Annotated in this window: 218 protein-coding genes, 3 tRNA genes and 4 pseudogenes (2 of these 225 only partly in view); 135 read left to right on the top strand and 90 right to left on the bottom strand. The window is 70.3% G+C overall.

What is annotated here, in order from left to right; translation table 11 throughout:
- From nuoH to L7N97_RS04490, 10 genes are all read left to right on the top strand, one after another.
- On the top strand, positions 1–23 hold the 3' portion of the coding sequence (gene nuoH / locus L7N97_RS04535; protein ID WP_237477164.1) for an NADH-quinone oxidoreductase subunit NuoH. 997 nt of this gene lie to the left of the window's left edge; only the last 23 of its 1,020 coding nucleotides appear in the window; the start codon falls outside the window, past its left edge; its stop codon occupies positions 21–23.
- Between the two features lie 34 nt (positions 24–57).
- Positions 58–546, top strand: coding sequence for an NADH-quinone oxidoreductase subunit NuoI (gene nuoI, locus L7N97_RS04530; RefSeq protein WP_237477163.1), 489 nt, complete (start codon positions 58–60; stop codon positions 544–546).
- Between the two features lie 148 nt (positions 547–694).
- Positions 695–1,303, top strand: a complete 609-nt coding sequence (locus L7N97_RS04525) for an NADH-quinone oxidoreductase subunit J (protein ID WP_237477162.1) — start codon at positions 695–697, stop codon at positions 1,301–1,303.
- 145 nt (positions 1,304–1,448) lie between these two features.
- Entirely contained in the window at positions 1,449–1,757 is a 309-nt protein-coding gene (gene nuoK / locus L7N97_RS04520) for an NADH-quinone oxidoreductase subunit NuoK (RefSeq protein WP_129227407.1), read from the top strand.
- 10 nt (positions 1,758–1,767) lie between these two features.
- Positions 1,768–3,930 carry an NADH-quinone oxidoreductase subunit L gene (nuoL, locus tag L7N97_RS04515; RefSeq protein ID WP_237482040.1) on the top strand — a complete coding sequence of 721 codons (2,163 nt, stop codon included), beginning with the start codon at positions 1,768–1,770 and terminating at the stop codon, positions 3,928–3,930.
- Complete coding sequence (locus L7N97_RS04510) at positions 3,930–5,453, top strand: NADH-quinone oxidoreductase subunit M (protein ID WP_237477161.1); 1,524 nt, start codon at positions 3,930–3,932, stop codon at positions 5,451–5,453. Before nuoL ends, L7N97_RS04510 begins: the two co-directional genes overlap by 1 nt.
- A 16-nt stretch (positions 5,454–5,469) precedes the next feature.
- A complete protein-coding gene (gene nuoN, locus L7N97_RS04505) occupies positions 5,470–6,903 on the top strand; it encodes an NADH-quinone oxidoreductase subunit NuoN (protein ID WP_237477160.1) in 1,434 nt (477 codons plus the stop codon).
- Between the two features lie 5 nt (positions 6,904–6,908).
- Positions 6,909–7,727, top strand: coding sequence for a biotin--[acetyl-CoA-carboxylase] ligase (locus L7N97_RS04500; RefSeq protein ID WP_237477159.1), 819 nt, complete (start codon positions 6,909–6,911; stop codon positions 7,725–7,727).
- Positions 7,728–7,730: 3 nt separating this feature from the next.
- Positions 7,731–9,398 (top strand): ribonuclease J, encoded by a 1,668-nt coding sequence (locus tag L7N97_RS04495; protein WP_237477158.1) that lies wholly within the window; start codon positions 7,731–7,733, stop codon positions 9,396–9,398.
- A gap of 28 nt (positions 9,399–9,426) precedes the next feature.
- Positions 9,427–9,663, top strand: coding sequence for a DUF1467 family protein (locus L7N97_RS04490; RefSeq protein ID WP_428980958.1), 237 nt, complete (start codon positions 9,427–9,429; stop codon positions 9,661–9,663).
- Positions 9,664–9,705: 42 nt separating this feature from the next.
- Here the strand turns inward: L7N97_RS04490 and L7N97_RS04485 are convergent, their stop codons facing one another.
- Complete coding sequence (locus L7N97_RS04485; RefSeq protein ID WP_237477157.1) at positions 9,706–10,128, bottom strand: DUF4864 domain-containing protein; 423 nt, start codon at positions 10,126–10,128, stop codon at positions 9,706–9,708.
- 165 nt (positions 10,129–10,293) lie between these two features.
- Between L7N97_RS04485 and L7N97_RS04480 the strand changes: the two genes are divergently transcribed.
- A tRNA-Lys gene (locus L7N97_RS04480) sits at positions 10,294–10,369 on the top strand.
- 226 nt (positions 10,370–10,595) lie between these two features.
- Here L7N97_RS04480 and L7N97_RS29645 read toward each other — a convergent pair.
- The 6 genes from L7N97_RS29645 to L7N97_RS04455 all read right to left on the bottom strand — a co-directional run bounded on the left by L7N97_RS29645 (position 10,596) and on the right by L7N97_RS04455 (position 17,404).
- Complete coding sequence (locus tag L7N97_RS29645; protein ID WP_255721608.1) at positions 10,596–10,727, bottom strand: hypothetical protein; 132 nt, start codon at positions 10,725–10,727, stop codon at positions 10,596–10,598.
- Positions 10,724–11,572 carry a hypothetical protein gene (locus L7N97_RS04475; RefSeq protein ID WP_237477156.1) on the bottom strand — a complete coding sequence of 283 codons (849 nt, stop codon included), beginning with the start codon at positions 11,570–11,572 and terminating at the stop codon, positions 10,724–10,726. Before L7N97_RS04475 ends, L7N97_RS29645 begins: the two co-directional genes overlap by 4 nt.
- A gap of 186 nt (positions 11,573–11,758) precedes the next feature.
- A protein-coding gene (locus L7N97_RS04470) for an IS5 family transposase (RefSeq protein ID WP_237477155.1) occupies positions 11,759–12,510 on the bottom strand; the annotation gives its coding sequence in 2 pieces (ribosomal slippage) (positions 11,759–12,180 and positions 12,180–12,510; 753 coding nt in all).
- 172 nt (positions 12,511–12,682) lie between these two features.
- Positions 12,683–13,756, bottom strand: a complete 1,074-nt coding sequence (gene prfA / locus L7N97_RS04465) for a peptide chain release factor 1 (protein ID WP_237477154.1) — start codon at positions 13,754–13,756, stop codon at positions 12,683–12,685.
- Positions 13,757–13,770: 14 nt separating this feature from the next.
- A complete protein-coding gene (gene ptsP, locus L7N97_RS04460) occupies positions 13,771–16,032 on the bottom strand; it encodes a phosphoenolpyruvate--protein phosphotransferase (RefSeq protein ID WP_237477153.1) in 2,262 nt (753 codons plus the stop codon).
- Positions 16,033–16,165: 133 nt separating this feature from the next.
- The gene (locus L7N97_RS04455; RefSeq protein WP_237477152.1) at positions 16,166–17,404 is read right to left on the bottom strand and encodes an aspartate kinase; all 1,239 of its coding nucleotides are present in this window, start codon (positions 17,402–17,404) and stop codon (positions 16,166–16,168) included.
- Positions 17,405–17,684: 280 nt separating this feature from the next.
- Here L7N97_RS04455 and ubiG point away from each other — a divergent pair, with 280 nt between their 5' ends.
- Positions 17,685–18,467: a bifunctional 2-polyprenyl-6-hydroxyphenol methylase/3-demethylubiquinol 3-O-methyltransferase UbiG gene (gene ubiG / locus L7N97_RS04450; RefSeq protein ID WP_237482038.1), complete on the top strand. Its 783-nt coding sequence runs from the start codon at positions 17,685–17,687 to the stop codon at positions 18,465–18,467.
- A 13-nt stretch (positions 18,468–18,480) separates the two neighbouring features.
- On the opposite strand, the gene L7N97_RS04445 is transcribed toward ubiG, so the two are convergent.
- Positions 18,481–19,674, bottom strand: coding sequence for a benzoate/H(+) symporter BenE family transporter (locus L7N97_RS04445; RefSeq protein ID WP_237477151.1), 1,194 nt, complete (start codon positions 19,672–19,674; stop codon positions 18,481–18,483).
- Between the two features lie 211 nt (positions 19,675–19,885).
- Between L7N97_RS04445 and L7N97_RS04440 the strand changes: the two genes are divergently transcribed.
- The gene (locus tag L7N97_RS04440) at positions 19,886–20,266 is read left to right on the top strand and encodes a hypothetical protein (RefSeq protein ID WP_237477150.1); all 381 of its coding nucleotides are present in this window, start codon (positions 19,886–19,888) and stop codon (positions 20,264–20,266) included.
- 4 nt (positions 20,267–20,270) lie between these two features.
- Here the strand turns inward: L7N97_RS04440 and L7N97_RS04435 are convergent, their stop codons facing one another.
- The 4 genes from L7N97_RS04435 to L7N97_RS04420 all read right to left on the bottom strand — a co-directional run bounded on the left by L7N97_RS04435 (position 20,271) and on the right by L7N97_RS04420 (position 26,527).
- A complete protein-coding gene (locus L7N97_RS04435) occupies positions 20,271–21,278 on the bottom strand; it encodes a hypothetical protein (protein ID WP_237477149.1) in 1,008 nt (335 codons plus the stop codon).
- 51 nt (positions 21,279–21,329) lie between these two features.
- A complete protein-coding gene (locus tag L7N97_RS04430) occupies positions 21,330–23,165 on the bottom strand; it encodes a thiamine pyrophosphate-binding protein (protein ID WP_237477148.1) in 1,836 nt (611 codons plus the stop codon).
- Complete coding sequence (locus tag L7N97_RS04425; protein WP_237477147.1) at positions 23,162–24,760, bottom strand: flavin monoamine oxidase family protein; 1,599 nt, start codon at positions 24,758–24,760, stop codon at positions 23,162–23,164. The genes L7N97_RS04430 and L7N97_RS04425 overlap by 4 nt, the downstream gene beginning before the upstream one ends.
- 192 nt (positions 24,761–24,952) lie before the next feature.
- Positions 24,953–26,527, bottom strand: a complete 1,575-nt coding sequence (locus L7N97_RS04420; protein WP_237477146.1) for a flavin monoamine oxidase family protein — start codon at positions 26,525–26,527, stop codon at positions 24,953–24,955.
- A 187-nt stretch (positions 26,528–26,714) separates the two neighbouring features.
- On the opposite strand from L7N97_RS04420, the gene L7N97_RS04415 reads away from it, so the two are divergent.
- Positions 26,715–27,470, top strand: coding sequence for a response regulator transcription factor (locus tag L7N97_RS04415; RefSeq protein WP_237477145.1), 756 nt, complete (start codon positions 26,715–26,717; stop codon positions 27,468–27,470).
- A 40-nt stretch (positions 27,471–27,510) separates the two neighbouring features.
- Here L7N97_RS04415 and L7N97_RS04410 read toward each other — a convergent pair whose 3' ends face one another.
- The 10 genes from L7N97_RS04410 to L7N97_RS04365 all read right to left on the bottom strand — a co-directional run bounded on the left by L7N97_RS04410 (position 27,511) and on the right by L7N97_RS04365 (position 44,278).
- Positions 27,511–33,438, bottom strand: coding sequence for an ATP-binding protein (locus L7N97_RS04410; protein ID WP_237477144.1), 5,928 nt, complete (start codon positions 33,436–33,438; stop codon positions 27,511–27,513).
- 93 nt (positions 33,439–33,531) lie between these two features.
- A complete protein-coding gene (locus tag L7N97_RS04405) occupies positions 33,532–34,449 on the bottom strand; it encodes an SDR family NAD(P)-dependent oxidoreductase (RefSeq protein ID WP_237477143.1) in 918 nt (305 codons plus the stop codon).
- 113 nt (positions 34,450–34,562) lie between these two features.
- Positions 34,563–35,372, bottom strand: coding sequence for a 2-keto-4-pentenoate hydratase (locus L7N97_RS04400; protein WP_237477142.1), 810 nt, complete (start codon positions 35,370–35,372; stop codon positions 34,563–34,565).
- A 140-nt stretch (positions 35,373–35,512) separates the two neighbouring features.
- Complete coding sequence (locus tag L7N97_RS04395) at positions 35,513–36,475, bottom strand: D-ribose ABC transporter substrate-binding protein (protein ID WP_237477141.1); 963 nt, start codon at positions 36,473–36,475, stop codon at positions 35,513–35,515.
- An 84-nt stretch (positions 36,476–36,559) separates the two neighbouring features.
- On the bottom strand, positions 36,560–37,675 hold the full coding sequence (locus L7N97_RS04390) for an ABC transporter permease (protein ID WP_237477140.1): 1,116 nt from the start codon (positions 37,673–37,675) through the stop codon (positions 36,560–36,562).
- A 24-nt stretch (positions 37,676–37,699) separates the two neighbouring features.
- Positions 37,700–39,256, bottom strand: a complete 1,557-nt coding sequence (locus L7N97_RS04385) for a sugar ABC transporter ATP-binding protein (protein ID WP_237477139.1) — start codon at positions 39,254–39,256, stop codon at positions 37,700–37,702.
- Complete coding sequence (locus L7N97_RS04380) at positions 39,256–39,909, bottom strand: DUF2291 family protein (protein ID WP_237477138.1); 654 nt, start codon at positions 39,907–39,909, stop codon at positions 39,256–39,258. Before L7N97_RS04380 ends, L7N97_RS04385 begins: the two co-directional genes overlap by 1 nt.
- A gap of 196 nt (positions 39,910–40,105) precedes the next feature.
- The gene (locus tag L7N97_RS04375) at positions 40,106–41,608 is read right to left on the bottom strand and encodes a glycerol-3-phosphate dehydrogenase (protein ID WP_237477137.1); all 1,503 of its coding nucleotides are present in this window, start codon (positions 41,606–41,608) and stop codon (positions 40,106–40,108) included.
- The gene (locus L7N97_RS04370) at positions 41,605–43,206 is read right to left on the bottom strand and encodes an FGGY-family carbohydrate kinase (protein ID WP_237477136.1); all 1,602 of its coding nucleotides are present in this window, start codon (positions 43,204–43,206) and stop codon (positions 41,605–41,607) included. Before L7N97_RS04370 ends, L7N97_RS04375 begins: the two co-directional genes overlap by 4 nt.
- A 91-nt stretch (positions 43,207–43,297) precedes the next feature.
- Positions 43,298–44,278 carry a sugar-binding transcriptional regulator gene (locus L7N97_RS04365; protein ID WP_237477135.1) on the bottom strand — a complete coding sequence of 327 codons (981 nt, stop codon included), beginning with the start codon at positions 44,276–44,278 and terminating at the stop codon, positions 43,298–43,300.
- Positions 44,279–44,438: 160 nt separating this feature from the next.
- Between L7N97_RS04365 and L7N97_RS04360 the strand changes: the two genes are divergently transcribed.
- Together L7N97_RS04360 and dhaL are read left to right on the top strand one after the other, a co-directional pair.
- Positions 44,439–45,443 (top strand): dihydroxyacetone kinase subunit DhaK, encoded by a 1,005-nt coding sequence (locus L7N97_RS04360; RefSeq protein ID WP_237477134.1) that lies wholly within the window; start codon positions 44,439–44,441, stop codon positions 45,441–45,443.
- Between the two features lie 11 nt (positions 45,444–45,454).
- On the top strand, positions 45,455–46,084 hold the full coding sequence (gene dhaL, locus L7N97_RS04355) for a dihydroxyacetone kinase subunit DhaL (protein ID WP_237477133.1): 630 nt from the start codon (positions 45,455–45,457) through the stop codon (positions 46,082–46,084).
- Between the two features lie 308 nt (positions 46,085–46,392).
- Here dhaL and clpB read toward each other — a convergent pair whose 3' ends face one another.
- Positions 46,393–49,032, bottom strand: coding sequence for an ATP-dependent chaperone ClpB (gene clpB, locus L7N97_RS04350; RefSeq protein ID WP_237477132.1), 2,640 nt, complete (start codon positions 49,030–49,032; stop codon positions 46,393–46,395).
- Positions 49,033–49,283: 251 nt separating this feature from the next.
- On the opposite strand from clpB, the gene L7N97_RS04345 reads away from it, so the two are divergent.
- The 5 genes from L7N97_RS04345 (at position 49,284) to L7N97_RS04325 (ending at position 53,870) form a co-directional block, all read left to right on the top strand.
- Positions 49,284–49,688: a hypothetical protein gene (locus L7N97_RS04345; protein ID WP_237477131.1), complete on the top strand. Its 405-nt coding sequence runs from the start codon at positions 49,284–49,286 to the stop codon at positions 49,686–49,688.
- Between the two features lie 66 nt (positions 49,689–49,754).
- The gene (locus L7N97_RS04340; protein WP_237477130.1) at positions 49,755–50,375 is read left to right on the top strand and encodes a flavin reductase family protein; all 621 of its coding nucleotides are present in this window, start codon (positions 49,755–49,757) and stop codon (positions 50,373–50,375) included.
- Positions 50,376–50,538: 163 nt separating this feature from the next.
- Positions 50,539–51,519, top strand: a complete 981-nt coding sequence (locus L7N97_RS04335; protein WP_237477129.1) for a hypothetical protein — start codon at positions 50,539–50,541, stop codon at positions 51,517–51,519.
- A 7-nt stretch (positions 51,520–51,526) separates the two neighbouring features.
- Positions 51,527–52,210, top strand: a complete 684-nt coding sequence (locus L7N97_RS04330; RefSeq protein ID WP_237477128.1) for a hypothetical protein — start codon at positions 51,527–51,529, stop codon at positions 52,208–52,210.
- A gap of 73 nt (positions 52,211–52,283) precedes the next feature.
- Positions 52,284–53,870, top strand: coding sequence for a class I SAM-dependent methyltransferase (locus L7N97_RS04325; RefSeq protein ID WP_237477127.1), 1,587 nt, complete (start codon positions 52,284–52,286; stop codon positions 53,868–53,870).
- 21 nt (positions 53,871–53,891) lie between these two features.
- Here L7N97_RS04325 and L7N97_RS04320 read toward each other — a convergent pair whose 3' ends face one another.
- Both L7N97_RS04320 and L7N97_RS04315 read right to left on the bottom strand, forming a co-directional pair.
- Complete coding sequence (locus L7N97_RS04320) at positions 53,892–54,827, bottom strand: class I SAM-dependent methyltransferase (RefSeq protein WP_237477126.1); 936 nt, start codon at positions 54,825–54,827, stop codon at positions 53,892–53,894.
- Positions 54,828–54,930: 103 nt separating this feature from the next.
- Positions 54,931–57,360, bottom strand: coding sequence for a hypothetical protein (locus tag L7N97_RS04315; RefSeq protein WP_237477125.1), 2,430 nt, complete (start codon positions 57,358–57,360; stop codon positions 54,931–54,933).
- A 181-nt stretch (positions 57,361–57,541) separates the two neighbouring features.
- Between L7N97_RS04315 and L7N97_RS04310 the strand changes: the two genes are divergently transcribed.
- From L7N97_RS04310 to L7N97_RS04270, 9 genes are all read left to right on the top strand, one after another.
- Positions 57,542–57,838, top strand: a complete 297-nt coding sequence (locus L7N97_RS04310; protein ID WP_237477124.1) for a putative quinol monooxygenase — start codon at positions 57,542–57,544, stop codon at positions 57,836–57,838.
- A gap of 26 nt (positions 57,839–57,864) precedes the next feature.
- A complete protein-coding gene (locus L7N97_RS04305; RefSeq protein WP_237477123.1) occupies positions 57,865–58,353 on the top strand; it encodes a DUF29 domain-containing protein in 489 nt (162 codons plus the stop codon).
- A gap of 40 nt (positions 58,354–58,393) precedes the next feature.
- Complete coding sequence (locus tag L7N97_RS04300) at positions 58,394–59,014, top strand: urease accessory protein UreE (protein WP_237477122.1); 621 nt, start codon at positions 58,394–58,396, stop codon at positions 59,012–59,014.
- Positions 59,011–59,691: an urease accessory protein UreF gene (locus L7N97_RS04295; protein ID WP_237477121.1), complete on the top strand. Its 681-nt coding sequence runs from the start codon at positions 59,011–59,013 to the stop codon at positions 59,689–59,691. The genes L7N97_RS04300 and L7N97_RS04295 overlap by 4 nt, the downstream gene beginning before the upstream one ends.
- Complete coding sequence (gene ureG / locus L7N97_RS04290) at positions 59,688–60,305, top strand: urease accessory protein UreG (RefSeq protein WP_237477120.1); 618 nt, start codon at positions 59,688–59,690, stop codon at positions 60,303–60,305. The genes L7N97_RS04295 and ureG overlap by 4 nt, the downstream gene beginning before the upstream one ends.
- Before the next feature lie 114 nt (positions 60,306–60,419).
- Positions 60,420–61,157: a GyrI-like domain-containing protein gene (locus L7N97_RS04285; protein WP_237477119.1), complete on the top strand. Its 738-nt coding sequence runs from the start codon at positions 60,420–60,422 to the stop codon at positions 61,155–61,157.
- 10 nt (positions 61,158–61,167) lie between these two features.
- Complete coding sequence (locus tag L7N97_RS04280; RefSeq protein WP_237477118.1) at positions 61,168–61,665, top strand: CAP domain-containing protein; 498 nt, start codon at positions 61,168–61,170, stop codon at positions 61,663–61,665.
- 196 nt (positions 61,666–61,861) lie between these two features.
- A complete protein-coding gene (gene dapF, locus L7N97_RS04275) occupies positions 61,862–62,704 on the top strand; it encodes a diaminopimelate epimerase (RefSeq protein WP_237477117.1) in 843 nt (280 codons plus the stop codon).
- Between the two features lie 65 nt (positions 62,705–62,769).
- Positions 62,770–63,918, top strand: a complete 1,149-nt coding sequence (locus L7N97_RS04270; RefSeq protein WP_237482036.1) for a MiaB/RimO family radical SAM methylthiotransferase — start codon at positions 62,770–62,772, stop codon at positions 63,916–63,918.
- 7 nt (positions 63,919–63,925) lie between these two features.
- On the opposite strand, the gene L7N97_RS04265 is transcribed toward L7N97_RS04270, so the two are convergent.
- The 18 genes and pseudogenes from L7N97_RS04265 to L7N97_RS04180 form a co-directional block, all read right to left on the bottom strand.
- Complete coding sequence (locus L7N97_RS04265) at positions 63,926–64,423, bottom strand: GNAT family N-acetyltransferase (protein WP_237477116.1); 498 nt, start codon at positions 64,421–64,423, stop codon at positions 63,926–63,928.
- Positions 64,420–66,003: a cation:proton antiporter gene (locus L7N97_RS04260; protein ID WP_237477115.1), complete on the bottom strand. Its 1,584-nt coding sequence runs from the start codon at positions 66,001–66,003 to the stop codon at positions 64,420–64,422. The genes L7N97_RS04265 and L7N97_RS04260 overlap by 4 nt, the downstream gene beginning before the upstream one ends.
- Before the next feature lie 32 nt (positions 66,004–66,035).
- Positions 66,036–67,460, bottom strand: a complete 1,425-nt coding sequence (locus L7N97_RS04255; protein ID WP_237477114.1) for an OprO/OprP family phosphate-selective porin — start codon at positions 67,458–67,460, stop codon at positions 66,036–66,038.
- A gap of 162 nt (positions 67,461–67,622) precedes the next feature.
- A complete protein-coding gene (locus tag L7N97_RS04250; RefSeq protein WP_237477113.1) occupies positions 67,623–67,871 on the bottom strand; it encodes a hypothetical protein in 249 nt (82 codons plus the stop codon).
- Positions 67,872–68,024: 153 nt separating this feature from the next.
- Positions 68,025–68,859, bottom strand: a pseudogene (locus L7N97_RS04245) (IS256 family transposase); the annotation flags it as partial.
- 173 nt (positions 68,860–69,032) lie between these two features.
- Complete coding sequence (locus L7N97_RS04240) at positions 69,033–70,007, bottom strand: helix-turn-helix domain-containing protein (protein ID WP_237477112.1); 975 nt, start codon at positions 70,005–70,007, stop codon at positions 69,033–69,035.
- A 441-nt stretch (positions 70,008–70,448) separates the two neighbouring features.
- Positions 70,449–71,354 (bottom strand): LysR family transcriptional regulator, encoded by a 906-nt coding sequence (locus L7N97_RS04235; protein ID WP_237477111.1) that lies wholly within the window; start codon positions 71,352–71,354, stop codon positions 70,449–70,451.
- A 122-nt stretch (positions 71,355–71,476) separates the two neighbouring features.
- The gene (locus L7N97_RS04230) at positions 71,477–72,430 is read right to left on the bottom strand and encodes an alpha/beta fold hydrolase (RefSeq protein WP_237477110.1); all 954 of its coding nucleotides are present in this window, start codon (positions 72,428–72,430) and stop codon (positions 71,477–71,479) included.
- Positions 72,431–72,497: 67 nt separating this feature from the next.
- Positions 72,498–72,881, bottom strand: coding sequence for a nuclear transport factor 2 family protein (locus tag L7N97_RS04225; protein ID WP_237477109.1), 384 nt, complete (start codon positions 72,879–72,881; stop codon positions 72,498–72,500).
- A 62-nt stretch (positions 72,882–72,943) separates the two neighbouring features.
- Positions 72,944–73,804 (bottom strand): alpha/beta fold hydrolase, encoded by an 861-nt coding sequence (locus L7N97_RS04220; RefSeq protein ID WP_237477108.1) that lies wholly within the window; start codon positions 73,802–73,804, stop codon positions 72,944–72,946.
- Positions 73,805–73,926: 122 nt separating this feature from the next.
- On the bottom strand, positions 73,927–74,745 hold the full coding sequence (locus tag L7N97_RS04215) for a bestrophin-like domain (RefSeq protein WP_237477107.1): 819 nt from the start codon (positions 74,743–74,745) through the stop codon (positions 73,927–73,929).
- A gap of 213 nt (positions 74,746–74,958) precedes the next feature.
- Positions 74,959–76,065, bottom strand: coding sequence for a radical SAM/SPASM domain-containing protein (locus tag L7N97_RS04210; RefSeq protein ID WP_237477106.1), 1,107 nt, complete (start codon positions 76,063–76,065; stop codon positions 74,959–74,961).
- Complete coding sequence (locus L7N97_RS04205; RefSeq protein WP_237477105.1) at positions 76,058–76,639, bottom strand: hypothetical protein; 582 nt, start codon at positions 76,637–76,639, stop codon at positions 76,058–76,060. The genes L7N97_RS04210 and L7N97_RS04205 overlap by 8 nt, the downstream gene beginning before the upstream one ends.
- The gene (locus L7N97_RS04200) at positions 76,627–77,826 is read right to left on the bottom strand and encodes a pyridoxal phosphate-dependent aminotransferase (RefSeq protein ID WP_237477104.1); all 1,200 of its coding nucleotides are present in this window, start codon (positions 77,824–77,826) and stop codon (positions 76,627–76,629) included. Before L7N97_RS04200 ends, L7N97_RS04205 begins: the two co-directional genes overlap by 13 nt.
- A gap of 85 nt (positions 77,827–77,911) precedes the next feature.
- A complete protein-coding gene (locus tag L7N97_RS04195; RefSeq protein WP_237477103.1) occupies positions 77,912–78,631 on the bottom strand; it encodes a TIGR04282 family arsenosugar biosynthesis glycosyltransferase in 720 nt (239 codons plus the stop codon).
- A gap of 35 nt (positions 78,632–78,666) precedes the next feature.
- A complete protein-coding gene (locus L7N97_RS04190) occupies positions 78,667–79,188 on the bottom strand; it encodes a hypothetical protein (protein WP_237477102.1) in 522 nt (173 codons plus the stop codon).
- Positions 79,185–79,958, bottom strand: coding sequence for a molybdopterin-dependent oxidoreductase (locus tag L7N97_RS04185; protein WP_237477101.1), 774 nt, complete (start codon positions 79,956–79,958; stop codon positions 79,185–79,187). The genes L7N97_RS04190 and L7N97_RS04185 overlap by 4 nt, the downstream gene beginning before the upstream one ends.
- Positions 79,955–80,629: a cytochrome b/b6 domain-containing protein gene (locus L7N97_RS04180; RefSeq protein WP_237477100.1), complete on the bottom strand. Its 675-nt coding sequence runs from the start codon at positions 80,627–80,629 to the stop codon at positions 79,955–79,957. Before L7N97_RS04180 ends, L7N97_RS04185 begins: the two co-directional genes overlap by 4 nt.
- 232 nt (positions 80,630–80,861) lie before the next feature.
- On the opposite strand from L7N97_RS04180, the gene L7N97_RS04175 reads away from it, so the two are divergent.
- Positions 80,862–81,089 (top strand): hypothetical protein, encoded by a 228-nt coding sequence (locus tag L7N97_RS04175; RefSeq protein ID WP_237477099.1) that lies wholly within the window; start codon positions 80,862–80,864, stop codon positions 81,087–81,089.
- Positions 81,090–81,553: 464 nt separating this feature from the next.
- The gene (locus tag L7N97_RS04170) at positions 81,554–81,853 is read left to right on the top strand and encodes a hypothetical protein (protein ID WP_237477098.1); all 300 of its coding nucleotides are present in this window, start codon (positions 81,554–81,556) and stop codon (positions 81,851–81,853) included.
- Between the two features lie 193 nt (positions 81,854–82,046).
- Here the strand turns inward: L7N97_RS04170 and L7N97_RS04165 are convergent, their stop codons facing one another.
- Positions 82,047–83,102, bottom strand: coding sequence for a P63C domain-containing protein (locus tag L7N97_RS04165; protein WP_237477097.1), 1,056 nt, complete (start codon positions 83,100–83,102; stop codon positions 82,047–82,049).
- A 169-nt stretch (positions 83,103–83,271) separates the two neighbouring features.
- Between L7N97_RS04165 and L7N97_RS04160 the strand changes: the two genes are divergently transcribed.
- Positions 83,272–83,339: transfer RNA gene (locus L7N97_RS04160), tRNA-OTHER, on the top strand.
- A gap of 17 nt (positions 83,340–83,356) precedes the next feature.
- Here L7N97_RS04160 and L7N97_RS04155 read toward each other — a convergent pair.
- Positions 83,357–83,617 carry a helix-turn-helix domain-containing protein gene (locus tag L7N97_RS04155; RefSeq protein WP_237482034.1) on the bottom strand — a complete coding sequence of 87 codons (261 nt, stop codon included), beginning with the start codon at positions 83,615–83,617 and terminating at the stop codon, positions 83,357–83,359.
- 78 nt (positions 83,618–83,695) lie between these two features.
- Between L7N97_RS04155 and L7N97_RS04150 the strand changes: the two genes are divergently transcribed.
- Positions 83,696–84,691: an IS1595 family transposase gene (locus L7N97_RS04150; protein ID WP_237482032.1), complete on the top strand. Its 996-nt coding sequence runs from the start codon at positions 83,696–83,698 to the stop codon at positions 84,689–84,691.
- A 383-nt stretch (positions 84,692–85,074) separates the two neighbouring features.
- On the opposite strand, the gene L7N97_RS04145 is transcribed toward L7N97_RS04150, so the two are convergent.
- The 4 genes from L7N97_RS04145 to L7N97_RS30430 form a co-directional block, all read right to left on the bottom strand.
- Positions 85,075–85,713: a RipA family octameric membrane protein gene (locus L7N97_RS04145; protein WP_237477096.1), complete on the bottom strand. Its 639-nt coding sequence runs from the start codon at positions 85,711–85,713 to the stop codon at positions 85,075–85,077.
- The gene (locus L7N97_RS04140; protein ID WP_237477095.1) at positions 85,706–86,218 is read right to left on the bottom strand and encodes an NUDIX domain-containing protein; all 513 of its coding nucleotides are present in this window, start codon (positions 86,216–86,218) and stop codon (positions 85,706–85,708) included. Before L7N97_RS04140 ends, L7N97_RS04145 begins: the two co-directional genes overlap by 8 nt.
- A 1,053-nt stretch (positions 86,219–87,271) precedes the next feature.
- Positions 87,272–87,529, bottom strand: coding sequence for a hypothetical protein (locus L7N97_RS04135; protein ID WP_237477094.1), 258 nt, complete (start codon positions 87,527–87,529; stop codon positions 87,272–87,274).
- Positions 87,530–88,004: 475 nt separating this feature from the next.
- Positions 88,005–88,244 (bottom strand): helix-turn-helix domain-containing protein, encoded by a 240-nt coding sequence (locus tag L7N97_RS30430; protein ID WP_342398947.1) that lies wholly within the window; start codon positions 88,242–88,244, stop codon positions 88,005–88,007.
- 182 nt (positions 88,245–88,426) lie between these two features.
- Between L7N97_RS30430 and L7N97_RS04130 the strand changes: the two genes are divergently transcribed.
- Complete coding sequence (locus L7N97_RS04130; RefSeq protein WP_237477093.1) at positions 88,427–88,681, top strand: DUF6894 family protein; 255 nt, start codon at positions 88,427–88,429, stop codon at positions 88,679–88,681.
- Here L7N97_RS04130 and L7N97_RS04125 read toward each other — a convergent pair whose 3' ends face one another.
- Positions 88,682–89,110, bottom strand: a complete 429-nt coding sequence (locus L7N97_RS04125) for a hypothetical protein (RefSeq protein WP_237477092.1) — start codon at positions 89,108–89,110, stop codon at positions 88,682–88,684.
- 692 nt (positions 89,111–89,802) lie between these two features.
- On the opposite strand from L7N97_RS04125, the gene tnpA reads away from it, so the two are divergent.
- The 3 genes from tnpA to tnpC all read left to right on the top strand — a co-directional run bounded on the left by tnpA (position 89,803) and on the right by tnpC (position 92,286).
- Complete coding sequence (gene tnpA / locus L7N97_RS04120) at positions 89,803–90,192, top strand: IS66-like element accessory protein TnpA (protein ID WP_237477091.1); 390 nt, start codon at positions 89,803–89,805, stop codon at positions 90,190–90,192.
- Positions 90,189–90,536 carry an IS66 family insertion sequence element accessory protein TnpB gene (gene tnpB, locus L7N97_RS04115; protein ID WP_237477090.1) on the top strand — a complete coding sequence of 116 codons (348 nt, stop codon included), beginning with the start codon at positions 90,189–90,191 and terminating at the stop codon, positions 90,534–90,536. Before tnpA ends, tnpB (L7N97_RS04115) begins: the two co-directional genes overlap by 4 nt.
- Before the next feature lie 74 nt (positions 90,537–90,610).
- Positions 90,611–92,286, top strand: a protein-coding gene (gene tnpC, locus L7N97_RS04110) for an IS66 family transposase (protein ID WP_237477089.1) whose coding sequence is annotated in 2 segments (ribosomal slippage) — positions 90,611–91,019 and positions 91,019–92,286 — 1,677 coding nt in all. Because the reading frame shifts where the segments join, the coding sequence is not laid out codon by codon here.
- Here tnpC and L7N97_RS04105 read toward each other — a convergent pair.
- Positions 92,199–92,633, bottom strand: coding sequence for a nuclear transport factor 2 family protein (locus L7N97_RS04105; protein ID WP_237477088.1), 435 nt, complete (start codon positions 92,631–92,633; stop codon positions 92,199–92,201). The two genes, tnpC and L7N97_RS04105, sit on opposite strands and share 88 nt — an antisense overlap.
- A gap of 577 nt (positions 92,634–93,210) precedes the next feature.
- On the opposite strand from L7N97_RS04105, the gene L7N97_RS04100 reads away from it, so the two are divergent.
- Positions 93,211–93,408 carry a hypothetical protein gene (locus tag L7N97_RS04100; RefSeq protein ID WP_237477087.1) on the top strand — a complete coding sequence of 66 codons (198 nt, stop codon included), beginning with the start codon at positions 93,211–93,213 and terminating at the stop codon, positions 93,406–93,408.
- Positions 93,409–93,672: 264 nt separating this feature from the next.
- Here L7N97_RS04100 and L7N97_RS04095 read toward each other — a convergent pair whose 3' ends face one another.
- The gene (locus L7N97_RS04095) at positions 93,673–95,289 is read right to left on the bottom strand and encodes an ISL3 family transposase (RefSeq protein WP_237477086.1); all 1,617 of its coding nucleotides are present in this window, start codon (positions 95,287–95,289) and stop codon (positions 93,673–93,675) included.
- A gap of 35 nt (positions 95,290–95,324) precedes the next feature.
- The gene (tnpB, locus tag L7N97_RS04090) at positions 95,325–95,513 is read right to left on the bottom strand and encodes an IS66 family insertion sequence element accessory protein TnpB (RefSeq protein WP_237477085.1); all 189 of its coding nucleotides are present in this window, start codon (positions 95,511–95,513) and stop codon (positions 95,325–95,327) included.
- Positions 95,514–95,896: 383 nt separating this feature from the next.
- On the opposite strand from tnpB (L7N97_RS04090), the pseudogene istA reads away from it, so the two are divergent.
- Positions 95,897–97,409 (top strand): annotated as a pseudogene (istA, locus tag L7N97_RS04085) (IS21 family transposase).
- Between the two features lie 14 nt (positions 97,410–97,423).
- A pseudogene (gene istB, locus L7N97_RS04080) lies at positions 97,424–98,164 on the top strand (IS21-like element helper ATPase IstB).
- Positions 98,165–98,574: 410 nt separating this feature from the next.
- Here istB and L7N97_RS04075 read toward each other — a convergent pair.
- Entirely contained in the window at positions 98,575–99,624 is a 1,050-nt protein-coding gene (locus tag L7N97_RS04075) for an IS110 family RNA-guided transposase (RefSeq protein WP_237477084.1), read from the bottom strand.
- A gap of 159 nt (positions 99,625–99,783) precedes the next feature.
- On the opposite strand from L7N97_RS04075, the gene L7N97_RS04070 reads away from it, so the two are divergent.
- Entirely contained in the window at positions 99,784–100,590 is an 807-nt protein-coding gene (locus L7N97_RS04070; RefSeq protein ID WP_237477083.1) for an IS5 family transposase, read from the top strand.
- Here L7N97_RS04070 and L7N97_RS04065 read toward each other — a convergent pair.
- Positions 100,544–101,316, bottom strand: a protein-coding gene (locus L7N97_RS04065; RefSeq protein ID WP_237477082.1) for an IS5 family transposase whose coding sequence is annotated in 2 segments (ribosomal slippage) — positions 100,544–100,986 and positions 100,986–101,316 — 774 coding nt in all. Because the reading frame shifts where the segments join, the coding sequence is not laid out codon by codon here. The two genes, L7N97_RS04070 and L7N97_RS04065, sit on opposite strands and share 47 nt — an antisense overlap.
- Positions 101,317–101,577: 261 nt before the next feature.
- Between L7N97_RS04065 and L7N97_RS30490 the strand changes: the two genes are divergently transcribed.
- On the top strand, positions 101,578–101,745 hold the full coding sequence (locus L7N97_RS30490; protein ID WP_428981046.1) for a YARHG domain-containing protein: 168 nt from the start codon (positions 101,578–101,580) through the stop codon (positions 101,743–101,745).
- A 31-nt stretch (positions 101,746–101,776) separates the two neighbouring features.
- Here L7N97_RS30490 and L7N97_RS04055 read toward each other — a convergent pair whose 3' ends face one another.
- Positions 101,777–103,600, bottom strand: a complete 1,824-nt coding sequence (locus L7N97_RS04055; protein ID WP_237477081.1) for an extracellular solute-binding protein — start codon at positions 103,598–103,600, stop codon at positions 101,777–101,779.
- Positions 103,601–103,890: 290 nt separating this feature from the next.
- Between L7N97_RS04055 and L7N97_RS04050 the strand changes: the two genes are divergently transcribed.
- Positions 103,891–104,649: an invasion associated locus B family protein gene (locus tag L7N97_RS04050; RefSeq protein WP_237477080.1), complete on the top strand. Its 759-nt coding sequence runs from the start codon at positions 103,891–103,893 to the stop codon at positions 104,647–104,649.
- A gap of 98 nt (positions 104,650–104,747) precedes the next feature.
- Here L7N97_RS04050 and hspQ read toward each other — a convergent pair whose 3' ends face one another.
- Complete coding sequence (gene hspQ, locus L7N97_RS04045; RefSeq protein WP_237477079.1) at positions 104,748–105,077, bottom strand: heat shock protein HspQ; 330 nt, start codon at positions 105,075–105,077, stop codon at positions 104,748–104,750.
- Positions 105,078–105,306: 229 nt separating this feature from the next.
- On the opposite strand from hspQ, the gene L7N97_RS04040 reads away from it, so the two are divergent.
- The 9 genes from L7N97_RS04040 (at position 105,307) to rpoC (ending at position 117,986) form a co-directional block, all read left to right on the top strand.
- Positions 105,307–105,383, top strand: a tRNA-Trp gene (locus L7N97_RS04040).
- 169 nt (positions 105,384–105,552) lie between these two features.
- Positions 105,553–105,747 (top strand): preprotein translocase subunit SecE, encoded by a 195-nt coding sequence (secE, locus tag L7N97_RS04035; protein WP_237477078.1) that lies wholly within the window; start codon positions 105,553–105,555, stop codon positions 105,745–105,747.
- A gap of 46 nt (positions 105,748–105,793) precedes the next feature.
- Positions 105,794–106,324 carry a transcription termination/antitermination protein NusG gene (nusG, locus tag L7N97_RS04030; RefSeq protein WP_237477077.1) on the top strand — a complete coding sequence of 177 codons (531 nt, stop codon included), beginning with the start codon at positions 105,794–105,796 and terminating at the stop codon, positions 106,322–106,324.
- Positions 106,325–106,590: 266 nt separating this feature from the next.
- Positions 106,591–107,019, top strand: coding sequence for a 50S ribosomal protein L11 (rplK, locus tag L7N97_RS04025; protein ID WP_237477076.1), 429 nt, complete (start codon positions 106,591–106,593; stop codon positions 107,017–107,019).
- A gap of 4 nt (positions 107,020–107,023) precedes the next feature.
- Positions 107,024–107,722, top strand: coding sequence for a 50S ribosomal protein L1 (gene rplA / locus L7N97_RS04020; protein WP_237477075.1), 699 nt, complete (start codon positions 107,024–107,026; stop codon positions 107,720–107,722).
- A gap of 501 nt (positions 107,723–108,223) precedes the next feature.
- A complete protein-coding gene (gene rplJ, locus L7N97_RS04015) occupies positions 108,224–108,754 on the top strand; it encodes a 50S ribosomal protein L10 (protein WP_237477074.1) in 531 nt (176 codons plus the stop codon).
- Positions 108,755–108,835: 81 nt separating this feature from the next.
- Positions 108,836–109,213 (top strand): 50S ribosomal protein L7/L12, encoded by a 378-nt coding sequence (gene rplL, locus L7N97_RS04010; protein ID WP_237477073.1) that lies wholly within the window; start codon positions 108,836–108,838, stop codon positions 109,211–109,213.
- A 315-nt stretch (positions 109,214–109,528) separates the two neighbouring features.
- Positions 109,529–113,665 carry a DNA-directed RNA polymerase subunit beta gene (rpoB, locus tag L7N97_RS04005; RefSeq protein ID WP_237477072.1) on the top strand — a complete coding sequence of 1,379 codons (4,137 nt, stop codon included), beginning with the start codon at positions 109,529–109,531 and terminating at the stop codon, positions 113,663–113,665.
- A 139-nt stretch (positions 113,666–113,804) separates the two neighbouring features.
- On the top strand, positions 113,805–117,986 hold the full coding sequence (rpoC, locus tag L7N97_RS04000) for a DNA-directed RNA polymerase subunit beta' (protein WP_237477071.1): 4,182 nt from the start codon (positions 113,805–113,807) through the stop codon (positions 117,984–117,986).
- A gap of 96 nt (positions 117,987–118,082) precedes the next feature.
- On the opposite strand, the gene L7N97_RS03995 is transcribed toward rpoC, so the two are convergent.
- Positions 118,083–118,394, bottom strand: coding sequence for a DUF1640 domain-containing protein (locus L7N97_RS03995; protein WP_237477070.1), 312 nt, complete (start codon positions 118,392–118,394; stop codon positions 118,083–118,085).
- Between the two features lie 440 nt (positions 118,395–118,834).
- Here L7N97_RS03995 and rpsL point away from each other — a divergent pair, with 440 nt between their 5' ends.
- From rpsL to L7N97_RS03815, 36 genes are all read left to right on the top strand, one after another.
- Positions 118,835–119,206 carry a 30S ribosomal protein S12 gene (rpsL, locus tag L7N97_RS03990; RefSeq protein WP_129222702.1) on the top strand — a complete coding sequence of 124 codons (372 nt, stop codon included), beginning with the start codon at positions 118,835–118,837 and terminating at the stop codon, positions 119,204–119,206.
- Positions 119,207–119,218: 12 nt separating this feature from the next.
- Positions 119,219–119,689 carry a 30S ribosomal protein S7 gene (gene rpsG, locus L7N97_RS03985; RefSeq protein WP_237477069.1) on the top strand — a complete coding sequence of 157 codons (471 nt, stop codon included), beginning with the start codon at positions 119,219–119,221 and terminating at the stop codon, positions 119,687–119,689.
- A 33-nt stretch (positions 119,690–119,722) separates the two neighbouring features.
- Positions 119,723–121,798 (top strand): elongation factor G, encoded by a 2,076-nt coding sequence (gene fusA, locus L7N97_RS03980; protein WP_237477068.1) that lies wholly within the window; start codon positions 119,723–119,725, stop codon positions 121,796–121,798.
- Between the two features lie 39 nt (positions 121,799–121,837).
- Positions 121,838–123,028, top strand: coding sequence for an elongation factor Tu (gene tuf / locus L7N97_RS03975; protein ID WP_237477067.1), 1,191 nt, complete (start codon positions 121,838–121,840; stop codon positions 123,026–123,028).
- A gap of 64 nt (positions 123,029–123,092) precedes the next feature.
- Positions 123,093–123,401 carry a 30S ribosomal protein S10 gene (gene rpsJ, locus L7N97_RS03970; RefSeq protein WP_129220909.1) on the top strand — a complete coding sequence of 103 codons (309 nt, stop codon included), beginning with the start codon at positions 123,093–123,095 and terminating at the stop codon, positions 123,399–123,401.
- A 51-nt stretch (positions 123,402–123,452) separates the two neighbouring features.
- On the top strand, positions 123,453–124,187 hold the full coding sequence (rplC, locus tag L7N97_RS03965; RefSeq protein ID WP_237477066.1) for a 50S ribosomal protein L3: 735 nt from the start codon (positions 123,453–123,455) through the stop codon (positions 124,185–124,187).
- An 8-nt stretch (positions 124,188–124,195) separates the two neighbouring features.
- The gene (rplD, locus tag L7N97_RS03960; RefSeq protein ID WP_237477065.1) at positions 124,196–124,816 is read left to right on the top strand and encodes a 50S ribosomal protein L4; all 621 of its coding nucleotides are present in this window, start codon (positions 124,196–124,198) and stop codon (positions 124,814–124,816) included.
- Positions 124,813–125,109 (top strand): 50S ribosomal protein L23, encoded by a 297-nt coding sequence (locus L7N97_RS03955; protein ID WP_237477064.1) that lies wholly within the window; start codon positions 124,813–124,815, stop codon positions 125,107–125,109. The genes rplD and L7N97_RS03955 overlap by 4 nt, the downstream gene beginning before the upstream one ends.
- Positions 125,110–125,134: 25 nt before the next feature.
- Entirely contained in the window at positions 125,135–125,968 is an 834-nt protein-coding gene (gene rplB, locus L7N97_RS03950; protein ID WP_237477063.1) for a 50S ribosomal protein L2, read from the top strand.
- A 9-nt stretch (positions 125,969–125,977) separates the two neighbouring features.
- Positions 125,978–126,253, top strand: coding sequence for a 30S ribosomal protein S19 (rpsS, locus tag L7N97_RS03945; RefSeq protein WP_129222694.1), 276 nt, complete (start codon positions 125,978–125,980; stop codon positions 126,251–126,253).
- Positions 126,254–126,257: 4 nt separating this feature from the next.
- On the top strand, positions 126,258–126,638 hold the full coding sequence (gene rplV, locus L7N97_RS03940) for a 50S ribosomal protein L22 (RefSeq protein ID WP_237477062.1): 381 nt from the start codon (positions 126,258–126,260) through the stop codon (positions 126,636–126,638).
- A gap of 11 nt (positions 126,639–126,649) precedes the next feature.
- Positions 126,650–127,405 carry a 30S ribosomal protein S3 gene (gene rpsC, locus L7N97_RS03935; protein WP_237477061.1) on the top strand — a complete coding sequence of 252 codons (756 nt, stop codon included), beginning with the start codon at positions 126,650–126,652 and terminating at the stop codon, positions 127,403–127,405.
- A 183-nt stretch (positions 127,406–127,588) separates the two neighbouring features.
- Positions 127,589–128,002: a 50S ribosomal protein L16 gene (gene rplP / locus L7N97_RS03930; RefSeq protein ID WP_129222691.1), complete on the top strand. Its 414-nt coding sequence runs from the start codon at positions 127,589–127,591 to the stop codon at positions 128,000–128,002.
- An 11-nt stretch (positions 128,003–128,013) separates the two neighbouring features.
- A complete protein-coding gene (gene rpmC, locus L7N97_RS03925; RefSeq protein WP_237477060.1) occupies positions 128,014–128,226 on the top strand; it encodes a 50S ribosomal protein L29 in 213 nt (70 codons plus the stop codon).
- 10 nt (positions 128,227–128,236) lie between these two features.
- Positions 128,237–128,503: a 30S ribosomal protein S17 gene (rpsQ, locus tag L7N97_RS03920; RefSeq protein WP_237477059.1), complete on the top strand. Its 267-nt coding sequence runs from the start codon at positions 128,237–128,239 to the stop codon at positions 128,501–128,503.
- Positions 128,504–128,659: 156 nt separating this feature from the next.
- Positions 128,660–129,028, top strand: coding sequence for a 50S ribosomal protein L14 (gene rplN / locus L7N97_RS03915; protein WP_237477058.1), 369 nt, complete (start codon positions 128,660–128,662; stop codon positions 129,026–129,028).
- Positions 129,028–129,345 (top strand): 50S ribosomal protein L24, encoded by a 318-nt coding sequence (gene rplX, locus L7N97_RS03910; protein ID WP_129222687.1) that lies wholly within the window; start codon positions 129,028–129,030, stop codon positions 129,343–129,345. The genes rplN and rplX overlap by 1 nt, the downstream gene beginning before the upstream one ends.
- Before the next feature lie 70 nt (positions 129,346–129,415).
- Positions 129,416–129,988 carry a 50S ribosomal protein L5 gene (gene rplE, locus L7N97_RS03905; RefSeq protein ID WP_237482030.1) on the top strand — a complete coding sequence of 191 codons (573 nt, stop codon included), beginning with the start codon at positions 129,416–129,418 and terminating at the stop codon, positions 129,986–129,988.
- Positions 129,989–130,059: 71 nt separating this feature from the next.
- Complete coding sequence (gene rpsN, locus L7N97_RS03900) at positions 130,060–130,365, top strand: 30S ribosomal protein S14 (protein ID WP_129222686.1); 306 nt, start codon at positions 130,060–130,062, stop codon at positions 130,363–130,365.
- 13 nt (positions 130,366–130,378) lie between these two features.
- Entirely contained in the window at positions 130,379–130,777 is a 399-nt protein-coding gene (rpsH, locus tag L7N97_RS03895) for a 30S ribosomal protein S8 (RefSeq protein ID WP_237477057.1), read from the top strand.
- 23 nt (positions 130,778–130,800) lie between these two features.
- Positions 130,801–131,334 carry a 50S ribosomal protein L6 gene (rplF, locus tag L7N97_RS03890; RefSeq protein ID WP_237477056.1) on the top strand — a complete coding sequence of 178 codons (534 nt, stop codon included), beginning with the start codon at positions 130,801–130,803 and terminating at the stop codon, positions 131,332–131,334.
- Positions 131,335–131,339: 5 nt separating this feature from the next.
- Positions 131,340–131,699 carry a 50S ribosomal protein L18 gene (gene rplR, locus L7N97_RS03885; protein ID WP_237477055.1) on the top strand — a complete coding sequence of 120 codons (360 nt, stop codon included), beginning with the start codon at positions 131,340–131,342 and terminating at the stop codon, positions 131,697–131,699.
- 209 nt (positions 131,700–131,908) lie between these two features.
- Positions 131,909–132,463, top strand: a complete 555-nt coding sequence (gene rpsE, locus L7N97_RS03880) for a 30S ribosomal protein S5 (protein ID WP_237477054.1) — start codon at positions 131,909–131,911, stop codon at positions 132,461–132,463.
- A gap of 11 nt (positions 132,464–132,474) precedes the next feature.
- Positions 132,475–132,672 (top strand): 50S ribosomal protein L30, encoded by a 198-nt coding sequence (gene rpmD / locus L7N97_RS03875; RefSeq protein ID WP_237477053.1) that lies wholly within the window; start codon positions 132,475–132,477, stop codon positions 132,670–132,672.
- A gap of 10 nt (positions 132,673–132,682) precedes the next feature.
- Positions 132,683–133,168, top strand: a complete 486-nt coding sequence (gene rplO / locus L7N97_RS03870; RefSeq protein WP_237477052.1) for a 50S ribosomal protein L15 — start codon at positions 132,683–132,685, stop codon at positions 133,166–133,168.
- Positions 133,169–133,372: 204 nt separating this feature from the next.
- Positions 133,373–134,710, top strand: coding sequence for a preprotein translocase subunit SecY (gene secY, locus L7N97_RS03865; RefSeq protein ID WP_237477051.1), 1,338 nt, complete (start codon positions 133,373–133,375; stop codon positions 134,708–134,710).
- Complete coding sequence (locus L7N97_RS03860) at positions 134,707–135,297, top strand: adenylate kinase (protein WP_237477050.1); 591 nt, start codon at positions 134,707–134,709, stop codon at positions 135,295–135,297. Before secY ends, L7N97_RS03860 begins: the two co-directional genes overlap by 4 nt.
- A 183-nt stretch (positions 135,298–135,480) precedes the next feature.
- Positions 135,481–135,849, top strand: a complete 369-nt coding sequence (gene rpsM / locus L7N97_RS03855; protein WP_129222677.1) for a 30S ribosomal protein S13 — start codon at positions 135,481–135,483, stop codon at positions 135,847–135,849.
- An 89-nt stretch (positions 135,850–135,938) separates the two neighbouring features.
- Entirely contained in the window at positions 135,939–136,328 is a 390-nt protein-coding gene (rpsK, locus tag L7N97_RS03850) for a 30S ribosomal protein S11 (protein WP_237477049.1), read from the top strand.
- 208 nt (positions 136,329–136,536) lie between these two features.
- Positions 136,537–137,562 (top strand): DNA-directed RNA polymerase subunit alpha, encoded by a 1,026-nt coding sequence (locus tag L7N97_RS03845; RefSeq protein WP_237477048.1) that lies wholly within the window; start codon positions 136,537–136,539, stop codon positions 137,560–137,562.
- Positions 137,563–137,714: 152 nt separating this feature from the next.
- Positions 137,715–138,134 carry a 50S ribosomal protein L17 gene (gene rplQ, locus L7N97_RS03840; protein WP_237477047.1) on the top strand — a complete coding sequence of 140 codons (420 nt, stop codon included), beginning with the start codon at positions 137,715–137,717 and terminating at the stop codon, positions 138,132–138,134.
- 170 nt (positions 138,135–138,304) lie between these two features.
- Entirely contained in the window at positions 138,305–139,717 is a 1,413-nt protein-coding gene (locus tag L7N97_RS03835; RefSeq protein WP_237477046.1) for a Do family serine endopeptidase, read from the top strand.
- Positions 139,718–139,885: 168 nt separating this feature from the next.
- A complete protein-coding gene (locus L7N97_RS03830) occupies positions 139,886–141,229 on the top strand; it encodes a replication-associated recombination protein A (RefSeq protein ID WP_237477045.1) in 1,344 nt (447 codons plus the stop codon).
- Between the two features lie 86 nt (positions 141,230–141,315).
- On the top strand, positions 141,316–141,609 hold the full coding sequence (locus L7N97_RS03825; RefSeq protein ID WP_237477044.1) for a hypothetical protein: 294 nt from the start codon (positions 141,316–141,318) through the stop codon (positions 141,607–141,609).
- Between the two features lie 120 nt (positions 141,610–141,729).
- Positions 141,730–142,104, top strand: coding sequence for a hypothetical protein (locus L7N97_RS03820; protein ID WP_237477043.1), 375 nt, complete (start codon positions 141,730–141,732; stop codon positions 142,102–142,104).
- A gap of 131 nt (positions 142,105–142,235) precedes the next feature.
- Entirely contained in the window at positions 142,236–143,450 is a 1,215-nt protein-coding gene (locus tag L7N97_RS03815; protein ID WP_237477042.1) for an ABC transporter substrate-binding protein, read from the top strand.
- A 46-nt stretch (positions 143,451–143,496) separates the two neighbouring features.
- On the opposite strand, the gene L7N97_RS03810 is transcribed toward L7N97_RS03815, so the two are convergent.
- Entirely contained in the window at positions 143,497–144,933 is a 1,437-nt protein-coding gene (locus L7N97_RS03810; RefSeq protein WP_237477041.1) for a hypothetical protein, read from the bottom strand.
- Between the two features lie 219 nt (positions 144,934–145,152).
- On the opposite strand from L7N97_RS03810, the gene L7N97_RS03805 reads away from it, so the two are divergent.
- Entirely contained in the window at positions 145,153–145,644 is a 492-nt protein-coding gene (locus tag L7N97_RS03805; RefSeq protein ID WP_237477040.1) for a Spy/CpxP family protein refolding chaperone, read from the top strand.
- 116 nt (positions 145,645–145,760) lie between these two features.
- Here the strand turns inward: L7N97_RS03805 and L7N97_RS03800 are convergent, their stop codons facing one another.
- The 4 genes from L7N97_RS03800 to L7N97_RS03785 all read right to left on the bottom strand — a co-directional run bounded on the left by L7N97_RS03800 (position 145,761) and on the right by L7N97_RS03785 (position 149,121).
- Positions 145,761–146,108 carry a HepT-like ribonuclease domain-containing protein gene (locus tag L7N97_RS03800; RefSeq protein WP_237477039.1) on the bottom strand — a complete coding sequence of 116 codons (348 nt, stop codon included), beginning with the start codon at positions 146,106–146,108 and terminating at the stop codon, positions 145,761–145,763.
- On the bottom strand, positions 146,098–146,394 hold the full coding sequence (locus L7N97_RS03795) for a nucleotidyltransferase family protein (protein ID WP_237477038.1): 297 nt from the start codon (positions 146,392–146,394) through the stop codon (positions 146,098–146,100). The genes L7N97_RS03800 and L7N97_RS03795 overlap by 11 nt, the downstream gene beginning before the upstream one ends.
- A 233-nt stretch (positions 146,395–146,627) precedes the next feature.
- Entirely contained in the window at positions 146,628–148,232 is a 1,605-nt protein-coding gene (locus L7N97_RS03790; RefSeq protein WP_237477037.1) for an ATP-binding protein, read from the bottom strand.
- A 16-nt stretch (positions 148,233–148,248) separates the two neighbouring features.
- Positions 148,249–149,121 (bottom strand): HD domain-containing protein, encoded by an 873-nt coding sequence (locus tag L7N97_RS03785; protein ID WP_428980957.1) that lies wholly within the window; start codon positions 149,119–149,121, stop codon positions 148,249–148,251.
- On the opposite strand from L7N97_RS03785, the pseudogene L7N97_RS03780 reads away from it, so the two are divergent.
- Positions 149,115–150,069 (top strand): annotated as a pseudogene (locus tag L7N97_RS03780) (IS630 family transposase). The gene L7N97_RS03785 and the pseudogene L7N97_RS03780 overlap by 7 nt on opposite strands.
- On the opposite strand, the gene L7N97_RS30485 reads toward L7N97_RS03780, so the two are convergent.
- From L7N97_RS30485 to L7N97_RS03750, 7 genes are all read right to left on the bottom strand, one after another.
- A complete protein-coding gene (locus tag L7N97_RS30485; protein ID WP_428981045.1) occupies positions 150,005–150,352 on the bottom strand; it encodes an HD domain-containing protein in 348 nt (115 codons plus the stop codon). The pseudogene L7N97_RS03780 and the gene L7N97_RS30485 overlap by 65 nt on opposite strands.
- Before the next feature lie 226 nt (positions 150,353–150,578).
- On the bottom strand, positions 150,579–153,407 hold the full coding sequence (gene uvrB, locus L7N97_RS03775; protein WP_237477035.1) for an excinuclease ABC subunit UvrB: 2,829 nt from the start codon (positions 153,405–153,407) through the stop codon (positions 150,579–150,581).
- A gap of 67 nt (positions 153,408–153,474) precedes the next feature.
- Positions 153,475–154,356 carry a DMT family transporter gene (locus L7N97_RS03770; RefSeq protein ID WP_237477034.1) on the bottom strand — a complete coding sequence of 294 codons (882 nt, stop codon included), beginning with the start codon at positions 154,354–154,356 and terminating at the stop codon, positions 153,475–153,477.
- On the bottom strand, positions 154,353–155,699 hold the full coding sequence (locus tag L7N97_RS03765; protein WP_237477033.1) for a chloride channel protein: 1,347 nt from the start codon (positions 155,697–155,699) through the stop codon (positions 154,353–154,355). Before L7N97_RS03765 ends, L7N97_RS03770 begins: the two co-directional genes overlap by 4 nt.
- Before the next feature lie 47 nt (positions 155,700–155,746).
- The gene (locus L7N97_RS03760; RefSeq protein WP_237477032.1) at positions 155,747–156,139 is read right to left on the bottom strand and encodes a HEPN domain-containing protein; all 393 of its coding nucleotides are present in this window, start codon (positions 156,137–156,139) and stop codon (positions 155,747–155,749) included.
- A complete protein-coding gene (locus L7N97_RS03755) occupies positions 156,136–156,447 on the bottom strand; it encodes a nucleotidyltransferase domain-containing protein (protein ID WP_237477031.1) in 312 nt (103 codons plus the stop codon). The genes L7N97_RS03760 and L7N97_RS03755 overlap by 4 nt, the downstream gene beginning before the upstream one ends.
- A 65-nt stretch (positions 156,448–156,512) precedes the next feature.
- Positions 156,513–157,901 carry an aminotransferase-like domain-containing protein gene (locus L7N97_RS03750; protein ID WP_237477030.1) on the bottom strand — a complete coding sequence of 463 codons (1,389 nt, stop codon included), beginning with the start codon at positions 157,899–157,901 and terminating at the stop codon, positions 156,513–156,515.
- A gap of 421 nt (positions 157,902–158,322) precedes the next feature.
- Here L7N97_RS03750 and L7N97_RS03745 point away from each other — a divergent pair, with 421 nt between their 5' ends.
- From L7N97_RS03745 to L7N97_RS03705, 9 genes are all read left to right on the top strand, one after another.
- Entirely contained in the window at positions 158,323–158,805 is a 483-nt protein-coding gene (locus tag L7N97_RS03745; protein ID WP_237477029.1) for an MSMEG_0572/Sll0783 family nitrogen starvation response protein, read from the top strand.
- Positions 158,806–158,869: 64 nt separating this feature from the next.
- The gene (locus L7N97_RS03740) at positions 158,870–159,931 is read left to right on the top strand and encodes a Nit6803 family nitrilase (RefSeq protein ID WP_237477028.1); all 1,062 of its coding nucleotides are present in this window, start codon (positions 158,870–158,872) and stop codon (positions 159,929–159,931) included.
- Positions 159,837–160,985, top strand: a complete 1,149-nt coding sequence (locus L7N97_RS03735) for an MSMEG_0568 family radical SAM protein (protein ID WP_342398946.1) — start codon at positions 159,837–159,839, stop codon at positions 160,983–160,985. Before L7N97_RS03740 ends, L7N97_RS03735 begins: the two co-directional genes overlap by 95 nt.
- Positions 160,982–161,524: an MSMEG_0567/Sll0786 family nitrogen starvation N-acetyltransferase gene (locus L7N97_RS03730; protein WP_237477027.1), complete on the top strand. Its 543-nt coding sequence runs from the start codon at positions 160,982–160,984 to the stop codon at positions 161,522–161,524. The genes L7N97_RS03735 and L7N97_RS03730 overlap by 4 nt, the downstream gene beginning before the upstream one ends.
- Complete coding sequence (locus L7N97_RS03725; RefSeq protein WP_237477026.1) at positions 161,524–162,495, top strand: sll0787 family AIR synthase-like protein; 972 nt, start codon at positions 161,524–161,526, stop codon at positions 162,493–162,495. Before L7N97_RS03730 ends, L7N97_RS03725 begins: the two co-directional genes overlap by 1 nt.
- The gene (locus tag L7N97_RS03720) at positions 162,492–163,682 is read left to right on the top strand and encodes an MSMEG_0565 family glycosyltransferase (protein ID WP_237477025.1); all 1,191 of its coding nucleotides are present in this window, start codon (positions 162,492–162,494) and stop codon (positions 163,680–163,682) included. The genes L7N97_RS03725 and L7N97_RS03720 overlap by 4 nt, the downstream gene beginning before the upstream one ends.
- Positions 163,675–163,962 carry an MSMEG_0570 family nitrogen starvation response protein gene (locus tag L7N97_RS03715; protein ID WP_237477024.1) on the top strand — a complete coding sequence of 96 codons (288 nt, stop codon included), beginning with the start codon at positions 163,675–163,677 and terminating at the stop codon, positions 163,960–163,962. Before L7N97_RS03720 ends, L7N97_RS03715 begins: the two co-directional genes overlap by 8 nt.
- On the top strand, positions 163,959–165,245 hold the full coding sequence (locus L7N97_RS03710) for an MSMEG_0569 family flavin-dependent oxidoreductase (protein ID WP_237477023.1): 1,287 nt from the start codon (positions 163,959–163,961) through the stop codon (positions 165,243–165,245). Before L7N97_RS03715 ends, L7N97_RS03710 begins: the two co-directional genes overlap by 4 nt.
- Positions 165,246–165,347: 102 nt before the next feature.
- Positions 165,348–167,783 carry a PAS domain-containing protein gene (locus tag L7N97_RS03705; RefSeq protein ID WP_237477022.1) on the top strand — a complete coding sequence of 812 codons (2,436 nt, stop codon included), beginning with the start codon at positions 165,348–165,350 and terminating at the stop codon, positions 167,781–167,783.
- Between the two features lie 15 nt (positions 167,784–167,798).
- Here L7N97_RS03705 and L7N97_RS03700 read toward each other — a convergent pair whose 3' ends face one another.
- Positions 167,799–169,106: an O-antigen ligase family protein gene (locus tag L7N97_RS03700; RefSeq protein WP_237477021.1), complete on the bottom strand. Its 1,308-nt coding sequence runs from the start codon at positions 169,104–169,106 to the stop codon at positions 167,799–167,801.
- A gap of 113 nt (positions 169,107–169,219) precedes the next feature.
- Here L7N97_RS03700 and L7N97_RS03695 point away from each other — a divergent pair, with 113 nt between their 5' ends.
- The 7 genes from L7N97_RS03695 (at position 169,220) to L7N97_RS03665 (ending at position 176,155) form a co-directional block, all read left to right on the top strand.
- Positions 169,220–169,969: an aldolase/citrate lyase family protein gene (locus tag L7N97_RS03695; RefSeq protein ID WP_237477020.1), complete on the top strand. Its 750-nt coding sequence runs from the start codon at positions 169,220–169,222 to the stop codon at positions 169,967–169,969.
- Positions 169,970–170,042: 73 nt separating this feature from the next.
- On the top strand, positions 170,043–170,792 hold the full coding sequence (locus L7N97_RS03690; RefSeq protein ID WP_237477019.1) for an electron transfer flavoprotein subunit beta/FixA family protein: 750 nt from the start codon (positions 170,043–170,045) through the stop codon (positions 170,790–170,792).
- A complete protein-coding gene (locus tag L7N97_RS03685; RefSeq protein WP_237477018.1) occupies positions 170,789–171,748 on the top strand; it encodes an electron transfer flavoprotein subunit alpha/FixB family protein in 960 nt (319 codons plus the stop codon). The genes L7N97_RS03690 and L7N97_RS03685 overlap by 4 nt, the downstream gene beginning before the upstream one ends.
- A 136-nt stretch (positions 171,749–171,884) precedes the next feature.
- Entirely contained in the window at positions 171,885–172,766 is an 882-nt protein-coding gene (locus L7N97_RS03680; protein ID WP_237477017.1) for a 3-hydroxybutyryl-CoA dehydrogenase, read from the top strand.
- 173 nt (positions 172,767–172,939) lie between these two features.
- A complete protein-coding gene (locus tag L7N97_RS03675; protein WP_237477016.1) occupies positions 172,940–173,131 on the top strand; it encodes a hypothetical protein in 192 nt (63 codons plus the stop codon).
- Positions 173,131–173,697 carry an HNH endonuclease gene (locus tag L7N97_RS03670; RefSeq protein WP_237477015.1) on the top strand — a complete coding sequence of 189 codons (567 nt, stop codon included), beginning with the start codon at positions 173,131–173,133 and terminating at the stop codon, positions 173,695–173,697. The genes L7N97_RS03675 and L7N97_RS03670 overlap by 1 nt, the downstream gene beginning before the upstream one ends.
- A 94-nt stretch (positions 173,698–173,791) precedes the next feature.
- Positions 173,792–176,155 (top strand): efflux RND transporter permease subunit, encoded by a 2,364-nt coding sequence (locus tag L7N97_RS03665; protein WP_237482026.1) that lies wholly within the window; start codon positions 173,792–173,794, stop codon positions 176,153–176,155.
- Between the two features lie 39 nt (positions 176,156–176,194).
- On the opposite strand, the gene L7N97_RS03660 is transcribed toward L7N97_RS03665, so the two are convergent.
- Both L7N97_RS03660 and hmuQ read right to left on the bottom strand, forming a co-directional pair.
- Positions 176,195–176,704, bottom strand: coding sequence for a hypothetical protein (locus L7N97_RS03660; RefSeq protein ID WP_237477014.1), 510 nt, complete (start codon positions 176,702–176,704; stop codon positions 176,195–176,197).
- Between the two features lie 155 nt (positions 176,705–176,859).
- Positions 176,860–177,195, bottom strand: a complete 336-nt coding sequence (gene hmuQ / locus L7N97_RS03655) for a heme-degrading protein HmuQ (RefSeq protein ID WP_237477013.1) — start codon at positions 177,193–177,195, stop codon at positions 176,860–176,862.
- Positions 177,196–177,423: 228 nt separating this feature from the next.
- On the opposite strand from hmuQ, the gene L7N97_RS03650 reads away from it, so the two are divergent.
- The gene (locus tag L7N97_RS03650) at positions 177,424–177,795 is read left to right on the top strand and encodes a response regulator (protein WP_237477012.1); all 372 of its coding nucleotides are present in this window, start codon (positions 177,424–177,426) and stop codon (positions 177,793–177,795) included.
- 12 nt (positions 177,796–177,807) lie between these two features.
- Here L7N97_RS03650 and L7N97_RS03645 read toward each other — a convergent pair whose 3' ends face one another.
- Positions 177,808–178,146 (bottom strand): response regulator, encoded by a 339-nt coding sequence (locus L7N97_RS03645; RefSeq protein WP_237477011.1) that lies wholly within the window; start codon positions 178,144–178,146, stop codon positions 177,808–177,810.
- 363 nt (positions 178,147–178,509) lie between these two features.
- Here L7N97_RS03645 and infC point away from each other — a divergent pair, with 363 nt between their 5' ends.
- The 4 genes from infC (at position 178,510) to L7N97_RS03625 (ending at position 183,034) form a co-directional block, all read left to right on the top strand.
- Positions 178,510–179,037, top strand: coding sequence for a translation initiation factor IF-3 (gene infC / locus L7N97_RS03640; protein WP_237477010.1), 528 nt, complete (start codon positions 178,510–178,512; stop codon positions 179,035–179,037).
- A gap of 202 nt (positions 179,038–179,239) precedes the next feature.
- Entirely contained in the window at positions 179,240–180,751 is a 1,512-nt protein-coding gene (locus tag L7N97_RS03635; RefSeq protein ID WP_237477009.1) for a Do family serine endopeptidase, read from the top strand.
- Positions 180,752–180,924: 173 nt separating this feature from the next.
- Positions 180,925–181,608, top strand: a complete 684-nt coding sequence (locus L7N97_RS03630) for a response regulator transcription factor (protein ID WP_237477008.1) — start codon at positions 180,925–180,927, stop codon at positions 181,606–181,608.
- On the top strand, positions 181,592–183,034 hold the full coding sequence (locus L7N97_RS03625) for a sensor histidine kinase (protein WP_237477007.1): 1,443 nt from the start codon (positions 181,592–181,594) through the stop codon (positions 183,032–183,034). Before L7N97_RS03630 ends, L7N97_RS03625 begins: the two co-directional genes overlap by 17 nt.
- Positions 183,035–183,055: 21 nt before the next feature.
- Here L7N97_RS03625 and L7N97_RS03620 read toward each other — a convergent pair whose 3' ends face one another.
- Positions 183,056–184,087, bottom strand: coding sequence for a CobW family GTP-binding protein (locus L7N97_RS03620; RefSeq protein ID WP_237477006.1), 1,032 nt, complete (start codon positions 184,085–184,087; stop codon positions 183,056–183,058).
- Positions 184,088–184,221: 134 nt separating this feature from the next.
- Positions 184,222–185,106, bottom strand: a complete 885-nt coding sequence (locus L7N97_RS03615) for a UTP--glucose-1-phosphate uridylyltransferase (RefSeq protein ID WP_237477005.1) — start codon at positions 185,104–185,106, stop codon at positions 184,222–184,224.
- Between the two features lie 203 nt (positions 185,107–185,309).
- On the opposite strand from L7N97_RS03615, the gene galE reads away from it, so the two are divergent.
- From galE to L7N97_RS03595, 4 genes are all read left to right on the top strand, one after another.
- Entirely contained in the window at positions 185,310–186,299 is a 990-nt protein-coding gene (galE, locus tag L7N97_RS03610; protein ID WP_237477004.1) for a UDP-glucose 4-epimerase GalE, read from the top strand.
- 123 nt (positions 186,300–186,422) lie between these two features.
- Positions 186,423–187,334: a thioredoxin gene (gene trxA / locus L7N97_RS03605; protein WP_237477003.1), complete on the top strand. Its 912-nt coding sequence runs from the start codon at positions 186,423–186,425 to the stop codon at positions 187,332–187,334.
- 33 nt (positions 187,335–187,367) lie between these two features.
- Entirely contained in the window at positions 187,368–188,033 is a 666-nt protein-coding gene (locus L7N97_RS03600; RefSeq protein ID WP_237477002.1) for an LON peptidase substrate-binding domain-containing protein, read from the top strand.
- A 35-nt stretch (positions 188,034–188,068) separates the two neighbouring features.
- A complete protein-coding gene (locus L7N97_RS03595) occupies positions 188,069–188,296 on the top strand; it encodes a Trm112 family protein (RefSeq protein ID WP_237477001.1) in 228 nt (75 codons plus the stop codon).
- Positions 188,297–188,339: 43 nt separating this feature from the next.
- Here the strand turns inward: L7N97_RS03595 and L7N97_RS03590 are convergent, their stop codons facing one another.
- Complete coding sequence (locus L7N97_RS03590) at positions 188,340–189,254, bottom strand: pseudouridine-5'-phosphate glycosidase (RefSeq protein ID WP_237477000.1); 915 nt, start codon at positions 189,252–189,254, stop codon at positions 188,340–188,342.
- 225 nt (positions 189,255–189,479) lie between these two features.
- On the opposite strand from L7N97_RS03590, the gene L7N97_RS03585 reads away from it, so the two are divergent.
- The 7 genes from L7N97_RS03585 to L7N97_RS03555 all read left to right on the top strand — a co-directional run bounded on the left by L7N97_RS03585 (position 189,480) and on the right by L7N97_RS03555 (position 197,107).
- Positions 189,480–190,748 carry a GNAT family N-acetyltransferase gene (locus L7N97_RS03585; RefSeq protein WP_237476999.1) on the top strand — a complete coding sequence of 423 codons (1,269 nt, stop codon included), beginning with the start codon at positions 189,480–189,482 and terminating at the stop codon, positions 190,746–190,748.
- Between the two features lie 253 nt (positions 190,749–191,001).
- Complete coding sequence (locus tag L7N97_RS03580) at positions 191,002–191,565, top strand: F0F1 ATP synthase subunit delta (protein ID WP_237476998.1); 564 nt, start codon at positions 191,002–191,004, stop codon at positions 191,563–191,565.
- Positions 191,565–193,094: a F0F1 ATP synthase subunit alpha gene (atpA, locus tag L7N97_RS03575; protein ID WP_237476997.1), complete on the top strand. Its 1,530-nt coding sequence runs from the start codon at positions 191,565–191,567 to the stop codon at positions 193,092–193,094. Before L7N97_RS03580 ends, atpA begins: the two co-directional genes overlap by 1 nt.
- Positions 193,095–193,162: 68 nt before the next feature.
- On the top strand, positions 193,163–194,041 hold the full coding sequence (locus tag L7N97_RS03570; RefSeq protein WP_237476996.1) for a F0F1 ATP synthase subunit gamma: 879 nt from the start codon (positions 193,163–193,165) through the stop codon (positions 194,039–194,041).
- A 72-nt stretch (positions 194,042–194,113) separates the two neighbouring features.
- Entirely contained in the window at positions 194,114–195,592 is a 1,479-nt protein-coding gene (gene atpD / locus L7N97_RS03565; protein ID WP_237476995.1) for a F0F1 ATP synthase subunit beta, read from the top strand.
- 68 nt (positions 195,593–195,660) lie between these two features.
- Positions 195,661–196,062, top strand: a complete 402-nt coding sequence (locus L7N97_RS03560; RefSeq protein ID WP_237476994.1) for a F0F1 ATP synthase subunit epsilon — start codon at positions 195,661–195,663, stop codon at positions 196,060–196,062.
- Positions 196,063–196,138: 76 nt separating this feature from the next.
- Positions 196,139–197,107, top strand: coding sequence for an L-threonylcarbamoyladenylate synthase (locus tag L7N97_RS03555; RefSeq protein ID WP_237476993.1), 969 nt, complete (start codon positions 196,139–196,141; stop codon positions 197,105–197,107).
- Between the two features lie 43 nt (positions 197,108–197,150).
- Here the strand turns inward: L7N97_RS03555 and acuI are convergent, their stop codons facing one another.
- Positions 197,151–198,140 (bottom strand): acrylyl-CoA reductase (NADPH), encoded by a 990-nt coding sequence (gene acuI / locus L7N97_RS03550; protein ID WP_237476992.1) that lies wholly within the window; start codon positions 198,138–198,140, stop codon positions 197,151–197,153.
- Between the two features lie 177 nt (positions 198,141–198,317).
- Between acuI and L7N97_RS03545 the strand changes: the two genes are divergently transcribed.
- From L7N97_RS03545 to L7N97_RS03520, 6 genes are all read left to right on the top strand, one after another.
- Positions 198,318–198,914 carry a hypothetical protein gene (locus tag L7N97_RS03545; protein WP_237476991.1) on the top strand — a complete coding sequence of 199 codons (597 nt, stop codon included), beginning with the start codon at positions 198,318–198,320 and terminating at the stop codon, positions 198,912–198,914.
- A 147-nt stretch (positions 198,915–199,061) separates the two neighbouring features.
- Positions 199,062–200,894, top strand: coding sequence for a tetratricopeptide repeat protein (locus L7N97_RS03540; protein ID WP_237476990.1), 1,833 nt, complete (start codon positions 199,062–199,064; stop codon positions 200,892–200,894).
- 101 nt (positions 200,895–200,995) lie between these two features.
- Positions 200,996–201,562: a dTDP-4-dehydrorhamnose 3,5-epimerase gene (rfbC, locus tag L7N97_RS03535; RefSeq protein ID WP_237476989.1), complete on the top strand. Its 567-nt coding sequence runs from the start codon at positions 200,996–200,998 to the stop codon at positions 201,560–201,562.
- A gap of 2 nt (positions 201,563–201,564) precedes the next feature.
- Entirely contained in the window at positions 201,565–202,635 is a 1,071-nt protein-coding gene (gene rfbB / locus L7N97_RS03530; RefSeq protein ID WP_237476988.1) for a dTDP-glucose 4,6-dehydratase, read from the top strand.
- Between the two features lie 5 nt (positions 202,636–202,640).
- Positions 202,641–203,540: a dTDP-4-dehydrorhamnose reductase gene (gene rfbD, locus L7N97_RS03525; protein ID WP_237476987.1), complete on the top strand. Its 900-nt coding sequence runs from the start codon at positions 202,641–202,643 to the stop codon at positions 203,538–203,540.
- Positions 203,541–203,619: 79 nt separating this feature from the next.
- Positions 203,620–204,114 carry a regulatory protein RecX gene (locus L7N97_RS03520; protein ID WP_237476986.1) on the top strand — a complete coding sequence of 165 codons (495 nt, stop codon included), beginning with the start codon at positions 203,620–203,622 and terminating at the stop codon, positions 204,112–204,114.
- A gap of 127 nt (positions 204,115–204,241) precedes the next feature.
- Here L7N97_RS03520 and L7N97_RS03515 read toward each other — a convergent pair whose 3' ends face one another.
- Positions 204,242–204,640 (bottom strand): rhodanese-like domain-containing protein, encoded by a 399-nt coding sequence (locus L7N97_RS03515; protein WP_237476985.1) that lies wholly within the window; start codon positions 204,638–204,640, stop codon positions 204,242–204,244.
- Between the two features lie 66 nt (positions 204,641–204,706).
- Here L7N97_RS03515 and ftrA point away from each other — a divergent pair, with 66 nt between their 5' ends.
- A complete protein-coding gene (gene ftrA / locus L7N97_RS03510; protein ID WP_237476984.1) occupies positions 204,707–205,720 on the top strand; it encodes a transcriptional regulator FtrA in 1,014 nt (337 codons plus the stop codon).
- 95 nt (positions 205,721–205,815) lie between these two features.
- On the opposite strand, the gene L7N97_RS03505 is transcribed toward ftrA, so the two are convergent.
- Positions 205,816–206,904 carry an SMP-30/gluconolactonase/LRE family protein gene (locus L7N97_RS03505; RefSeq protein ID WP_237476983.1) on the bottom strand — a complete coding sequence of 363 codons (1,089 nt, stop codon included), beginning with the start codon at positions 206,902–206,904 and terminating at the stop codon, positions 205,816–205,818.
- Between the two features lie 55 nt (positions 206,905–206,959).
- A complete protein-coding gene (locus L7N97_RS03500; protein WP_237476982.1) occupies positions 206,960–207,574 on the bottom strand; it encodes a DsbA family oxidoreductase in 615 nt (204 codons plus the stop codon).
- A 111-nt stretch (positions 207,575–207,685) separates the two neighbouring features.
- Here L7N97_RS03500 and L7N97_RS03495 point away from each other — a divergent pair, with 111 nt between their 5' ends.
- The 5 genes from L7N97_RS03495 (at position 207,686) to L7N97_RS03475 (ending at position 210,474) form a co-directional block, all read left to right on the top strand.
- The gene (locus L7N97_RS03495; protein ID WP_237476981.1) at positions 207,686–208,057 is read left to right on the top strand and encodes a (2Fe-2S) ferredoxin domain-containing protein; all 372 of its coding nucleotides are present in this window, start codon (positions 207,686–207,688) and stop codon (positions 208,055–208,057) included.
- Positions 208,058–208,242: 185 nt separating this feature from the next.
- Complete coding sequence (locus L7N97_RS03490) at positions 208,243–208,491, top strand: hypothetical protein (RefSeq protein ID WP_237476980.1); 249 nt, start codon at positions 208,243–208,245, stop codon at positions 208,489–208,491.
- A 339-nt stretch (positions 208,492–208,830) separates the two neighbouring features.
- On the top strand, positions 208,831–209,088 hold the full coding sequence (locus L7N97_RS03485; protein WP_237476979.1) for a hypothetical protein: 258 nt from the start codon (positions 208,831–208,833) through the stop codon (positions 209,086–209,088).
- A gap of 72 nt (positions 209,089–209,160) precedes the next feature.
- Complete coding sequence (locus L7N97_RS03480; protein WP_237476978.1) at positions 209,161–210,168, top strand: alpha/beta fold hydrolase; 1,008 nt, start codon at positions 209,161–209,163, stop codon at positions 210,166–210,168.
- 126 nt (positions 210,169–210,294) lie between these two features.
- Positions 210,295–210,474, top strand: coding sequence for a hypothetical protein (locus tag L7N97_RS03475; protein ID WP_237476977.1), 180 nt, complete (start codon positions 210,295–210,297; stop codon positions 210,472–210,474).
- Between the two features lie 95 nt (positions 210,475–210,569).
- Here L7N97_RS03475 and L7N97_RS03470 read toward each other — a convergent pair whose 3' ends face one another.
- From L7N97_RS03470 to L7N97_RS03430, 9 genes are all read right to left on the bottom strand, one after another.
- Positions 210,570–211,691 carry an ABC transporter ATP-binding protein gene (locus L7N97_RS03470; protein WP_237476976.1) on the bottom strand — a complete coding sequence of 374 codons (1,122 nt, stop codon included), beginning with the start codon at positions 211,689–211,691 and terminating at the stop codon, positions 210,570–210,572.
- A gap of 13 nt (positions 211,692–211,704) precedes the next feature.
- The gene (locus L7N97_RS03465; RefSeq protein ID WP_237476975.1) at positions 211,705–212,520 is read right to left on the bottom strand and encodes a carbohydrate ABC transporter permease; all 816 of its coding nucleotides are present in this window, start codon (positions 212,518–212,520) and stop codon (positions 211,705–211,707) included.
- An 8-nt stretch (positions 212,521–212,528) separates the two neighbouring features.
- A complete protein-coding gene (locus L7N97_RS03460) occupies positions 212,529–213,446 on the bottom strand; it encodes a carbohydrate ABC transporter permease (protein ID WP_237476974.1) in 918 nt (305 codons plus the stop codon).
- Between the two features lie 82 nt (positions 213,447–213,528).
- Positions 213,529–214,845, bottom strand: a complete 1,317-nt coding sequence (locus L7N97_RS03455) for an ABC transporter substrate-binding protein (RefSeq protein WP_428980956.1) — start codon at positions 214,843–214,845, stop codon at positions 213,529–213,531.
- A 130-nt stretch (positions 214,846–214,975) separates the two neighbouring features.
- A complete protein-coding gene (locus L7N97_RS03450; protein WP_237476973.1) occupies positions 214,976–215,932 on the bottom strand; it encodes a sugar-binding transcriptional regulator in 957 nt (318 codons plus the stop codon).
- A gap of 124 nt (positions 215,933–216,056) precedes the next feature.
- On the bottom strand, positions 216,057–217,238 hold the full coding sequence (gene glcE / locus L7N97_RS03445) for a glycolate oxidase subunit GlcE (protein WP_237476972.1): 1,182 nt from the start codon (positions 217,236–217,238) through the stop codon (positions 216,057–216,059).
- 143 nt (positions 217,239–217,381) lie between these two features.
- Positions 217,382–218,851, bottom strand: a complete 1,470-nt coding sequence (locus L7N97_RS03440) for an FAD-binding oxidoreductase (protein WP_237476971.1) — start codon at positions 218,849–218,851, stop codon at positions 217,382–217,384.
- A 184-nt stretch (positions 218,852–219,035) separates the two neighbouring features.
- Positions 219,036–220,496: a class I SAM-dependent methyltransferase gene (locus tag L7N97_RS03435; protein ID WP_237476970.1), complete on the bottom strand. Its 1,461-nt coding sequence runs from the start codon at positions 220,494–220,496 to the stop codon at positions 219,036–219,038.
- Positions 220,497–220,706: 210 nt separating this feature from the next.
- Positions 220,707–223,649: the 3' portion of a glycosyltransferase gene (locus tag L7N97_RS03430; protein WP_237482023.1), read on the bottom strand. It continues 756 nt past the right edge of the window; the window shows 2,943 of its 3,699 coding nt (coding positions 757–3,699); the start codon falls outside the window, past its right edge; the stop codon is at positions 220,707–220,709.

Here is a 223,649-nt window from a genome sequence, read left to right as displayed (position 1 = left end):
GCATGGGCGGCTCGTTCCACTGAGCCCCTCCGCCCCGCTCGTCCGCATAGGTGTCCCATGAGGCTCGACCTCGCCGCCAAGCAGCTGTTCCTGTCGGAGTTCATCGGCGCCTTCGCGCTGTCGATGCGCTACTTCTTCAAGCCGAAGCCGACCCTGAACTACCCCCACGAGAAGAACCCGCAGAGCCCCCGCTTCCGCGGCGAGCACGCCCTGCGCCGCTACCCGAACGGCGAGGAGCGCTGCATCGCCTGCAAGCTCTGCGAGGCGATCTGCCCCGCGCAGGCCATCACCATCGAGGCGGGCCCGCGCCGCAACGACGGCACGCGCCGCACCACGCGCTACGACATCGACATGGTGAAGTGCATCTATTGCGGCCTGTGCCAGGAGGCCTGCCCGGTGGACGCCATCGTGGAGGGGCCCAACATGGAGTTCGCGGTGGAGACCCGCGAGGAACTCCTCTATGACAAGGCCAAGCTGCTCGCCAACGGCGACCGCTGGGAGCGCGAGATCCAGCGCAACATCAAGGCCGACGCGCCCTACCGCTGAGGGTACCCACGGGGATGAGTGCTTCGATCCATCTCTCCCTGTGTCGGGGATGCGCGTCGCGAAACGAAGCGCTCATTTCCGTGGGAGCCCCTGACCGACGCGCCCGCCGCCGCCCTCGGGGCGGCGGCCGGCGGGAGATTTGAGCCGCATGGTCGCCACCACCTTCCTCTTCTACGTCTTCTCCTTCGTGGCGATCGCCTCGGCCTTCATGGTCATCGCGGCCCGCAACCCCGTCCATTCCGTGCTGTTCCTGATCCTGGCCTTCGTCAACGCGGCCGGGCTCTTCATGCTGCTCGGGGCCGAGTTCCTGGCGATGATCCTCGTGGTCGTCTACGTCGGCGCGGTGGCGGTGCTGTTCCTGTTCGTCGTGATGATGCTCGACGTCGACTTCACCGTGCTGCGCCAGGGCTTCCTGCAGTACCTGCCGGTAGGCGCCACCATCGGCGCCATCGTGCTGATCGAGCTGATCCTGGTGGTCGGCGGCTGGACCATCGAGCCCGCCACCGTGACGCCGCGCGCGGCGCCGATCGCGGCCGGCGTCACCAACACGGCGGCGCTGGGGCGGATCCTCTACACGCAGTACGTCTACTTCTTCCAGGCGGCGGGCTTCATCCTGCTGACCGCGATGATCGGCTCGATCGTGCTGACGCTCCGCTCGCGCCGCGGCGTGAAGCGCCAGAGCATCGACGCGCAGAACCTGCGCGACCGCAAGGTCGCCGTGCAGCTCCGCAAGGTGCCGTCGCGCGTCGGCCTCTAGGCCCCCACCGAGACCTGAGCGTCCGGAGCGTCTGGCGCACCGGCCGCAACCCCTTTAAGACCATCACACGCGACTCGTCGGACCTCACGATCGGACGAGCGCGTTTGGCGCGCCGGCATTCCGGGCCGGGCGCCGGGAGAAGCCTATGGCTGTCGGCCTGACCCATTACCTGATCGTCGCGGCGATCCTGTTCACCCTCGGGGTGGCGGGCATCATCCTCAACCGCAAGAACATCATCGTCATCCTGATGTCGGTCGAGCTCATCCTGCTCGCCGTGAACGTCAACTTGGTGGCCTTCTCGGCCTTCCTCGGCGACCTCACGGGGCAGGTCTTCGCGCTCCTGGTGCTGACGGTGGCGGCGGCGGAGTCGGCCATCGGCCTGGCCATCCTCGTGGTGTTCTACCGGAACAAGGGCACCATCTCGGTCGAAGACATCAACATGATGAAGGGTTGAGCGTCAGATGATGTACGACCTCATCGTCTTCCTGCCGCTGCTCGGCGCCGCCATCGCCGGGCTCTTCGGCCGCCAGATCGGCCATCGCAACTCCGAATACGTCACGACCACGCTGCTCAGCGTGTCCTGCGCGCTGGCCTGGATCGGCTTCTTCCGCGTCGGCCTCGGCCACGGCGAGGAGGTCAAGCTCTTCACGATCCCGGTCGCCAACTGGTTCACGGTCGGCGAGCTGCAGGTCGACTGGTCGCTGCGCATCGACACGCTGACCTCGGTCATGCTGATCGTCGTGACCACCGTCTCGACCATCGTGCACAGCTACTCGTTCGGCTACATGCACGACGACCCGCACCGGTCGCGCTTCTTCTCCTACCTGTCGCTGTTCACCTTCGCCATGCTGATGCTGGTGACGAGCGACAACCTCGTCCAGATGTTCTTCGGCTGGGAGGGCGTCGGCCTCGCCTCCTACCTGCTGATCGGCTTCTGGTACCAGCGGCCCACCGCCAACGCCGCCGCCATCAAGGCCTTCGTGGTCAACCGCGTCGGCGACTTCGGCTTCTCGCTCGGCATCTTCCTGGTCTTCGCGCTCACGCATTCCGTGTCGTTCGAGGCCGTCTTCGCCGCCATGCCGGGCCTCGTCGGCCACACGGTCCACGCCTTCGGGCTCGACGCGGACGCGATCACCCTGGCCTGCCTGCTCCTGTTCATGGGCGCCATGGGCAAGTCGGCGCAGTTCCTGCTCCACACCTGGCTGCCCGACGCCATGGAGGGCCCGACGCCGGTGTCGGCCCTGATCCACGCCGCCACCATGGTGACGGCCGGCGTGTTCATGGTGGCGCGCCTGTCGCCGCTGTTCGAGCTGTCGCCCGCGGCGCAGACCTTCGTGATCGTGATCGGCGGAACCACCTGCTTCTTCGCGGCCACGATCGGCCTCGTGCAGAACGACATCAAGCGCGTCATCGCCTATTCGACCTGCTCGCAGCTCGGCTACATGTTCGTGGCGCTCGGCTGCGGCGGCTACGCGGTGGGCATCTTCCACCTCTTCACCCACGCCTTCTTCAAGGCGCTGCTGTTCCTCGGCGCCGGCTCCGTCATCCACGCGGTCGGGGGCGAGCAGGACATGCGCAAGATGGGCGGCCTGCGCACCAAGATCCCCTACACCTTCTGGTTCATGGTGATCGGCTCGCTGGCGCTCGTCGGCTTCCCCTTCACGGCGGGCTATTATTCCAAGGACGCCATCATCGAGGTCGCCTACGCGTCGGGGCGCGGCGGCGCAGCCTACGGCTGGCTCACCACCACGATCGCGGCGGGCCTCACCTCCTTCTACTCCTTCCGTCTGCTGTTCATGACCTTCTACGGCGAGTCCCGCGCGGTCGCGCCGCACGAGGAGACGAACCACAACACCCACGCCGAGCCGGCCGGCTCGCACGCCTCCGCCGGCATGTCCCCGGAGCACGAGGAGGCCAAGGTGGCGGCCGACACGCCGCACGCCGACTCCGCGGCGGCCCTCGGCATGCACCACCGCGACCACGCCGCGGCGGACGACAGCCACGGCGACGCCGCGCACGCCCATGCCGACCACGGCCACGGCGCGCACGGCCACGGCGGCGAGCCGCACGAGTCCCCGCCCATCATGCTCGTGCCGCTGGTGCCGCTCGCCTTCGGAGCGCTCTTCGCCGGCATCCTGTTCCACCACCTGTTCATCGGCGGCGGGATGGAGTCCTTCTGGGGCGAGTCGCTGTTCTACGCGCCCACCAACCACGTCATCGAGGCGCGCGAGAACGACCCCTGGTTCGTCGGCCAGCTGCCGCTGCTGATGCTGATCGTCGGCTTCGTGGTCGCCTACTACCTATACATCTCGCGGCCCGGCATGGCCGAGCGCTGGGCCGACGCCAACCGGCCGCTCTACAAGTTCCTGCTCAACAAGTGGTACTTCGACGAGCTGTATGACGTGCTCTTCGTCCGTCCGGCGTTCTGGCTCGGCCGCCTGTTCTGGCACGGCGGCGACGAGAACATCATCAACCGCTTCGGCCCCGACGGCGTCGCCAGCTCCGTGCTGGTGACCACCGACCGGGTGGTGAAGTTCCAGTCCGGCTACGTGTACCACTACGCCTTCGTCATGATGATGGGGCTCGCGCTCATCATCACCTACTTCCTCGTCGGGGGCTTCCGCTGATGTTCGGCTTCGGGATCCTGTCGGGGCTTATCGCCGTCCCGCTCATCGGGGTGCTCTTCATCCTGGTGCTGCAGGGCGACGACGAGGCCACGCTGGACAACGCGCGCTGGGCGGCGCTCATCGCCAGCACGGTCACCTTCGTCCTGTCGCTCGTGGCCTGGAGCCGCTTCGACAGCGGCACCGCGGACTTCCAGCTGCTGGAGAGCCGCAACTGGCTCGGCGGCGGCCTCGGCTACAAGCTCGGGGTCGACGGCGCCTCCATGCCGTTCCTCCTGCTCACCACCTTCCTGATGCCCTTCTGCATCGCCTCCGCGTGGCGGGCGATCCACATGCGGGTCAAGGAGTTCCTGATCTGCTTCCTCGTGCTGGAGGCGGCCCTCATCGGCATCTTCTCCGCGCTCGACGTGGTTCTGTTCTACCTGTTCTTCGAAGGTAGCCTCATCCCGATGTTCCTCATCATCGGCATCTGGGGCGGCCAGCGGCGCATCTACGCGTCGATGAAGTTCTTCCTCTACACGCTGCTCGGCTCGCTGCTGATGCTGCTGGCCATCATGAAGATGTACGGCTACGCGGGCACCACCGACATCCCGACGCTGCTGCACACCCGCTTCCCCGTGGGCATGCAGTACTGGCTGTGGCTGGCCTTCTTCGCCTCCTTCGCGGTGAAGATGCCGATGTGGCCGGTCCACACCTGGCTGCCGGACGCCCACGTCGAGGCGCCCACCGCGGGCTCCGTCGTGCTGGCCGGCATCCTGCTGAAGCTCGGGGGCTACGGCTTCATCCGCTTCTCGCTGCCCATGTTCCCGGAAGCGTCGCACTATTTCGCGCCGCTGGTCTTCGCCCTCTCGGTCATCGCCATCGTCTACACGTCGCTCGTCGCGCTCGTGCAGACCGACATGAAGAAGCTCATCGCCTATTCGTCGGTGGCCCACATGGGCTTCGTGACCATGGGGCTCTTCACCCTCAACGTGCAGGGCATCCAGGGCGCCATCTTCCTGATGATCAGCCACGGCCTCGTGTCGGGCGCGCTGTTCCTCTGCGTGGGCGTGGTCTACGACCGCATGCACACCCGCGAGATCGCGGCCTACGGCGGCCTGGTCGAGCGCATGCCGAAATACGCGGTGGTGATGCTGTTCTTCACCATGGCCAACATCGGCCTGCCCGGCACATCCGGCTTCGTCGGCGAGTTCCTGACCATGCTGGGGGCCTTCCAGGCCAACACCTGGGTGGCGCTGCTCGCGACGCTCGGCACCATCCTGTCGGCCGCCTACGCGCTCTACCTGTACCGCCGCGTGGTGTTCGGGAAGCTCGAGAAGGCGAGCCTGCGCTCCATCCTCGACCTCAACGCCCGCGAGGTCGCGATCCTGGCGCCGCTCGTGATCCTGACGCTCTACTACGGCGTCCACCCCCAGCCGATCCTCGACGCCTCGCAGGCGACCGTGGACGGCATGATGAAGACCATCACGGCCGCGGCGCCCCACGCCGCGCCCCTCAAGGCCGCCTCCGCGGCCGCGACGCCCTGATCGAGGAAGCGGGACCATGCCGGTCGATTATTCCATCTCGCTGATCCTCCCCGAGGTCATCCTCGGGGCGGGGGCGCTCGCGCTCCTGATGGTCGGCGCCTTCCGGGGCGAGAAGTCCGCGGCCCTGGTCACCGGGCTGTCGATCGCCGTCATCGCCTTCGCGCTGCTCGGCATCTGCTTCGCCCACCACGGCGACACGCTCCTCGGCTACGACGGTGCCGTCGTGCAGGACAACTTCGGGCGCTTCATGTCGGCGCTGGCGCTGATCGGCTCGCTCGGCACGCTGGTCATGGCAGTCCCCTTTCTGCGGCGGGAAGGCATCCACAAGTTCGAGTTCCCGATCCTCATCCTGCTGTCCACCATGGGCATGCTGGTGCTGATCTCGGCCGGCAACCTCATCACCCTCTACCTCGGCTTCGAGATGATGAGCCTCGCGCTCTACGTCATCGCGGCCTTCCACCGCGACGACGTGCGCGCCTCCGAGGCGGGCCTGAAATATTTCGTGCTGGGCGCCCTGTCGTCCGGCCTGCTGCTCTACGGCTGCTCGCTGATCTACGGCTTCGCCGGCACGGTGGCGTTCCGCGGCATCGCCTCGGCGCTCGTCGGCCACCAGGGCATCGGCGTCGTCTTCGGCCTCGTGTTCCTGTCGGCCGGCCTCGCCTTCAAGATGTCGACCGTACCGTTCCACATGTGGACGCCGGACGTCTACGAGGGCGCGCCCACCCCCGTGACGGCCTTCTTCGCCACGGCGCCCAAGATGGCCGCCGTGGCCATCGCGGTGCGCGTCATCATCACGGCCTTCCCGGGCATCCAGCTCGAATGGCAGCAGATCATCATCTTCATCTCGATCTGCTCCATGCTGCTCGGCTCTTTCGCGGCCATCGGCCAGACGAACTTCAAGCGGCTGATGGCCTATTCGGCCATCGGCAACATGGGCTTCGCGCTGACCGGCCTCGCCGCCGGCACGGAGCAGGGCGTCTACGGCGTGCTGATCTACATGGCCGCCTACCTCGTCATGACGCTGGGCGTCTTCGCCGCCATGCTGTCGATGCAGCGCAACGGCCGTGCCATCGAGACCGTCGCGGACCTGTCGGGCCTCGGCCAGACCAACCCGGTCATGGCCTTCTTCCTCGCCATGATCATGTTCTCGCTGGCCGGCGTGCCGCCGCTCGCGGGCTTCTTCGCCAAGTTCTACGTGTTCCAGGCCGCCATCCAGGCGAACCTCTACACGCTGGCCGTGGTGGGCGTGCTGGCCTCGGTCGTGGCCGCCTTCTACTACCTGCGCATCGTCAAGATGATGTACTTCGACCCCTCGGCCGAGCCCTTCGACCGGCAGGGCGGCGCCGTGCGGGCCGTTCTGGCGATCTCGGGCCTGGTGATGCTGTTCTTCTGGGTCTATCCGGCTCCGGTCGTCGGCGCCGCCACCGCGGCCGCGCACTCGCTGTTCTGAGCCACGTGCTGCTGCACGCGGCCGCGCGCGCGCGAGGATACCGCCTCCACCACCACGCCAGCGTCGGCTCCACCAACGAGGAGGCGTTGGCGCTCGGCCGCGCCGGCGACCCCGGCCGGCTGTGGATCCTGGCCGACCGGCAGACGGCCGGCCGCGGCCGCGTCGGCCGGCGCTGGGACTCGCCGGCCGGCAACCACCACGCCTCCCTGCTCCTCGTCGACCCGTGCCCGCAGCGGCTCGCCCCGCAGCTCTCCTTCGTGGCCGGCGTCGCGGTCGTGCGGGCGCTGCTTTCGATCGCCGGCGAGGGCCGCGGCATCGCGCTGAAGTGGCCCAACGACGTGCTCTGCGGCGGCGCCAAGCTGGCCGGCCTGCTCGTGGAGGGCGCGATGAGCCCGCGCGCGCCCGAGGGCGGCTCCCAATCGTCGGGCTTTTCGGCCGTGCTCGGCTTCGGGGTCAATTGCGCGTCGCACCCGACACACCTAGATTACCCGACGACGGACCTCGGCCTCCTGGCCGGGCCGGCCGGCACGCGCGACGCGCTCTTCGCGGCGCTGTCGGCCTCGGTCGTCGACGCCCTGGACCTGTGGGACCGGGGCCGGAATTTCGCCGGCATCCGCCGGGCGTGGCTCGACCACGCGCTCCCGCCGGGCACCCCGCTCGCGGTGGCGCGGCCGGACGCCGCGTATACAGGGACGTTCAAGACCGTCGACGACGACGGCAGGCTGATTCTCGAGACGGGTTCGGGTTGTGTGACCGTGGAAGCGGGCGATGTCGTTCTGGCGGACCCTTGGGTCTGCCGCGGCGTCGTTATGACGAAAGAGTGAAGGATGGACGGCGGCGAAGAACTGGTCTTCTGCGCGCTCGGGGGCCTCGGCGAGATCGGCATGAACGCCGCGCTCTACGGCTTCGGGGCGCCGGGGAAGCGTAAATACATCATGGTGGACCTGGGGCTCTCCTTCGCGGGCCCCGACCTGCCCGGCATCGACCTGCTGCTGCCGGACCTCAGCTTCGTGGAGTCGATCCGCAAGGACCTTCTGGGCCTCGTCATCACCCACGCGCACGAGGACCACATCGGCGCCGTGGCGGACCAGTGGCCCCGCCTCGGCTGCCGCGTCTTCGCGACGAAGTTCGCGGCGGGCCTGCTCAACGCCAAGCACGCCAGCGACATGAGCCTGTCGAAGCTCGAGGTCGAGACCGTGCAGATCGGCGGGCGCCTGAAGCTCGGCCCCTTCGAGGTCGAGTTCGTGCCGGTCGCGCATTCGATCCCCGAATCCTGCGCGCTTGCGATCCGCACGCCGCTCGGCACCGTTGTGCATTCGGGCGACTGGAAGATCGACCCGACGCCGACCATGGGTCCGCCGACCGACGCCGAGCGCCTGACCGCCATCGGCGACGAGGGCGTGCTGGCGCTGGTCTGCGACTCCACCAACATCCTGCGCGACGGCGAGAGCCCCTCCGAGAAGGAGGTGGCCGAGAACCTCCACCAGCTCATCGCCGACGCGCCGGGCCGCGTGGTCGTCACCACCTTCGCGTCCAACGTCAGCCGGCTCCGCGCCGTGGCGGATGCCGCGCAGGCGACGGGGCGCAGCGTCATCATCGGCGGCCGCGCCATGGAGCGCACGATCGGGGTCGCGCGCGAGTGCGGCTACCTCGACGGCGTGCCGCCCTTCTTCTCGACCGAGCGCTATTCCCAGCTCGACCGCAAGAACACCGTGCTGCTCGCCACCGGCAGCCAGGGCGAGCCCCGCGCCGCGCTGGCCCGCATGGCGCAGGACGACTACGGCGACGTGCGCCTGGCGCCGGGCGACCGCGTGATCTTCTCCTCGCGCACCATTCCGGGCAACGAGCGCGAGGTCGGCAAGATCATCAACGGCCTTGTCGCGCAGGGCGTCGAGGTCATCACCGACCGCACGCATCTCGTCCACGTGTCCGGCCACCCGCGCCGCACGGAGGTCGCGAAGTTCTACAGCTGGGTCCGGCCCAAGGTGGCGGTGCCGGCCCACGGCGAGCCGCTGCACCTCGCCGAGCACGCCGCCTTCGCCCGCTCGCTCGGCGTCCACGACGTCGTGACGGCGCGCAACGGCGACATGGTGCTGCTGGCGCCCGGCAAGCCCGCCATCGTGGACGAGGTGCGCCACGGGCAGCTCGCCAAGGACGGCCACGTGGTGGTGGCGGCCAACGACCCCGCCATCGCGGCGCGCACCAAGCTCGCCTTCGCGGGCGTGATCTCGATCGCGGTGTGCTTCAACAGCCGCGGCGAGGTGCAGGGCGACCCGGACGTGCTGATGAGCGGCCTGCCCCCGCGCACCCGCGACGGCAAAGGCATGGACGTCGTGGTCGACGAGGCGATCTTCAACACGATCGACAACCTCGGCCGCGGCAAGCGCCGCGACCCGGACGCCGCCGCCAACGCCATCGAGCGCTCGGTCCGGGGCGCGGTCGGCCATGCCTGGGGCAAGAAGCCCCTGGTCCACGTGCTGATCGTTGAGGCCTGACGATGGTCCGTCGGCGCGGGGCAGGGCGGTGACCCTCCCGATCCCCGTGCCGATGGCGGTGGCGATCTACTTCACCACGTGGTGGATCGTGCTCTTCGCGGTTCTGCCCTTCGGGGTGCGCTCGCAGGAGGAGTCGCGCGAGGTCGTGCCGGGCACCGACCCCGGCGCGCCGATGCTGCCGCGCCTCGCCGTGAAGGCGCTGTGGACCACCGGCCTGTCGGCCCTGGTGTTCGCGGCGATCCTGGCGATGTTCGCCTACCTGTGACCCCGGCTCATTCTGGCCCTCTGCGGGGGCCGCGGCGTCCCGTCAGGCTGTCGTCTCCTTGGACTTAACCAGCACGCAGCCCGAGATGGCCCAACGGCCGTCGACCTTCTCCAGCGAATAGACTGCGGTCCACACCACCCCGTCCGAGTCGACCACTGTGACGTGCTGCACCGCCCCGCCCTCGGCCGTGACGGTCGGCTCGAAATAGGTGGAGCGGGGATGGACCAGCGCGCCGTAGCTCTGCTTGACCATGCCGTAGAACGCCGAGGCGTCCGGGAACATCGACTTGATGCCGGGGGACGCGAAGCTCTCCGCCCGCGCCGCATCCCCCTCGCCGAAGGCGTCGATCTGCGCCGTGATGGTCGACTGGATGTCGGGATCCGCGCCGGCCTCCGCGGCGCGCGAGGAAGCGGTGGAGGCGAGCAGGGCGGCGGCGAGCAGGGCGGGGGCGAGACGGTGGCGCATGGCACACTCCGGGCTGACCCTACCGTTCTATGGCGCCGGCGCCGCGCGGCGAGGGGAATGACGCGGAGTTGAAGCGACGATCCGGTGCGGCGCCGCGGCGCGGGGCGCGCGGTGCGCCTTGACCTGCCGGAGCCGAGGCTTTACCCGATGTGTCCCGCCCCGCGGGAGCGCGTAGCTCAGTCGGTAGAGCGCCTGACTTTTAATCAGGATGTCCCGGGTTCGAGCCCCGGCGCGCTCACCACTTGTCGTCAACGGCGACAGTGGTTTAGCTCTCTTCGGGGTGGGGCGCTCAGCCATCTCCAGCCTCTCGGGTAACACTGCGGGTAACGACGGGCGAAAGTCGTCTCGGTGTGTGGTCGGTCACGGCATCGTGAACTCGCCCGCGAAGGGTGCGGACAGGTCGGGGTAACGGGGCAGGGTAACGACTGATACGGGCCCGTCCGCGATCGTGCGGACGGGCCGTGGCGTCACGGGATGCGGTGCTCTCGATCGAGCGCATTGAGCACGCGCCGGGCCTCGGCGTGTCGGCCGCGCGCCAGCAGCCGCAGGGCGCGCCGGAGGCGGTAGGCGTAGGCCAGGAGGACGAGGGCGCGGGTCATCCGGCCGTCACCCCGACCACCGGCACGCCGTTGCGGGTGACGAGCGGCTGCCACAGCACCATGCCGGGCCCGATCGGCGTCACGGCATCGGGGTCGCGGCGCATCGTCGACCCCGATCGCAGCACCCGCGCCTGCCTCGTCAGCGCGTGCAGCGCCGGTTTTCGCTCCCACGCGGCTTGGCACTGTGCCGCGGTCAGCACGAGGCCGGGTCCGTCGCACGGGTCCGCCTCCCGCTCGCCATCGTAGCCCTGGGCCCAATGGCGCTGGTCCCCGTCGCCGACCGGAGAGCCGAGGGAGTCCTCGGCCGGCTCCGCCTCAAGGTCCTCGCCGTCGCCGTCGTGCGGCTCATCGGTGATGCAGCCTTCGATGTCCTGCCGGCCGCCGTCCGCCCACCGGGCCTGGGTGTCCTGCCGATCGCGCGTGACATAATGCCGGCGCGAGTTGCCGGACCACGGCAGGGTCGGATGGCGCTCAGGGCTTGCGAGGGACGGCTCCGAGATGGCGTCGTCTTCGTCGTGCTCCGGCTCGGCCTCGGCGTCCATGGGCAGGCCGGGCGTGTGATAGCCGAGCCAGGGTTCGAGGTCTGGGTCGGCGTCGAGGGCGTCGAGCAGGTTTATGGCGTTATCGAGCGATTCCCCGATAATCGCCGTGTCCAGAGGCGAGAAGTCCGGCCCCACGAGCCTCTGCAGGCCGAGCGCGGGCAGCATCGCCGCGGCGTGGTCCGCAGCTTCCTCCAGCGCGCGGCGCAGAGACAGTTCACGGCCAAGGCGGGCCAGCGCACGGGCGGCCTCAGGCTCTACGTCCTCCGGCGGATCGACGTCGAGCCGATCGAAGCGCCCGAGCATGGCGTCGAGGTCGGCCCTGATCGTGACCAAGCCGCCAGCCGTTAATAAGGGCTCAGGCGGCAGTTCGGCGCGGGGCTCGGGCGCGGCGAAATCGGCAACCGTTGCCGATTTGACGAACCGGCCGCGGGCGTCGCGGGCCGGTAATAAGGGACGAGCGGGCGCGGTTGTGCTAGGGCGTTTTGACATTCAGCGCAGGGCGAGAACGATGCTTGCCGCGTAGATCATAGCGCTGAAGCTCGTGTCAGTCTTGTCGTAACGCGTGCCGATGCGGCGGAAGGCTTTCAGCGAACAGAAGAAGTTTTCGACGAGGTGCCGCCATTTGTAGGCGGCAAAATCGCAGGGGATGTGCCGCTTGCGATTGGCTTTGGGCGGGATCACCGCGGCAACGCCTCTGCCTTCAAGATTTTCCCGAAGCCAATCGACGTCGAAGGCCTTATCGGCCAGAAGCATCTTGAAGGGCACGTCGGCGATCAGATCCTTGACGCCCTTGACGTCGTGGCGGTGCCCCGGCAGCAGCACAAAGCGCACCAAATTGCCGAGCGCGTCCACCAGGGCGAGGATCTTGGTGGTCAAACCGCCGCGAGAACGGCCGATGGCCTGATCCTGAGTCCCCCTTTTGCGCCAGTGCCGTGCTGGTGGACCCTGATAATCGTGCCATCCACCATGGCGTATTCAAAATCAGGGTCGCCCGACAGAGCGGCGAAAACGCGGTCGAAGACCGCCTTCTTGGCCCACCGGCGGAAACGTTGGAAATTGGAGTTCCAGTTGCCGAACCGGTCCGGCAAGTCTCGCCATGGTCCGCCCGTCCGTGCGACGTGCAGGATAGCTTCCATGAACAGACGATTGTTGCTGGCCGATCGCCCCGGATCACCGACCTTGCCGGGAAGCAGAAGGGCAATACGCTCCCATTGCTCGTCCTTCAACACGTCGCGATCCATGCTGGAACCTCCCTTTTCCAGCCTTGAATCCCACTTTCGCCCGCTGGGAAACCCTAATGTCGCTGAATGTCAACGCGCCCTAGCTCGCCCCACCGCAGCATGCACCACCTATCATAGAGTGGCGCGACCGTGATGCGAAGGGATGCCGTCCGATCGACTCTGGATCGCGCCGCTATCCCTCCGCCGCGGCGAGCTGCGCCGCCTGATGCTCGGTCGTCAGCGCGTCGACCACCTCGTCGAGCGCTTCCCCGGCGATGACCTTGTCGAGCTTGTAGAGCGTCAGGTTGATGCGGTGGTCGGTGAGGCGCCCCTGCGGGAAGTTGTAGGTGCGGATGCGCTCCGAGCGGTCGCCCGAGCCCACCTGCGACTTGCGGTCGGCCGAGCGCTCGTCGTCGAGCTTCTGGCGCTGCAGATCGAACAGGCGGGAGCGCAGCACCGCGAAGGCCTTCTGCCGGTTGCGGTGCTGCGAGCGCTCCTCCTGCATGAAGACCACGATGCCGGTGGGGAGGTGGGTCAGGCGGATTGCCGATTCCGTCTTGTTGACGTGCTGGCCACCGGCGCCCTGCGCCCGCATCGTGTCGATCTTCACCTCGGCGTCCGGGATCGACACGTCGACCTCCTCGGCCTCGGGCAGCACCGCCACGGTCGCGGCCGAGGTGTGGATGCGCCCCTGCGTCTCGGTGTCGGGCACGCGCTGCACGCGGTGGACGCCGCTCTCGAACTTCAGCTTGGCGAAGACGCCCGCCCCCTGCACCTCGGCGACGATCTCCTTGAAGCCCCCCATCGTGCCCTCGCTGGCCGACAGGACCTCCACCTTCCAGCGGTGGAGGTCGGCGTAGCGCGAATACATGCGGAACAGGTCGCCGGCGAAGAGCGCCGCCTCGTCGCCGCCCGTGCCGGCGCGGATCTCCAGGATGGCGCTCTTGGCGTCGGCAGCGTCCTTGGGCAGCAGCGCCAGGCGGATCTCCCGCTCCAGCGCGTCGAGGGCCCCGGCGGCCTCGGCGCGCTCGGCCTCGGCGAGGGCCCGCATCTCGTCGTCGAGCGCCGGCTCGGCCAGCATGGACTCGACGCCGTCGAGCTCCGCCCGCTTGCCGCGGAAGGATCGGATCGCCTCGACCAGCCCCTCGCCCTCGCTGAGCTCGCGCGACAGCGCCACGAAGGTCGCCGCGTCGGGGCCCTCCGACAGGCGCGCCGACACCTCCTCGTGGCGGCGGAGGATCAGATCGAGCTTGGCGTGAGGGAGCATCGAGACCAGGGGTTTCAGAGCGGCAGGCTGTGGCGCTCCGCATAGGCGGTCAGGGCCGGCCGCAGCGAGGCCGCGCCGTCCCGCGACGCCAGGAGGTCCCCGACATAGGCGGAAGCGTCGGCGGCGTCGAGGCCGAGCAGCATCGCCTTCACGGGGCCGAGCGAGGAGGCCGACATGGACAGGTTGCGGTAGCCCAGCGCCACCAGCGCCAGGGCGCCGAGCGGCTTGCCGCCGAACTCGCCGCACAGCGTCACGGGGATGTTGTGGCGGCGGCCGGCCTCCGCCACGCTGCCGAGCGCGCGCAGCATGGAGGGCGAGAGCGCGTCGAAGCGCGTCGCCACCCGCTTGTTGTCGCGGTCCACGGCGAACAGGTACTGCATCAGGTCGTTCGAGCCGACCGACATGAAGTCGGCGCGGCTCGCCAGCTCGTCGAGCTCCCACAGGAGCGAGGGCACCTCCACCATGGCGCCGAGCTTCAGCTCGTAGGGCGGCTGGTAGCCGTGGCGGACCATGTGGTCGAGCTCGCGCGCCACCATGGCGCGGGCGGCGTCGAACTCCGCCGCGTTGGCGATCATCGGGAACATGATGCGCATGATGCGGCCGCCGCCGGCGCGCAGCAGCGCGCGCAGCTGCGAGCGCAGCAGCCCCGGCCGGTCGAGGCCGATGCGGATGGCGCGCCAGCCGAGCGCCGGGTTGGGCTCGTCGGGCCGCGCCATGTAGGGCAGGATCTTGTCGCCGCCGATGTCGAGCGTGCGGAACGTCACCGGCCGGCCGCCGACGGCGTCGAGCACCGAGCGGTAGAGCTCGGTCTGCTTCTCGATACGGGGGAAGCGCGACGCCACCATGAAGAGCAGCTCGGTGCGGAACAGCCCGATCGAGGCCGCGCCCGTCTCGGCCACGTGCGGCAGGTCGAGCAGCAGGCCGGCGTTCATGTGGAGGCCGATCTCGACCCCGTCGGCCGTGACGGCGGGCACGTCGCGCAGCCGACGGTACTGCTCCTGGCGGCGGGCGCCGAAGCGGGCCTTCTCGGCGTAGGAGGACTCGACGTCGGGCGCGGGCCTGACCTCGACGCGGCCGAGCGCGCCGTCGAGGATCAGGGCGTCGCCGGGCTCGACCAGGCTCGACACGTTGGCGACGTCGCCGACCACGGGCACGCCGATGGCGCGGGCCACGATGGCGACGTGGGACGAGGCGCCGCCGTCCTCCAGCACGAGGCCGCGCAGCTTCGCGCGGTCGTAGTCGAGCAGCGCGGCCGGGCCCATGGAGCGCGCCACCACCACGGCGTTCTCGGGCAGGGCGTGGAGCGGGGCCACGAGGCTGTCGCCGGTGAGCTGGTGCAGGAGGCGGTTCGCCAGCTCGTCGAGGTCGTGCAGGCGGTCGCGCAGGTAGGGGTCGGTCTGGCGCACCAGCTTGGCGCGGGTGTCGCTCTGCACGCGCTCGACGGCGGCCTCGGCGGTGAGGCCCGTCATCACGGCCTCGCGCAGGCGCCGCAGCCAGCCGCGGTCGTTGGCGAACATGCGGAACGTCTGCAGCACCTCGCGGTGCTCGCCCGGCCCCGCGACGTCGCCCTGCTCGACGAGCCGGTCGATCGACTCGCGCAGGGCCGCGATGGCGTCCTCCAGGCGGGCGATCTCGGCGTCGAGGTTCTCGGCCACGAGCTTGGTCACGACCACCCGCGGCTCGTGCAGCACGGCGTGGCCGAGCCCGACGCCCTCGACCACGGGCGTGCCCCTGAGCGACAGAGGCTGGCGCAGCACCGCGGGGCCGGGCAGCATGGCCTGGAGCTCGCCCGCGGCGATCATCTCCGCCATCAGCATGGCGGTGGTCTGGAGGGCCTCGACCTCCTCCTCGGAATATTGCCGGCGCGCCTTGTTCTGCACCACCAGCACGCCGAGCGTGTTGCCGCCCCGCAGGATCGGCACGCCGAGGAAGGACAGGTAGACCTCCTCCCCGGTCTCGGGCTTGTAGGAGAAGGCGGGGTGGTTCTGCGCGTCGGGCAGCGCCAGCGCCTCGGCCGAGGCCGCGATGAGGCCGACCAGCCCCTCGCCCTTGCGCATGGTGGTCTGGTGGACGGCTTCCCGGTTCAACCCCTCGGTGGCGTAGAGCTCGAGGCGGCCGTCGGCGTGGAGCACGTAGACCGAGCACACCTCGGCCACCATGTTGAAGGCGATCTGGACGACGATTTTATCGAGGCGCGCCTGGGCCGAGATCGGCTCCGCCATGACTTCGCGCAGCCGGCGCAGCAGCAGTCGCGGTCCGGCCAGAGCGCCACGCATCGCCCGCTTCCCTCACGCCTCACCGGGGCGGGACCTTCGGCGTCGCGCCGGCCGTCCCTCCCTCCGTCCTCGACCCTATAGCCGGAGCGCCGACGGATCGGCAAGCCGCCCGTCCACAACCCGGCGGCCGGGATCAGGCCTTGTCGAGCCCGTAGAGCGTGTGGAGTGTGCGCACCGCGAGCTCGGTGTAGGCCGAGTCGATCAGGACCGAGAACTTGATCTCGGAGGTTGTGATCGCCCGGATGTTGATGCCCTTCTCGCTGAGCGCCCGGAACGCGCGGGCCGCGACGCCGGCGTGCGAGCGCATGCCGATGCCGATGGCCGACACCTTCACGACGTCGTCCGTGCCCGACAGCGTCGCGTAGCCGATCTCGCCGCGCCGCTCGGCGAGCAGCGCTTTCGCGCGCTCGAAGTCGGCGCCCGGCACCGTGAAGGTCATGTCCGTGGTGGCGGCGTCGTCCGACACGACCTGGATGATCATGTCGACGTTGATGCCCGCCTCGGCCAGCGGCACGAAGATGGAGGCCGCGACGCCGGGCTTGTCGGCGATGCGGCGCAGCGTGATCTGCGCCTCGTCGCGGGCGAAGGCGATGCCGGTGACGACCTGTTGTTCCATGATGTCTTCCTCGGCGCAGATCAGCGTGCCGGGCTTGGGGTCGGAGGGATCGTCGAAGGACGAGCGGACGAAGACCTTGACGTTGTGGTTCATCGCCACTTCGACGGAGCGCACCTGGAGCACCTTCGCGCCGAGCGACGCCATCTCGAGCATCTCCTCGAAGGTGACGCGGTCGAGCCGGCGGGCCTTCGGCACCACGCGGGGGTCGGTGGTGTAGACGCCGTCGACGTCCGTGTAGATGTCGCAGCGGTCGGCGCCGAGCGCCGCCGCCACCGCCACGGCGCTGGTGTCGGAGCCGCCGCGGCCGAGCGTGGTGACGCGGTTCGTCGCCTCGTGCAGGCCCTGGAAGCCGGCGATGACGGCCACCTCGCGCCGCTCGGAGAAGCGGCGGACGATCTCGCCGCCGTCGATCGACTCGATGCGGGCGGCGCCGTGGGCGTCCGACGTCAGGATCGGGATCTGCCAGCCCTGCCAGGAGCGGGCCTGCACGCCCATCTCCTGCAGCACGATGGCCATGAGGCCGGCGGTGACGAGCTCGCCCGAGGCCACGATGGCGTCGTATTCGCGGGCGTCGTGCAGCGGCGCCGCCTCGGCGCACCAGCCGACGAGCTCGTTGGTCTTGCCCGACATGGCGGACACGATGACGGCGACCTCGTGGCCGGCGTCGACCTCGCGTTTGACGTGGCGGGCGCTGTTGCGGATCCGGTCGATGTTGGCGACGGAGGTGCCGCCGAATTTCAGGACGAGACGGCTCATCGGCTCTGGGCTCTGGCGCCTGTCATGCTGTCGCCGACATGCGCCAACTTCGGGAGGCGAGCCTGTCCGGAGGCCCGAGCCGGAGCTTCGCTCCGACGCCGGCCCGACAGGCTCGGTGGACCGGCCGGTCGCGCGCCGGGGCTCGCGACCGGGCTCGCCCCCGGGCCGGAGGGCGCGTATGGATGGCGGCAGCGGCCCGGCTTGTCAACGCGGGGCCGATCTCGCGCGTTGGCGGCTGCCGGGGAGCGCCCCGGCCGACCGCCCGGAGCCCTTCGACGCCATGCCCTTCGACGCCGTGCACCCAGACGCCCCGCCCGCCGACTACGGCCCGGCCACCCTGGTGGACGGCGCCGACGTCGCCAAATACGACGCGCTCGGCGACGGCTGGTGGGACCCCAAGGGCGCCATGGCGCCGCTGCACCGCCTGAACCCCACCCGCATCCGCTACCTGCGCGACGCGATGGTGCGCCACTTCGGTGTTCCGGCCGAGCGGCCTTTTCCGCTCGACGGGTTGACGATCCTCGACATCGGCTCGGGCGGCGGGCTCCTGTCGGAGCCGCTGGCGCGGCTCGGCGGGCGCGTCACCGGCATCGACCCGGCGCCCAACAACGTGCTGGCCGCGGCGCGCCACGCCGAAGCCGGCGGCGTGACCGTGGACTACCGCGCCACCACGGCCGAGACTCTGGCGGAGGCGGGCGAGCGGTTCGACGTCGTGCTGGCGCTGGAGGTGGTCGAGCACGTGCCCGAGCCCGACGCCTTCGTGGCGACGGCCTGCTCGCTGGTGCGGCCGGGCGGGCTCTTCGTGCTGTCGACGCTGAACCGCACCGCGAAAAGCTTCGCGCTCGCGATCGTGGGGGCCGAATACGTGCTGGGCTGGCTGCCGCGCGGCACCCACAAGTGGAGCCAGTTCCGCACGCCGGAGGAGATCGCCACGCCGGTGCGGATGGCGGGGCTGCGCATCGTCGACCGCGCCGGCATGGTGTTCGACCCCCTGCGAGACGCCTGGGGCCTGTCGCGCGACACGGACGTCAACTACCTGCTGACGGCGAAGCGGCCCGACTGACCGGCCGGCGGCGTCACCGCCACCGCTCCAGCGCCAGCAGCGCTCCCCCGGCCAGCAGCGCCCAGAACGGCGCGCCGATGCCGAAGGCCGCGACGCCCGAGGCCGCGACCGCGAAGGTGACCACGGCGGGCAGCCGCTCGCGCTCGTCGGCGAGCGCCGCCGTGAGGGCGCCGCCCAGGCTTCCGAGCAGGGCCAGGCCGGCCACGGCCTCGATCAGCAGCGGCGGGGCCGCGGTCACCAGCGCGGTCGCGGCGCCGGTGCAGAGCGCCACCACGACGTATCCGGCGCCGTAGACCACGGTGGAATACCAGCGCTTGGACGGATCGGGGTGCGATTCAGGCCCGGCGCACAGCGCCGCCGTGATGGCGGCGAGGTTGACCGGCACACCGCCGAACAGGGCGGAGACGCCCGAGCCGAGGCCCGTGGCGACGAAGATGGGCCCGGTGGGCGGCCGGTAGCCGTTGGAGGACAGCACGGCCAGGCCCGGCACGTTCTGCGACGCCATCGTCACGATGAACAGCGGCAGGCCGAGCGACCCCAGCGTGGCCGGCACGAAGGCGGGCACCGCGAAGCTCAGCGCCGGCGGCCCCAGCGCGGACAGGCCCGCCGGGAACTTGGCGACCGACAGGATGGCCGCGGCCGCCACCGCGAAGGCGAGCGGCACGGCGTAGGGCCGCGCGAAGCGCCACGCGAGAGCCCAGGCGAGCACCACGGGCGCGGCCAGCGCCGGCATCTCGGCCACGGCGCGCACGGGCGCGAGGCACAGCGTGAACAGGATGCCGGCCAGCATGGCGCTGGCGAGGCTGCGCGGGATCGCGCCAACGAGGCGGCCGAAGGCCGGCCACAGGCCCGCCACCACGATCAGCGCCCCGGCGAACAGGAAGGCCCCGACCGCCGCGGGATAGCCGCCGGTCGGCAGGCCGGTCGCGATCAGCAGCGCCGCGCCGGGCGTCGACCACGCGATGGCGATCGGCTCGCGCCGCCAGAAGGCGAAGCCGAAGGCGATCACGCCGATGGCGAGGCACACGACGAGCAGGCCCGACGCGGCCTGGGCCGGCGTCGCGCCGACGCGGGCGAGCCCGGCCAGGATCAGGGTAAAGCTCGACGCGAAGCCCACCACGACGCCGAGGAGGCCCGAGGTCGCGGGCTGGAGCCAGGAGCCGCCGGGCGGCGAGAGGGGGGCGGCGCCGGTCGCGGCCGATGACATGAGGGCTCCCGCTCGTGTTGCTCCCCGGTGTCGTGACCGCAACGGCGCTTCCGCGCAAGGTCCGGCCGCCGTCCCGCGGGTCGCCGATGCCGGGAAGCGACGCAGCCATCGGCACCGTGGCCCCGCCGGAGGCGTTGTCGACGGGCCGTGCGGCGCGGGATGGCGGCCGCCTCCGGGCCCGTCCGGGAGGCGCCGGGGAGAAGGAGCGCCGATGGACGATCTCGCGACCGTGCCTCTGTCCGACGTCGCCCACGTCCGCGCCGTGCTGATCGCCTCGGCGCGCGGAGGGCGGGCGATGACCTATTCCGAGCTGCTCGACGCGCTCGGACACCGCTTCAGCCGCCCCAAGATGCGGGCCGTCTGCAAGACCCTGGACGCCGTCGACGATGCCGCCCGGGCCCGAGGGGAGCCGGAGCTGGCCGTGCTCGTCGTGCGCAAGGCCGACGGCCTGCCGGGCCAGGGATGGTGGGTCGGGGGGCGCCCGGAACGGCTGGGCTATGCCGGGCCCTGGTCGGGTCCCGCCGCCGAGGCCTTCGTCGCGGAACGGCAGAGGCTCGCCTTCGACCACTGGGCCCGGCGCCCGGCCGCGTGACGGCTCACGACGGCAGAGGATCTCGCGCGAGCAGCACGGCCGACGCCTGCTGCTGCATGCCGAGCGTGAGGAGGACCAGGCGGGACGTCTCGATCTCCCCGTACCGCGAGGCGAGCGTCACCGGCACCGAGGCGATCGTCATGTTGGCGTAGCTCTCGATCGTGGTCAGGAACTGCCCGGGCCCGACCGCGGACAGCCAAGCGTCCGTCAGCACCGAACTCGCCTGGTGGGCGATGAGGCAGATCTCCGCGGCGGACAGCGCGTTGCGCGCGAGCAGTTCGGCGATGAGCCGCGGCGGGACGCCGACCCCGAAGGTTTGAAAGGCCTTCTGGGCCTCCTCGCCGTAGTACATGAGGGGCGTCGTGTAGAGCGTCGGGTCGTAGGGCGCCGCCGGTTCGGCGATCCCCGTGGCCCGCGCCGCCATGCGCATCGCACCCACGAAGCTCGTGTCGGTCTCCACGGCGCTGTCCACGACGCGGAAGCACGAGGGGTCGTCCGTCAGCGACACCACGGCGGCACCGGCGCCGTCCGCCGCGCCGATGCAGGTCGCCTCGTGATAGCTGACGTGGCGCGACCAGTCGCAGCCGCAGACCACGAGCGCGTTGCGCAGCCCCGGGCGCGAGCGCAGCATGGCGTCCGCGACGACGAGCGCGTCGTTGAAGACGGTGTGCTCGGTCTCGAGCGGGATGATCTGGCAGCCGCGCGGGAGGCCGACGTCCCGGTGCACCTCGGCGAGGACGTTGGGCGAGGTCAGCGGGCCCACCGACCCCAGCCCGAGGATCAGGCCGACCTCGTCGGCGGCGACCCCGGCGTCCGCCAGGGCGGCGAGGGCCGCCCGGCTCATCAGGGCCGACAGCGCCTTCCCCTCCGCGAGGATGCGCCGGTCCCGGAACCCCTTGAAGCTGTCGGCATAGGCCGGGTGGTTCTGCTTGATCCAGGCGAAGACGGGGTCGTCGTTGGTGCGCAGCTTGCCCGGGACGCTGAATCCCAGGCCGGTGATCGCGGGTCCCATCGTCGCTGTCTCCACCCCGTCCGACACGCTCGTCCGCCCGTCGCGGCGATATCAGGTCGGCACGGGCACGTAGTACGGGGGCACCTCGGACCGGTCGATCTCGAGCGCGATCACCTGCGGCCGCCTCGACTGATCCGAACGCTTGATCGCCTTGTGCAGCGCGTCCCTCAGGCCGGACGCGCTGTTGACGCGGTAGCTGTCGGCGCCGAGCCCCGCCGCGACCGCGGCGATGTCGGGCCGGCCGAGGCCGTAATAGTCGGTCCACGACGGCTGCTTGGGCTCGGGGAAGAAGTGGGCGTTGCCCTGGCTGACCATGGCGAGATCGTTGTTGTCGAGCACGATCCAGATCGCCCCGATCCCGTAGCGCGCCGCGGTGGATACCTCGGTCCCGTGCATCAGGAAGGCCCCGTCGCCCACGATGGCGAGGCAGACGCGGTCGGGCGCGCCGAACTTGCCGCCGATGACGCCGCACACGCCGAAGCCGAGCGGGCCCATGTCGAGCGACAGGTGCATCTGCGTCGGCGGGTCGAAGGCGAGGTCGTTGAGCGACCACCCCACGCAGTTGGCGCAGTCCACGAAGACGTGGCTGCCGCTCGGGAGGAGCTCGTTGACCACCCGCATCGCCGCCTGGGGCAGCACCGGGACGGCGTCGGAGTCCCGCTTCGCCGGATCGTCCCACTCGGGGACGCGCCGTTTGAGGTGGGCGACGGCGGCGCGCCGCTCCGCCACCGCCTCGGCGTCGGGCGTCCGCCCCTCGGCCGCCTCGAACAGGTCGTCGAAGAACTGCGCGGCGTCGGCCACGATGCCGAGGTCGACCGGGAAGTTCCGGCCCACGACCGCGACGTCGGCGTCGACCTGCATGAAGGGGCCCTTCGGGACCAGCAGCGTATCCCACATGTTGGTGGCGAGTTCGCCGAGCGAGGAGCCGACGACCAGCAGCGCGTCGTAGGCCGGGCCGCCCTGGGACGCCTTCATGTAGTTCGTCGGCCAGGGGCAGCCCGCCATGCCGTAGTTGCGGAGCGCCATGGCGTGGCCTTCGGGGAACAGGGCCTTGCCGTCCGGCGTGGTCATGACCGGGATGGCGAAGGTGTCGACGAGCCCCTGCAGGCGGCCGAGCCTCTCCCCCCGCAGGGCGAAGCGGTTGCCGTTGCCCAGCATGATCAGGGGCCGCTTCGCCCGCAGCAGCAGGTCGAGCGCCTCCGCGGTCTTCGGGCGGTCGCCGTAGCGGGGCTTGGACCGGTACCGCTCGGGGCTGGCCGGCATCACGATCGGGTCCGTGGGCGTCATGTTGGAGACGTCCACCGGCAGCGAGATGTGGGTGGCCTGGAAGGGCGTCGACAGCGACACCCTCAGGGTTTCCGTGAACAGGGTGGCGAAGCTGTCGGGCGAGGCCACCAGCGCCGAATAGCGGACGGCGTTCTTGTAGATCGCGTTGACGTCGAGGTCGCCGTCCGCGCCCGCCTGCAGGTAGCCCTTGCCGAAATACCGTTCCGCGACCTCCCCCGTGATCGTCAGCACGGCGGAACGGTCCGCCTGCGCGTTCATGGCGCCCGTGAGGGCGTTGAGCGCTCCCGGCCCCGTGGTCACGAGGACCACGCCGAGCCGGCCGGTGACGCGATGGAAGCCGTCTGCCATGTATGCGGCGCCGGTCTCCTGCTTGCAGATGACGTAGCTGAACTCCGCCTCGCGCAGCCTCAGCGCGTTGAGGAGGTTCGCGACGCCCCCGCCCGGTATCCCGAACAGGTGCGTGACGCCTTCGAGGGCGAGGTAGTCGAGCAGGATGTCGGAGACCGTGGGCCCCGCGGCGCGCGCGGCCGCCTTCGACGGGTCCGCCACCTTGGACGGATGCGCCGATTCCGGCACGGCCGGGACGGACGCCGCACTCACGACGCCCACGCCATCGGCTGGAGCAACGGTGCGAGGCCGAAATGCTGCGTCAGCATCGTCTCGGCGGTCTGCAGGGCGCCCTCGACCCAGCCCTGGTGGGTCGAATAGGCTTCGCCGCAGATGAAGACCGCCTCGCCGTCGACCGGGCGGATGATCCGGCGCATCACGTCGCCGGCGTTCACGCCGATCTTCCAGGAATGCCAGCCGCCGCCGAAGGGGTCGTCGCCCCAGTCGCGGAAGGCGGCGTCGTAGGCGCGGGGCAGGTCGTCGAGGCCGTGGGCCGCGGCGACCTGCCGGTGCACGTCGTCGACCATCAGCGTGCTGACCGCGTGGGCCTCGGCGTGCGGCGCGCGATGGTGCGGCGCGAAGTCGTTGGGCAGGCCGAGGAAGCGCGGCCCGCTGGCCCGGACGCCGTCCCAGTAGCGGGCCGACGGGCCGTCCGCGTAGGAGGCGACGAGCAGGGCGTTCCGGTTGCGCGGATCGGCCCCCGGCTGGTCGCCCTCGGTCGCGAGGTAGCGCATCCGCCGCAGGGGCAGATCCGTCACGAGGTCGCCCGAGGTCGGGCCGAACCTGTTCCACCAGGGCTCGGGATAGGCGAGGGCGAGCCTGTGCACCGCGTGACCCTCGACGCTGTCGATCAGCTCGCCGACGCCGGCTCCGCTCAGGAAGGAGGCCGTCCCCTGCCCGGCCGGCGCCCGCTCGGCCAGGCGCTGCAACGAGCGCTTGGGCATGGCCAGGATCAGGTTCCGGGCCGTGACCTCGCGATCCTGGCCGGTGTCGGCGTTCCGGAACGTCAGGGTGTAGCAATCGTCGGGCCCGCGGCGGAAGGCCGTCAGCTCCTGCTTCAGGTGGACCCGTCCGCCCTTCTCGACCAAGCGGTCCCACAGCGCGAGCGGGATCGCGTCGCAGCCGTCCCTCAGGTGGGACGCGGAGGCGGCGCTCGGCGTCCTCGACCGCTCGGCCATGAACCGGCAGGCGGCCTCGGCGGCGTTCCAGTTCGCCGACAGGGCGTCGAAGCCGCCCCCGGCGAGGACGAGGTTGAAGGCCTCGATGCTGAGCGCGCTGCCGAGCACCTGCCAGATGCCGTGCTGGCGCAGCGGGTAGCCGTTCAGCGTGGCGGCCTCGCAGGCGGCGCGGAGGGCCTGCGGGGTCAGAACGGAGGCGCCCGGGACGACGGCCTCGATGGCGCGGACGACGAGCTGCGACGGGGACAGCCCTTCTTCGTCGTCGCGCAGGTCGTAGGGGACCAGCGACGGGTCGGCGTAGTCGCGCGCCGCGAAGTGCCGCCCCCGGAGGTAGACGTGGTCGTCCTGGCCGCCCGCCGGGCCGTCGACGGTCGGCAGCGCCAGCATGTCGACCAGCCTGCGGACGATCGGCTGCGTTTTCAGGATGCGCATCTCGCCGAGCTCGGCCGGCACGTGCGGCATCCCCGCCATCCGGATCGCTTCGAGGCGGCCGCCGACCCTGTCGCTCATCTCGAAGACGTGGACGCCCTGCCCCCCACCGGGCAGCGCCGAGGCGAGCCGCCACGCGGAATACAGGCCGGACATGCCGGCGCCGACGATGGCACATTCGACGACGGTGTCCTCACTCATCGCCGCCTCCCAAAGCATGTCCATGACGGCCCCCGTCCTCCAACCCAATCGTAGTTCGCGGTCAGGTGAGTTCGCCCGACCGCGTGTGAGCCGGGAGGGTTCGGACAGCCGTTCCACGCGGATCGATCGCCCCCACCTCCCGCGCCGCCAGCCGCGTCCCGCCGCCGGACCCGTCCCGACCGCTGGTCAGCGCTACTCCTTGACGATCTGGTCGACCGCCTGCAGCGACGAGATGAGCGCGCCCTGGATCCAGGCCTGATCGAGGGAGCAGTGTTCGCCCGCGAAGAACAGGCATCCCTCCGGCTTGCCGGCGGCGGCCCAGAGGCTTCCGAGCTGGCCGGGCCGAAGGAACGCGAAGGCTCCGACCGACCACTTGTTCGTGGCCCAACAGATCGACGCGTGGCCGGTGTAGCCGGCGTCGTCCATGACCTCCGGGTGAAAGCGGGAGATGCCGAGCCGCACCGCGTGGGCGCGGCGCTCGGGCGACAGGGCCCCGAGCCGGAGGGCGTCGGCGCCCCAGCAATAGGCCCCGAGGAGCGCACCCGGGCGGGACGGGTCGGCCCCGTCGTGCGGCGCGACGGGCTTCGGCGTGGGCGCGCGGCCGTGGACGCTGACGGGCGCCCCATCCTCCACGCGGTCGGGCGAACCGATGTGATCCATCGGATAGTAGGTCTGGCGCTGGATGCCGTCCGACACCGAGGATCCGCCGTAGATGCCGTAGTGTGCTTCCCAGAATCGGTGCTTGAAGCCGAGGATGACCTTCGTGGAGGCCGCGTAGGTCATCTCGCCGATGGCGTAGGTCTTCTCGTAGCTCAGTCCTTCGAGCGCGAGCTGGCGCATGACGCCGAACGGCAGGGTGCAGAGCACGAAATCCGCGACCTCCCGCCGGTGTCCCTGCGGGGTCTGGAGGTCAACTTCGACGCGCTCGCCGGGCCTGACGGCGATCCTCGTGACCTCGGCGCGGTGCTCCACGGTGCCGGGCGCCAGCAGCTTGCCCGCGATGGCGTGCGGAAGCTGGTCCATGCCGCCGAGCAGGGTCTGCAGGCCGTTGCCCGTCTCGACGATCTGGTCCCGGATGAACATCGTGACGGCCTTGTCGAACCAGACCGCGAGGCTCGTGTAGGCGCCGACCAGCCGCTTGACCTCGGACGGCACCATCCCGTCCAGGAAGGCGCCGAGCGACAGGCCGTCCAGCGCGCGCAGGCGGTCCGTCGTCAGCTCCCCCTTGAACAGGCTGTCCTGCTCGAACTTCGTGAGGGTCGCGATGACGTTGCCGAGCAGCCAGGCGAAGATGGCGCCGCCGTTCGGCTGCGGATAGGCGGTCGCGGGCACCGTCGGCGATCCCGGCAGGCCGTAGAGCGGGTAGATGGCCTCCTGCCCGTGGTCCGCGCGCACAACCCGGCCGTGCAGGTCGAGGAAGTTCTCGGGGACGCTGTTGACGAACGGGATCAGCTTGTCGTCCAGCGACGCCGCGGCGATGTAGTGCCGGGTGTAGTCGTGCGACGCGGGCACGCGCATGGCGCCCAGTTCATTGTAGCTGCCGTCCTCGAAGCGGTGCGTGAGGATGCGGCCGCCGATGCGGTCGCTGCCTTCGACGATCCTGACGGTGTGGCCCAGGGCCTGCAATTCGCGGGCTGCGACGAGGCCCGCCATGCCGGCGCCGAGGACGAGGACGTGCTTGCGGGGTCTGCCCTCGTCGTCCCGCCTGATCCGGGCCAGCATGTCCGCGACGGGCACGTGGGGATAGGTCGAGGCCAAGTCGAGCATGGAAGACTCGCGAGCTTCGACGGACAGGCGGGATGAACCGTCAAAAAGCAGTGGCCGGAGCGGCTCCGCACAGGCTAAGTAGCATGTGACGTCCGACCATCCGTGAACCGGATGCAAACCGATGTGAACCGCTGTCATCATCATGGATGAGCATATGGTCGACCGGCCGGCCGGGACTTATCAACTTGTGAGCGAGTTCGCGGCACCGACCATTCGGCTGAAGAAGATCTCGAGCCGCCCGCGCCTGATGGTGGTCGAAGACGACGACGTCACGCGCGCCATGATCGGGACCTACATGTCCGATCAATCGTTCGAGGTGTCGGAGGCCGAGACCGGGGAGGCCGCCCTCCGCCTGCTCAAGCGGTGGCCCGCGGACGTCGTCTTCATCGACATCCAGCTGCCCGACTGCGACGGCCTGGACCTCGCGCGCACCATCCGGGCGTCGAGCGCCGTCGGCATCATCTTCGTCACGCAGAACAGCAGCGAGACGGACCGCATCATGGCCCTGGAGCTGGCGGGGGACGATTACGTGTCGAAGCCCGTCAACCTGCGCGAGCTGCTCGCGCGGACGCGCGCCCTGCTCCGCCGCCGGCAGATGGATCGCAGGGCCGCGCGGGACGATTCCGTCGTGACCTTCGGGAATTGGCTCATCGACAACACCCGCCGCGAACTGACCACGCTCGAGGGCGAACCGATCCGGCTCACGCGGGGCGAGTTCGACCTGATCGCGGCCCTGGTCCAGGCCGACGGGCGCCCGCTCAGCCGGGACTACCTCGTGGAGGTGGTGAGCAACCGCGAGACCGAGGTGGGCGAGCGCACGGTGGACGCCCTCGTGGCCCGGCTGCGCCGCAAGCTGAAGAGCGCGCCGGGACCGGAAGCGCCGATCGTGACGGTGAACGGGTTCGGGTACCGGCTCGGCCTCGCCATCGACCGCGACCGCTGAGGGAGACCGAGGCGCAGAGGCGCCGCCCGGCGCGGAAGCGTCATCCTTCGCGCGCCTTGAGGGCCCGCACGGCGCGGAGGGCGGCCACGACGGCGCGCCGCCGCGCCGGCCGCAGCGCCGCGACGGCCGCGTCCAGGGCCGCATCGTCGGCCGGGGCCGCGGTCTCCAACACCCTGGCCCGCTCCTCCATCTCGCGCAGGTCGAGCGAGCCCGACGCCCCGCGCAGCCTGTGGGCGAGCTTCGACAGGGCCGAGCGATCGCGCCCCGCCGCGGCGAGGCGGATCGCCTCGACGGTCTGGCGCGACCGACGGTCGTAGAGGCGGATGAGCCGCGCGGTCTGCGGGATGCCCAGCAGCGCGCAGCGGTCGGCGAAGGGCGCGGCGTCGACGTCCGGCAGCGGCGGCGCAGGGGGATGCGCGGCCCCTCCTGCCCGCGGCAGGGCCGCGAGCGCCGCCGCGAGCGCATCGAAGCGCAGCGGTTTGTGGAGCACGCCGTCGAAGCCTGCGTCGATGCTCCTCTGCCGGACCGCCTCGGTGGCGTCGGCCGTCAGCAGCACCATCGACGGGCAGGGCCGGGCGCCGAGGGCGCGCCGGATGCGCTGCGCCGTCTCGATGCCGTCGACCTCCGGCATGTGGAGGTCCAGGGCGACCGCGTCGAAGGTTTCCGTCCGGACCGCCGCGACGGCGGCGGACCAGCCGTCTGCGCAGGTCACCGCGTGGCCGAGCCGCCGCAGCAGGCCCGACGCGACCTCGCGGTTGATCTCGTCGTCGTCGACGACGAGGACGGTGAGGGGCCGCCCGGCCTCGATCGCGGGGGCCGGCTCCGGGCCGCGATGCGCGAGGGCCACGGGCACCCGGACCTCGAAGGTGCTGCCGAGGCCCGGCCGGCTCTCGACCGCGATGGTGCCGCCCGACAGGGCGAGGATCTGGCGGGCGATGGCGAGGCCGAGGCCCGTGCCGCCGTAGCGCCTCGCCACCGAAGCGTCGGCCTGCACGAACTCCTCGAAGATGCGCTCCCGCATGGCCTCGGCGATGCCGATGCCCGTGTCCTCGACCCTGAGGAAGAGCGAGACGTCCGTTCCCTCCCCCTGGAGATCCAGCGTCACCGCCACGCGTCCCTGGTCGGTGAACTTCACGGCATTGCCGACGAGGTTCGCGACGACCCGGCCGATGCCCTGCGCGTCGCCGCGCAGCAGGACGTCGGCCGGCGCATCGCGGCTCACGGCGAGGTCGAGGCCTTTGGCTTCGGCCGAGGGTCGGAAGATCTCGACCGAGCCTTCGATGAGTCCGTCGAGGTCGAAGGTCTCGTCGACCGCCTCGACGGTGCCGAGTTCGAGCTTGCAGTGGTCGAGGATGCCGTCGATGAGCTTCACGAGCGCGAAGCCGGACCGCTGGGCGAGGTCGACCTGGCGGTGCTCCCGCGGCTCGAGGCGCGACCTGTCGAGCAGTTGCAGCATGCCGAGGATGCCGTTCATCGGCGTCCTGATCTCGTGGCTGACGACACTGAGGAGGCGCGACTTGGCGTCGTTGGCGCGCCTTTCCGCGTCCCGCGCGCGGTCGGCCTCGTCCGCCTTCTCCAGGGCGAGGCCGTGGGCGTTGGCGAGTTCGGCCGTGCGTGCGGCGATCTTGTGTTCGAGGTCGCGGTTGGCGTCCGACAGGTCGGCGCGCGCGCGGTCCAGGAGGCCGAACAGGCGCGCGTTGTTGAGCGCGATGGCGGCCTGGGCGGCGAGCATCTGGATGGCCTGGGCCGAGCGGGGATCGAAGGCCGCGACGGTGAGGTTGTTCTCGACGTAGACGAAGCCGTCGAGCTTGCCGTGCACGACCAGGGGGGCGCAGAGCACCGACACGACCGCGTTGTCGCGGATGTGCGGGTCACGGGCGAACTCGGACGATCCGGCATTCTTCAGGACCAGGGTCGCGCGGTCGCGCTCGACGCGGGCGATCACGCTGCGCGGCACGAGCCGGCTCCGGTCGAGCGGCTGGGCCGCCGCGTCGGACACCGACACGCCCTCGCCGTGCCTCAGCACGATCTCGACGAAGGGCTGGCCGTCCTGGTTCAGGACGAGGGCGCCGTAGGTGGCGCCAGACACCTCCTGGACGCTGGTCATCAGCTTCTGGAGGAGCCGGTCGATGTCGATCTCGGCCGAGATCGCCCGCGCGGCGTCGAGGACGGCCGTGAACTCCAGGGCCGGGCGGCCGAGGTCCAACCCGGCCCGACCCGCCGGCGGCCCGTCCCGCATGGGGGCGAACTCGGCGATCAGCGCCGCCGTCTTGGCGTCGGCGCCCCATCCGGCATAGGACCGGAGCGCCTCGGCCAGGTGGGCGTGCCCCGCCACCGCGTCGCCAAGGCCGAGGAAGAACCGTCCCGCCCTCTCGCTCGCCAGGGCGGCGAAGTGCGGGAAGTTGCGCGCCCGGGCGTCCCCGACGGCCCGGGCGTAGTGGCCGATGGCGTCCCCCAGCCGGCCCTCGCGAGCGGCGATTTCGGCCGCCACCAGGGCGTGCCGGCAGGCGAAGTTGCTCGGGTTGCGCCGGGCCCAGCCTTCGAGGCGGGCGAGGTCGCCGTCGAAGGACTCGGGACGCCGCCCGGCCGCAAGCGCGGTCAGGAGGGCGAAGGTCACGATGTCGGCCTCGACGAAGTTGCCGGCGACCGCCGGCATCAATGCGGTCAGTGCGGCCGCCAGCGCGGCCGCGTCGTCGAGCGCGCCGAAGAGGTAGGCGAGCTGGAGGTGGCGGGCGAGGAAGAAGCCGCGCTCCCCGTGGTCGAGGTTTCCCGCCTCGCGGAGCACGTCGTCGAGCGTCGTCGGGCCCTCCTTGCGCAGGCGGGTCGGCGAAGCCGTCATGCCGAGCAGCGCTTCCGCGAAGGCGACTTCGAGCCGGCAGTGGAACAGGGAAACGCGGGTGCGCCCCGCGATCAGGTGGTCGTGGTCGCGGCCGGCCCGGACGACCTCCCGGAGCGGGGCGCCGACGCCGGCGAGGTGGATCACGTAGGCGGCCGCGTGGAACGAGCCGAACTGGTGGTCGCCCATGGCGAAGCCGGCCTGCATGCCGTCGAGGTTCGACGGCAGCGACATCTCCAGGGGATGCCGCCAGTGGCTGAAGAAGTAGGTGTAGATGAAGCTCACGCTGGCGGGGGTGCGGCCCCCCTCCCGACCGTCGAGGTCCATCGCGGCCTGCGCGAAGCTTTCGGCGAGCCCGGCCTCCTCGGGATGCCGGGCGAGGGCGAGGGCCAGCGTCATGAGGATCCCGGACGCGAAGCCGTCCCGGCCATGGACGAGCATGAGGTTGACGTTGCGCAGGGCCATGAGCGCGAACAGCTCCGGCTTCATGGTCTCGTTCGCGTTCGGCGCCAACCGGAACAGGATCTGCATGGCGATCGCGACGCAGGGGTCGCCGAGCGCCGGAAGGGCGACGAGGTCGCCGGGCGGCCGGCCCGCCATGGCGCGCCGGAAGGCGATGAACTCGTCGCTGAGCGCCGCGGCCTGCGCCTGCGGGTCGGCCGGGAGGTCGATGCCGACGATCCTGAGGGCGTCGAGGCCCACCTCCAGCGCTTCCAGGCAGCGCGAGCGGGCGTGGAGCGACACCACCCGGACGAGGGCCAGGCGGAGCCTGTGCTCGTCGGTGCGCAGGCGGGCGCCGGCTACGTCGCATTCGCGGTCGAAGTCGCGGTGGTCCCGGTCCTGGCCGGACGCGATGCTGTCGGCCCTCAGGATCACGGCCAGCGCCATCGTGTCGTAGTGGCTCGCCCACCGGCCCGCGTCGGCCAGCACCGTTTCGGCGTAGGACCGCGCCAGATCGAAGGCCGCGGCCCCGTGGGCGCGCTGCGCGGCGAGAAACGCGACCTCGATGTAGCGCTCTTCGAGCCCCGGCACCGCCGACAGGTCGCCCGCCGCCCGGAGGTGGCGGGCGATCGCGAAGGCGGCGCCGGCCAGCCCGCCGTCCGCGTGCTCGGCCAGAAGGGCCTGCCCGATGCGGCGGTGGACCGCGTCGCGGTCGGCGACCGATCGGTACGCCGCCTCCCGCACGCGGTCGTGCGCGAACAGGAAGCCGCCGTGGAACCGCAGGAAGAAGCCCTGGACGACCAGCGCGGCCAGGCGATCGGTCAGCACGAGGTCGGGCACGTCGATCAGGGCTCGCAGGCCCGCCTGGTGGAACGACATGCCGAAGCAGGACGCGGTGGCCAGGATGGCGCGCGACAGGTCGTCGAGCGAGCTGATGCGGGCGGACAGAAAGGCGACCACGTCCTCGGCGCCGGGGACGGCCGCGACCGCGGCGAAGTCCCAGACCCCGGACGGATCGAGCACGAGATCCTCGTCGAGGCCCTGGAGGAATTGGCACACGAACAGCGGGCTGCCGAGCGTCTTGGCGTAGACCACCGCCGCGGCCTCGACCAGGAAGCGGCGCGGCCCGAAGACCCCGAGCATGAGGTCCTCGACGTCGCTCCGGTTGAGCGGGATCAGGTCCAGCCGGACCGGCGGCTCGTCCCGCACCGCCAGCGCCGCGACGGCGCCGTCCAGCCCCGCCGCCTCGTCCCGCCCCGTCCTGCTGGTCCCGACGAGGACGACGCTTCCGGCCAGAGAGGCGGAGATCTTGCCGAGGATGTCGAGCGACGCGCTGTCGGCCCATTGGAGGTCGTCGAGGAAGAGCACGACCGGGCGCTCCGGGGAGGCCACGGCGTCGAGCAGGCCGAGGAAACATTGCGCGAGCCGGTCGCGGGCCCCGGTGCCGACCAGCGGCTCGTCGGGGACGGCCGCCCCCACCAGCGCCCTCAGGCTGGGGAGCAGGGCGGCGAGGGCCCCGAGGTTGCCGCGCAGCTTGGAGCTGATCTCACGGGCGACCCGTTCCGCGGTCTCCTCGCGCCCGCGCATCAGGCCGCCGATGAGGTCCTCGAAGCACCGGACGAGGCCGAGATAGGGCGAGCTCGCGCCGAACTGCTCGAACTTGCCCAGCCCGGTCAGGCCACCCGCGGCCACGACCCCGTGGGCGAAGCGCCGGCAGAGGACGGATTTCCCCGCCCCCGCGGCACCGGCGACGATCACGGTCTGTGGCCGGCCCGCCTTGGCGGCCGCCAGCGCTTTGTCGAGCCGGACGTGCTGCGTGTCCCGCCCGTACAGGAAGTCGCCGTGCGCCAGGGCCGCCTGCAGGGGCCGAAGGCGAAGGGGGAACGCGGCGATCTCCGGGCCGGCCTCGAGGGCCTGCAGGCAGATGTCCAGGTCGACGATCAGGTTGAGGGCGCGCTGATACCGTTCGTCGGGCTGCTTCTTCAGGTTCGCCATGACGATGGCGGAGACGACCGACGGCAGGTCCGCGACCTCGTGCGGCGGAGGCGGCCATTTCGCGAGGTGGGCGTGGGCCAGGGCGACCGGGTCCTCGACCTCGAACGGGGGGCGTCCCGTGAACAGGTGATAGAGGACGCTGCCCAGGGCGTAGAGGTCGGTCCGGTGGTCGACGGGCTGGGCCGAGCGTCCCGCCATCTCCGGCGTCTGCGCGAGCGGAGCCGGGATCCGAGCCGCCGCGGAAAGGTCGAGGCTTTCGCCCGGCGCGAGCTTGACCGCGTCGTCGAAGGCGACGATCGCGACCTTCGCCGTCGCGGGATCGACCAGGATCGTGTCGACCGACACGTTGCCATGGAGCACGTGGCAGGCGTGGACCGCCGCCAGTTCGCGCGTGATCGCGCGAGCGATGCCGATGGTGGCGGCGAGGTCGACCGTCGGCCGGCCCGCGATATAGGCGCGCAGCGAAGCCCCGCCCTGCGCCTCCACCATCCTGAGGGGGCTCTCGACCGCGGTGGACGGCAGGACGATCGAGGTCCGGTCTCCGTCTGCCGCGTCCGCTCCGAGCCGCAGCCAAGGCCGTCCCAGGTCGGCGAGCCGCGCGCCCGCCTCGGCACGCAGGCAGACCCTCCTCCGGCGCTCGTCCTTGGCGGTCCAGGAGGCGGTCGCGGTGTGGTTGCGCGTGAGCCGCCCGGTCATGGACGACGTTTTCCGGTTCCGGGTGCCGGGGGGCAGGCGCGCGGCGTCGCGAAGGCTCGCCCGTCCGGAGGTGAGGCGGTCGCGCGGTCCATGTCAGGCGCTCCTGCAGGTGAGGCCGCCGTCGACGGGCAGGCAGACGCCGGTGATGTAGGCGGCCTCGTCCGAGGCCAGGAACACGGCCGCCCTGGCGATGTCCCAGCCCGTGCCCATGCGGCCCATCGGGGACGCCTCGTGCCGCGCCCGCACCATGGCCTCCATGTCGGCATATTGGCCGCCGATCTGCCGGTAGATCAACGGCGTGTTCATCAGGCCCGGCATGATGGCGTTGGCCCGGATGCCCTGCCGGGCATACTGCACCGCCAGCCCCACGGTGAACTGGTTCAGGCCCGCCTTGGCGGCGTAATAGGCCGCGTAGGGGTAGCCCGTGTAGCGGATCGCCGCCACCGACGAGATGTTGACGATGGCGCCCCGGCCGCGGGCCAGCATGGCCGGCAGCACGTGCTTGCAGGTCAGGAAGGCGCTGCGCAGGTTCACGTCCATCGCGCCGTCCCACTGGTCCTCGGTGAGTTCGACGGGGCCGCCCATCACCGTGGCGCCGACGTTGTTGTGGAGCACGTCGATGCGCCCGTGGGCCTCCAGGGCCTCGGCCACCACGGTCGCGATGCTGCCCGAATCCGTGACGTCGGCCGCGTGGGCGGAGCAGCGGCCCCCGAGCTCCGCGACGATGTCGGCGGTGGCATTCGCGGCGGCGCGCTCGCGGTCCACCGCGACCACGACGGCGCCTTCGCGGGCATGGGCCACGGCCGCGGCCTTGCCGTTGCCCCAGCCTTCCCCGACGCTGCCGGCGCCGAACACCAGGACGACGCGGTCCTTGAGGCGCCCGTGGCCGGGCGGGATCTCGGATGACGCGGCGGTGGCGGGCTCCAGCGGGCCGGTCGATGGCGGCTCCGCTGTCCGGAGACGTCCAGCATGGCCGTCGCCCCGACCTTCCGGCGCCGCTTCGTCCCGCATGATGCCCTCGCCCGCTCGGGGGCGATCTCCGCGCCCACTCTCGCGCATGATGGCCGCGCGCGCGGCGGGGGCAAACCGCTAAATCGATCCGGCCGCGCCGGCGCCCGTCAGCCTCAGGCCGCGAAGCGGACCGTGAGCGCGCCGAGGCACCCGTAGTCGCCCGTGACGGCGTCGCCGGGTGCGATCGGCACCGGCACCACGCAGGTGCCGGTCGTCACGATCTGCCCCGCGCCGAGCGTCGTGCCGTGTCGGCCGAGCTCACCCACGATCCAGGCGAGGGCGACGCGCGGGTCGCCGAGCACATCGGCGCCGCACCCGTCGTGGACGGCGCCGGCCCCGGGGCCGGCGTCGACGCGGCCCTGCACGGCGTGGCCGGCGAGGTCGATAGCGCGCCAGTCGCCCGGCACCTCCGGCCCGAGCACGAACCGGTCCGCGCAGGCGTTGTCGGCGATGAGCTGCGCGGCGCCGGTCGACACGAAGTCGAGGTAGCGCGAGTCGGGGACCTCGATGCCGAGGTGCAGGGCCGCGACCGCGTCCAGGATCTCGTCGGCGCGATAGGGCTCGTCCCGCGGCGGCAGGCTGCGGCCCATGCGGAACACGAACTCCACCTCGGCCACCCGCATGCGGTTGCGGCCGAGCGCGACCTTTCGGCCTTCGGGGAACACCCGCTCGGCCAGCAGGCGGCCCGCCAGGGGTCCGTCGACGTTGATGTGGCGCTGGCCCGCCTCGCTGGTGGCCGCGATCTTCCACCCGCGCAGCGGATGCGCGCTCCACCCCTCGCTCAGGGCCTGCACGGCGTAGCCGTCGGCGCGCGAGCCGGGGCGGAATCCGGCAGGCAGCGCGTCCATGTGGCGCCCGTCGCGCCAGGCCGCGTGGAGGGCGTCCGAGGCGCCCCGAAGCTGGGACGGCGTCATTCCGGTCATGGCGTCGCTCACGGATGGCCGGGATGGCTGGCCCGGCGCGCCCGCGGCTTATGGGCCCGGGCCGACGGCGGGGCAACGCCCGCGGCGCCGACGCCCGCGCCCCGCGGAGAGGCCGCACCCGGGCGGGTGCGGCCCCGGCGTCACTTCGCCATCGTGAAGGGCGCCGTCATCTTGTCCGCGTTGGCCTTGGTGATGAGCACGCAGTCGAACAGTTGCTTCTCCTGGGGGGCGCCGGTCTTGCCCGTCTTGATGAAGCTGTCGGCCTCGTCCACCGCCTTGGCGGCGAAGGTCGCCACGGGCTGCAGCACCGAATATTGCAGCTCGCCCGCCTTGATGGCCGCGACCGCGTCCGGCGAGCCGTCGAAGCCGCCGACCTTGACCGACGACAGCTTGCCGGCCTCCTTCAGCGCCGCGATGGCGCCGAGCGCCATCTCGTCGTTGCCCGAGATCACGCCGATGATGCCGGGGTGGGCCTGCAGCAGGTTCTGCATCTTGTCGTGGCCCTGGGTGCGGTCCCAGTTGCCGACCTGCTGGCCGACCTTGTGGAGGTTGTCGTACTGGTCGAGCACCGTCGCGAAGCCGTTGGAGCGGGTGGCGGCGTTGTTGTCCGAGGGGGAGCCGAGCAGCTCGACGTAGTCGCCCTTCTGGCCGACGTCCTTGACGAACTGCTGCGCGCCGAGCGCCGCGCCCTGCGCGTTGTTGGACACGAGCTGCGCCTTGGCGAGGCCCTCCTGGTTGATCTCGGCGTTGACCAGGATCACCGGGATGCCGGCCGCGACGGCCTTCTTCACGGCGCCGACCGAGCCCGACGCGTTCGCGGGGTCGAGGATGATCGCCACCGACTTGTTGGTGATGGCCGTGTCGATCAGGTTCGATTCGGTGTTGGTGTCGCCCTTGGAGGCCCCGACGTTGGCCTCGTAGCCGAGCTTCTTGGCCTCGGCCGCGGCGACGTTGCCCTCGGTGAGCCAGTAGGGGTTCGCGGGGTCGTTGACGATGATCGTCATCAGGCCGCCGGCCGCCTGGGCGGCCGTCGCGGTCAGGGCCGGGGCGGCCAGCGCCGCCGCGAGGGCCGTGACGGCCAGAAGCTTCGCCTTGATGGACATGTTTCCTCTCCTTCAGGTTGTATATGCGGCCGCACCCCGGATCGCGGGCGGCCGGATCCCCGCCGGGTCAGGCCCGGCGGCGCCTCACGCCGCGGGTCGCGGGGAAGGGGTGTGGCCCGTCGGGGCCGGCGTGCCGCCCGCCGGCTTGGCGGGGGCCTTGGCGCGGCCGCGGTACTGGACGGCGTTGAGCAGCACGGCGAGCACGATCACGGCGCCGGTGAACACCGTCTGCCAGTAGGACGAGATGCCGATGATCACGAGGCCGTCCGACAGGAAGCCGATCACGAAGGCGCCGAGCAGCGTGCCGCGCACGTTGCCGCGCCCGCCCGTCAGCGCCGCGCCGCCGATGACGACGGCCGCGATGGCGGTGAGCTCGTAGGTGGTGCCGGCGGTGGGGCCCGCCGAGGTGAGCTGCGAGGACAGGATCAGCCCCGCGACGGCGGCGCAGACGCCCGACATCATGTAGACGGAAAGCTGCACGGCCTTCACCGGCACGCCCGACAGCTCGGCCGCGCGCTCGTTGCCGCCCGAGGCGTAGAGCCAGCGCCCGAAGGGCGTGCGGGTCAGCACCAGGCTGCCGATCAGCGCGATCACCACCATCACCAGGATGCCGATCGGCACGCCGCCGATGCGGTTGAAGCCGAGCCAGTCAAAGCCCGTGTTGCCGAGGGCGGGCTGGCCGCCGAGGTTGTTGTAGGTGAGGCCGTTGGTCATCAGCAGCGCGACGCCGCGCACCATGTACATCACGCCGAGGGTCGCGACGAAGGCCGGCACCCGGAAGCGGGCGATCAGCACGCCGTTGACGAGGCCGATGGCGGCGCCGAGGAGGCAGCACAGCACCGCGACGACCCACACGGGCGGATATGCCGTAACCCCGAGCGGGCCGAGGGGCACGCCCTGCATCAGCGCGCCGGCCACCACGCCCGACAGGCCCAGCGTCGAGCCGATCGACAGGTCGATGCCGCCGTTGAGGATCACCAGCAGCATGCCGATCGCCAGGATGGCGAACAGCGCCACGTGCGACGACATGGTCAGGAGGTTCGACACCGACAGGTAGTAGGGGGACAGGACCGAGAAGACGACCACGATCGCGACAAGCGCGAAATAGGCGCGGCCTTCCAGCAGCACGCGTCCGATGTCGAAGCCCGGCGCCGCCGCGGCGGGGCGGGAGCGGTCCAGGGATGGGCTGGCTTGGGTCATGGGTCGCTCCCTCCGGGCGTCTTGTCAGGCCGTCACGGCTTCGCCGGAGGCGGCCATGATCTGTTCCTTGGTGACGGCGCGGCCGCCGGTCCGGCCGAACTCGGCCGCGATGCGGCCGCGGCTCATCACGACGACCCGGTGGGCGATCGACAGGCACTCGGACACCTCCGAGGTCGAGAACACCACGGCGAGGCCGGCCTTCGCGCGCTCGGCGAGGATGCGGAACACCTCCGCCTTGGCGCCGATGTCGATGCCGCGGGACGGCTCGTCGAGCATGATGACGCGCGGGTGGGTGCCCAGCATCTTGCCGATCACCACCTTCTGCTGGTTGCCGCCCGACAGCGAGCCGATGGGCGCGCCGGGGCCGGCCGTCTTCACCGTGACGGCGCGGATCGACGCGTCGACGACGCGGCGCTCGGCGGGGCGCGACAGGAACAGGCGCCTGGCGAAGGCGGCGATCGAGGCCAGCGACAGGTTCTCGCCGACCGACATGGTCTGCACGAGGCCGTCGCGCTGCCGGTCCTCCGGCACGAGGGCGAGCCCGTCCGCGATGCGCTCGGCGATGGTGAGGCCGGAGATCTCCCGCCCTTCGAGCCACACCTCGCCCGCGACCTTGGGCACGCGGCCGAAGACGGTTTCGAGCAGCTCCGTGCGCCCCGCCCCCATCAGGCCGTAGATGCACACGATCTCGCCGGCCCTCACGTCGAGCGACAGGTCGTCCACCACGAGGGCGCCGTGGCCGGCCCTGTCGGCGACGCTGACGCCCCGCACCGACAGCGCGACCTCGCCGAACGGGTAGCCGGCCGGCGGCGAGCCGAGGTCGAAGCCCTCGCCCACCATGTTGCGCACGATCCACTCGAGGTCGATGTCGGCCCTGTCGGCCTTGGCCGTCATGGCGCCGTCGCGCAGCACCACAGCATGGTCGGTGATCTCCAGCGCCTCCTCGAGGTGGTGGGAGATGTACACGATGGCGACGCCGCGGCTCGTGAGGTCGCGGATGACCTTGAACAGCACCTCGACCTCTGACGCACTCAAGGCGGACGTCGGCTCGTCCATGATGAGGATGCGCGACTTCACCGACAGCGCGCGGGCGATCTCGACGATCTGCTGCTGGCCGAGGCGCAGGTCCTCGACCGGCGTCATCGGGTCGATGTCCTCCTCGAGCTCCGCCATCAGGGCGCTCGCTTGGCGCGCCTCCTCGGCGTAGTCGATGCCGGAGGGTCCCGCGATCTCGCGGCCCATGAAGATGTTGTCGCGCACGGACAGGTTGGGCGCGAGGCTCAGCTCCTGGTGGATGATGGAGATGCCGCGGTCCCGCGCGTCCGACGAGGAGGCGAAGACCACGGGCTCGCCGCGGAGCTCCACCGTGCCGGAGGTCGGCCTGATGACGCCCGACAGGATCTTCATCAGCGTCGACTTGCCGGCGCCGTTCTCGCCGAACAGCGTCGTCACCTTGCCGGCGCGGACGTCGAAGGCGACGCCCTTCAGCGCGTGCACGGCGCCGTAGGATTTCGCGACGTCGCGGGCCGTGAGCACCACCTCGCCGGACGCGCCGGCTGGCGCCGGGGCGGCGGCCGCCATCACTTCACCTCCAGCGACACGGGGGTGACGAGCCACTTGGCGGGATCGGTGAGCTGGAACACGCCCACGACCGACACGGTCTTGCCCTTGAGGTCGGAGGTGTCGAGCCGGGACAGGACCTGCTTCTTCATCTCCTTGTTCAGCGCCGAGCCGGCGTTCTGATAGTCGATCTGGTTGGTGAACTGGCCGAACTCGATCGTCCCGGTCGCGTCGCGCAGGTCCGTGCCCATGATGGCGGGGCCGGTCTGCAGCGCGACCTTGGGTGTGTCCGGCATGCCGTCGACGTGCACGTCGTAGTTGCCGAAGTCGCCGTCGCCGAGCGTGCCGGTGAAGGACACGGGATATTCCACGCCGACGCCCGACGGGACGCCGTACTGCTTGGCGGCGGCGGCCGGGTCCTTGGCGATGGCGGCCGCCAGCGCGGGCGCCGGCACGGCGCGGCCGAGGATCGCCTTCTGCACGATCGGGAACGTCTTCTGGCCGTAGGCGAGGGGCGAGAAGGTGCCGGGCGCGACGTCGGCCGCGCCGCCGCTCTTCACCCACTTGGTGTCGAGCGCCATGGCGAGGACGAGTGCGGCCGCGACGGCCCCGGCCACCGCCGCGCGGGTCCGGGCCTTGTCGCGCCGCGGGGCGGCGGGGGTGAGGGTGCTCATGGGATGCGCTTTCTCAGTCCGTCGTTTGAGCCTCGTATGCTCTCATCCGTCCTCATCCTGAGCAGGGGCCGGAGGCCCCGTGTCGAAGGACGCAGGCGCTCTCCGCGCAGCAGCGGCCCGCTCGTACGTCCTTCGACACGGGTCCTCCGGACCCTGCTCAGGATGAGGGAGGGTGACGTCAGCTCGATCTCCGCGCTCACGCCGCCTCCATGGTGCGCTCGAAGGCGAGGCGCTCGCCCGCGCTCATGTGCAGGCCGTGCTTGGTGCGGCGGGTCAGCACGTCGGCGGGGGTCAGCGCCCATTCGGTGTCGCGCAGGAACTCGACCTCGCGCCCGTAGAGCAGCGCCCCGTGGTGGGGGCCGAGCGCGTCCAGGCCCTTCGCGTCGCCGAGCAGCGCACGCGCGCGCGTGCCGTAGAGGTGGGCATAGTGCTCGGCGAGGTCGGCGGGCAGCCAGGGGTACTCGGCGCGCAGGGCCGACAGGAAGGCCGGAAAGTCGGCGTCCGGCAGGTCGCCGCCCGGCAGCGTCGCGTCGGCCGTCCAGGCGCGGCCCATCTGCGGGAAGGTCTTGGTCAGCCGGTCGAGCGCGTGTTCGGCGAGCTTGCGGAAGGTGGTGATCTTGCCGCCGAACACCGAGAGCAGCGGCGGCTGGCCCTCGGGATCGTCCACCTCGAACACGTAGTCGCGCGTCACCGCGGAGGCGTTGGCGTCCGCGTTGTTGTCGTAGAGCGGCCGCACCCCCGAGAAGGAGTGGACGATGTCGCTCTGCTTCAGCGGCTTCGCCGCGTAGCGGTTCACGACGCGCAGCAGGTAGTCGATCTCGTTCTGGTCGATGGCGACGTCCTTCGGGTCGCCGGTATACGGGATGTCGGTCGTGCCGATGAGGCACAGGTTGCCCTCGTAGGGGTTGACGAAGATCACCCGCTTGTCGTCGTTCTGGAACAGGTAGGCCTGCGGGCCGTCCCAGAACTTCGGCACGACGATGTGCGAGCCCTTCACGAGCCGCACCTTGTAGGACGTGTTGCGGCCCGCGACGCGGCCGACCACGTCCTCGACCCAGGGGCCGGCCGAGTTGACCAGCGCCCGCGCCCTCACGCGGCTTTCCGTGCCGTCGGCGCCCTTCATGGTGACGAGCCACAGCCCGTCGTCGCCGCGCCGCGCCGAGACGGCGGCCGTGCGGGTGAGCACCGTCGCGCCGCGCTGCTTGGCATCCAGGGCGTTCAGCACCACCAGCCGCGCGTCGTCGACCCAGCAGTCGCTGTATTCGAAGGCCGTCGTGTAATCCTTGCTGATCGCGCGCCCTTCCGGCGCCGAGCGCAGGTCGAGCTTGCGCGAGCCGGGCAGCATCTTGCGGCCGCCGAGGTGGTCGTAGAGGAACAGGCCCGCCCGCACCATCCAGGCCGGGCGCTGCTCGGGCGAGTGCGGCAGCACGAAGCGCATCGGCCAGATGATGTGGGGCGCCGCGCGCAGCAGCACCTCGCGCTCGATCAGCGCCTCGCGCACGAGGCGGAACTCGTAATATTCGAGGTAGCGCAGGCCCCCGTGCACGAGCTTGCCCGAGCGCGAGCTCGTGCCCTCGGCGAGGTCGCCCTTCTCGCACAGCAGCACCTTGAGGCCGCGGCCCGAGGCGTCGCGCGCGATGCCGGCGCCGTTGACGCCCCCGCCGATGATGGCGAGGTCGACGATCCCGTGGTCCGTCATGGCGCGCTCTCCTTCAGGCTCGCTTCGTCATCCCGCGCGTCCCCGCCGCCCCTGGCGGCCAGCATCGCCCGCCACACCGGCGGGGCCGCCTGGCGGGCCGCCACGTAGGCGGGGAATAGCCGGTCGTAGCGGTGCGCGAGGGCGGCGTCGGGCTCCTGCGCATCGCCGAGGGTCGGGTCGACCCAGCGCGCGATGCAGCTCTCCATGTCGGGGACGAGGCCGGTCGACACGGCCGCCACCATGGCGGCCCCGGCGGCGCCCGCCTCCTCGCGCGTCGAGGTGCGGATGCGGGTGCCGAGCGCGGCGCCCAGGATCATGCGCAGCGCCTTCGAGCGCGCCGCGCCGCCGGTGACGCGCACCTCGGACGGGACGGAGCCCATGGCGGCGTAGCAGTCGCGCGCCGCGAAGCCGAGGCCCTCGTAGACGGCCCGCATCAGGTCGTTGAAGCTGTGGCGGGCCGACAGGCCGTGGAAGGCGGCGCGCGCCGCGGCGTCCACGAAGGGGCCGCGCTCGCCCGCCTCCGAGATGTAGGGGTGGTACAGGATCGCGCCGGCCTCGGCCCGCAGCACGTGGTCGTCGAGGTCGAGGAAGATGTCGGTGCGGCTCTTCTCGACGCCGTGCTGGCGCAGCACGCCGCGCGCGAGGTCGACCAGCCAGTCGATGTTGAGCGTCGAGGCCATGTTGCTCTGGAGCTGGGCGAAGGTGCCCGGCACCGGGAAGGCCAGCGTGTAGCCGGTGCTTTCCCGGTTGAGCCGGACGGCGGCCGCCGAGCGGGCGATGCGCATGTGCATGCCGGTCGAGCCGACGATCGTGCAGCCCGTGTCGCGCTCGGGGTCGTAGAGCCCGGCGCCGAGGCCGGTCGCCACGATGTCGATGGGCCCGAGCACGATCGGCAGCCCTTCGCCGAGGCCGACCTCCGCCGCGGCGGCGCGGCTCATGCGCCCGGCGCGGCCGGCGCCGTCCACCACCGGCGGCAGCAGCCCGCGCCGCGCGCCGAGCCCGAGTTCGTCGAGCAGCGCCGGGGCGTAGTCCATCGTGCGGAAGTCGCCGAAGGAGTGGACGCCCTCGGACGGGTCGGCGGCGCGGATGCCGGTGAGCTTGAAGTAGAGCCAGTCCTTGAGGTGGAAGGCGGTCGCGGCGCGGGCCATCACGTCCGGCCGGTGCCGCTCCAGCCACAGGAGCTGCGGGCCCATCTGGCAGGCCGCGAGGCCCGAGCCGGTGCTCTCGAAGTGGCGGCGCCCGGCCGGGGACGCGCGCAGCGCCTCGTTGACCCCGGCCGCGCGGGCGTCGAGCCAGATCAGCGCCGGGCCGGCGGGCTCGCCCTCCGCGTCCACCAGCCAGGTTCCGTCGCCCTGCGCCGTGACGCCGATCGCGGCGACGCGGGACGCGAGGTCCGGCACTTCGGCGGCGAGGCCGCGCAGCGTCGCGGCCGCGTCGGCCCAGGTGGCCGCCATGTCCTGCTCGGCGCCGGCGCCCTCGACCGTGGCGTAGCGGTTGGGGCGGGCGCACACGCCCACCTGCTCGCCCGCGAGCGTGAAGGCGATCGACTTGATGACGGAGGTGCCGGCGTCGACGCCGACGACGAGGTCGCGCGTCACCGGCGGGCCTCCCGGCGCGAGGGGGCGGTGCGTTTGCTCATTCCGATCTCCCTCCCTCGGTGTCGCGGGGCGTTCCGCCCTCGCGCGGGCTTCAAAGCTTGAACTGCGGTCCCAGCAGCGCCGCGGCGGTGCTCTCGTCGGTCAGGAGGCCGTGCAGCAGCCCGCTCGACAGCACGGCCCGGATCGCGGCCGGCTTGCCGGCGCCGCCCGCCACGGCGACGAGCTTGCCGCTCCGGAGGTCGTCCGGCCCCATCGCGGCGATGCGGCCGGACAGGTCCGTCTCGACCCAGCGGCCGGCCTCGTCGAAGAAGTGGCCGAGGATCTCGCCGCGGCCTCCGGCCCGCGCCGCCTCGTCGAACTCCTCCGGCTCGATCATGCCGGACATGCCGAGCGAGGCCGCGTGCCCGTCCACGGTGCCGATGCCGGTGAAGCGCAGCGAGGCGCCGCGGGCGAGGGCAAACACCTCCTCGACGCCGCGCTGCGCCATCAGCACGGCGCGGTCCTCGGGCGAGTTCAGCGCGAAGGGCACGGGCAGCACGTAGGCCTCGGCGCCCGTGCGCTCGGCGATGCGGTTGATCACGTCGAACGGGTTCGCGGCGAAGCGGCGCGAGAAGCCGCCGAGCTGCGACACGAACTTGATGCGCCCCGCGTCGACCCGCGGCAGGTGCTCGACGCAGGCCGCGAGCGTGCGGCCGTTGCCGAGGCCGATCACCGGATCGGTGCCCCGCTCGCAGACGAGGCGGAGGTAGCGGGCACCGAGCACGCCGAGCGCGCGCAGCGGCATCGGCTCGTCGTCGAGGTTGGGCGCCACCTCGCAGAAGGCGAGGCCGTAGGCCCGGCAGAGCTGCTGCTCCAGCTGCACGCAGCGGGCGATCTCGCCGTCGACGAAGACCCGCACCATGCCCTCGCGGCCCGCGCGGGCGATCAGGCGGTGGGCCTTGACGTTGGGCACGTTGAGCCGGGTGGCGACCTCGCTCTGCGTCAGCCGCCCGACGTGGTGCAGCCACGCGGCCCGCGCCGCCAGGCTGGCGTCGTCCTCTGCGAGGAAAGGGGGCTCCTGCGCGCGGCTCACTCGGTCCCACCCTGAAAAATCATTCTCGTTGTGTAAAAACTTTCACGACGCGGACCGGCCGTCAAGCGCCTTCTCGATCCGGCGTGGGCGCGGCCGCTCCCCGGCGCCGGGCTCGACGCCGCCGGCGCCCCGTGCTGATCTCGCACCACGGGAGGGCATCATGACGACCAAGAAGCTGATCAACGAACCCGACGCCGTCGTGGACGAGATGGTCGAGGGCATGCTGGCCGCGCATCCGCGCCACCTGCGCCGGGCCGAGGGCCACCGCCGCGCCCTGGTGGCGGCCGACGGGCCGCGCCCTGGCAAGGTGGGCATCGTGGTCGGCGGCGGCTCGGGCCACGAGCCGACCTTCGCGGGGCTGGTGGGCCGCGGCCTCGCCGACGCGGTGGCGGTCGGCAACGTCTTCGCGTCCCCGCCGCCCGATCCGATCCTCGCCGCGACCCGCGCGGCCGACGGCGGCGCCGGCGTGCTCTACCTCTACGGCAACTACGCCGGCGACTGCATGAACTTCGACATGGCGGTCGAGCTGGCCGAGCTCGACGGCATCGAGGTCCGCACCGTGGTGACGACAGACGACGTCGCCTCGGCACCGCAGGGCCGCGAGGCCGAGCGGCGCGGCGTCGCCGGCAACGCCTTCGTGTTCAAGGTGGCGGGGGCCGCCGCCGACGCCATGCTGCCGCTCGCCGAGGTCGAGCGCCTGACGCGCCGCGCGAACGCGCGCACCTTCACGGTGGGCGTGGCGCTGTCCCCCTGCTCGCTCCCGCAGACGCTGACGCCGAACTTCGAGATCGGCGAGGGCGAGATGGAGGTCGGCATGGGCATCCACGGCGAGCCCGGCGTCCTGCGCGCGCCGCTGCGGCCCGCCGACGCCGTGGCGGACGACATGCTCGACCGCATCTTCGCCGAATGCGGCGCGAAGGCCGGGGACAGCGTGGCCGTGATGGTGAACTCGCTCGGCTCGACCTCCATGATGGAGCTTTACGTGCTGCAGCGCCGGGTGAAGCAGCGGCTCGACGCGCGGGGCGTCGCGGTGCACCGGAGCTGGGTCGGCGCCTTCTGCACCTCGCTGGAGATGGCGGGCGCCTCGATCACGCTGATGTGGCTTGACGACGAGCTGACCCCGCTGCTCGACCGCCCGGCCGACGCCGCGCAGTTCCGGGTGTGAGGCAGGGCGCCATGAGGGAGATCACCGCGGGCGACCTCGTGCGGGCGCTCGGCGCCGTGCGGGACGCGATCGAGGCCGAGAAGGGCGAGCTGTGCCGGCTCGACGGGGTGATCGGCGACGCCGACCACGGCATCGGCATGGCGCTGGGCTTCGCGGCCGTGTCGCGCGCCCTGGAGGCGAGCCCGCCCGCCGACCCCGCCGGCGTCTTCGCCGCGGCGGCCCGGAGCTTCCTCGACGCGGTCGGGGCTTCCACGGGCCCGCTCTACGCCACGGCCTTCCTGCGCGCCGCGGCGGCCGTGAAGGGCCGGGCGGCGCTCGGCCGCGACGACGTTGTGGGCGCGCTCGCCGCGATGGCGAAGGGCGTCGCCGACCGCGGCAAGGCCCAGCCCGGCGAGAAGACCATGCTCGACGCCTGGGCGCCGGCCGCCGCGGCGGCGGAGCGCGCCGCCGCGGCGGGCTCGGACCTCCAGGCCTGCCTGCGCGCCGCGGCGGAGGCGGCGGCGGCCGGCGCCGAAGCCACGAAGGCGATGGCGGCCACCAAGGGCCGGGCGTCGCGGCTCGGCGAGCGCGCGCTCGGCCACGTCGACCCGGGCGCGGCCTCGGCGGCGATCATTCTGAGGGTGCTGGCGGAAGGCTTGTGATGCCAGGGAGGGCGATGGGACCAACGGCGAGGGTTCCCTCGACCTGTCTTCTCGACCCCTCTCATCCTGAGCCGGGGCCAAGGGCCCCGTGTCGAAGGACCCAGGCGCCCTCCGCAGCGACTGCCCGCTCCTGCGTCCTTCGACACGGCCCTGCGGGCCGGCACAGGATGAGGGCGGATGAGAGATACGACCTCGTGAGATCGAATCCGAGGGGACACGCCCGGTCGGTCCCCTCGACCATGCCGCTCGTGGTGGAGGGGGGCGGACCGGATGCGGCCGGACGAGGTCCAGCCGCCGCCCCCCGCCCGTCACGCCCCGCGCGGGAAGCTCACCACGCGGCCGTCGTGCTCGCCGTCCTCGGCCGGCTCGGCGCCGTGGCCGGCGATGCGCAGCCCGTCGCGGCCCGCCTCGATCGGCACGTGGGCGCCGTCGTGCACCTCGCCCGACAGGATCAGCTCGGCGAGCGGGTCCTGCACGGCCTTCTGGATGGCGCGCTTGAGCGGGCGCGCCCCGTAGACCGGGTCGTAGCCCTTGTCGGCCAGCCACGCCCGCGCCGAGGGCGAGAGGTCGAGCGTGATCTTGCGGTCGGCCAGCAGGCGCTGGAGCCGCCCGAACTGGATGTCGACGATCGCCGCCATGTTGTCCCGGCGCAGCCGGTGGAACAGGATGATCTCGTCGACGCGGTTCAGGAACTCCGGCCGGAAGTGGCCGCGCACCACGTTCATCACCTGGTCCCGCACCGCCGCGACGTCCTCGCCGTCCTTCTGCCCGGCGAGGTAGTCCGAGCCGAGGTTCGACGTCATGATGATGAGCACGTTGCGGAAGTCGACCGTGCGGCCCTGCCCGTCCGTCAGCCGCCCGTCGTCGAGCACCTGCAGGAGGACGTTGAACACGTCCGGATGCGCCTTCTCGATCTCGTCGAACAGCACGACCTGGTAGGGTCGGCGCCGCACGGCCTCCGTCAGCGCGCCGCCCTCCTCGTAGCCGACGTAGCCGGGGGGCGCGCCGATCAGCCGGCTGACGGAATGCTTCTCCATGTATTCCGACATGTCGATGCGGACCATCGCGGCCTCGTCGTCGAACAGGAACGAGGCCAGCGCCTTCGTCAGCTCCGTCTTGCCGACGCCGGTCGGCCCGAGGAACATGAAGGAGCCGATCGGCCGGTTCGGGTCCTGCAGCCCGGCGCGGGCGCGCCGGACCGCGGTCGATACCGCCTTGACGGCGTCCGCCTGGCCGACGACGCGCCCCCCGATGGCCTTCTCCATGCCGAGCAGCTTGTCGCGCTCGCCCTGCAGCATCTTGTCGACCGGCACGCCGGTCCAGCGCGACACGACCTGCGCGACGTTGTCGGCCGTGACGGCCTCGCTCACCAGCACCTCGGAGCCCTTGGCCTCGACTTCGCCGAGCCTCTTCTCGAGGTCGGGGATGACGCCGTAGGTCAGCTCGCCGGCGCGCTGGTATTCGCCGCGGCGCTGGGCCTGGACGAGCTCGTTGCGGGCCGCCTCCAGCTCCTCCTTGAGCTTCTGCGCGGTGCCGAGCTTGTCCTTCTCCGAGCGCCAGCGCAGGGTCAGCGCGTCCGAGCGCTCCTGCAGGGCGCGCAGCTCGCCTTCCAGGCGCCCGAGCCGGTCCTGCGAGGCGGCGTCGGGCTCCTTCTTCAGCGCTTCGGCCTCGATGCGGAGCTGCACGATGCGGCGGTCGAGCTCGTCGAGTTCCTCGGGCTTCGAGTCCACCTGCATGCGCAGGCGCGAGGCCGCCTCGTCGACGAGGTCGATCGCCTTGTCGGGCAGGAAGCGGTCGGCGATGTAGCGGTTCGACAGGGTCGCGGCCGCCACGATCGCGGCATCCGTGATGCGCACGCCGTGGTGGAGCTCGTACTTCTCCTTGAGGCCGCGCAGGATCGACACCGTGTCCTCGACGGTGGGCTCGGACACGAAGACGGGCTGGAAGCGCCGCGCCAGCGCGGCGTCCTTCTCGACGTGCTTGCGGTACTCGTTCAGCGTGGTGGCGCCGACGCAGTGCAGCTCGCCGCGGGCGAGGGCGGGCTTCAGCAGGTTCGACGCGTCCATGGCGCCGTCCGCCTTGCCGGCGCCGACCAGCGTGTGCATCTCGTCGATGAATAGGATGATGCCGCCCGCCGCGGCCGTGACCTCGGAGAGCACGGCCTTCAGCCGCTCCTCGAACTCGCCGCGGTACTTCGCGCCGGCGATCAGCGAGCCCATGTCGAGCGACAGGAGGCGCTTGTCCTCCAGGCTCTCGGGCACGTCGCCGTTGACGATGCGCAGCGCCAGGCCCTCGACGATGGCGGTCTTGCCGACGCCGGGCTCGCCGATCAGCACGGGGTTGTTCTTGGTGCGGCGCGACAGGACCTGGATCGAGCGGCGGATCTCCTCGTCGCGGCCGATCACGGGGTCGAGCTTGCCGGCGCGCGCCGCCTCGGTGAGGTCGCGGGCGTACTTCTTCAGCGCGTCGTAGCCGTTCTCGGCCGAGGCGCTGTCGGCCTTGCGGCCCTTGCGCAGGTCCTCGATGGCGGCGTTGAGCGTCTGCGGGGTCACGCCGGCGGCGGCCAGGATGCGCCCGGCTTCCGTGTTCTTCTCGATCGCGAGGGCGAGCAGCAGCCGCTCCACGGTGACGAAGCTGTCGCCGGCCTTGGTGGCGATCGACTCGGCCTCGCCGAACAGGCGCGCCGTGGCGGGGGCGAGGTAGACCTGGCCGGCGCCGTTGCCGCTCACCTTGGGGAGCTTGGCGAGGGCGGCCTCGGTGGCCTGCATGGCGTCGCGCGAGCGGCCGCCGGCGCGGTCGATCAGGCCCGCGGCGAGCCCCTCGTTGTCGTCGAGCAGCACCTTTAGCACGTGCTCGGGGGTGAACTGCTGGTGGCCCTCGCGGACCGCGAGCGACTGGGCCGACTGCACGAAGCCGCGCGAGCGCTCGGTGAATTTCTCGAAGTTCATGGGTTTACGCCTCCATGGCGACCCGGCCCCGGAGCGGCGCGGGTCGTCCGACAAAGCCCGGCCCCGTTGCGGCGGCCGGCATGACCCCGATGTGGGTGCGGAGCGAGGCGGCGTCCAGGCTCGCCCGGCCGATTGCGATAAAAAAGTCACACTTTCCGTCGGAGCACCTCCAGAGTGGAAAAATCGGTCGATCGCAGCAACTTCGCCGCCCCGCAGTTGTTGGGCGATGAGGTCACACCCCGATCGGAACGGTGCCCGCCTTGACCCTGTCCCGCCTCGCGCTCGTCGCCGCGCTGTCGTCCGCCGCCGCGCCGGCCTTCGCGGCCAACTGCCAGGTCACCCCCTACCAGCTGTTCTTCGGCTCCGACGGCTCGACCCGCATGGTGGTGAAGAGCGGGGCCGTGTGCGGCGTGCCCTTCACCCAGGGCGGCCGCGGCCGCACCGTCAGCGCCGGCGGGGTCAACCACCTCGCCATCTCGGAGCAGGCCGCGCACGGGCGCGCCGGGACGCAGGGCCTGACGAGCTGGGGCTACGCCTCGCAGAAGGGCTACGTCGGCCCCGACCGCTTCGTGCTGGAGGTGGGCGGCGAGATCATGGCGGAGCGCATCCTCCGCGGCACCTCCCACATCACGGTGGACGTCGACGTCGTGCCGTGACGGCCCTTTGCCCTGCGGGGCGGGGATGGGGTAGGCACGGGCCGACCCCCGACCGAGGCGACCCCCATGGCCCACGACATGCACTTCTACGAGCCCGCCAAGGGCCACGGCCTCGCCCACGACCCGTTCAACAGCATCGTGGGCCCGCGCCCCATCGGCTGGATCTCCACGGTGGACGGGGACGGGCGGCGCAACCTCGCCCCCTACAGCTTCTTCAACGCCTTCAACTACGTGCCCCCGATCGTTGGCTTCTGCTCGGTGGGCCGCAAGGACAGCCTCCGCAACGCCGAGGCGACGGGCGAGTTCGGCTGGAACCTGTCCACCTTCGCGCTGGCCGAGGCCATGAACGCCTCCTGCGCCGCCGTCGAGGCCGGCGTCGACGAGTTCGACCTCGCGCGGCTCACCCCCGCGCCGTCGCGCCTGATCGGGGCGCCGCGCGTCGCCGAAAGCCCGGTCTCGTTCGAGTGCAAGGTGTCGGAGATCCTGCGCCTCAAGACCGCCGCGGGCCGCGAGGTCGACAGCTGGATGGTGTTCGGCGAGGTCGTGGCCGTCCACATCGACCGGGCGCTGATCCGCGACGGCGTGTACCAGACGGCGCTGGCCGGGCCGATCCTGCGCGGCGGCGGGCCCGGCGACTACTTCAGGGTCACGGAAGCGGAGAAGTTTGTGATGATGCGGCCGCGCTGAGGCGCCGCTCCCCCGCCGGTCCCGCGCCGGTCTGATCGGCCCGCCCCACACGCGCCGCGTGGACCGCCACGGCACATTTCACCCGGCGCCACCTTCCGGCCGACCGGCGATGCCCTTACAAGCCGGGTGGGCGATCGGGCCGACGGAGTTGGAGCGGGACGCGATGAGGGCAGGTTTGGCGCTGGGGTTCGCGGTCGCGGCGTGTTTGGCCTACGCGGTGCTGAGCTCCGGCGCGATCCAGGCCTCGCTGGCCCTCGCCGTGCTCGGCCTGGCGCGGCCCGTGCTGGTGCCGCTGGTCGAGCTCATCAACAACCCCGCCTTCGTGTATTGCGCCGCGCTTCTGATCTTCCTGGCCGGCCTCGCCGCCTGCGCGGTCTATCAGGTGGCCGTGCTCCGGCCCGCCCTGGGCGCCCTGCGCCGCGTGCGCGCCCGGGTCAACGACCTGCCCGAGCCGCGGGTGGCCGGGGCCGCGACGCCGGCCGCCTGGGCCGAGGCCCGCGGCGCGCTCGGCCTGCTGCTGCAGCGGCACGGCACCTTCGTGGCCGCCTGGGCGGCGTTCCAGGCCGACGCGCTGCGCGGGCGCGGCGTGCCGGGGCGCCCCTTCTCCAGCTTCGTCGCCGCCGAGCCGAGCGACGCGGCCGAGCCCGACGACCTGATGCGCAGCCTGCCCGGCTACTTCACCTCGGTCGGCCTCATCTTCACCTTCGTCGGCCTCGTGGTGGCGCTCTATTTCGCATCGAAGGGCTTCCGCTCGGGCGACGCCGAGCAGGCCAAGCGCGCCATCGTGGAGCTGCTCAACGCCGCCTCCTTCAAGTTCCTCACCAGCGTGGCCGCGCTCATCAGCGCCTTCCTGATCACGCTCTGCGCCCGGCAGGGCGCGGCGGCCGTGCGCCGCGAGCGCGGGCGGGCGCTCACCCGCATCGAGGGCTACCTCGCCCTGTGGCGCGAGCGGACCGGGGTCGCCGAAGCCGGCGGCGCGCCCGCCCTCGCGCCCGCCGACCTGCTCCGCCGCTTCGACGCCCTGCTGGCCAGCGTCGCCGACCTCGCGCGCGACGTCAGGCTCCTCGCCGAGCGCGAAGGGCCCGAGCGGCGCGGCGCGGGCCGCGAGGTCGCCGAGCCGGCCCCCGCGCGGACGGGCGCCTGAGGTGGGCGTGTCCGGGGCAGACGACGAGATCGACTTCCGGCCCTTCTTCGACATGGTGGTCGGCGTCCTGTTCGTGCTGCTGATCCTCGTGGCCGCGCAGGTGTACTTCCAGCAGGTGTCGGACCAGTCCGTCGCCAGCGAGGCCGCCAAGCGGGACGCGGCCCGGCGCCGCGCCGATATCGCCGCCTTCCTGGACGCGCTGGCCGGCCGCCTGCGCGCCGGGGGCCTCGCCGCCGCGGCCGACGCCGCGCACGGCGCCGTGCTGCTGCCGCTGCAGGACGTGCTCGCCGCCGACGCGTCCGGCCTGCCCGCGGTGGAGGGGACGGCGGTGGGCCGGCTCGGCGCGGCCCTGGCCGACGCGACCGCCTGCGTGACGGCGCCGCGCAGCGACGACCCCGGCTGCTCCGCCTTCGCGCGGCTCGACCTCGACGCGCTGGACGTCGGCGTCCGGCTCGAAGCCGCCCCGCCCGGGGCGCCGCTGGCGCCCGACCGCTACGGCGAGCTCGGGGCATCGGTGCTGTCGGCGCGGCTGCTGGGCGAGCATCCGTCGCTGATCGGGGCGTCGAACGCGGCCGGCGGGCGGGTGATCCGGTTCGTCACCGCCCCGGCCGCGAGCCCGCAGGCGGGCGCGGCGGCCGGGGCGGCACCGGGACTCAGGGGCGATCTGGTGCTGGATTTCACCTTCCGATGACCGGCGCCGGCCGCGGGTCGCCCCTGCCGGCGACGCGCGGCCCGCCGGGACCGCATCACGGAGCGAGGGAACGATGGTGGGGACACGCTTGAAGCGGGCGCTGCGCGGGGCCGCGGGCCATTCCGAGCCCGCGGTGCCCGCCGCGCCGCCCGGTCCGACCGCGCAGGAGCGCGACGCCGCCGAACTGCGGGCGAGCGGCCTGTTCGACGCGGGTTTCTACCTCGCCCGCTACCCGGACGTCGCCGCCTCCGGCATGGACCCGGCGGTGCACTACCTCAGCGTCGGCGCCGCCGAGGGCCGCGACCCCGGCCCGGACTTCGACTGGCAATGGTACATCGGGGAATGCACCGAGGCCGGCATGGCCGGCGTGAACCCCCTGCTGCACTACCTGCGCGTCGGGCGGGCCTCGGGCCGCAGCCCCAAGGCCATCGACGCGGGCCAGGCCTTCGACAGCTTCGCGGTCGCCAGCCGGGCCGGCCTCCTGCCCTTCTCGGTCGGGCACCGCTACGCCGTGAGCCGCGTCGACTTCCCGCTCGGGCCCGCGGCCCCGCCCGCCCCCGACGGACGTCCGGCCCCGCCCCAGCCGCTCTCGGCGCGGATCGGCTCCCCCGACCTCGACCACATGGCCGTCGTCGGCCGCGGCGTGCACGACACGCTCCTGCGCTGCCTGCCGGAAGGATTCGACTTCGCCGGCAAGCGCTGCCTCGACTACGGCTGCGGCATCGGCCGCGTGATCCGCTACTTCACCGAGGAGGCGCGCCGCTGCGAGTTCTGGGGCTGCGACATCGACGGGCCCAGCATCCGCTGGCTCACCGAGCAGCTGTCGCCGCCGTTCCGCTTCTACCGGATCAGCCCGGCCCCCTCGCTGCCCTTCGAGGACAACTCCTTCGACCTCGTCTACGCGGTCGGGGTGTTCAGCCAGGTCTACGACGACTGGCACCAGCTCGCCGTGGAGCTGCGCCGCATCCTGAAGCCGGGCGGCACCTTCATCCTGACCTTCCCGGGCCAGAACTCGTACGAGGACCAGCTCGCGGAGCCCTTCGCGGCCAACCGCGGCATGGTGCTGGCGAACCCCTTCAACCCGTGGAGCATGGGCGGCCCCATGCTGTTCCTGACGCCCGAATGGGTCCAGCGCTACTGGGGCGCGATCTTCGACATCGACTTCATCGCGCCGAACGGCTTCCTCGACTACGACACGCTGGCCGTGATGCGGAAGCCCGTGCCCGGCGCGCCGATGCGGGCGGACGGGCAGGCCGCGGGCCGCATCGTCGAGGTGGGCACGCGTCAGGACTTCCACCCCGACGCCTTCGGCATGATCGAGCAGCGGTTCGATCCGTCGAAACCCTACCTCGACAGCTACGGCCTGGAGGTCGCGCCGGGCGCCGCCGAGGTGCGGGGCTTCATCGCCATGCGCCGCGGCGCCGAGCGCATCGAGGCGTCGGTGGACGGCCACCCCCTGCCGGTCGCGCTGGAATGGTCGGCGCCGGCCCCGCATCCGAAGCGGGCCGAGCTGCTGTCGCGCAGCTTCGTCCTGCGCTTCGACACCGGCGATCTCCCCGCGGATTCCGGCACCGCGCGGGCCTGCCTCGACGTGACGGCGGAGGACGCGGCCGGGCTGCGCCACCGCCTGTCGATCCCGCTCCGCGCGTCGGCGGGTTGAGCGGACGCGCCGGGCGCGGCCTCAGCCCCGGTCCGGCCCCTTGATCGCGGCCGCGATCCGCCGCATCGGCGCCGTCACGCGCCAGGAGGTCGAGCCTTCGAGGCCCGCGACCCGGTCCCGCAGCCGCGCGGCCTCGCGCGCCTCCGGGCCGGGCACATCCCGGTCCCGGGCGAACTCCGGGGCGACCTGCAGGGCGACGACGTCGCCGTTGCCGTCCCACACGCCCTCGGCCAGCATGACGAGGCGCCGGCCGGGGGAGGCCGTCGCGAGCCTCGTCAGCCAAGCCGGGCTCGACAGCGAGATCCCGTATCCGGGTGCGAACCCTTCCCCGGCCGGATAGTCGACGTAGCCGTACCCGCCCTCGTCGTAGCCGCGCTTGACCGACGGCCACCCGTCCCCCTCCAGGTAGGAGCCGTCGTGGTCCTGCACGGCGCGCGCCGCGCGCCCGCTGGTGCTCGCGACCAGCAGGCCGCCCGGATTCAACGCCGCCATGGCCCGGTCCACGAGGCGGCGCGTCCCGTCCTCGTCGAGGTGCGTGAGGACGGAGCCCATCCAGATCAGGTCGTGGGGGCCGCGGAACGCGATCGCCTCGATGTCGGCGCTGGACGCCCAGGCTTCCACCCCGAGAAGGTCCCGGCAGAAGGCCACGTCCTGCGGGCGCAGGTCGCAGCAGGCGAGGACCGCGTCGGGATAGGCGGCCCGGAGCCAGCGGGTGACCCGGCCGGCGCCCGAGCCGAAGTCGAGCACGCGGCCGGGCTCCGGCAGCCCCGCCAGGGACAGGGCCACCCGGATGACGTTGAGCGCGGAAGCGCCGACCGACAGGTAGTGGACGTCGTCGGACTCCATGCCATCGCGGCGGGCCAGCCGGAGGTCGAGCCGGCGGGCGATGGGCCGCAGAGGGGCGGGCAGGTGCGGCTCCGCCGCGGCGAGGTCGAGCGGCGCGGGTCTCAGATCCATCTCGGCCCCAGGGTGAACCACGACGGGAGGATTAGATCACCCCGCCGGCCCTGCCAATCCGGCCCGCGTCGGCCCTGGAGGGGGCCCCTCCCGATCGGCCGCCTCATTCGGCGGACGCGATGTCGCTCCAGTAGGACCAGCCCCACGAGCAGTCCGCGACGCAGTCGGTCTCGGCCGTGACGGTGGCGAGGCCCGGCGGAAGCGCGATCTCGGCCGACTGCGGCCCGCGGTCGGCCGCCACCGTCCGGGGCTCGAGGCATCGCCGCCACAGCGGCGCCGCGCCGGGCGACGCGCGGAGGGCGAAGCACACGCCCTGCGTCTTTCCGTCGGTCCAGGCCCCGTCCGCGATGCCGAACGCGACCCGGAGGCGGCGCGCCCCCGCGACCGGCACCGTCAGCGCGGTCGGGGCCGGCACGGACAGCCGGTCGCCGTCCATCGGCGCGCCGGCGTCGATCGCGCGGGCCAGCTTTCGCCACGCTTGGGCGTGGGCGAGTTCGGCGGCCAGCGGCGCTGCTTCGGCGCTCGGCGGCGCAGCCGCGACCGCGACGGGGTAGAAGGCGATCTCGACGTCGGGATCGTAGAAGAAGCGCGTCCAGGGCGAGCCGCCCACCGTCAAGGCCTTGACCTCGCCCGCCCCGGCCTCCGCGCCGTGGCCGAAGGCGAGGTCGGCGAAGCCGTCGGCGTCCTCGACGAGCGGCGACAGCAGGAAGCCGGCCGCCGCGATGGCGGGGACGAAGCGGTACGTCCGCTCGCCGCCGTCGGCGAGCGTCAGTTGCAGGCTCAGCGCCGGCGGGCGGAACAGGGCGGAGGCGAGGCGCCCGAGGAGCGTCTTCTGCACCGTCACGCGGGCGAAGACCGGGCCGGGCACCGGCACGGCGACGCGCGCGCCGAGCTTCGCGTCGCGCGGGATCGCGTCCCCGAGCACGTCGGGCAGCGGCAGGGGCCGCCGGCGCAGGGCGATCCCGGGGCCGACGCGGCGCTGCGGCTCGTAGCGGCGCAGGAGATCGGGCCACAGCGCGCCTTCCGTCGTGTTGGGATGGCGGTCGTCGAGCGCCCCCGCGTCGAAGATCACCCAGTCCGGCGCGCGGGGGCCGGCGTAGAAGGCGGCGTTGGCGCCGATCAGTCCCGCGCTGTAGGTCGAGTAGTCCTGGAAGCTCGGGCGCGGGCGATAGTCGAGCCCGTTCGCGAGCAGCGCGCTCTGATCGGAGGGCAGCATGTCGACGCTGCCGGCGAGGGGCGGCAGGGGCTGGGCGTCGCGGATGCCGGCCCAGGCGGCCGCCTTCGCGGCGCGGGCCGCGGCGGCGAAGGCCGACGGGTCGCGCAGGAAACCCGCCCAGGCGCCCCGCTCCGCGCGGAGCACGGCGCCCATGTCGCGATACACCTCGGGCAGCGCGGCGAGGCGGGGCGCGCGCTCCGTGGCGGCCAGGAAGAACAGCGGCCCCACGACCCAGAGCACGGCGAGCGAGCACGCGCCGAGCAGGGCGGCGCCTCCGGCGGAGCGCGGCAGCACGAGCCCGACCGCGACCGCGACGCCCGCGAGGCCGAGCAGGGACCACGCGATCTGCGTGTGCGTGTCGGCCCGCACGAAGCCGGCCTTGACCGACAGGGCGAGCACGAAGGCGGTGCCGAGCGCGGCGGCGACCCGGCCCCACCGCCCGGGGGTGCCCGCGATCCCCGCCACGGCGATGAGCCCGGCGGCGCAGCACAGGAACAGCCCGAGCTCCCAGCGGCCGGGCGGCAGATACATGGCCTCGCCGTAGCCCGCCGCCACCTGGCCCTGCAGGTCGAGGTAGGCCGGCAGGTCGCCGGGCCGCTGCCCGCAGGCCAGGAAGGCCGCGAGCGCCGCGGCGAGCGCGACCGGCACCAGCACGGGCGGCCGCCGCAGCTCCAGGAGCCGCCGCGCATCGGCGACGGCGAAGACGCCCAGGGCGACGACGCCGTAGCTCGTCTTGGCCAGCCCCGCCGCGCCGAGCAGCGCCGCGCCGAGCAGCACGGCCGCGAGCGGCAGCCGCTGCCCCGGCCGGCGCACGAGGTCGAGCAGCAGCAGGGCGAGCGCTAGCGCGAAGTAGAAGCTGTCCTGGTCGAGCGCCAGCTCCGCCGCGAGGGCCGCCACCTCCGCCGCGACCGCGACGGCGATCAAGGCTCCGCCGAAGCGCCGCCCCGCCGCGGCGGCCCGCGCGAGACACACCAGCGCCAGGGCGTCGACCAGCGCGACCCCGACGAGGAACGGCAGGGCCGACGCGAGATAGCCGTCGGTGAAGTAGCGCGTCACCAGCGCGGATGCGGGGCCGTAGGTGAAGGCGAGGTCGACGCCCCAGCGGGCGTGCCGCACCGCGGCCTCGCCCAGCACCGCGATCCAGGACGGGTCGAGGCCGCTGCCCGGCATGGCGAGGGACAGCGGGCGCAGCACGGACAGCAGCGCCGCGGCGGCGACGGCCGCCACGGCGGCCAGGACCGCCGCGCCCCGCAGGGCGGAGCCCAGCGCGCCGCGCGATCCCGTGTTCGACCCCGCGCCCGTTCCGTCGCCGTGCATCGCCCGCCTGTCGTCCGCCGCCGATGATCCGGCGCGCCTCCCCTTAGCTGCTCGGGCGGGCGGCACAAAGCGGCCCGGCTCCGGGCAGTTGCCGAAGGCCGGGCTCGGGCGTTACATCCGGGCACCCTGCCGGCCGTGCCCGAGCGCCGCCGGACGGGCCGGACCAGGAAGGACACCGCCCATGATCGTCGTGATCGCGACCCTCCACATCCATCCCGAGAAGCGCGCCAGCTTCCTGGAGGACGCGCGCAGCGTGATCGCCCACACGATCAAGGAGGAGGGCTGCCTGTCCTACGACCTCACGAGCAGCATCACGGAGCCGAACGAGTTCCTTTTCGTCGAGCGCTGGGCGTCGCGCGAGGCCCTGTCGGCGCATTTCGACACGCCGCACCTCCGGGAATGGCGCCGTGTGTCGGCGGACTACCTCGTCGACCGCAAGGTCGAGGTAGTGCATCCCGAGCGCGTCGAAGTGCTGTAATCGACCGCACAGGAGCCCTGCATCCGATGCAGCAAGCCGCAGCCCCGCCCGACGACGTCTCGGAGGCCTCCTACGAGGCCGACTTCGTCCTCTGGTCGGAGCGCCAAGCGCGGCTGCTGCGCGAGGGGCGCCTGGGGGAGCTCGACATCGTCCATCTGGTCGAGGAGGTGGAGGGGGTGGGGAACTCCTATCGCGACGAGATCGAGAGCCGCTTGGCCGTGCTGCTCGCGCATCTCCTCAAGTGGAAGTACCAGCCGGGGAGCCGCACCAGAAGCTGGGAAGCGACCCTCCTCGAACAGCGCCGCCGCATCGCCAGGGTCATCCGGAGGGCGCCGAGCTTGCGGGCTTATCCGCAGGAGGTTTTCGCCGACAGCTACCTGTCGGGGCGGCTCGACGCCGCGAAGGAGACCGGCATGGACTTCACGCTGTTCCCGCCCGATCCGCCCTTCTCGCTCGCCGAAGCGCTGGACCTCGACTTCTTCCCCGTCGAGCCGGACCGCGAAGCGCGCCGCTGACGACACCCCATCCGCCCATCAGTTCTCCGAGGACGCCCCCTTGATCCGCGCAACCCGAGTCCTGCCCCGCGGCCACTGGCCCGAGGGCACCGCCGTCGCCGACGCCGTGGTGCTCGACTTCGACGACCGGCACCGCCGCCGCATCTCGATGAGAGGCACCGGCGGCCTCGACTTCCTGCTCGACCTCGACGAGGCCGTGGCCCTGCGCGGCGGCGACGGGCTCGCGCTGGACGACGGGCGCGTGGTCGAGGTGGTGGCCGCGGCCGAGCCGCTGATCGAGGTGCGCGGGCGCACGCCGGGCGACCTCGTGCGCCTCGCCTGGCACATCGGCAACCGCCACCTGTCCGCGCAGGTGATGAGCAACGCGCTGCGGCTGCGCGGCGACCACGTCGTCGAGGACATGCTGCGCGGGCTCGGCGCGAGCGTGGTGGCGATCGAGGCGCCCTTCGACCCCGAGGGCGGCGCCTACGCGGGCGCGGCGCACGGCACCGTGGACCACCACAAGCACGGCGACGGCCCCGAAGGGGCGAAGCACGCCCGCAAGCACGGCCACGACCATAAACACGATCACGACCACAAGCACGACCACGGCAAGGGCCACAAACACGACCACGATCACGGTCACGAGCACCACGGGCACGGGCACAAGCACGACCATTGACCGGGCCCGATCCGTCGCCGCTGCAGCTCTTCGCCTGGCTGTCTCCGGCCTTCCCGGTCGGCGCCTTCGCGTATTCCCACGGGCTGGAGAGCGCGGTCGACGAGGGCCTGGTGCAGGACGCGGCAAGCGTCGAGGCCTGGCTCGGCGACCTCCTGCGCCACGGCTCGGCCCGGCAGGACGCCGTGCTGGCCGCCGAAGCCTGGCGCCGCGCGCCCGCCGGTGACGCCGGCGCCCTCGCCGAGCTGAACGACCTCGCGCTCGCGCTGGCACCGTCGCGCGAGCGGCGGCTGGAGACGGGCGGCACCGGCCGGGCCTTCGCGGACGCGATCCGCGCCTCCTGGCCGGAGGCCCACTGTCCCGCCCTGCCCCGCGGCGAGGACGTCGCCTATCCGGTCGCCTTCGGGGCCGCGGCCGGAACGGCGGGCCTGCCGCTCCGCGCGAGCCTCGAGGCCCTGGCGCTCGGCGTCGTCGGCAACCTCGTCTCCGCGGCGGTGCGGCTCGGCCCCATCGGCCAGACCGACGGGCAGCGCGTCACGGCGGCGCTGCTGCCCGAGGCGCGGCGGCTCGGGGCCTTCGCGGCCGCCTCCACGCTCGACGACCTCGGCGCCTGTGCCCTAAGGTCGGACGTCGCCGCGCTGCGGCACGAGACCCTGTATTCGAGGCTGTTCCGCTCATGAGCTCCAGAAACGGGCCCCTCCGGGTCGGCATCGGCGGACCCGTCGGCTCCGGCAAGACGGCGCTGATGGAGCAGCTCTGCAAGCGGCTGCGCGACCACCACGGCATCGCCGCCATCACCAACGACATCTACACAAAGGAGGACGCCGAGATCCTGGCGCGCGCCGAGGCGCTCCCGCTCGACCGCATCCTCGGCGTCGAGACCGGCGGCTGCCCCCACACGGCCATCCGCGAGGACTGCTCGATCAACCTCGCGGCCGTGGACGACCTCAACCGGCGCTTCCCGGACCTCGACCTGATCCTGATCGAGTCGGGCGGCGACAACCTCGCCGCCACCTTCTCGCCGGAGCTCGCCGACCTCACCGTCTACGTGATCGACGTGTCGGGGGGCGAGAAGATCCCCCGCAAGGGCGGCCCCGGCATCACCCGGTCGGACCTGCTCGTCATCAACAAGACCGACCTCGCGCCCCTGGTCGGTGCCTCGCTCGACGTCATGGAGCGCGACACGGAGCGGATGCGGCGCGGCAAGCCCTACGTCTTCTCCAACATGAAGTCGGGCGACGGCGTCGACACGGTCATCGACTTCATCCGGCGCAGGGGCGGGCTCGGCGCCTGAGCGGGCGCTTGAGCTTGCCGTTAGCCTGTTCCCATTCCGGCCCATCCGTCGGATAAGATGCGCCGGAGCGCGTCGCCGCGGGATCGCCGCGGCTCCTTCTCGGGACACAGCAGAATGGCTTTCAACGGATTCCTTCGCTGCTTCGGCCGGCTGGCCCTGACCGCGGCGGTGGCGGGCGGGCTCGCGGCGACGGGTGCCCGCGCGCAGACCACGCCGGCGCAGACCACCGCCCCGGCGCCGGCCGTCCCCGCGGCTCCGGCGACGCCCGCCCCCGCGACGCCGGCTCCGCCGCCCGCGGACGCGCCCGCCACCCCGGCGCCGACCGCCCCCGCCCCTTCCGCGCCCGACGCCAGCGCCGCCGCGCCCGCGGCGCCGGGCGACAATTCCATCAGCCAGACCCTGACGCTGCAGCCCCACCCCGTGGTGCAGATCAGCGGCCAGTCGACCTGGGACGACGGCTTCAAGTCGCTCAACGACAGCTTCACCAAGCTCAACGAGCAGCTCGCCAAGGACAAGATCCAGCCGACCGGCCATCCCATGGCGGTCTTCACCGAGACCGACGACGCCGGCTTCAAATACACCGCCATGGTGCCGGTGGCGGCCGACCCCGGCGCCAAGCCCGCCGACATGCCGGCGGACGAGTCCTTCGGCCTGTCGCCCGGCGGCAAGGTGATGAAGTTCCAGCACCGCAGCGCCTACGACGACATCGACTCCACCTACGAGGCCATCACGGCCTACCTCGACGAGAAGGGCCTCGAAGCCAAGAACATGTTCGCCGAGGAATACCTCAACCGCACCAAGAGTTCGGACGACAACTCGCTCGAGGTCGACATCTACGTCTTCCTGAAGTGACGTCGCGGCGGTGCTGAGGCGAGTCCTCCGCGCGGGCGCGCCGGCGCTGGCCGCCATCGCGCTGGCCGGCTGCTCCACCCTGCCCGCGCCCGAAGGGGCGCCGCGGGTCGTCGGCGCCGGTCCCCTGCCGGTCGACGTCGAGGCGGCCCGGCGCGCCATCGCGCTCTACCGCTCGGCGCACGGGCTCGGCGCCGTCGAGGTCGACCCCGCGCTCAACCGCGTGGCGCAGCGCCAGGCCGACGCCATGGCGCGGGCCGACACGCTGAGCCACACGCTGGCGGGCGAGCTCGGCGCACGCGTGGCGGCGGAAGGGATCAAGCGCGGCGCCGAGGCCGAGAACGTGTCGGCCGGCTATCCGAGCTTCGAGCGCGCGCTCCTCGGCTGGCAGCATTCGCCGGGCCACGACGCCAACCTGCTCTACCGCCCCATCCGCCGCATCGGCATCGCGGCCGCCGCGGCGCCGGGCACGCGCTACAAGACCTACTGGGCGCTGGTGATGACGGACTGACGTCGGCGGTCCGGTCTCCGGCCGCCGAACACCGCGCCCCCCGTGTCGCCCCGGGCCGAGCGCCGCAGGCGCGAACGACCCGGGATGACGAGCGTCCAGAGCCTGCGTCCGGTCACGAGGTCCACACCGCCCGCCCGACATCCGCGGATCCGGCGCCGGGGTTGTCGCGGCCCCCGGCCCGTGCCACCTCTCGCCCATGCTCCGCTATGCCAAGATGAACGGGGCCGGCAATTCCATCCTGGTGGTGGACGAGCGCGGCGCCCCTCCGGCCCTCACGGGCGACACCGCCCGCGCCCTGTGCCGCGGGCCGCTCGCCTTCGACCAGCTCATGGCGCTGTCGGACGGCCCCGACGAGGGCGCCATCGCGGTGCGGATCTTCAACACGGACGGGTCGCGCGCCGGCGCCTGCGGCAACGGCTCGCGCTGCGTCGCCTGGTTCGTGGCCGAGACGGGCGGCGGCGACGCGGTGGTGCTCGACGTCGACGGCACCCGCGTGTCGTGCCGGCGCGACGGGCCGCTGCGTTTCACGGTCGACATGGGGCCGCCGCGCTTCGGTTGGCGCGACATCCCGCTGCGGGAGGCGGCCGACACGCTCAACCTCGACCTCGGCGACGCGCTCCAGGACGCGGGGCTGGAGCGGCCGGCCGCCGTCAGCATGGGCAACCCGCACGCCGTCTTCTTCGTGCCGGACGCTGAGGCGATCGACCTCGCCGCGGTCGGCCCCCGCTTCGAGCACCACCCCATGTTCCCGGACCGCGCCAACGTGTCCTTCGCCGAGGTGCGGGGGCCGGGGGAGATCCGGCTCAGGGTGTGGGAGCGCGGCGCCGGCGCCACGCTGGCCTGCGGCTCGGCGGCCTGCGCCACGGTGGCGGCCGCGGCCCTGCGCGGGCTCACCGGCCGGCGCGCCCGCGTGCTGCTGCCGGGCGGCGAGCTCGCGATCGACTGGAGCGCCGGCGGCCCCGTGCTGATGACCGGCCCCGTGGAGCTGGAGCACCGCGGCCGCCTCGACCCCGCGACGGGCGGCACGGCCCCGTGGTGAGCGGGCCGGGCGGCGTCGCGGTCGTCACCTTCGGGTGCCGGCTCAACATCGTCGAATCCGAGGCCATGCGGGCCGCGGCGCTCGCGGCCGGCCACGCCGACCTCACGATCGTCAACTCCTGCGCCGTGACCTCGGAGGCCGTGCGCCAGGCCCGGCAGGCGGTGCGCCGCGCCGCGCGGACCCGGCCGGGCGCGCCGATCGTGCTGACGGGCTGCGCCGCCGAGGTCGACGCCGCGCTGCGCGCCATGCCCGAGATCTCGCGCGTGCTCCCCAACGCCGGCAAGGCCGATCCCGCCGCCTGGGCGCGGCCCGGCCACGCGCCCGCCCCCGCTGCCCCGCCGGTCTTCGGGCCCGGCGCCGCGGGCGGACACACGCGCGGCTTCGTCGAGATCCAGAACGGCTGCGACCACCGCTGCACCTTCTGCGTGATCCCCTTCGGGCGCGGCGCGTCGCGCTCGCGCGCGCCCGAGCGGGTCGTCGCGGAGGTGCGCGGCCTCGTCGCGGCCGGCGCCGCCGAGGCTGTGCTGACCGGCGTCGACGTCACCTCCTACGACGCGGACGGCCTCCGCCTCGGGGCGCTGCTGAAGCGCGTCCTGCGCGAGGTGCCGGAGTTGAAGCGCCTGCGCCTGTCCTCCATCGACTGCGTCGAGGCCGACCGGGACCTCCTCGACGTGGTGGCGGACGAGACCCGCTTCATGCCGCACCTGCACCTCTCCCTGCAGCACGGCTCCGACCTCGTCCTGAAGCGCATGAAGCGCCGCCACGGCCGCGCCGAGGCGGTGGCGTTCTGCGAGGCGGTGCGGCGGCTGCGGCCCGGCATCGCCCTCGGCGCCGACCTGATCGCCGGCTTCCCGACCGAGACCGACGCCCACGCCGCGGAGTCGCTGGCGCTGGTCGCGGACTGCGGGATCGCATTCCTCCACGTCTTCCCCTTCTCGGCCCGGCCCGGCACGCCCGCGGCCCGCATGCCGGCCGTGCCGGGCGACGCCGTGCGGGCGCGGGCCGCGGCGCTGCGGGCCGCGGGCGAGGCCGCGCTGGCGCGCCACCTCGACCGCCACGCCGGCACGCGCGCTGCCGTGCTGGCCGAGCGCGGCGGCCGGGGGCGGATGGAGGATTTCTCCCCCGTGCGGCTCGGCGAGGGCGTGGAGCCGGGGCGCATCGCCGAGGTGGACATCGCGGGCCACGACGGGCGGGAGCTGCTCGCCGGCCCGTGACGACCCCTCAGCCCAGCGTCTTCTGCATCCACAGGAGGTCTAGCCAGCGGCCGAACTTGCGCGCGGCCTGGGGCATCAGCCCGACGCGGACGAAGCCGTGCCGCTCGTGCAGCGCGACCGAGGGCGCGTTCTCGGCGTCGATGGCGCCCAGCATGACGTGGACGCCGAGTGCCCGCGCCCGCGCCTCCAGCGCCGGCATCAGTTGCCCCGCCACGCCGCGGCGCTGGAAGGCGGGCGCCACGTAGATCATGTGCTCCACCGTCGCGGCGAAGCCGTCCTGCGGGCGGAACGGGCCGAAGGAGGCGTAGCCCGCGACGGCGTCGCCCTCGGCCGCCACGAGGAACGGCAGGCCCGCGGCCCGCCGCCCCGCGACCAGGGCGCGCCGGTCGGCGAGGTCGGCCGGGTGGGCGTTGTAATGCGCCGTCGAGGTCGCGACCACGTGGTTGTGGATGGCGAGGATCTGCGGCAGGTCCTCGTCCCGCGCGTCCCGGACCACGATCGTCATCGCCGTTCCTCCTCCGGTGCCGGGAGAGCGCGGCCGCGGCGCCGGGCGTTGCCCTCGGCCCAGTCGAGCTCCTCCTCGACGTCCCGGAAGGCGTCCTCGCCGATGGCGTGGTCGCGCCGCATCCGCAGCAGGGTTTCGCGCTCCGCCGCGATGGCGGCCATGCGGAGCTTGCCAAACATCCGGGGGCGCAGGTGGCGCATGGCCTCGTCCTGCAGCACCACCGAATATTCCTTGCGCAGGATGGCGGCCTCGGGCTCGTCGACGCCGTCGAGCGAGCGGATGGCGGCGCGCGTCGCCTCCTGGCGGGCGGCGGCGCGCTCGCGCTCGCCGCGGCCGTCGTCGTCGAGCCCGAGCCAGGCGAGCAGCGGCCCGAGCGTGAGGCCCTGGATCACCAGCGTGCCGAGCACCACCGAGAAGGCCGCGACGATCACGAGGTCGCGGTGCTCGGCGTTGCCGAGGGCGCCGTCGAACGGCAGCGCGAGGGCGGTCGCGAGCGTGAGCAGCCCGCGCATGCCGCACCAGCCCACCACCAGCGCGCTCTTGTAGGAGCGGAGCGCCGGCGTGCGCTGCTCGGGCGGCAGGGTGAACCGCTCGATGAGGCGCACCAGCGCGTTGTAGGTGAACGTCCAGGCGAGGCGCACGGCGATCACGGTGGCCAGGATGGCGAGGCCGAAGCCGACGTAGCGCGTGACGCCGCCGGGGATGGCGTCGCCGATGTCCTGGAGCTGCAGGCCGATCAGGATGAAGGCCAGCGCGTTCAGCACGTAGACCGCCACCTCCCAGACCGCGAAGGAGCCGCGGCGCACCTCCGCCTTCTGGACGCTCGACGTGCGGTGGGCCAGCACCAGCGCGTAGACCACCATGGTCAGCACGGTCGAGACTTCGAGCTTCTCGGCCACGATCCAGACCGCGAAGGTGGCGACGAACTGCGTCACCACCGAGATGGCGAGGTCGGCGATGCGGCCGGCGAGCAGGATGTAGAGCCGGGCCAGGGCCCAGCCGAGCGCGACGGAGCCCAGCGAGTTCAGCAGGAACAGCGGCACGGCGTGGCCGGCCGTCAGCTCCGTGCCGACCGCCGCCGCCACGGCCAGGCGGTAGACCAGCAGCGCGCTGACGTCGTTGAGCAGGCCCTCGCCTTCCAGGATTACCACGAGCCGGCGGGGCGGCGACAGGCGGCCCAGGATGGCGGTGGCCGAGACGGGGTCGGGCGGCGACACCACGGCGCCGAGCGCCACCGCGACCGACCAGGGCATGCCGGGCACGAGCCACCGCGCCACGAGGGCCACCGCCGTGATGGTGAGCGCCACGGCGACCAGCACGAGGCCCGTCACCGGGACCCAGTTCTCGCGCAGGTCGCGCGGCGAGGCGTCGAAGGCCGCGTCCAGGATCACCGGCGCCACGAACAGGGTGAGAGCGAGGTCGGGCTCGAGCCGGATCCCCGGCACGTAGATGGGCGACACCGCCAGCGCCGTGCCGGCCAGCGCCAGCAGCACCGGATAGGGCGCGCCGATGCGGTTCGCGAGCGCGGTCAGCACCGCGCCTCCGAGCAGCAGGGCGATGAGGAGTTCGAAGAGCGCCATGGCGGCAGCTTAGGCGGTGCAATGCCGCCGCGCTACCAATAGACCTGCGCCCGCCCGATCAACTGGTCGCTGTCGACGCGCCGGCCCGTGACCGAGGCCGCCGACGGATCGGCCCGCGCGTGGACGTAGTCGACCGTCAGGCGCAGGTTCGCGTCCGGATACCAGTTGACCCCCACCGAGCCGTCCCGCTCGGCGCCGCCGCGCACCGGGCCCGAGCGCAGGTCGATGGCGCTGACGCGCGCCGCGACCTCGAACACCCCCACGCCGCCGCGCGACACGCGCCGCTCCTCGGGGACGTCGACGCCCTCGAAGACCGCGTATTCGGAGGCGCCGGGCGCCTCCACGCGATACCTGCGGCCGGGGCCGTTCAGCACCCAGCCGAGCTCGGCGTAGCCGGCCTGGAACGTCCGGTCCGCCGCGCCGGCGCCCGACACGGCCGTGAGCGCAACTTCGCTCTGCAGCCGCACGGAGCCGTACTGGTAGGCGCCCTCGAGGCCGAGGCGGCCGACCGCGTCGGCGTTCCGGATCGCGCCGGTCGCGATCAGCGACCTGTTGAACAGGAAGTCCTCGGGCTTGTCGTTGAAGGCCAGCGCCGTGCCGCCCCGGTCGAGCGCGCGGTAGGAGCCCGCGACGCCGAGATGCAGCACCTGCACGGCGTCGAGCACCGGCGCGTAGGTGGCGCGCGCCGTGCCGGCGACGCCGAAGCGGCCGATGCCGGTCGCGACCGGCGTGCCGCCGAAGGCGCCGCCCATCAGCGTCCAGCGCTCGCCGTTGCCGCCGAAGCCGAGGCCGACGTCGCGCTGCGGCGAGAACGTGTCGAGCAGCGAGCGCTCGGCGAAGAGCGTGGTGTTGTTGCTTTCGAGCTGTTCGAGGCTGAACGGCTCCTTGAAGTTGCCCGCCACCACGTGGAAGCCGCCGAACGGGCGATACGACAGGTAGGCGTCGTCGACCGGCCGCGTCGCCGAGGCGAGGTCGTACTGGAAGGCCACGAGCACGTCGTCGAGCTTCAGGCTCGCCTCGAACCAGGCCCGCCGCACGGAGCCGTCCGCCGACAGGGCGCGGAAGGTCTGCTTTGGGTCGAGGTTCGCCGTGCCGAAGTCGTAGTGCAGCCGGCCGCCGATGTGGAACACCGCGTCGCTCGTGTCGGACCTCAGCCCGAGGCCCTTGGAGTCGAGCGTCGCCGTGCCGACCGTCGGCAGGCCGAGCGCGAAGGCGGGCAGGCCGGGGAAGGGCCCCGCCGTCCCGCCCTGAGACGGCACGGGCTCGGGGCGCGCTGCGGAAGGTCGGGCGGCGGCATGCTGGCGCTCCGTCCGGGCCGGGCCGCTCCGCCGTGCCCGCGACGACGGCGGCTGGTCCGGCGCCTCCGCCGCGGCCGCCGTCCCCGCGAGGGCGGCGCCCGCCGCGAGCGCCAGGGCGAGGGCGGCGCCGAGGCTCGGTGATGGGGTTCGGCGGTCCATGCGCCCATCCTGCGGCGAAGTGCGCCCGGGGGAATGCGGGCCGGGGGGGACTGCACCGGGTCGCCGGCCGGCGTTGCAGGGATGAGACGCCGGGCGGCCCACTCCTCGTCGAAGGACAGGCCGGCGGTCGGCCCGCCCGGGATCGGAGCGGCCGCGCGCCGCTCAGATCCCCTTGTCGAAGATGGCGCCGCAGGCCGGGCTGAGCTGCGTCCGCTTGGCGGTGAAGCAGGCGGTGACCTTGGCCTCGTCCGGCATGGCGTCCGGGCAGAGCGTCTTGGCGTCGAGGTAGCAGGCCCGCTCGGCCTCGGCCCGCGCCCGGTCGACCTTCTGCTTCGCCGCGGCGGGCGTCGCGGCGAGGAGCGCGGTCGACAGCAGCGCGGCGCACCACAGCGCGATGGGGGCGATCTTCATGTTCCGTCGTCTCCGCAGGGCCGGGGCCCGGTCGCGGGCGACCCTGCGCGCCGCGAATGAGGTGGGGATGAGTTCCCCCGCTGCCGGCCGGGCGCGGCGTCAGGGCGCCGGTGCGGGCGCGCGCCCGGCCGCGAACTCGGAAGGCGGAACGTCGAGGGCGTGCTGTGCCTTCGGCACATAAGCCAAGGCGTTGCTCAGGAAATGCACGCGGCACCTCGGCCATGTCGCCTTGAACACCTGGGCGATGGCGGCCTTCAAGCCCTCGTGCGCGTCCGAGATGACGAGCTTGACGCCCTTGAAGCCGCGCCGCTCCAGGCCGCGCGGGAAGTCGAGCCAGAACACGGCCGCCTCGGACGGACGCAGGCCGAGCCCCAGGATTTCGCGCCGGCCGTCGGTGTTCACCCCGGTCGCGATCATGGCGGCGATCGACACCACGCGTCCGTCCTCGCGCACCTTCAGGTCCGTCGCATCCAGCCTCAGGTACGTCCATTCGCCCTCGATCGGCCGCTCCAGAAAGGAGTTCACCCGACCGTCGATGCCGGCACACACCTCCGATACCTGGCTCTTCGAGAGGCCCTCGATTCCCATGGAGGGTACCCATCGCGGCCTGCCGCGATGAGAGCCCTTCCTGCACGAGGTCGTCCCCCTTGCGGGTCGACACGCCCTTGATCCACGCCTCCGGGATCACGGCCACCAGCGCCTGCTCGGTCGTGCGGCGCGGCTCAAGGAACGCCGGAAAGTACGAGCCCTTGCGCAGCTTCGGGATCTTCAGCTCCAGCGTGCTCAGACGCGTGTCGAAGGCGCGCGGCCGGTAGCCGTTGCGTTGCGTGGTGCGCGCCTCGCTGCGCTCGAAGCACCCCGCGCCGATCTGGCCCTCGACGTCGAAAGCCATCAGCCGCGCCAACACCTCCTCGGCCAGGCTCTTCATGGAATCGCCCCCACCGCGCTTCAGCAGCGCGTCCAACAGTGGCATGGTGTCGTCGATCATCGTGTTCTCCGGTCGATATCGAGCGTCGCAACCCGATCCTAGCCAGAGGCACGGTGGCCACCCAGGAGGCGGCGGGCTCCGCCCACCGACCCAACTCCAAAATCCCGCCACTTCCGTGGAATCTACCCCTCGAAGGCGGCGCATCGCTCAGGACAGCGTGCCTCCCAAGCCGATTAGCCTCCGGGCGACACGGGGTGGTTCACCGCGTCGAGCGGCTCGAGATCGAGGTCCGCCTCGGCGCGACGGCGGCGAAAGGCCGTCGGGTCGATGCCGTAGGCGGCCCTGAACGCGTGGGAGAAGTGGCTTCGGCTGGCGTAGCCCACGCTCGCGGCGATCACCTTCACGGGCATCGGGGAGGTTACCAGCACCTGGGCTGCGAGGCGCAGCCTCGCGCGCTGGAGGAAGGCGATCGGCCCCTCGCCGAACGTGTCGGAGAAGCGCTCGGCGAATGCGGTGCGGCTCATGCCGCAAAGGGCCGCGAGGCTTTCCACCGTGTGCGGCGCGGCGGGCGCGTCGACGATGGCCGCGACGGCGCCGGCGAGGCGCGGATCACGCAGGGCGCGGAACAGAGGGGAGTACATCCCCTGGTCCTGCAGGTGCAGCCGCAGGAAGAAGACCAGACAACGCTTCATCAGCGCCCCCGTCACGTCTGCCGTCCCGAGACCGGGTTCGGCCAACTCCTCGACCATGAACGAGAAGGCGTGCCGCAGGTGCTTGCTCGCCGAAAGGTCGCCGACGACGGCGTCCTGCAGCCGGTCGAACAGGCCGAGCGCGCCGGCATAGCGGGCCGTGATGGCGCCGCAGGCCAGCAGGATGTCGCGGCTTCCATCGCCCGCCGTGATGCGGAGGAGGCCGTTCGGGAGGAGGCCGAGCCCGTCCGCCGCGGGCAGCATTCGCGAGGCGTCCGCGAAGCCGATCGTATGCGCGAGATTGCGGGGCGGGATGACGATGCTGTGCGGCCCGAAGGCCACAGGTGGTCGGTCGCCGGCCTGGATCGTGCCGGAGCCGGCCAGGATGTAATGCACGATCAGGGCGTCCGGCACCCCTCGCTTCTCCAACCGCCACCCGTTCTGGATCTCGCAGAACGCGAAGGCGTGGACCTGGACCGACATGGTGGCGAGGATCGCCTGGAGAGTGCTCATGGACATCGAAGCCTGCTCCATGCGTGTTCCACTGACGAGGCGAGCGCGAGACGTGTGAAGGGTGATCCAGATCAATTCGCGCGCGATGATGCTGGAGTGTCGTATCGAGAGGACGCGCTCGGCGGCTGGAAAACTTACGAGACACGCAACCTTTGTACTAAGCTCCCGCAACGGATCTCGAAACAGAGCAGCATGGCGAGTCGATGCGTTGTCGAAGACAGCCCTTACACACTCTCATGATCTCTCGACATCGCCTTTGTTCATCGCGGTCCGAACCAGACGCGCGGAGGAGCCTTCGTCGGTCGTGGGATATCGACCGACCTGGTGTATGCCTGCGGATCGTTGCAGTGGACGCCAAGCTTTGAGAGATCTGCACCCGGGACCCGGATCACCTTGACCGGATGAGCTCGGGTGACGAGCCGATATCCCGCTACTTCCGAGGCTGTGTCAGATCTGCACCGCCGACAAGCGCTCGCGCAGTCGGGGAACGGCGAAATCCACGAAGGCGCGCAGCTTGAGCGGCAGGCGGTTCCGCTTGTCGTAGACGATGTGCACCGGCCGGGGCGCGGGCTCGAACCCTTCCAGGAGAAGCCGCAGGCGGCCGTCGCGCACAGGGTCGACGACTTGGTAGGACAGGGTCCGAATCAACCCCGCGCCGGCGACGCCCGCGTCGATCGCCGCTTCGACGGTGCTGACGCTCAAGCGCGATCTGAAGGGCACGGCCACCTCCTTGCCGTTCGAGGAGTAGCGCCAAGTCGTGGGAAACGACACGCTCCCGAACGAGATCATGTCGTGGCCGACGAGGTCCTGCGGGGTGACCGGCGCCGCGCGCGAGGCGAGGTAGGCCGGGCTCGCGCAGGTCACCCGGCGGACCGCGCCGAGGCGGGTCGCGATCAGGCCGCTGTCGGGCAGGTCGCCGATGCGGAGGGCCACGTCGACCTGATCGTCGAGGAAATAGGTCACGCGGTCCGTCAACATCAGCGCGACCGACACCTCCCGGAACGCCGCCAGGAAGGCGGTGACCACGGGCAGGACGTGGAGCCGGCCGAACATCACCGGCGCAGTGACGACGAGGTCGCCCTTGGGTTCGACGTACTCGCCCGCGGCGGCCCGCTCGGCCTCGTGCAGTTGCTCCAACACGGTGCGGGCCGCCGCGATGTAGGTCCGGCCGGCGGGCGTCAGTTCCAGGCCCCGTGACGAGCGGATCAGGAGCTCCGCCCTCAGGTGGTCTTCGAGATCGGACACCTTGCGGCTCACGGTGGCGAGCGGCTGGCCGAGCCTGCGGCTCGCCTTGGACAGGCTGCCGCACTCCACCGCCGTGAGCAGCACCTGCATCGCGTCCAGTCGGTCCATCGGCGTTCCAGGGGTGGGCCTCGCGGGCCGCGATCCTAAGCGGGTCTCGGGGCGGCGCCACGCGTCCTTTCGCGTCGAACCCGCGCGGCGCCCCGCCCCGTCGCCGGCGAGCCCGGAGGCCGCTACGGCGAGGGCACATGCTCGGCCATGAAGGGCAGGATCAGCGCGGCGATCTCGTCGTTCTTCTCGTCCAGCGCGAAATGGCCGGCGTCCAGCAGGTGGACCTCCGCGTCCGGCAGGTCGGCGCGGAAGGCCGTCGCCCCCGCGGCCACGAAGGACGGGTCGTTGGCACCCCAGGCCACGAGGGTCGGCGGCCGGTGCTGCCGGAGCCACGCCTGCCAGGCGGGGTAGGCCGCGACGTTGGTCCTGTAGTCATGGAGCAGCGCCGCCTGGATCTCGCGCTGGCCGGGCCTCGACAGACGCGCGATCTCGTCGGTCCAGGTGTCGGGGTCGTAGCGCTCCGGGTGCGAGGTGCCGGCGGTGTGGCGTTGTTCGGTCGCTTCCGGCGACAGGAAGGCGTCGAGCACCTCCGGATGGGCGGACGGATCCGCCCAGTATTCGGCGATCCTGGCCCATTTGGCGCCGAGCCCCTCCCGATACACGTTGCCGTTCTGGCTGATCAGCGCCTGCAGGCGCTCGGGGTGGGCCAGCGCCAGCCGCATGCCCACCGGCGCGCCGTAGTCGAAGATGTACAGGCTGTACCGGTCGAGGTGCAGGGCTTCCAGGAGGAGGTCCGTGGTCTGCGCCAAGTGGTCGAATGTGTAGGCATAGGCCGACGGCGGCGGCGCGTCGCTCTGGCCGAAGCCCGGAAAATCCGGGGCGATCAGGTGATAGCGCGTCGCCAACACCGGGATCAGCTTGTCGTACCCGCGCGAGGATGACGGGAAGCCGTGGAGCAGCACGATCGTCGGCGCGTCCTTCGGGCCGGCTTCCCGATAGAAGACGCCGACCCCGTCGACCTGGGCGCGGTGGTAGGTGGTGGTCGCGGTGGTCGAGGGCAGCGGCCCCGCCATCGCAGCCGAAGCCACGAATGCGGCCGCCCCGGCGAGCGCGGCCCCGATCTTTCCGTAGGTCATGGTTCATTCCTCGATGATGAACACCTCGGGCAACCGTGCGGGCTTCGGCGCGGTCGACCGCGGCTGGTCACGCGCGCCGCGCTTCAGCGACCGCCAGCGTGTCGATGTACTGGCGGAAGCGGACGATCCTGCCGTCATTCACCGTCCAGACGTGGGCGTAGGGCGCCTCGGCGGCTTTGCCGGTGGCGCCATGAACGCCCCGGAAGGCGCCGAGCGACACCACGGTCCCGCCCTCGGCGATGAACGTGCTGGGCGCCAGCGAGAAGCTGGCCCACTCGGCCATCAGGGGCCCGAACAGACCCTTTGCGACCGCGGCGGGCCCCCGGCCTTCGACCTTGTAGTGCCACATGGTGATCCACTCGATGTCGGGTGCCATGAGGCCGAGGGCGCTGGGCGCGTCTCCGGCGGCGAGCCGATCGTAGAAGGTGCGGACGACGTCAGTGGGGGTCATGGTCGGCCTCGTTGGGAAGGGATCGGGTGGCGCGACGGGGCCCGGCAGCGATCGGTTCGGGATCAGCCCGGATGGCGGCCGAGGAAGTCGCGGACGGCAGCACCGATCTCGCGGGCGTGGGTTTCCAGGGCGAAGTGGCCGGTGTCGAGCAAGCGAACCTCGGCGTCCGGGACGTCGCGCTTGAAGGCTTCCGCGCCCGGAGAGATGAAGAAGGGATCGTTCCGGCCCCAGATGGCCAACAGCTTGGGTGCACGCTCTCGGAGATAGCGCTGGAAATCCGGATACATGGCGACGTTGCTCCTGTAGTCGAGGAACAGGTCGAGCTGGATGTCGTCGACGCCGGGGCGCTGCGTGTAGTGCGCGTCGAGCGTCCAGCCGTCCGGCGACACCCTGGACGTGTCCGGCACGCCGTGCTCGTACTGCCAGCGGATCGAGTCCGCACTCAGCAGGCCGCGCAGCGCTTCGCGGTTCTCATCGGTCTCGTTCTCCCAGTACCGCCGGATCGGGTTCCAACCCTCGCTGAGGCCCTCCGCGTAAGCGTTGCCGTTCTGGGACACGATCGCGGTGATACGGTCGGGATGGGCCAGCGCCAGGCGGAAGCCGGTGGGGACACCATAATCGAAGACGTAGATCGCGAACCTCTTCAAGCCGAGCACTTCGGTGAAGCGGCCGACCACCTTCGCGATGGCCTCGAACGTGTAGGCGAAGGCGCCGCGCGTGGGCCGCTCCGTCAGGCCGAAGCCGGGCAGGTCCGGGGCGACCACGTGATGCGTGGCGGCCAGCTCCGGGATCAGGTCGCGGAACATGTGGCTGGCGCTCGGGAAGCCGTGCAGCAGCAGCACGGCCGGGGCGCCCGGATCGCCGGCGGACCGGTAGAAGACATCGAGGCCGTCGACGTCGATGGTGTTGTAGCGAACGGTCATCTTTCGATCCTCCGGATCCGGGGTGCACCAGCCTGGCTGGTCGGTGAGGTCAGTTTCGGACGCTTCGGCCCGTCCAGGCAGCGGGCGATTCCGGGAGACGGCCTCTCGTTCGCCGGAAGGGTTCAGGGCGGCGCCTCCCGAAGTGGGGCGCCTATGGCGTCTTCGACCTCGGTGAAAGCTTTGGGAGTGACGCGGAGGTCGCCCTGGAACGGGTGTCCGAGGGCCACGATCATCACGAGCACCAGGACGCCCGACAGCGACAGCAGCGAGGTCAGTGCGAGGTGCAGCCGCAGGCTGGCCGTACCGAGCAAGGCGGCGCACATCAGGGTCGCGGCGCCGCCGGCGACCACGACGACCCAGATCACGGGCGGGAACTGCGACTCGGCGGCGGCTCGGCGCTCGTTTCGCGCGTCGCGAAGCCGGGTGAGCCCGGCGATCAGTGCGGCCTGGAGATTGCCCGTGCCGATGTCCTGGGGATGCATCCCGATCACGACGGCGTCGGCGCGATCGAGCGGTGGGCTGCCGGCCGGAACCGCGCGGCCTTCCGCCTGGTCGGGCCATTCCAGCTCGCGCACAGCCCGCGCATATGCGGCGAGGCTGCCGAGCAGATGCGTCCGCTCGGGGTCGGGCATGGCGGCGGCGACCTTGCCCAGGTCCAAGAGGAGAGCCGCCTCGTGGCTCGCGGCCGTCTCCGCCGCGTCGAACCTTTCCCAGGCCAGCATCGCCACGAAGGCGAGCAGCACGCCGAACGTCAGCCCCACGATGGACAGGATCGCCGCCGTGAGGGCGTTGTCGCGCTGGCGCGTGCTCGCCGGCAGGACGCGCTCCATCGCCACGCCGATGAGCAGCGCCGCCCCGACGCCGCAGCCCCCCAGGGACAGGGCGACGGCCCAGATCGAGTAGCGGTAGACGGTCTCGGGATGCATGACGGCTTGAAGCATGTCGTTGCCTGCATCTCGGCGCGGTGGCTTGTGGTGCGACCCGGCACCGTCGGACGGGGATCCGATCTCCGCAGCGTGCCGCCGCCCGCGCCGTGCGCCGCTCAGCCACGGGGACTCCGAAGCGCTGCGGCGAGGTGCAGCACGGTGCGGACCAGCACGAGGCAGGGCACGACGACCGACACGACGCCCTCGGCGCCCCCGGCCCGCAAGGCCCTACAGGCTCCAGCGCAGGCCGCAGTTCGCGCAGGCGGTCGGCGGCCGGTCGGACTGGAGCGCGGCCCGGAAGTCGCGGTAGCGGGCGCCGTTCCAGATCTCGCGCAGCGTTTCCTGCGTGGCGTCGCCGAGCGTGTAGTTCTCGTAGCCGGCCTGCGCGAAGGGCGCGATGCAGCAGGGCAGCGCCCGACCGTTGGCGGTGAAATACATCACGGTCCAGGGCCGCCCGCACAGCGACCACGGGTTGCTGTCCGCCTTGCGCTCGAGGCTCAGGCCCGGCTCGGAGGCGGCCCCCGAGGCCGAGAAGACGAGGCCGAGCCGGGACGCCACGCGCTCGGCCTCGGCGATGTGCTCGGCCTCGCCGGCGGCGAGGCTCTCGAACAGCGCCTGGTCGGGCCGCGCGAGGCCGACCGCCCCCTCGTCGAAGTAGACGAGGCGCTGGAGGTAGACCTCGCGCACGCCGATGTCGGCGGCGAGGCGCACGAAGGCCGGCAGCTCGGCGACGGTCTCCTTGAGGCCCGTGAGCCAGGCCGAGACGCGGGGCCGGGCGAAGCCTTCGCGCTCCTGCATGGCGCGGAAGCGGGCGACGTTCTTCAGGATGCGCTCGAAATAGTCGACGCCGCGCACCGCGAGGTAGTTTTCGCGCGTCGAGGCGTCGAGCGACACGCGCAGCTCGTCGAGACCGGCGTCCACGAGGGCGCGGCCGTTGCGCTCGTTCAGCACCGTGCCGTTGGTGTTGAACAGCACGGTGGTGCCGCGGTCCTTCAGGTGGCGCACCATCTTCGGCAGATCCTTGACCAGCATCGGCTCGCCGACGCCGTGCAGGACCGCACGCTTGAGGTCCGGGATCTGGTCGACGATGTGGGTGAACAGGTCCCACGACAGGTCGGCCGGCGGCTCAAGCTCGACGTAGGTGCGCGGGCAGGTGGTGCAGAGCAGGTTGCAGCGGTTCGTCACCTCCAGGTAGAGGCAGACGGGCGGGCGCGCCGCCACGGGCGAGCGCTGCGGGTCGGCGGCCTCGTGGTAGCGGCGGGGATCGACGGCGGGTGGGGGCGCCGCATCGGCGAGCGCCGCGGTGGCGTCGCCGGCCCGGGCTTCGTCAAGCATCGGGAACCCCGTCCATGCCGCGCCAGCACCAGGCGTCCCGTGCCGCGGCGAGGAGCACGAGAGCCATCAGGAAAGACCACCGGAGGAGGAACGCCGGCGCGTCGGCGTTGAAGCCGTAGACCAGGAAGCTGCCCGTCGAGAGCGCGAAGGGACTCCACAGGCCGAGCAGCGCCGTGAACGGCAGCGCCAGCAGGAAATACCAGGGGAATACGGGCGTGAGCAGCAGCAGGAACACCACGACCAGCAGGGCCGTGCCGCCGAGCGACGCGGGCAGCGACGCCTCGCCCCGCCGCCGCGTCCACAGGCTCAGCGCGAGCAGCGCGGCCCCGGCGGCGACCGCCACGGCGATGATGCTTGGCAGGGCCATGCGGGCCGGGCTGCGAGCCGCCAGCGCGGCGGCGGCGAGGGCGAGCCCTGCCTGTGCGAAGGCGCAGCCGTAGAACAGGAGGTCGCTGCGCGCCCGGCCGACGGCGGTGCCGAACGTGCAGAGCGCGACCAGCACCAGCACCGCTACGAGCGCCACCGTGGCCCCGCATGTGCGGGAGCGGGACGCAACGGCGCTCACCCCGTGCATGCGGCGCCTCCCCGCGACGGGGCCGACCGGATCAGGTGAGCCTCAAGGGCCGCCAGCGCCGGGCCGCTGCCCAGCCGGCCGAGGCCGATGCGCAGGCGGTCGTCCGGGACTTGCGCCAAGGGCGAACGCCACAGGGTGGAGGGCGGCACGAGCAGGCCGGCCTGCCGCGCCAGCGCCTCGGCGAAGCGCACGGCCCCGCCGGCGCCGCGGAAGCGCGGAAACGCGAAGGCGAGGTTGGCCGGGGCGTCCGCCTCGAACAGGTCCGGAAAGCGGTCGAGCAGCGCCCGCAGCCGGCGGTGGTTGCGCCGCCCGATCGACCGCGACAGCGCCGTGATGCGGCCTTCCATCCCGAGGGCGATGTGGGCCAGCACCTCGCTCGGGCCGGACAGGCAGCTCGACAACAGGCTCTTCTGCGCCATGGCTCGGTCGAGCAGGCCCTCGTCGCGGCACGCCGCCCAGCCGACGCGCAGACCCGGCAGCCCGAACCCCTTCGACAGGCCGTCGACCGATACCCCCCGCTCGTAGCGGTCCACCACCGGAGCGGCGCCCCCCCGGGCGTCGGTCCTGCCATACACCTCGTCGTTGACGAGCCACAGCCCGTGCCGCCGGCACAGGGCGACGAGGCCGTCGAGCGCCGCCCGATCGAGCGAGGCGCCGGTCGGGCTGTTGGGGAAGTTCGCCAGCACAAGCCGGGTGTTCGGGCGGATCGCGGCCGCGACGCGGTGGAGGTCCAGCGACCAACTGCGGTCGGGGTCGAGCGCGACGCCGCTGGTCGCGCAGAGGCTCGTGACGGCGAGTTCGGACGGGCCGTAGATCGGCACGACCACGATCGCGTGGTCGTCCGGCCGGAGGGCGGCGCGCAGCACGCAGGCCATCGCCTCCTGAGCGCCGTTGCAGGCCAGGACGCCGCTGGTGCCGAGCGCCTCATAGCGCCCCGCGATCGCGGAGCGGAGCCAGGGCGCGCCGCGCGGGTCGGCGTAGCCGAGGCCGACGCCGTGCCAGCGCCGCAGATCCTCGGCCCCGGCGTAGCGCAGCAGCGTCGACAGGGGCAGCGTCTGCGAGTCGGAGGCCGCGAGGTCCTGGACCGCACAATCGGCCCAGCGGGACAGAAAGGCCGCGAGCGGGAAGGATCCCCCGGCGGAGCTGGCCCGGGCGGCGGCTTCGCCGGTGTCCGCGGGCCCGCTCACGCCGGGATGATCGGGTTCGCGGTCGCCCAAAGGCGGCGGTGCACGGGGCGGCGCGTCGCGGGAAGCCGCCGGGCAGGACGGGCCCTCATGCCGGCACGCTGTCGGGGATGCCGAGCCGGCTCAGGGCCGCGCGCGTCGCCGGCGCGCCGTAGCCGTGCGCCTCGGCGCACATCCGCCCCAGCGCGGCCGCGTCGTCCACGTCGTACCAAGCCTCGATCTCGACGAGGTCGAGGCCGATCTCGGCCGCCCGACGCCGCGTCGTCCCGGCGACGGCGTCGGTGCTCCAGGCGATGTCCGCGAACAGGCGCGCGTGGGCGCGCTTCAGGCCGAGCAGGTAATAGCCGCCGTCGTCGCAGGGGCCGAGCACGCCGCGCTCGCCCGGCTCCAGCAGCAGGCGGGCCGCGTCGATCAGGAGGCGGGTCGGCAGGGTCGGGACGTCGGAGCTGAGCACGCAGGCCGCCGCGTGGCCGCGGGCCAGCAGGCCTTCGAGCGCCTGAAACAGGCAGCGACCGAATCCCTCGACGCCGGGCGGCGCCGGCGCGGTCCCGTCGGCGAGGACGAGCGCAGTGCCGGGCGCGAGGTGGAGCTTCACGATCCCCTCGCTCCCCGCCGGCGCATAGGCGGCGTAGGGGCTGATTGGCGCTTCGCGCGCGGCGGCGAACAGGTTGTCGGTGGTGTCGCGCAGGAAGGCGGCACTCAGGGCCGCGGCCTGATCGGGCGCGAGCGGCGGGCACAGCCGCGTCTTCGACAGGCCGGCCCTGGGCGCCTTGGCCATGACGGCCACCGCGCATGTGGCGTCCCGCACCAAGCACAGCGCTCCGCCCGTGGTGCTTCCGGCGTTCAATGGAACGGTGGCACGAGGCCGACGCGGATCGTCTCGTCGGGTTTCAGATCGACCGTGGAGGCCGGCGCGAAATCCGGCAGCGCGCGCAGGCGCTCGGACGTGAGGTCCATCAGGCCGACATATTCCCCGAGCAACGCGACCGCGTCGACGGGCACGCTCACCCGCCGCGAGCCGAAGCCCCACCAGTCGACCCAGCCGAGGCCGAGCCAGTCCAGCCCGAGCCGGCCATCGAGGTGCACGACCACGTCGAGCGAGCCGTCGCCGCGGCGCACGACCGCTGCGATGCGGCCGAGGACGGGCTGCCACTCGTAGGGGGACAGCAGTTCCCGCCCGACGAGGGCGCCGACGCGGACGGGTTGGGGGAAGCGGCGATCCGAGCGGGCCGCCATCTGCGCTCCGGACATGCCGCCCGGCGGCGGCATGTTCTCGGGCAGCGGCGAGGGGCCCGGGTTCTGCGCGCGCGCCGGCAGGGCGATGACTGCGGCCAGCAGACAGGCGGCGATCGGGAGCCTCCTCAAAGGCCCGCGAACCAGTTGAAGCCGAGTTTTTCCCAGTAGCCGCCCGTGTAGGTGTTGGAAACCTCGATCGCCGTGATCCACTTGGGATTCTTGAAGCCGAGCTTCACCGCCGTGCGCAGGCGGAGCGGGAAGCCGAAGGGGTCCGCCAGCGCGTCTCCGCCGTAACTCGTCGCCAGCAGCGTCTGGGGATGGAGCGCGCTGGCCATGTCGATGCTGCTCGGATAGTCGTCCGCGGTCTTGAACGCGACGTATCTGGCGCTGAGGTCGGCGCCGACCCGCTCCAGGAAGGCCCGGAGCGGCACGCCGGACCATTGTCCGATGTAGCTCCACCCCTCGACGCAGACGTGGCGGATCACGATCTCGCGCCGCGGCAGGGCGGCGATGTCCCGCAGCGTCCAGGGGCGTTTGTCGGCGATCAACCCCGCGAGTTCGAGACGCCAGGTCTCGCCGTCGACCGGCTTCACCTTCTCGATGTCGTAGTAGGCGTTGAACCGCGGCGGCCGCAGGGCGAGCGAGGCGGGGAACTCCGGCGCGAGCTTGTTCGGGTCGAAGAGACGTGCCTGGACCCAATCGTTGAACGCGGACATGCGGAGCAGGCCACTCTGCACGGAGTCCGGCTGGGCGACGTCACAGCCCGTCAGCATCGTCAGGGCGCCGAGCGAGAGGCCGCCCCGGAGCAGGCCACGGCGCTCGAGAGTTCGGATCGCGCCGCGGTGGTCGTCGAGGATCGCCGGGTTTGGCAGGCTGGCGGGGCGGAAGGGCGACTTCATCGGGCGACCTCCGCCGGCCCCGCCGCGTCGCGGCGCGGCGGGACGCGCGGACCGCCGGCCACCATCGCCACGAGCGTGCGCGGCACGAGCAGCGCCAGAGCGACGTGGACGGTGAGGAAGCCGACGATGACAGCCATGCCCGCGAAATGAGCGACCCGCGCGCCCTGGAAGCCGCCGAACAACGCGATCAGCCCCGAAAATTGCGTGGGCTTCCACAGCGCCAGGCCCGTCACGACCTGAGCGATGCCGGCGAGGATCACGATGATGTAGAGGAACTTCTGAACGGCGTTGTAGACCGTGAGGTCCTCGTGGGCGATGCGCAGGTGCAGGGTGTCGCGCACGGTTTCGACGATCTCGGCCGGGCGGATCGGCAGGAGGCGCTCGCGGAAGCGGCCCGTGGCGAAGCCGTAGACGAGGTAGACGGCGCCGTTGATCAACAGCAGCCACATAAAGGCGAAGTGATACAGCAGGCTCTGGGCCGCCCAGGAGCCGAGCTTCAAGCCGTCCCAGAAGTAGACGAAGTGGAACACGACAGCGTCGTCGTAGATGCCCCAGCCCGAGCCGATCATCGCGATCATGGCCACGGCGTTGAGCCAATGCATGGCGCGCACCGGCCAGGGGTGAAGACGGCGGGCGCGAGGTGCAGGCGCGGCGATCACAGTTGCGCTCATGGCCGTGTGTCTCGCGAGTGGAAATTCGGACGGCGGACTTCTCTCGATGGCCATACGAGCCGGGAGGGAGGTGCCGAACACAGGTTCAGTTTCGCCACGGTCGGCGATCCTCAAGCGTCGCGGTGCTATGTAGCTGCCTCACCTGACAGCTGGAACAAGGGGTTAGCCCGGGCCAGCTCCGCTCGACTCTCTTGTGGGATCGCTTGCGGCCTTCGCGGCGTTCACACCGGCCATGACCTACACCGTCACCTTCTACGCCCTCCGGCCCGGCCTCGGCGAGATCGCTATCACGGTTCACCGGGTCGAGCGCGGTAGCCTGATCGCCTACACGGGTGCGCCCGCCGTGGCGCTCGGCGCGGCCCGCACGGTCAAGGGCGATCCCAGGCCGGACGGGTTCAGAGTGGTCGACGCATCGGGGCACATCATCCTGAACTACGTCGATAAGTACAGGGGAGGTTGAACAGCCCCCCTTGACCGACCCATTCGGCCCGTAGGCGCATCAGGAACTCAATCTCTCCTGAGTGATGAAGCTCAGCGATCATAGCGGCTATGAGGGCGTCGCTTTCCCGTCCAACGACGAGGAAGGCGCCATGGACCCCTCTGGCATAGGCCTCTGGCGCAGTGGATCGCATCGAGGCGTCAAGAAGCTTCGCGCATTCGGCTGCGGTCATGGTCAGCAAGGGCGTCATGCGTTCGCTTTAGCACAAAAAAAGCCGCTCAACCTCCTGGCGAGCGGCTCAAGTCTAGGGAGGAAACGCCCAAGAAGGGCCGCACCCGAGAGTGCATCAACAAAACGGCGTTTTCCACTGTGGGTTCCGCTGCGGTGCAGCAAAAACATATAATTTCCTTGCATACCCCTCATAGGTTTTTTCGCTCGGCCGGGCGGGCGCTTTCTGAATTTCCTCTCGATACGAGGGGGAATCCATGTCGTCGTTCGATAAGCCGAGGCGCTATTTTACCGAGGCAGCTCGCATCGCCGCGCAGGCGGCCAGAGCAGCGAAGGCCGCATCGGCGCCCGATACGTTCGGCCTGCCCGAGCTGTTTATCATCTCGGCCGGCGCTCAAACCTACACATGGGAGTTGCGCCGGTTCGGAGGCTTGGTGCTCCAGCGCGGCGCCGAGCCGTTCCCGAGCCAAGCCCTGGCCCGAGCCGATGGTGAGGCGGCACTGGCTGCGCTCTGTGCCTCGCCCGACCTGCCGACATTCAAACGGTCGTTACGGTAGTAGACGCCTGGCCGAAAGCGGAAGAACTGATGGGGCGGGCAGAGTCGAAAGGCTCCGCCTGTTTCGCGTTGTGGGCTGTCGCCGGCCCACGCCCCGACGCTCGAAATGTCACCCCAGCGCGGCGACTGGGAGCACGGGCGGCCGAGGCTGAACCCGCTCGGGGTGCGGCAGACCCGAAAATGAGAAGGTCGCCTCAGTGGGCGGCCTCCGCCTTCGGGTTGGGAAGCGCCATGGAAAACTGCACAACTTGGCGCCCATAGTGCTTCGCCACTTTGTCCCGCAGTTCTCTCATGTCCGAACAGTCCTTCGCCATACCAATCACCTCATAGCAGCGAGAGACAAGTGCTCGAACGCCAATATTCTCTGTCAATTGACGATGCCAACGAACACCGGGCGGCGGCTTGTTGTTTTTGAGGAAGTCGGCAACATCCTTGTCCAGGGTGTCATAGATCAGTTCAATGACAAGCTTACCCCACCACTTCGGACGGCTTTTCAGAGCACCTTGCCATCCGGTGAGACGGCCAAACTCTGCCCAAAGCTCATCAGGGAACATTTTTTCCCAAGCTCGAAGCTCGTCAGCGATGAAAGCACGCAACTTGACCTGCAGAGCATCTTCCGCGCGCTCGTATTGATATCCGGTAGCTTCATCTATCAAGGCCTCGAGGCCAACTTTAGCGCACGCTGAAAGGAACATGCTCGCTTTGATCGCCATCTGCCTCTGACGATCAGTCATCTTTGGATGAGTTGAAGCAGGATCTAAGGAGGCCTGCAAAGCGGCGACGAAGCCTTGGCAGATTTCGATCATCAAATCCGCAGGGAGGCCTTTAACAGCTTTCTCCAATCCCTCCACCCCGGGGAGGCGAAACGGCACCATTCTCTCGAGCACTAACTCATTGTTTACAAAAGGTTCTAGGGCTCTGACGCCCAGATATTTCTCGAGGGCTCCACCCCCCTTAATCCCCGTCAAAAGCTCGGTCGCCGAGGTTCTGCCGATGATCTTTTCCCCGTTGTCGAGGACGTAGCACGGCACCTCGAGCCCGACGATGTTCAGCGCCCCCCGCCACCGCGCCACGGGCATGGTTGGTGCCGGCTCGAGGACTTCCTCATCTTCAGGCAGTTCAATAGGTTTAGCCCATCGTGCTTCGGCAGCCCTCTTGGCCGCCTCGGAGCGGTCCGTTTTCGTGACTCCCCTCCATCGTGCTTTGCCGGCCTCGACCCTGACTTCGTCCTTCTCACCGTTGTCAGCCATGCTTGCATACTCCGATTATGCGAGCATAATGCGCTTGCACGATGCGAGATGCAAGGTATGCTGACTGTGCCGAACGAAAAAGGCCGCTCGCCCTGGCAGGGACGAGCGGCCTCATCGTGGAGTGATCCGTCAGACGCGAAGCGCAGCGGCGAGTGATCGCCTCTGCACTGGGCTAGAGCCGGAGCGGGGTGCGGCTTTCCATCCAACGCCCCGAGGGTTCGACTCCCTCCTAGTCCACGCTGTCTTTTACCATTTCAGCCCGTGGCGGGTCCAGCGCCGGGCTTCGGACCGATGACGCCCAATGTCGTTTCGCCTTCAACGAAAGCGATCCCTCGCCCTTCGAGGGCAGCTCGCATTGCCCCTAGATTATTCGAGATCGGAACCCGCCGACCCTTCTCGAAATCTCGAACCGTCGAAAGCGAGACGTTCGCGGCGGTGGCAAGCTCCTGTTGCCCCCAGTCCAGCCATCCACGGGCCGCTCGGCTCTGTTCCGGTGTCAGGATCGGGGAAGGCATCGTCATGCGGGCCTAATACGGTTTCGCGCCGCCCACGTCAACGTTTTCTGTTGACGCCAATGCTTTCCACGCTTATCACTGAGGTCAACGGAAAACGTTGGTCCTCTCGCCGTGCCCCAGCACTTCCTCCTCTCCAAAGCCGCAAGGAGCCTGAGCCTCGCTCGGGTCGCCCGGCTTTCGGATGAGGAAGCGCATGACGCCTTCCGGCTGATCCGCTGGACGGAGACGAAGGGCGAGGCTGTGTGCCCCCGCTGCGCCTGCGCCGCCACCTACGCCTATAAGGCCCGCAGGCTTTGGAAGTGCAAGGCGTGCTCGCATCAGTTCAGCGTGACGAGCGGCACCATCTTTGCCTCCCGCAAGATGCCCATCCGCGATATCCTGATGGCCATCGCCATCTTCGCCAACGGCGTGAAGGGCCACTCCGCGCTCCAGCTCTCCCGGGATCTCGACTGCCAGTACAAGACGGCCTTCGTCTTGGCCCATAAGATCCGCGAGGCCATGACGGCCGAGGACGCCGAGCGCACCGTCTCGGGCGAGGTGGAGGTCGATGGCGCCTACTTCGGCGGCTACGTGAAGCCGGCCAACGAGAAAGAGAACCGCGTCGACCGCCGCAAGACCCAGCACCAGACTGGCAAGCGCAAGGTGGTTGTCGTGATGCGCGAGCGGGGCGGCGAGACGCTGCCCTTCGTGTTCCGCTCCGAGGCCGAGGCGGTCGCCACGATAGGCCGCAAGGTGGCGCCGGGCTCGACGGTCTATGCCGACGAAGCGGCCGGCTGGGATGCGCTGCACGACCGCTTCCTGACGAAGCGCATCAACCACTCCGAAGCCTATTCGACGGCCGAGGCCTGCACCAACGGCGCCGAGTCGTTCTTCTCCCGCATCCGCCGGGCCGAGATCGGCATCCACCACCACATCGCCGGCCCCTACCTCCAAGCCTACGCGGGCGAGATGGCGTGGCGGGAGGACAAGCGCCGGGTGTCCAACGGTGAACAGTACCTCATGATGACGGAGGCGGCGCTCCGCCACCCTGTCAGCCGCGTGTGGAAGGGCTATTGGCAGCGAACGGCGCACTGAGCCGCGTCGCTGTAGACGGCCCTCACCGGCCGTCGCATGATGCGGCATGAGCTACGTCGTCACTGGCATCGCCTTCATGGCAGTCTGCGTCGCCCCGTTCGCGTGGCGGATACTCCGCGACGCCCCCACCGTCGTCAGCGGCGAGCCGGTCCAGCCCGAGTTGAGGGGGCCTACCGGTTTGGCGACGGGCGATTACAGCGGGCTTGCGGCCGGGGCCGATGGCGGCCCGGCGGACGGGGATGGGGGCGGAGGCGGAGGCGGAGCGGGTCTCTCTTGACCAGATCCGCTGCGTCGCCGCCCTGGCCCTCGCCAAGGCCATCAGCCCAGATTTCGTGGGGTACTGGCAGCGGCATCGGGCGAGATGATGGGATGTCCCAAGTTCTTTAATGAGGACTTACTGCCAGAGATCTTTTAACGTCGGTCTGCGATATGGGGTGCGATAGTCTCTCGGCAAATGAGCGTACATTAGTTTTAATGGCTTGCATATCTAGTGGACCGATGACCATACCGGCCGATATGATGCATCCTATGATTTCGATAACAATCATACCGGCATATATTTTTGCGAGATTGTCGGTAATCGACTTTTGAGAGATCGACTTTTTTATGTCTTCCGAAAGCATCATTGAACCAAAATTTCTTTGTCCCCCTGTCACGGCGACAGCAAAATTTGATCTCGGAGAGTTGAAATTAGGAATCGTATTTAATAAGCCAAGCTCCCTTTCGATCAGCATCTTTTTATAATTAGCCTCCCTGATGTACTTTTTTCCCGTCGATAGCGTCTCGATAGCGTATGATGTGATGGCAACAGCAACAGCGAAAAGGCAGAAAAGAAAAGCGGAGTCCACTCGGTTCTCAGAAGCTACTTTGATAAATCCCACACCGGAGGCGATGATTGCCGATACGAGTGTCAGGAAAAACTTGTTCCTATCCCATGATAATTGTACGTTGAATCTATATTCGGCAATCGCCGAATCGTAGACTTTGAGGAGTATGTCCTTGGATGGGCTGCTGTCAGGCATTCGATTGGTATAGGCTAAAGACGCGCAGAAAGGTAGTGGTGAATTTTTCTGGAAATCGATTGGTGTTCGCGGACAGCCAAGACCGTGTTTTGTATACAAGTTTTGCAATTTCGTCTTGATCGAAACTCTCAATTTTGTCATTGTAGCGGCATGTAAATACCTTGACGAATTTATGAGACTTTTCGTCAAGCATATCTATGTCGCCAATTTCATGCAGATTAGAATAGATACCAAGCTCCTCAAGCATCTTACGTCTAGCAGCTTGAATGTATGACTCTCCCGAAAGAAGGTATCCCGCTACAGATGATCCTATCTTATTAGGGCTGCGCGTGTGGTCGCTAGGAAGCATTTGCAATACAAGGCGTCCAGACCTGTCGATGACGATAACATGAACAGTTCTAAAATTTTTTCCTTCCCTCAATAGATTGTGCCGATAGTCACCACCAATCGTCACGTTTCTATCGGAAACGACATCAACGAGGACGTTTGGCTTTGCTCTCGACATTGAAGGTATCCAGATCTCGATGTCACCATAGCATTTTCCGAAAGGCATGTCGGGTCGGAGTCCGGCAGTTGCCGCTATTCACAGGCCAGCTGTGGAAAGTGAATTTTTACATTGACAGCTTCTGAAAGATATGAGCCACATCCGCAGTCGCGGGGGTATGTTAGGTGCGGATCGTTCCCGACTTTCATGCTTCAGTTGCGTTGATGGCTTGCATTGCAAGGCCAGCTGCCACACAGCCCCCGGCCCGCTTCCCTCCTTGAGCACCCGCCCACCTTCACCCTGTTTGCGCCGCGCCATTGCATGTTGCATCGCAGCATGGCCCGATGTGGCCGGCGCTCACCTGTAGGAGGGCGGAGCGCTACACGGTCCTGCTCAATCCCGTGCCCACGGCGGGTGGGGCCGTGGCCGGTCCTGCGGCTCCACTCCCGAGATCATCACAGCGCAGGAGCGGAGCCGCAGAGGCCCGAAGGCCGCAGATCCGATAGCGCGTTGAACCTGCATCACATTAGATGACGCAGAGGAAAGCCGCTTCCATCGACTGGCTGTCTCAATTTATTGTCTGGGCGTCTCAGATTACGCCAGCCGCCACACGCTCGCCTTCTGCCGCTCCCCGACTCACGCCCGTCATTCAGCCCTCGACGCCTCGCCTCGCCGGGGAGCGCAGCCATCACGGTCTGAGCAGGCGATAGGACTCCGCCAGCCTGCGGCGGCTATCGGCGATGTTGGAATTCATAGATTGAAGCGAGCGCCCGGTTTCCGCCAGTTGGCGCCAAGCCGCCGCGATCAGGGCTTGGCTGTCTGAGACAGGCGACGACGGGGGCGTAACGGGAGAAGGCAGCATGACGCGCTCCACGGATCTGTGTCAGACGGTCGCATGCTGAACTTATGTTAAGCTGGCGTGGTGGTCCATGGCGCCGGGCGTCGGCCTTCTAAGCGCTGTAGAGAGCCTTGCGCCCCGGTGTCTTGCTCCCGCATCGTCCTTCCTGTCGTGGCGATCCTCGCCCGTCCCGCGGCCTCGGCGTTCGCCTTTGCGCCGGGGCTGCGGTCTTCGCCTCAGTGCAGATTGCCTCGCGGGCTGTCGCTGTCCCTCGCACCTCGCGAGACGTCGAAGTTGTAAACTACAGATCCAGCCTCATCCACGGACTGCACCATCAGCCCACCTTGCTCCGAATGCCGTCCAACGATGGTCGCGAGGATCTTGGTTGTGATCCTGAGGCCAGCGGGGATGAGATCGTTTTGGCTCGGCAGTTCGATGGAACCGACATGCTCCCGGCCGTTCGCGCTCACGAGATAAAAGTGGAACTTGGGCACGCCTGATTTCCCACCGCTCGGAGATATGCGCGCTCCCCTCGGCCGACGACTCCCGAGCCGCAGTCGTCCCTACAAATGATAATGCGATTGGAGCAGACTGCGCCATAGCGGTCTGGGGGGGGATCGGCGGAGCGTGACGTCCCGACGCACCTCGAACTTGCCACCACAAAATGTGTTTCAGCCCTCGTATCGGGAGGGACACATTGGAAGCGGTTGCGATTGTCGGGTTCGTGCTCGTGGCGGCTGTCCTGATGACCTTGCTCATGTGGGAGTGAGGGCAGAGACTACGCCAGCCGCCACATCGCCCCCGAACCCTTTCCATCCTTGAGCACCCGCCCGCCTTCACCGAATTTGCGCCGCACCATTGATTGTGGCATCGCAGCATGGTCCTGTGGCGCTGGCACTCACCTGTAGGACGGCGGAGCGCTACACGGCCCCGCTCGATCCCGTGCCCACGGTGGGCGGGGCCGTGGTCCTATCGCCTTTGCAGCCTCACCCCTGGCCCGTTTCCATCATCGGCTAGGAAGCGCACGCCCTCCGTCTCGGCGGCGTCCTGCATCATGCCCACGGTATCGGCCGACACGGGTTGATCTCCCTCGCACTCAAACCGCTTTACCGTCGAGATCGACACCCCAGCAGCCTTGGCAAGGTCCAGCATGGACCAATTGAGCATGCCGCGAGCCGCGCGGATCTGAGCGGGCGTAGGCTTGGACACTGGGGCCCCCTGTCGTGATGTCGCGGGTGCAACCTCTCGCACATCAGTATTGTGTGCAACTCTACCCTATGGACAAATCCCGCTCAGAAAACCTGTTTTGGACACCTTGTCGCACCCTCCGCTAGGGCGTCCTGTCGGTTGAAAGGACAGGACCCGCCAACCCCTAGCCGCAGAGTGAGAACGTGCCCCGCTTCTACTTCGACCTGCATGACGGCCCAAACTGCTCAACCGATGAGTTTGGCGACGAATTCGATAGTTTCGAAGATGCTCGCCAACACGCGCAAGCCATCCTGGGCAATCTTCTTGAAGAGGAGCTGCCGGATGGCGAGGAGCGTAGCTTTATGTGCGAGCTGAGGGACGGCAATCGCGACGTGCTCTATCGCTGTCGGCTCAAGTTGCAAGGTGAGCGAGTGAAGAGGACAGAGCCGCTGACATAACTACGCCAGTCGCCACACGCTCGCCTTCTGCCGCTCGCCCACCTTCCGCACGGCCCCGCGCAGCGACATGCGCTTCATCGTGGCGCCGACCTTGTGCGAGACCGTGAGGCGGAGGCGGGTGTCGTCCTGATCCCAGCCCTCGGCCGTGATGACGTGCCGAGCGAGCTGGCGGGTGCACAGGGGCTCGGGAGAGGCTTCCAGGGCCGCTTTGCACAGCGCGAACACGTCCGACCGACGCATGGCCTTCGCGGCGCCGTGGTAGACCGTAGCGGGCCTGTCTATGGCCGTGGGATCGAACAGGCGGACCGTCGCGGCGATGTGGAGGAGATCGGCCCGAGCCTGGCCGAGGCGGTCCTCAAGGCTCTTGATCTGGGCTTCGATCTCCGCTCGCTTGAGGAGGAGTTGGGTGACGATGAGAGGCTGGGACATGGCTCGGCATCATCGCCGATCCGTTCCGGCCGGGGCAGATGGGTTTAGGTGAGCTTGCTACCTAAGACCGAAGCGTCGTGACGGTCGTCTCGACGGCTATGAGCGTGACGGAACACCGTCCGAGAGGTCGATGCGTGCCGACCCTAGCCGGTCGCGAGCGTCTCGAAACCGTTTTGCGCGTGCGGCATCGTCCGGAAAAGGTGTGGTCGCGTCTACACCGCTTCAGCCGGCGGACAGCCGTGCGCATCGGCGTAGCCCCGTGATGATCGTCCGCCACCGATCGATCATCGCAGAACCGTGCAGCGGCATGTTGAGGTCGCGGACGATGTGACAGGCTTCGTTCAAGGTCGATCCCCGGAAGCCGTGCACGGGGCGCCTTCCGGTCACGGTACGTGCGAGCGTGACAGGGGCCGGCGACTCTATGGCAGATCACCCGACCTACACCGTGGGCGAGCCGCGCATGCGGTCAGACGTACCGTGATTGTCTCAATCGGGATGGCGGGCGGGCTCGATCCTGCCGGTGTCGATGAACTGGCGGTGCCGCACGATCTTGCCGTCCCTCACCTCCCAGATGTGGGAATAGTCGACCTCCACGCGCTTCCTGGTCCGTATCCCTGCGGTGAAGGCCGCCTTGTGGAAGGGGCGTCTCGCGGCTGAGATCTGCCCTTATTGACGTCCATAAGGTCAGAGCCTTGGCCCAGCAGCTCAACGTTGTCGAACTCGGCCGCCGCCGTCGCTGGTCCGAGGACGAGAAGCTCCGCATCGTGATGGAGAGCCTGGAGGCACCGCGGCTGGTGTCGCCGACGGCTCGCCGGTACGGCATCTCCCGGTCGCTGTTGATGGCGTGGCGTCGCGCGCTGAAGGTCGAGCGTGCTGCTCCCGATCCGGCGCCGGCCTTCGTGCCCGCCGTGGTGGTGCCCGAAACCCTTTCCGAGGCCAAGCCAATGGCTCGAAGGGCTCGGCGGCAGGCCGCGCAGGGCCGCATGGTGATCGAGGTGGGGCGGGGGCGGCGCGTGGTGGTGGACGGCGCCGTGGACGCCGAGGCGCTGGCCCGCGTGCTCGACGTGCTGGACCGGCGATGATCCCGGCCCCGTCCGCCGCCCGGGTGTGGATCGCGGCCGGCCACACCGACATGCGCCGCGGCATGAACGGCCTGTCGCTGCTGGTGCAGGAAGGCCTCGGGCGCGATCCCTTCGCGGGCGCCCTGTATGTGTTCCGGGGCCGGCGCGGCGACCTGATCAAGTGCCTGTGGCACGACGGGCTGGGCCTGTCGCTCTACGCCAAGCGCCTGGAACGGGGCCGGTTCGTGTGGCCCGCGACGGCGGGCGAGAGCGTGGCCATCACGCCGGCGCAACTCGGCTATCTGCTCGAAGGCATAGACTGGCGCCATCCACAGCAGACTTGGCGACCGAGCCGAGCAGGATGAAGACGGGACTGTTATCAACACTATCGATGCTCGCCACTCTGGCGTTGTTCGAAGAACTATGATCGGCTCTGTTCATGGCGAAGCGGCCCAAGTCCGAGAAGATCGACGTCGAAGCGCTGCGCGCAGCCCTCGCGGCCGCCGAAGCCCGCGCGGACGAAGCCCGGGCCGCAGCCGATCGCGCCGAGGCCGAGGCGGCCGCGGTGAGGGCGCAGCTGTCGGGCGACGCCGCGTTGATCGCCCACCTGCGGCTGGAGATCGCCAGGCTCAACCGGACCCTCTACGGCCAGCGCTCCGAGCGCACGCAGCGCCTCATCGACCAGTACGAGCTGCAACTCGAGGAACTCGAGGCCTCGGCGGCCACCGACGCCCTCGCGGCCGAGAAGGCCGCTGCCAAGGCCGCGATACCGGCGCCGACGGAGCGTCGGAAGCCGTCGCGCCAGCCCTTCCCGGCCCACCTGCCGCGCGTGCGCGTCGTGGTGCCGGGCCCGGGCGCTGCCCGTGCTGCGGCGGCACGCGCCTGTCCAGACTCGGCGAGGACGTCACCGAGACGCTGGAGGTGGTGCCGCGCAGCTGGACCGTGATCCAGACCGTGCGCGAGCGCTTCGCTTGCCGCGCCTGCGAGGGCGTCAGCCAGACGCCGGCGCCCTTCCACGCCGTGCCACGCGCATGGGCGGGGCCGAGCCTGCTCGCCATGGTGCTGTTCGAGAAGTACGGCCAGCACCAGCCGCTGAACCGGCAGGCCGAGCGCTACGCCCGGGAAGGCGTGCCGCTCAGCCTGTCGACCCTGGCCGACCAGGTGGGCACCTGCGCGGGTGTGCTGGAGCCGCTGTTCCGGCTCATCGAGAAGCACGTGATGGCGGCGGGGCGGCTGCACGGGGACGACACCACCGTTCCGGTGCTGGCCAAGGGTAAGACCAGCACGGGCCGCGTATGGGTCTACGTGCGCGACGACCAGCCCTTCGGCGGCGCCGATCCCCCGGCGGCCCTGTTCCGCTATTCGCCCGACCGGCGGGGCGAGCACCCGCAGGCGCACCTCGCCGGCTGGACCGGGGTGCTGCAGGCCGACGCCTACGGGGGCTATGGCAGGCTCTACGAGGGCGGGCGCAAGCCCGCGCCGATCATCGAGGCCGCGTGCTGGGCCCACGCGCGGAGGAAGTTCTTTGAGCTGGCCGACATCGAGGCCGCGGCGCGCCAGAGGGCCCGCAAGAAGGTGGCGGTGATCGCGCCGCTGGCGCTCGAAGCCGTGCGGCGCATGGACGAGCTGTTCGCCATCGAGCGGGAGGTGAACGGCCGGCCAACGGCCGAGCGCCTGGCGGCGCGGCACGAGCGCTCCGCCCCGATCGTGGCGGCCTTGGAAGGCTGGATGCGCGCCGAGCGCGCCCGCCTGCCGCGCGGTGCCGAGGTGGCCCGGGCCATGGACTACATGCTCGAGCGTTGGCCGTCCTTCGCCCGCTTCCTCGACGACGGGCGCGTGTGCCTCAGCAACAACGCAGCCGAGAGGGCCCTGCGCGGCTTGGCTCTGGGCCGCAAGGCGTGGCTGTTCGCCGGCTCGGACCGCGGCGGACAGAGGGCGGCCTTCTTCAACAGCCTGATCGTGACGGCGAAGCTGAACGACGTCGACCCGCAGGCCTGGCTGGCCGACGTGCTCGGCCGCATCGCGTCTCACCCGGCCCAGCGCCTCGCCGAGTTGCTGCCGTGGAACTGGAAGCCGACCTCGGCCGCCCCGGCGAGCCTCGACGTCGCAGCCTGACCCGGACGCTCAGCCCCGGGCCTTCCCGACCCGCGATCACGCCGCGACGAAACCCGCAAGCCCCGTTTCCGCGGCCCTCGCCGTAGGCGTACCCTGGTCCTCCGGTTCGTGCCTTGGAACCGCCCCACCGACACGACCTTGTCGCCATCGCAGATGAACTCGTGCGGCGTCAGCGTGTACGGCTCCCATTCACGCATCGCGGGCAGGAGCATGCCTTCGAGAACCTTCTGCGGGCCGCGGCCGTCGACCACGTAGTCCATCATGGTGATCCACTCGATGTCGTCGGATATCAGGGCGAGGGCGCCATCCGCATCGCCGGCAGTCAGCGTCGCGTAAAGCTGCTTCACGATCTCAAGAGGTTTCGCCATCGCGGTCAGCCCGTGTCGCTGTCATTGGCCCGACATCGGCGGTCGGGCTCCCGGCGACCAACTACCTTCCTTCCGTTCGAGGGGCGTAGCCGCTCAGATGGGTAGGCGCCCTTCCGCGATGTGGAAGGGCCGGATAGGTCCAGGCGCGCCGGCCAGCATTCGGGACATCGACCACCGCGGCGCCAATGCGCACCGCCGCACGTGCTGCGTGATCTGCCGGACGTGTGTCGCCGTTTTCAGCGGCTGGCACGACAGGGATGGCAGCGCGCGGGCGATCTTCGATCAGAAGAGGCCGCCGTGGTCCCGTCCATGGCGACCCTTCCATCTTCGGCCAGCGACGCGAGAGATGGCCGGGCCATGGCGCGCGACCGACGATTCTCTCGGAGCCTCCGGTCGCCTCGGCCGTGCTGTCGCCGGGCCAGCGCCGGACAGCTTCGCCGATGCCAAGGTGGTCGCTGTCGCAGATCGCACCTGGTTCGGACGATAGCGGACGCTTTCGACATCAAGGACGCTCTCCGGTCCACTAAGCTTCGAGCTGGACTTCCCGGAGGCTTCCATGAACTTTCTGCGCACATCGGTGATCGCTGGCCTGACGCTCGCGACGACGGCCCTGCTCCACGTCTCACCCGCACTCGCGGCCCACACCTATCTCGAAAACAAGAACGGCGTCTCCTACCAAGTATCCCCCGCCATGATGCATGCCATCGACGTGATCGTCGCGGAGAAGACGAAGATGATGCGTCGCCGGCGCTGAACGGCATGGAATAGCGGCGCCGTTTCGATCGGACCGGTGTGCCCTGGGTCCGGCGACGCCTCCGCAGGCTCCCGGATCGATCCGCCCTGAGCGTCATCTGACAGGGTCGGTGGAGCGGCGCGACGTCGGTCGGGGTCGAGAGTCGACCCTGACCCGCTTCGCCGGGCGGCCGCTATCGCCGCAGATGGCAGCAAGGGAGGCAATATTGAACGCCGATAGTGGGTCAACTTCCGGTTCTCTCGCGCTTCCCGTGCTGTTTTGGCGTCACGCGGCCTCCAGGACGCGGGCGCGCAGGAGCGGGAAGCCGGCGCGGCCGTACATGGACCGCTTGATGGCCTTCGCGCGGTTGATTTGGCCCTCGGCGGGGCTGGTGGTCCAGGGCGTGTCGAGGGCGGCCTGCACAGCGGCGCGGTCGCGCCCGAGCCCGGCCGCGAAGTCAGCCAGCTGCGTGTGGACCGCGTCGGCGAGGACCCGGTAGAGGCTGTCGTCGCCCTCGCGGCGCAGCAGACGGCCGAGGCGCTTCGCGATTGCAGCCGCTTGGCCGAGCGCCGGGGCCTGCGCGAGCAGCCGGGCCAGGAAGGCGCGGTCGCCCTCCGGCACGGCATCCGCCTCCGCGGTCAGCAGCCTCGCCATCTGCCGCGGCGAGGGCGGCTCGCCCGCCATGTGGCGTCGGGCCTTTCCGTCGCTGGCCGTGACCGTCTCCGCTCTGCGTCGCCGCGCCCAGCCCCGGACAGTGGAGTAGGCGCCGGTGAAGCCGAGGCCGCTCACCTCGCGCCACAGCAGGGCGGCGTTGCTGCAGCCCTCGGCCCAGCGTCGGTCGAGATGGCACGCGTAGGCCGACAGCACGCCACCGCGCCGGGGTGGCTTCGCCCAGGTCGGGGCACAGCCGAGCGCCAGCCAACGGCGGATCGTCTTGCGCTCGGCGCCGAGCTGGGCGGCGATGCGGGCGATGGGCACGCCGGCGGCGCGCAGCCGCGCCGCTTCCTCGAAGCGGGCCTGCCGGCGGGCGAGCGACGCGGCGCTGGCGCGCTGCGCCCGGGTCGGGCGGACGGGCTTCGGCTCGGGGTCGGGCTCTGTCCTCTCCGGCATGAGGACAGGGGTGTCCCGCGCGGCCCGTCGTGCGGCCGCGCCGTGGCGATCGCACAGGGCCCGCATGGCGTCGCCGAGGTTGCGGAGCATGTGCCACCGATCCGCAACCTGCACGGCATCGGGCGCGCCCTGGCGTGCCCCGTCCGCGTAGGCGCTGGCGCGGTCGCGCGCGATCACCTCGATGCCGCGGTGTCGGCGCAGCCATTCCGCCAGCGTGCCGGCCTGCCGGTCGGGGAGGAGGTCGACGACGTCGTTGCGCTCGAGATCGACCAGGATGGTGCCGTAGCGGTGCCCGCGCTTCCACGCCCAGTCGTCGACTGCGAGCACGCGGGGCGTCCCGGGCGGCATTGCCTCGGCCGCGGCCCGCACCACCATGCGGCGCAGCGTGTCGGCGCTCACCGGCATGGCCAGGCGCTCGGCGAGGCGGGATCCGGGACAGCCGCCGAGCGCGAAGCCGAGGCAGCGCTGCACCGCGCCGAGCCGTTCGGTGCGCCGGGCCGCCAGGGCTGCGACGCCGGCGAGGCGCTCGGTAAACGTTTGGCGCGGGCACGCGGGCGCGAGGCAGCGAAAGCGCCGGGCCTGGACATGGAGCGCGACGGGGCGACCCTGCCAGGTCAGGTCGAGCATGCGGCGCTCGTAGCGGCTGTGGAGGCGGCGAGACGGGGCACCACAGTCGGGGCAGCAGGCGTGCTCGGCGAGGGGGCGGGCCACGATGGTGACGCAGTCGGGTGTGGGCAGGACTCGCACAACGGTGAGGCCCGCCGGGATCAATGGCAGGAGGCGCTTGGACATGGACGTGAGAGGGGAGGAGTGTTCCCCCTATGTGCTCATCGTCGCTGCCTGCCGCCATCCGACAGCACGGGAAGCGCGGGAGAACCCAACTTCCGACGCCGGATGATAAAGGGATCGCGCCCGAGGCCTTTCTGCACGACCAGCGAGAGCCCATCCATGCCGCGGCGCATGTCGGTGTGGCCGGCCGCGACCCACACCCGGGCGGTGGACAGGACCGGGATCATCGCCGGTCCAGCACCGCGAGCACGCGGGCGAGCACCTCGGCATCGACGGCACCGTCCACCACAACGCGCCGGCCCAGCCCTACCTCGATCACCATGCGTCCCTAGGGCGTTTTGACATTCAGCGCAGGGCGAGAACGATGCTTGCCGCGTAGATCATAGCGCTGAGAGCCTTCTCTGATTGGGGCTCTGCGGATTCCGATCGAAGCCGGCCACTGATTCCGAGATGAAGCCGGCCGCCATTCCGATTTGATGCCGGCCACCGTTCCGAGATGAAGCCGGCCACCCTGATCCGGCAATAGCGTCCCCGCAGGTCAGCAACCGCGGCACCCTGCCTCGCCCCCCCACGCGAGGAGATCGGGATGCCGGCCAGGAGAGAGCTGACGATGCGACAGATCCGACACATGCTCCGGCTCGCCCGCGACGGGGTGAGCGCCCGCGAGATCGGCCGAACGCTCGGCATCGCGCGGTCCACCGTCCAGGACAACCTCGCCCGTGCGTCAGCGGCGGGCTTGGCTTGGCCGATCGATGAAGAGATCACCGACGCCGTCCTCGAACAGCGGCTGTTCGACCGCGTCGGCGTGAAGCAAGGCGTCAGACGACGCGTCGAGCCAGACTGGCCGTCGATGGTGCGCGAGATGCGCAGGCCCGGCGTCAACCTGATGGTTCTCTGGGAAGAGTATCGTGTATCTGAGCCCGGCGGCTACGGTTACTCGCGCTTCTGTGATCTTTACAGGAGTTCGAACGCCGTGTCACGCCGGTGATGCGCCAACACCATGCCGCCGGCGACAAGGTGTTCGTCGACTATTCCGGCAAGCGCGTGCCCATCGTCGATCCCGCCACCGGCGTGGTGAGACAGGCCGAGATCTTCGTGGCGGTGCTGGGCGCCTCCAGCCTCACCTACGCCGAGGCGACGTGGACCCAGGCGCTGCCGGACTGGATCGGCGCCCACGTGCGCCTGTTCGACTTTCTGGGCGGCGTGCCGCGCCTGGTGGTGCCCGACAACCTCAAGAGCGGGATCAACAAGGCGTCCTTCTACGATCCGGAGATCAATCGCTCCTACGGCACCATGGCCGAGCACTACGGCATCGGCGTGCTGCCGGCCCGGCCGAGGAAGCCGCGCGACAAGGCCAAGGTGGAGAACGGCGTCCGCTTCGCCCAGAGCTACATCCTGGGACGCCTGCGGGCCAGACGTTCTTCTCGCTGGCCGAGTGCAACGCCGCCATCGCGGCCATGGTGGAGCGCATCAACGCCCACCCCATGCGCCGCCTCGGCACCACGCGCCGGGCGCTGTTCGAGGCCGTGGAGCGGGCCGCCCTGCTGCCCCTGCCGTCGGCACCCTACGTCTTTGCCGAGTGGCGGCTGGCACGGGTCAACCTCGACTACCACGTCGAGGCTGCCGGCTTCCTGTACTCGGTGCCCCATGCGCTGATCCGCGAGCAGGTGGACGTGCGCCTGACGGAGCGCACCGTGGAGGTGTTCCACCGCGGCCAGCGCGTCGCCGCCCACGACCGGCGTTATGGCGGCGCCCGGCACGGCACCGACGTCGAGCACATGCCGAGCGCTCACCGGCGCTACGCGGAATGGACGCCGGCCCGCTTCGAGCGCTGGGGCCGGGAGATCGGCCCCGAAACCGAGGGCCTCGTCATCGCCATCCTGCGCGGGCGTCCCCATCCCGAGCAGGGCTTCCGCACCTGCCTGGGCGTGCTGCGCCTGTTTCGCGGCCTCGCCCCAGCTCGGGCCGAGGCCATCTCCGCCCGGGCCACGGCCATCGGTGCGCTCACCTACAAGAGCATCGCCTCCATCATTGCCAACAACCTCGACCGAAAGTCTCGAATAACAGAAACGACGAAGATCATCGATCATCCGAACCTGCGCGGCGCAGGCTACTTCCACTGATAGGAGACTTGACGATGCTTGCTCATCCCACACTCGAACTTCTGCACGGCCTCGGCCTGCACGGCATGGCGCAGGGCTACAAGACCCTGGACGGGAACCCGGAAGCGCAGGCGCTGACGCACGCCGAGTGGCTCGGCATCATCCTGGAGCACGAGAAGACCCTGCGCGAGCAGAAGCGCTTCGAAACCCGCGCCCGCGCCGCCCACCTGCGCCATCCGGCCAGCGTCGAGGATGTCGACTACCGCGCCCATCGCGGCCTCGACCGTGCCCTGTTCCTCAAGCTGTCCGGCTGCGACTGGATCCGAAGCCGGCGCAACCGGTGATCACCGGGCCGTGCGGTGTCGGCAAAGCTGGCTCGCCTGCGCGCTCGGCCAGAAGGCCTGCCGGGAGGACCTGTCGGTCCTGTACTACCGTGTGCCGCGCCTGTTCGCGGCGCTCGGTCTGGCGCGCGGCGACGGCCGCTATGCCAAACTGCTCAAGCAGCTCGCCCGCGCCGGCTGCTGATCCTCGACGATTGGGGCCCTGAGCCCCTCAGCGCCGAGCAGGCGCGCGACCTTCTGGAGATCGTGGAGGACCGCTACGACGCCGGCTCGGTGCTGATCACCAGCCAGGTGCCGGTCGACCGCTGGTACGAGATGATCGCCATCCCGACCCTGGCCGATGCCGTGCTGGACCGCCTGATCCACAACGCCTACCGGATCGCGTTGTCCGGCGACAGCCTGCGCAAGCACCGCCCTGCCGACCAGCTGGCTTGACCCGAAACACTCCTCGACCGATCTACGAACCCGACCAGCGGGGCGCCATCGCCGTGGCCGGCTTCAGATCGGAACGGTGGCCGGCTTCATGTTGGAATGCTGGCCGGCTTGAAATCGGAATACCCGGCCGGCTTCGTCGGAATCTGCAGGGCTCTGGAGGTCAAGCGCTCCTGTCAGGTTTTTTGTCCCGTTCCCGCGGGTCACACGCTTCTCTTCGCGGTCGGCGTTTCGCCGCCGCATGATGGGGTCAGTCCGGCTCGGTCCCTCGATCTGTTTCACGACCTCGCGACGTCGCCGCGGGCTCAAGACTCTCAACGAGGTGGCCTTACCGATCGTCCCCACGGGAACGGTCCACATCACCCTTTCAGGTGAAGCTCGTGCGGGTGGCGGCCCGCGGTGTCCTCCGAGCGTCAGGCAACTACGGTGGCGGGCGCGGTGGTCGGCCCGGTGCCGAACCGAAAGTCGGTACCGTCGCTCCACATCCGGTGCAGGACCACGGCCAGCTTTCGGGCTACGGCAACGCGCGCCCGCGCCATGCCGCGATGCTTGGCGATCGTCATGCCCCAGGCCCGCAGGCTGGACCATTTCTGGCTGCGCACGAGCAACGCGTTAGCGGCCTCGTACAGGGCCGTTCGCGCCAGTTCGTCGCCGCATCGGCTGATCTTGCCCTGAATGTCGGTCTCGCCCGACTGGTAGCGCGAGGGCGTCAGGCCGAGATGGGCACCGACGTCGCGCGAATGGCCGAACCGATCGGGTCGGTCGATCGTGGCGCGAAACGCCAGGGCGGTGATCGGGCCGACGCCGGGTGCGCTCATCAGCCGCCGACAGATCTTTTCCTCGCGCACGATCTTCAGCACCTGTTTTGTCAATCGGGCGAGCTGCTGGATCATCGTCGACAGTACAGTGAGCAACGGCTCCACCATCGCCAGCAACGCTGTGTCGTCCGAGCAGAGTTCGCGCACACGCTTGTCGAAGGCCGCCCGGCTCGGCGTGCCGACCTTCAGCCCGGCTTCCCGAAGCATGGCCCGAACGACGTTCTCGATCGACCGCATCTCGTTCAGCACCGTGCGGCGTGCGACCAGCAGCGAGCGCCACAGCCGGCACTGCTGCGACTTGACGTGCACCTGCCGGAACCAGCCGGTGCGCATGATCTGCGCCAGGGCACGCGCGTCGTTGCGGTCGGTCTTGTTGGGCATGGTCTTCATGGCGGCGTTGGCCTGCCGTGTCTCGATGCAGACCGCCGCCAGCCCCGCCGCGCGCAGGCCCTCGTGCAGCCAAGCCGTCAACGAGCAGGCTTCGAGGCCGATCCGCTCGATCGGCAGCTTCAAGCCCTGCAGGGCCGCAACCAGCGGCCCTGGCGCGCTCGCGGCGCGCAGCTCCTTCACGATCCGACCCGCGTCATCGACCACGCAGATCGCGGTCTCTTCCAGGGACACGTCCAGTCCGGCATAGTACGTCATGGTTGCTCCTGTCGCGATGCTTGTGGCCGCTCGACACGGACCACGTTGAACCATCCGGGCAGGAGCAGCCACCGTTGGGCCTGGGCTGGAGCCCCAATCACCCCATCTGTTTGACCTTTCTTTGATCGGTTTGCGTTGTCGTTTCTGGTGGAGGCGACGATGTGGACTGCCGAGGCTCGGGATCGCTACAAGGATGACGGTCGGCGCTATCCGAGCGATCTGACAGACAGCGAGTGGGCAACACTTGCGCCGATGATGGGCGTGTACAGGACGCTGACCGCTGACCTGCGCGAGATCGTCAACGCCTGCTTGTATCTGGAGAAGGCCGGCTGTCCATGGCGTTTTCTGCCCAGGGAGTTCGGTCCGTGGCAGACCGTGCGCTCCTGGCACGACCGCTTCCGCGCCGACGGCGTGTGGGCCGACATCGCGGCCGTGCTGACGCGCGCCGAGCGGGCTCGCCGCGGACGCGACCCCGAACCCGCGACGGCGATCATGGACTCGCAAAGCGTCGCGTCAGGGCCGCAGGCGGGAGAGCGCGGCGTGGACGGCAACAAAAAGGTGAAGGGCATCAAGCGTCACGTGCTGACCTGCTCGCTCGGCTTCGTGCTCGCCACGTCGGTGACGGCCGCCAACGTGCACGACACGGCCGCCGCGGCAGAGTTGCTGGACCGCGCCGCTGCCGAGGGCTGGACGCCTCGACGCGTCAAGGTCGACGGCATCTACAGCGGTGCCCGCATGGCGCAGGCCGCCGCACCTCACGGCATCGAGGTTCAGGTCTCTACGCGCGAGCGGGACGTGAAAGGCTTCAAACCCTTGCCCGTGCGATGGCGCATCGAGGGCACCTTCGGCACCCTGACCAACCGCTATCATCGCCTCACGCGCAACCTGGAACAGAGCACCACGGCAGCCGAAGATGCCGTCAGCATCGCCAACTGCCACCGCCTGATCCGAGCCTATAACAGCTAAGACAGGTCAAACAGGCTCTGAAGCTCGTGTCAGTCTTGTCGTAACGCGTGCCGATGCGGCGGAAGGCTTTCAGCGAACAGAAGAAGTTTTCGACGAGGTGCCGCCATTTGTAGGCGGCAAAATCGCAGGGGATGTGCCGCTTGCGATTGGCTTTGGGCGGGATCACCGCGGCAACGCCTCTGCCTTCAAGATTTTCCCGAAGCCAATCGACGTCGAAGGCCTTATCGGCCAGAAGCATCTTGAAGGGCACGTCGGCGATCAGATCCTTGACGCCCTTGACGTCGTGGCGGTGCCCCGGCAGCAGCACAAAGCGCACCAAATTGCCGAGCGCGTCCACCAGGGCGAGGATCTTGGTGGTCAAACCGCCGCGAGAACGGCCGATGGCCTGATCCTGAGTCCCCCTTTTGCGCCAGTGCCGTGCTGGTGGACCCTGATGATCGTGCCATCCACCATGGCGTATTCAAAATCAGGGTCGCCCGACAGAGCGGCGAAAACGCGGTCGAAGACCGCCTTCTTGGCCCACCGGCGGAAACGTTGGAAATTGGAGTTCCAGTTGCCGAACCGGTCCGGCAAGTCTCGCCATGGTCCGCCCGTCCGTACGACGTGCAGGATAGCTTCCATGAACAGACGATTGTTGCTGGCCGATCGCCCCGGATCACCGACCTTGCCGGGAAGCAGAAGGGCAATACGCTCCCATTGCTCGTCCTTCAACACGTCGCGATCCATGCTGGAACCTCCCTTTTCCAGCCTTGAATCCCACTTTCGCCCGCTGGGAAACCCTAATGTCGCTGAATGTCAACGCGCCCTAGTCTGCAAATGCGCCGTCGGGCGTGGCGGCACCCACGAACCATGACGACCTCGGGGAGCGCGGCGATGCGATTCCGGTTCACTGTCGGCCTTGGGGCGGCGATCACCCTCTGCCTCATCGCGAACCCCGGCGCCGCGCGGGCGGATGCCTGTTCCGACCTGTAGTTCGGCCGCAACCAGATCTACAAGACGGCCGGCTACTGCTTCAGGACGAGCCGCGCCATCGCGGCTTTCGGCAACGCCGGCTGCCAGTACGACGCGCTGGAGGACGTCCCGCTGTCGGCGAGGGACCGGGCCGCCGTGGCGCGCTACGTGCGCGAGGAGGCCGCGCTGGGCTGTGGACCCTGACGAGCCGCCTTCCCGACCGTGAGGTCGCGCCCTAGCCGCCCCGCTTCCGCCACCACAGCTCGATCGGCGTGACGTTGCTGATGCCGAACAGCGGCACCTCCTTCGGGCGGCCGAGGAAGGACGCGTAGGCGATCCACTGGTCCTCCGTGTGGAACAGCGGCACGACGTAGAAGCCCGTCAGCAGCAGCCGGTCGAGCGCCCGCACGGCGGCGAGGTAGCCCTCCTGGCTCGATGCCGCGACGATCGCCGACACGGCGGCGTCGATGGCGGGCGATCGCGCGCCCGCGAGGTTGAACGAGGCCGGCTGGTCCGCCGCGGCCGAACTCCAACGCGAGCGCTGCTCAGCGCCCGGCGAGGCCGTGGCAAGCCACTGGCCCGGCATCATGTCGAAGTCGAAGGACTGGCGCCGGCGCTGGTACTGCACCTCGTCGACGCGGCGCACCGCGGCCTCGATGCCGATCTCCTTGAGGCTGTCCGCGTAGGCGAGCGCCAGCCGCTGGTAGCGCGGCTCCGTCACCATGATCTCGAAGCGGAACGGCTCGCCGTTCGGCAGCCGCATCACCGTGCCGTCGAGCCTGTCGCCGGCCTCCGCCAGGAGCGCGAGGGCCCGCTTGGCCTCGGCGCGTTCGCGGCCCGAGCCGTCGCCGCCGGGCGGCCGCCAGACGCCGGCCAGCACGTCGGGCCGCACGGAGCCGGGGTAGGGGGCGAGCAGCGCCACCTCGGCGGCGTCGGCCGGCCGGCCGGACGAGCTGAGCTCGCTTTCGGCGAAGAAGGACGGCGTGCGCCGGTAGAGCCCGCCGTAGAGCGCGCGGTTGACCCAGCCGAAGTCGAACATGCCGGCCAGGGCCTCGCGCACGCGCGGGTCCGCGAACAGCGGGCGCCGCGTGTTGAAGGCGAAACCCTCCATGCCCTTCGGGAACCGCAGCGGCACGGCCTGCTTCAGGTCGCGGCCGTCCTGCAGCGCGGGGAAGTCGTAGCCGGTGAGCCAGCGCGCCGGGTCGGTCTCGATGCGGAAGTCGCACAGGCCCGCCTTGAACACCTCGAATAAGGCGTTGGCGTCGCGGTAATAGTCGATGTCGACGCGGTCGAAGTTGAACATGCCGCGCCGCGTCGGCAGGTCGCGGCCCCAGTAGTTCGGGTCGCGCTCCAGCACGAGCCGCGTGCCGGGCTCGACCTCCGTGACGCGGTAGGGCCCGCTGGCCACGGGGGGCTTCAGCGTCGCCTCGTCGAAATGCGCGGGGTCGACCGCGTGGCGCGGCAGCACCGGCATCAGCCCGAGGAAGAGCGGCAGCTCGCGGTCGCCGACCCCGGCGAGGTCGAAGCGGATCGTCAGCGGATCGGGCGTGTCGACGCCCTTCACCAGCCCGAACGCTTGGCGCTGCTGCGGCCGCCCCTTCTCCTTGAGGAGGTCGAAGGTGAAGCGCACGTCGTCGGCCGTGACCGCCGTGCCGTCCGAGAAGCGCGCGCGGGGGTCGAGGTGGAAGGTCGCGAAGGAGCGGTCCTCGTCGGTGTCGAGCCCCCGCGCGACGAGGCCATAGAGCGTGAAGGGCTCGTCCTGCGAGCGCGCCATCAGCGGCTCGTAGACCATGTTGACCAGCCCCTGGGCGGTCGAGCCTGCCTTGAGGTTGAAGGGGTTCAGGCTGTCGAAGGTGCCGGGCAGGCACAGGCGCAGCCGGCCGCCCTTCGGCGCGTCGGGATCGGCATAGGGGAAGTGGGCGAAGCCGTCGGGCAGGGCGGGCGCGCCGTGCATGGCGATGGACGGCGCGGCACGGGCCGCGGGCGCCACGCCCGCCCACAGCGCGAGGGCGGCGAACGGGAGGCGGAGGTGGCGCAGGGCGGGCCGGATCACGGTCATGCGGCCCGTCCTCGCACGCGATGCTGGTGCGGGTGTGACCATGGCGAGGCCGAGTCCGGCTTGCAATCGGGGGCGAGATCATCGACGAGGGGCCGCCGTCGCCTCGGAACGCGCCGTCGACAACGTGTCGCCGCATTCCGTCGCGATGACCCGCGCGCCACGCCCGCCGGGGCGGCATCGCTCCGACGCCCTCGGAACGCCGAAGCCGTCCGACTCCGACGGTGAGCGCTTGGACCCGAGTCCGATCCGCGTCACCCCGACGCCCGCCGTTCGAACCACGAGGACATTCCATGCCGATCCACACGACCAAGCTCGGGGCCGCGACCCTGCTGGCGGGCGCGCTGTTCGCTGCCGGGGCCCAGGCCCAGACCGCCGCTCCGGCGGCCGGCGCTCAGCCCGCCCAGGCGCAGCCGAACCCTTCCGCGCCCGTCAAGCTCGACATGCAGGCCCTGCAGGGCACGGACTGGACCAAGGTGTGCGGCAAGCCGGCGCCCGGCCAGAAGGAGACCTGCTTCACCACCCGCGACTTCACCACCGACCCGAAGCAGCCGCCGCAGGTCGCCCTGGCGATCTACGACGTGAAGGGCGAGGACAACCGCGTGGCGCGCGTGCTGCTGCCGATCGGCCTGATGCTGCGCCCCGGCGTGCGCTTCTCGGTCGACAAGGGCGCCGCGACGCCCGGGGCCTACGAGTTCTGCATGCCCAACGGCTGCTTCGCCGAGACGCAGATCTCCGGCAAGGTGATCGAGCAGATGAAGAAGGGCACGGTGCTCAACGTCGTCGCCAAGGGTCCGGCCGGCAACGAGATCACCTTCGCGCTGCCGCTGGCCAACTTCGGCAAGGGCTTCGACGGCGCCCCGATCCCGACCGAGGTGCTCCAGAAGCGCCAGGAGGAGCAGCAGGCCGAGCTGCAGAAGCAGCTCCAGGAGCGCGCGCTGGCCCAGCGCCAGGCGCTCGAGAAGGGCGCTGCCGGCGCCGCCCCGGCGGCCGGCGCCCCGGCTCCCGCGGCCGGCGCCGCTCCCGCCCCGGCGGCCCCCGCCAAGCCCTGATCCCCCGATCGGCCTGTCCTCGAAACACGAAGGGCGCGCACCGCGGTGCGCGCCCTTCTGGTTTCGCCCGGGCCGCGGCTGCGGTCGGCAGCGGCCCGTCAGTTCCGCGCCGCCGCCTTGGCGCGGTAGTCGCCGGCGGCCGTGCGCTCAAAGCTGTCGGCGATCTGCGGGTGGCGCAGCGGCTCGCCCGACTCGTCCGGCAGCAGGTTCTGCTCCGACACGTAGGCGATGTACTCGGTCTCGCTGTTCTCGGCGAACAGGTGGTAGAACGGCTGCTCCTTGATCGGGCGCACGTCCTCCGGGATCGACAGCCACCATTCCTCGGTGTTGGCGAAGACGGGGTCCACGTCGTAGATCAGGCCGCGGAACGGGTATTTGCGGTGCCTCACCACCTGCCCGATGCCGAATTTCGCGGTCAGGGCCTTCATCCTCGTCTCCACCTGCGGGCGCGCGCGGGCCGGGCCCGGAGCGACGCGGAGCCAACGCGATGCGGCGGCCCGCCTCTGCCGAGCGTCGAAGATGTCCACCGGCCGCCCGTCCGTCAACCGATGCCGGCCGCTATGGTTCGGATCGGCGGCCCTTGCCAGGAGGAGCGGAATGGTGCAGAACGTCGAGGCGCGCTGCGCGGGTCTTCGGGCCCAGGCGGGGCTGCGACGCAGGAGTGTAGCTCAATCGGCTAGAGTACCGGTCTCCAAAACCGGGGGTTGTGGGTTCGAGTCCCACCTCTCCTGCCAGCTTCCCTGGCACCGCAGCCCGAGCCCTCCGCTTCACGATCTTTTCGCTTGGTTCCCGCGGCGCTCGCCTTTATAGGACCGTCATGGGGCGCGCGGCCGGACGGTCGCGCGCCGCTCTTCATTTCGGCGCCGGGGTGACGTGTCCTCCCGCGAGCCGCCCGGATACGACATGGCCAACCCGTTCGAGTTCATCCAGGACGTCCGCACCGAAGCCGGCAAGGTGACGTGGCCGACGCGGCGCGAGACCGGCGTCACCACCGCGATGGTCCTCATCATGGTGGTCCTGGCGGCCGTGTTCTTCGTCGCCGTCGACGAGGTCATCCACTTCGCCGTGTCGCTGATCCTGGGCTACGGCAGCCGTTGATCGTTCCGCCGCGCCGAACGGCATCTTTATCCCCCGGGTTCCCGCCATGAGCATGCGTTGGTACATCGTTCACGCTTACTCGAACTTCGAAAAGAAGGTGGCCGAGTCCATCCGTGAGCAGGCGGCGCAGCGCGGCCTCACCGACCGGTTCGAGGACATCCTGGTCCCCACCGAGAAGTTCACCGAGGTCAAGCGCGGCCGCAAGACCGAGTCCGAGCGCAAGTTCTTCCCCGGCTACGTCCTGGTCCGCACGGACCTGACGGACGAGGTCTACCACCTCATCAAGAACACCCCGAAGGTGACGGGCTTCCTCGGCGCCGACAACAAGCCCCATCCGATCTCGGACTCCGAGGCGGACCGGATCAAGGGGCAGGTGGCCGAGGGCGTCGAGCGGCCGAAATCCTCCATCACCTTCGAGGTCGGCGAGCAGGTGCGCGTGTCGGACGGCCCCTTCGCGTCCTTCAACGGCCTCGTGGAGGAGGTCGACGAGGGCCGCTCCCGCGTCAAGGTCGCGGTGTCGATCTTCGGCCGCGCGACGCCGGTCGACCTCGAGTTCGGCCAGGTCGAGAAGCTCTGAGCGGAACGGCCTGAGGGGCGCGGGGGCGAGCCAGAGGCGGCCGCCCGGCGCCCCGGCCCACACAGGATTCCGAGTCCGCTCGGACCCGATCTGCGCCGCGTGGCGCAGTCCCCGCGCTCCCCGGAGCGCGGGCGCCGGTCTCCCTCGCGGAGGCGCCGGCATCACCCGTGGGAGTCGCGTCCGGCCCGCCGAGCCGGACTCAACGACGGACCACGATCCCCCATGCCCCGTCGCGGCGACGCGCGGGGCGCCTCGAGGAGTATTCGATGGCGAAGAAGATCACGGGTTACATCAAGCTTCAGGTCCCGGCCGGAAGCGCCAACCCGTCCCCCCCGATCGGTCCCGCGCTCGGTCAGCGCGGCCTGAACATCATGGAGTTCTGCAAGGCCTTCAACGCCCGCACGGCGCAGATGGAGAAGGGCTCCCCCATCCCGGTCGTCATCACGGCGTTCCAGGACCGCTCCTTCACCTTCGAGCTGAAGCTGTCGCCGGTGTCGTTCTTCCTCAAGAAGGCGGCCGGCATCAAGGCCGGATCGAAGACGCCGGGCCGCGGTACGGTCGGCCGCGTCACGCGCGACCAGGTGCGCGAGATCGCCGAGAAGAAGATCGTCGACCTCAACTGCTCGACCGTCGAGGCCGCGATGTCGATGGTCGAAGGTTCCGCCCGTTCCATGGGCCTCGAGGTGGTGGGGTAAGACGATGGCCAAGATCGGAAAGCGCATCAAGGCCGCTCGCGAGGGCATCGACCGCATCAAGCTCTACCCCGTCAGCGACGCCGTCGGCCTGGTGAAGAGCTGCGCCAAGGTGAAGTTCGACGAGACGGTCGAGATCGCCATGAACCTCGGCGTGGACCCCAAGCACGCGGACCAGATGGTGCGCGGCGTGGTCAACCTGCCGAACGGCACGGGCCGCACCGTTCGCGTCGCGGTCTTCGCCCGCGGCGCCAAGGCCGACGAGGCCCGCAACGCCGGGGCCGACGTGATCGGCGCCGAGGACCTCGTGGCGGCCGTCCAGGGCGGCACGATCGACTTCGACCGCTGCATCGCCACGCCCGACATGATGGGCCTGGTGGGCCGCCTCGGCAAGGTGCTGGGCCCGCGCGGCCTGATGCCGAACCCGCGCGTCGGCACCGTGACCATGGACGTCACCGGCGCCGTCAAGGCGTCGAAGGGCGGCGCGGTCGAGTTCCGCGTCGAGAAGGCCGGCATCGTGCAGGGCTCGGTCGGCAAGGCGTCGTTCGACGACGAGAAGCTCGTCGAGAACATCCGCGCCTTCGTGGATGCGGTCACCCGCGCCAAGCCGGCGGGCGCCAAGGGCACCTACCTGCAGCGCGTGGCCCTGTCCTCGACGATGGGTCCGGGCGTCAAGGTCGACCCGGGCACGATCGGCAGCGCCTGACGCCGCCTGGCCCCGTCCGCGCGGCCGCTCCGCGCGGTGTGCGGGGCGCGTCGAAACCGCTTGGCACGAAGACGTGAAGTCTTTATGAGGGCGGAAGGGTCCCTCGCGGGACCCCGGAAATCGCGCGGCGCGGCCTCCCTCGGGCGGTCGGGCGGCGCGTCCTGATGAGGCCGGGCGGTGCTGGAGCGATCCCGCATCCTGTCCGGCCGTGTCCTGTCCAAGACTGCAGGTGCCGCACCCGCCTCCGGGCGGGTGGCTTGAATCCTCGAGGTCAGCGGCGCGAGCCGGCGGCCGACGGGGAGCCCGCATAGACGGTGAAGCCGGTTTGAGTTCAGGGTCCGCGCGAGCGGGCCTTCAGATTTGGTTCGATCCTTCTGTCCGGAGGCCGACAGGCCGCCGGGGGCAGGCACAGACCGCCGATGGCGGGCCCCTCGCGGGCCCGGTTTCGGCGGACACCATGTGCAGTCGCGGGGCTAGACTTCGCTATTCGGAGTTTCAACTTTGGACAGAACGGAAAAGAAGGAGCTCATCGACGAACTCAACGGCGTCTTCCAGAAGACCGCCGTCGTCGTCGTGGCTCACTATTCCGGCCTCACTGTCGCGCAGCTTCAGCGCTTGCGCAAGCAGATGAGAGAGGCCGGAGCCAAGGTGCAGGTCACCAAGAACCGCCTGACCAAGATCGCGCTCGAGGGCACGGATGTCGCTTCCATCGGCTCGCTGCTGACGGGGCCGACCATCCTGGCCTATTCGGACGATCCGGTCGCGGCCCCCAAGGTGGCGGCAGCCTTCGCCAAGGATTTCGAGAAGTTCGTGATCCTCGGCGGGGCGATGGGCAAGACCGCCCTCGACCCGAACGGCGTTCGCGCCCTCGCCACGATGCCGTCGCTCGACGAGCTGCGCGGCAAGCTGATCGGCCTCATCCAGGCGCCGGCCACGAAGCTCGCCCAGCTCACCACGGCCCCCCAGGCCAAGCTGGCGCGCGTGTTCCAGGCCTACGCCGACAAGGATGGCGCCGAGAAGGACGCGGCCTGAACGTCGCGGCTTCGGCCGCGAACGCCGCCCGACCGGCACCCTTGATTTCACCCTTCACGAACCAAACCTAGAGAAAACACCATGGCCAACCTTTCCCAGATCGTCGACGACCTGTCGGCCCTCACCGTCCTCGAAGCCGCCGAGCTCGCCAAGATGCTCGAAGAGAAGTGGGGCGTGTCCGCCGCCGCCGCGACGGTCGCGGTCGCGGCCGGCCCGGCCGGCGCCGCCGCTGCCCCGGTCGAGGAGCAGACCGAGTTCACCGTGATCCTGGCCGCCGCCGGCGACAAGAAGATCGAAGTCATCAAGGAAGTCCGCGCCATCACCGGTCTGGGCCTCAAGGAAGCCAAGGACCTCGTCGAGGGCGCCCCGAAGCCGGTCAAGGAGTCGGTCTCCAAGGACGACGCCGCCAAGCTCAAGGCCCAGCTCGAGAAGGTCGGCGCCAAGGTCGAGCTCAAGTAAGCAGGTGGGAGATCGCGCGATCCGCTTCGCGCTGCTTCGCTGAAACATGTGATCGGTCCCGGGGAGTTTCCTCGGGACCTTTCCGGCGTTCTCCGTTCGGCTTGTCCGGAGGCGCCGCGACGGCAGACAGGCCCCGTCCCGGCGCGAGCCCGCCCGGACGGCGACATACGGCGCATGGGTCCCCGCGGGGTCGATCGGTGCAGGCCGGGCTCGGGAACAGGCCGGAGGCCCGCGGCGACGCGGCGCCTTCGAGGCGGAGACCGGGCGTCGGGCCCGGTTCGAGGTTCCGCCGCACGAAAGGGTACGAGGAGCGACATGGCGCAAACGTTCACGAGCCGCAAGCGGGTCCGCAAATTCTTCGGACACATCCGCGAAGTCGCCGAGATGCCCAACCTGATCGAGGTCCAGAAGGCCTCCTACGACCAGTTCCTGCTGGTCGACCAGCCGGAAGGCGGCCGTCCCGACGAGGGCCTGCAGTCCGTCTTCAAGTCGGTCTTCCCGGTGTCGGACTTCGCCGGCACGGCCCTGCTCGAATTCGTGAAGTACGAGTTCGAACAGCCGAAGTTCGACGTCGACGAGTGCCGCGCCCGCGGCATGACCTTCGCGGCGCCGCTGAAGGTGACGCTGCGCCTCATCGTGTTCGACGTGGACCCGGACACCGGCGCCAAGTCGGTCAAGGACATCAAGGAGCAGGACGTCTACATGGGCGACATGCCCTTCATGACGTCGAACGGCACCTTCATCGTCAACGGCACCGAGCGCGTCATCGTCTCGCAGATGCACCGTAGCCCGGGCGTGTTCTTCGACCACGACAAGGGCAAGAGCCATTCCTCGGGCAAGCTGCTGTTCGCCGCCCGCATCATCCCCTACCGCGGCTCCTGGCTCGACATCGAGTTCGACGCCAAGGACATCGTCTACGCCCGCATCGACCGGCGCCGGAAGATCCCGGTGACGTCGCTGTTCTACGCCCTCGGCATGGACGGCGAGGAGATCCTGTCGACCTTCTACAACACCGTGCGCTACGAGCACGCGGCCGACGGTTGGCGCGTGCCGTTCAACGCCGAGCGGCTGAAGGGCATGAAGGCCGCCGCCGACATGATCGACGCCGACTCCGGCGAGATCGTCATCGAGTCCGGCAAGAAGATCACCGCCCGCACGGCGCGCCTGCTCGCCGAGAAGGGCGTGAAGGCCCTGCGCGCGACCGACGACGACCTTTACGGCCAATACCTTGCCGAGGACCTCTACAACCCCGAGACCGGCGAGATCTACGCCGAGGCCGGCGACGAGATCACGGCCAAGACGCTGCCGGGGCTGCTCGACCAGGGCTTCAACGAGCTGCCGATCCTCGACATCGACCACATCAACATCGGCCCCTACATCCGCACCACGCTCGCGGTCGACAAGAACTCCTCGCGCGAGGACGCCCTGTTCGACATCTACCGCGTGATGCGTCCCGGCGAGCCGCCGACGCTCGACACCGCCCAGGCGATGTTCCACTCGCTGTTCTTCGACCCCGAGCGCTACGACCTGTCGGCCGTGGGGCGCGTGAAGATGAACATGCGCATGGACCTCGACGCCGCCGACACGGTGCGCGTGCTGCGCAAGGACGACATCCTCGCGGTGGCCCGCGCGCTGGTCGACCTGCGCGACGGCCGCGGCGAGATCGACGACATCGACCACCTCGGCAACCGCCGCGTCCGCTCGGTCGGCGAGCTGATGGAGAACCAGTACCGCCTGGGCCTCCTGCGCATGGAGCGCGCCATCAAGGAGCGCATGTCCTCGGTCGACATCGACACGGTGATGCCGCAGGACCTCATCAACGCGAAGCCCGCGGCGGCCGCGGTGCGCGAGTTCTTCGGCTCGTCGCAGCTGTCGCAGTTCATGGACCAGACGAATCCGCTGTCGGAGATCACCCACAAGCGCCGCCTGTCGGCGCTCGGGCCGGGCGGCCTCACCCGCGAGCGCGCCGGCTTCGAGGTGCGCGACGTGCACCCGACTCACTACGGCCGCATCTGCCCGATCGAGACGCCGGAAGGCCCGAACATCGGCCTGATCAACTCGCTGGCCACCTTCGCGCGCGTCAACAAGTACGGCTTCATCGAGGCCCCGTACCGCCGCGTCCGCGGCGGCGCTGTGTCGGACGACGTCGTCTACCTGTCGGCCATGGAGGAGACGAAGCACTACGTCGCGCAGGCCGACGCCGCGATGAGCGCCGACGGCAAGCTGACGGAAGACCTCGTGCTGTGCCGCCACGCCGGCGACGTGATGCTGGTCCCCGTGGACCGCGTCGACTTCATGGACGTGTCGCCGAAGCAGCTCGTGTCGGTCGCGGCGGCGCTGATCCCGTTCCTGGAGAACGACGACGCCAACCGCGCCCTCATGGGCTCGAACATGCAGCGCCAGGCGGTGCCGCTGGTGAAGGCCGACGCGCCGCTGGTGGGCACCGGCATGGAGGCCGTGGTGGCCCGCGACTCCGGCGCCGCCATCGCGGCGCGGCGCGCCGGCATCGTCGACCAGATCGACGCGACCCGCGTCGTGATCCGCGCGACCGAGGAGGTCGACGGCGGCAAGCCCGGCGTCGACATCTACCGTCTGATGAAGTTCCAGCGCTCGAACCAGTCGACCTGCATCAACCAGAAGCCGCTCGTGCGCGTCGGCGACCGGGTGAAGAAGGGCGACATCATCGCGGACGGCCCGTCGACAGACCTCGGCGACCTCGCCCTCGGCCGCAACGTGCTGGTCGCATTCATGCCCTGGAACGGCTACAACTTCGAGGACTCGATCCTCCTCAGCGAGAAGATCGTCAAGGAGGACGTGTTCACCTCGATCCACCTCGAAGAGTTCGAGGTGATGGCCCGCGACACCAAGCTCGGGCCCGAGGAGATCACGCGCGACATCCCGAACGTGTCGGAAGAGGCGCTGAAGAACCTCGACGAGGCCGGCATCGTCTACATCGGCGCCGAGGTGCAGGCCGGCGACATCCTGTGCGGCAAGATCACGCCGAAGGGCGAGAGCCCGATGACGCCGGAGGAGAAGCTGCTCCGCGCCATCTTCGGCGAGAAGGCGTCGGACGTCCGCGACACGAGCCTGCGCGTGCCCCCCGGGGTGACGGGCACGATCGTCGAGGTCCGCGTGTTCAACCGCCACGGCGTCGACAAGGACGAGCGCGCCCAGGCGATCGAGCGCGAGGAGATCGAGCGGCTCGCCAAGGACCGCGACGACGAGCTCGCGATCCTGGACCGCAACGTCTACGCCCGCCTCGTGACCGTGCTCGACGGCCACACCGGCATCGGCGGCCCGCGCGGCTTCAAGAAGGAGACGGTGCTCAACCGCGAGGTCATCGAGGGCTACCCCCGCTCGCAGTGGTGGAACTTCGCCGTCGCGGACGACGCCGTGATGGGCGAGCTCGAAGCCATGCGCAAGCAGTACGACGAGTCGAAGAAGGGGCTCGAGAGCCGCTTCCTCGACAAGGTCGAGAAGCTGCAGCGCGGCGACGAGCTGCCGCCCGGCGTCATGAAGATGGTCAAGGTCTACGTCGCGGTGAAGCGCAAGATCCAGCCCGGCGACAAGATGGCGGGCCGCCACGGCAACAAGGGCGTGGTGTCCAAGATCGTGCCGCAGGAGGACATGCCGTTCCTCGCCGACGGCACGCCGGTCGAGATCGTGCTGAACCCGCTGGGCGTGCCCTCGCGCATGAACGTCGGGCAGATCCTGGAGACGCATCTCGGCTGGGCCTGCGCGGGCCTCGGCCGGCAGGTGGGCGAGATCGTCAACGCCTACCAGCGCCAGGCGGCGCTGGAGGGCCACGGCGACATCGGGCCCCTGCGCGACAAGATGGAGCACATCTACGGCGCCAACGACGACGTGCGCGGCCTCGACGACGAGGGGCTGGTCGAGCTCGGCCAGAACCTGCGCCGCGGCGTGCCGATCGCGACCCCGGTCTTCGACGGCGCGCACGAGCCCGACATCGTGTCGCTGCTGGAACAGGCCGGGCTCGACGGCTCGGGCCAGTCGACGCTCTACGACGGGCGCACCGGCGATGCCTTCGACCGCAAGGTCACGGTGGGCTACATCTACATGCTGAAGCTCCACCACCTCGTGGACGACAAGATCCACGCGCGCTCGATCGGCCCCTACTCGCTCGTCACCCAGCAGCCGCTCGGCGGCAAGGCGCAGTTCGGCGGCCAGCGCTTCGGCGAGATGGAGGTCTGGGCGCTCGAAGCCTACGGCGCGGCCTACACCTTGCAGGAGATGCTGACGGTGAAGTCCGACGACGTGGCGGGCCGCACCAAGGTCTACGAGGCGATCGTGCGCGGCGACGACACGTTCGAGTCGGGCATCCCCGAGTCGTTCAACGTGCTGGTCAAGGAGATGCGCTCGCTGGGCCTCAACGTGGAGCTGACCCAGAGCGAGAAGCCGGACGCGGTGGTGCTGCCGGAAGCCGCCGAGTAACGGAGCGAGGGCGCGCCGCGCGCCCCGACACAAGGGCCCGCCGCGCTCCCCCGAAGGGAGTCCGTCGGGCCGTCGTCACCCGAAGATTTCTCCGAGGGTGTGGCCGCGTCTCGCGGCCTACCTCGGTTTGGAGAAGACCATGAATCAAGAGGTCATGAACCTTTTCAGCCCGGCGGTTCAGCCCCAGGCTTTCGACCAGATCGCGATCGGCATCGCTTCTCCCGAGAAGATCCTGTCCTGGTCGTTCGGCGAGATCAAGAAGCCGGAGACCATCAACTACCGCACCTTCAAGCCGGAGCGCGACGGCCTGTTCTGCGCGCGCATCTTCGGGCCGATCAAGGACTACGAGTGCCTGTGCGGCAAGTACAAGCGCATGAAGTACAAGGGCGTGATCTGTGAGAAGTGCGGCGTCGAGGTGACGCTGTCGCGCGTCCGGCGCGAGCGCATGGGCCACATCTCGCTGGCCGCCCCCGTGGCGCACATCTGGTTCCTGAAATCGCTGCCGTCGCGCATCGGTCTCCTGCTCGACATGACGCTGCGCGACCTCGAGCGCATCCTCTATTTCGAGTCCTACATCGTCATCGAGCCCGGCCTCACCCCGATGAAGGAGCGTCAGCTCCTCACCGAGGACGAGTACCTGCGCGCCCAGGACGAGTACGGCCAGGACAGCTTCACCGCCATGATCGGCGCGGAAGCCATCCGCGAGATCCTGCGCAACATGGACCTCCAGAAGATCGCGGAGGACCTCAAGGTCGAGATCCAGGAGTCGACCTCCGAGCTGAAGCCGAAGAAGCTCGCCAAGCGCCTGAAGATCATCGAGGCCTTCATGCACTCGGGCAACAAGCCCGAGTGGATGATCCTGACCGAGGTGCCGGTGATCCCGCCGGACCTGCGCCCGCTGGTGCCGCTCGACGGCGGCCGCTTCGCGACCTCCGACCTCAACGACCTCTACCGCCGCGTCATCAACCGCAACAACCGCCTGCGGCGGCTGATCGAGCTGCGCGCGCCGGACATCATCATCCGCAACGAGAAGCGCATGCTTCAGGAGGCGGTGGACGCGCTGTTCGACAACGGCCGGCGCGGCCGCGTCATCACGGGCGCCAACAAGCGCCCGCTGAAGTCTCTCGCCGACATGCTGAAGGGCAAGCAGGGCCGCTTCCGCCAGAACCTGCTCGGCAAGCGCGTCGACTATTCGGGCCGCTCGGTCATCGTGGTCGGCCCCGAGCTGAAGCTGCACCAGTGCGGCCTGCCGAAGAAGATGGCGCTGGAGCTGTTCAAGCCCTTCATCTACTCGCGCCTCGACGCCAAGGGCCTGTCGACCACCGTCAAGCAGGCCAAGAAGCTCGTCGAGAAGGAGAAGCCGGAGGTCTGGGACATCCTGGACGAGGTCATCCGCGAGCATCCCGTGATGCTGAACCGCGCCCCGACGCTCCACCGCCTGGGCATCCAGGCCTTCGAGCCGACGCTGATCGAGGGCAAGGCGATCCAGCTCCACCCGCTGGTCTGCGCCGCCTTCAACGCGGACTTCGACGGCGACCAGATGGCCGTGCACGTCCCGCTGAGCCTCGAGGCGCAGCTCGAAGCGCGCGTGCTGATGATGTCGACCAACAACATCCTGCACCCGGCCAACGGCCTGCCGATCATCGTGCCGTCGCAGGACATCGTGCTCGGCCTCTACTACGTCACGCTGATGCGCGACGGCGACATCGGCCAGGGCATGGCCTTCTCGAACATGGGCGAGATCGAGCACGCGCTCGCGGCGAAATCGATCACCCTGCACACCAAGATCAAGGGCCGCGCCTGGACCTACGAGGACGGCGTCCGCAAGTCCAAGATCTTCGACACCACCCCGGGCCGCATGATCCTCGGCCAGCTTCTGCCGAACCACGCCAAGATCAACTTCGACGTCGCCAACAAGCTGATGACGAAGAAGGAGATCTCCAACATGATCGACACCGTCTACCGCAACTGCGGGCAGAAGGAGACGGTGATCTTCTGCGACCGGATCATGGCGCTCGGCTTCCGCGAGGCGTTCCGCGCCGGCATCTCGTTCGGCAAGGACGACATGGTGGTGCCGGAGACGAAGCCGGCCATCATCGAGTCGACCTCGGCGCTCGCGAAGGAATACGAGCAGCAGTACAACGACGGCCTGATCACCCAGGGCGAGAAGTACAACAAGGTCGTCGACGCCTGGGCCAAGTGCTCGGACAAGCTCGCCGAGGAGATGATGATCCGCATCTCCTCCGTGAGGAAGGACGAGGGCGGCAAGGACAAGCCGATCAACTCCATCTACATGATGAGCCACTCCGGCGCCCGTGGCTCGCCCACGCAGATGAAGCAGCTCGCCGCCATGCGCGGCCTGATGGCGAAGCCGTCGGGCGAGATCATCGAGTCGCCGATCATCTCGAACTTCAAGGAGGGCCTGACCGTCCTCGAATACTTCTCCTCGACCCACGGCGCCCGTAAGGGCCTCGCCGACACGGCGCTGAAGACGGCCAACTCCGGCTACCTGACGCGCCGCCTCGTCGACGTGGCGCAGGACGCGATCATCTCGTCGATCGACTGCGGCTCGCAGGGCGGCATCAAGATGCGCGCGATCCTGGACGCCGGCCAGGTGGTCGCCAGCCTCGCCATCCGCATCCTGGGCCGCACCACGGCCGAGGATCTGCGCGACCAGGACGGCGGGCTGATCGTCGCCACCGGCGAGATGATCCAGGAGTGGCACATCGAGCGCATCAACGCCGCCGGGATCCAGGAGGTGAAGATCCGGTCGGTGCTGACCTGCGAGTCGAAGAACGGCGTCTGCGCGACCTGCTACGGGCGCGACCTCGCCCGCGGCACGCCCGTCAACATGGGCGAGGCCGTCGGCGTCATCGCGGCGCAGTCGATCGGCGAGCCGGGCACGCAGCTCACGATGCGCACCTTCCACATCGGCGGCGCGGCGCAGATCGCCGACTCGTCCTTCATCGAGACGAGCTTCGACGGCACCATCACGTTCCGCAACATGGCCATCGCCCGCAACGGCGAGGGTGACCTCATGGTCATGGCGCGCAACGTCGCCATCGTGGTGCTCGGGCCGGACGGGACCGAGCGCGCGGTGCACCGCGTCCAGTACGGCGCGCGTCTGAAGGTCGACGAGGGCGACAAGGTGAAGCGCGGCCAGCGCCTCGCCGAATGGGACCCCTACACCCGGCCGATCATGACCGAGGTGGACGGCGTCGTCGGCTTCGAGGATCTCGTCGAGGGGTCGTCGATGTCGGAGAGCATCGACGAGGCCACCGGCATCGCCAAGCGCATGGTCATGGACTGGCGCCTGAACCAGCGCTCGGCGAGCCTCAAGCCCGCCATCGTCATCAAGGGCGCCGACGGCAAGATCGCCAAGGTGTCCCGCGGCGGCGACGCGCGCTACCTGCTGCCCGTCGAGTCGATCATCGCCTTCGACCCCGGCGCTACGGTGAAGGCCGGCGACGTCATCGCCCGCATCTCGATGGAGGGCGCCAAGACCCGCGACATCACCGGCGGTCTGCCGCGCGTCGCCGAGCTCTTCGAGGCGCGGCGTCCGAAGGACCACGCGATCATCGCGGAGATCTCGGGCATCATCCAGTTCGGCAAGGACTACAAGAACAAGCAGCGCCTGCAAATCGTCCCGCACGAGGACGGCGCCGAGCCTGTCGAGTACCTGATCCCGAAGGGCAAGCACATCCATCTCCAGGACGGCGACGTCATCGAGAAGGGCGAGTACATCGTCGACGGCAACCCGGCGCCGCACGACATCCTGGCGATCAAGGGTGTGGAGGAGCTGGCCGCTTACCTCGTCAATGAGATCCAGGAGGTCTACCGGCTGCAGGGCGTGTCGATCAACGACAAGCACATCGAGGTGATCGTCCGCCAGATGCTGCAGAAGGTCGACATCGTCGATCCCGGCGAGACCGACTTCCTGCCCGGCGAGCAGGTCGACCACGTCGAGCTCGAGGCCGCCAACGCCGCCGCGCAGGCGGAGGGCAAGAAGCTGGCCTCCGGCACGCCGGTTCTGCTCGGCATCACCAAGGCGTCGCTGCAGACGCGGTCGTTCATCTCGGCGGCCTCGTTCCAGGAGACGACCCGCGTGCTCACCGAGGCGGCGGTCAACGGCAAGCGCGACACGCTGGAGGGGCTGAAGGAGAACGTCATCGTGGGCCGGCTCATCCCGGCCGGCACCGGTGCCGCCATGTCGAAGCTGCAGCGCGTCGCCGCGTCCCGCGACGACATGATCCTCGCCCAGAAGGCGCAGGCCTCGCAGGAGAACCTGCCTCAGCTGCCGGCGCCCGCCGCGGCCGAGTGAGGGCGCCGGCTCGAAGAGAGGAGGGGAGGGGCGCTTCGGCGCCCCTTTCTGTTTGTCGGGCCTCACCTCCAAGGAGAGGAGGCGAAAGTCGCAGGATCAGCGCGCGACTGCGCGCGCGAGGGCCAGGGCGGCGCCGAGGAGGACGATCGTCTGGAACCCGATCATGCCGACGACCCACTTGACGAGGTCCGCCTCGATGGTCTCGATCTTGGCTTCGAGGCGCAGTTCCGTCTCGCGGAGTTCACCACGAACGCTCTGAATCTCAGACTTGAGGTCGGCCTTGATCGCGAGGTCGCCCTGCATCGCCTCGGCGAAGGCGTCGGCCACGCCCTCGGCCTGCTCGGGGCTGAATCGGGCCTTGTCTTGCAGGTTGCGAGCGAGGCGGAGCGGGTCGAACACGGCGCTCATCGTCGGGATCGCCCTTCTTCGGCGATGAAAGGCTCTGGACCGTTGATCCCTTGTAGCGCCGCTCTGCCATCGGGGCAGGGGTGGCATTCCGCGCCGGACATTCTCTCGGGGCGGGCGGTTGCGCTGTTGACGCCCCCGGTGTCGCCCGGTAAGAGAGGCCAACTTTCGGCAGGCCGTAGGTACTTTCGCTCCGGGACGACGCGTCCCGGACCAAGAAGAGCCTAAACGCTGCCGGGCTCACCTGAGACCAAGCTCCGGTCGCTCGCGCGGGCGGGGTTCATCGAAAGAAGCAAGAGCGTGGCGCGTCATGCGTCGCGGTCCTCTGCATTTGGTGCGCTTGAGGTCCGGAAGGACCATGGGCGCACTTCGCTTTGCACGCGTTTCGGCGCCGGCGTCTCCGCCGTGCCGGGCCGCCCGGATCGGACCTAGAGAAGCCAGACATGCCGACGATCAGTCAGTTGATCCGCAAGCCGCGCGTCGTCGCCAAGGCGCGCAACACGGTGCCCGCGCTGCAGCAGAGCCCGCAGAAGCGCGGCGTTTGCACCCGCGTCTACACCACGACCCCGAAGAAGCCGAACTCGGCTCTCCGCAAGGTCGCCAAGGTGCGCCTGACCAACGGCTTCGAGGTCATCGGCTACATCCCCGGCGAGGGCCATAACCTTCAGGAGCACTCGGTGGTGATGATCCGCGGCGGCCGCGTGAAGGATCTTCCGGGCGTGCGCTACCACATCATCCGCGGCGTGCTCGACACCCAGGGCGTCAAGGACCGCCGCCAGCGCCGGTCGAAGTACGGCGCGAAGCGTCCGAAGTAAGGAACTGACACGATGTCCCGCCGCCACAGCGCAGAGAAGCGTGAGATCATCCCGGACGCCAAGTACGGCGACGTGACCCTCACCAAGTTCATGAACTCGATCATGTACGACGGCAAGAAGTCGGTCGCCGAGGCGATCGTCTACGGCGCCTTCGAGAACATCGAGCAGCGCCTCCGCACCGAGCCCCTGCCGATCTTCATGCAGGCGCTCGACAACGTCGCCCCCGCCATCGAGGTCCGCTCGCGGCGCGTCGGCGGCGCCACCTATCAGGTGCCGGTCGAGGTCCGTCCGGAGCGCCGCCAGGCGCTGGCCATCCGCTGGCTCATCACGGCCGCCCGCGGCCGCAACGACAAGACCATGGTCGACCGCCTGTCGGCCGAGCTGATGGACGCCGCCAACAACCGCGGCAACGCCGTCAAGAAGCGCGAAGACACGCACCGGATGGCCGAAGCCAACCGCGCCTTCTCGCACTATCGCTGGTAATCCGGCGAACCCGCGCCTTCCGAGGATCGACCCATGCCCCGCTCACATCCGATCGAAGACTACCGCAACTTCGGCATCATGGCCCACATCGATGCGGGCAAGACGACCACGACCGAGCGGATCCTGTTCTACTCCGGCAAGTCCCACAAGATCGGCGAAGTCCACGACGGCGCCGCCACCATGGACTGGATGGAGCAGGAGCAGGAGCGCGGCATCACGATCACGTCGGCCGCCACCACGACCCAGTGGAACGGCAAGCGCCTGAACATCATCGACACCCCCGGCCACGTGGACTTCACCATCGAGGTGGAGCGCTCGCTCCGCGTGCTCGACGGCGCGGTCTGCGTGCTCGACGGCAACCAGGGCGTCGAGCCCCAGACCGAGACGGTCTGGCGCCAGGCGGACAAGTACAACGTGCCCCGCATCGTGTTCGTCAACAAGATGGACAAGATCGGCGCCGATTTCTACAAGTGCGTCGACGACATCAAGACCCGCGTCGGCGGCCGTCCGGTGTGCATCCAGCTGCCGATCGGCGCTGAGTCCGACTTCAAGGGCATCATCGACCTCGTCCGCATGAAGGCGGTCGTCTGGGAGAACGAGAACCTCGGCGCCAACTACCACGACGAGGAGATCCCCGCCGACCTGCTCGACCGCGCCAAGGAATACCGCCTGGCGATGATCGAGGCCGCCGTCGAGCTCGACGACGACGCCATGTCGGCCTACCTCGACGGCACCGAGCCGGACGAGGCCACGCTGAAGCGGCTGATCCGCCTCGCCGTGCGCAAGATCGCCTTCCACCCGGTGCTGTGCGGCACGGCCTTCAAGAACAAGGGCGTGCAGCCCCTGCTCGACGCCGTCGTCGACTACCTGCCGTCCCCGCTCGACCGTGAGGCCATCAAGGGCATCGACGTCAACACCGAGGCCGAGGTCACCCGTCCCGCGTCGGACAGCGAGCCCTTCTCGCTGCTCGCCTTCAAGATCATGGACGACCCCTTCGTCGGCACGATCACGTTCTGCCGCGTGTATTCGGGTCACATCGAGAGCGGCACGACCGTGCTGAACTCGACCAAGGACAAGAAGGAGCGCATCGGGCGCATGCTCCTGATGCACGCCAACAACCGCGAGGACATCAAGGAGGCCTATGCCGGCGACATCGTCGCCATGGCGGGCCTGAAGGACACCCGCACGGGTGACACGCTCTGCGACACGCAGAAGCCGGTGATCCTGGAGAAGATGGAGTTCCCCGAGCCGGTAATCGAGATCGCGATCGAGCCGAAGTCCAAGGCCGACCAGGAGAAGCTGGGCGTCGCCCTGCAGAAGCTGGCCGCCGAGGACCCGTCCTTCCGCGTCTCGACCGACACCGAGTCGGGCCAGACGATCCTCAAGGGGATGGGCGAGCTCCACCTCGACATCAAGGTCGACATCCTGCGCCGGACCTACAAGGTGGACGCCAACATCGGCGCCCCCCAGGTGGCCTATCGCGAGAAGCTGACCCGCCGCGTCGAGCAGGACTACACGCACAAGAAGCAGACGGGCGGCACGGGCCAGTTCGCCCGCGTCAAGATCGTCTTCGAGCCGAACGAGGCCGGCGCCGGCAACCTGTTCGAGTCGAAGATCATCGGCGGCGCGGTGCCGAAGGAATACGTGCCCGGCGTCGAAAAGGGCATCAACTCGGTCATGGGCGCCGGCATCCTGGCGGGCTTCCCCGTCGTGGACGTCAAGGCCACGCTGATCGACGGCGCCTTCCACGACGTCGACTCGTCGGTCCTGGCGTTCGAGATCGCCTCCCGGGCGGCCTTCCGGGAAGCGTTGCAGAAGGGTGGATCGGTTCTGCTCGAGCCGATCATGAAGGTCGAGGTCGTGACGCCGGAGGAATACACCGGCTCGTGCATCGGCGACCTGAACTCCCGCCGTGGGCAGATCCAGGGGCAGGACGTGCGCGGCAACGCCAACGTCATCAACGCCATGGTGCCGCTGGCCAACATGTTCGGCTACGTGAACCAGCTCCGCTCCTTCTCGCAGGGGCGCGCCACCTTCACGATGCAGTTCGACCATTACGAGCAGGTTCCGGCCAACGAGGCTGCCAAGGTCCAGGCGAAGTACGCCTGACCTCCCCACACGAAGACCACAGCTTGAGAGGAGCCTTCCATGGCTAAGGAAAAGTTCTCGCGGAATAAGCCGCACTGCAACATCGGCACCATCGGCCACGTCGATCACGGCAAGACGTCGCTGACCGCGGCCATCACCAAGATCCTCGCCGAGACCGGCGGCGCCACCTTCACCGCCTACGACCAGATCGACAAGGCCCCCGAGGAAAAGGCCCGCGGCATCACGATCTCGACCGCCCACGTCGAGTACGAGACCAAGAACCGCCACTACGCGCACGTCGACTGCCCCGGCCACGCCGACTACGTGAAGAACATGATCACGGGCGCGGCCCAGATGGACGGCGCGATCCTGGTCGTGTCGGCTGCCGACGGCCCGATGCCCCAGACCCGCGAGCACATCCTGCTCGCCCGTCAGGTCGGCGTCCCGGCGCTGGTCGTGTTCATGAACAAGGTCGACATGGTCGACGACGCCGAGCTGCTCGAGCTCGTCGAGCTCGAGATCCGCGAGCTGCTGTCGAAGTACGACTTCCCCGGCGACGACATCCCGATCACCCAGGGCTCGGCCCTCTGCGCGCTCGAGAACAAGCGCCCGGAGATCGGCCACGACGCCGTCCTGAAGCTGATGGAGACGGTCGACGCCTACATCCCGCAGCCGGAGCGTCCGAAGGATCAGCCCTTCCTGATGCCGGTCGAGGACGTGTTCTCGATCTCGGGCCGCGGCACCGTGGTGACCGGCCGCATCGAGCGCGGCGTCGTCAAGGTCGGCGAGGAAATCGAGATCGTCGGCCTGAAGGCCACCGTGAAGACCACGGTCACCGGCGTCGAGATGTTCCGCAAGCTGCTCGACCAGGGCGAGGCGGGCGACAACGTCGGCTGCCTGCTGCGCGGCACGAAGCGCGAGGACGTCGAGCGCGGCCAGATCCTGTGCAAGCCCGGCTCCGTGAAGCCCCACACCAAGTTCAAGGCTGAGGCCTACATCCTCACCAAGGACGAGGGTGGCCGCCACACGCCGTTCTTCACGAACTACCGCCCGCAGTTCTACTTCCGCACCACGGACGTGACCGGCATCGTGACCCTCCCCGAGGGCACGGAGATGGTGATGCCCGGCGACAACGTGACCATGACGGTGGCGCTGATCGTGCCGATCGCCATGGAGGAGAAGCTGCGCTTCGCCATCCGCGAGGGCGGCCGCACCGTGGGCGCCGGCGTCGTCGCCTCCATCATCGAATAAGAAGCCAACAGGTTGGGGGAGCGGGAGCCCTGCTCCCGCCCCTTCCGACTCAAAGGACACGACGATGAACGGTCAAAACATCCGCATCCGCCTCAAGGCCTTCGACCACCGCGTGCTCGATGCCTCGACCAAGGAGATCGTCTCGACCGCACGCCGCACCGGCGCGCAGGTTCGGGGTCCGATTCCGCTCCCCACGAGGATCGAGAAGTTCACCGTGAACCGTTCGCCCCACGTGGACAAGAAGTCCCGCGAGCAGTTCGAGATCCGCACGCACAAGCGCGTTCTCGACATCGTGGATCCCACTCCGCAGACGGTCGACGCGCTGATGAAGCTCGATCTGGCCGCCGGCGTCGACGTCGAGATCAAGATCTGACGTCCGCCCCCTGCGAAACGCTGTAGCGAAGTCTCTTGAAGGAAATCTGACATGCGGTCAGGTGTCATCGCCCAGAAGGTCGGAATGACCCGAATCTTCACGGATGCGGGCGAACATGTGCCGGTGACGGTGCTCAAACTCGACGGTTGCCAGGTCGTCGCGCATCGCACGGCCGAGGTGAACGGCTACAGCGCGCTGCAGATCGGGATCGGCAAGGCCAAGGTGAAGAACGTGTCGAAGGCCGAGCGCCAGCGCTTCGCCATCGCCAACGTCGAGCCGAAGATGAAGCTGGCCGAGTTCCGGGTCGAGGCGGATCGCATGATCCCCGTCGGCGCCGAGTTCCAGGCCGACCATTTCGTGCCGGGTCAGTTCGTCGATGTGACGGGCACCTCGACCGGCAAGGGCTTCGCCGGCCCCATGAAGCGCTGGAACTTCGGCGGCCTGCGCGCCACGCACGGCGTGTCGGTGTCGCACCGCTCGCACGGTTCGACCGGCGGCCGGCAGGACCCCGGCAAGACCTTCAAGAACAAGAAGATGGCCGGCCACATGGGCGTCGACCGCGTGACCACCCTGAACCTCAAGGTCGTGCGCACGGACGTCGAGCGCGGCCTGATCCTCGTCCAGGGCGCGGTGCCGGGCCACGACGGCGGCTACATCTTCGTCCGCGACGCCATCAAGAAGGCGCCCCACAAGGACCTGCCGATGCCCGGCAAGTTCCGCATGGCCTCCGAGGCCACCGCCGCCCCGGCTGACGCGCCGGCCGCCGACGCCGCCAGCGAGGGCTGAACCACCCCATGAAGATCGACATCACCTCCCTCGACGGCCAGACCGACGGCTCGGTCGAGCTCGACGACACCATCTTCGGCCTGGAGCCGCGCCAGGACATCATCGCCCGCATGGTGCGCTACCAGCTCGCCAAGCGGCGCGCCGGCACGCACAAGACCAAGGGCCGCGCCGAGATCGCCCGCACGGGCAAGAAGCTCTACAAGCAGAAGGGCACTGGCTCGGCCCGCCACGGCTCAGCCCGCGTGCCGCAGTTCCGCGGCGGCGGTCGCGCCTTCGGCCCCGTGGTGCGCTCGCACGCCCACGATCTGCCGAAGAAGGTGCGCGCCCTGGCGCTGCGCCACGCGCTGTCCTCCAAGGCGGCGGAAGGCGACCTGGTCGTGTGGAACGCCGCCTCCGCGGCCGAGCACAAGACGAAGCTCCTCAAGGAGAAGTTCGCCACCGCCGGCCTGACGAGCGCGCTGATCATCGACGGCGCCGCCGTCGAGGAGAACTTCGCCCGCGCGGCCCGCAACATCCCGCTGATCGACGTGCTGCCGGTGCGGGGGATCAACGTCTACGACATTCTGCGTCGCAACAAGCTGGTCCTGACCAAGGCTGCGGTGGACGCGCTGGAGCTGCGATTCAAATGAGCCAGGACCCCCGCCACTACGACGTGATCCTGTCGCCGGTCATCACCGAGAAGGCCACCGCCGCGACCGACTACAACCAGGTCGTCTTCAAGGTCGCCAAGACCGCGACGAAGCCGCAGATCAAGGCCGCCGTGGAGCAGCTCTTCGACGTCAAGGTCGAGGCAGTCAACACGCTGATCCGCAAGGGCAAGGCCAAGACGTTCCGCGGCGTCCGCGGTCGCCAGGCCGACCTCAAGAAGGCCGTCGTGACCCTCGCGGCCGGCCACAAGATCGACGTCACCACGGGTCTCTGAGCGCAGGCATAAGGATAGAAGTGCCATGGCACTGAAGACATTCAAGCCGGTCACGCCGAGCCTTCGCCAGCTCGTGATCGTCGACCGCAGCGGCCTCTGGAAGGGCAAGCCGCTGAAGACCCTCACCGAGGGCCTGTCCAAGTCGGGCGGCCGCTCGAACACCGGCCGCATCACCGTGCGGTTCCGGGGCGGCGGTCACAAGCAGACCTACCGCATCATCGACTTCAAGCGCCGCAAGCTCGACCAGCCGGCGAAGGTGGAGCGGGTCGAGTACGACCCGAACCGCACCTCCTTCATCGCTCTGGTGCGCTACGCCGACGGCGAGGCCCGCTACATCATCGCGCCGCAGAAGCTCGGCGTCGGCGACGAGGTGGTGTCGAGCGCCCAGGCGGACGTGAAGCCCGGCAACGCCATGCCGCTGGCCGCGATCCCGGTGGGCACGATCGTGCACAACATCGAGATGAAGATCGGCAAGGGCGGCGCCATTGCCCGCTCGGCCGGCTCCTACGCGCAGATCGTCGGCCGCGACGCGGGCTACGTGTCGCTGCGTCTGTCGTCGGGCGAGCAGCGCCTGATCAACGGCCAGTGCTTCGCCACCGTCGGCTCGGTGTCGAACCCCGACCACATGAACATCTCCTACGGCAAGGCGGGCCGCCGCCGCTGGCTCGGCCGGCGCCCGCACAACCGCGGCGTGACCATGAACCCGGTCGACCATCCGCACGGCGGCGGTGAGGGCCGCACCTCGGGCGGCCGTCACCCGGTGACCCCGTGGGGCAAGCCCACCAAGGGCAAGAAGACGCGCACCAACAAGACGACGGGCAAGTTCATCGTCGCCTCCCGCCACGCCCGGAAGAAGTGAGGGCTATCCATGTCACGTTCGATCTGGAAGGGTCCCTTCGTCGACGGTTACCTGCTCAAGAAGGCAGACACCGTGCGCTCGGGCGGCCGCTCCGAAGTCATCAAGATGTGGAGCCGCCGCTCCACCATCCTGCCGCAGTTCGTGGGGCTGACCTTCGGCGTCCACAACGGCCACAAGCACGTCCCGGTGACCGTCACCGAGGACATGATCGGCCACAAGTTCGGCGAGTTCTCGCCCACCCGCACGTTCCACGGCCACGCCGCGGACAAGAAGTCCAAGAGGTGATCCGATGAGCAAGCAGGCTAAGCCCCGCGCGCTCCCCGAGAACGAGGCGAAGTGCGTCGCGCGCATGCTGCGCGTGTCCCCGCAGAAGCTGAACCTGCTGGCTCAGCTCATCCGCGGCAAGAAGGTCGAGACGGCCCTCGCCGACCTCGAATTCTCCCGCAAGCGGATCTCCCACGAGGTCAAGAAGGCGCTGGAGTCCGCCATCGCCAACGCCGAGAACAACCACGAGCTCGACGTCGACGACCTGATCGTGTCCGAGGCCTACGTCGGCAAGGCGATGGTCATGAAGCGCTTCAGCCCCCGCGCCCGCGGCCGGGCCGGCCGCATCGAGAAGCCCTTCTCGAACCTCACGATCGTCGTCCGCGAAGTCCAGCCGGCGGCCTGAAGGATTTAGCCATGGGTCAGAAGGTCAATCCGATCGGGCTGCGGCTCGGCATCAACCGCACCTGGGATTCGCGCTGGTTCGCCAACAAGGGCGAATACGGCAAGCTGCTCCACGAGGACATGAAGATCCGCGAGGTCCTCATGGCGGCGCTGAAGCAGGCGGCGATCTCCAAGATCGTCATCGAGCGTCCGCACCGGAAGTGCCGCGTCACCATCCACTCGGCGCGTCCGGGCGTGGTGATCGGCAAGAAGGGCGCCGACATCGACAAGCTGCGCAAGATGGTGTCGAAGATCACCACCTCCGAGGTGGTCATCAACATCGTCGAGGTGCGCAAGCCCGAGATCGACGCCACCCTGGTGGCCGATTCCATCGCGCAGCAGCTCGAGCGCCGCGTCGCCTTCCGCCGCGCCATGAAGCGCGCCGTGCAGTCGGCGATGCGCCTCGGCGCCGAGGGCATCCGCATCAACTGCGCCGGCCGCCTCGGCGGCGCCGAGATCGCCCGCCAGGAGTGGTACCGCGAGGGCCGCGTGCCGCTGCACACGCTGCGCGCCGACGTGGACTACGGCGTCGCCACGGCCAACACGGCCTACGGCACCTGCGGCATCAAGGTGTGGATCTTCAAGGGCGAGATCCTCGAGCACGATCCGATGGCGCAGGACAAGCGCGCCCAGAACCAGGAGCACGCTCCGGGTGGCGAGCGTCGCCGTCGTGACGACGACCGTGGCGGCCGCGATCGCGACCGTGACCGCCGGCGCGAGCGGGCCTGAACGGTCTGACAGCAATCCGGGCGCGGGCTCCCGCAGGGGAGACCCGCGTCTTCGGCGCACGTTGACGGTTGCGTGACGTGCTCCGGCATGAAATAGCAAGACCCATCGACCGACCTCGAAGGCCCTGAAAGGGGCTTCCGAGCGGTCCGGACGTGCTCCGACCGACTTTCAGGACCCCTTTCCATGTTGCAACCCAAGCGAACCCGCTTCCGCAAGGCCTTCAAGGGCCGGATCAGCGGCGAAGCCAAGGGCGGCTTCGAGCTCAACTTCGGCCAGTACGGCCTGAAGGCGATGGAGCCGGAGCGCGTCACCGCCCGCCAGATCGAGGCCGCCCGCCGCGCCCTCACACGCCACATGAAGCGCGCCGGCCGCGTGTGGATCCGCATCTTCCCGGACGTGCCTGTGTCGAAGAAGCCGACCGAGGTCCGCATGGGCAAGGGCAAGGGCGCCCCTGAGTTCTGGGCGGCCCGCGTGCATCCCGGCCGCATCATGTTCGAGCTCGACGGCGTGCCGGTCGACCTCGCCAAGGAGGCGCTCCGCCTCGCCGCCGCGAAGCTGCCGATCAAGACGCGCTTCGTCGAACGCATCGCCGAGTGAGGGCGGACACCATGAAGACCAAGCAGCGCCTGTCCGACCTCTGGGTCATGTCGGACGATCAGCTCAACGACGAAGTGCTTCGCTTGAAGCGCGAACAGTTCAACCTGCGCTTCCGGCGCGCCACCGGCCAGCTGGAGAACACAGCCACGGTCCGCGTGGTCCGTCGCGACATCGCCCGGGCCAAGACCCTGGCGGCGATGAAGCGCGCCGCAGCGAACGGGTGAGAGACCGAAGATGCCGAAGCGTATCCTCCAGGGCGTGGTCGTCAGCGACAAGCAGGAGAAGACCGTGGTGGTGAAGGTGGAGCGCCGCTTCACCCATCCGCTGCTCAAGAAGACCGTGCGCCGCTCCAAGAACTACCACGCGCACGACGAGGCCCGCGCCTTCAAGGTGGGGGACATCGTCTCCATCGAGGAGACGCGGCCGATCTCCAAGCTGAAGCGCTGGACCGTCCTCGGGGCGGACGCCGCGAAGGCCCCCGCGGCCGAAGCCTCGGCCTGAGGTCGATCCGGGGCAGGGGGCTTGCTGTTCCCCATCCCCGCCAGGCGCAGTCCGGCTCCAGCGCGTCGTTCCCCGACGCGCCGCCTTTAAACCGCGGCCGATCCGTCCGGGTCGGGCGCCACGGGCCGGAAACCGTTCTGACAGGAAGTCATATCCATGATTCAGATGCAGACTAACCTCGATGTCGCAGACAATTCCGGCGCCCGCCGGGTCATGTGCATCAAGGTCATCGGCGGCTCCAAGCGGAAGTACGCCGGCGTGGGCGACATCATCGTCGTGTCCATCAAGGAAGCCATCCCGCGCGGCCGCGTGAAGAAGGGCGACGTGATGAAGGCCGTGGTGGTCCGCACCGCCAAGGACATCAAGCGCGCCGACGGCACCGTGATCCGCTTCGACACCAACGCGGCGGTGATCGTGAACAACCAGTCCGAGCCGGTCGGCACCCGCATCTTCGGGCCGGTGCCGCGCGAGCTGCGCGCCAAGAACCACATGAAGATCATCTCGCTGGCCCCGGAGGTGCTGTGATGGCCGCCAAGATCAAGAAGGGCGACAAGGTCGTCGTGCTGACCGGCCGCGACCGCGGCAACACCGGCGAGGTGCTCCAGGTCATGCCGAAGGACGAGCGCGCCATCGTGCGCGGCGTCAACCTCGTCAAGCGCCACCAGGCGCAGAGCCAGCGCCAGGAAGGCGGCATCATCACCAAGGAAGCGACGATCCACCTGTCGAACCTCGCCCTGCAGCACCCGACGACCGGCAAGCCGGTCCGCGTGGGCTTCAAGGTGCTCGAGGACGGCCGCAAGGTGCGCGTGGCCAAGGGTTCGGGAGATCAGATCGATGGCTGAGGCTCAGGCCGCCGGCGGCAAGAAGGCCGCCAAGGGCAAGGAGAACCGCAAGGCGGGCTCCGACATCAACATGGAGGCCTCGCCGGCCCTCCCCGCCGGCTACGTGCCGCGCATGAAGCAGGTGTACCGCGACACCATCCGTCAGGCGATGACGGAGCAGTTCGGGTACAAGAACCAGCTCGCCGTGCCGCGCCTCGACAAGATCGTGCTCAACATGGGCGTGGGCGAGGCCGTCAACGACACCAAGAAGGTGACGAGCGCCGCCGCCGACCTGTCGCTGATCGCCGGCCAGAAGCCCGTGATCACCCACGCGCGCAACGCCATCTCGACCTTCAAGGTGCGCGAGGGGATGCCGCTCGGCGCCAAGGTGACGCTGCGCGACATCCGCATGTACGAGTTCCTGGACCGCCTGGTCACGGTGGCGCTGCCGCGCATCCGCGACTTCCGCGGCCTGAGCCCGAAGTCCTTCGACGGCCGCGGCAACTTCGCCATGGGCATCAAGGAGCACATCATCTTCCCCGAGATCGACTATGACAAGGCCGAGACGATGCTCGGCATGGACATCATCGTCTGCACCACGGCGAAGACCGACGACGAGGCGCGCGCGCTCCTCAAGGCTTTCAATTTCCCGTTCCGGCAGTGAGGTCAGCGGGGAAGGTTCTTCCTTCCCCCGTGCATGCAGCACGGCTTCAGACGCGGAGAGAGGACGACTCAATGGCTAAGAAGAGTTCTGTCGAGAAGAACGAACACCGGCGCTCGCTGGTGAAGCAATATGCGGCGAAGCGGGCGAAGCTGAAGGGCATCGCCGACGACGCCAACCTGCCGATGGAAGAGCGCTTCGAGGCGCGGCTGAAGCTCTCCGAGCTGCCCCGCAACTCGGCCGCGGCGCGCATCCGCAACCGTTGCGAAGTGTCGGGCCGCTCGCGCTCGGTGTACCGCAAGATGAAGATGTCCCGCATCGCGCTCCGCGAGCTGGGCAACAAGGGCCTGATCCCGGGCTTGGTCAAGTCGAGCTGGTGAGGGGAGGCGAACCATGTCCGTGAACGATCCCCTGGGTGACATGCTCACCCGCATCCGCAACGCCCAGCTCCGCCGCAAGGGCAAGGTGTCGACGCCGGGCTCGCGCCTGCGCGCCAACGTGCTCGACGTGCTGGAGCAGGAAGGCTTCATCCGCGGCTACTCGACGACGGACCACGGCAACGGCCGCACCGAGTTCGACATCGAGCTGAAGTATTTCGACAACGCGCCGGTCATCAAGATGATCGAGCGCGTGTCCCGTCCGGGCCGCCGCGTCTACGCGGCCGTCGATGCGCTGCCGCGCGTCGCCAACGGCCTGGGCCTCACGATCGTGTCGACGCCCAAGGGCGTCATGGCTGACCACGCCGCGCGCGAGAACAACGTCGGCGGCGAGGTCCTGTGCAAGGTCTTCTGACCTGAGCCATGAGGGAATGAACGATGTCCAGGGTCGGTAAGAAGCCGGTCGTGCTCCCCAAGGGCGTGACCGCGACGGTTCAGGGCCAGAAGGTCGACATCAAGGGCGCGAAGGGCACTCTGTCCTTCACCGTCCCGGATGACTGCGACGTGGCGCTGAACGACAACGAGATCGCGGTGAACCCGCGCTCGGAAAGCAAGCGCGCCCAGGCGATGTGGGGCACGTCGCGCGCCATGATCAACAACCTCGTGACCGGCGTCTCCGCCGGCTTCGAGAAGCGCCTCGAGATCACGGGCGTCGGCTACAAGGCCGCCGTCCAGGGCAAGAAGCTCGTCCTGTCGCTCGGCTACAGCCACGACGTCGACTATCCGATCCCGGACGGCATCGACATCAAGGCCACCAAGCCGACCGAGCTGGTCGTGTCCGGCATCGACAAGCGCGAAGTCGGCCAGGTGGCTTCCGAGATCCGCGCCTACCGTCCGCCGGAGCCCTACAAGGGCAAGGGCGTGAAGTACGCGGGCGAGTTCATCTTCCGCAAGGAAGGCAAGAAGAAGTAAGGGCGATGAGCAAGAGCGATCTTTCCGACCGCCGCAAGGCTCGCGTCCGCCTGGCCATTCGCAAGAATGCCGGCGGCCGTCCCCGCCTTTCGGTCTTCCGGTCTTCCAAGCAGATCTACGCGCAGGTGATCGACGACGCCCGCGGCGTGACCGTGGCCTCGGCCTCGACGGTCGAGAAGTCGAACCGCGAGGGGCTCAAGACGGGAGCCGACAAGGCCGCCGCCGAGCAGATCGGCAAGCTGGTCGCCCAGCGCGCCCTCGAGGCCGGCGTGACCGAGGTCGTGTTCGACCGCGGCTCCTACATGTACCACGGCCGCGTCAAGGCGCTTGCCGAGGGCGCCCGCGAGGGTGGCCTGAAGTTCTGATCGGGGTTCGCCTCAGTCCCACAAGTTCAGCGGGCCGGCTTGTCTTCGACGGGAGCGTCGGATACAGGTCGGCCCGTTCCCATGCAGGGGTGGCCCGGCGCGGGGCGGTTTCGGCCGCGTCCCCGCGCCTTCGCTCATCCCGCGGGGGCTCCCATCCCAGCGAGCGGCAGGGCCCATCCCGGGCCGCCGCGCCAGTGACGGACGACAAGATGGCTCGTGAAAGAGAGCGCGACCGCGAGGATCGCGACAACGAATTCGTGGACAAGCTGGTCCACATCAACCGCGTCGCCAAGGTGGTGAAGGGCGGCCGGCGCTTCGGCTTCGCGGCGCTCGTCGTCGTCGGCGACCAGAAGGGCCGCGTCGGCTACGGCCACGGCAAGGCGCGCGAAGTGCCGGAAGCCATCCGCAAGGCCACGGAATCCGCCAAGCGCGGCATGATCCGCGTGCCGCTGCGCGAGGGCCGGACGCTGCACCACGACGTGAACGGCCGCCACGGCGCCGGCCGCGTCATCCTGCGCGCCGCCCCGGCCGGCACCGGCATCATCGCCGGCGGCCCGATGCGCGCCGTGTTCGAGACGCTCGGCGTCCACGACGTCGTCGCCAAGAGCCAGGGCTCGTCGAACCCCTACAACATGGTCCGCGCCACCTTCGACGCGCTGATCCACGAGGATTCGCCCCGCCAGGTCGCGGCGCGCCGCAACATCAAGGTGTCCACCCTGCAGTCCCGCCGCCAGGGCGTGGACGCCGACGCCGTCGAAGCCTGAGGGGGACAGCGATGGACTCCCAGACCCAGACGCGGTTCGTCGTCGAGCAGACGAAGAGCCCCATCGGCCGCCCGGCCACCCAGCGCCAGACGCTGGTGGCCCTCGGCCTCAACAAGATCGGCCGCCGCTCGTCGCTGATCGACAACCCCTCGACCCGCGGCATGGTGGCGAGCGTCGCCCACCTCGTCCGCGTCGTCGACGGCGAGTGAGGAGGGCGAGATGAAGCTCAACGAGATCAGGGACAACGAGGGCTCGTCCAAGTCGCGCATGCGCGTCGGGCGCGGCATCGGCTCCGGCAAGGGCAAGACCGGCGGCCGCGGCGTGAAGGGCCAGAAGGCCCGCACCGGCGTGCGCATCAAGGGCTTCGAGGGCGGTCAGATGCCGCTGCATCGTCGCCTGCCGAAGCGCGGCTTCACCAACATCTTCCGCCTCGACTACAACGAGATCAACGTCGGCCGCATCCAGAAGGCGATCGACGAGGGCAAGCTGCAGGCTGGCCCGATCACGATCGAGACGCTGGTGGACGCCGGCCTGTGCACCAAGGCGCGCGACGGCGTGAAGATCCTCGGCGCCGGCGAGATCACGGCCGCGGTGCAGATCGAGGCCGCCCTGGCGTCGAAGTCCGCCATCTCGGCCATCGAGGCGGCGGGCGGCTCCGTGAAGGTGCTGCGCGAGCCCAAGGTCAAGGCCGAAGAGGCCGCCTGAGCCTCGACGGCTCGGCTCGAACATCGGCAGGGCGGCGGCGGAAGCCGACCGCCCTGTTTTCATGTCGGCGGCCGCGCGGCGCGCGGCCGGTCATCGGCCTTGGCACCGCCACGGTCGGCTTTCAATCTGGCGTGCAGGCGTGGCGCGCGCTAAGGAACGGCACGGTCGCCGTGGTGTCCCGCGGCGGTCCCTTGGAGCAGGTGTATGGCGTCGGCAGCGGAACAGCTCGCAGCGAACATCAATTTCGCCTCGATCGGCAAGGCCGAGGAGCTCAAGAAGCGCATCTGGTTCACGCTGGGCGCCCTGATCATCTACCGGCTCGGGACCTACATCCCGCTGCCCGGCATCGACCCCGCGGCCTTCGAGGCGAACTTCTCGGGCCAGAAGCAGGGCGTGCTCGAGCTGTTCAACATGTTCTCGGGCGGCGCTGTCCAGCGCATGGCGATCTTCGCCCTGAACATCATGCCCTACATCTCGGCCTCGATCATCATCCAGCTGATGACCTCGGTCGTGCCGTCGCTCGAAACCCTCAAGAAGGAGGGCGAGTCCGGCCGCAAGGTCATCAACCAGTACACCCGCTACCTCACAGTCGTCCTGGCGGCCTTTCAGGCCTACGGCATCGCGGTCGGGCTGGAAGGGCAGGCGGGCGTCGTCACGGAGCCGGGGCTCTTCTTCCGCGTGAGCTGCGTCATCACGCTGATGGGCGGCACCATGTTCCTGATGTGGCTCGGCGAGCAGATCACCTCGCGCGGCATCGGCAACGGCTCGTCGCTGATCATCTTCGCCGGCATCATCGCGGCCTTCCCGGCCGCCATCGGCCACACGCTGGAACTCGGCCGCGAAGGGGCGATCTCGACCGTCTTCATCCTCGCCGTGGTCGTCGTGGCGATCGCCACCATCGCCTTCATCGTGTTTATGGAGCGGGCGCAGCGGCGCGTGCTCATCACCTACCCGAAGCGGCAGGTCGGCAACCGCATGTTCGAGGGCCAGACCTCGTTCCTGCCGCTGAAGCTCAACACCTCCGGCGTCATCCCGCCGATCTTCGCCTCCTCGCTGTTGCTGCTGCCCACGACCGTGGCGAACTTCACGACGATGAACGGTGGCGCCAACGGCTGGCTCGGCACGGTGACGAGCTTCCTCGGCCACGGCCGCCCGGCCTACATCCTGCTCTACCTCGCGCTGATCGTCTTCTTCGCCTTCTTCTACACCGCCGTGGTGTTCAACCCGGTCGAGACGGCCGACAACCTCCGCAAGCACGGCGGCTTCGTGCCCGGCGTGCGCCCCGGCGAGCGCACCGCGCAGCACATCGACACGATCCTCACCCGCATCACCGTGCTGGGTGCGGGCTACCTCGCCATCATTTGCCTTCTGCCCGAGCTTCTGATCTCCTACGCGCAGCTGCCCTTCTACTTCGGCGGCACGTCGCTCCTGATCGTGGTGAGCGTGACCATGGACACGGTCGCGCAGATCCACGGCCATCTGCAGGCGCAACAATACGAGAGCCTGATCAAGAAGTCGCGGCTCAGAGGGAAGAAGCGATGAGGATAGTGTTTCTGGGCCCACCCGGCGCCGGAAAGGGAACGCAGGCCGCGCGGCTCATGGAGCGGCACGGCATACCGCAGCTGTCCACGGGGGACATGCTGCGCGCCGCCGTCAAGGCCGGCACGCCGGTCGGGCTCAAGGCCAAGGCCATCATGGAGCAGGGCGGCCTCGTGCCGGACGCCATCGTGGTCGGCATCGTCGCCGAGCGCTTCATGGAGCCGGACGCCGCCAAGGGCTTCATCCTCGACGGCTTCCCGCGCACGGTGGGGCAGGCCGAAGCGCTCGACCTCGCCCTGGAACACCGCGGCCTCAAGCTCGACGCCGTGCTGGAACTCGAGGTCGACCCCAAGGTCCTGGTCGACCGCATCGAGCGTCGCGCGGCCGACACGCGGGCGGCCGGCGGCACGGTTCGGCCGGACGACACGCCCGAGGTCGTCTCCAAGCGGCTCGCCACCTACCACGAGCAGACCGCGCCGGTGTCGAGCTATTACGCTGGGTCGAACCGCCTGAAGGCGATCGACGGCATGGCGCCGATCGAGGCCGTGGCCGAGTCGATCGACGCGGCGCTGGCCGCGCCGGCCCATTGAGGCACGGCGGGGCGTCATCCTTCCTTGACGCCCCGGCGGTGAGCCGCTAAGGCCACCATCGCGAACCCTTCGACATTGCGTGCCGGGTCGTCCCACGCGGGGACCCGGCCTTCGGTCGTTCGGCGGCAACCTTTGACATGGCGTCATCCGGCACGGCGGTGCCCCGGCGCATGGAGAACACACGTGGCCCGTATAGCTGGCGTCAATATCCCGACCAACAAGCGCGTGGTGATCGCGCTCCAGTACATCCACGGCATCGGCGGCCAGAAGGCCCAGGAGATCTGCGAGAAGGTGTCCATCCCGGCCGAGCGCCGCGTGGCCCAGCTCTCGGACGCCGAGGTGCTGCAGATCCGCGAGACGATCGACCGCGACTACCTCGTCGAGGGCGACCTGCGCCGCGAGAACTCGATCAACATCAAGCGCCTGATGGACCTCGGCTGCTACCGCGGCCTGCGCCATCGCCGCCAGCTGCCCGTCCGCGGCCAGCGCACCCACACCAACGCCCGCACCCGCAAGGGCAAGGCGAAGCCGATCGCCGGCAAGAAGAAGTGATCCGTCCTCGGGCCTGACCCGAGGTCGATCGAAGACTCTCCCGAGCGCCTGGCATCACGGGCGCGCTTGAAGGACCAGGACAGGATATTATGGCAAAAGAGGCAAACCGCGTCCGCCGTCGTGAACGCAAGAACATCGCGTCGGGCATCGCCCACGTGAACTCGACGTTCAACAACACGATGATCACCATCACGGACGCGCAGGGCAACACCATCTCGTGGTCGTCCGCCGGCACCATGGGATTCAAGGGCTCGCGCAAGTCGACCCCCTACGCGGCCCAGATGGCCGCCGAGGATGCCGCCCGCAAGGCGCAGGAGCACGGCATGCGCCTGCTCGAGGTCGAGGTGTCGGGCCCCGGCTCTGGGCGTGAGTCGGCGCTGCGCGCCATCCAGGCCGCGGGTTTCACCGTGACCTCGATCCGCGACGTGACCCCGATCCCGCACAACGGCTGCCGCCCGCGCAAGCGCCGCCGCGTCTGACCGTCCGACACGACCATCGGGAAGGGCCGCGCCTCCGGGCGCGGCCCCTTCTCGCGTTCCGCCGCCGTCGCGGCGCGCAACCGACCTCCCGGGCGCCTTCGCCGAGTCGGGGATTCAGCTCCCCGCTCCGCCAAGGTGCCCAATCCCACGCTGAGGCGCGCCGCCCTTCCGACGGCCCACGCGGGATACAATGCCTGGAAAGACGCCCATGACCACCGTGATCTCGAAGAACTGGCAGGATCTCATCAAGCCCAACAAGCTCGAGGTCCAACTCGGTGACGACCCGAAGCGCGTCGCGGTCGTCGTGGCCGAGCCCCTGGAGCGCGGGTTCGGCCTCACCATGGGCAACGCCCTGCGCCGCATCCTGCTGTCGTCGCTGCAGGGCGCGGCCGTCACGGCCGTGCAGATCGACGGCGTGCTGCACGAATTCTCGTCGATCCCCGGCGTCCGCGAGGACGTGACCGACATCGTCCTGAACATCAAGGACATCTCGATCAAGATGTCGGGCGAGGGCCCGAAGCGCATGGTGCTGAAGAAGTCCGGCCCCGGCGTGGTCAAGGCCGGCGACATCCAGGTCGTCAACGACGTGTCGGTGCTGAACCCCGATCTCGTGATCTGCACGCTCGACGAGGGCGCCGAGATCCGCATGGAGTTCACGGTCGACACCGGCAAGGGCTACGTCCCCGCCGACCGCAACCGCAACGAGGACGCGCCGATCGGCCTGATCCCGGTCGACAGCCTGTATTCGCCGGTCAAGAAGGTGTCCTACCGCGTCGAGAACACCCGCGCGGGCCAGATCCTCGACTACGACAAGCTCACCATGACGGTGGAGACCAACGGCGGCATCACCCCGGAAGACGCGGTCGCGTATTCGGCCAGGATCCTCCAGGACCAGCTCAACGTTTTCGTGAACTTCGAGGAGCCCCGCCGCGAGGAGGTGTCCGCCTCGATCCCGGAGCTGGCCTTCAACCCGGCCCTGCTCAAGAAGGTGGACGAGCTGGAGCTGTCGGTTCGTTCGGCCAACTGCCTGAAGAACGACAACATCGTCTACATCGGCGACCTCATCCAGAAGTCGGAGGCCGAGATGCTCCGCACCCCGAACTTCGGCCGCAAGTCGCTGAACGAGATCAAGGAAGTGCTGGCGCAGATGGGCCTGCACCTCGGCATGGAGATCACCGGCTGGCCGCCGGAGAACATCGACGAGCTCGCCAAGCGGTTCGAAGAGCACTACTGAGTTTCGTTGGCGGCCCGATCCGGACGGATCGGGCAGCCCGTCTGGAATGCGGTGCTCCAAGGAGGAGCACCGGGGCGGGCCCTAACGGCCTGCCGTCAAGAGCGCGGCCGACCCTTGGCACGGCGGCCGCATAACAACCCGAGGAGCCATCCATGTATCACGGACGCAAGAAGCGCCGCTTCGGCCGCACCGCCGAGCACCGCAAGGCCATGTTCTCCAACATGTGCGCCAACCTGATCCATCACGAGCAGATCGTGACCACGCTGCCGAAGGCCAAGGACCTGCGTCCCGTGGTCGAGAAGCTCGTGACGCTCGGCAAGCGCGGCGACCTGCACGCCCGCCGCATGGCCATGGCGGAGATCCGCCAGGCCGCCGTCGTCAAGAAGCTCTTCGACGTCATCGGCCCGCGCTACAAGGACCGCCAGGGCGGCTACACCCGCGTGCTCAAGGCCGGCTTCCGGTACGGCGACGACGCCCCGATGGCCGTGATCGAGTTCGTGGACCGCGACGTGGACGCCAAGGGCTCCTCGCTCGGCAAGTACACGGCCTCGCCCGAGACCGACGTCGCCTGATCGGCGCGACCCTGTTCGACTGAGAAAGGCCGGGGCGCGAGCCCCGGCCTTTTTCACATCGTGAGGGTGCTCCATCCCGCGTTCCGCACGGGACCGGAGGTCTTTTGAAACCGGGATCGACCTCTTAGATCCGGCAAACGATCCCAGCCGCGACGAGGATGCCCGCCCCCATGACGACCCGCCTGCGCGCCGTCTCCCTGCCGCTCCTGGCGCTGCCCGTGCTGCTGGCCCTCGGCGCGCCGTCCCGCGCCGAGGACCGGCAGCTCCCGACCTCGAAGGGCGACGTCGTCCTGTCCTTCGCCCCGATCGTGAAGCGGGTCGCGCCCGCGGTGGTCAACGTCTACGCGTCGCGGGTCGAGAAGCGGCCCCGCAACAGCCTGATGGACGACCCGATCTTCCGCCAGTTCTTCGGCGGCCACGATCGCCCCGGCAACCCGACCGCGCAGTCGCTCGGCTCCGGCGTCGTGGTCGACGCGTCCGGCCTCGTCATCACCAACTACCACGTGATCGACGGCATGACCGACGTGCGCGTGGCGATGTCGGACAAGCACGAGTATCCGGCCGACATCGTGCTGCGCGATCAGCGCACCGACCTCGCCGTGCTGCGGCTCAAGGGGGCGCAGAACCTGCCCGTGATGGAGCTCGGCGACTCCGACGCGCTGGAGGTCGGCGACATCGTGCTGGCCGTCGGCGACCCCTTCGGCGTCGGCCAGACGGTCACGCAGGGCATCGTGTCGGGCCTCGCGCGCAGCCAGATCGGCAAGAGCGACTACCAGTACTTCATCCAGACCGACGCGGCCATCAACCCCGGCAACTCGGGCGGCGCGCTGGTCGACATGAAGGGCCGGCTGATCGGCATCAACTCGGCGATCTATTCGCAATCGGGCGGCAGCGTCGGCATCGGCTTCGCGATCCCCGTCAACATGGTCAAGAGCGTCATCACGGCCGCGCGGGCCGGGGAGAAGGCCGTGCGGCGGCCGTGGCTCGGCGCGAGCCTGCAGGGCATCACCCGCGACATGGGCGAGGCGCTGGGGCTCGACCGGCCGGCCGGCGTGCTGGTGTCCGAGATCGTCGACGGCGGCCCGGCGGACGCGGCCGGGCTCAAGCGCGGCGACGTCATCACGGCGGTCGACGGCGCACCGGTCGACGATCCCGACGCCTTCGGCTACCGCCTCGCCACCAAGCCGCTCGGCGGCACGGCGGGCCTGACGGTGCGGCGCGGCAACCAGACCCTGGCGTTGGCGCTGAAGCTGATCCCGCCGCCCGAGGTGCCGGCGCGCGACGCCGTCACGCTGCGCAACGATTCGCCCTTCTCGGGCGCGACGGTGGTGAACCTGTCGCCCGCGGTCGCCGACGAGATGCAGATCAACGGCGCGCGCTCTGGCGTGGTGGTCAGCGCCGTCGCGGACGATTCCAACGCCGCCATGACGGGCATCCAGAAGGGCGACGTCATCGTCGGCCTCGACCGCGCCAAGGTGACCTCGACGCGCCAGTTCGAGAAGGCGACGGGCGCGCGCCAGGACTTCTGGCACGTCACCATCGACCGCGGCGGCCAGATCATCGACTCGGAAGTGGGGGGCTAGCCACCTTCTCGCCTCGCGGGGGAAGTCGGTGGGGATCGGCTCGACCGTCGCCGCTTCCGAGCGGGCTTCGCCGAGCGCGGAGCCTCGCCCCCCGATCCGCCTCGGCCGCGCCGAGGCACCTTCTCCCGCGACGGGAGAAGGGGAGCGCGTTCTGCTAAGCTCCTCCCCATGCCCGACCTGTTCTCCTCAGCCGGCCTCGACCCCGCCCCCGCGACGGCCTCGCCCGAGCCGGCCGCCGCGGGCCCTCGACCCCTGGCCGACCGCCTGCGCCCGCGTCGCCTGGAGGAGGTGGCCGGGCAGGGGCACCTCGTCGGGCCGGACGGGTCGCTGACGCGGCTGCTGTCCGGCGGGCATCCCGGCTCGCTGGTCTTCTGGGGGCCGCCCGGCACCGGCAAGACCACGGTGGCGCGCCTGATGGCGGATCGCACCGCGCTCGACTTCGTGGCCGCGTCCGCGATCTTCACCGGCGTGGCCGACCTCAAGAGGCTGTTCGACGAGGCCCGCGCCCGCCGCCGCGCCGGCCGCGGCACGCTGCTCTTCGTGGACGAGATCCACCGCTTCAACCGCGCCCAGCAGGACGGCTTCCTCCCCGTGATGGAGGACGGCACGGTCACGCTGGTCGGCGCCACGACCGAGAACCCGTCCTTCGAGCTGAACGGCGCGCTGCTGTCCCGCGCGCGCGTGCTGGTGTTCCGCGCGCTCGACGCCGGGGCGCTCGGCGAGCTGCTCGCCCGCGCCGAGGCGCTGGAGGGACGGCCGCTGCCGCTCAGCGCGGAGGCGCGCGACGCGCTGCTCGGCATGGCGGACGGCGACGGCCGCGCGCTCCTGAACCTCGCCGAGGACGCGTGGCGCGCGGCGCGGCCTGGCGAGACGTTGGAGGCGGCGCGGCTCGTCGAGGTGCTGCAGCGCCGCGCCCCTCTCTACGACAAGGGGCAGGACGGGCACTACAACCTCATCTCCGCCCTGCACAAATCGGTGCGCGGCTCCGACCCCGACGCGGCGCTCTACTATCTCTGCCGCATGCTCGACGCCGGCGAGGACCGGCTGTTCCTGGCGCGGCGGCTGGTCCGCATGGCGTCCGAGGACGTCGGCATGGCGGACCCGCAGGCGCTGGTGGTCGCCAACGCCGCCAAGGACGCGTTCGACTTCCTCGGCAGCCCGGAAGGCGAGCTCGCCCTGGCGCAAGCGGTCGTCTACCTGGCGACGGCGCCGAAGAGCAACGCCGTCTACACGGCCTACAAGGTCGCGACCGCGCTGGCGAAGGGCGGCGGCTCGGCGCTGCCCCCGAAATCGATCCTCAACGCGCCCACCAGGGTGATGAAGCGCGAGGGCTACGGCGAGGGCTACCGCTACGACCACGACGAGCCCGACGCCTTCTCGGGCCAGAACTACTGGCCGGAGGCCATCGGCCGGCAGAGCCTCTATCGCCCGACCGAGCGCGGCTTCGAGCGCGACGTCGGCCGGCGGATGGCGTGGTGGGCCGAGCGGCGGCGGGAGCGCGGCGAGGGGTGAGCCGCGTGGCGAGGGCGGAAAGGCGCCGTTAACCATGCTGCGAGAGGTTCGGATCGTCTCAACCTCAACGCGCAGGACGCACCCGCATGGAAGCCGCGCCCGACCTCGATTTCGCTTCCTCCATCCGCTACGCGCTGACGTCCCGCCCCGTGCCGGGCGGCGTCGAGATCGTGCTGGACCTGTTCCGCGGTGCGGCGCCGGCGCTCACGCGCACCCTGGCGGCCGTGTCGTCCGCCGAGGCCGGCGCCGTCATGGCGACCTGCAGCCGCTACCTGGAGCGCCGCGGCGCCCACGCGGTGAGGAGCACCGCCGGCGCCGTCGCGCCGGACCCCGCCTGGGGCGCGCCGGTGGCCGCCTTCGACTGGATGTTTGCCGGCTAGGGACGACCGGCGGCGGCCCGGAACGGCGTTCACCACGACGCTGATCCGGCGTTGCTCGGGCGGGGCCGCGTGGGCTGACTGTGATCCGCGCGCGACGGCGCCTCAACCGGGATCGCAACCATGCACGACCACGCCACCCCTGACGTCCGCGGGCTTCTCCGCGCCCTGGCCCTCGCCTCCGCGCTGGGCGTCGCGGCGCTGGCGGCGGCGGTGCCCGCCCATGCCTTCGACGGCGGCTGCTGCTGCGACGACGGCCGCTACGACAGCGTCGGCTTCGGCGCCGCGGGCACGAGCGGCGGCTTCGGCTTCGGCGGCCTGGGCCGTGGCCTGGGAGACCTCGGCGGGGGCGTCGTCGGCCTCGGCGGCGGCGTGGTGGGCGGCGCGCTGGGAGGCCTGGGCGGCTACGGCGGTCCGGGCTACGGCGCCGGCGCTTACGGCTACGGGCCGGCGACCTACGGTCCGTATCGCGGCGTCCCGCTGCGACGGGCCTACTGACCGATCTCCGCCCCCGCCATGCAGAAATGCGATGGCGGGTCGCGGCGAACGATCTTGGACCCACCCCCCTGCAACGCCTAGCGTTGGCCGAAACGGGGGCCTTCGCGCCACCCGGCACGGGGAGGACGCGGATGACACGGAAGCGGTGGACGGCGCTCGGCGCCGCGGTGGGCGCCCTGCTCGCGGCCGGCGGCCTGCCGGCGAAGCCGGCCAGGGCCGAGACGCCGTTCCGCATCGGCGTGGTCGAGGACCTGTCCGGCGTCTATTCCGGCAACGGCGGCCCCAACATGGTGCTGGCGACGCAGATGGCCGTCGAGGATTTCGGCGGCAAGGTGCTGGGCCGGCCCATCGAGGTCATCGCCGTCGACCACCAGAACAAGCCCGACCTCGGCTCCGCCCTGGCGCGCCAGCTGGTCGACGACAAGCACGCCTCCGCCCTGGTGCTGGGCGGCTCCTCCTCGGTCGGGCTCGCGGTGCAGAGCTACGCCAAGGACCGCCACATCACCACGCTCGACACGGGCGGCTACGCGTCACAGTTCTCCGGCCCCGGCTGCTCGCCCTACGGCTCGCAGTGGGTGCCCTCCACGACCGAGCTCGCCAACGCGGTGGCGGATTCCGTGGTGAAGGAGGGCGGCAAGAGGTGGTTCTTCATCACGGCCGACTACGTGTTCGGCAACACGCTCGCGGCCGCGGCAACCCAGGCCGTGAAGGCCGCGGGCGGCACGGTGGTGGGCGAGGTGAAGCACCCGCTCGGCACGGCCGACATGTCGTCGCCGCTGCTGGAGGCGCAGGCCTCGGGCGCCGACGTCATCGCGCTCGCCAACGCGGGGCCGGACCTCGTCAACGCGATCAAGCAGGGCCGCGACTTCGGCGTCTCGTCGAAGTTGATCGCCATGCTGGTCTTCACCAACAACACGGTGGCGCTGGGCCTCGACGTCGCGCAGGGCCTGCGCTTCGCCGAAAGCTTCTACTGGGACCTCAACGACGACACCCGCGCCTGGGCCAAGCGCTTCATGGCGCGCAACGGGCAGGCCGTGCCGACCATCGGCCACGCGGCCGGCTATTCGGCGACGCTGCACTACCTCCAGGCCGTGCAGAAGGCCGGCACCGACGACGCCGCCAAGGTGGACGAGGCCTTCAAGGCCCTGTCGATCACCGACAAGCTGCTCGACAATCCGCACATCCTCGCCAACGGCCGCGTGGTGATGGACATGCACCTCGTCGAGGTGAAGACGCCCGCCGAGTCGAAGGGCCCGGCCGACCTCTACAAGGTCATCGACACCATCCCGGGCGACAAGCTCTTCACCCCGGCCAAGGACAGCGGCTGCCCCTTCACCAAGGGGTGACGACCCCTCCGCCCATCCCCGCCTCCGCGGGGATGGGCGGCCGCAGTCAGCGCGCCACCAGCAGCACCGCCGCACCGGGCGGCACCGCCACGGTGGCGGCGCCGGAGGGCGCCTCCACGGCCTCGGGCACCACCGGCCCGCTCCAGCGGCCGTCGGTCCCGATCGTGGCGCCGTTCACCGTCACATGCGACGGGTCGGTGTCGGAGAGGCCGCCCGCGGCCCGCAGGGTGAGGCGGCCGAGCGGGCCGGCCGGCAGGCCGGACAGGTCGACCGCGGCCTCGCCAGCGCCCTCGTTCAGCAGCAGCACGGCCGCGCCGCCGTCCTCGCGCCGCAGCGCGTAGACGTTCAGCCCCGCCCGGCCGCCGAGGTCGCGCGACGCCGCGACGAGCCGGCTCGGCCCCTCGCGCAGCGCGCGGGCGAGGAGCCAGATGCCGTAGAACTCCGGCTTCACCGCGATCACGGCGCCCTTCGCGGTCTGGATCGGCGAATAGAAGGCGTGGCCGCCGGAATGGAAGTCGACGCCGGACGTGCCGGCCGCGGCCAGCTGCGCCGCCACGTCGATGGCCCAGAGCGCGGAGGCGAAGCTGTCGCTGACGCCGGCCACGCCGCTGACCTCGCGGCCGGAGGCGTCGGTGCAACTGTAGAAGCTGTTGATCTCGTCGTAGCGCAGCCCGTCCCGCACCCCGGCCGCGGCGGCGGCGGCCACCAGCGTCGCGGCCGTCGTGGTGAGGACGGGGTCGGGCGCGAGCAGGCTCGCCACCGTCGGGCCCGAGCAGCTCGACGCCTTGTAATAGTGCTGCGTCGCCACCCGCAGGGCCGGCCCGAACGCCGCTATGAAGGGGAGGGTATAGCGCTTGGCGTCGTAGCCGGCGTCCGGCCCGGAGACGGGGACGCGCGGCGCGGCCCCGGCGATCAGCCGCCGGTCCTGCGCCCACTCGGCGGCATAGTCGGCGTAGGTGTAGCTGGCCGGCCGATGGCCGTTGCGGCCGTAGAGGTCGGGCTCGTTGCCGACCGCCACGGCGAAGAGGCTGCCGCCGAGCGCGGCGCCGGCGTATCGCGCTTCCCGCGCGGCGGCGGCGCCGTCGCCCGCCGCGAGGTCGAGGCTGTAGATCGCGCGCCAGCCCGGCACGGCTCCGAGGAAGCCCGCGAGCCGGTCGACGTCGGCCGGGGCGACGAAGCTCTGCGTGAGGCCGTGCCCGTCCGCGTCGCCGCCGTCGTCCCAGGGCGTGCGGTCCACGCTGTTGCCGCCGATGCGCAGGAGGCCGGCGCCGACCTCGCGGAACAGCCGCACGAGCGGTGCGTCCACGGCGGCGAACAGGCCGGTGCTGAGCTCGCCGGATTCGAAGGAGAAGCCCACGAAGCCGCGCGCGAGGCGCGGCGCGGCCTCGGCGGCCGGCGGCACGCGGAACGGGATCGAGGCCGCGGCGGCCGGGACGGCGGAGGCGAGCAGGAGGGCGAGGGCGGCTGACCGCGGGATGGGCATGGGGCGAGGGCTCCGGCGTCGGCGCCCGGCCGCGGGCCGCGGCGGCCCGCACGCCGTCCCGCTCGACATCCCGGACCGTGGGCCCACGGCGCCCCGCCTAGCACGGATCGCGGCGGCCGGGCGGGGCGAGCCCGCCGAACTCGCGATCGGTGGGCGCGTTGCGGAGCCGACAGGCCGGGACTGCCGGCCGCGGCGCTGCCGCGAAGGAGACGATCCGCCATGACGATGTTCCGGCCCCTCCCGCGCGGCCTCTGCCGTGGCGCCGCCGCGGCCCTGCTGACCGGCGCGGCGCTGCTCCTCGCCGGCTGCTCGCAGGGGGCCGGGGCGTCCGACACCGTGGTGTCGAACGGGGAGATCACCCAGGACTTCACGAACGTGCACCAGGACCCGAGCTGGATCCTGGCGCGCGAGCAGCAGCTGAAGCTCACCCCCGACCAGGTGACGAGGCTGAAGGCGCTGCAGGCCTCCATGGACGACGAGCGGCGCGCCAAGGTCGCGGCCGTCCGCGCCGCCAACGACCGCTTCAAGGCCGACGCCAAGCGTCGCGACGCGGACCGGGACGCGCTGGTGGCCGACGCCCGCTCCCTGTCCGACGCGCAGCTGGCGCTCACGACCTCGATCATCGACGGCTCGCTGGCCGGCTACGCCGTGCTCGACCCGAGCCAGCGCAAGCACTTCGACGACCTCATCGCCTGCTGCACGAAGGCGTGAGCGACGGGGTGCGGCCACGGTGGCCGGCAGTATGCGGAAGGAGGGCGCGGCAGCCGGAAGGGCGGTGGTGAGAAGAAAGGCGAGGGTGAGACGATGGAGCCCCATACCGTTCGATTTTACCTGCTGATCCCCTGGTCGTTCAACTCGGCCTCTACGGCCGCCAGCAGCGGGCTGAGGTGATCCTGAACCGTCATCCAGATCATGCTCTCCTGCACGTCGTCGTCGTCGTGACGTAGCACATCGCCGATGCCCATGATCTGCTTCCAGGGCAGGGTGGAGTGTCGATCGCGTAGGGCAGGCGAGAGCCGTCTCGCCGCCTCGGAGACGATCTCCAGCGCCCGCGTCGTGGCGTAGAAGGCCAGCCGCGACGCCGCGAAGTCCTCGAACGACAGACCTTCGGTGAAAAGGCGCGCCGCATGGATGTTGTCCCGGATATGGATGAGGCTGTTCTCGTCAGAACGCATAGACGGCATCGCGCTCCACGCTCGGCCGCACGAGCGGCTTGAGACCCGCCCGGTTGGCGACGTCGACGGATGTGGGGAACAGGTCCTCGATGAACTGGACGATGCCGACATAGGCGAAGAGATCGATGGGTGCCTCGGGGTCGAGCTCCACCATGATGTCGATGTCGCTGTCCGGCTGCGCTTCGCCCCGCGCGACGGAGCCGAACAGGGCGGCCCGCACCACGCCCTGCCGGCGCAGGTCAGGGGCGTGGTCGCGCAGGCGGGCGAGGATCTGGTCGCGGTCCATGCGGGGGAGCATAGCGCGGCGGCGGCCGAGGTGAAGCGGGGGCGCGTCGGCTCCCGTCCCGGGCGCTGGTGGCGTCACGCACCGCACCGAGGGCCGCCGCGGGATGATTGCGCCGTAAGTGCGGCCGGGACGATGAGGGTGGTATGCACACCATCACGCTTTCACTCCGCCCTACCCTGGTCGCGTCGCGATGGCGTTGGCTTTCGGAGACGCTGCTCTCGCAGCCCCTATTCTCATCGTTGGTTTGTACGATAGAAAATCGATTTGGTCGATTTAAATTCTTCAATCCATAATTTAGAAAATTCTGTTTGTGAATTGTCAAACTGAGCCCATCGCGGCTGCTCACTCCATTCCTTATACTCGAAATATTCAAGATACTTGAGTTGATGTTTATTCGCTAGATTGCACAATTGTGCAACGGTATCTCTCGGGGCGCTCCCCCATGAAAGGATACTGAAATCAGTACCGTTTACATTAAATATCTCAGCATCGTCGGCTTTCTGCGTGAGCCATTGAGGTATATTGCCGAGTTGTAGCAAATGTATAAAATTCGTCCTTACGAATACTATGCCTAAATCGCGGTGTTTCGCGTCGAGATTGATCGATCTCATGCGGTCAAGGAACTCAGTTTTTAGATCACCACTGACACTACCGGTGAAACAAACAGCGATATCCTTTGTGTTAATTCTGCCTACAAGATTGAACAGATTCTGAGGCAAGTTGAGGACTTTACAAATTTCGGTAGTTCGTAAAACATGAACATCTATTGGACAAATGCCTCCATTGTACCACAACATACCAGTTTGATTGAGGGAGCCAAGCGTATCGTTGATTTCCTTCTTGGATAATTCTGGGCCTGATCGTAGCTGAGACATTATATCATGCTGAGCTTTTAAACGCACAGCTTCAGTGATTTCTGCATCCGGCTGAGTAAAGTGGTTTCGAGCTAAGCTGACAGGTGCGATGCCCGCACGATCTATGATACTTAGCGAGTAACGTCTCAACTTAAACATCTCTGACGCATTCTGAAACAGCATGGGTGGTGATAAAAACCTAATCTTTCCAATGAGCCCGTTCGTGTACATGTGGTCAGCGATTGAGGCAATCGCGATCCCGTTGACATAGTGAATTTCAGAGCTCCGGGTCGATAGTCTCTGAGTGCTGACTCCGATCCGATAATTAGCTGTTTCAACTACATAGTTTTCCTTGCTGTGAGAGTTGAGTGAAACCTCTTTTCTTTCTCCCTCCTCGATGAGGGCATATGTTACCACGACTCTCGATCTAAATTGGAAAAGTTGGTGAGCAATAGCAAAAATTCTCTTAAGCGCTGCAATCGATTTCCTATCAACGCTGATTTCAATCAGAGTTCCGATGTCCATATTCTTTTCTCTTATCTCAATCTGAGTGTCATGAAGTGATGCGCTGAAGTATAGACCCCTAGTCATTGTACGGTGTCGGGTGGATACCTCTATACGACTGCCGATGAGGAAGGCCGCCAGCGCGCCGACTCCGAATCGGCCATTCCGGATAACCTTCGTTTTTCCTGAAGCGTCAACAAATTCCTGCTTCCAAGAAACTGCAGAACGAAAGCTGGCTCCGGCATTAAAAAAATAGCCTTTGACTACCGCAAGTGTCATTCCAATTCCATTGTCGAAGACGGTCAGACGACCGTCGTCTCCTTCCAACTTAAGCTCAACTCGCACAAAAGGCTGATGTCCTTGGTCGTTACCCGCAATAACCAGAGATTCTTCAACTGCGTCCACTGAATTTTGAATGAGTTCTCTCACACCATAACCAGGATTATTTCCATAAAGCGGAGCTAGCAGCAGAGATAACATTTCTGCCTCTGCAACGTTAAATTTTATTCTCTCTGGAATATATCCGAGCTGGAGTTCCCTCTCTGATAAAGAGGACCGTACTCGACGCAGAAAAAAAACCTAAATTCGACAGACCATTTTCTGTTTGCCGTCCATATACCTCCCCGAATACCGCCCAGCAATTATCAATTTCCGACTGCAATCCGTCCAACCATTCGTTTAATCTCAAATAGTCTGAAACAGACAAAGGGTTTGCGTCGATGAATATCGCAAAAGGATCATCATGGGTCCTTGTGATATTCTTTATACTGGCGTGCACTCTCCATTCCTGCCGTGAAATCGGACTTTCAACAGGATGGACAAGAGCACGAAGTGGAGGGGCTCGACTCGCTTGCAGCTGCGCATAATCGGCTATCCGGAGCATAGCCATTAGAAACACGATATGCGTTCTATTGAAATCCCGTAGATCGAACTTAGCCTCGATGTACTTAAAATGTTTTCTCAAGGGATCGCCGTGGCTCCTTGCTATGAGACCGACCAGATCACACTCTTCAGTCTTGAAGCCAGCCATAAGGTTGGGTAGACCCAAAGTGACATCTAGCCCGAGCGCAAGATCGTGAGCAAGCCGTGGATGATTGCGGCGCAGAAACTCGCCTATCAATCTGCGATGTCTGTCTGTATATTCATTGATATTGCCCGGAAGTTCGTTCACGCCCTTCGTGTCTCCAAAAATTCCTTCAAGATTTTTCTGATTGAACCGTTTAGCTTCTTCGAAGAAGCTATTCCAAAGCGAAGGCCAGCTTACATTATCTAGAGCTGTTTCCGTCCGGTTTGATTCGGGACGGTGTAGCGGTTTCGGTCGGGTTGTGATTCGGTGAGGGCTACCTTTGCGGGATGCCCCTGATGCCAAGAGCCCTGTCTGCGGACCTACGCGAGCGTGTTCTGGCCGCTATTGAGGCGGGCTCCTCCTGCCGCCAGGCGGCCGAGCGTTTCGGTGTCGGGATCGCGACGGCGATCCGCTGGCAAGCCCGCTTCCGGGCCGAAGGCGTGGTCGCGGCCAAGCCGATGGGCGGAGACCAGCGCTCCCGCAACATCGAGGCCCACGCGGAGATGATCCTGCAGGCGTGCGAGGCGGAGCCGCAGGCGTACCTGCGCGAGCTGCGTGAAAGCTTGCGCGAGAAGGGTGTCAGCACGAGCACGAGCGGGCTGCACCGCTTCTTCGCGCGCCACAAGATCAGCCGTAAAAAAGGGATCTGCACGCCGCCGAGCAAAGCCGTCCCGACGTGATGAAGGCGCGCGAGGACTGGTTCGAGGGTCAACTCGACGTGGACCCCGAGCGGGTCGTCTTTCTCGATGAGACAGCGGCGGCCACCAACATGACCCGCCGCCATGGCCGGGCCAGGCGTGGCGAGCGCTGCCGCATCGCGGTGCCGCACGGGCACTACAAGACCACCACGGTCACGGCGGCCCTGCGGGAAGCGGTCCCTTTGCGATCGAACTGATGGACGGCGCCACAAACGGGGCGCGGTTTCTGGCCTACGTCACCGACATCCTCATCCCGGCTCTCAGGCCCGGCGACACGGTCGTGATGGACAACCTAAGCGCTCACAAGGTGAAAGGCGTGCGGGAGGCCATCGAAACAGCGGGGGCTCGCTTGCTCTACCTTCCGGCATACAGCCCTGACTTCAATCCCATCGAGAACGCCTTCGCCAAGCTGAAGGCCTTGCTTCGCACAGCGGCGGCCCGCACCGTCACGGATCTGCGCGTCGCCATCCGGAAAGCCTTCACCCGCTTCACCCCTGACGAGTGCCGTAACTACCTCGCCGCGGCTGGCTACGATGCCTACGACCCCACCTGATCGGAAATAGCTCTAACGTGCTGTAGACCCGTGAATGATTATGATCAATCAATCTTGTAAAATGGGTTTCTGTTAAATGCATACCTGCGTCATGACAAAAGCACGCCAGCAGGAAATATGACAAATCCCGCGCAGACAATATTCTTTGAGCCGTCGATGACGCAAACTCGATTCCAGTTTTGAAGACGTCAAGGCTATGCGCCGCAGAATGATCAGTGTAGTGTTTGAAAAATGGTGTATTGGAGTGCTGAAACCATTCGTAGAATCTATTCAAAGCAGGCATGGTGATTGGAACGACACTTCCATCAGGCCGGAAGGTGTCGGCGACGTAATCTGGCAGCTGTTTTTCGATTGAGTGCGAACTTATCAAGTCGGTCTCCATCGATACGTTGTGGGAGCATGAGTATGTTTGCGATCGAACCGATACAAACGAAGCGTATTAGTCTATTATTCGCGAACCTTGATCTGCGTCCGGCATTCACAGGACGAGTCTCAATGAAATCTAAGAGTCACCTCCGCCCCCGCCCCTTCCGCCAGTTGCTCACCCCCGGGTCGGGCCGCTCCGGCCGAACGTAGGTCTCGCCCCCGGCCGGCGCCTCCTCGCGCCCCGGCCCCATCTCGTCGAGCCTGGGTTTACGCGCTCGTCCCTCGGCGCCCCGCGCCGGCCCGGCCTCGCCGCCCCCGAAGTTGTGCGGCCCCATGTCGGCGTCGCGCGGCTTGCGCGGCCCGCCCTGCGCGGCCGAGCGCGCCATCGCGGCCCCGCGCGCGGTCCCCGACGGCACCGACCCCGGCCGCCCCGCTGTCGAGCGGCCCGTGCCGGCCGGCAGGTTCGCGGCGGCGCCGAAGGTGCGCTCGCCCGCGTAGCGGCCCGCCTCGCGCTCGACGTCGGCCTGGCGCGCCATCGGGTCGGCCCCGATGGCGAGGTCGGTCGCCTCCAGGCGCTTCAGCTCGTCGCGCAGCCGCGCCGCCTCCTCGAACTCGAGGTTCGCCGCCGCGGCGCGCATGCGCTTCTCGATGTCGGCGATGGCGGCCTTGAGGTTGTGGCCCATCAGGGCCTCGGGCGCGGCGAGGCCGGTGTCGACCGTGACGTGGTCGGCCTCGTAGACGCTCTGCAGGATGTCGGCGATGCCGCGCTTGATGGTGGCGGGGGTGATGCCGTTGGCGGCGTTGTAGGCCTCCTGCTTCTCGCGGCGGCGCACCGTCTCGGCCATGGCGCGGTCCATCGAGCCGGTGACGTTGTCGGCGTAGAGCACCACCTTGCCCTCGACGTTGCGGGCCGCGCGGCCGATCGTCTGGATCAGCGACGTCTCGGAGCGGAGGAACCCCTCCTTGTCGGCGTCGAGGATGCCCACGAAGGCGCATTCCGGGATGTCGAGGCCCTCGCGTAAAAGGTTGATGCCCACCAGCACGTCGAAGGTGCCGAGGCGCAGGTCGCGGATGATCTCGATGCGCTCGATCGTGTCGATGTCCGAGTGCATGTAGCGCACCTTCACGTTGTTGTCGTGGAGGTACTCGGTCAGGTCCTCGGCCATGCGCTTGGTCAGCACGGTGACGAGCGAGCGGTAGCCCTTGGCGGCCGTGTCGCGGATCTCGCCCAGCACGTCGTCGACTTGGCTGCGGGCGGGGCGCACCTCGACCGGCGGGTCGATGAGCCCCGTGGGGCGGATCACCTGCTCGACGAAGACGCCCTGCGCGCGCTCGATCTCCCACGGGCCCGGCGTCGCCGACACGTGCACGGTCTGCGGCCGCATCGCGTCCCATTCCTCGAAGCGCAGGGGGCGGTTGTCGAGGCAGGAGGGCAGGCGGAAGCCGTATTCGGCCAGCGTCGCCTTGCGGCGGAAGTCGCCCTTGTACATGGCGCCGATCTGCGGGACCGTGACGTGGCTCTCGTCCGTGAACACGAGGGCGTTGTCGGGCAGGTATTCGAACAGGGTCGGCGGCGGCTCGCCCGGCTGGCGGCCGGTGAGGTAGCGCGAATAGTTCTCGATGCCCTGGCACACGCCGGTGGCCTCCAGCATCTCCAGGTCGAACAGCGTGCGCTGCTCCAGCCGCTGCGCTTCGAGCAGCCGCCCCTGCGCGAAGAGCTGGTCGAGCCGCTCCTTCAGCTCGGCCTTGATGGCCTTGATGCTCTGGATGAGGGTCGGCCGCGGGGTGACGTAGTGCGAGTTGGCGTAAACCTTGGCGAACTTCAGGTCGTTGGTCTTCTTGCCGGTGAGCGGGTCGAATTCCTGGATCGACTCCACCTCGTCGCCGAAGAAGTTGAAGCGCCAGCCGCGGTCCTCGTAGTGGGCCGGGAACATCTCCACCGTGTCGCCGCGGACGCGGAAGTTGCCGCGCGTGAAGTCCGGCGTGCGCTTGTACTGCAGCGCCACGAGGTCGGCGATGAGCTGGCGCTGGTCGATGCGGTCGCCGACGCTCACCGTGAACGTCATGGCCGTGTAGGTTTCGACCGAGCCGATGCCGTAGATGCAGGACACGGAGGCGACGATGATGACGTCGTCGCGCTCCAGCAGCGACCGGGTGGCGGCGTGGCGCATCCGGTCGATCTGCTCGTTGATGGTCGACTCCTTCTCGATGTAGGTGTCACTCCGCGGCACGTAGGCCTCGGGCTGGTAGTAGTCGTAGTAGGAGACGAAATATTCCACCGCGTTGTCGGGGAAGAAGCTCTTGAACTCGCCGTAGAGCTGCGCCGCCAGGGTCTTGTTGGGGGCGAGGATGAGGGCGGGGCGGCCCGTCTCGGCGATCACCTGCGCCATGGTGAAGGTCTTGCCAGAGCCGGTGACGCCGAGCAGCACCTGGTCGCGCTCGGTGTTCTTCACGCCGGCCACGAGCTCGCGGATCGCGGTGGGCTGGTCGCCCTTCGGCTCGTAGTCGCTGTGGATCCTGAAGCGGATGCCGCCCTCGCTCTTCTCCGGCCGGGCGGGGCGGTGCGGCACCCAGGGCCTGGCGCTGATGCGGGCGTCGCCGCTCTTCAGCAGCCGCTCCAGCACGTCGGCCGTGGCGGCCGCGCCGGTCACGCCGCGGGCGAGCTGGATCGTCCCGCCGCCGTCGGCCGGCGGCGCGGGCTCGAAGCGGGCCTGCGGGGCTTCGCCGAAGCCGCCGCGCGTGGGGTCCCGGTCCGCCACGGCGGCGGGGGAGCGCGGCTCGTTCAGGGCGGGGTTCAGCAGGGCGGCGAGGTGCTCGTCGAGCGGCACGAGGTCGGGCCGGCCGGCCTTGGGGGCCGCGCCGCGCCGGGGCTTCTTGGCCTCGGGCGCCGCCGCCGCGGCCTTGGGCCGGCCCGGCTTGCGGGCGGGAGCGTCGATCGTGTCGGCGTCGGCGGGCGTGCGGCTCTTCGGCATGCCGGCAATATGGGGTCGCGCGGGCGGGACGGGAAGCCGCGATCCGCCGCGCCCCGCCGGTCCCCGCTCACGGCACCGGCGCCACCCCGTCGGCCACGGGCCGCCCCCGCAGCCGCTCGCGCGCGAAGACCGCGAGGCCGGAGGCGATGATGATGGCCGAGCCCAGCACCACGCTCGGCCCCGGCACGTCGCCCCACACGGCGTAGCCCATCAGGGCCGCCCACACGATCGAGGCATATTGGAACGGCGCGAGCAGCGAGGCCGGCGCCAGCGCCAGCGCGCGGGTGATGCACACGAAGCAGCACATCGACACGGCGCCCACCAGGGTCATCAGGCCGAGGTCGAAGGCGCCGGGCGACACGAAGCCGGTGGGCAGCAGCGCCGCGCCGGCGAGGCCGGTGCCGAGGTACTGCCAGGCGGTGAGGGTGAGCCAGCCCGAGCGGCGCAGGCGGCGCGTCACCGTCACCGAACCCGCGAAGGCGGTGGCGCCGACGATCGCCACCAGCGCGGGCGCCGAGAAGGACGCGCCCGAGGGGCGCAGCGCCAGCACCACGCCCCCGAAGCCGACCGCCACCGCGGTCCAGCGGAAGGCGCCCACCGGCTCGCCGAGGAACAGCGCCGACAGCGCCGTGATGATCAGCGGCGCCGCGAGGTAGAAGCACATCACGTCGGCCAGCGGCAGGTCCCGCGTGGCGAAGTAGAAGGCGAAGCTGTCCACCAGCGCGCAGGCGATGCGCAGGGCGTGGGGGCGCCACTGGTCGCGGATGTCGAGCTCCGGCCGCCGCCACAGCACCAGCGGCACCAGCACGGCGCCGGCGCCGAGGCTGCGCAGCGCCAGGAGCTCCGGCACGCCGTAGGGCCCCACCAGCCACTTGCCGAGCGCGTCGTTGAGCGCGAACAGCAGCACGCCGAGCGAGTAGAGCGCGATGCCGCCGCCGGGACCGCTCAATGCTTCTCCGCCCGCATGGCCCGATCGGCGCCGCCCTCGGGCACCGGCATGAAGTTGCGCGACAGCGTGTGGTAGACCCCGTGCGGGTAGACGGCCTTCGACACCGCGTTGGCAAGCAGCGCGCAGACCATGATGGGGATCACGAGGCCGTGGTTCTCCGTCATCTCGTCGACGATGACGAAGGAGGTGATCGGCGCCTGCACGACGCCGGACAGGTAGCTCACCATGCCGAGGATGGTCAGCACGCCGATCGGCGTCATGGGCAGCAGCCCGTGCAGGTCCGCCGCGAGGCCGGCCCCCACCGCCAGCGAGGGCGCGAAGATGCCGCCCGGGATGCCGCTGATCGAGGACAGGACGGTGGCCAGGAACTTCATCGGCCCGAAGCTCGCCGGCACCGTCGACGTGCCGTGGAGAATGGCCTTGGCCTGCTCGTAGCCCGTGCCGAAGACGCTGTTCTCGGCCCCCAGGCCGCACAGCGCCACGCCGAGCCCGCACAGCGCCGCGAAGAGGATCGGCCGGGTCCGGATGGCCGCTCCCACGGCGCCGGGCAGGCCGCGGCCGACCTCGATCAGGGCGCGGCTGAAGAGCCCGCCGAAGAGCCCGCCCGCGACCGCGATGACCGGCACGGCCAGCCATTCGAAGCCGAACGGCATGGCGTCCGAGGTGCGGCCGAAATAGGTGTAGTCGCCGATGAGCGCGAGCGAGGTCAGGCCAGCGGCGATCACCGTGCCGAGGATCAGGCCGCTGGTGCGCTCCTCGAAGGAGCGGCTCATCTCCTCGATGCCGAAGATGATGCCGGCCAGGGGGGCGTTGAAGGCCGCGGCGATGCCGGCCGCCGAGCCGGCGATCAGCAGCCCCGGCTGGCGGTGCGGCGCGAGGCGCCCGAGCGCGTACATCACGGAGGCGCCGACCTGCACGGTGGGGCCCTCGCGCCCCGTCGAGGCGCCGCAGGCGAGGCCGAGGATCAGCAGCAGGATCTTGCCCGCCGCGACCTGCAGGCTCACCAACGGCTGGCGCCGGACGGGGTCGGCCGTCTGGTGCGCCGCGATGACCTGCGGGATGCCGCTGCCGCCCGAGGTGGGAAAGTAGCGCCGCGCGAGCCAGGCCGACAGCGCGAAGCCGAGCGGCGTCACGACGAAGGGCGCGGCGGGAGACCGGTCCACCACGGCGGCGAACAGCGACTGCGCGCGGTCGGCCAGCAGCGCCATGGCGACCGCGAGCCCGCCCACCGCGAGGCCGCCGAAGAGGTAGATGGCACGCCGCCGGATGCGGGGCCACCAGATGCGAAAGGCGCGGAGGCGGAGGCTGCGCCGGAGCGTGCGGTGGCGTGGGGACGACGACATGCGCCCCGTATCGGGGATTCGCCCGGGCGCCACAACACCGGAAGGCGTCAGGGCAGGGCGGCGAGCTTGGATTCGACGAGGGCGACGAACCGGATGGCTTCGTCGACAGCCTCTCGCGCTTCGTCAGGCGTCGCCCGCATCCTGTCTCCGACACCGTAGTCCGCCACAGCCTTGAACTCGTAGGCTCTGGACAGGAACACACGCAGGGTCGGCCCGAAACTCTCGTCGTTCCGGACCAAGCGGGCGAACTCGGTGTGGACGCCGTTGTGCGTCTTCAGCACGCGGCTTGTCCTGTCGAAGATCAAGGCTTGAGCCGCATGGAAGGCGGCCAAGTATGCCGTGCGCGCCGCCGCCTCCACGAAGTTCGAACGCAGCATGGCCTCCGCCTCCGCCGCCATGCGGTGGGCGTTGGCGAGGAAATCAGCCGCTTCAGGCGTCACAGGAGCACCCCATCCTTGCGGACCTCCCACATCAGCGGGATCCGTTCTTGGTAGGTTTCAGCTGGGAAGGCCTTGATGTCCAGGAACTGTCCCGTCTCCTCCATCACGACGAAGCGCAGCAGGCCGAGCCGCCGGCGCTCCGCGGCGCGATCGGCCAGCGTCCTCAGGAACACAGCCACGTCGTAGTCCGAGTCCTCGCGCGCGTCGCCGCGCGCCCGCGAGCCGAACAGCACGATGCGGTCGAGGTTGTCGCCGTACATGGCCCGCAGCGCGTCGCGCACGCGGGCGAGGATCGGGTCGTCTGCCACGGGAGCCACCGCGCCGGAGGGTCCCGCAGAATCTACACCGGTTCAGCCCCGCCGTCCCGCTCGCGTCAGATGAAGGCCGACGACATGGCCGGCGTCTCGTCCAGCGCGTGGGCCACGACATCGAGCGCGTGGGCGACGTCGTCGCGGCTCGCGAGGCCGCCGAGGCAGATCCGCACCGCCTCGGGCGGCTCGCCCGCCGCCGCGAAGGCGTCGCTCGCCACGACGCCGATGCCGGTCGAGCGCGCCTGCGAGGCGAAGGCCGAGCGGCTCCAGGGCGCGGGCAGGCGCATCCACACGTGGAAGCCGTGCGGGTCCGCCTCGACCAGCGCCGGCGGCAGCACGGCGGCGGCGAGGCGCTGGCGCGCGATCGACTCCGCGCGGACGAAGCCCAGCAGGGCGTCCGCGGTGCCGTCGCGGATCCAGCGCGTGGCGAGGGCGGCCGTGATGGGCGAGGCCATCACGGTGGCGGCGCGCAGGCTGGCGGCGAGGGGCAGGGCGGCGCGGGCGCTCGGCGCCATCAGATAGGCGATGCGCAGTCCCGCGCCCAGGCACTTGGCGAGCCCCGCCACGTGGTAGGTCGAGTCCGGCGCCAGGGCGGCGAAGGGCGGCGGCCCGTCCGGCGGCAGGAACCCGTAGGCGTCGTCCTCCACGATCGCCACCGCGTAGCGCCGCGCCACCGCGACCAGCGACTCGCGCCGCGCGCGGGACACCGTCTGCGTGGTGGGGTTGAGCAGCGTCGGGTTGAGGTAGAGCGCCTTCGGACGGGCCTTGGCGCAGGTCGCCGCGAAGGCGTCCGCGTCGACGCCCTCGTGGTCGCCCGGCAGGCCGATCAGGCGCAGCCCGAGGTGGGCCGCGAGCGAGCGGGCGCCGGGGTAGGTGAGCGCCTCGCAGCAGACCGCGTCGCCGGGGCGGCACAGCGTCGCCAGCACGGCCAGCAGCGCGCTGTGGGCGCCGGGGCAGACCAGCAGGCGGTTCGCCGCCGGGGCGAGCCCGCGCCGCCCGAGCCAGGCGAGCGCCGCCTCCCGGTCCTCCCGCGCGCCGCCGAAGCCCTGGTAGCGCAGCAGGTCCGTGAGGTCGGCCCCCACCGCGGCCAGCCCGTCGCGCATGCGGCCGAGCAGCTCCGGGTCGTCCGGCTCGGGCGGCAGGTTCATCGAGAAGTCGACGAGCGCCGGGCGGCGCGGCGCGGGAGCGGCGGCGCGGGCCGCACGCGGGCGGCCCGTCACCACCGTGCCCTGGCCGACCCGCGACGCGATGAGCCCGCGCCGCTGCGCTTCCACGTAGCCGCGGGCCACGGTGGAGAAGTTCAGCCCCAGCGCGTCGGCGAGGCTGCGCTGGGGCGGCAGGCGGTCGTCGGGGGCGAGGCGGCCCGTGCCGATATCGTGCGCGATGGCGTCGGCGATGGCCCGGTAGTGCGGCCGGCCAAACTTGGCGAGGTCCGGTGTCCAGCGATCCATCGGCGCGTCCTCCCAGCCCCGGCCGGCTTCTGCGGTCAATCCGCCGATTGATCGCAAATAACGGGCCGCCCCGGCCGCAGTCGCGGGGCAGGGCGCAACCCGTTCGGGGCGCCCGGACCCCGCGCGGGGAGGAGATGGAGAGACGGGACGAGGAGATACCCACCGCCGAGACTGTTCTTGTTCTTCCGGCGAGCCTAAATGACGGACGCGGGATGGACTCTCCGCGGGCACCGTCGGTCAAGATCGCGCCATTTGCCGGAGGATATTGATCGCTCGATTGACTGCATCCTCCGGAGCCGCACGTCGACGCGGAGCCGTGGCACGCGGCTTGCGATCCTTCTCCCTCGAACCGCCGGATCTCGCCGGTTCGCGCCATCCGCGCCGCGCGGCCGGGCTCACGGTCGCCTGAGGGAGAACCGCCATGCCAGCAGTCGACATCCCGCACCACCAGAAGGGCGACTTCCTCGTCGACTATGAGGAGAAGGTCTTCGAGGACGTGAAGGCAGAGCCGGGGGAGAAGGCCCTCGTCACCTTCCACACCGTGGCCTTCGAGGGCTCGATCGGCCTCGTCAACCTGCTGCAGGCGACGCGCCTGCTGCGCAAGGGTTTCGAGACCTCCGTGCTGCTCTACGGCCCCGGCGTCACGCTGGGCGTGCAGCGCGGCTTCCCGCGCCTCGGCGACGCCGCCTTCCCGGGCCACCAGAACTTCAACGACCAGCTCGCCAAGTTCATGAGCGAGGGCGGCAAGGTGTACTGCTGCCGCTTCGCCCTGCAGGCGCTCTACGGCCACGGCGAGGCCTCGCTGATGGAGGGCATCCGCCCGATCGGCCCCCTCGACACGCTCGACCTGATCCTGCTGCACCGCAAGGCCGGCGCCTTCATCCTCGACACCTGGACGGTGTGATCCCCAATCCGCCCGTCCCCGCCTGCGCGGGGACGGGCGGAGCGCGAGACAGCGGAAATCCAGCATGAGCAGCAGAAAGACCGTGCGGGCCGCCGCCGTTCAGATGGCCCCGGTGCTCGACCGCCCCGGCGGCACCGTCGAGAAGGTGCTGGACGCGATCGAGGCGCTCGGCCGCGACGGGGTCGCGTTCGCCGTCTTCCCTGAGACTCTGGTGCCCTGGTACCCGTACTTCTCCTTCGTGCACCCGCCCGCCACGACGGGTGCCGAGCACCTGCGCCTCTACGACGAGGCCGTGGCGGTGCCGGGCCCGGTCTGCGACGCCGTGGCCTCGGCGGCGCGGCGGCGCGGCATGGTGGTCGTGCTCGGCGTCAACGAGCGGGACGGCGGCACGCTCTACAACGCCCAGCTCGTCTTCGACGCGGACGGCACGCTGGCGCTCCGCCGCCGCAAGATCACGCCGACCTTCCACGAGCGCATGGTCTGGGGGCAGGGCGACGGCTCGGGCCTGCGCGTCGCCGGAACCGCGGTGGGCCGCGTCGGCGCGCTGGCCTGCTGGGAGCATTACAACCCGCTCGCCCGCTACAGCCTGATGGCGCAGGGCGAGGAGATCCACGCAGCGCAATTCCCGGGCTCGATGGTGGGGCAGATCTTCGCCGACCAGATGGAGGTGACGGTCCGCCACCACGCGCTGGAGGCGGGCTGCTTCGTGGTCAACGGCTGCGGCTGGCTGACCGACGCCCAGATCGAGGGCATCACGCCCGACGACCGCATGCGCGGCGCGCTGCGCGGGGGCTGCTGCACCGCCATCGTGTCGCCCGAGGGCGTGCACCTCGTGCCGCCCCTGCGCGAGGGCGAGGGCACGGTCGTGGCCGACCTCGACCTCAAGCTCATCACCAAGCGCAAGCGCATGATGGACTCCGTCGGCCATTACGCCCGGCCGGAGCTGCTCAGCCTCAACCTCGACGACCGGCAGGCACGCCCCCTGCATAGGGCGTCGGCGACCGACCTCCGGACCCTGGACACGGGAAACGATGAACGACGTCAGCCCGAGCCTTCTGACCCCCGGCGTCCTGCCGACGGAGCTGCTGATCAACGAGCTGCAGTCCTTCGGGGTGCGGCTCCATGACCCTAGCGCGGGCGCGCAGAGCCGCCGCGGCGGCGCCGGCCCGTCCGACCACAAGGCGCTGACGGTGGACGGCCGCACCGTGATGGTGCCGGTCCACACCGCGTCGGCCTTCGACAGCCCCTACGTGGTGCGGGCGCCGGGCCCCGACGGCACGAGCACGGTGGAGCGCGACGGCGTGCGCGTCGGCCGCGTCGCCTTCCCGGTGCAGCCGCGCTTCTACAAGCTGCAGACCTTCGACGGCGTGCCCTATCCCAAGATCGCGGTGCTGCACGGGCGCGACGTGCTGGCCACCACCGTGCTGCAGACCTGCATCCGCTATGGGAGCCGCACCAAGACGTGCCAGTTCTGCGCCATCGGCCAGTCGCTCGCGGCCGGCCGCACGGTGGCGCGCAAGACGCCCGAGCAGCTCGCCGAGGTGGCGCGCGCCGCCGTGCTGCTCGACGGCGTGAAGCACATGGTGATGACCACCGGCACGCCGCCGACGCCCGACCGCGGCGCCGCAGTGCTGGCCGAGAGCGCCTTCGCCGTGAAGGCCGCCATCGACCTGCCCATCCAGGGCCAGTGCGAGCCGCCCGACGACGACCGCTGGTTCGCGCGCATGCGGGCGGCCGGCATCGACGCGCTCGGGATGCACCTCGAGGCCGTGACGCCCGCCGTGCGCGCCCGCATCATGCCCGGCAAGGCGTCGGTGCCGCTCACGCGCTACTGGGACGCCTTCGCGGCGGCCGTGCCGGTCTTCGGCCGCGGGCAGGTGTCCACCTACATCCTGGCCGGCCTCGGCGACGCGCCCGCCGACGTGCTCGCGGCCTGCGAGCGGCTGGTCGGGCTCGGCGTCTACCCCTTCGTGGTGCCCTTCGTGCCCATCTCGGGCACGCCGCTCGAGAGCCACCCCGCGCCGAGCCCGGCCTTCATGCACGCGATCCTGGGTCCGCTCGCCGCCCTGCTGCACCGCGCCGGCATGCGGAGCGGCGACGCCAAGGCGGGCTGCGCCAAATGCGGCGCCTGCTCGGCCCTGTCCTCCTACGAGCGCCAGCCCGAGGGGGCCTCCGCATGATCGTCCCCTTCGACCGCCCCTTCACGGCCCCGAGCTTCACGGTGAAGTTCGCCGACCGCCCCTGGGAGTTCCGCGACGCCGCGGCGCTGCGAAGGCGCGTCTTCTGCGACGAGCAGGGGATCTTCGAGGGCGACGACCGCGACGCGCTCGACGCGGTCGCCATCCCGATCGTGGCGGTGTCGACGCTGGCCGTGACGTCGGGCGACGTGGTCGGCACCGTGCGGATCCACGAGCCCGAGCCGGGCCACTGGATGGGCTCGCGCCTCGCCGTGGCGGCCGACCACCGGCGCATCGGCGCGCTCGGCGCGGCGCTGATCCGCGTGGCGGTGTGCTCCGCCCACGCCCGCGGCTGCCGGCGCTTCACGGCCCACGTGCAGGCGCAGAACGCCCCCCTGTTCCACAAGCTCCACTGGCGCACCCTGGAGGAGGTCGCGCTGCACGGCCGGCCGCACCACCTGATGGAGGCCGACCTCGCCAGCTACCCGCCGCTCGCCGACCCGGTCGCCGGCATCACCGCGCTCGCCAAGGTCGCGGCCTGATGGACCGCTTCGTCGACGACCTCGCGGGTCGCATCCGCGCGTCGCGCGGCATGGACGGCAAGCGCGACATCGCGGGGGCGGTGGCGGCGCTGGGACTCGACGCCGCTTCCGCCGTCCCGGTCGGCGACGACTGCGCAGCCATCCCCGACCGGGATGGCTGGCTCCTCCTCGCCATTGAGGGCTTCATCGACGGCTTCGTGGCGGCCGAGCCCTGGTTCGCCGGCTATTGCGGCGTGATGGTCAACCTCAGCGACGTCGCCGCCATGGGGGGGCGCCCGGTCGCCGTGGTGGACGCGCTGTGGGCGGCGGACGGGGCCGCGGCCGCCCCCGTTCTGCGGGGCCTGCGCGACGGCGCCGCGCGCTACCGCGTTCCGGTCGTCGGCGGCCACACCAACGCGCGCTCGGAGCGCGGCGGCCTCGCGGTCGCGGTGCTGGGGCGCGCCGCGCGGCTAATGACGAGCTTCGACGCGGAGCCCGGCCACGACCTCGTCATGGCGGTCGACCTGCGCGGCGCCTACCGCTCCGACACGTCCACCAACTGGGACGCCAGCACGACGGCGCCGGCCGAGCTTCTGCGCGGCGACCTCGATCTCCTGGCGGAGATCTCGGAAGCCGGGCTCTGCGCCGCCGCCAAGGACATCTCCATGGCGGGGACGGTCGGCACGGCCGGCATGCTGTTCGAGTGTTCGGGCGTCGGCGGCACGATCGACCTCCTCGCCGTGCCGCGGCCCGAGGGCGCCGACTTCCACCGCTGGCTGGCGAGCTTCCCGAGCTTCGGCTTCCTGCTGAGCGTGGCGCCGCGCGACACGGCGGCGGTGCTGGCGCGCTTCGCCGCGCGGGGGATCGCGGCGGCGCGGATCGGCGGCGTCGAGGCGGGGCACCGGTTGCGCATCACCGACGGGCGGCACGCCGCGACGGTGTGGGACTTCGCGGAGGAGCCGCTGATCGGCTGCGGCGGGGCGCGCGCATGAGCCACCCGCTGCGCATCGCGATCCTGACCCATTCCACCAACCCGCGCGGCGGCGTCAGCCACTGCCTGTCGCTGGCGGAGGCCCTCACGGCGCTCGGCCACGAGGCCGTGGTCCACGCGCCCGATCCGGCCCGCCGCGGCTTCTTCCGCGCCGCCGCCTGCGCCACCGTGTCGGTGCCGGCCTGCCGCATCGAGAGCCGCTCGACCCACGACATGGTGGAGCAGCGCGTCGCCGACTACTGGGACTGGTTCTCGGTCCCGAAGAACCGCGGCTTCGACCTCTACCACGCCCATGACGGGATCGGCGGCAGCGCCCTCGCCGACCTCCACGGGGCGGGGCTGGTCCCGCCCTTCGTCCGCACCGTCCACCACCTCGACCACTTCGCGGATCCGCGCGTCGAGGCGCGCCAGCGCCGCGCCGTGGTCGAGGCCGGCACGGCCCTCTGCGTCAGCGACGGCTGGGTCGACATCCTGCGCGAGCGCTACGGCGTCGCGGCCGGCCGCGTGTCGAACGGCGTCGACCTCGGCGTCTTCTCGCCCCGGCCGGAGGCCGCGGACGCCGCCGTGCGCGGCCGGCTCGGCCTCGGCGAGGGCCCGGTCCTGCTCGCCGTCGGCGGTCGGGAGCCGCGCAAGAACACGCTGCGGGTGATCGAGGCTTTCGCGAAGCTTCGCGCCCGCCACCCCGGCGCCCAGCTCGCGATCGTCGGCGGCGCCTCGGTGCTCGACCACGCGGCCTATGCGAGGCTCTGCGACGAGGCGCTGCTGCGGCTGAACCTCGGCACGGGCCGCGGCGGCGCCGTGGTGCTGGCCGGCCCCGTGCCGCAGGCCGAGATGCCGGCGCTCTACCGCATCGCCGACGCGCTGGCCTTCCCGTCGTTGCAGGAAGGGTTCGGCCTCAGCGTCATCGAGGCCATGGCGAGCGGCACGCCCGCGGCCGTGTCGCGCATCGCGCCCTTCACCGAATACCTCGCCGCCGACGACGCCGCCTGGGCGGAGCCGACCGACGCGGACTCGATCGCGGCCGCCCTGGAGCGCGCGATCGACCCGCGCCGCCGCGCCGCCTACGCGGCGCGCGGCCACGCCGTCGCGGCGCGCTTTGACTGGGCCGCCAGCGCGCGCCGCCACCTCGACCATTACGCGGCGCACCTCGCCGCCCAGCTCCCCCCGAAGGTCGCCGCCCATGCCTGAGATGCGCTTCCGCGTGCTGTGGCCCGACGGCACCCGCGACAGCTGTTATTCGCCGTCGCTGGTCGTGAAAGAACACCTCGTGCCCGGGCGGCGCTACCCCGTCGAGGACTTCGTCGCCGCGTCCCGCGCGGCCCTGCTGATCGCCAGCGACCGCGTGAAGGCGCGCTACGGCTTCCCCTGCTCGCTCGCCCTGGGCCAGATCCGCGCCATCGAGGCCGCCGCGGCGCGCCAGCCGGCCGCGCGCGGCGACGGCGTGCTCGTGGAGGCCTTCGACGAATGACCGAGCCAGCTCCCGTCCCGCACCTGCCCGTGGCCGTGATCGGCGGCGGCCAGGCCGGCCTGTCGGTCAGCCACTTCCTCAGGCGACGCGGCCTCGACCACCTCGTGTTCGAGCGTCACCGGATCGGCCACGCTTGGCGCGCCGAACGCTGGGACAGCTTCTGCCTCGTCACGCCGAACTGGCAGTGCCGGCTGCCGGGCTTCCCCTACGCCGGGCCGGAGCCGGACGGCTTCATGGCCCGCGACGAGATCGTCCGCTACGTCGAGGGCTTCGCCGCGGCCGTGAAGCCGCCGATCCGCGAAGGCGTGGACGTGACGGCGCTCGGGCGCCGGCCGGACGGCACCTTCACGCTGGCGACGAGCGAGGGCTCCTACACGGCCTCCAACGTCGTCCTGGCGGTGAGCGCCTATCACCGCCCCAACGTGCCGCTCCTGGCCGAGCGCCTGCCGGGCGAAATCGTCCAGGTCCACTCGTCGAGGTACAGGAACCCGGAGCAGCTCCCGCCGGGCGCGGTGCTGGTCGTCGGCACGGGGCAGTCGGGCTGCCAGATCGCCGAGGATCTCCACCTCGCCGGCCGGCGGGTGCACCTGTCGGTCGGCAGCGCCCCACGCTCGCCCCGCCGTTACCGCGGCAAGGACGCCATCCGCTGGCTCGACGAGATGGGCCAGTACGCCATGACGGTGGCGGACCACCCCAAGGGCAAGCTCGTCCGCCGGCAGGCCAACCACTACATGACGGGCCGCGGCGGCGGCCGCGAGATCGACCTGCGCCGCTTCGCCGCCGAAGGCATGCGCCTCTACGGCCGCCTCGCCGAGGTGCGCGGCGCGGCGCTGCGCTTCGCGCCGGACCTCCGCGCCCGGCTCGACGCCGCCGACGAGGTGTATCTCGGCATCCGCCGCCTCATCGACGGCCACATCGCGACGGCCGGCATCGACGCGCCGGAGGAGCCCGCCTACGCGCCGGCCTGGGAACCGGAGGTCGAGCCCCTCGCGCTCGACCTCGCCGAGGCCGGCGTGACCTCCGTGGTGTGGGGCACGGGCTTCCGGTCGGACTGGAGCTGGGTCGACCTGCCCTGCTTCAATGGCGCGGGGGAGCCCGACCACGAGCGCGGCGTGACCCCGGTGCCGGGGTTGATGATGGTCGGCCTGCCCTGGCTGAACTCCTGGGGCTCGGGCCGCTTCTCCCGCATCGCCGAGGACGCCGAGCACGTCGTCGACGCCATCGTGGAGCGGACGGTGCCGGCCGAGTTCGCGCGGCTGCGCCCCGCAATGGGGCGGCGCTGACCCGGACAGGACGCTGACCCTGCGGAAAGGCATGGTCACGCCGCGCTCGTCCCTGGTATTGGTCGAGGGTGCCGATCCCGCCGCAGCCCTTCCCGACCCGCCGTGACGCCTGAGCGGCCCGCCTTCCCCCACGCGGGCGGCACCACGGCGGCGGAGATGCGCGCCTTCGACTGGTCGCGAACGCGGATCGGGCCGCCCGACACCTGGCCCGCGGCGCTGCGCACGGCCGTGGACCTCATCCTCGACTCGCCCGAGAGCATGTACCTGGCCTGGGGGCCGGAGCTGCACTTCTTCTTCAACGACGCCTACCGCCCTGTGCTCGGGCCGCGGCTGCCGGTGGCGCTCGGCACCACGCTGCCGGAGCTCTGGCCCGACGCCTGGCCGGCCGTGCGGCCCTTCGCCCTGGACGCGCTCGCGGGCCGCGCCAGCCGGCACGTCGACATGCCGGTCGTCATGGCGCGGCGCGGCGAGCCCGAGCGGACGTGGTGGACCTTCTCCTATTCGCCGCTGCGCGACCGCGACGGCGCCGTGCGCGGCCTCCTCTGCATCACCAACGAGACCACCGACCACGTGTTGGCGACGCGGGCGCAGCGCGAGCGCGAGGCCGAGCTGCGCCTCGTCACCGACGCCCTGCCGGTGCTGATCGCCTTCGTCGACCGCGACCTCACGTATCGGTACGCCAACCGCGCCTACCAAGACTGGTTCGGCCTGTGCCCCGAGGGGATGATCGGGCGGTCGGTGCGCGACATCGTCGACGCGCCGAGCTTCGAGCTGCGGCGCGGCGCCTTCGAGCGGGCGCTCGCGGGCGTGCCGGCGCGCCTCGAACTCGACTGGCCGCACCCCGACGGCCGCCGCCGCGTCGCCGACCTCCGCTACCTGCCCCGCCTGACCGACGACGGCCTGGTGGACGGGCTCTACATCTGCGCGGTCGACGTCACGGACCGCAAGGACGCGGAAGCGCTGCTGCGCGACGCCAACGACAGGCTCGAGCGCGCCGTCGCGGAGCGCACCCGCGACCTCGCCCGCAGCGAGGCGCGGTTCCGCGCCACCTTCGACGCGTCCCCGGAGATGCTCCTCGTGCTGCGGTGCCGCCCCGACGGGCGGTTCGAATACGTCGACGCCAACGCGGCGACGCTGCGCCTCTACGGCCTGGAGCGCGCCGCCGTGGTCGGGCGCAGGCCGGCCGAGATAGTCGACGCCGCCATGGCCGAGGCGATCGAGCAGCGCTCGCGCGACTGCCTCCGCACGGGGGAAACGCAGCGCTACGAGGCGCTGCGCGACTACGGCTCCGGGGCCCGGCTGGCGATCAGCGTCGCGGTGGCGCCGATCGGGCCCGACGCCGACGGTGACCCGCTGGTCCTGTTCTGCGCGCGCGACGTGACCGAGCACCGCGCCGCCGAGGAAGCGCTGCGCCAGTCGCAGAAGATGGAGGCCGTGGGCCAGCTCACCGGCGGCGTGGCGCACGACTTCAACAACCTGCTCACCGTGATCCGCTCGTCCGTGGACCTCCTCAAGCGGCCGAACCTGCCCGAGGAGCGCCGCCGCCGCTACGTCGAGGCCATCGCGGACACGGCGGGCCGCGCCGCCCGGCTGACGGGCCAGCTGCTCGCCTTCGCGCGCCGGCAGCCGCTCCAGCCGGAGGTGTTCGACGCCGTCGAGAGCGTGTCGGCGCTGCGCGAGATGCTCCGCACGCTGACGGGGTCGCGCATCCGGATCGACCTCGGCGCGCCGGATCATCCCTGCTTCGTGAGCGCCGACCCGAGCCAGTTCGACACGGCCCTGGTCAACCTCGCGGTCAACGCCCGCGACGCCATGGACGGGCAGGGGACGCTCGCCATCGCGGTCGGCGTCCGGGGCGAGGTGCCGGCGTTGCGGGGCCACCCCGCGGTGCCGGGTGAGGTCGTGACCGTGTCGCTGTCCGACACCGGGTCCGGCATCGCGCCCTCCGACCTCGACCGCATCTTCGAACCCTTCTTCACCACCAAGGGGGTCGGGCAGGGCACGGGGCTCGGCCTGAGCCAGGTTTTCGGCTTCGCCAAACAGTCGGGCGGCGACATCGGCGTCGAGAGCGCGCCCGGCCGCGGCACCACGTTCACGCTGTTCCTGCCGCGCGTCGGCGCGGCCGGGCGCCGCGCCGCGGACGCCCAGCCGGGCGCCGGCCCGGTCGAGGGCCACGGCACCCGCGTCCTCGTGGTCGAGGACAACGCCGAGGTGGGCGCCTTCGCGGTGGGGACGCTGACGGAACTCGGCTACCGGCCGGTGCTGGTGGCCGATGCCGCCGCCGGGCTCGACGCGCTGGAGCGGGATCCCGACGGGTTCGACGCCGTCTTCTCGGACGTGGTGATGCCGGGCATGGACGGGGTGAGCTTCGCCCGGCTGGTCGCCGCGCGCCATCCCGGCCTGCCGGTGCTGCTCACCTCGGGCTACAGCCACGTGCTGGCGCAGGAGGGCACGTCGGGGTTCGAGCTGCTGCGCAAGCCCTACTCGGTCGAGGCCCTGTCGCGCGCGCTGTGGACCGCGGCGCGGCGTCGGCGCTGACGGGCGGCGGCGCGGTCAGGCCTGCCGTCCGCCGTGGTCGAACCACAGCAGGGCGGCCGCCACCGAGGCGATCCACCAGGGCTGCCAGGCGCTCAGGCCCACGAGGCCCACGCCCACCACAGCGACGAGCAGCCCGAGCCGCGCCGCCAGCGGCGGCCCCCGCCGCCGCGCGAGCCGCCCCATCGCGAAGCAGAAGGCCACCGAGGCCGCCGCGAGGCCGAGCGCGCCCCCCTCGATCCAGAACTGGAGCATGACGTCGTGCGGGTGGAAGCCGACGATGTGGCTGCTGTCGGCCGGGGCCGGCGCGCCGCCCGGCCGCGGCGCCTCGGCGACGGCGAAGCTCGCGTCGAAGCCGTGGCCGAGCCAGGGCCGGTCGAAGCCGCGGTGCTCGAAGGCGGACCAGATCGCGAGCCGGTGCTCGGCGTGCTCCTCGCGCAGCTCCTGGCGGGCGTCGGGCGGCAGGGCGCGGGTGAGGATGGAGCCGGTCCAGGGGGCGGCGACGATCAGCGCGGCGAGGCCCGCGCCGGTCAGGCCGAGGGCGGCGCGGGGCGCGGCGAGCGCCAGGGCGGACAGGGCGGCCCCGGCCGCCAGCGCCGCCCCCGGCGCGCCGGAATGGGACGCCGCGATCCCGATGCCGACCGCGGCCGCGAGGATCGCCAGGACGCCGAAGCGGCGCCCCGGCCACAGCAGCGCGGCGGCGGGCCACAGCAGCAGCAGCGGCGGCACGGCGCTGCGCTTGAGGTCCCAGGCTTCGCCGCGCGCCCGCGCGAGCGCGTGGAGCGGCATGCCGGCGAGGTGCTCGAACAGGATCAGCAGCCCCGCGGCCGCCACGCCGGCGAGGAGCCAGCGCGCGTCGCCCCGCCCCGCCACCAGCGGCCAGGCGGCCGCGAGCGCGAAGGCGAACAGGAGCTCCGGCAGGCCCTCGACGAGGCCGCGCCGGGTGAGGTGCGGGTCGACCGTCCAGGCGAAGCTGAGGACGCACAGCGCCACGACGCCGAGCGCCAGCAGGGTCGGGGGCGCGCGGACCAGGCCGGCGTAGCGGGCGAGGAGCGCGGGCGCCAGACCGGCGAGGAGCGCGGCGGCGTTGGCGGCCAGCGCCGCCGCGGCCAGCGTGGCCGGCGCGGATTTGTTGGCCACCACCATCAGCACCGGCAGCACGAAGCCCAGCAGCGCCGCGGCGAGCCCGGCGAGGCGACGCGCGGCGGCCGGGGCGTCGGCGGGCAGGCCGACGGCGCCGGGACCGGGTCGGCGGGCCGGCCGGGCCTCGCCGCGGCCGGGCCGCGGCCACCGTGGCGCAGATTCCGCTGGTTCGCCGACGCTCATCGTGTCTCCGTGCCGGGGTTCGGGCCGCTGACCCGTTCGGAAACCGCCGCCGGGGGCGCCCCCCTGTGCCCCGCGCCAACCCCCGGCGTCAACGCCGGGCCAGGAGCCGACCCATGCAGACCCTGCTGCTCCTGTCCGCCGGCGACGCCGAAGCCCTCGACGCCGCGCTGCTGTCGGGAGCGGAGGCCGTGGCGCTCGACCTCGGCGACCCGCACGGGTCGGGCGACCGCGCGGGGCTGCGGGCGGCGGCGCTGGACGCGCTGATGCGCCGCGATGTCGTCGTGCCCGGACGCGGCGCGCCGGCCATGATGGTCCGCGTCGCCCCCCTGGCGAGCGGGCTCGTCGACGCCGACCTCGACGCCGTCATGGCCGGAGCGCCCGGCGCCGTGCTGCTGCCCGGCGCCGTGGGAACGCGCGACCTGCAGCACCTCGCCGCCAAGCTCGCGGTCCGCGAGGCCGAGCACGGCCTCGCCGCGGGCTCCACCCGCATCGCCGCGGCGCCGGCCGACACCGCAGCGGGCGTCCTCGCGCTCGGCACGCTGCCCGGCGCGACGCCGCGCCTGCTCGCCCTCCTGTGGGATCCCGCGGCCCTGGCGTCGGCGCTGGGCGTCGGCGCTGGCGCGTCCCCGGTGCGGCACGCGCGCGATCTCCTGCTCCTCGCGGCCGCGGCGGCCGGCGTGCCGGCCATCGATCGGGGCCTGCCCGGCGGCGGCCTCGCCGCCGGCTGCGCGGCCGCGCGGCGCGACGGGTTCGCGGGTTGCGTCGTGCGGCGGCCCGACGAGATCGCCACGGCAGCGGCAGCCGTCCCCCGCGCCGGGCAGGGCGCGCCCGCGCGCGTTGACTATGCCGGAACCCGCCCTTAGCTATCGGGGCCTGAGGGGAGCAGGGCCGCCGCGGCGACGCGCCGGACGTCCCCGTTCACGGAACAGCCGCGCGATGAAGATCCTGGTGCCCGTCAAGCGGGTGGTCGACTACAACGTGAAGATCCGGGTGAAGCCGGACGGCTCGGGCGTGGACCTGGCCAACGTCAAGATGGCGATGAACCCCTTCGACGAGATCGCGGTCGAGGAAGCGCTGCGCCAGAAGGAGGCCGGCAGGGCCAGCGAGGTCGTGGTGGTGTCGATCGGCCCCGCGCAGGCGGTCGAGACGCTGCGCACCGGCCTCGCCATGGGGGCCGACCGCGGCATCCACGTCAAGACCGACGCTCCGCCCGAGCCGCTCGCGGTCGCCAAGGTCCTCGCTGCCGTGTGCAGGGCCGAGGAGCCGGGCGTCGTGATCATGGGCAAGCAGGCCATCGACGACGACTGCAACCAGACCGGCCAGATGCTGGCCGCGCTGCTCGGCTGGGGCCAGGGCACCTTCGCGTCCCGGCTCGTGCTCGGCGCGGGCGAGGCCGAGGTCACCCGCGAGGTGGACGGCGGCGCCCAGACCGTGACGCTGAGGCTGCCCGCGGTGGTGACCACCGACCTGCGGCTCAACGAGCCGCGCTACGCGTCGCTGCCCAACATCATGAAGGCCAAGAAGAAGCCGGTCGACGCCCGGACGCCCGACGACTTCGGCGTGGACGTGACGCCGCGCCTCGCCGTGCTGAAGACCGTGGAGCCGCCGCCGCGCCAGGGCGGCGCCAAGGTGGGCTCGGTGGCCGAGCTCGTGGGCAAGCTGCGTGAGACGGGGGTGATCCGATGACGGTTCTCGTGCTGGCCGAACAGAAGGACGGCGTGCTCAACGAGGTGACGGCGCGGGCGCTGACGGCGGCGAAGCAGATCGCCGACGCGGCGGCCGGCGACGCCGTGCACGTGCTGGTGACCGGCCGCGGGGCCGCAGAGGCCGCGCGGGCGGCGGCGCAGCTCGACGGGGTGGGCAAGGTGCACGTGGCCGAGGGCGGCGCGCTCGACCACGGCCTCGCCGAGCCGGCCGCGGCGCTGCTGGTGAGGCTCGCCGACCACCACAAGACCATCGTGGCGCCCGGCACGGCGGCCGCCAAGAACGTCATGCCGCGGCTCGCGGCGCTGCTCGACGTCATGCAGGTGTCGGAGATCACGCGCGTTGTGTCGTCCGACACGTTCGAGCGGCCGATCTACGCCGGCAACGCGATCCAGACGGTGCGGAGCGCCGACCCCGTGAAGGTCGTGACGGTGCGCACGGCGGCCTTCGCGGCGACGCCGTCCGGCACCGCTGCGGCGCCGGTCGAGGCCATCGACGCGTCCGCGATCGCGTCGGACCTGTCGCGGTTCGGGGGCGAGGAGCTGGCGAAGTCGGACCGCCCGGAGCTGACGTCGGCCAAGGTGATCGTGTCGGGCGGGCGGGCGATGGGCAAGGCGGAGAACTTCAAGACCTACCTCGAGCCGATCGCGGACAAGCTCGGGGCGGCGATGGGCGCCTCGCGCGCGGCGGTGGACGCGGGGCTCGCGCCGAACGACTGGCAGGTGGGGCAGACCGGCAAGGTTGTGGCGCCGGAGCTCTACATCGCGGTGGGGATCTCGGGGGCGATCCAGCACCTGGCGGGCATGAAGGACTCCAAGGTCATCGTGGCCATCAACAAGGACGAGGACGCGCCGATCTTCCAGGTGGCGGACTACGGGCTCGTGGGCGACCTGTTCACCATCCTGCCCGAACTCGACGCGGCGCTCGCCGAGGGCTGAGCGATCGCGGACCCCGGCGGCATCCGGCGCGCTTTCCTGCGCGCGGAAGCCCGCGCGGGCGCGTCGGCGTGCTAACGTGGATCACGGCCGCCACCGCGCGGGCGACGGCCGCATCAGGCGACGGGTGGGCAGGGGCATGGACGGACAGATCAGGACGCTGGGCGTCATCGGCGCGGGCCAGATGGGCAGCGGCATCGCCCACGTGGCCGCCGCGGCCGGCTTCGACGTCGTGATGACCGACCTGTCGTCGGACCGGCTCAAGGCCGGCCTCGCCACGATCAACGGCACCATGACCCGCCTCGTCAAGAAGGGCGGGATGACCGAGGAGGCCCGCGACGAGGCGCTGGCGCGCATCAGCACGGGCGACTCCTACGACGCGCTCGGCGCCTGCGATCTCGTGATCGAGGCCGCGACCGAGAACGAGGTGGTCAAGCGCAAGATCTTCTCGACGCTCTGCGCGTCGCTGAAGCCCTCGACCATCCTGGCCTCCAACACCTCGTCGATCTCGATCACCCGGCTCGCCTCCGTGACGGACCGCCCGGAGCGCTTCATCGGCATCCACTTCATGAACCCGGTGCCGCGCATGCAGCTCGTCGAGCTGATCCGCGGCATCCAGACCGTGCCGGAAACCTTCGAAGCCGCGAAGGGCTTCATCGACCGGCTCGGCAAGACCTCGACCGTGTCGGAGGACTTCCCCGCCTTCATCGTCAACCGCATCCTGCTGCCGATGATCAACGAGGCGGTCTACGTGCTGCACGAGGGCGTGGGCAGCGTGGAAGCCATCGACACGGCGATGAAGCTCGGCGCCAACCACCCGATGGGCCCGCTTCAGCTCGCCGACTTCATCGGCCTCGACACCTGCCTCGCCGTCATGCAGGTGCTCTACGAGGGGCTCGCCGACTCGAAATACCGCCCCTGTCCGCTGCTGGTGAAATATGTCGAGGCCGGCTGGCTCGGGCGCAAAACGCAGCGCGGCTTCTACGACTACCGCGGCGAGACGCCGATCCCGACCCGCTGAGCGGCCCAAGGCTCACTCCCCGTCGCGGCCGGCGCGCCCACGAACCTGTGGGTTGCCCCCGCTCGCGACCGCGTGCCGCTCGGGGGCGGGGCTTCACAATCGTGTCATCGCGCATGTAGACTGTCGCCACGCCGCCCCGGAAGGGCTGGGGCGTAGCTACAGGCGCAGCGACGATGGTTCTCCACACGAACCTCACGGCTGACGATCGAGGGACCCGCGCCGTGGGCCGCGCGGGGTCATGGCTCGACCGCTTCGATCCCCCGGCCTCCGACCCGCCCGACCGACCGGACCACCGCCTCGCGAGCCTCGCGGGTTCGGCGAAACTGCTCAAGGCCACCACGGTCAGCGCCGGGGAGGGCAGTTGATGGGTTTCCATAGGTCCACTCCCGAACTCTGCACCCTTGTGCTCAACGCCGACATGCAGCCCCTGAGTTGGGGGCCCCTTTCCGTCTGGGCCTGGCAGGACGCCCTGGTGGCGGTGCTCCAGGGGCGGGTGCATCAGGTGTCGAGCTACGACGTCGAGGTCCACTCGGCCACCCAATCCTTCCGCATCCCCTCCGTCATCAGCCTCAAGAAATACCACAAGCGGAACCGCATCTCCTTCACGCGGTACCACGTCTTCCTGCGCGACAGCTTCCGCTGTCAATATTGCGACAAGCGCGAGGAAAGCACGAACCTGACGTTCGACCACGTCGTGCCCCGCGCCAGGGGCGGAACGACCTGCTGGACCAACATCGTCACCTGCTGCGCCAAGCATAACCTGCAGAAGGCCGACAAGACGCTGAAGCAGTCGGGCCTCAGCCTGCGCCGCATGCCGTTCGAACCGACGCCCGTGCAGCTCGACAGCATCGCCCGCCGGCAGCCGATCCCCGACAACCTGCACGAAACGTGGCTCGACTACCTGTATTGGGACTCGACGCTGGAGCCCTGATCCGTCACAGGATCGGCGTCGGGCGCCCCCGCCTCCAAAAGGCCGCGGGCGCCCCCGACGCTGCGCCGACCGACGCCTCAGCAGGAGCCACGCCCTGAACGCGATCCCACCCACGGGCCTGCCCCCGGCGCACCGCCGCCGCAGGGTCAACATCGCCTTCGGGGCGGAGCGCATCGGCCTGCTCGGCCTGCGTCATCCCGTGCTGGCGACGCTCCTGCTGCTGGCGCTGGCCGTGGCGGCGGGCTTCGGGGTGACGCGGCTCCAGGTCGACGACTCCCTGAGCCAGCTGTTCCGCTCCGACACGCCGGAGTTCCGCCAATACGAGGACGTGACGCGGCGCTTCCCGTCGAACGAGTTCGACGTGCTCGTCGTCGTGACCGGGAACGACCTCCTGGCCCGCGAGCCGCTCGACCACCTGCGGAGCCTCGTCACCGACCTGCAGCTCGTGGACGGCACGACCGGCATCATCTCGCTGTTCTCGGCCCGGCAGGCGCCGGAGCCCGGCCACACGGTGCCGCCGGCGCTGTTCCCCGATCCGCTGCCGGAAGGGGCCGCCTACGACGCCCTGATCGACCGCGTGAAGACCAACGACATCATCAAGGGCAAGCTCCTGTCCGAGGACGGGCACCTCGCCCTGATCGTGCTGTCGCTCGACCCGAAGAACCAGGGGCACTACGGTCCCACGATCGCGGAGATCCGGAAGAGCGTCCGCGACGACCTCGCCGGCACGGACCTCCAGGGCGAGCTCTCGGGCGTGCCCGTGATGCAGCTCGAGATCCGCGACGCGGTCGAGCGCGACCGCGTGCTCTACAACGCCGTGGGCTTCGCCGCGGGCTGCCTCATCGCCATCCTGTTCTTCCGCCGGGTGTCCTTCATGGTGGTGGCGGCCGGCCCGCCGCTGATCGCGATCCTGTTGGCGCTCGGCACGCTCGGCTGGCTCGACTTCCGCCTCAACATGTTCCTCAACGTGATGACGCCGCTCATCATGGTGATCTCCTTCTCGGATTCGATGCAGCTCACCTTCGCAGCGCGCGACAGGCTGATGGCGGGCGAATCCAAGCGGGACGCCTTCCGCAACGCGGTGCTGGTCGTCGGCCCGGCCTGCGTGCTCACCCACGCCACCGCGGCGCTGTCCTTCACGGCGCTGCTGTTCACGAAGTCCGACCTCATCCGCACCTTCGGCGAGGCGGGCCTGATCTCGACCTGCATCGCGCTGCTCGCGGTGCTGATCCTGGTGCCGCTCCTGGGGCTGCTGCTGGTGCGCAACGTCGACCGGCTGACCGTCGCGTCGCGGGGCTCGGACGCCGGCGTGCAGGCGCTCCGGCGCTTCTGCGCCTTCGTGGCCGAGCGCATGGTGAGCCACCCCGGCCTCTACAGCGCCATGGGCGTGGTGGTGGTGGCGGGGCTCGCCTTCGCCTACGCGCACCTCCAGCCGAGCTACCGGCTCGCCGAGCAGGTGCCCGACAAGGAGCAGGCCGTGCAGGCCAGCGGCAAGCTCGACAAGGAGCTGACGGGCGCCAACCCGGTCGACGTGCTGATCGAGCTCCCGCCCGGCCAGTCGCTGTACTCGCCCGAAACGCTGGGAGTCATCGCCGCCGTCCACCGGACGGTGGAGAAGCAGGCCGGCCTCGGCAACGTGTGGTCCCTCGAGACGCTGCGCCGCTGGCTCGCCGCCAAGGCCGGGGACGACAGCGCCGCCACGCTCCAGCGCTACGTCGGCTACCTGCCGAAATACCTCGTCCACCGCTTCATCGACGAGAAGGGGGATGCCGTGCTGGTGTCGGGCCGCATCCCCGACAAGGACGCGAGCCAGCTCCTGCCCGTCGTCGACGACCTCGACGGCAGCCTGAACGCCGTCCGGGCGGAATACCCCGGCTACGGGATCGCCGTGACGGGCCTCGCCGTGATCGCGGCGCGCAACAGCGCCAGCATGATCGACAAGCTCAACCGCGGCCTGACGCTGGAATTCCTGCTCGTCGCCGTGTTCATCGGCCTGGCGTTCCGCTCCGTCGTGGTGGCGCTGGCGGCCGTGCTGCCCGGCATCTTCCCCGTGGTGGCGTCCGGGTCGCTGCTGCTGCTGCTCGGGCAGGGGCTGCAGTTCGTCAGCGTGGTGGCCCTCACGGTGTCGTTCGGCCTGGGGCTGAGCGCCACGATCCACTTCCTGAACCGCCTGCGGCAGGAGGACGACCCGGACCAGGATCCGGCGGTGGGCGTCGAGCGCGCGACCGTGCTGATGGGGCCGGCGCTGATCCTGACCTCGGTGGTGCTGGCCTGCGGCCTCGCCGTCACGGTCTTCTCGGACCTGCCGTCGCTCCGGCTCTTCGGCTGGCTCAGCGCCTTCGCCATGATGGCGGCTCTGGTGGCGGACTTCCTGATCCTCCGCCCGACCATGACGTTCCTGGTCGAGACGGCGCGGCGCTTCGGCGGCGGCCAGATCGGCACCGCCGCGGCGGAATAGGGAGCATGTCGGCGCCGGGGCCGAGCCCCGGCGCGGGTCTCAGGCCCTGCGGAGCGAGATCCTCACGCTCTGCACGTCCGTGCCCTGGGCGTTGATGGTGATCGCCTGGACCTTGCCGTTGCTGGTCGCCGCGAGCTCGAGGCCGAATCCGGTGCCGCTCAGGCTCGCCTGATATTCGCCGGGGCCCGGCACGCGGCCGGTCACGTCGCCGCTGACCTGGCGCGTCGTCTCCCGCCACGTGCCGCTGAACTGGCTCCCCTGAGCCACGACGTTGGAGATGATGTTCACGCGGTAGCTGTCGCTGGCGCAGTTGACGTTGATGTTCAGCGCCTGCCCGCTCGGCCCCGTCGAGTAGCTCGCCTTGCACTTGATCCGGTCGTGCGAGCCGTCCGCCATGGTGACGTCTCCGGAGCCGGTCCATTCGCCGGGGAAGCCCGTGAAGGGCCCCGCCGCGAAGGCCGGGGCCGCCGCGGAGCACAGCAGGGCCGCCAGCGGCAGCGCCTTCGCCGAGCCGGCGAGCCCGATCGTTCCACCGTTCAGTCGCATCATCGACACTCCCACACCGCCCGAGCCGACCGGGAACCGGGCCGCGCGAGTGATTCGCGCCGCGGTTCGACCGGCGGCAGTCTTCCGTCGCGGTGAACGGAAGACAATATCGTCGGTCAACGTCTAACAGAACCGATCGGTTCTGTATCGGCGCCCGTTCATTCCGCCGCGGCGCGTTTGGTGCTCTCGATGGTCTGGATCACCTCGAAGCCCTCGAACTCCGGATGGCCGAGGTACATCTGGCGCGTCGAGCCCGCCCCGCCGTGGGCCGAGCGGAACTGCTGCGACGTCGTCCACGCGCTGAAGCTGTCGCGGTCGGCCCAGATCGTGTGCGACGAGTAGAGCGTGTGGTCGTCCCGCTCGGGCCCCTTCAGCATGTGGAACTCGACGAAGCCCGCCACGGTGTCGAGGTGGCTCTCGCGGTTGAGCCACAGGTCCTCGAAGGCCTTCTCCTCGCCCTTGACGACCTTGAACCTGTTCATGGCGATGAACATCGCAAAACTCCCTGTTTCGGCGACCGGCCCCCGGGGCCGCCCGATGCCGAACAGTATGTCGTGTCGACCGCGCCGAGGTGAAGGGCTCCGGGGGCGCCGGGGCGGGCTTTCCCGTGGCGGTCGCGGGGCCGAGGTGCTAGCTCTGGACCTCGGCCGCCGCCGACGGTGCAGTGCGGCGCCGAAGCCGGGCCACAGCGTGTCCGCGGATCGCGTTTGAAGGGCGTCGCCATGGAGAAGCCGTCCGTCGTTCTGATCGTCGAGGACGACGCGCTGCTGGCCGAGGTGGCGCTGGAGATGGTCGAGGAGGCCGGCCTGCCCGCCGTGGCGGTCGACTCCGTGGACGCCGCCCTGGACTATCTCAAGGAGCACGCCGACGGGGTCGCGGCCATGTTCTCGGACGTCAGGCTCAAGGGCCCCCTGAACGGCGTCGAACTCGCGGCCTTCGTGGCGGTGCGCTGGCCCACCATCGCGATCTGCGTCACCTCCGGCGTGGCGCTGGAGCGGCCCTACCGCCTGCCGCGCAACGCCCGCTTCATGCCGAAGCCGTGGAAGGCCGAGGAGGTCATCGCCTTCGTGCAGGGGGCGTCGCGGGCCCGTTGACCCGCTCCGTGCTCAGGCCGCGACGATGCGGGCCAGCGTGTCGAGCACCTCGTCGGAGGTGAAGGGCTTGGGCAGGGTCGGCCGACCCTGCCATTCCGCCGGCAACCCCTGCGAGCCGTAGCCGCTCGAGAAGACGAGCGGCACGCCGCGCCCCGCGAGCAGGGCCGCGACCGGGAAGCTGGACTCGCCGTTGAGGTTCACGTCCAGCACCGCCACGTCGATCTCCGCGGCCGTCGCGAGTTCGATCGCCTGCCGCACGTTCATGGCGGGGCCGACGATCTGGCAGGACGAGTCCTCGAGGATGTCCTCGAACAGCATCGCGATCAGCGCCTCGTCCTCGACGATCAGCACCTTCTTTCCTCGAAGCCTTCCGCGATCCACGCCGTCCACCATCAACCCGTCCCCATCCGAGCGCTCCCCGGAACCGGAGGCCGCATGTCGAGACCGGCCTTAAGCCAGCCCCGGTGCCCCGTCACCGCGACGCCTTGACGTCGTCCCGCCCGTGGCGTGCCGCGACTAGGCTCGTGCGTCGTCGCGGCTGTCAATCGTCTTCTGCCGGACGGAGCGAAGGAGGCTCGATCGGGCTTGACTGTTCAGGGCGCGGCGCCGATCTTGATCCACTGAACCCCCCGTCGCCCGTCCGCGGCGGGGCCTTTCGTCGTATCCTTCCGCCCATCCGATGTCCCGTCCGAGGAGAGAACCATTCGCCGCCCCATGAAAGCCGCTCCGGTCCCACAGAAGGATGGGCCAAAGATCAATCGTGACATCCGCGTCCGCGAAGTGATGCTGATCGATGCCGAGGGTCAGAACCGGGGCGTCACCGAGATCACGGAAGCGCTGAAAGTCGCCGAGGAGGCGGGTCTCGACCTCGTCGAGATCGTCCCGAACGCCACGCCTCCCGTGTGCAAGCTGCTCGACTACGGCAAGCACCGCTTCACCGAGCAGAAGAAGCAGGCCGAGCAGCGCAAGCGGCAGAAGGTCGTCGAGGTGAAGGAGATCAAGCTCCGGCCGGGCATCGACGAGCACGACTACGACGTCAAGATGAAGGCCGTGAAGCGGTTCTTCGACGAGGGCGACAAGGTGAAGGTGACCCTGCGGTTCCGCGGCCGCGAGATGGCCCACCAGGACATCGGCTACCGCCTGCTCGACCGGGTGAAGACCGAGACGCTCACCATCGCCAAGGTGGAGTCCGAGCCCTCCATGGAGGGGCGGCAGATGGTGATGGTGCTGTCGCCCCGCTAGGCGACCTCCCACCCAGGATCTCGCGCGAAGGCCGGCCCGCCGCCGGCCTTTTTCGCGTCTGGACGTCGGCGCCGAGACTTACGCCTACCTTACTAAAGATTCATCCCCGGGAAATGGCGAGGCAATGTGCCGAGCCCCATGTTGCTGGCCATGGAGACGGCGCGCCGGGGCGTGCCGCTCGATCGACCAGGAGCCTCCCCCCATGACGAAGCGTCCGACCATCCGCACCGCCCTCTACGGTGCCGTGGCCGTCACGGCGCTCGGCGCCACCGTGGCCGCGCCGAACCTGCTGTCCACCGCTCCCGCCCACGCGGCCCAGATCGCCGGCCAGCCGGCGCCCAGCACCATCGCCCCGGGCTCCTTCGCCGACGTGGTCGACCGCGTCAGCCCCGCCGTCGTGTCCGTCAAGGTCAAGATGGTCGAGAACGCCTCGTCGAACGACGACGATGATTCCGGCCCGCAGGGCATGCCCAACATCCCGAAGGGCGACCCGCTGGAGCGCTTCTTCCACCAGTTCCAGCAGCGCGGCATGAACGGGCAGAAGCCCAAGCCCCACGTCGGCATGGCCCAGGGCTCCGGCTTCTTCATCTCGGCCGACGGCTACATCGTCACCAACAATCACGTCGTCGAGAACGCCACCGACGTCGAGGTCGTGACCCAGGACGGCAAGACCGTGCCGGCCACCGTGGTCGGCACCGACAAGAAGACTGACCTCGCCCTCATCAAGGTGAAGAGCGGCAACAACTACCCCTTCGTCCAGTGGGCCCCCACCGTGCCGCGCGTCGGCGACTGGGTGATCGCGGTCGGCAACCCGTTCGGCCTCGGCGGCACGGTGACGGCCGGCATCGTGTCGGCCCGCGGCCGCGACATCGGCGCCGGCCCCTACGACGACTTCCTGCAGATCGACGCGCCGGTGAACCGCGGCAACTCGGGTGGCCCGACCTTCAACACGGAAGGCCAGGTGGTCGGCATCAACACCGCCATCTTCTCCCCGTCGGGCGGCAGCGTCGGCATCGGCTTCGCCATCCCCACCGAGGTCGCCAGGGGCGTCATCCAGGACCTGCGCGACAAGGGCGTGGTGGCCCGCGGCTGGCTCGGCATCCAGATCCAGCCCGTCACGGCCGACATCGCCGACTCGCTCGGCCTGAAGGACACCAAGGGCGCGCTCGTCGCCGAGCCGCAGAAGGGTTCGCCCGCCGCGGCGGCCGGCATCCGCTCCGGCGACGTCATCACGGCGGTCAACAACGACGCGGTCGACGGACCCAAGGAGTTGTCGCGCAAGATCGCCGGCCTCGGCCCGGACAAGAAAGTGGCGCTCACGGTCTTCCACGACGGCAGCGCCAAGCAGGTGGACGTGACGCTCGGCACGCTGCCGAACGACCAGCAGGCTAAGGCCGACATGCCGAAGGCGCAGGACGACAAGGCCCAGCTGTCGAACTACGGCCTGACGCTCGCTCCGGCCGCCTCGGTGGCCGGCGCCGGCAGCAACGGCGTCGTGGTGGCGGACATCGATCCGGACGGCACCGCGGCCCAGAAGGGCCTGCAGACCGGCGACGTGATCCTGGAAGCCGCCGGCAAGCCGGTGACCAAGCCCTCCGACGTGTCGGCCGCGCTGGCCGACGCCAAGAAGGACGGCCACAAGGCGGTTCTGCTCCGCGTGAAGACCGGCGACAACGTCCGCTACGTGGCACTGTCGACCACCAACGCGGGCTGATCGGGCTTCCCCGGGCTCCCGCGCGCTCAGCGCCCCCCGAGGGCGCGGGCTCCCCGGGGTGAGAGCGGCAGGCCGGGCGAAGGTCCGGCCTGCCGTTTTCGTTCGCGGGCCGTCCGGCGGCTCCGGCTTCCGGGCATCCCCTTCGTCGACCATGTTTTCAGGACCCCCACGCCATGCGCATCCTGGTGATCGAGGACGATCCCGAGGCGTCGAGCTATCTCGTCAAGGCCTTCGGCGAGGCGGGCCACGCCGTCGACGTCGCGGCCGACGGGCTCCAGGGCTATGCCATGGCGCAGGACGGGACCTACGAGGTGCTGGTCGTCGACCGCATGCTGCCCAAGCTCGACGGCCTATCGCTGATCGGCGGCCTGCGCGCCCAGAAGGTCGAGACGCCGGCGCTGATCCTGTCGGCGCTGGGCCAGGTCGATGACCGCGTGAAGGGCCTGCGCGCCGGCGGCGACGACTACCTCCCCAAGCCCTACAGCTTCTCGGAGCTGCTCGCGCGCGTCGAGATCCTGGCGCGCCGCAAGCCGCTCGACACCGGCGAGACGACCTTCTACCGGGTCGGCTCCCTCGAGCTCGACCGCCTCGCCCACAAGGTGTCCCGCAACGGCAAGGACATCCCCGTGCAGCCGCGCGAGTTCCGGCTGCTCGAATACCTCATGCGCAACGCCGGCCAGGTGGTCACCCGCACCATGCTCCTCGAACACGTGTGGGACTATCACTTCGACCCGCAGACCAACGTCATCGACGTCCACATCTCGCGGCTCCGCTCCAAGATCGACAGGGGCTCGGAGGCGCCGCTCCTCCACACGGTGCGGGGTGCCGGGTACATGATCCGTGACGATCGTCGGTAAGCTGTTCCGCACGACGGCCTTCCGGCTGTCGCTGGCCTATCTGGTCATCTTCGCGGTCGGGGCCGGCGTCGTGCTCGGCGGCATCGACTGGGACGTCAACCAGCTCCTAGACGGGCAGATCGGCCAGACCATCCAGGCCGAAACCAACGGGCTCGCCGAGCAATATGACACGGGCGGCATCCGCCAGCTCATCACGGCGGTGGAGCGCCGCACCGAGCAGCCCGGCGCCTCGCTCTACCTCGTGACCAACTACGCCGGCGAGCCGCTGGCCGGCAACGTCGCCGCCCTGCCGCCAGGGGTCATCGACCATCCCGGCCTGATCGAGATCACCTACGAGCGCCACAGCGAGCGGCGGGCGTCGCACCTCGCGCTGGCCCAGGTGCTGCTGCTGCCGAGCGGCTTCCGCCTCCTCGTCGGCCGCGACCTGGAGGAGCGCGAGAACCTGCGCGACGTGATGATCCACGCGCTGTTCACCTCGCTGTTCTGGGTGATGCTGGTGGGGCTGGTCGGCGGCCTCGTGATGTCGTTCCGCATCCTGCGCCGCGTCGACGCCATGAACGCCAGCGCCCGCACCATCATGGAGGGCGACCTGTCGCGCCGCCTGCCGCTCGGCGGCACCGGCGACGAGCTCGACCGCCTGGCCGCCAACCTCAACGCCATGATCGCCCGCATCGCGGGGCTGATGACGGGTCTGCGCGAGGTGTCGGACAACATCGCCCACGACCTCCGCACCCCGCTCACGCGGCTGCGCAACGGCGCCGAGGAGGCCCTGCGCGCCGACTGCGACGCGGACCGCCAGCGCGCCGCGCTGGAGAAGGTCATCGCCGAGGCGGACGGGCTGATCGCCGTGTTCAACGCGCTCCTGATGATCGCGCGGGCCGAGGCCGGCGCGGGCCGCGACTCGCTGACCGAGGGGGACGCCGGCGCCGTGGTGGCGGACGTGGCCGAACTCTACGAGCCCTCGGCCGAGGAGGAGGGCGTCCGCTTCTCGGCGGAGGTCGATCCCGGGCTCGCGGTGCTGCTCAACCGCGAGCTGCTCGGGCAGGGGGTCGCCAACCTCATCGACAACGCGCTGAAATACGGCACGGCGGAGGAGGGCGGCGCGTCCGAGGTCGCCGTGTCGGCGCGGCGCGCGGGCGACCGCGTCGAGATCGCGGTGGCGGACCGCGGGCGCGGCATCCCCGCCGCCGACCGCGCCCGCGTGCTCGACCGCTTCGTCAGGCTCGAAGGCTCGCGGTCGCTGCCGGGCTCGGGCCTCGGCCTGTCCCTGGCCGCCGCCATCGCGCGGCTGCACGGCGGTGAGCTGCACCTGTCGGACAACGGGCCGGGGCTGCGCGCCGTGATGAGCCTGCCGGCGGCGGCGCGGAAGGCGGAGCCTCCCCGCGCGGCCCAGCCCGCCCTGCTGGAGCACGGCGGACCCCCGTGAGGGCGCCCGCCGCTCCGCGGTTCAGACCAGGCAGGCCTGGAAGCCCTCGCGGATCTCCCGCTCGGGCAGGTCGCGCCCGATGAACACCACCTTGGACAGGCGCTTCTCGTCCGGCTTCCAGTCGCGCTGCACGTCGCCGTCGAGCATCATGTGCACGCCCTGGAACACGAAGCGCTTGGGCTCGCCCTTGAAGGCCAGGATGCCCTTCGAGCGCAGGATCTTGCCGCCCTCGCGCTGCACGAGGTCGTTCAGCCAGGGCATGAACTTCTGCGCGTCGACGTCGCCGTCGTGCGCGATGGCGACCGACTGCATGTCCTCGTCGTGGTAGTGCTTCAGGCCGCCGTGGTGATGGTGGCCGTGGTGGTGATCGTGCCCGTGATCGTGGCCATGATCATGGTGATCGTGGTCGTCCTCCTGGAGGAAGTCGGGCTCGATCTCCAGGATGCGGTCGAGGTCGAAGGCGTTGCGCCCCAGCACCGCGTCGAGCGGCACGGCGCAGCGCTCGGCCTTGTGCAGCTTGGCGTAGGGGTTGATGGCGCGGATGCGGGCCTCGACCTCGCGCAGCTTGGCGGGCTCGACCGTGTCGATCTTGTTGAGCACGATCACGTCCGCGAAGGCGATCTGGTTCTTGGCCTCGGGGGCGTCCTTCAGGCGGTCGCTGAGCCACTTGGCATCGGCGACCGTCACCACGGCGTCGAGGCGGGCGTTGTCCTGCACCTCCTGGTCGACGAAGAAGGTCTGCGCCACGGGCGCCGGGTCGGCGAGGCCGGTGGTCTCGACGATGACCGCGTCGAACTTGCCGCGGCGCTTCATCAGGCCTTCGAGGATGCGGATCAGGTCGCCGCGCACGGTGCAGCAGATGCAGCCGTTGTTCATTTCGAACACTTCCTCGTCGGCGCCCACCACGAGGTCGTTGTCGATGCCGATCTCGCCGAACTCGTTGACGATGACGGCGTATTTCCGGCCGTGCTCTTCCGTCAGGATGCGGTTCAGCAGGGTCGTCTTGCCGGCCCCGAGGTAGCCGGTGAGCACGGTGACGGGGATCTTGTCCATGGGGAACTCCGAAGGCGCGGGCGTGCCGGCATCCTGCTGGCACACGCCGGCCCGGGCCTGCAAGCCGGGCCGGCCGCCGTCGTTATGTTGTAGCGCCGGCCCGGAATGGAAGCCATCCGGGCCGTCCGTCCCCGTCAGAGCGAGCCGACGATCCGCTTCAGCTCGGCGCGGAAGCCCTCGGCCAGCTCGGGCCGCGACATGGCGAAGGCCACGTTGGCGGCCAGGAAGCCGAGCTTGGAGCCCGTGTCGTAGGTGAAGCCGTCGAAGCGCGTGCCGTGGAAGGGCTGGTTGCCCAACATGGTCTTCATCGCGTCGGTGAGCTGGATCTCGCCGCCCGCGCCCTTCTCGCCGCGCGCCAGCACGTCGAACACGGAGGGGTCGAGGATGTAGCGGCCCGAGATGATCGAGGTGGAGGGAGCCTGCCCCTTGGCGGGCTTCTCCACCATGCCGGTGATCTCGAACTCGGAGCCCTTGTCGGCGCCGATCGAGACCACGCCGTACTGGTGCGTCTGGTCCTCCGGCACCTCCTCCACCGCGATGACGTTGCCGCCGTGGCGCTCGTAGGTGGCGATGCACTGGGCGAGGCAGCGGCCGCCGCGCTCGCCGGGGAGCGTGATCATGTCAGGCAGCAGCACCGCGAAGGGCTCGTCGCCGATGATGTCGCGGGCGCACCATATGGCGTGGCCGAGGCCGAGCGGCTGCTGCTGGCGGGTGAAGGAGGTCGAGCCCGCGGCCGGCAGGTCGGCCATCATGGCCTGGTATTCCTTCTCCTTGCCGCGGCGCTTCAGCGTGTCCTCGAGCTCGTAGGCGATGTCGAAATGGTCCTCGATCACCGCCTTGTTGCGCCCGGTGACGAAGACGAAGTGCTCGATGCCGGCTTCGCGCGCCTCGTCGACCACGTGCTGGAGCACGGGGCGGTCCACCACGGTCAGCATCTCCTTGGGGATGGATTTGGTGGCGGGCAGGAACCGCGTGCCGAGGCCCGCCACGGGGAACACCGCTTTCCGAATCTTCTTCATGGGACCGTCCTCACCTTGCCTTCCATCCTGACCGTGCGGGGGCGCCATCCGGTCCCGTCCCGCTTGAACGGCGGCTGAACCCGCAGGGTAGCAGCCCCGTCCCCCGACACCACGCGCTTTGTTCAGCAGTCGGGTTTATGTCCGGTTGATCGACGGACGGCCCGGCATGGAATCGCGTGCGGCGCCGGAGAAAGGGCGGGACAATGACAGTTCTGGTGACGGGCGGCGCCGGCTACATCGGCAGCCACATGGTTCTGGCGCTCCTCGACGCCGGGGAGACGCCGGTGGTCGTCGACGACCTGTCGACCGGCTTCCGCTCCGCCGTGCCGGAGGGCGTCGCGCTGGTCGAGGGCGACTTCGGCGACCAGGCGCTGGTCGAGCGCGCCATCGCCGAGCACGGCGTCGACGCCGTCGCGCATTTCGCCGCCAAGATCGTCGTGCCGGAGTCGGTGGCCGACCCGCTCGGCTACTACCTCAACAACACCGCCAAGGCGCGCAACCTCATCGAGAGCGCCGTGCGCTCCGGCGTGAAGCGCTTCATCTTCTCCTCCACGGCGGCCGTCTACGGCGAGACCGACGCGGGCCTCGTCACTGAGGACCGGCCCCTGAAGCCCGTGTCGCCCTATGGGCGCTCCAAGCTGATGGTGGAATGGATGCTGGAGGACGCGGGCGCGGCCCACGACCTGCGCGCCGTGGTGCTGCGCTACTTCAACGTGGCGGGCGCCGATCCGAAGGGGCGCGCCGGGCAGTCGACGCGCGACGCCACCCACCTCATCAAGGTGGCGGTGCAGACCGCGCTCGGCCGGCGCGCCCGCATGCAGATCTTCGGCGACGACTACCCGACGCCGGACGGCACCTGCCTGCGCGACTACATCCAGGTGTCCGACCTCGCCCAGGCCCACATGGACGCGCTCCGCCACCTCCGCGGCGGGGGCGCGAGCCTCACCTGCAACGTCGGCTACGCGCGCGGCTATTCGGTGAAGGAGGTGGTCGACGTCGTGCGCCGCGTGTCGGGCGTCCCGGTCGAGGCCGTGATGTCGCCGCGCCGCGCGGGCGACCCCGCCGCCATCGTGGCCTCCAACGACCGCATCCGCTCGGAGCTCGGCTGGGCGCCGAAGCACGACGACCTCGACGCCATCGTGCGCCAGGCGCTCGACTGGGAGCGGCGGCTCCACAACGGCCCGGCCGAGTAGGCGCCGTCCCGCCCCGGCGGGTGCGTCGCGGCCGGCGGCCCCTGTGTTGCACATCCGCCGCACCCGCCCCATGTTCCCCGCGAAGGGGCCGCCGCGGCGGCCGGGCGGATGCGGGGAGCGTCGATGTCGTTCGGGAATGTCACCATCGGAGGGAAGCCGTCCACTCCGGCCGCCGTCACCAAGGACGTCACCACCGCCACCTTCCGCCAGGACGTGATCGCCGAATCGGCGCGCCAGCCCGTGCTGGTGGACTTCTGGGCGCCCTGGTGCGGCCCCTGCAAGCAGCTCGCCCCCGTGCTGGAGAAGGTCGTCGCGGCCGCGCAGGGCAAGGTCAAGCTGGTCAAGATGAACATCGACGACCACCCCGAGATCGCCGGCCAGCTCGGCATCCAGTCCATCCCCGCCGTGATCGCCTTTCAGCGCGGGCAGCCGGTCGACGGCTTCGCGGGCGCGCTGCCCGAGTCGCAGATCAAGCAGTTCCTGGAGCGGATCGCCGGGCCGATGGGCGACCCCGTCAAGGAGATGCTGGAGGAGGCCGCGGCCGCCGCGGCCGAGGGCGACCCCGAGACGGCCGCCGCCATCTATTCCGAGATCCTCGCCGAGGACGAGAGCAACGGCGGCGCCCTGGCGGGCCTCGCGCGGCTGCACCTCGACGCGGGCGACCTCGACCAGGCCAAGGCCGTGCTGGCCCTGGCGACCGGCTCCGCCGCGGCCGACCCCGCGGTCGCGGCCGCGCGCGCCGCGGTCGAGAACGCCGAGCAGAGCGCGAACCTCGGCGACGCCGCCGACCTGCTGCGCCGCATGGAGGCCGACCCGGCCGACCACCAGGCGCGCTTCGACTACGCCCTGGCGCTCAACAGCCGCGGCAAGCGCCAGGAGGCCGCGGACGCGCTCCTTGACATCATCAAGGCGGACCGCAGTTGGAACGAGGACGGGGCGCGCGTGCAGCTCCTGAAGTTCTTCGAGGAATGGGGCTTCGCCGACCCGGCGTCGGCGGCGGGGCGGCGCAGGCTGTCGGGCCTCCTGTTCCGGTGACGGCGGGTCGAGGATGAGCGGCGGGGTGGGAGCATGAGCATCAACAAGCCGTACCGGGGGCCGGACGACCTGCCCCAGGTCATCCCGGTCTTCCCGCTGAGCGGCGCGCTGCTGCTGCCGCTCGGCCAGCTGCCGCTCAACATCTTCGAGCCGCGTTACATGCAGATGATCGACGACGCCCTCAAGGGCGACCGCGTCATCGGCATGGTGCAGCTCCTGTCGGACGCGCCGGGGCAGGGCTCCAGGCCCGCGCTCTACGGCATGGGCTGCGCGGGCCGCATCACCTCGCTGGAGGAGTCCGGCGACGGCCGCTACGTCATCACCCTCACCGGCGTGGCGCGCTACCGCATCGTCGAGGAGCTGTCCGCCGTGACGCCCTACCGCCAGGCGCGCGTCGACTTCGCGCCCTTCGCGGGCGACTTCGACGAGTCCGGCGAGCGCGACGCCGTGAACCGCGACGGCGTGATCCGCGCCCTGCGCCGCTTCGCCGAGGTGCACCGCCTGTCGGTCGACTGGGAGGGCATAGACGCCGCGCCGAGCGACCTGCTGGTCAACGCGCTGTCGATGATGAGCCCGTTCGGCGCCAAGGAGAAGCAGGCGCTGCTGGAGGCGCCGGGCCTCAAGGCCCGCGCCGACGTGCTCATCGCCATCGCCGAGATGGACCTCGGGCGCGACGGTGCGCCCGCGACGCTGCAGTGATACAGGGGGCGGACCTGACCCACGCGAGCCCCGCCATGCCGACCGAACCGGACGACCTGCCCATCCCCAGCACCGCGCCCGGCGGCGCCACCGGCGTCGATCGCCGCCTCCTGGAGATCCTGGTCTGTCCCCTCACCAAGTCGAGCCTCACCTACGACGCAGCCCGCCAGGAGCTCGTGTCCGAGGCCGCCAAGCTCGCCTATCCGATCCGCGACGGCATCCCGATCATGTTGCCCGAGGAAGCGCGGCCGCTGGACGCGTAGCTCCCCTTCTCCCCTCGCGGGGAGAAGGAGGGGGCGAGCCCGGTCACCCCGCCGCCGCGGCCGCGATCTCGGCCGCGAGCCGCGCGTTGTTCAGGATCAGCGCGACGTTGGTCCTGAGGCTCCGTCCCCCCGTCAGCTCCAGCATGCGCGCCAGGACGAAGGGCGTCACGCCCTTGCCGCCGACACCGCGCCGCGCCGCATCCGCCACGGCCTCGTCGATGTGGGCGGCGATCTCGCTCCCCGGGATCTCGTCCGCTTCCGGCACGGGGTTCGCCACCAGCACGCCGCCCGAGAGCCCGAGCCGGCGCTGCGCCGCCATCAGCGCCGCCACCTCGGCGGCGGAGTCGAGCCGCAGCGGCGCCGGCAGGCCGCTGTCGCGGCTCCAGAAGGCCGGGAAGCGGTCGGTGCCGAAGCCCACCACCGGCACGCCGCGGGTTTCGAGGTATTCTAGCGTCCGCGGCAGGTCGAGCAGCGCCTTGGCGCCGGCGCAGACCACCGTGACCGGCGTGCGGCCGAGCTCGTCGAGGTCGGCCGACACGTCGAGCGTGGTCTCCATGCCGCGGTGCACGCCGCCGATGCCGCCCGTGGCGAAGACGCGGATGCCGGCGAGATGCGCGCAGATCATCGTGGCCGCCACCGTGGTCGAGCCGTCGCGGCGCATCGCCACCGCGTAGGCGAGGTCGGCGCGGCTGAGCTTCATCGCCCCGCTGCCCCGGCCCAGCGCCTCCAGCTCGTCCTCCGACAGCCCGACCCGGATGCGGCCGCCGAGCACGGCGATCGTGGCCGGCACGGCGCCGCCCTTCCGCACCGCGGCCTCGACGGCGCGGGCGGTCGACACGTTGTCGGGGTAGGGCATGCCGTGGGTGACGATGGTGGATTCGAGCGCCACCACCGGCGCGCCGCGGCCGAGCGCGGCCCGCACCTCGGGGGACAGGTCGAGCGGCAGGTCGTGGGTCATGGCGGTCTCCATCGGAGGTGCGGCTAGATCACGGGCGCGCCGGCCTGCCAAGCCGGCGGCTCCCCGCACTTAAGCATTCTTAGAGATGTGGCCCGGATCGTGGGTCGGACCGGCGCGCGCGGCGGCGCGGGGGGCGGCCCGTGCCGAAGCGGCGCGGAACCGTCCCCGATCGGGACGACGGGGCGGCCCTCCTTCGGGCGGGCACGCCTGGAGGTTGGGCCGGACATGTCGCTGCAGCACACTGGGCCCCTCCCGCTCGCCCCGGCCAGCCCGTTCCCGGCCCGGATCGCTTCCGAGCCGCGCGAGGCCCCGCGCGCTGCCGCCTCGCGGGCGGCGATCCCGGCGCCGCTCTTCACGGTCGACCGCCTGGAGGGTGTTGACTGCGCCGGGCATCGCGACGCCTGGGTCGACCTCGTCGGCCGGGCGCTGGAGCCCAACCCCTTCCTCGACCCCGACTTCGCCCTCCCGGCCGCCCAGCACCTGTCCGGCCGGCGCCGGCCCTGCTTCGCGCTGGTCTGGGCCGAGGACGGCGCGGGGCGGCGCGACCTCGTCGCCGTCTGCCCGATCGTCGCGGGGCTCGGGCCGCTGCGGGGGCTGGCTTCCGCCTGGCTCCACGACCTGTCGACGCTCGGCCTGCCCCTGCTCGACCGCGACCGCGCCGACGCGGCGCTCTCGGCCCTGCTGGCCTGGGCCGGCACCGCGCTGAGGGGCGCCTCGGGCCTCCTCGTGCCGTCGCTCCCCGCCGACGGGCCGACCGCCGCCGCGCTGCGCCGCGTCGCCGCGAAACGCGGGCTCGACCTCGCCGTGCTGGCCACATGGGAGCGCGCGGCCCTGCGCCGGGGCGACCCGGCGGACCTCGCCGCCCCGTCGGCCAGAGGCGCGAAGGAGCTGCGCCGGCAGCGGCGGCGCCTCGCCGAGCGCGGCGCCCTCGCCTTCGCCAGCGCGGAAGCCGCCGCGGACCTGCGCTCCGAGGTCGAGCGCTTCCTCAGCCTCGAGGCGGGCGGCTGGAAGGGGGCGGCCGGGACCGCGATGCTGTCCTCCTCCGGCCGGACGGCCTTCCTGCGCACGGCCGTCCGCATGCTCGCGCGCCGCGGCCTGTGCCGCATCGACAGCCTGACGCTCGACGGCGCGCCGGTCGCCATGGCGGTGACGCTGCGCGCCGGGGACGCCGAGTTCCTGTGGAAGATCGCCTACCGCGAGGACGTCGCGCGGTGCTCGCCCGGCGTGCTGCTGGTGCTCGATCTCACCGAGGCCCAGCGCCGGAGCGGACGGGCCGCCGCGGTCGACTCCTGCGCGGTGCCGGACCATCCGATGATCGACCGCCTGTGGGGCGGGCGGATCCGGCTGTGCGACGTCGCCGTGGCGCTCGAACCCCGTCGCGGGCCGGCGTTCCATCGGGCCGTCGCGGTCGAGCGCGGGGCGCGGCGGCTGCGCGCCGGGGTGAAGCGGATGGTGCTCGGATGGCGTGCGCGCCGGGCGCGCCGCGCCGGCTGACGGGTGGAGGTGCCGAGACCGCGCGGCCCGCCACGCCTCTGCCTCTTTTCTGTTCATATCCCTGCCGCAGTCGCGGCCATTCCGAGGCGCCGCGTGCTTGCACGGCGGGTAGGGCCATGTTAGTCCCCGGCCTGCAACGACCCGAGGGGTTGTGATTGCAACAGCGGCGATCCATGGACAATCATGGTGCCGGGGCGGGCGCATGCGACGGCTCCGAAACGCGCTGGACCGTCTTCGTCGAGGGTGAAACGCCGTGGCCGATGCCGAAAACATCGTATCCGGGATGGCTGGCCGCTACGCCTCCGCCCTGTTCTCGCTGGCCAAGGATTCCCGTTCCATCGACAAGGTCGCCGCCGATCTCCGCGCCTTCGATGCGCTGATCGCCGACAACGCCGACCTGCAACTGCTGGTGCGCTCCCCGGCCTTCTCGGCCGAGGACCAGACCCGCGCCCTGAAGGCCGTGCTGGGGCGGGCCGGCGTGTCCGGCCTCACCGCCAATTTCCTGCTGCTCGTGGCGTCCAAGCGCCGGCTGTTCGCCGTCCGCACCATGATCCGCGATTACCTCGCCCTCGACGACGCCGACCGCGGCGTGTCGCGCGCGCAGGTCACGGTGGCCGAGCCGCTGAGCGGCGACCAGCTCGCGGCCTTGAAGGCCTCCCTGGCCGAGGCCACGGGCGGCAAGTCGGTGGAAGTCGACATGAAGGTCGACCCCGAGATCATCGGCGGCATCGTCGTGCGGCTCGGCAGCCGCATGGTCGACGCCTCGATCCGAACCAAACTCAACTCTATCCGCACACGCATGAAAGAGGTCGGCTGATGGACATCCGCGCTGCTGAGATTTCCGACATCCTCAAGCGGGAGATCCAGAACTTCGGCACCGAGGCCGAGGTCACCGAGGTCGGCCAGGTCCTGTCGGTCGGCGACGGCATCGCGCGCATCTACGGTCTCGACAACGTCCAGGCCGGCGAGATGGTCGAGTTCGAGACCGGCGTGCGCGGCATGGCGCTGAACCTCGAAGCCGACAACGTCGGCATCGTGATCTTCGGCTCGGACCGCGAGATCGGCGAGGGCCAGACCGTCAAGCGCACCGGCGCCATCGTGGACGTGCCGGTCGGCAAGGGCCTGCTCGGTCGCGTGGTCGACGCGCTCGGCAACCCGATCGACGGCAAGGGCCCCATCGTGTCGGACCGCCGCGCCCGCGTGGACGTGAAGGCGCCCGGCATTATCCCCCGCAAGTCGGTCAACGAGCCGATGGCGACCGGCCTCAAGGCCGTCGACGCGCTGATCCCGATCGGCCGCGGCCAGCGCGAGCTCATCATCGGCGACCGCCAGACCGGCAAGACCGCCGTGGCGCTCGACGCCATCCTGAACCAGAAGGCCATCAACGCCGGCACCGACGAGGCCGCCAAGCTCTACTGCGTCTACGTCGCGGTGGGCCAGAAGCGCTCCACGGTGGCCCAGCTCGTGAAGGTGCTGGAGGAGAACGGCGCGATGGACTACTCCATCGTGGTCGCCGCCACCGCTTCCGACCCGGCCCCGATGCAGTTCCTGGCGCCCTTCGCCGGCTGCGCCATGGGCGAGTTCTTCCGCGACAACGGCATGCACGCCCTGATCGTCTACGACGATCTGTCCAAGCAGGCCGTGGCCTACCGCCAGATGTCGCTGCTGCTGCGCCGCCCGCCCGGCCGCGAGGCCTATCCCGGCGACGTGTTCTACCTGCACTCCCGCCTGCTGGAGCGCGCCGCCAAGCTCAACGACAGCCAGGGCAACGGCTCGCTGACCGCCCTGCCGGTCGTCGAGACCCAGGCCAACGACGTGTCGGCCTACATCCCGACCAACGTGATCTCGATCACCGACGGCCAGATCTTCCTCGAGACCGACCTGTTCTACCAGGGCATCCGCCCGGCCGTGAACGTCGGCCTGTCGGTGTCGCGCGTCGGCTCCGCCGCCCAGACCAAGGCGATGAAGAAGGTCGCCGGCAAGATCAAGGGCGAGCTCGCGCAGTACCGCGAGATGGCCGCCTTCGCGCAGTTCGGCTCCGACCTCGACGCCACCACGCAGAAGCTGCTGAACCGCGGCTCGCGCCTGACGGAGCTCCTGAAGCAGCCGCAGTTCTCGCCGCTGAAGATGGAAGAGCAGGTCTGCGTGATCTACGCCGGCGTGAACGGTTACCTCGACGGCGTGCCGGTCAACCGCATCCGCGGCTACGAGGACGGGCTGCTGGCGCTGCTGCGCTCCAGCCACATGCCGCTGCTCGACGCGATCCGCACCTCCAAGGACCTGTCGGACGACTCGGCCGGCAAGCTGAAGTCGGTGGTCGAGGGCTACACCAAGTCCTTCGCCTGACGCGTCCCTGAACCGACCCCGGGCCCGCGCGGCCCGGGGCGCCTCCTTCTCCGACAAGAGCCCTCGATATGCCGTCCTTGAAGGACCTGCGGAACCGGATCTCCTCGGTCAAGTCGACCCAGAAGATCACCAAGGCCATGCAGATGGTCGCGGCCGCCAAGCTGCGCCGCGCCCAGCAGGCCGCCGAGGCCGCCCGTCCCTTCGCCGAGCGCATGGAGAAGGTGCTGGCCAACCTCGCCCGCGGCATCGGCGACGGCGCGCAGGCGCCCAAGCTCCTCGCCGGCAACGGGCAGGACCGCACGCACCTCCTCGTGGTCTGCACGGCCGAGCGCGGCCTCTGCGGCGCCTTCAACGGCTCCATCGTGCGCCTCGCCCGCGAGCACGCCAACCGTCTCCTGCGCGAGGGCAAGACCGTCAAGATGCTGCTCGTCGGCAAGAAGGGCTACGAGCAGCTCCGCCGCCAGTTCGAGGCGAACATCGTCGAGACGATCGAGCTGCGCAACGTCAAGTCGGTCGGCTTCGGCGACGCCGACCCGATCGGCAAGAGGATCATCGCCATGTTCGAGGCGGGCGAGTTCGACGTCTGCACGCTGTTCTTCTCGCGCTTCCGCTCCGTCATCTCGCAGATCCCGACCGCGCTGCAGCTGATCCCGGCCGAGCTGCCGAAGAACGCGGACGCGACGGGCACCGGCGCCGCCTATGACTATGAGCCCGGCGAGGACGAGATCCTGGCCGCGCTGCTGCCGCGCAACATCTCCATCCAGGTGTTCCGCGCGCTGCTGGAGAACGCCGCCTCCGAGCAGGGCTCGCGCATGAGCGCCATGGACAACGCCACGCGCAACGCCGGCGAGATGATCAAGAAGCAGACGCAGATCTACAATCGCTCCCGCCAGGCGATGATCACCAAGGAACTCATCGAGATCATCTCGGGCGCCGAAGCGCTGTAAGGCGCGCCGCCCGCACCACTCTCGACCCAGACTGCACGACGGCGCGACCCGCGCGGAAACCCTGAGGACACCATGGACGACTTCGCCCGCACCGGCTCCGGCACCCTCGACGCCCCGCAGAACCGCACCCCCGGCCAGATCACCCAGGTCATCGGCCCCGTGGTGGACGTGAAGTTCGAGGGCCACCTGCCCGAGATCCTGAACGCGCTCGAGACCAGCAACAACGGCCAGCGCCTCGTGCTCGAGGTTGCCCAGCACCTCGGCGAGAACGCCGTGCGCTGCATCGCCATGGACGTGTCCGAGGGCCTGACCCGCGGCCAGGCCGTCACCGACACCGGCAAGCCGATCCTGGTCCCGGTCGGCGAGGGCACGCTCGGCCGCATCATGAACGTGATCGGCGAGCCGGTCGACGAGGCCGGCCCGATCCAGACCGAGGACACCCGCGCCATCCACCAGCCCGCGCCGACCTACGCCGAGCAGGCCACGGAAGCGCAGATCCTGGAGACGGGCATCAAGGTCGTCGACCTGCTCGCCCCCTACGCCAAGGGCGGCAAGATCGGCCTGTTCGGCGGCGCCGGCGTCGGCAAGACCGTGCTCATCATGGAGCTGATCAACAACGTCGCCAAGGCGCACGGCGGTTACTCGGTCTTCGCGGGCGTCGGCGAGCGCACCCGCGAGGGCAACGATCTCTACCACGAGATGATCGAGTCCAACGTCAACAAGGACCCGCACGAGAACAACGGCTCGGCCGCCGGCTCCAAGTGCGCGCTGGTCTACGGCCAGATGAACGAGCCCCCGGGCGCCCGCGCCCGCGTGGCCCTCACGGGCCTGACCGTCGCCGAGAACTTCCGCGACAAGGGCCAGGACGTGCTGTTCTTCGTGGACAACATCTTCCGCTTCACCCAGGCGGGCTCGGAAGTGTCCGCTCTGCTCGGCCGCATCCCGTCGGCGGTGGGCTACCAGCCGACGCTCGCCACCGACATGGGCGCCCTGCAGGAGCGCATCACCACCACCAACAAGGGCTCGATCACCTCGGTCCAGGCCATCTACGTCCCGGCCGACGACCTGACCGACCCGGCGCCCGCCACCTCCTTCGCCCACCTCGACGCCACGACCGTGCTGTCTCGCTCGATCGCCGAGAAGGGCATCTACCCGGCGGTGGACCCGCTCGACTCCACCTCGCGCATGCTGTCGCCCGGCGTGGTCGGCGAGGAGCACTACGCCGTCGCCCGCCAGGTCCAGCAGGTGCTGCAGCGCTACAAGGCGCTCCAGGACATCATCGCCATCCTGGGCATGGACGAGCTGTCGGAAGAGGACAAGCTCGCGGTCGCCCGCGCCCGCAAGATCGAGCGCTTCCTGTCCCAGCCCTTCCACGTGGCCGAGATCTTCACCGGCTCGCCCGGCAAGCTCGTTTCGCTCGCCGACACCATCAAGGGCTTCAAGGGCCTGGTCGACGGCAAGTACGACCACCTCCCCGAGTCGGCCTTCTACATGGTCGGAAACATCGAGGAAGCCATCGAGAAGGCCGGCAAGCTCGCCAAGGCGGCCTGACGCTCCGACAGGACCACGAACGCGCGGCCCGTCTCCGGCGGAGCCGCGCTTTTCATGAGGGATGAGAGATGGCCGCCTTTCCGTTCGAACTCGTGTCGCCCGAGCGCCTGCTCTTCACGGGCGAGGTCGAGTCGGTCGTGGTGCCGGGCTCGGAGGGCGAGCTGACCGTCATGAAGGACCACGCGCCGCTGATGACGACGCTGAAGCCCGGCATCGTCACGGTGAACGAGACGACGGGCCGCTCGCAGCGCCTGTTCGTGCGCGGGGGCTTCGCCGACGTGGCGCCCACCGGCCTGACGATCCTCGCCGAAAGCTCGGTGCCGGTGGAGCAGCTCGACGGCGCCAAGCTCGACGCCGAGATCAAAGATGCGCAGGACGACGTCACCGACGCCTCGACCGACGAGGGCCGCCGCCTCGCCACCGAAAAGCTGAACCAGCTCCAGGAGCTGCGCGGCGCGCTCGCGGTCTGATCCGGCCGCACACGATCTTCGAGGCCGCGCGTTCCGGAAGGGTCGCGCGGCCTTTTCGCGTCCCCTCCGTGCTGCCATGACCGAGATCGCCACCCTGCGCCTCGCCGCCGATCCGGCCGGCATCGCCGCCGCCGCGGCGATCCTGCGCCGGGGCGGCCTCGCGGCCTTCCCGACCGAGACGGTCTACGGCCTCGGCGCCGACGCGGGCTCGGCCGAGGCCGTGGCCGGCATCTACGCCGCCAAGGGTCGGCCACGCTTCAACCCGCTGATCGCCCACGTGCCGGACCTCGACACCGCGACGGGGCAGGGTGCCTTCGGCCCCGACGCGCTGGCGCTGGCCCGCGCCTTCTGGCCCGGACCGCTGACGCTGGTGGTGCCGGCGGCGCCCGGCTGCACCGTGTCGGACCTCGCGCGCGCGGGGCTCGGCAGCGTGGCGCTGCGCGTGCCCGCCCACCCGGTCGCCCGCGCCCTCATCGCGGCGGCCGGCGTGCCGGTCGCGGCGCCGTCGGCCAATCGGTCGGGTCGCGTCAGCCCGACGGCGGCGGACCACGTCCTCGGCGACCTCGACGGGCGCATCGACGCCGTGCTCGACGGCGGTTCGACCGCGGTCGGCGTGGAATCCACCATCGTGTCCTGCCTCGGCGAGCCCACGCTGCTGCGCCCCGGCGGCGTGACGCGCGAGGCGATCGAGGCGGTGCTGGGCCGGGCGCTCGCCGCGCCGGCCGCGGGCGGCCCGACGGTGGCGCCCGGCATGCTGCTGTCGCATTACGCGCCCCGCGCGGCCGTCCGCCTCGGCGTCGAGGCGCTGCGGTCCGGCGAAGCCGGGCTCGACTTCGGCGGCCGTTTCGCGGGGCGGGGCGCGCCGGTGCTCGACCTGTCGCCGCGGCGCGACCTCGCCGAGGCGGCGGCGAACCTGTTCGGGCACCTGCGCCGGCTCGACGAGGCGCTGGCGGGCGCCGGCGCCATCGCGGTCGCGCCGATCCCGGAGGAGGGGCTCGGCGAGGCCATCGCGGACCGGTTGAGGCGGGCCGCGGCGGAGCGGTGATCGCGACCGTCTTTCCCCCCTGGGGCGGGACGGAGGGCCGGGCCTATCCGCCGATCTCGACCACCACGCGCCCGCGCACCTTCCCGTCGAGGATGGCGTGGGCGGTGGGCACGATCGCGTCGAAGCCGATCGTGGTCGTCAGCGCGCGCAGCTTGTCGCGGTCGAGGTCGCGGGCGAGCCGGATCCAGGCTTCGAGGCGGCGCTCGCGGCTCGCCATGACGCTGTCGATGCCGAGCAGCGACACGCCGCGCAGGATGAACGGCATCACGGTCGCGGGCAGGTCGGCGCCTCCCGCCAGCCCGCAGGCCGCGACCGCGCCGTTGAGCCGGGTCTGCGCCAGCACGTTGGCCAATGTGTGCGACCCCACCGCGTCGATGCCCGCGGCCCAGCGCTCCTTGCCGAGCGGGCGGCCGGGCTTCGACAAATCGTCGCGCGCCACGATCTCGGCGGCGCCGAGACCGCGCAGGAACCCGCCCTCCCCGGGGCGGCCCGTCGAGGCGATCACGCGCCAGCCGAGGCGGCTCAGCAGCGCCACCGCGACCGAGCCGACGCCGCCCGCCGCGCCCGTGACGATCGCGGCGCCGTGGTCCGGCGTCACGCCCGCCTTCTCGATCGCGATCACGGCCAGCATGGCGGTGTAGCCCGCCGTACCGATCGCCATGGCGTCGGCGGCCGTGAACTCCGGGGGCAGGGGAACGAGCCACTCGCCCTTGACGCGCGAGCGCTCCGCGTAGGCGCCGAGGTGGGTCTCGCCCGTCCCCCAGCCGTTCAGCACCACGGCGTCGCCCGCCTTCAGGCCGGGATGGCTCGTCTCCTCCACGACGCCGGCGAAGTCGACGCCCGGGATCATGGGGAAGCGCCGCACCACGGGCGAGCGGCCCGTGATGGCGAGCCCGTCCTTGTAGTTCACGGTGGAATGGGTGACCCGCACAGTGGTGTCGCCGGGCATGAGGTCGGCGTCGTCGAAGTCCACGCGCTCGACCGTCTGGCCGTTCTCCGCCTTGTCGATGCGCAGCGCCTTGAAGGTGCCCATGCCGGTCCGTCTCCTCCCGTTTGCAGCGGATGAGAACCCGCGGCGGGTGCCGCCGTCAATCCGGGAGGCAGCGCGGGGCTCGACGGGGCCACGATCTCGCCCGAAGATCGTGGTGCATCGTGTCTCGCCCGGCGGAGGCCGGATCGGTGTGGGCGGTGCCGGAAGGGAGAGACGGCGATGGCGGGCTATATGGACGATGGCTCTTACGGTTACGGCAGCGGCTACGGGCATCCGAACGCGGCCGCCTACCTGTCGGGCCCCGGCTCCAGCGCCTTCGTGGGCGGATACTACGCGCAGAGCTACGCGTCCGAGAACGAGCGCGGCGGCATCTACACGCACGATGTGAACTATTACGGGACCAACGAGACCGAGATCTCGACGTACGGCTATCACGCGACGGGTTACAGCTTCACGGCCAACGACTTCTACATCGACTATCGCGTGCAGACGCCGGGCAGCCCGCTCGGCGACGGCACGCGCTACGGTCCGGCCGTCCCGGCCGGCTACGGCAGCCTCGAAACACTCGACCTCTACGGATATACGCGGACGTCGACGTCGGGCGCCGCGTCCTATTCCGCGTCCGACAGCGTCACGACGGAGCAGTTCTCCAGCGGCTACACCATCTCGTATCACTCCTACACGACGTCCGAGAGCTACGGCGGCCACCCCGTCTCCGGGTCGCAGAGCAGCTACAGCTACGCGACGATCACCGACCCGTCCGGCGACACGACGGCGTTCACCGGCGGTTTCGCGGGGTACTATCGGACGTATTGAGCGCGACCGCGCCGCTCCCCGGGCCCGTCCGGCCGTCTTGCGGCACCCGCGCAAAAAGGACATCTTCCGCCGCCACCCTGCCACGGTCGGCGCGCGCCCGGGCCCTGGTGGGATCGGGATGCCGCCCCCGAACCCGACAAGGCTTCCGTGCCCGATCTCCGATCCTCGCCCCGCACCGCGGCCCGCCTCGCGGCCGTCCTCCTCGCCGGCACGGCTTTCGCGGTGACGCCGGCCCTGGCGCGCGACGTCATCGCGATGCCCCCGCCGCCCGACGTGTCCGGCAGCGTGTCCGGCAACTACCTGTCGGCCCTGGTGGCGGGCGCCGATCGCGACACGCAGGCGGCCTCGGCCTACTTCAAGGAGGTGCTGCGCTCCGATCCCCGCAACCCGGAGCTGATCGAGCGGACCTTCGTGGCCTCGCTGGCCAATGGCGACATCGACGACGCGCTCGACTTCGCCCGCCGCATGGTGAAGACCGACCCCAAGAACGGCCTCGCGCACATGGTGCTGGGCATCGGCCAGATGAAGGACGGGCACTGGGTCGCGGCGCGGCGCGAGTTCCTGTCGGGCGGCGGCGGCAACGCGCACGACGTCACGGCGACGCTGCTCACCGCCTGGACCTTCGCGGGCCAGGGCGACGAGAAGAAGGGCCTCGCCGCCATCGACGACCTCAAGGACACCGGCTTCCGCGTGTTCCGCGACTACCACGCCGCGCTCATCGCCGACCTCGCCAACGACCTTCCCGAGGCCACCAAGCGCTTCAAGACCGCCTATGCCGAGGACCACACGATCCTGCGGCTGGTGGACGCCTACGCGCGCTTCGAGGCGCGCCACGGCGCCAAGGACGAGGCGCTGCGGGCGCTCGACGCCTTCGGCCAGGTGCTGCCGCACCACCCGCAGGTCGAGGCGCTGCAGGCCGACATCCGCGCCGACAAGCCGGTCCAGCCGCTGATCCGCACCGCGCAGGAGGGCGCGGCCGAGGTGCTCTACGGCCTCGGCGCCGCGGGCGGGCGCCAGGGCGACGAACTCGCCGCCATGATCTACCTGCGCCTGTCGCTCTACCTCGCGCCGAACAACAACCTGGCCCAGATCACGCTCGCGGACCTCTACGCCCGCCTGAAGCAGAACGAGCAGGCCATCGCGGTCTACAGCAAGGTCCCGGACGCGAGCGCGCTGCGCAACAACGCCGACGTCCAGACCGGCCTCACGCTCGACGTGATGGGCAAGCCCGACGACGCGATCAGGTATCTCAAGGACATCGTCGCCAAGCACCCGCACGACCTCGACGCGCTGACGACGCTCGGCAACGTCGAGCGCGAGCAGAAGCAATATGCGGAAGCCGCCGCCACCTACGGGCAGGCGCTCGACAGCCTGCCCAAGGACGACAAGGCCGCCTGGACGCTGCTCTACTTCCGCGGCATCTCCTACGAGCGCGCCCACGAGTGGCCCAAGGCCGAGGCTGACTTCCAGCGCGCGCTGCAACTCGAGCCGGATCAGCCGCTGGTGCTGAACTACCTCGGCTATTCCTGGGTCGACCGCGGCGAGCACCTCGACGAGGCCTTCGCGATGCTGCGCAAGGCCGTGGCGCTGCGGCCCGAGGACGGCTTCATCGTCGACAGCCTGGGCTGGGCCGACTACAAGCTCGGCGACTACGAGGGCGCCGTGAAGGAGCTGGAGAAGGCGATCGCGCTGAAGCCCGGCGATCCCACCATCAACGACCACCTCGGCGACGCCTATTGGCGCACGGGCCACAAGCTCGAAGCGCAGTTCCAGTGGAACCACGCCCGCGACCTGAAGCCGGAGCCGGACGACCTGCCCGCGATCCTGGACAAGATCGCGCACGGCCTGCCGGACCCGAAGCCCACCGCCGCGGCCGAAGCCAAGCCCGCCCCGGCGGCCCCGCCCGCCGCGCCGACCCCGGCTCCGACGCCCGACCCGGCGCCCGCCGCCGCGCCCGCGGGGGACGCCGCGCCGAAGTGAGGGCTGCGTCCCGCCCCCTCGGTCCGGGGGTGCGGGACGCCGCGTCTTGCTGTATCCCGCCCTGCGATGCGAGTGTGTTCTCGCGGCGAGGGTTCCCCGACATGCAGGCGACGAGACTGGCCATCCCCGACGTGGTGCTGCTGCGCCCGAAGCGGCACGGCGACGCGCGGGGCTATTTCGTCGAAAGCTTCAACGCCCGCAGCTTCGAGGCGGCGACCGGCCTGTCGCCGGTCTTCGTGCAGGACAACGAGGCCCTGTCGGTCGAGGTCGGCACGGTGCGCGGGTTGCACTTCCAGCGCCACCCCACGGCGCAGGGCAAGCTCGTGCGGGCCATCAAGGGCGCGATCTTCGACGTCGCGGTGGACATCCGCACCGGCTCGCCGACCTTCGGCCGGCACGTGTCGGCGACGCTCACGGCCGAGGCCGGCGAACAGCTCTGGGTGCCGCCGGGCTTCGCCCACGGCTACTGCACGACCCTGCCCGACAGCGTGATCGCCTACAAGGTGACGGACTTCTATTCGGCCGCCGACGACGGCGGCATCGCCTGGGACGATCCCGCGCTCGGCATCGAATGGCCCCTGGCGAGCGGCGCCGCGCTGCTGTCCGACAAGGACCGGCGCCAGCCGAAGCTCGCCGACCTGCCCGCCACCTTCACCTACGAGGCTTAAGAGTGAAGCGCGTCCTCGTCACCGGCGGCGCCGGCTTCATCGGCTCGGCCGTGGTCCGCTACCTCACGGGCGAGCTCGGCGTCGAGGTGCTCAACGTCGACAAGCTCACCTACGCGGGCAACCTCGAGAGCCTGCGGCCGGTGTCGAACCTGCCGAACTACCGCTTCGCCAAGGTCGACATCTGCGACCGGCCGGCGCTCGACGCGCTATTCGCCGAGTTCAAGCCCGACGGCGTGATGCACCTCGCGGCCGAGAGCCACGTCGACCGCTCGATCACCGGCGCGGGCGACTTCGTCCAGACCAACATCGTCGGCACCTTCGCGCTGCTGGAAGCCGCGCGCGCCCACTGGAGCGGCCTCGACGCGGATGCGAAGTCGGCCTTCCGCTTCCTCCACGTGTCCACCGACGAGGTCTACGGCTCGCTCGGGGCCGACGGCCTGTTCGAGGAGACGACGCCCTACGACCCGTCCTCGCCCTATTCGGCCTCCAAGGCGGCGTCCGACCACCTCGCCCAGGCCTGGATGCGGACCTACGGCCTGCCGGTCGTCATCTCCAACTGCTCCAACAACTACGGTCCCTTCCACTTCCCCGAGAAGCTGATCCCGCTCGTCACGCTCAACGCCCTCGCGGGCAAGCCGCTGCCGGTCTACGGCAAGGGAGACAACATCCGGGACTGGCTCTACGTCGAGGACCACGCCCGCGCGCTGTGGACGATCCTGACCACGGGCCGGCTCGGCGAGAAGTACAACGTCGGCGGCCGCAACGAGCGCACCAACCTCGAAGTGGTGGAGACGATCTGCGACGTGCTCGACGAGCTGCGCCCCGCAGCGAAGCCGCGGCGGGAGCTGATCACCTTCGTGACCGACCGGCCGGGCCACGACCACCGCTACGCCATCGACGCCACCAAGCTCGAGGACGAACTCGGCTGGCGCGCCCGCGAGGACTTCGCCTCCGGCATCCGCCGCACCGTGGCCTGGTACCTCGACAACGAGTGGTGGTGGAAGCCGCTGCGCGAGGGCGTGTATTCGGGCGAGCGGCTCGGCCTCGGGGCCGACAGCGAGAAGAAGGGCTGAGCCGCATGCGCATCGCCGTCACGGGGCAGAACGGGCAGGTGGCCCGCGCCCTCAGCGAGATCGCGGGCCGCCACGGCCACGAGGTCGTGCTGCTCGGCCGCCCCGCCCTCGACCTCGCCGACCCGTCCACGATCGCCCCCGCGATCCGGGGCGCGCGCGCCGAGGCCGTGATCAACGCCGCCGCATATACGGCGGTCGACAAGGCCGAGTCCGAGCCCGACCTCGCCATGGCGGTCAACGGCGCCGGCGCGGGCGCCGTCGCGGCCGCCGCGGCGGAGCTGGGCCTGCCGGTGCTGCAGGTGTCTACCGACTACGTCTTCGACGGTTCCAAGCCCGAGCCCTACGTCGAGGAGGACCCGGTCGGGCCGCTCGGCGCCTACGGCCGGTCCAAGCTCGCCGGCGAGCAGGTCGTGGCGGAGGCCAACCCGCGCCACGCCGTGCTGCGCACCGCCTGGGTCTACGCGCCCTACGGGGCGAACTTCGTGAGGACGATGCTGCGAATCGCCGGCAACAAGCCGGAGGTGAGCGTGGTGGCGGACCAGCACGGCTGCCCCACCTCGGCGCTCGACATCGCCACGACCCTGCTCGGCGTCGCCGCGAAGATGGTTGCCGAGCCCGAGAACCGGGATCTCAACGGCGTGTTCCACATGGCGGCGCGGGGCGAGGCGGTGTGGGCCGAGGTCGCCGAGGCGGTGTTCGCCGCCTCGCGCGCCAAGGGCGGCCCGAGCGCCACGGTGAAGCGCATCACCACGGCCGAGTTCCCGACCCAGGCGCGGCGCCCGGCCAACTCGCGGCTCGACTGCGCGAAGCTGGAGCGGGTCTACGGGATCAGGCTGCCGGAGTGGCGCGGGCCGCTGGAGCGCACGGTGTCGCGGCTGCTCAACGACGCGAAAGCCTCTGGCTGAGCTCTGGGACGACGTCCCGGAGGCGCCCCGGGGACGGTCGGCCGAACCGGGGCAGGAACGGCGGCCGCCGAAGCCGGCGGTGTCGCCCGAGTCGCTGATGCGGATGGCGAGCTTCTACCTCGCCCGCTATTCCGCCTCGACGGCGCGGCTGCGCGAGGTGCTGGAGCGCAAGGTGCGGCGCCGCTGCGAGCTGCGCGAGGCGCCCGTGCCGGAGGGCGCCGAGATGCGGGCCTTGATCGACGGCGTCGTGGAGCGCCTGACCCGCGCCGGCCTCATCGACGACGCCGCCTTCGGGCGCGGCCGCGCCGCCGCGCTGGCCCGCAAGGGCCTGCCGGCCTGGCGCATCAAGGCCGAGCTCGGCCGTCAGAACGTCGACCTGGCGGAGGAGAGCGTCGCCGAGGCGGTCGACCTCGACGAGGAGGCGCAGGCGCGGCGGCTCGCGCAGCGCAAGCGCCTGGGCCCCTGGCGGCCGGGCGAGCGCGAGCCCTACCGCGACAAGGACCTGCGCGTCATGGTCCGGGCCGGCTTCCCGCTCGGGCTGGCCAAGCGCGTGGTGGACGGGGAGGCGGACTAGCGGTCCGACCCGAACGCGAGGTCCGAGCGTGTGGACAGGTCGGTCCACCGGCATCGAGGCGATGCACCGAGCCGCATCGAACAGAAGGGCGATCTCCTGTTTGGTTCGGTGCATGCGGCGGCCGCGCTCACGCCTCGCGCTCGAACGCCAGCCCTTCGTCGGCCCAGCCCGTGATCCCGCCGATCATTACCTTCACGGGCAGGCCGAGCCCCGCGAGATGCGCCGCGGCCCTGTCGGCGCCGTTGCAGTGCGGGCCCGCACAGTAGACGACGAACAGCGTGCCTTGCGGCCACTCGGCCATGCGTCGCGCCGTCATCTTGCCGCGCGGAAGGTTCACCGCGCCCGGGACGTGCCGCTCGTGGAACTGGGCGGGCGCGCGCACGTCGAGGAGCGCGAAATCCACGGTGCCGGCGGACTGCGCCGCGGCGACGTCGGCGCAGTCCGTCTCGAAGGCGAGGCGTGCTCCGTATCGGGCTGCGACGTCGACGGCGGGGGCGGGCGGGACCAGGGTGACGGGGCTCGGCATGGGGCTGCTCCGGATTGGGGGATGCGCCATCCTGGCGGGCTATCGCGGCGCTGGACATCCGTCCGGATGTCGACGAGCATCGACATCGTGCCAATCCGCCCGCCGTTCCCCGATCACCTCACCGGCCCGCGCGTCGCCGTGCTGGCCTATGACGGGCTCTGCACCTTCGAGTTCGGCGTAGCCTACGAGGTGTTCGGCCTGCCGCGTCCGGAGATGGGGCCGGGCTGGTACCGCTATGCCGCTACCGCCGTCGAGGCCGGGCCGCTCACGGCGGCGGGCGGGCTGACGGTCGCGGTCCACCACGGTCTGGAGGTGCTGACCGAGGCGGACCTCGTCGTGGTGCCGGGATGGCGCGCCATCGACGCGCCGGTGCCGGCCGCGCTCGTCGGCGCGCTGCGGGCCGCCCACGCGCGGGGCGCACGCATCATGTCGCTCTGTTCCGGCATCGCCGTGCTGGCCGCGGCCGGGCTGCTCGACGGGCGCCGCGCCACCACGCATTGGCGCTATGTCGCGACCGTGGCGGCGCGCCACCCTACGATCCGCTTCGAGGCGGACGTGCTCTACGTGGACGAGGGCGACGTGCTGACCGCGGCGGGCAGCGCCGCCGGCGTCGACCTCTGCCTTCACGTGGTGCGCGGCGACTTCGGCCCGGAGGCCGCCAACGGCGTGGCACGGCGCCTGGTCGTGCCGCCGCACCGCGACGGCGGACAGGCGCAGTTCATCGCGGCGCCCGTCCCCCGCCGGCACGAGGCGGGACGGCTCGGGCCGCTGATCGACGCCATGCGGGCCCGCCCCGGCGACGACCACAGGCTTGACGCGCTCGCGGCCCGCGCCGGCATGAGCCTGCGCACCTTCCAGCGCCGCTTCGCCGAGGCCACCGGGCTGCCGCCGGGCGAGTGGCTGATGGCGGAGCGGCTTCGCCTCGCCCGCGAACTGCTGGAGCGGGCCGCGCCTGCGGCGCTCGACGACGTCGCGGCCGCGGCCGGCTTCGGGACGGTGGCGATGCGGCACCACTTCCGCTCCCGCCTGGGGATCAGCCCCTCGGCCCACCGCGGCGCCTTCGTGAGCCCGAGCCGCTGAGGGGGTGACGGCGCGGGCGGCTCGAAAACGCTCAGCGCGCCGTCGACCGACGATCGACGCGGTCGCGCGCGGCGCGGATCAGCCGCGGCGATCCTTCACCGCCGGACCGGCACGGCCCCGACGGCGAGCTTGTAGACCACCGTCGGCAGCTTCACCGCGTCCACGCCGTGGTCCATCGCCGGCGTGCGGTCGAGCTGCGCCGCCGGCATCAGCAGGTTTCCGGCATCGTCGATCCACATGGCGTCGACCCAGTCGAGCTTGGGGTCCGCCACCAGGGTCGAGATCTGGCCGTCCGGCGCGATTCTGAGGATGCGCGAGTGGTCGGTGTCGCTGGAATAGATGGTGCCCGCCGCGTCGATCGCGGTGCCGCCGGTCGAGGGTGTGTCGGCAAAGAAGCCCACGTGCTGGCGCCGCTCGTCGTCGGTCGTGCCGGGATCGTCGAGGTAACGGGTGTCGATGCGGTACATCGGACCCGAACAGGGCTGGTAGTAGAGGGTCTTGCCGTCCGGCGAGACTTCGAGCTGGTCGGCGTTGATCACCACGGGTTTGCCCTGCGGGTTCACCACCGGCCGGCCCTCGGCCATCAGGGTCCGCTCGGCCGTCACCGACCTGTCGCCGTCGAGCGCGCGCCACATGCGGTCCGTCTTGAGGCCGACCACGATGAGGCCGGGCTGGCCGGCGTCGGTCAGGTAGACGTGGTCGCCGTTGAAGCGGATGTCGTCGACGAAGCTCTTCTTGCCCGTCACGGCGTCGAGCCCGATGATGCGGCTGACCTGGTTCGTGGCGAGGTCCACCACGACGACCTTGGCGCCGCCGGGCAGCACGTCCTGCCCCGGACCGGGCGCGCCCTTGTCGACGATCCAGAGCCGCCCGTCCGGGCCGATGCGCAGCGCGTTCACGCCCACGAAGCTGTGGGCCGGGTCGCCCCCGGCCGCGAAAGCGTTCCACGCCGCGTCCGGATAGGGCTTCGGCTGGCCGTCGACCCATTCGCCGACCTCGATGCCCTGGCCCGGCACCTGCCGCTGGAAGGGCAGGAAGGTGCGGCCGTCCTTCGTCGTCGCGATCCCGTTGAAGATGAGCTGGGATTCGAGCACGGGCACGAGCTTGCCGCCGTCCTCCTCGGCCCGCGCGGCGGAGGGCAGGGCCAACAAGGCGGCGGCGGTCAGGGCGAGGATGGGACGCATGATGGCTCCACGAACCGTGATGCCGCCCAACGCCGCGCATCCCGGGAAGGTGCCCTCACGCGCCAGGCGCCCGCGCGCGTTCCACGGCGTGGGCCAGCACGTCGAAGGGCTGCGCGCCGCTGAGCAGGTTGGCCTGCCCCGCGCCGTGGCGGATCACCATGGCGGGCACGCCCGCGATGCCGAGGCGCGCCGCGAGCTCCTCCTCCGCCACCACGCGGTCCAGCAGCGCGGCGTCGTCGAGGGCGCGGTGCAGGTCCGCGCTGTCGAGCCCGCAGACCGTGCCGATGTCGAGCAGCACCGAACGGTCGCCGATGTCGAGGCCTTCCTCGAAGAAGGCGCGGAACAGCGCCTCGTGCACGGCGTCGAAGGCGCCGACGCTGCGCGCGTAGGCGGCCGCCACCGCGGCGAGGCGCGAGCGCGGCTGCACGGGCGGCAGGCGCAGGACCAGGCCGCGCTCCTCCGCCATCGGGTAGACGGCCGAGTTCCAAACGTTGTGGAGGTACTCGCCGTCCGGGTCGAGCGTCGGCTGCGGCTCGGGGCGCAGCTCGAAGGCGCGCCACTGCAGCGCGACGCCGAGCTCGTCCTGCGCGCGGGCCAGCGCCGGCAGCGCGAGGTAGCAGAAGGGGCAGACGTAGTCGCTCCAAACCTGGATCGCGGTCTGTTCGGCCATGCGGGTCCCTCATCCGGCTCGTCGACACGCAACGCCCGTCCGCTGGGCGGGTTGCGATGGAGCCGCCGCGGGCCATCTCGGGGCGGAGGGGCGGCGCGGAGGACGGTGCGGGTGAGCAGGGACAAGGCTTGGAAGCGGGTCGGGGCGGAGTGGCGCGACGTCGTGCTGGTGTGCCGCAAGTGTTCCAAGAAGCTCGACGGCGGCTTCGGGCCGGACGGCGAGGACGCCTTCGCCAAGGCGCTGCGCCGCTCGATCGACGGGGCAGGGAAGCGCAAGGTCAAGGCGCGCCGCCGTGCCGTCGGGGTCGTCGAGGTCGGGTGCCTCGGCCTCTGCCCGAAGCGCGCCGTCGTGGTGGTGAAGGGCAGCGCCCCGGGCTCCATGCTCCTGGTGCCGGAGGGGGCCGGCATGGACGAGGTGGTCGACCGGCTCGGCCTCGGGGCCGCCCGCGGCCCGGACGGGCCGGCGCTCGACGCCGCCGAGTGAGCCGACGAGGCGTCGCGATAGCCCGCCGTCGGGGGCAGGGCGACCAGGGCCGGACAAGGCCGACGTGATCTGCTGGAGGCCGCACCGTCGCGCCCGCGAAAATTGCATGCCATGCGAGGCTCGGCCCTTGCACATTCGAGCGCGATGCGTAGGGTAAAAATATTCTTAAGACGGCTGAACGCACGATGTGTCGCCATCTCCTGCCCCGCCTCGATCTGCCGGTCGGCCGGGCCCTGCACGGCCTCGGTCAGGTTGCGGTCTCCCATCCGACGCTCCTCGCCGCGGCGGTCCTGCTCCCGGTCTGCGCCGCGCTGATCGTCGTGATCTGTCGCGACCTGCGGAGGCCGGTGCTCGGGCGCTGGCTCCCGCCCGGCCCGGCCCGCCGGCTTCCGATCTCCGTCTACGACAGGTTCGGACCCGTCCACTCCGGCTGACCCCGGCGTCGGCGCGCCGAGCCGTCGGGTGGCAGCCATCGGGGCCGGGCAGAGCTTCCGCGCTTCCATCTCGCCGCTTCCCCGCTATGGTCTCGGCGGGCCGGCTCACCCCGGCTCGGACGGCCGCGGCCCTTTTCCCTCAGAGCGATCTGCGCCGCGGCCGTCTCTCGCCGCCGGGTCGGCCGCGGGATCGGAGCGTGGGACGTGGAAGCGCGATCCTCGGTCGCCTCCGTCCCGGCCGGCGAGGCCCGGTCCGCGACCGATCGGCGAACCCTGCGGGGACGGGCGGCGTTGCCGCAGGCTCGCGCGTGCCGCGGGCCTTCCCGCAGGATCCACCCCATGATGCGTCTCGCCCTCTCGGCCGTCATCCTGGCCTCGCTCGCAGTCCCGTGCACCGCCGAGGCGCAGGGGATCGTCGGGGGAGCCCGGTCCGGCGCGGCGACGGGCGAACGCGCGGCCGGGCCGATCGGCGGCGTCGTGGGAGGCGTCGTCGGTGGGGCTGTCGGCGGCGTGGTGGGCGGCGTCCGCGGGGTGTTCGGACTGCCCGACCGCCATCTCCGCCGCCCCGTCGCCCGCAGGCATCGCCATCGGCCTTGATGGGGCCACGGCCCTCGATCATCTGCATGCATCTCGCCGACGCCGGAGCGTCGGTTCAACGAGATGGTGGCGATGCCGAAGACGAGATCCATGATGGCGGCGCTGGTGCTGATCGCGGCCGCCGCGTCGGGCGCGCGGGCGGAGGACGCCGCCCCGCTCGGCATCGGCATCGAGGGATGGCCCTATCCCTATCCGGTGCACCTGTTCCCCCTCGTCGAGGACGGGCAGGCGCTGCGCATGGCCTACATGGACGTGCACCCCGCCCCGACGGTGGCGCCGAACGGCCGCACCGCCGTGCTGCTCCACGGCAAGAACTTCTCCAGCGACTATTGGGCGGACGTGATCTCGGACCTCGCCGGGCGCGGCTATCGCGTGGTCGTGCCGGACCAGATCGGCTTCAACAAATCGTCCAAGCCGGACCTCGATTACTCGTTCGATGCCCTCACGGCCAACACGCTGGCGCTGCTCGACCACCTCGGCGTGACCGGCCAGGTCGACCTCGTCGGCCATTCCACCGGCGGCATGCTGGCGGTGCGCTTCGCCCTCACCCACCCGGACCGGGTCCGCAGGCTCGTGCTGGAGGACCCGATCGGGCTCGAGGACTACCGCGTGAACATCCCGCCGCAGACGACGGAGACGCTGACCGCCGCGGAGCTGAAGCAGACGCCGGCGTCGTACCGCGCCTTCATCGCCCATTACTTCGTCGGCTACCCCGCGGCGAAGCAGGAAGCCTTCGTCGATCAGCGCATGCGGATCGCGGAGTCCGGCGACTACGACCGCTGGGCCAGGGCGGCGGCAGAAAGCTACCAGATGATCTACCGGCAGCCGGTCCGCTCCGAATACCGCGACCTCGCCATGCCCGTGATGATCGCGGTCGGGGCCGAGGACCGCTCCGTGGTGATGAAGGGCTACGGCGATCCGGCCCGGACGGCCGGGATGGGGAACTTCCCCGTGCTGGCGCGCGCGGCCTGCGCCGAGGTGCGGAACTGCGCCGTGACGGTGATCGAGAACAGCGGCCACATCCCGCACCTCGAACAGGCGGACGCCTTCCTGGCGGCCCTCAACGGCTTCTTAAAGTAAAGCCCGGAAATGCCGCGCATCGCGGCCATGCCGGCCGGCCCGCCGGCCGTGTCCGCCGCGTTGCCGCCCCAATCCGAAGGCGATTGTACGCGGGACGGACACAGTCCCTCCCGTTCAGGACCCTCGATGACCCTTCCGATCCATGCCCTCCGCGTGAAGCTCACCGCCGCCGCGCTCGCCGCCGTGGTCCTCACCGCCGGCCATGCCGTCGCCAAGAACCACGACTGCCAGACCTTCAAGCTCGCCCCCGCCGTCGTGGCCCTGCACGACCGCGCGCCGGGCCCGTCGGTCCGCATCCCGAACTGAGCCTCGGCCGAGGCGGCGCGCCGGCGTCGCCCGGAACAGAACGCGAAAAGCCCGGGCGCTGCCCGGGCTTTCCCGTGTCTGACGGTGAAGCCGCCTCACTGCGCCGCGACGGCCATCCCGGCGATGGCGCGGCGGTGCATCGGCGTCATGGCGACGCCGTCCTTGTCGAACAGCCGCGCCTCGTCGGTGTTGACCGCGAGCCTGACGACGTCGCCGATCTGCGCCGAGGTGCTGCCGGGCGTCTTCACCGTGACGAGGTGACCGCCGCCGACGTCGACGTAGACCAGCGTCTCGCCGCCGAGGTGCTCAACCACGGCGACCTTGCCGCCCAGCGGCCCCTCGGCCGCCATGGACAGCGTCTCGGGCCGGAAGCCCACCGTGCAGGCGGCGCCGGCCGCCGCGTTGCGGGGCTCGACCGGGATGGATGCCACGCCGCCGCCGGGGAGCACGACGTCGACGCCGTTGGCGTGGGACGACTTCACGCTCGCGGGCGTGAGGTTCATCTTCGGCGAGCCGATGAAGCCCGCCACGAAGGTGTTGGCCGGGTAATGGTAGAGCTCCAGCGGCGAGCCGACCTGCTCGATCTTGCCGGCGCGCAGCACGACGATGCGGTCGGCCATGGTCATGGCCTCGATCTGGTCGTGGGTGACGTAGATCATCGTCGCCTTCAGCTCGCTGTGCAGGCGCGCGATCTCGATGCGCATCTGCACGCGCAGGGACGCGTCGAGGTTCGACAGCGGCTCGTCGAACAGGAACACCTTGGGCTGGCGCACGATGGCGCGGCCGATGGCGACGCGCTGGCGCTGGCCGCCCGACAGCTGGCCGGGGCGCCGGTCGAGCAGCTTCTCGAGCTGCAGGATCTTGGCCGCCGAGGCCACCTTGGCGTCGCGCTCGGCCTTGGGCACGCCCGCGAGGCGCAGCGCGAAGGCCATGTTGTCGGCCACCGTCATGTGCGGGTAGAGCGCGTAGCTCTGGAACACCATGGCGAGGCCGCGCGCGTCGGGCGGCACGTCGTTGACGACCTGACCGTCGATCGACAGGTCGCCCGAGGTGATCTCCTCCAGCCCGGCGATCATGCGCAGCAGCGTGGACTTGCCGCAGCCCGAGGGGCCGACGAAGACCACGAACTCGCGGTCCTTGATGGCGAGGTCCACGCCCTGGATGATGTTGACGGCGCCGTAGCTCTTGCGCACGTCCTTGAGGGTGACGGTAGCCATGGCGGTGTACCCCTTACTTGACGGCGCCGAAGGTCAGGCCGCGCACGAGTTGACGTTGTGTGAGCCAGCCGAACACCAGGATCGGCGCGATGGCGAGCAGCGAGGCGGCTGACAGCTTGGACCAGAACAGGCCCTCGGGGCTGGAGAAGCTGACGATGAGCTGGGTCAGCGGCGCCGCCTTCACGGAGGTGAGATTGATGCTCCAGAAGGCCTCGTTCCAGCACAGGATGATGGACAGGAGCGCCGTCGACATCACGCCGGGCAGGGACAGCGGCAGCAGCAGCAGGCGCATCTGCTGCATCGGCGTCGCGCCGTCCATCCGCGACGCTTCGAGGATCTCCTTCGGCACCTCGCGGAAGAAGGAATACAGCATCCACACGACGATCGGCAGGTTCATCAGCGTGAACATGGCGATGATGCCGGTCCAGGTGTCGAGCAGGCCCATGGTCTGGAACAGGACGTAGATGGGCACCAGGACGCCGACCGCCGGCATCATCTTGGTGGACATCATCCACATCAGGAGGTCCTTGGTCTTCTTGCCCGGGTAGAACGCCATGGCGTAGGCGGCCGGCACCGAGAAGGCGAGGCACACGATCGTGGCGCCGACCGACTCGACCACGCTGTTGATCACGGCGCCGAAGTAGTTCACCCGCTCGTTGACGGTGGCGAAGGATTCGAGCGTCGGGTGGAAGAAGAGCGACGGGTTGATGGCGTCGATCTCGGACTTGAACGAGGTGATCGCCATCCACAGGATGGGGAAGAACACCAGAAAGGCGACGCCCCAGCCCAGGAACGTCATGACGATCTTGTCGCGCTGCTTGGCCTTCATGGCGGGCCTCAGTTGTCGAGGTTGCGCGCGACGGTGCGCACGAGGAAGATGGCGACCACGTTGGCCAGCACGACCGCCACGATGCCGCCCGCCGAGCCGCCGCCGACGTCGAACTGCAGCAGGGCCGTCTTGTAGACGAGGTAGACGAGGTTGGTGGAGGCGTCGCCCGGGCCGCCGCTGGTCGTGACCAGGATCTCAGCGAAGATGCCGAGCAGGAAGATCGTCTCGATCATCACCACGACGGTGATGGGCCGGGCGAGGTGGGGCACGATGATGTGGCGGAAGCGGGCGATGGCCTTGGCGCCGTCCATGCGGGCCGCCTCGATCTGCTCGCGGTCGAGCGACTGCATGGCGGTGAGCAGGATCAGCGTCGCGAAGGGCACCCACTGCCACGCCACGATGAGGCCGATCGACAGCAGGGGAGCGGTGGTGAAGAAGGTGATCGGCTCGAGCCCGACCCCGCGCGCCATATAGGCGAAGAGGCCGTTGACGGGATCCATCAGCAGGTTCTTCCACACCAGCGCCGCCACCGTCGGCATGACGAAGAAGGGCGCGATGACGAAGAGCCGGGACACGCCCTGGCCGTAGAATTCCTGGTCGAACAGCACCGCGAACAGCGTGCCGAAGACGATGGTGGCGATGAGCACGCCGCCGACCAGCAGCACCGTGTTGACGATCGAGGTGATGAACGAGGGATCGGTGAGCAGGTAGGTGTAGTTGTCGAGGCCCGCCCAGCCCTGCACGGTCGGGTCGGTGAGGTTGTAGTTCCGGAACGAGAAGTACAGCGTCAGCGCCAGCGGGACGATCATCCACACCAGCAGCGCCGCGATGCTCGGCCAGACGAGCGGCCGCGTGTCGATGCCGCGCTTCGAGCGCCCCACCCTGGGCGCAGCGGCCGCGTCGCGCGGCAGAGCTGAAGTCGACATCGCGGCCTCCCGTCTTGGTATTGGTGTCATCCTGAACCGAAACCGCCGGGGCGTGAAGCCCCGGCGGCGGTCTCGTCCCGGCTTACTTGGGGTAGCCGGCCTGCTTCATGGTGCGCTCGGTGGTGGCTTGGCCCTTCTTGAGGGCGGCTTCCGCCGTGTCCTGCCCGGCGAGGGCCGCCGAGATGTCCTGGCCGACGTTGGTGCCGATGGCCTGGAACTCGGGGATCGCGACGAACTGCACGCCGGTGTAGGGCACCGGGTTCACGGTCGGGTGCTTGGGATCGGTGGTCTCGATCGCCTTCAGCACGGTGGCGGCGAAGGGCGCGGCCTTCTGATACTCGGGGTTGGCGTAGGTCGACAGGCGGGTGCCGGGCGGCAGGGCCACCCAGCCCTCCGACTTGCCCACCATGTCGATGTACTTCTTGGAGGTCGCCCAGGCGATGAACTTCTTCGCCGCGTCGGCCTGCTTGGTGGAGGCCGGCACCGCGAGGTTCCAGGACCAGAACCAGCCGGAGGCCTTCGGGTCGGCGTCGGTGATGGGCGAAGCCGTAAAGGCGGTCTTGTCGGCCACCTGGCTCTGCTTGGGGTCGTAGATGCGGCCGGCGCCCGAGGTGGCGTCGATCCACATGCCGCACTTACCGTTGGCGAAGAGGGCCTGGTTCTCGTTGAAGCCGTTGGCGGTCGGGCCGGGGGGGCCGTCCTTCTTCATGACGTCGAGGTACCAGTCGACGGCGTTCTTCCAGGGCTGAGTGGTGAGCTGCGGCTGCCACTTCATGTTGAACCATTCGCCGCCGAAGGCGTTCACGGCCGTGCCGAGGAAGGCCATGTTCTCGCCCCAGCCCGGCTTGCCGCGCAGGCAGATGCCGTAGATGCCGTTCTTCTTGTCCGACACCTTGGCGGCGTATTCGGCGATCTGCGCGTAGGTGGGCTTCTCCGGCATGGTGATGCCGGCCTTGTCGAACAGGTCCTTGCGGTAATAGGTGAAGGACGACTCGGCGTAGAAGGGTGCGGCATACATCTTGCCGTCGACCGAGGAGGCCTCCTTCACCTGCGGGATCAGGTCCTTGTAGTCGTAGGCCTCGCCGAGGTCGTCGAGCGACATGAGCCAGCCCTGCTTGGCCCAGATCGGCGTCTCGTAGGCGCCGATCGTCATCACGTCGAACTGGCCGCCCTTGGTGGCGATGTCGGTGGTGAGGCGCTGGCGGAGCACGTTCTCCTCGAGCACGACCCAGTTCAGCTTGATGCCGGTCTCCTTCTCGAACTGCGGAGACAGCTTCTGCATGACGATCATGTCGCCGTTGTTGACCGTGGCGATCGTCAGCGTCGGGTTGTCGGCCTTCGCGGCGATGGTCGAAGCCAGCAGCGCGGCGACGAGCCCGCCGGTACGAGCGAAACGCATTCGATGTCCTCCCTCTGGCGGCCGTTGGTCGGCCGCAAACTTTGCTCAGCGTGAGAGCAAATGCTCAATCTTGCCGGGCTCGCTGTCAAGGGCGATTCTATGGCGATCCCCGGCCGGATGTGAAGCGCGATCAGCGGCCGTCCAGCAGCCGCACCGCGGTGGGCTCGTCGATGACGAGGCCGGTGGCGTAGCCGCCCGCCAGCGCCGCCGCGAGGGCCGGGAGCTTGGACCGCCCCGCCGCGACCAGCACCGTGGGGCGGCGGGGCCTGCGGGCCGGCGGAACGGCCGTGAGGCGGCGCGTCACGGCGTCGTCGATCGGGCAGCCGCGGGCGTCGATCGGGTGGGAGCGCAGCTCGCCGACCGCCCCGGCCGCCTCGAGCTGCTTCAGCTCCTCGGGCGTCACGAAGCCGTCGATCAGCAGGGGCGCGGTGGTGCCGATGGAGCCCACGCCCAGCACCTCGGCGTCGGCGTCGCGCACCAGCGCGTCCACGATGCCGTAGCCGCGCTGGGCTTTGAGGAACTCGCATTCCTCGCGCGTGTCGGTGAGCACGGGCAGGGGCAGGGGATAGCACTGCGCGCCGACGCGGTCGGCCAGGCGGATCGCCACGTCGTAGGGGCTGGCGCGGCCGTCGCGGGTGAGGTTGCCGACCGCGGACACGACCTTGTGATCGGCGCGCTCCATGGAGGTCACCTCGCGCACGGTGTCGAGCAGGGTGCGGCCGGTGCCGAGCGCGAGGATGCGGGGGGTCGGCGAGGCGAGCAGCGCCTCGATGTACTGCGCCGCCAGCAGGGCCACGCCGACGCGCTCGCTCTGCCCGTCGACCGCGGGCGCGACCTCGCAGGAGTCGAGCCCGTAGCGCTCGCGCATGCGCTCGCCGAGCTCCATGCTCTTCAGCAGCGGATGGTCGAGCCGGAACTTGATGAGCCCTTCCGAGATCGCGAGGGCGACGAGGCGCTGCGCGTTGGGGCGCGACACGCCGAGGTCGGCGGCGATCTCGTCCTGCGTGCGGCGCTTGATGTAGTAGAGCCAGGCGGCGCGGGCCGCGAGGTCGAGCCGCCTCGTCCGGGCGTCAGCCTTCTCGTTCACCCCGGGGCTCCCACGCCTTATCGACTGCCCCGCGGCGCCGGACGGAGCGCGGCGGGGATCACGGCGGCAGGGTGGCGCGGATCGGCGTGCGGGGTCAAGGCGCCGCGGCTTGGGCGACGCCGCGTCAGACCCCGCCGTACATCAGGCCGGGGTTGAAGACGCGGTCGGGGTCGAAGCTCGCCTTGATGTTCGCCGTCACGGCGGCGAGCGCCGGCCCGAGCGGCTCGAAGACCGGGGTGGCGGCCCGCACGGCGTCGGGGGCGCGCACCAGCGTGGCGTGGCCGCCGGACGCGGCCAGCACGGCGCGGATCGCCCCCGCTCCGGCGTCGCCCGCCGCCTCGGTCGCGACCCAGATCAGCCCGCCGCCCCAGTCGAAGCAGTGGCGGCGCGCGACGCCCTTCAGCTTCTCCGCCACCGCCGGGCCGCGCGTGGGCGCGACCGACAGGCGCCACACGGCCTCCTCGGCGCGGGCGCCGAGCGCCGCGCCGTCGCGCAGCTCGTCCCACAGCGCGGCGGCGGTCGGCTCCGGCAGCCGCTCGGGCGCGCCGAACTCGGCCAGCAGCGCCGCGAGCCGGGCCGCGCGGTCGTCGACCGAGGCGGCGAAGCCGTCGAGCCTGAGCAGCGTGCGGGCCGGCGCGCCAGCCTCGCCGGGGATGTGGGCCGCGCCCGTCATCTCGAAGGGCGTGCCGATGGCCCGTGCCATGGCCACGGCGGCGCGGGCGTCGTCGAGCCCCTCGAACTGCAGCGTCAGCGCGGTCTCGGGCCGCGGCACGACCTTGAAGGTGACCTCGGTGAGGAAGCCCAGCGTGCCGTGAGCGCCGCATTCGAGCTTCACGAGGTCGAGGCCCGTGACGTTCTTCATCACGCGGCCGCCGGACTTCACCGCCTCGCCGAAGCCGTTGACGAGCCGCACGCCGATGAGGTGGTCGCGCACCGCGCCCGCCGCGAAGCGCCGCGGCCCCGACGCGTTGGTGGCGACGAGACCGCCGACCGTCGGCTCGCCCGCCGTGCCGTAGAGGCGGCGGTGGTCCATCGGCTCCACGGGCAGCATCTGGCCCTTGGCGGCCAGCGTCTCCTCCAGCACCCGCACGGGCGTGCCGGCGCGCGCGCCGATGACGAGCTCGGAGGGTTCGTAGAGCGTGATGCCGGTGAGGCCCGCCGACGACAGCGCGTCGACCGCGTTGGTGGGCCGGCCGAGCCCCGCGCGCGTGCCGCCGCCCTGGAGCCGCAGCGGCCGGCGCGCCGCGCGGGCCTCGCTCACGGCCGCGCAGGCCTCGGCTTCCGTGGCGGGGGCGTGGAGCGTCATGGAGGTCCCGAAGCTGGCCCTCCCCCGGTCCGGGGGAAGGTGGCCCGAAGGGCCGGATGAGGGGTGCCGGGCGCGGCGGGGGAGCGCCTCATCCGTCGCCGAAGCGCCTCACCATTCTCTCCCCGAAGGCGGGAAGGCGCAACTCACTCGGCCGCCTGCGGCAGCGGCGCCCGCGGCCCCGCCGGCAGGCGCCCGTCGAGCGGGAACACCTTGGCGGGGTTGAGCAGCCAGTCGGGGTCGAAGGCGGCGCGCACGCGCATCTGCTGGTGGAGGTCGGCCTCGTCGAACTGGTGGCGCATCAGGTCGCGCTTCTCGATGCCGACGCCGTGCTCGCCCGTGAGGCAGCCGCCCACCTCGACGCAGAGCTTGAGGATGTCGTTGCCGGCCTCCTCGGCCTTCCGCTGCTCCTCGGGATCGTTGATGTTGTAGAGCACGAGGGGATGGAGGTTGCCGTCGCCGGCGTGGAACACGTTGGCGGCCTTGAGGCCGTAGCCGTCGGTGATCTGCCGGATGCGGCGCAGCACCTCGGGCAGGCGCCCGGTCGGGATGGTGCCGTCCATGCAGATGTAGTCGGCCACGCGCCCCGTGGCGCCGAAGGCGGACTTGCGCCCCTTCCAGATCGCGGCCGTCTCGGCCGCCGAGCGGCTCTCCTTGATGGTCTTGACGCCGTGCTCCCGCGCGATGGCGATGATCTTGCGCAGTTGCTCGGTCATCTCGGCCTGGCTGCCCTCGACCTCGATGATCAGCATCGCCTCGACGTCGAGCGGGTAGCCGGCGTGCGCGAAGGCCTCGCAAATCTCGATCGCGACCTTGTCCATGTATTCCATCGCGACCGGCACGATGCCGGCGCCGATGATGGCCGACACCGTGTCGCCGGCCTCCTCGACGGAATCAAAGCCGAACAGCACCGGCTGCGCCCCTTCTGCGGCGCGCAGGATGCGGACCGTGGCCTCGGTGACGATGCCGAGCTGCCCCTCCGAGCCCACCACGAGGCCGAGCAGGTCGAGCCCCGGCGCGTCCATGTGCTGTCCGCCGATGTCCACCACCGTGCCGTCGACCAGCACCATGCGGCAGCCCAGCACGTTGTTGGTGGTGACGCCGTATTTCAGGCAGTGCGCCCCGCCCGAGTTCATGGCGATGTTGCCCGCGATGGTGCAGGCGAGCTGCGACGAGGGGTCCGGCGCGTAGAAGTAGCCCTCGTGCGACACCGCGCCCGTGATGGCGAGGTTGGTGACTCCCGACTCGACCCGCGCGGTGCGGTTCGGGTAGTCGATCTCCAGCACGCGGTTGAGCTTGCCGACCCCGACCACCACGGCGTCGGGCTGCGGGATGGCGCCGCCGCAGAGCGACGTGCCGGCGCCGCGCGGGATGACCTTGACGCCCTCGCGGTGCAGGTAGCGCATCACCGCCGACACTTCCGCGGTCGAGCGCGGCAGCACCACGGCGAGCGGCACCTGCCGGTAGGCCGTGAGCCCGTCCGTCTCGAAGGCGCGGCGCTCGTCCTCGCTGTCGACGAGGCATTCGGGCGGGAGCAGGGCGGCGAGGCCGGCGACGATCTCGGCGCGGCGGGCCACGATGGAGGGGTCGGGGGCGGGGAAGGCGATGGCCGACATGAGGGGTCCTCCCGGGACGAGGTCTTTCGATCAATATAGAGATCGGGTCGACGCTTGTGAACGGCAGGCCGCGAAGACGGCCATCGGAGATGCAGGCCTCGCGCAATTTCCGCCGTGACGAGTCGCTGGCTCCTCTGAATCGAAGTAACGGCGCTAGCGGAACTCGCGCTGACTCCGATGCGCTTCATGCTTTTTCGATTATACAGGTCATAGAGTCGGGTTTCCGATATAAATCCACTCCGCAGCGGCACAGCATCTGCCGATAGTTGAAAGTTTCCGACCCACATTGATAGCAGCGCAGGGGAAGGGCGGACCTCCGATATATCTCGACTTGAGATATGTCGGCGAACAGACTGGTGACCTGATCCGGGCTGAAATACCCGGGCGCGCTCAGGTTCGAGGCGATTCCGGCGGTCAACGGCTGTGCCGTCGCTTTCAGATGTTCGAAGGCGAGAAGTACGTGTAGTGCGTTGGGCGACGGTGGCGACATATAACGTCCGAAGTCGGCGTTGTCCGGGTGGGACGAGTGAATGTCTTCCAGGAAGTAGAGTCCGGAGGAGCGCAGGTGTGGCATGGCCTCCAGCAGGCACGTGGCTTGATGTTGCGGGATATGACTCCCGTCCTCGACGATGAGGTCAAAACGGCGGTCGAGCTTCTCGAAGAGGCTCCGGACGGCGGCTCTGTCGCCCTGATCTAGTCGGGCATATTCGATTCGATCTCCAGTCGGCCAACGATCCTTCGGCGGGCTGATGTCGACCCCGACGATCCGTGCATCGGGAAAGCGCCTCATCAGCCATCGGATGCTGTCGCCGTCGAGGACGCCGAATTCAAGAATATCTTGCGCGTTGCCTAGACGCGCGAGCGCCCGATCGTAGGTTTCGGTGAACCGATGCCAGAAAATCTTGTCGCTTTCCCGCCCCTCGCTGCTTCCCCACATGGATGTGCCTAGACTCACCGCGTCGTTCGCCGGCCCTTGCAGTCCCATCAACAGTTCCTGACAGCGCGCGACGAAACGCTCGTGGTTGGCTTCATGCCGGATCCCGAAAGCATGGAGAAAGAATCCGCCATAGACCGTGTTGTAGCCGAACTGGATTTCTGCCCTCAGTGGCCAGACTGGAACTTCGACATCGGAGGGCCAGATCAGCTGGATCGAACGGCCCCTCTTCTCGCAACAGTAGGTAAACTCTTCGCCCACGTCGCCGCGTTCGGTGGGCTGTGCGGAGGGCTGTCCGAGGTCGTTCCAAAGCGCTTTCGAGATACCCATGCAGAACGGCCCGGCATAAAGGTGGTCGCCGTTTTGAATGTGATTTGCCTTCTGGACGGAACCGACGAGAACGCCTCGCGCCGCCGCTTCCGCCAGCATCGGTAGAGCGTCGCAGTTGAGCGGTATGCAATCGATATCGAGGAAGATGAGGACGTCGCCGTCGATGTGTCTCAGGGCATCGTCGATCGCCTCGCCGCGTGACGCCGTTGTCCGCATCTGGAGAAAATTGAAATTTCTAGTGTTGAGCCTCGTGACGATTTGTTTTTGAAGATCGATGATTTTTTTAGGTACATTATCCATAAAGAAAGAGACTATGACAACTCGAGAATCTGTCGACGGCAGAAAAGTTTCGCCTTCTCGCAGTGCTGAAGTGGTGTTCATCTGGCGCAATCTCGTCGAGATGATAGTTAATGCCTCGCCCCGGTTCATCTTCTCAGGTATGAACTGCCTGCGTAACTCAGTCCGAAGCGCGCTCCGTGAGACAGTCGCCGTGGGTTGCCCATTTTGCTTCCGCTGCTCGTGATTGATTGTCGAGACATATTTCTGGTAGGACTCGCTGAAATCTGCATTCCGAGCACTGTGACCGATAATTTACGTTCGAGTCCTGTTGAAAAATAGCATTCCTGTATTAGCCATATAAGGAGCTCCATCTTTTCTCGCAAGCTCTCTTATTCGCGCTGTGTCCCCTTCGAGGAAATCACAGTCAACCCTTGCCATGTGGTCGATCCAATATTCGGCTGGTTGACAGTTGACGTGGTGATGGCCGATCTGACCCGGCACGGCGTGTGTCATCAGAATAATTCTGCCACTCAGAAGTGACCCGAGTAAATTGTCGATATGTTTTTCATCGATGTGTTCGACGACTTCTTGACAGTGTACCAAATCGACGCGAGTGAATGCCTTTGTTTTAGTGAGATCGACGCGTATGGTCGGATAAAGAGATGCGCCGACATTGATTTCCAGTCCCTCGACGGCCAATGTCTTCAGGCCTCTTTTAAAGAAGAAATGACTCGCATTGCCGGTTCCGCTGCCGATATCGAGAGCGGATTCGATGCCGAACCGTGTAATCACGTAGTCCCACACACTCGGGCAAAAGGTGTAGGGATCACCCACCGTGACGTTGCCGCCTAGGTGAGGATGTTCGGCGCTCGACGCGCTCCTGAGGCCGTTATAGGTGACGGACATGTTAGTCTCCTTCGGCAAGGGCACAGTGTCGGATGCAGGAGGGTTGGGCGAGCAGGGCGTCTCGTGCCGCTTGTCCGCCACATCCATCGCGATGTGCTCGGGGGTCACGCCGGAGCTTGGGCGAGGCGAGTTCGGAATCGACGGAGTACGTGAGCTGTGCTTCCCAGCGATTCTAGCCGCGAAAAGCTCCTGATAGGATCTTTTGCTCGCATCCCACCAAGACAGGCAGACTTGTCTCACCCGTTCAGCATCGCCGAACGCCAAAACGCGCTCGATGGAGGTCGATGCCTCACTCCAATCGTTGATCACCAGAGCGGGGTGTTGCCCCAACCACGATCGGTAATAGTCGCACTCTGCCCCACGCTCGACGATGGGGATGCACCCCGCCTCCAGCGCCTCGCAGAACCGGAACGTGTCGGGCGTCGAGAAGCCCGACGGGCAGGGCGCGAACAAGGACTGCTCCATCAGCCGCCGATAATCGTCCTGCGCCAAACCGTCAGCGGCATCGAAGCCTGACGACAGGTGGGTCCGGTGCGGCTTCGTGCCCTCCAGCGCTCGGAGCATGGCTTGGCGCGCGTCGCTGCGGGTGTGGCCGGCGAAGCTCCAGAGGAATGGCCGCTCCGCCGAGGCACGGTCGGCCGGATGCACCCTGTATCCCCGCTTGTAGCCCAGCGGGAACGTCACGACGTGCTTCAGGTCGTCATAGGCCGGCGACCATTGATTCCGGAAAACGGTCGCGCAGACGTCGTAGCAGGCCGTGTCGTCGCTGGCCCACTCGTCGCTGAGATGGATGAGGTGGATGCGAGAACCACGGGCGGCGCGGTCGATGTAGAAGTCCCGCTTTTCCGGCGTGAGCCGGTTGTCGCAGACGATGAGGTGGGCGTTCTTCGGGTCGTCGGTCGCCTCGACAGCATCGACGTAGTCGACGTCTTTCAGCAATTCCCGGATCCAGTCGATCTCGAACAGCGAGCGGTCGTCGCAGCGCCAAACGAGGCTCGGCGGCCCGAAGTCTCGCCGCGCCCGCACGATCCTGCACATGGCCGCGGCGTAGCGGGCCTTCGTGCGCTCGTCGTACCCCGTCGACCGGAGCTTCGTCTGCGCCTGGGCGACCTTGCCCTGGGCGAAGAGCCGTTCGGCCTCTTCGATGGCCGGCGATGTTGAGGGAGCAGCGGCCGATGTGGCGGGCCACGGCTCACCTCCAGCCACCGCGCGGAACGTCGGATCGTAGAGGCCGCGGACGTCGACCCCGATCTGACGCCGCAACGTTTCGATCCCCGCCGCTGGCATCGCCTCGATCCAGGTCCGGATCGCGCCGTGGTCCGGGTTTTCCTTCAGGGGCAGGGGCGGCGGCTCGCCGAGAGCGCGATAGTGCGCCGCCCATGTCGTCACATAGTTGACCGTCGCGCGCCGCGTGCGGGCCCGCGGGAGACCGCTCGACGCGGCCACCCGGAAGAACAGCCGATCGCCGACCGGGCTGATCCTGCGAGGCCACAGACCCCAGGTCGCGAGAAGCCCAAAGGACGCTGGCAGGAAGCAGTAGCAGTTGGTGTCGGCGAACTCCTCCGAGTCCTCGTCCGACATCGGCATCGCCGAAAGGTCGGTCCGCCGGATCGTTCGGGACGTCGTGACGATCCCGCAGGCGTCGAGCCCCGCGCCGAGCGCCGACCGCAGGCAGAGCTCGACGTGGTCCGGCTCGTACCAGCAGTCGGCGTCGAGGAAGCAGATGGCCGCGTAGCCGGCCGAGGCCGCCAGCAGCGCGCCGAGCGCCCGCGGCGTGTCGCCGGCGTCGCGGCTCGCCCGGTCGTTGCGCAGATGGCGCGCGACCTCGCCGTCGAGCCAGTCCTGTGGCTTGCCGTCGGCGACGAGGATGTGGTCGGTCCTGACGGTCTGCCGCTTCACGGAGTCGACGCAGCGCCGCAGCGTCTCCGGCGTTTCCCCGTGATAGGGCGTCACCACGGCGATCCGCGGGGCGCGGTCCTCGCCGAGCGTCCCGGTCCACAGCGAGTTCTGCGCCTTGAGGCGGTCGTGGACGAAGTCGCGGTTGCCGAGCACTCGGGTCCGCGTGCCCGGGTCGAGTTCCGGGCGCCCGAGGATGATCGACCAGGCCACGAGCGCGTCCATGTCGCGGCCGACCCAGGACGCGTTCACGGCGTATTCGTCGAGCAGCCCGACGTCGTAGACCCAGGGCTGGAGGAACAGGCCGGACTCCGGCTGCGGCAGGGCCACGCCCCGCGTGGCGGCGGCGAGGCCGCGCCCGTGCTCGCCGCGCTCCCGGCAGATGCGGGCGGCCGACTGGTCCGCCTCGGCGCGTCCGGGCACCGCCGCCGAGGCGCGGTCGAGCACCCCGAG

The sequence above is a fragment of the Lichenibacterium dinghuense genome (assembly GCF_021730615.1).
Taxonomy (GTDB): Bacteria; Pseudomonadota; Alphaproteobacteria; order Rhizobiales; family Beijerinckiaceae; genus Lichenihabitans; species Lichenihabitans dinghuensis.
This window is presented reverse-complemented; position numbering and strand designations above follow the sequence as displayed.

What these genes read in the sequence shown, in the direction of transcription:
- nuoI (WP_237477163.1), top strand. Translation starts at nt 58, where the DNA reads ATGAGGCTCGACCTCGCCGCCAAGCAGCTGTTCCTGTCGGAGTTCATC.
- L7N97_RS04525 (WP_237477162.1), top strand. Translation starts at nt 695, where the DNA reads ATGGTCGCCACCACCTTCCTCTTCTACGTCTTCTCCTTCGTGGCGATC.
- nuoK (WP_129227407.1), top strand. Translation starts at nt 1,449, where the DNA reads ATGGCTGTCGGCCTGACCCATTACCTGATCGTCGCGGCGATCCTGTTC.
- nuoL (WP_237482040.1), top strand. Translation starts at nt 1,768, where the DNA reads ATGTACGACCTCATCGTCTTCCTGCCGCTGCTCGGCGCCGCCATCGCC.
- L7N97_RS04510 (WP_237477161.1), top strand. Translation starts at nt 3,930, where the DNA reads ATGTTCGGCTTCGGGATCCTGTCGGGGCTTATCGCCGTCCCGCTCATC.
- nuoN (WP_237477160.1), top strand. Translation starts at nt 5,470, where the DNA reads ATGCCGGTCGATTATTCCATCTCGCTGATCCTCCCCGAGGTCATCCTC.
- L7N97_RS04495 (WP_237477158.1), top strand. Translation starts at nt 7,731, where the DNA reads ATGGACGGCGGCGAAGAACTGGTCTTCTGCGCGCTCGGGGGCCTCGGC.
- L7N97_RS04485 (WP_237477157.1), bottom strand. Translation starts at nt 10,128, where the DNA reads ATGCGCCACCGTCTCGCCCCCGCCCTGCTCGCCGCCGCCCTGCTCGCC.
- L7N97_RS29645 (WP_255721608.1), bottom strand. Translation starts at nt 10,727, where the DNA reads ATGACCCGCGCCCTCGTCCTCCTGGCCTACGCCTACCGCCTCCGGCGC.
- L7N97_RS04475 (WP_237477156.1), bottom strand. Translation starts at nt 11,572, where the DNA reads ATGCTCGGGCGCTTCGATCGGCTCGACGTCGATCCGCCGGAGGACGTA.
- prfA (WP_237477154.1), bottom strand. Translation starts at nt 13,756, where the DNA reads ATGCTCCCTCACGCCAAGCTCGATCTGATCCTCCGCCGCCACGAGGAG.
- ptsP (WP_237477153.1), bottom strand. Translation starts at nt 16,032, where the DNA reads ATGCGTGGCGCTCTGGCCGGACCGCGACTGCTGCTGCGCCGGCTGCGC.
- L7N97_RS04455 (WP_237477152.1), bottom strand. Translation starts at nt 17,404, where the DNA reads ATGAGCCGTCTCGTCCTGAAATTCGGCGGCACCTCCGTCGCCAACATC.
- ubiG (WP_237482038.1), top strand. Translation starts at nt 17,685, where the DNA reads ATGCCCTTCGACGCCGTGCACCCAGACGCCCCGCCCGCCGACTACGGC.
- L7N97_RS04445 (WP_237477151.1), bottom strand. Translation starts at nt 19,674, where the DNA reads ATGTCATCGGCCGCGACCGGCGCCGCCCCCCTCTCGCCGCCCGGCGGC.
- L7N97_RS04440 (WP_237477150.1), top strand. Translation starts at nt 19,886, where the DNA reads ATGGACGATCTCGCGACCGTGCCTCTGTCCGACGTCGCCCACGTCCGC.
- L7N97_RS04435 (WP_237477149.1), bottom strand. Translation starts at nt 21,278, where the DNA reads ATGGGACCCGCGATCACCGGCCTGGGATTCAGCGTCCCGGGCAAGCTG.
- L7N97_RS04425 (WP_237477147.1), bottom strand. Translation starts at nt 24,760, where the DNA reads ATGAGTGAGGACACCGTCGTCGAATGTGCCATCGTCGGCGCCGGCATG.
- L7N97_RS04420 (WP_237477146.1), bottom strand. Translation starts at nt 26,527, where the DNA reads ATGCTCGACTTGGCCTCGACCTATCCCCACGTGCCCGTCGCGGACATG.
- L7N97_RS04410 (WP_237477144.1), bottom strand. Translation starts at nt 33,438, where the DNA reads ATGACCGGGCGGCTCACGCGCAACCACACCGCGACCGCCTCCTGGACC.
- L7N97_RS04405 (WP_237477143.1), bottom strand. Translation starts at nt 34,449, where the DNA reads ATGCGGGACGAAGCGGCGCCGGAAGGTCGGGGCGACGGCCATGCTGGA.
- L7N97_RS04400 (WP_237477142.1), bottom strand. Translation starts at nt 35,372, where the DNA reads ATGACCGGAATGACGCCGTCCCAGCTTCGGGGCGCCTCGGACGCCCTC.
- L7N97_RS04395 (WP_237477141.1), bottom strand. Translation starts at nt 36,475, where the DNA reads ATGTCCATCAAGGCGAAGCTTCTGGCCGTCACGGCCCTCGCGGCGGCG.
- L7N97_RS04390 (WP_237477140.1), bottom strand. Translation starts at nt 37,675, where the DNA reads ATGACCCAAGCCAGCCCATCCCTGGACCGCTCCCGCCCCGCCGCGGCG.
- L7N97_RS04385 (WP_237477139.1), bottom strand. Translation starts at nt 39,256, where the DNA reads ATGGCGGCCGCCGCCCCGGCGCCAGCCGGCGCGTCCGGCGAGGTGGTG.
- L7N97_RS04380 (WP_237477138.1), bottom strand. Translation starts at nt 39,909, where the DNA reads ATGAGCACCCTCACCCCCGCCGCCCCGCGGCGCGACAAGGCCCGGACC.
- L7N97_RS04375 (WP_237477137.1), bottom strand. Translation starts at nt 41,608, where the DNA reads ATGACGGACCACGGGATCGTCGACCTCGCCATCATCGGCGGGGGCGTC.
- L7N97_RS04360 (WP_237477134.1), top strand. Translation starts at nt 44,439, where the DNA reads ATGACGACCAAGAAGCTGATCAACGAACCCGACGCCGTCGTGGACGAG.
- dhaL (WP_237477133.1), top strand. Translation starts at nt 45,455, where the DNA reads ATGAGGGAGATCACCGCGGGCGACCTCGTGCGGGCGCTCGGCGCCGTG.
- clpB (WP_237477132.1), bottom strand. Translation starts at nt 49,032, where the DNA reads ATGAACTTCGAGAAATTCACCGAGCGCTCGCGCGGCTTCGTGCAGTCG.
- L7N97_RS04340 (WP_237477130.1), top strand. Translation starts at nt 49,755, where the DNA reads ATGGCCCACGACATGCACTTCTACGAGCCCGCCAAGGGCCACGGCCTC.
- L7N97_RS04335 (WP_237477129.1), top strand. Translation starts at nt 50,539, where the DNA reads ATGAGGGCAGGTTTGGCGCTGGGGTTCGCGGTCGCGGCGTGTTTGGCC.
- L7N97_RS04325 (WP_237477127.1), top strand. Translation starts at nt 52,284, where the DNA reads ATGGTGGGGACACGCTTGAAGCGGGCGCTGCGCGGGGCCGCGGGCCAT.
- L7N97_RS04320 (WP_237477126.1), bottom strand. Translation starts at nt 54,827, where the DNA reads ATGGATCTGAGACCCGCGCCGCTCGACCTCGCCGCGGCGGAGCCGCAC.
- L7N97_RS04315 (WP_237477125.1), bottom strand. Translation starts at nt 57,360, where the DNA reads ATGCACGGCGACGGAACGGGCGCGGGGTCGAACACGGGATCGCGCGGC.
- L7N97_RS04310 (WP_237477124.1), top strand. Translation starts at nt 57,542, where the DNA reads ATGATCGTCGTGATCGCGACCCTCCACATCCATCCCGAGAAGCGCGCC.
- L7N97_RS04305 (WP_237477123.1), top strand. Translation starts at nt 57,865, where the DNA reads ATGCAGCAAGCCGCAGCCCCGCCCGACGACGTCTCGGAGGCCTCCTAC.
- ureG (WP_237477120.1), top strand. Translation starts at nt 59,688, where the DNA reads ATGAGCTCCAGAAACGGGCCCCTCCGGGTCGGCATCGGCGGACCCGTC.
- L7N97_RS04285 (WP_237477119.1), top strand. Translation starts at nt 60,420, where the DNA reads ATGGCTTTCAACGGATTCCTTCGCTGCTTCGGCCGGCTGGCCCTGACC.
- dapF (WP_237477117.1), top strand. Translation starts at nt 61,862, where the DNA reads ATGCTCCGCTATGCCAAGATGAACGGGGCCGGCAATTCCATCCTGGTG.
- L7N97_RS04270 (WP_237482036.1), top strand. Translation starts at nt 62,770, where the DNA reads ATGCGGGCCGCGGCGCTCGCGGCCGGCCACGCCGACCTCACGATCGTC.
- L7N97_RS04265 (WP_237477116.1), bottom strand. Translation starts at nt 64,423, where the DNA reads ATGACGATCGTGGTCCGGGACGCGCGGGACGAGGACCTGCCGCAGATC.
- L7N97_RS04260 (WP_237477115.1), bottom strand. Translation starts at nt 66,003, where the DNA reads ATGGCGCTCTTCGAACTCCTCATCGCCCTGCTGCTCGGAGGCGCGGTG.
- L7N97_RS04255 (WP_237477114.1), bottom strand. Translation starts at nt 67,460, where the DNA reads ATGGACCGCCGAACCCCATCACCGAGCCTCGGCGCCGCCCTCGCCCTG.
- L7N97_RS04250 (WP_237477113.1), bottom strand. Translation starts at nt 67,871, where the DNA reads ATGAAGATCGCCCCCATCGCGCTGTGGTGCGCCGCGCTGCTGTCGACC.
- L7N97_RS04240 (WP_237477112.1), bottom strand. Translation starts at nt 70,007, where the DNA reads ATGTCCATGAGCACTCTCCAGGCGATCCTCGCCACCATGTCGGTCCAG.
- L7N97_RS04235 (WP_237477111.1), bottom strand. Translation starts at nt 71,354, where the DNA reads ATGGACCGACTGGACGCGATGCAGGTGCTGCTCACGGCGGTGGAGTGC.
- L7N97_RS04230 (WP_237477110.1), bottom strand. Translation starts at nt 72,430, where the DNA reads ATGACCTACGGAAAGATCGGGGCCGCGCTCGCCGGGGCGGCCGCATTC.
- L7N97_RS04225 (WP_237477109.1), bottom strand. Translation starts at nt 72,881, where the DNA reads ATGACCCCCACTGACGTCGTCCGCACCTTCTACGATCGGCTCGCCGCC.
- L7N97_RS04220 (WP_237477108.1), bottom strand. Translation starts at nt 73,804, where the DNA reads ATGACCGTTCGCTACAACACCATCGACGTCGACGGCCTCGATGTCTTC.
- L7N97_RS04215 (WP_237477107.1), bottom strand. Translation starts at nt 74,745, where the DNA reads ATGCTTCAAGCCGTCATGCATCCCGAGACCGTCTACCGCTACTCGATC.
- L7N97_RS04210 (WP_237477106.1), bottom strand. Translation starts at nt 76,065, where the DNA reads ATGCTTGACGAAGCCCGGGCCGGCGACGCCACCGCGGCGCTCGCCGAT.
- L7N97_RS04205 (WP_237477105.1), bottom strand. Translation starts at nt 76,639, where the DNA reads ATGCACGGGGTGAGCGCCGTTGCGTCCCGCTCCCGCACATGCGGGGCC.
- L7N97_RS04185 (WP_237477101.1), bottom strand. Translation starts at nt 79,958, where the DNA reads ATGAAGTCGCCCTTCCGCCCCGCCAGCCTGCCAAACCCGGCGATCCTC.
- L7N97_RS04180 (WP_237477100.1), bottom strand. Translation starts at nt 80,629, where the DNA reads ATGAGCGCAACTGTGATCGCCGCGCCTGCACCTCGCGCCCGCCGTCTT.
- L7N97_RS04175 (WP_237477099.1), top strand. Translation starts at nt 80,862, where the DNA reads ATGACCTACACCGTCACCTTCTACGCCCTCCGGCCCGGCCTCGGCGAG.
- L7N97_RS04170 (WP_237477098.1), top strand. Translation starts at nt 81,554, where the DNA reads ATGTCGTCGTTCGATAAGCCGAGGCGCTATTTTACCGAGGCAGCTCGC.
- L7N97_RS04165 (WP_237477097.1), bottom strand. Translation starts at nt 83,102, where the DNA reads ATGGCTGACAACGGTGAGAAGGACGAAGTCAGGGTCGAGGCCGGCAAA.
- L7N97_RS04155 (WP_237482034.1), bottom strand. Translation starts at nt 83,617, where the DNA reads ATGCCTTCCCCGATCCTGACACCGGAACAGAGCCGAGCGGCCCGTGGA.
- L7N97_RS04145 (WP_237477096.1), bottom strand. Translation starts at nt 85,713, where the DNA reads ATGCCTGACAGCAGCCCATCCAAGGACATACTCCTCAAAGTCTACGAT.
- L7N97_RS04140 (WP_237477095.1), bottom strand. Translation starts at nt 86,218, where the DNA reads ATGTCGAGAGCAAAGCCAAACGTCCTCGTTGATGTCGTTTCCGATAGA.
- L7N97_RS04125 (WP_237477092.1), bottom strand. Translation starts at nt 89,110, where the DNA reads ATGTCCCAGCCTCTCATCGTCACCCAACTCCTCCTCAAGCGAGCGGAG.
- tnpB (WP_237477090.1), top strand. Translation starts at nt 90,189, where the DNA reads ATGATCCCGGCCCCGTCCGCCGCCCGGGTGTGGATCGCGGCCGGCCAC.
- L7N97_RS04100 (WP_237477087.1), top strand. Translation starts at nt 93,211, where the DNA reads ATGAACTTTCTGCGCACATCGGTGATCGCTGGCCTGACGCTCGCGACG.
- L7N97_RS04095 (WP_237477086.1), bottom strand. Translation starts at nt 95,289, where the DNA reads ATGTCCAAGCGCCTCCTGCCATTGATCCCGGCGGGCCTCACCGTTGTG.
- tnpB (WP_237477085.1), bottom strand. Translation starts at nt 95,513, where the DNA reads ATGATCCCGGTCCTGTCCACCGCCCGGGTGTGGGTCGCGGCCGGCCAC.
- L7N97_RS04075 (WP_237477084.1), bottom strand. Translation starts at nt 99,624, where the DNA reads ATGACGTACTATGCCGGACTGGACGTGTCCCTGGAAGAGACCGCGATC.
- L7N97_RS04070 (WP_237477083.1), top strand. Translation starts at nt 99,784, where the DNA reads ATGTGGACTGCCGAGGCTCGGGATCGCTACAAGGATGACGGTCGGCGC.
- L7N97_RS04055 (WP_237477081.1), bottom strand. Translation starts at nt 103,600, where the DNA reads ATGACCGTGATCCGGCCCGCCCTGCGCCACCTCCGCCTCCCGTTCGCC.
- L7N97_RS04050 (WP_237477080.1), top strand. Translation starts at nt 103,891, where the DNA reads ATGCCGATCCACACGACCAAGCTCGGGGCCGCGACCCTGCTGGCGGGC.
- hspQ (WP_237477079.1), bottom strand. Translation starts at nt 105,077, where the DNA reads ATGAAGGCCCTGACCGCGAAATTCGGCATCGGGCAGGTGGTGAGGCAC.
- secE (WP_237477078.1), top strand. Translation starts at nt 105,553, where the DNA reads ATGGCCAACCCGTTCGAGTTCATCCAGGACGTCCGCACCGAAGCCGGC.
- nusG (WP_237477077.1), top strand. Translation starts at nt 105,794, where the DNA reads ATGAGCATGCGTTGGTACATCGTTCACGCTTACTCGAACTTCGAAAAG.
- rplK (WP_237477076.1), top strand. Translation starts at nt 106,591, where the DNA reads ATGGCGAAGAAGATCACGGGTTACATCAAGCTTCAGGTCCCGGCCGGA.
- rplA (WP_237477075.1), top strand. Translation starts at nt 107,024, where the DNA reads ATGGCCAAGATCGGAAAGCGCATCAAGGCCGCTCGCGAGGGCATCGAC.
- rplL (WP_237477073.1), top strand. Translation starts at nt 108,836, where the DNA reads ATGGCCAACCTTTCCCAGATCGTCGACGACCTGTCGGCCCTCACCGTC.
- rpoB (WP_237477072.1), top strand. Translation starts at nt 109,529, where the DNA reads ATGGCGCAAACGTTCACGAGCCGCAAGCGGGTCCGCAAATTCTTCGGA.
- rpoC (WP_237477071.1), top strand. Translation starts at nt 113,805, where the DNA reads ATGAATCAAGAGGTCATGAACCTTTTCAGCCCGGCGGTTCAGCCCCAG.
- L7N97_RS03995 (WP_237477070.1), bottom strand. Translation starts at nt 118,394, where the DNA reads ATGAGCGCCGTGTTCGACCCGCTCCGCCTCGCTCGCAACCTGCAAGAC.
- rpsL (WP_129222702.1), top strand. Translation starts at nt 118,835, where the DNA reads ATGCCGACGATCAGTCAGTTGATCCGCAAGCCGCGCGTCGTCGCCAAG.
- rpsG (WP_237477069.1), top strand. Translation starts at nt 119,219, where the DNA reads ATGTCCCGCCGCCACAGCGCAGAGAAGCGTGAGATCATCCCGGACGCC.
- fusA (WP_237477068.1), top strand. Translation starts at nt 119,723, where the DNA reads ATGCCCCGCTCACATCCGATCGAAGACTACCGCAACTTCGGCATCATG.
- tuf (WP_237477067.1), top strand. Translation starts at nt 121,838, where the DNA reads ATGGCTAAGGAAAAGTTCTCGCGGAATAAGCCGCACTGCAACATCGGC.
- rpsJ (WP_129220909.1), top strand. Translation starts at nt 123,093, where the DNA reads ATGAACGGTCAAAACATCCGCATCCGCCTCAAGGCCTTCGACCACCGC.
- rplC (WP_237477066.1), top strand. Translation starts at nt 123,453, where the DNA reads ATGCGGTCAGGTGTCATCGCCCAGAAGGTCGGAATGACCCGAATCTTC.
- rplD (WP_237477065.1), top strand. Translation starts at nt 124,196, where the DNA reads ATGAAGATCGACATCACCTCCCTCGACGGCCAGACCGACGGCTCGGTC.
- L7N97_RS03955 (WP_237477064.1), top strand. Translation starts at nt 124,813, where the DNA reads ATGAGCCAGGACCCCCGCCACTACGACGTGATCCTGTCGCCGGTCATC.
- rplB (WP_237477063.1), top strand. Translation starts at nt 125,135, where the DNA reads ATGGCACTGAAGACATTCAAGCCGGTCACGCCGAGCCTTCGCCAGCTC.
- rpsS (WP_129222694.1), top strand. Translation starts at nt 125,978, where the DNA reads ATGTCACGTTCGATCTGGAAGGGTCCCTTCGTCGACGGTTACCTGCTC.
- rplV (WP_237477062.1), top strand. Translation starts at nt 126,258, where the DNA reads ATGAGCAAGCAGGCTAAGCCCCGCGCGCTCCCCGAGAACGAGGCGAAG.
- rpsC (WP_237477061.1), top strand. Translation starts at nt 126,650, where the DNA reads ATGGGTCAGAAGGTCAATCCGATCGGGCTGCGGCTCGGCATCAACCGC.
- rplP (WP_129222691.1), top strand. Translation starts at nt 127,589, where the DNA reads ATGTTGCAACCCAAGCGAACCCGCTTCCGCAAGGCCTTCAAGGGCCGG.
- rpmC (WP_237477060.1), top strand. Translation starts at nt 128,014, where the DNA reads ATGAAGACCAAGCAGCGCCTGTCCGACCTCTGGGTCATGTCGGACGAT.
- rpsQ (WP_237477059.1), top strand. Translation starts at nt 128,237, where the DNA reads ATGCCGAAGCGTATCCTCCAGGGCGTGGTCGTCAGCGACAAGCAGGAG.
- rplN (WP_237477058.1), top strand. Translation starts at nt 128,660, where the DNA reads ATGATTCAGATGCAGACTAACCTCGATGTCGCAGACAATTCCGGCGCC.
- rplX (WP_129222687.1), top strand. Translation starts at nt 129,028, where the DNA reads ATGGCCGCCAAGATCAAGAAGGGCGACAAGGTCGTCGTGCTGACCGGC.
- rplE (WP_237482030.1), top strand. Translation starts at nt 129,416, where the DNA reads ATGGAGGCCTCGCCGGCCCTCCCCGCCGGCTACGTGCCGCGCATGAAG.
- rpsN (WP_129222686.1), top strand. Translation starts at nt 130,060, where the DNA reads ATGGCTAAGAAGAGTTCTGTCGAGAAGAACGAACACCGGCGCTCGCTG.
- rpsH (WP_237477057.1), top strand. Translation starts at nt 130,379, where the DNA reads ATGTCCGTGAACGATCCCCTGGGTGACATGCTCACCCGCATCCGCAAC.
- rplF (WP_237477056.1), top strand. Translation starts at nt 130,801, where the DNA reads ATGTCCAGGGTCGGTAAGAAGCCGGTCGTGCTCCCCAAGGGCGTGACC.
- rplR (WP_237477055.1), top strand. Translation starts at nt 131,340, where the DNA reads ATGAGCAAGAGCGATCTTTCCGACCGCCGCAAGGCTCGCGTCCGCCTG.
- rpsE (WP_237477054.1), top strand. Translation starts at nt 131,909, where the DNA reads ATGGCTCGTGAAAGAGAGCGCGACCGCGAGGATCGCGACAACGAATTC.
- rpmD (WP_237477053.1), top strand. Translation starts at nt 132,475, where the DNA reads ATGGACTCCCAGACCCAGACGCGGTTCGTCGTCGAGCAGACGAAGAGC.
- rplO (WP_237477052.1), top strand. Translation starts at nt 132,683, where the DNA reads ATGAAGCTCAACGAGATCAGGGACAACGAGGGCTCGTCCAAGTCGCGC.
- secY (WP_237477051.1), top strand. Translation starts at nt 133,373, where the DNA reads ATGGCGTCGGCAGCGGAACAGCTCGCAGCGAACATCAATTTCGCCTCG.
- L7N97_RS03860 (WP_237477050.1), top strand. Translation starts at nt 134,707, where the DNA reads ATGAGGATAGTGTTTCTGGGCCCACCCGGCGCCGGAAAGGGAACGCAG.
- rpsK (WP_237477049.1), top strand. Translation starts at nt 135,939, where the DNA reads ATGGCAAAAGAGGCAAACCGCGTCCGCCGTCGTGAACGCAAGAACATC.
- L7N97_RS03845 (WP_237477048.1), top strand. Translation starts at nt 136,537, where the DNA reads ATGACCACCGTGATCTCGAAGAACTGGCAGGATCTCATCAAGCCCAAC.
- rplQ (WP_237477047.1), top strand. Translation starts at nt 137,715, where the DNA reads ATGTATCACGGACGCAAGAAGCGCCGCTTCGGCCGCACCGCCGAGCAC.
- L7N97_RS03835 (WP_237477046.1), top strand. Translation starts at nt 138,305, where the DNA reads ATGACGACCCGCCTGCGCGCCGTCTCCCTGCCGCTCCTGGCGCTGCCC.
- L7N97_RS03830 (WP_237477045.1), top strand. Translation starts at nt 139,886, where the DNA reads ATGCCCGACCTGTTCTCCTCAGCCGGCCTCGACCCCGCCCCCGCGACG.
- L7N97_RS03825 (WP_237477044.1), top strand. Translation starts at nt 141,316, where the DNA reads ATGGAAGCCGCGCCCGACCTCGATTTCGCTTCCTCCATCCGCTACGCG.
- L7N97_RS03820 (WP_237477043.1), top strand. Translation starts at nt 141,730, where the DNA reads ATGCACGACCACGCCACCCCTGACGTCCGCGGGCTTCTCCGCGCCCTG.
- L7N97_RS03815 (WP_237477042.1), top strand. Translation starts at nt 142,236, where the DNA reads ATGACACGGAAGCGGTGGACGGCGCTCGGCGCCGCGGTGGGCGCCCTG.
- L7N97_RS03810 (WP_237477041.1), bottom strand. Translation starts at nt 144,933, where the DNA reads ATGCCCATCCCGCGGTCAGCCGCCCTCGCCCTCCTGCTCGCCTCCGCC.
- L7N97_RS03805 (WP_237477040.1), top strand. Translation starts at nt 145,153, where the DNA reads ATGACGATGTTCCGGCCCCTCCCGCGCGGCCTCTGCCGTGGCGCCGCC.
- L7N97_RS03800 (WP_237477039.1), bottom strand. Translation starts at nt 146,108, where the DNA reads ATGCGTTCTGACGAGAACAGCCTCATCCATATCCGGGACAACATCCAT.
- L7N97_RS03795 (WP_237477038.1), bottom strand. Translation starts at nt 146,394, where the DNA reads ATGGACCGCGACCAGATCCTCGCCCGCCTGCGCGACCACGCCCCTGAC.
- L7N97_RS03790 (WP_237477037.1), bottom strand. Translation starts at nt 148,232, where the DNA reads ATGTTATCTCTGCTGCTAGCTCCGCTTTATGGAAATAATCCTGGTTAT.
- L7N97_RS30485 (WP_428981045.1), bottom strand. Translation starts at nt 150,352, where the DNA reads ATGCCTGCTTTGAATAGATTCTACGAATGGTTTCAGCACTCCAATACA.
- uvrB (WP_237477035.1), bottom strand. Translation starts at nt 153,407, where the DNA reads ATGCCGAAGAGCCGCACGCCCGCCGACGCCGACACGATCGACGCTCCC.
- L7N97_RS03765 (WP_237477033.1), bottom strand. Translation starts at nt 155,699, where the DNA reads ATGTCGTCGTCCCCACGCCACCGCACGCTCCGGCGCAGCCTCCGCCTC.
- L7N97_RS03750 (WP_237477030.1), bottom strand. Translation starts at nt 157,901, where the DNA reads ATGGATCGCTGGACACCGGACCTCGCCAAGTTTGGCCGGCCGCACTAC.
- L7N97_RS03745 (WP_237477029.1), top strand. Translation starts at nt 158,323, where the DNA reads ATGCCAGCAGTCGACATCCCGCACCACCAGAAGGGCGACTTCCTCGTC.
- L7N97_RS03740 (WP_237477028.1), top strand. Translation starts at nt 158,870, where the DNA reads ATGAGCAGCAGAAAGACCGTGCGGGCCGCCGCCGTTCAGATGGCCCCG.
- L7N97_RS03735 (WP_342398946.1), top strand. Translation starts at nt 159,837, where the DNA reads ATGAACGACGTCAGCCCGAGCCTTCTGACCCCCGGCGTCCTGCCGACG.
- L7N97_RS03730 (WP_237477027.1), top strand. Translation starts at nt 160,982, where the DNA reads ATGATCGTCCCCTTCGACCGCCCCTTCACGGCCCCGAGCTTCACGGTG.
- L7N97_RS03725 (WP_237477026.1), top strand. Translation starts at nt 161,524, where the DNA reads ATGGACCGCTTCGTCGACGACCTCGCGGGTCGCATCCGCGCGTCGCGC.
- L7N97_RS03720 (WP_237477025.1), top strand. Translation starts at nt 162,492, where the DNA reads ATGAGCCACCCGCTGCGCATCGCGATCCTGACCCATTCCACCAACCCG.
- L7N97_RS03715 (WP_237477024.1), top strand. Translation starts at nt 163,675, where the DNA reads ATGCCTGAGATGCGCTTCCGCGTGCTGTGGCCCGACGGCACCCGCGAC.
- L7N97_RS03710 (WP_237477023.1), top strand. Translation starts at nt 163,959, where the DNA reads ATGACCGAGCCAGCTCCCGTCCCGCACCTGCCCGTGGCCGTGATCGGC.
- L7N97_RS03700 (WP_237477021.1), bottom strand. Translation starts at nt 169,106, where the DNA reads ATGAGCGTCGGCGAACCAGCGGAATCTGCGCCACGGTGGCCGCGGCCC.
- L7N97_RS03695 (WP_237477020.1), top strand. Translation starts at nt 169,220, where the DNA reads ATGCAGACCCTGCTGCTCCTGTCCGCCGGCGACGCCGAAGCCCTCGAC.
- L7N97_RS03690 (WP_237477019.1), top strand. Translation starts at nt 170,043, where the DNA reads ATGAAGATCCTGGTGCCCGTCAAGCGGGTGGTCGACTACAACGTGAAG.
- L7N97_RS03685 (WP_237477018.1), top strand. Translation starts at nt 170,789, where the DNA reads ATGACGGTTCTCGTGCTGGCCGAACAGAAGGACGGCGTGCTCAACGAG.
- L7N97_RS03680 (WP_237477017.1), top strand. Translation starts at nt 171,885, where the DNA reads ATGGACGGACAGATCAGGACGCTGGGCGTCATCGGCGCGGGCCAGATG.
- L7N97_RS03675 (WP_237477016.1), top strand. Translation starts at nt 172,940, where the DNA reads ATGGTTCTCCACACGAACCTCACGGCTGACGATCGAGGGACCCGCGCC.
- L7N97_RS03670 (WP_237477015.1), top strand. Translation starts at nt 173,131, where the DNA reads ATGGGTTTCCATAGGTCCACTCCCGAACTCTGCACCCTTGTGCTCAAC.
- L7N97_RS03660 (WP_237477014.1), bottom strand. Translation starts at nt 176,704, where the DNA reads ATGATGCGACTGAACGGTGGAACGATCGGGCTCGCCGGCTCGGCGAAG.
- hmuQ (WP_237477013.1), bottom strand. Translation starts at nt 177,195, where the DNA reads ATGTTCATCGCCATGAACAGGTTCAAGGTCGTCAAGGGCGAGGAGAAG.
- L7N97_RS03650 (WP_237477012.1), top strand. Translation starts at nt 177,424, where the DNA reads ATGGAGAAGCCGTCCGTCGTTCTGATCGTCGAGGACGACGCGCTGCTG.
- infC (WP_237477010.1), top strand. Translation starts at nt 178,510, where the DNA reads ATGAAAGCCGCTCCGGTCCCACAGAAGGATGGGCCAAAGATCAATCGT.
- L7N97_RS03635 (WP_237477009.1), top strand. Translation starts at nt 179,240, where the DNA reads ATGACGAAGCGTCCGACCATCCGCACCGCCCTCTACGGTGCCGTGGCC.
- L7N97_RS03630 (WP_237477008.1), top strand. Translation starts at nt 180,925, where the DNA reads ATGCGCATCCTGGTGATCGAGGACGATCCCGAGGCGTCGAGCTATCTC.
- L7N97_RS03620 (WP_237477006.1), bottom strand. Translation starts at nt 184,087, where the DNA reads ATGGACAAGATCCCCGTCACCGTGCTCACCGGCTACCTCGGGGCCGGC.
- L7N97_RS03615 (WP_237477005.1), bottom strand. Translation starts at nt 185,106, where the DNA reads ATGAAGAAGATTCGGAAAGCGGTGTTCCCCGTGGCGGGCCTCGGCACG.
- galE (WP_237477004.1), top strand. Translation starts at nt 185,310, where the DNA reads ATGACAGTTCTGGTGACGGGCGGCGCCGGCTACATCGGCAGCCACATG.
- trxA (WP_237477003.1), top strand. Translation starts at nt 186,423, where the DNA reads ATGTCGTTCGGGAATGTCACCATCGGAGGGAAGCCGTCCACTCCGGCC.
- L7N97_RS03600 (WP_237477002.1), top strand. Translation starts at nt 187,368, where the DNA reads ATGAGCATCAACAAGCCGTACCGGGGGCCGGACGACCTGCCCCAGGTC.
- L7N97_RS03595 (WP_237477001.1), top strand. Translation starts at nt 188,069, where the DNA reads ATGCCGACCGAACCGGACGACCTGCCCATCCCCAGCACCGCGCCCGGC.
- L7N97_RS03590 (WP_237477000.1), bottom strand. Translation starts at nt 189,254, where the DNA reads ATGACCCACGACCTGCCGCTCGACCTGTCCCCCGAGGTGCGGGCCGCG.
- L7N97_RS03585 (WP_237476999.1), top strand. Translation starts at nt 189,480, where the DNA reads ATGTCGCTGCAGCACACTGGGCCCCTCCCGCTCGCCCCGGCCAGCCCG.
- atpA (WP_237476997.1), top strand. Translation starts at nt 191,565, where the DNA reads ATGGACATCCGCGCTGCTGAGATTTCCGACATCCTCAAGCGGGAGATC.
- L7N97_RS03570 (WP_237476996.1), top strand. Translation starts at nt 193,163, where the DNA reads ATGCCGTCCTTGAAGGACCTGCGGAACCGGATCTCCTCGGTCAAGTCG.
- atpD (WP_237476995.1), top strand. Translation starts at nt 194,114, where the DNA reads ATGGACGACTTCGCCCGCACCGGCTCCGGCACCCTCGACGCCCCGCAG.
- L7N97_RS03560 (WP_237476994.1), top strand. Translation starts at nt 195,661, where the DNA reads ATGGCCGCCTTTCCGTTCGAACTCGTGTCGCCCGAGCGCCTGCTCTTC.
- L7N97_RS03555 (WP_237476993.1), top strand. Translation starts at nt 196,139, where the DNA reads ATGACCGAGATCGCCACCCTGCGCCTCGCCGCCGATCCGGCCGGCATC.
- acuI (WP_237476992.1), bottom strand. Translation starts at nt 198,140, where the DNA reads ATGGGCACCTTCAAGGCGCTGCGCATCGACAAGGCGGAGAACGGCCAG.
- L7N97_RS03545 (WP_237476991.1), top strand. Translation starts at nt 198,318, where the DNA reads ATGGCGGGCTATATGGACGATGGCTCTTACGGTTACGGCAGCGGCTAC.
- rfbC (WP_237476989.1), top strand. Translation starts at nt 200,996, where the DNA reads ATGCAGGCGACGAGACTGGCCATCCCCGACGTGGTGCTGCTGCGCCCG.
- rfbD (WP_237476987.1), top strand. Translation starts at nt 202,641, where the DNA reads ATGCGCATCGCCGTCACGGGGCAGAACGGGCAGGTGGCCCGCGCCCTC.
- L7N97_RS03515 (WP_237476985.1), bottom strand. Translation starts at nt 204,640, where the DNA reads ATGCCGAGCCCCGTCACCCTGGTCCCGCCCGCCCCCGCCGTCGACGTC.
- ftrA (WP_237476984.1), top strand. Translation starts at nt 204,707, where the DNA reads ATGTCGACGAGCATCGACATCGTGCCAATCCGCCCGCCGTTCCCCGAT.
- L7N97_RS03505 (WP_237476983.1), bottom strand. Translation starts at nt 206,904, where the DNA reads ATGCGTCCCATCCTCGCCCTGACCGCCGCCGCCTTGTTGGCCCTGCCC.
- L7N97_RS03500 (WP_237476982.1), bottom strand. Translation starts at nt 207,574, where the DNA reads ATGGCCGAACAGACCGCGATCCAGGTTTGGAGCGACTACGTCTGCCCC.
- L7N97_RS03490 (WP_237476980.1), top strand. Translation starts at nt 208,243, where the DNA reads ATGTGTCGCCATCTCCTGCCCCGCCTCGATCTGCCGGTCGGCCGGGCC.
- L7N97_RS03485 (WP_237476979.1), top strand. Translation starts at nt 208,831, where the DNA reads ATGATGCGTCTCGCCCTCTCGGCCGTCATCCTGGCCTCGCTCGCAGTC.
- L7N97_RS03480 (WP_237476978.1), top strand. Translation starts at nt 209,161, where the DNA reads ATGCCGAAGACGAGATCCATGATGGCGGCGCTGGTGCTGATCGCGGCC.
- L7N97_RS03475 (WP_237476977.1), top strand. Translation starts at nt 210,295, where the DNA reads ATGACCCTTCCGATCCATGCCCTCCGCGTGAAGCTCACCGCCGCCGCG.
- L7N97_RS03470 (WP_237476976.1), bottom strand. Translation starts at nt 211,691, where the DNA reads ATGGCTACCGTCACCCTCAAGGACGTGCGCAAGAGCTACGGCGCCGTC.
- L7N97_RS03465 (WP_237476975.1), bottom strand. Translation starts at nt 212,520, where the DNA reads ATGAAGGCCAAGCAGCGCGACAAGATCGTCATGACGTTCCTGGGCTGG.
- L7N97_RS03460 (WP_237476974.1), bottom strand. Translation starts at nt 213,446, where the DNA reads ATGTCGACTTCAGCTCTGCCGCGCGACGCGGCCGCTGCGCCCAGGGTG.
- L7N97_RS03455 (WP_428980956.1), bottom strand. Translation starts at nt 214,845, where the DNA reads ATGCGTTTCGCTCGTACCGGCGGGCTCGTCGCCGCGCTGCTGGCTTCG.
- glcE (WP_237476972.1), bottom strand. Translation starts at nt 217,238, where the DNA reads ATGACGCTCCACGCCCCCGCCACGGAAGCCGAGGCCTGCGCGGCCGTG.
- L7N97_RS03440 (WP_237476971.1), bottom strand. Translation starts at nt 218,851, where the DNA reads ATGTCGGCCATCGCCTTCCCCGCCCCCGACCCCTCCATCGTGGCCCGC.
- L7N97_RS03435 (WP_237476970.1), bottom strand. Translation starts at nt 220,496, where the DNA reads ATGAACACCACTTCAGCACTGCGAGAAGGCGAAACTTTTCTGCCGTCG.